At 58.1% G+C, this 230,686-nt stretch carries 160 protein-coding genes, 6 tRNA genes, 1 other RNA gene, 4 pseudogenes and 3 riboswitches (1 of these 174 cut by a window edge); of the genes and pseudogenes, 90 read left to right on the top strand and 81 right to left on the bottom strand.

Annotation, left to right across the window (positions count from 1 at the left end):
- Positions 1 to 1,169, top strand: partial view of a phosphomannomutase/phosphoglucomutase gene (locus tag ACUXHH_RS08140; RefSeq protein ID WP_279742193.1) — the 3' portion only. The gene continues 238 nt to the left of window position 1, outside the view; the window shows 1,169 of its 1,407 coding nt (coding positions 239-1,407); its start codon lies beyond the left edge, outside the window; it ends in the stop codon at positions 1,167 to 1,169.
- A 154-nt stretch (positions 1,170 to 1,323) separates the two neighbouring features.
- Here the strand turns inward: ACUXHH_RS08140 and ACUXHH_RS08135 are convergent, their stop codons facing one another.
- The 3 genes from ACUXHH_RS08135 to ACUXHH_RS08125 form a co-directional block, all read right to left on the bottom strand.
- A complete protein-coding gene (locus tag ACUXHH_RS08135; RefSeq protein WP_279755177.1) occupies positions 1,324 to 2,505 on the bottom strand; it encodes an FAD-binding oxidoreductase in 1,182 nt (393 codons plus the stop codon).
- 614 nt (positions 2,506 to 3,119) lie between these two features.
- Positions 3,120 to 3,590 carry an RrF2 family transcriptional regulator gene (locus ACUXHH_RS08130; RefSeq protein WP_279742195.1) on the bottom strand — a complete coding sequence of 157 codons (471 nt, stop codon included), beginning with the start codon at positions 3,588 to 3,590 and terminating at the stop codon, positions 3,120 to 3,122.
- Positions 3,591 to 3,950: 360 nt separating this feature from the next.
- Complete coding sequence (locus ACUXHH_RS08125) at positions 3,951 to 5,801, bottom strand: phosphoenolpyruvate carboxykinase (GTP) (RefSeq protein WP_279742196.1); 1,851 nt, start codon at positions 5,799 to 5,801, stop codon at positions 3,951 to 3,953.
- 498 nt (positions 5,802 to 6,299) lie between these two features.
- On the opposite strand from ACUXHH_RS08125, the gene ACUXHH_RS08120 reads away from it, so the two are divergent.
- From ACUXHH_RS08120 to ACUXHH_RS08100, 5 genes are all read left to right on the top strand, one after another.
- Positions 6,300 to 6,375, top strand: a tRNA-Arg gene (locus tag ACUXHH_RS08120).
- 370 nt (positions 6,376 to 6,745) lie between these two features.
- Entirely contained in the window at positions 6,746 to 8,233 is a 1,488-nt protein-coding gene (locus ACUXHH_RS08115) for a DNA repair protein (protein ID WP_314078184.1), read from the top strand.
- Positions 8,223 to 9,476, top strand: a complete 1,254-nt coding sequence (locus ACUXHH_RS08110) for a cell wall biosynthesis glycosyltransferase (protein WP_279791320.1) — start codon at positions 8,223 to 8,225, stop codon at positions 9,474 to 9,476. Before ACUXHH_RS08115 ends, ACUXHH_RS08110 begins: the two co-directional genes overlap by 11 nt.
- A gap of 279 nt (positions 9,477 to 9,755) precedes the next feature.
- Complete coding sequence (locus tag ACUXHH_RS08105; protein ID WP_005507166.1) at positions 9,756 to 10,076, top strand: 2Fe-2S iron-sulfur cluster-binding protein; 321 nt, start codon at positions 9,756 to 9,758, stop codon at positions 10,074 to 10,076.
- A 2-nt stretch (positions 10,077 to 10,078) separates the two neighbouring features.
- On the top strand, positions 10,079 to 10,987 hold the full coding sequence (locus ACUXHH_RS08100) for a DUF4232 domain-containing protein (RefSeq protein WP_279742199.1): 909 nt from the start codon (positions 10,079 to 10,081) through the stop codon (positions 10,985 to 10,987).
- A gap of 143 nt (positions 10,988 to 11,130) precedes the next feature.
- On the opposite strand, the gene ACUXHH_RS08095 is transcribed toward ACUXHH_RS08100, so the two are convergent.
- Positions 11,131 to 11,718 (bottom strand): malonic semialdehyde reductase, encoded by a 588-nt coding sequence (locus ACUXHH_RS08095; RefSeq protein WP_279742200.1) that lies wholly within the window; start codon positions 11,716 to 11,718, stop codon positions 11,131 to 11,133.
- Positions 11,719 to 11,867: 149 nt separating this feature from the next.
- On the opposite strand from ACUXHH_RS08095, the gene ACUXHH_RS08090 reads away from it, so the two are divergent.
- A complete protein-coding gene (locus ACUXHH_RS08090) occupies positions 11,868 to 17,456 on the top strand; it encodes a DEAD/DEAH box helicase (protein WP_458391199.1) in 5,589 nt (1,862 codons plus the stop codon).
- Positions 17,457 to 17,729: 273 nt separating this feature from the next.
- Here the strand turns inward: ACUXHH_RS08090 and ACUXHH_RS08085 are convergent, their stop codons facing one another.
- The gene (locus ACUXHH_RS08085) at positions 17,730 to 18,314 is read right to left on the bottom strand and encodes a TetR/AcrR family transcriptional regulator (protein ID WP_458391198.1); all 585 of its coding nucleotides are present in this window, start codon (positions 18,312 to 18,314) and stop codon (positions 17,730 to 17,732) included.
- A 571-nt stretch (positions 18,315 to 18,885) separates the two neighbouring features.
- Here ACUXHH_RS08085 and ACUXHH_RS08080 point away from each other — a divergent pair.
- The 5 genes from ACUXHH_RS08080 to ACUXHH_RS08060 all read left to right on the top strand — a co-directional run bounded on the left by ACUXHH_RS08080 (position 18,886) and on the right by ACUXHH_RS08060 (position 24,472).
- Positions 18,886 to 20,037 carry a pseudouridine synthase gene (locus tag ACUXHH_RS08080; protein ID WP_458391197.1) on the top strand — a complete coding sequence of 384 codons (1,152 nt, stop codon included), beginning with the start codon at positions 18,886 to 18,888 and terminating at the stop codon, positions 20,035 to 20,037.
- 164 nt (positions 20,038 to 20,201) lie between these two features.
- The gene (locus ACUXHH_RS08075) at positions 20,202 to 21,464 is read left to right on the top strand and encodes a glycoside hydrolase family 76 protein (protein ID WP_458391196.1); all 1,263 of its coding nucleotides are present in this window, start codon (positions 20,202 to 20,204) and stop codon (positions 21,462 to 21,464) included.
- Between the two features lie 102 nt (positions 21,465 to 21,566).
- On the top strand, positions 21,567 to 22,505 hold the full coding sequence (locus ACUXHH_RS08070) for a Dyp-type peroxidase (RefSeq protein ID WP_458391195.1): 939 nt from the start codon (positions 21,567 to 21,569) through the stop codon (positions 22,503 to 22,505).
- Between the two features lie 114 nt (positions 22,506 to 22,619).
- A complete protein-coding gene (gene tgt / locus ACUXHH_RS08065) occupies positions 22,620 to 23,930 on the top strand; it encodes a tRNA guanosine(34) transglycosylase Tgt (RefSeq protein ID WP_458391194.1) in 1,311 nt (436 codons plus the stop codon).
- 32 nt (positions 23,931 to 23,962) lie between these two features.
- Positions 23,963 to 24,472, top strand: coding sequence for an SRPBCC family protein (locus ACUXHH_RS08060; RefSeq protein WP_458391193.1), 510 nt, complete (start codon positions 23,963 to 23,965; stop codon positions 24,470 to 24,472).
- Between the two features lie 138 nt (positions 24,473 to 24,610).
- Here ACUXHH_RS08060 and ACUXHH_RS08055 read toward each other — a convergent pair whose 3' ends face one another.
- The 6 genes from ACUXHH_RS08055 to ACUXHH_RS08030 form a co-directional block, all read right to left on the bottom strand.
- Positions 24,611 to 25,309 (bottom strand): hypothetical protein, encoded by a 699-nt coding sequence (locus ACUXHH_RS08055; protein ID WP_279755165.1) that lies wholly within the window; start codon positions 25,307 to 25,309, stop codon positions 24,611 to 24,613.
- Positions 25,310 to 25,486: 177 nt separating this feature from the next.
- Positions 25,487 to 25,666: a hypothetical protein gene (locus ACUXHH_RS08050; protein WP_458391192.1), complete on the bottom strand. Its 180-nt coding sequence runs from the start codon at positions 25,664 to 25,666 to the stop codon at positions 25,487 to 25,489.
- Positions 25,667 to 25,984: 318 nt separating this feature from the next.
- Positions 25,985 to 26,509, bottom strand: a complete 525-nt coding sequence (locus ACUXHH_RS08045) for an acyl-CoA thioesterase (protein WP_371568635.1) — start codon at positions 26,507 to 26,509, stop codon at positions 25,985 to 25,987.
- A 346-nt stretch (positions 26,510 to 26,855) separates the two neighbouring features.
- Complete coding sequence (locus ACUXHH_RS08040; protein WP_279755162.1) at positions 26,856 to 28,361, bottom strand: amino acid permease; 1,506 nt, start codon at positions 28,359 to 28,361, stop codon at positions 26,856 to 26,858.
- Between the two features lie 237 nt (positions 28,362 to 28,598).
- Positions 28,599 to 30,053 (bottom strand): amino acid permease, encoded by a 1,455-nt coding sequence (locus tag ACUXHH_RS08035; protein ID WP_279742211.1) that lies wholly within the window; start codon positions 30,051 to 30,053, stop codon positions 28,599 to 28,601.
- 107 nt (positions 30,054 to 30,160) lie between these two features.
- A complete protein-coding gene (locus tag ACUXHH_RS08030) occupies positions 30,161 to 30,889 on the bottom strand; it encodes a queuosine precursor transporter (RefSeq protein WP_458391191.1) in 729 nt (242 codons plus the stop codon).
- Between the two features lie 581 nt (positions 30,890 to 31,470).
- Here ACUXHH_RS08030 and ACUXHH_RS08025 point away from each other — a divergent pair.
- Entirely contained in the window at positions 31,471 to 32,166 is a 696-nt protein-coding gene (locus ACUXHH_RS08025; RefSeq protein WP_279742213.1) for a TetR/AcrR family transcriptional regulator, read from the top strand.
- A gap of 91 nt (positions 32,167 to 32,257) precedes the next feature.
- On the opposite strand, the gene ACUXHH_RS08020 is transcribed toward ACUXHH_RS08025, so the two are convergent.
- From ACUXHH_RS08020 to ffs, 3 genes are all read right to left on the bottom strand, one after another.
- Complete coding sequence (locus tag ACUXHH_RS08020; protein WP_279789757.1) at positions 32,258 to 32,581, bottom strand: type II toxin-antitoxin system VapB family antitoxin; 324 nt, start codon at positions 32,579 to 32,581, stop codon at positions 32,258 to 32,260.
- 119 nt (positions 32,582 to 32,700) lie between these two features.
- Positions 32,701 to 32,789: transfer RNA gene (locus tag ACUXHH_RS08015), tRNA-Ser, on the bottom strand.
- Between the two features lie 343 nt (positions 32,790 to 33,132).
- An RNA gene (gene ffs, locus ACUXHH_RS08010) (signal recognition particle sRNA small type) lies at positions 33,133 to 33,229 on the bottom strand.
- Between the two features lie 198 nt (positions 33,230 to 33,427).
- Here ffs and ACUXHH_RS08005 point away from each other — a divergent pair.
- The 7 genes from ACUXHH_RS08005 (at position 33,428) to purL (ending at position 43,706) form a co-directional block, all read left to right on the top strand.
- Positions 33,428 to 36,244 carry a DNA polymerase III subunit gamma and tau gene (locus ACUXHH_RS08005; protein ID WP_458391190.1) on the top strand — a complete coding sequence of 939 codons (2,817 nt, stop codon included), beginning with the start codon at positions 33,428 to 33,430 and terminating at the stop codon, positions 36,242 to 36,244.
- Positions 36,245 to 36,414: 170 nt separating this feature from the next.
- A complete protein-coding gene (recR, locus tag ACUXHH_RS08000; RefSeq protein ID WP_279755019.1) occupies positions 36,415 to 37,560 on the top strand; it encodes a recombination mediator RecR in 1,146 nt (381 codons plus the stop codon).
- 187 nt (positions 37,561 to 37,747) lie between these two features.
- Positions 37,748 to 39,043 (top strand): aspartate kinase, encoded by a 1,296-nt coding sequence (locus tag ACUXHH_RS07995; protein ID WP_279741391.1) that lies wholly within the window; start codon positions 37,748 to 37,750, stop codon positions 39,041 to 39,043.
- Between the two features lie 97 nt (positions 39,044 to 39,140).
- On the top strand, positions 39,141 to 40,091 hold the full coding sequence (locus tag ACUXHH_RS07990) for a 3-methyladenine DNA glycosylase (protein WP_279741393.1): 951 nt from the start codon (positions 39,141 to 39,143) through the stop codon (positions 40,089 to 40,091).
- Positions 40,092 to 40,292: 201 nt separating this feature from the next.
- Complete coding sequence (gene purS / locus ACUXHH_RS07985; RefSeq protein WP_279741394.1) at positions 40,293 to 40,544, top strand: phosphoribosylformylglycinamidine synthase subunit PurS; 252 nt, start codon at positions 40,293 to 40,295, stop codon at positions 40,542 to 40,544.
- 5 nt (positions 40,545 to 40,549) lie between these two features.
- Complete coding sequence (purQ, locus tag ACUXHH_RS07980) at positions 40,550 to 41,362, top strand: phosphoribosylformylglycinamidine synthase subunit PurQ (RefSeq protein WP_279741396.1); 813 nt, start codon at positions 40,550 to 40,552, stop codon at positions 41,360 to 41,362.
- Positions 41,363 to 41,387: 25 nt separating this feature from the next.
- A complete protein-coding gene (purL, locus tag ACUXHH_RS07975) occupies positions 41,388 to 43,706 on the top strand; it encodes a phosphoribosylformylglycinamidine synthase subunit PurL (RefSeq protein WP_279741398.1) in 2,319 nt (772 codons plus the stop codon).
- 108 nt (positions 43,707 to 43,814) lie between these two features.
- Here purL and ACUXHH_RS07970 read toward each other — a convergent pair whose 3' ends face one another.
- Positions 43,815 to 44,477, bottom strand: a complete 663-nt coding sequence (locus ACUXHH_RS07970; protein WP_279741399.1) for a biliverdin-producing heme oxygenase — start codon at positions 44,475 to 44,477, stop codon at positions 43,815 to 43,817.
- Positions 44,478 to 44,712: 235 nt separating this feature from the next.
- Between ACUXHH_RS07970 and ACUXHH_RS07965 the strand changes: the two genes are divergently transcribed.
- The 8 genes from ACUXHH_RS07965 (at position 44,713) to ACUXHH_RS07930 (ending at position 56,958) form a co-directional block, all read left to right on the top strand.
- A complete protein-coding gene (locus ACUXHH_RS07965; RefSeq protein WP_279741400.1) occupies positions 44,713 to 47,118 on the top strand; it encodes an HtaA domain-containing protein in 2,406 nt (801 codons plus the stop codon).
- Positions 47,119 to 47,299: 181 nt separating this feature from the next.
- Entirely contained in the window at positions 47,300 to 47,605 is a 306-nt protein-coding gene (locus tag ACUXHH_RS07960) for a hypothetical protein (protein ID WP_458391189.1), read from the top strand.
- On the top strand, positions 47,572 to 48,462 hold the full coding sequence (locus ACUXHH_RS07955) for a heme/hemin ABC transporter substrate-binding protein (RefSeq protein ID WP_458391188.1): 891 nt from the start codon (positions 47,572 to 47,574) through the stop codon (positions 48,460 to 48,462). Before ACUXHH_RS07960 ends, ACUXHH_RS07955 begins: the two co-directional genes overlap by 34 nt.
- A complete protein-coding gene (locus tag ACUXHH_RS07950; RefSeq protein ID WP_314079102.1) occupies positions 48,462 to 49,541 on the top strand; it encodes a FecCD family ABC transporter permease in 1,080 nt (359 codons plus the stop codon). Before ACUXHH_RS07955 ends, ACUXHH_RS07950 begins: the two co-directional genes overlap by 1 nt.
- On the top strand, positions 49,538 to 50,308 hold the full coding sequence (locus ACUXHH_RS07945) for a heme ABC transporter ATP-binding protein (protein WP_279741404.1): 771 nt from the start codon (positions 49,538 to 49,540) through the stop codon (positions 50,306 to 50,308). The genes ACUXHH_RS07950 and ACUXHH_RS07945 overlap by 4 nt, the downstream gene beginning before the upstream one ends.
- 243 nt (positions 50,309 to 50,551) lie before the next feature.
- Positions 50,552 to 53,113 carry an HAD-IC family P-type ATPase gene (locus tag ACUXHH_RS07940; protein WP_279741406.1) on the top strand — a complete coding sequence of 854 codons (2,562 nt, stop codon included), beginning with the start codon at positions 50,552 to 50,554 and terminating at the stop codon, positions 53,111 to 53,113.
- A gap of 547 nt (positions 53,114 to 53,660) precedes the next feature.
- A complete protein-coding gene (locus tag ACUXHH_RS07935) occupies positions 53,661 to 55,733 on the top strand; it encodes a glucose PTS transporter subunit IIA (protein ID WP_458391187.1) in 2,073 nt (690 codons plus the stop codon).
- A 286-nt stretch (positions 55,734 to 56,019) separates the two neighbouring features.
- Positions 56,020 to 56,958: a dihydrodipicolinate synthase gene (locus tag ACUXHH_RS07930; protein WP_420569880.1), complete on the top strand. Its 939-nt coding sequence runs from the start codon at positions 56,020 to 56,022 to the stop codon at positions 56,956 to 56,958.
- A gap of 182 nt (positions 56,959 to 57,140) precedes the next feature.
- Here ACUXHH_RS07930 and ACUXHH_RS07925 read toward each other — a convergent pair whose 3' ends face one another.
- The 11 genes from ACUXHH_RS07925 to ACUXHH_RS07875 all read right to left on the bottom strand — a co-directional run bounded on the left by ACUXHH_RS07925 (position 57,141) and on the right by ACUXHH_RS07875 (position 76,761).
- A complete protein-coding gene (locus ACUXHH_RS07925; protein WP_458391186.1) occupies positions 57,141 to 58,844 on the bottom strand; it encodes an ABC transporter family substrate-binding protein in 1,704 nt (567 codons plus the stop codon).
- 255 nt (positions 58,845 to 59,099) lie between these two features.
- Positions 59,100 to 60,800, bottom strand: a complete 1,701-nt coding sequence (locus ACUXHH_RS07920) for an ABC transporter family substrate-binding protein (protein ID WP_458391185.1) — start codon at positions 60,798 to 60,800, stop codon at positions 59,100 to 59,102.
- Between the two features lie 331 nt (positions 60,801 to 61,131).
- On the bottom strand, positions 61,132 to 62,841 hold the full coding sequence (locus tag ACUXHH_RS07915; RefSeq protein WP_458391184.1) for an ABC transporter family substrate-binding protein: 1,710 nt from the start codon (positions 62,839 to 62,841) through the stop codon (positions 61,132 to 61,134).
- Positions 62,842 to 63,283: 442 nt separating this feature from the next.
- Positions 63,284 to 64,984, bottom strand: coding sequence for an ABC transporter family substrate-binding protein (locus tag ACUXHH_RS07910; RefSeq protein ID WP_458391183.1), 1,701 nt, complete (start codon positions 64,982 to 64,984; stop codon positions 63,284 to 63,286).
- 408 nt (positions 64,985 to 65,392) lie between these two features.
- Complete coding sequence (locus ACUXHH_RS07905; protein WP_458391182.1) at positions 65,393 to 67,123, bottom strand: ABC transporter family substrate-binding protein; 1,731 nt, start codon at positions 67,121 to 67,123, stop codon at positions 65,393 to 65,395.
- Positions 67,124 to 67,495: 372 nt separating this feature from the next.
- On the bottom strand, positions 67,496 to 69,196 hold the full coding sequence (locus tag ACUXHH_RS07900; protein WP_458391181.1) for an ABC transporter family substrate-binding protein: 1,701 nt from the start codon (positions 69,194 to 69,196) through the stop codon (positions 67,496 to 67,498).
- A gap of 430 nt (positions 69,197 to 69,626) precedes the next feature.
- The gene (locus tag ACUXHH_RS07895; protein WP_279741441.1) at positions 69,627 to 71,720 is read right to left on the bottom strand and encodes an ABC transporter ATP-binding protein; all 2,094 of its coding nucleotides are present in this window, start codon (positions 71,718 to 71,720) and stop codon (positions 69,627 to 69,629) included.
- The gene (locus ACUXHH_RS07890) at positions 71,720 to 72,721 is read right to left on the bottom strand and encodes an ABC transporter permease (RefSeq protein WP_005507216.1); all 1,002 of its coding nucleotides are present in this window, start codon (positions 72,719 to 72,721) and stop codon (positions 71,720 to 71,722) included. The genes ACUXHH_RS07895 and ACUXHH_RS07890 overlap by 1 nt, the downstream gene beginning before the upstream one ends.
- Positions 72,718 to 73,713 (bottom strand): ABC transporter permease, encoded by a 996-nt coding sequence (locus ACUXHH_RS07885; RefSeq protein ID WP_005507218.1) that lies wholly within the window; start codon positions 73,711 to 73,713, stop codon positions 72,718 to 72,720. The genes ACUXHH_RS07890 and ACUXHH_RS07885 overlap by 4 nt, the downstream gene beginning before the upstream one ends.
- A 516-nt stretch (positions 73,714 to 74,229) precedes the next feature.
- Positions 74,230 to 75,957, bottom strand: coding sequence for an MDR family MFS transporter (locus tag ACUXHH_RS07880; RefSeq protein WP_458391180.1), 1,728 nt, complete (start codon positions 75,955 to 75,957; stop codon positions 74,230 to 74,232).
- A gap of 132 nt (positions 75,958 to 76,089) precedes the next feature.
- Positions 76,090 to 76,761, bottom strand: coding sequence for a TetR/AcrR family transcriptional regulator (locus ACUXHH_RS07875; protein ID WP_230457276.1), 672 nt, complete (start codon positions 76,759 to 76,761; stop codon positions 76,090 to 76,092).
- 113 nt (positions 76,762 to 76,874) lie between these two features.
- Here ACUXHH_RS07875 and cls point away from each other — a divergent pair, with 113 nt between their 5' ends.
- Both cls and ACUXHH_RS07865 read left to right on the top strand, forming a co-directional pair.
- On the top strand, positions 76,875 to 78,353 hold the full coding sequence (gene cls, locus ACUXHH_RS07870) for a cardiolipin synthase (protein ID WP_005507224.1): 1,479 nt from the start codon (positions 76,875 to 76,877) through the stop codon (positions 78,351 to 78,353).
- Positions 78,354 to 78,416: 63 nt separating this feature from the next.
- Positions 78,417 to 78,974, top strand: a complete 558-nt coding sequence (locus ACUXHH_RS07865) for a hypothetical protein (RefSeq protein ID WP_279741453.1) — start codon at positions 78,417 to 78,419, stop codon at positions 78,972 to 78,974.
- Between the two features lie 229 nt (positions 78,975 to 79,203).
- Here ACUXHH_RS07865 and ACUXHH_RS07860 read toward each other — a convergent pair whose 3' ends face one another.
- Complete coding sequence (locus tag ACUXHH_RS07860) at positions 79,204 to 80,400, bottom strand: RNase H family protein (RefSeq protein ID WP_279741455.1); 1,197 nt, start codon at positions 80,398 to 80,400, stop codon at positions 79,204 to 79,206.
- Positions 80,401 to 80,670: 270 nt separating this feature from the next.
- Here ACUXHH_RS07860 and ACUXHH_RS07855 point away from each other — a divergent pair, with 270 nt between their 5' ends.
- The gene (locus ACUXHH_RS07855) at positions 80,671 to 80,949 is read left to right on the top strand and encodes a putative quinol monooxygenase (protein WP_279741457.1); all 279 of its coding nucleotides are present in this window, start codon (positions 80,671 to 80,673) and stop codon (positions 80,947 to 80,949) included.
- Between the two features lie 88 nt (positions 80,950 to 81,037).
- Here the strand turns inward: ACUXHH_RS07855 and ACUXHH_RS07850 are convergent, their stop codons facing one another.
- Entirely contained in the window at positions 81,038 to 82,072 is a 1,035-nt protein-coding gene (locus tag ACUXHH_RS07850) for a 2-oxoglutarate dehydrogenase (protein ID WP_371569308.1), read from the bottom strand.
- A 252-nt stretch (positions 82,073 to 82,324) separates the two neighbouring features.
- The gene (gene ilvD / locus ACUXHH_RS07845) at positions 82,325 to 84,169 is read right to left on the bottom strand and encodes a dihydroxy-acid dehydratase (protein ID WP_279741461.1); all 1,845 of its coding nucleotides are present in this window, start codon (positions 84,167 to 84,169) and stop codon (positions 82,325 to 82,327) included.
- A 402-nt stretch (positions 84,170 to 84,571) separates the two neighbouring features.
- On the opposite strand from ilvD, the gene ACUXHH_RS07840 reads away from it, so the two are divergent.
- Positions 84,572 to 86,398: an alpha,alpha-phosphotrehalase gene (locus tag ACUXHH_RS07840; RefSeq protein ID WP_279741462.1), complete on the top strand. Its 1,827-nt coding sequence runs from the start codon at positions 84,572 to 84,574 to the stop codon at positions 86,396 to 86,398.
- 145 nt (positions 86,399 to 86,543) lie between these two features.
- Here ACUXHH_RS07840 and ACUXHH_RS07835 read toward each other — a convergent pair whose 3' ends face one another.
- From ACUXHH_RS07835 to ACUXHH_RS07805, 7 genes are all read right to left on the bottom strand, one after another.
- Positions 86,544 to 87,509, bottom strand: coding sequence for an ABC transporter substrate-binding protein (locus tag ACUXHH_RS07835; RefSeq protein WP_279741463.1), 966 nt, complete (start codon positions 87,507 to 87,509; stop codon positions 86,544 to 86,546).
- A gap of 5 nt (positions 87,510 to 87,514) precedes the next feature.
- On the bottom strand, positions 87,515 to 88,213 hold the full coding sequence (locus ACUXHH_RS07830; RefSeq protein WP_279741465.1) for an ABC transporter permease: 699 nt from the start codon (positions 88,211 to 88,213) through the stop codon (positions 87,515 to 87,517).
- 3 nt (positions 88,214 to 88,216) lie between these two features.
- Entirely contained in the window at positions 88,217 to 88,981 is a 765-nt protein-coding gene (locus tag ACUXHH_RS07825; RefSeq protein ID WP_279741467.1) for an ABC transporter permease, read from the bottom strand.
- Positions 88,981 to 89,928, bottom strand: coding sequence for an ABC transporter ATP-binding protein (locus ACUXHH_RS07820; RefSeq protein ID WP_279741468.1), 948 nt, complete (start codon positions 89,926 to 89,928; stop codon positions 88,981 to 88,983). The genes ACUXHH_RS07825 and ACUXHH_RS07820 overlap by 1 nt, the downstream gene beginning before the upstream one ends.
- Before the next feature lie 264 nt (positions 89,929 to 90,192).
- Positions 90,193 to 90,265, bottom strand: a tRNA-Phe gene (locus ACUXHH_RS07815).
- Positions 90,266 to 90,338: 73 nt separating this feature from the next.
- Positions 90,339 to 90,412 (bottom strand) — tRNA-Asp (locus ACUXHH_RS07810).
- Positions 90,413 to 90,481: 69 nt separating this feature from the next.
- Positions 90,482 to 90,554, bottom strand: a tRNA-Glu gene (locus ACUXHH_RS07805).
- Positions 90,555 to 91,683: 1,129 nt separating this feature from the next.
- On the opposite strand from ACUXHH_RS07805, the gene ACUXHH_RS07800 reads away from it, so the two are divergent.
- Positions 91,684 to 92,154 (top strand): hypothetical protein, encoded by a 471-nt coding sequence (locus ACUXHH_RS07800; protein ID WP_458391179.1) that lies wholly within the window; start codon positions 91,684 to 91,686, stop codon positions 92,152 to 92,154.
- Positions 92,155 to 92,515: 361 nt separating this feature from the next.
- Here the strand turns inward: ACUXHH_RS07800 and ACUXHH_RS07795 are convergent, their stop codons facing one another.
- The 6 genes and pseudogenes from ACUXHH_RS07795 to ACUXHH_RS07770 all read right to left on the bottom strand — a co-directional run.
- Positions 92,516 to 93,946 (bottom strand): FAD-dependent oxidoreductase, encoded by a 1,431-nt coding sequence (locus tag ACUXHH_RS07795; protein WP_458391203.1) that lies wholly within the window; start codon positions 93,944 to 93,946, stop codon positions 92,516 to 92,518.
- A gap of 134 nt (positions 93,947 to 94,080) precedes the next feature.
- On the bottom strand, positions 94,081 to 94,455 hold the full coding sequence (locus ACUXHH_RS07790; RefSeq protein ID WP_279789581.1) for a DUF2218 domain-containing protein: 375 nt from the start codon (positions 94,453 to 94,455) through the stop codon (positions 94,081 to 94,083).
- 161 nt (positions 94,456 to 94,616) lie between these two features.
- The gene (locus tag ACUXHH_RS07785; RefSeq protein WP_279754991.1) at positions 94,617 to 95,066 is read right to left on the bottom strand and encodes a hypothetical protein; all 450 of its coding nucleotides are present in this window, start codon (positions 95,064 to 95,066) and stop codon (positions 94,617 to 94,619) included.
- Positions 95,063 to 95,809, bottom strand: coding sequence for an ABC transporter ATP-binding protein (locus ACUXHH_RS07780; protein ID WP_458391178.1), 747 nt, complete (start codon positions 95,807 to 95,809; stop codon positions 95,063 to 95,065). Before ACUXHH_RS07780 ends, ACUXHH_RS07785 begins: the two co-directional genes overlap by 4 nt.
- Before the next feature lie 9 nt (positions 95,810 to 95,818).
- Entirely contained in the window at positions 95,819 to 97,771 is a 1,953-nt protein-coding gene (locus tag ACUXHH_RS07775; protein ID WP_458391177.1) for a hypothetical protein, read from the bottom strand.
- A 107-nt stretch (positions 97,772 to 97,878) separates the two neighbouring features.
- Positions 97,879 to 98,082: pseudogene (locus ACUXHH_RS07770) on the bottom strand (lactococcin 972 family bacteriocin); the annotation flags it as partial.
- Between the two features lie 468 nt (positions 98,083 to 98,550).
- Between ACUXHH_RS07770 and ACUXHH_RS07765 the strand changes: the two are divergent.
- Positions 98,551 to 100,017, top strand: coding sequence for an NCS2 family permease (locus tag ACUXHH_RS07765; RefSeq protein WP_279741475.1), 1,467 nt, complete (start codon positions 98,551 to 98,553; stop codon positions 100,015 to 100,017).
- A gap of 312 nt (positions 100,018 to 100,329) precedes the next feature.
- A complete protein-coding gene (locus ACUXHH_RS07760) occupies positions 100,330 to 101,778 on the top strand; it encodes an NCS2 family permease (RefSeq protein ID WP_458391176.1) in 1,449 nt (482 codons plus the stop codon).
- A 230-nt stretch (positions 101,779 to 102,008) separates the two neighbouring features.
- Here ACUXHH_RS07760 and ACUXHH_RS07755 read toward each other — a convergent pair whose 3' ends face one another.
- On the bottom strand, positions 102,009 to 102,452 hold the full coding sequence (locus ACUXHH_RS07755) for a YchJ family protein (RefSeq protein ID WP_279791247.1): 444 nt from the start codon (positions 102,450 to 102,452) through the stop codon (positions 102,009 to 102,011).
- Between the two features lie 179 nt (positions 102,453 to 102,631).
- Positions 102,632 to 104,059: an LLM class flavin-dependent oxidoreductase gene (locus tag ACUXHH_RS07750; RefSeq protein ID WP_279741478.1), complete on the bottom strand. Its 1,428-nt coding sequence runs from the start codon at positions 104,057 to 104,059 to the stop codon at positions 102,632 to 102,634.
- Positions 104,060 to 104,172: 113 nt separating this feature from the next.
- A riboswitch (SAM riboswitch) is annotated at positions 104,173 to 104,281 on the bottom strand.
- A gap of 175 nt (positions 104,282 to 104,456) precedes the next feature.
- Positions 104,457 to 104,552, top strand: a riboswitch (SAM riboswitch).
- A 4-nt stretch (positions 104,553 to 104,556) separates the two neighbouring features.
- On the opposite strand from ACUXHH_RS07750, the gene ACUXHH_RS07745 reads away from it, so the two are divergent.
- The 4 genes from ACUXHH_RS07745 (at position 104,557) to ACUXHH_RS07730 (ending at position 109,915) form a co-directional block, all read left to right on the top strand.
- Positions 104,557 to 105,393: an ABC transporter ATP-binding protein gene (locus tag ACUXHH_RS07745; RefSeq protein WP_279741479.1), complete on the top strand. Its 837-nt coding sequence runs from the start codon at positions 104,557 to 104,559 to the stop codon at positions 105,391 to 105,393.
- Between the two features lie 65 nt (positions 105,394 to 105,458).
- Complete coding sequence (locus ACUXHH_RS07740; protein WP_279741480.1) at positions 105,459 to 106,523, top strand: aliphatic sulfonate ABC transporter substrate-binding protein; 1,065 nt, start codon at positions 105,459 to 105,461, stop codon at positions 106,521 to 106,523.
- Positions 106,523 to 107,365, top strand: a complete 843-nt coding sequence (locus ACUXHH_RS07735) for an ABC transporter permease (protein ID WP_314078900.1) — start codon at positions 106,523 to 106,525, stop codon at positions 107,363 to 107,365. Before ACUXHH_RS07740 ends, ACUXHH_RS07735 begins: the two co-directional genes overlap by 1 nt.
- A gap of 426 nt (positions 107,366 to 107,791) precedes the next feature.
- On the top strand, positions 107,792 to 109,915 hold the full coding sequence (locus ACUXHH_RS07730; protein ID WP_314078901.1) for an AMP-binding protein: 2,124 nt from the start codon (positions 107,792 to 107,794) through the stop codon (positions 109,913 to 109,915).
- 143 nt (positions 109,916 to 110,058) lie between these two features.
- Here the strand turns inward: ACUXHH_RS07730 and ACUXHH_RS07725 are convergent, their stop codons facing one another.
- Positions 110,059 to 111,147, bottom strand: coding sequence for a C4-dicarboxylate ABC transporter substrate-binding protein (locus tag ACUXHH_RS07725; RefSeq protein ID WP_279754983.1), 1,089 nt, complete (start codon positions 111,145 to 111,147; stop codon positions 110,059 to 110,061).
- A 236-nt stretch (positions 111,148 to 111,383) separates the two neighbouring features.
- On the opposite strand from ACUXHH_RS07725, the gene ACUXHH_RS07720 reads away from it, so the two are divergent.
- A complete protein-coding gene (locus ACUXHH_RS07720) occupies positions 111,384 to 112,235 on the top strand; it encodes a transcriptional initiation protein Tat (protein WP_279754982.1) in 852 nt (283 codons plus the stop codon).
- A 116-nt stretch (positions 112,236 to 112,351) separates the two neighbouring features.
- On the opposite strand, the gene ACUXHH_RS07715 is transcribed toward ACUXHH_RS07720, so the two are convergent.
- Positions 112,352 to 113,476: a zinc-dependent metalloprotease family protein gene (locus ACUXHH_RS07715; protein ID WP_279754981.1), complete on the bottom strand. Its 1,125-nt coding sequence runs from the start codon at positions 113,474 to 113,476 to the stop codon at positions 112,352 to 112,354.
- A gap of 339 nt (positions 113,477 to 113,815) precedes the next feature.
- A complete protein-coding gene (locus ACUXHH_RS07710; RefSeq protein WP_458391175.1) occupies positions 113,816 to 115,399 on the bottom strand; it encodes a DHA2 family efflux MFS transporter permease subunit in 1,584 nt (527 codons plus the stop codon).
- Between the two features lie 262 nt (positions 115,400 to 115,661).
- Here ACUXHH_RS07710 and ACUXHH_RS07705 point away from each other — a divergent pair, with 262 nt between their 5' ends.
- The gene (locus tag ACUXHH_RS07705) at positions 115,662 to 115,979 is read left to right on the top strand and encodes an acylphosphatase (protein WP_279754979.1); all 318 of its coding nucleotides are present in this window, start codon (positions 115,662 to 115,664) and stop codon (positions 115,977 to 115,979) included.
- Positions 115,980 to 116,029: 50 nt separating this feature from the next.
- Here ACUXHH_RS07705 and ACUXHH_RS07700 read toward each other — a convergent pair whose 3' ends face one another.
- The gene (locus ACUXHH_RS07700; RefSeq protein WP_458391174.1) at positions 116,030 to 116,662 is read right to left on the bottom strand and encodes a GNAT family N-acetyltransferase; all 633 of its coding nucleotides are present in this window, start codon (positions 116,660 to 116,662) and stop codon (positions 116,030 to 116,032) included.
- Between the two features lie 250 nt (positions 116,663 to 116,912).
- Between ACUXHH_RS07700 and ACUXHH_RS07695 the strand changes: the two genes are divergently transcribed.
- From ACUXHH_RS07695 to ACUXHH_RS07685, 3 genes are all read left to right on the top strand, one after another.
- Positions 116,913 to 117,494, top strand: a complete 582-nt coding sequence (locus ACUXHH_RS07695) for a peroxiredoxin (protein WP_279741496.1) — start codon at positions 116,913 to 116,915, stop codon at positions 117,492 to 117,494.
- A 3-nt stretch (positions 117,495 to 117,497) separates the two neighbouring features.
- The gene (locus tag ACUXHH_RS07690) at positions 117,498 to 118,028 is read left to right on the top strand and encodes a carboxymuconolactone decarboxylase family protein (protein WP_279741498.1); all 531 of its coding nucleotides are present in this window, start codon (positions 117,498 to 117,500) and stop codon (positions 118,026 to 118,028) included.
- A gap of 288 nt (positions 118,029 to 118,316) precedes the next feature.
- Positions 118,317 to 119,111 carry a trimeric intracellular cation channel family protein gene (locus ACUXHH_RS07685; protein WP_458391173.1) on the top strand — a complete coding sequence of 265 codons (795 nt, stop codon included), beginning with the start codon at positions 118,317 to 118,319 and terminating at the stop codon, positions 119,109 to 119,111.
- A gap of 100 nt (positions 119,112 to 119,211) precedes the next feature.
- Here the strand turns inward: ACUXHH_RS07685 and ACUXHH_RS07680 are convergent, their stop codons facing one another.
- The 5 genes from ACUXHH_RS07680 to ACUXHH_RS07660 all read right to left on the bottom strand — a co-directional run bounded on the left by ACUXHH_RS07680 (position 119,212) and on the right by ACUXHH_RS07660 (position 123,900).
- Positions 119,212 to 119,961, bottom strand: coding sequence for an amino acid ABC transporter ATP-binding protein (locus ACUXHH_RS07680; RefSeq protein WP_279741500.1), 750 nt, complete (start codon positions 119,959 to 119,961; stop codon positions 119,212 to 119,214).
- Positions 119,954 to 120,628, bottom strand: a complete 675-nt coding sequence (locus ACUXHH_RS07675; RefSeq protein WP_012904266.1) for an amino acid ABC transporter permease — start codon at positions 120,626 to 120,628, stop codon at positions 119,954 to 119,956. The genes ACUXHH_RS07680 and ACUXHH_RS07675 overlap by 8 nt, the downstream gene beginning before the upstream one ends.
- A gap of 22 nt (positions 120,629 to 120,650) precedes the next feature.
- A complete protein-coding gene (locus ACUXHH_RS07670) occupies positions 120,651 to 121,469 on the bottom strand; it encodes a transporter substrate-binding domain-containing protein (RefSeq protein WP_279789812.1) in 819 nt (272 codons plus the stop codon).
- Between the two features lie 482 nt (positions 121,470 to 121,951).
- Positions 121,952 to 122,458: a CoA-binding protein gene (locus ACUXHH_RS07665; RefSeq protein ID WP_279741505.1), complete on the bottom strand. Its 507-nt coding sequence runs from the start codon at positions 122,456 to 122,458 to the stop codon at positions 121,952 to 121,954.
- The gene (locus tag ACUXHH_RS07660; RefSeq protein ID WP_458391172.1) at positions 122,458 to 123,900 is read right to left on the bottom strand and encodes an O-acetylhomoserine aminocarboxypropyltransferase/cysteine synthase family protein; all 1,443 of its coding nucleotides are present in this window, start codon (positions 123,898 to 123,900) and stop codon (positions 122,458 to 122,460) included. The genes ACUXHH_RS07665 and ACUXHH_RS07660 overlap by 1 nt, the downstream gene beginning before the upstream one ends.
- A 385-nt stretch (positions 123,901 to 124,285) precedes the next feature.
- On the opposite strand from ACUXHH_RS07660, the gene ACUXHH_RS07655 reads away from it, so the two are divergent.
- Positions 124,286 to 125,887 carry an ATP-binding protein gene (locus ACUXHH_RS07655; RefSeq protein ID WP_279789815.1) on the top strand — a complete coding sequence of 534 codons (1,602 nt, stop codon included), beginning with the start codon at positions 124,286 to 124,288 and terminating at the stop codon, positions 125,885 to 125,887.
- A 137-nt stretch (positions 125,888 to 126,024) separates the two neighbouring features.
- Here the strand turns inward: ACUXHH_RS07655 and ACUXHH_RS07650 are convergent, their stop codons facing one another.
- A complete protein-coding gene (locus ACUXHH_RS07650) occupies positions 126,025 to 126,924 on the bottom strand; it encodes a YwqG family protein (protein ID WP_279741510.1) in 900 nt (299 codons plus the stop codon).
- A 391-nt stretch (positions 126,925 to 127,315) separates the two neighbouring features.
- Here ACUXHH_RS07650 and ACUXHH_RS07645 point away from each other — a divergent pair, with 391 nt between their 5' ends.
- Entirely contained in the window at positions 127,316 to 127,999 is a 684-nt protein-coding gene (locus tag ACUXHH_RS07645; RefSeq protein ID WP_279791349.1) for an integrase, read from the top strand.
- A gap of 37 nt (positions 128,000 to 128,036) precedes the next feature.
- Here the strand turns inward: ACUXHH_RS07645 and ACUXHH_RS07640 are convergent, their stop codons facing one another.
- The 3 genes from ACUXHH_RS07640 to ACUXHH_RS07630 all read right to left on the bottom strand — a co-directional run bounded on the left by ACUXHH_RS07640 (position 128,037) and on the right by ACUXHH_RS07630 (position 131,233).
- The gene (locus ACUXHH_RS07640) at positions 128,037 to 129,074 is read right to left on the bottom strand and encodes a magnesium and cobalt transport protein CorA (protein ID WP_279754973.1); all 1,038 of its coding nucleotides are present in this window, start codon (positions 129,072 to 129,074) and stop codon (positions 128,037 to 128,039) included.
- A gap of 169 nt (positions 129,075 to 129,243) precedes the next feature.
- Entirely contained in the window at positions 129,244 to 130,536 is a 1,293-nt protein-coding gene (locus tag ACUXHH_RS07635) for an adenylosuccinate synthase (protein ID WP_279741516.1), read from the bottom strand.
- A 235-nt stretch (positions 130,537 to 130,771) separates the two neighbouring features.
- Positions 130,772 to 131,233, bottom strand: a complete 462-nt coding sequence (locus ACUXHH_RS07630) for a DUF4870 domain-containing protein (RefSeq protein WP_279789823.1) — start codon at positions 131,231 to 131,233, stop codon at positions 130,772 to 130,774.
- A 938-nt stretch (positions 131,234 to 132,171) separates the two neighbouring features.
- Between ACUXHH_RS07630 and ACUXHH_RS07625 the strand changes: the two genes are divergently transcribed.
- The 3 genes from ACUXHH_RS07625 to ACUXHH_RS07615 all read left to right on the top strand — a co-directional run bounded on the left by ACUXHH_RS07625 (position 132,172) and on the right by ACUXHH_RS07615 (position 144,815).
- The gene (locus tag ACUXHH_RS07625; RefSeq protein ID WP_458391171.1) at positions 132,172 to 136,200 is read left to right on the top strand and encodes a S8 family serine peptidase; all 4,029 of its coding nucleotides are present in this window, start codon (positions 132,172 to 132,174) and stop codon (positions 136,198 to 136,200) included.
- Positions 136,201 to 136,445: 245 nt separating this feature from the next.
- Positions 136,446 to 140,432, top strand: coding sequence for a S8 family serine peptidase (locus ACUXHH_RS07620; protein ID WP_458391170.1), 3,987 nt, complete (start codon positions 136,446 to 136,448; stop codon positions 140,430 to 140,432).
- Positions 140,433 to 140,774: 342 nt separating this feature from the next.
- On the top strand, positions 140,775 to 144,815 hold the full coding sequence (locus ACUXHH_RS07615) for a S8 family serine peptidase (protein WP_458391169.1): 4,041 nt from the start codon (positions 140,775 to 140,777) through the stop codon (positions 144,813 to 144,815).
- Between the two features lie 91 nt (positions 144,816 to 144,906).
- Here the strand turns inward: ACUXHH_RS07615 and ACUXHH_RS07610 are convergent, their stop codons facing one another.
- Positions 144,907 to 145,209, bottom strand: coding sequence for a recombinase (locus ACUXHH_RS07610; RefSeq protein WP_458391168.1), 303 nt, complete (start codon positions 145,207 to 145,209; stop codon positions 144,907 to 144,909).
- A 296-nt stretch (positions 145,210 to 145,505) separates the two neighbouring features.
- On the opposite strand from ACUXHH_RS07610, the gene nadE reads away from it, so the two are divergent.
- Positions 145,506 to 146,339 (top strand): ammonia-dependent NAD(+) synthetase, encoded by an 834-nt coding sequence (nadE, locus tag ACUXHH_RS07605; protein WP_279741524.1) that lies wholly within the window; start codon positions 145,506 to 145,508, stop codon positions 146,337 to 146,339.
- A gap of 118 nt (positions 146,340 to 146,457) precedes the next feature.
- Here nadE and ACUXHH_RS07600 read toward each other — a convergent pair whose 3' ends face one another.
- Entirely contained in the window at positions 146,458 to 147,960 is a 1,503-nt protein-coding gene (locus tag ACUXHH_RS07600) for an MATE family efflux transporter (RefSeq protein WP_458391167.1), read from the bottom strand.
- A 338-nt stretch (positions 147,961 to 148,298) separates the two neighbouring features.
- Positions 148,299 to 149,939 carry a Na+/H+ antiporter gene (locus tag ACUXHH_RS07595; protein ID WP_458391166.1) on the bottom strand — a complete coding sequence of 547 codons (1,641 nt, stop codon included), beginning with the start codon at positions 149,937 to 149,939 and terminating at the stop codon, positions 148,299 to 148,301.
- A gap of 377 nt (positions 149,940 to 150,316) precedes the next feature.
- Here ACUXHH_RS07595 and pdxS point away from each other — a divergent pair, with 377 nt between their 5' ends.
- The gene (gene pdxS / locus ACUXHH_RS07590; protein ID WP_005507298.1) at positions 150,317 to 151,222 is read left to right on the top strand and encodes a pyridoxal 5'-phosphate synthase lyase subunit PdxS; all 906 of its coding nucleotides are present in this window, start codon (positions 150,317 to 150,319) and stop codon (positions 151,220 to 151,222) included.
- A 106-nt stretch (positions 151,223 to 151,328) separates the two neighbouring features.
- The gene (gene pdxT / locus ACUXHH_RS07585) at positions 151,329 to 151,961 is read left to right on the top strand and encodes a pyridoxal 5'-phosphate synthase glutaminase subunit PdxT (RefSeq protein WP_279789831.1); all 633 of its coding nucleotides are present in this window, start codon (positions 151,329 to 151,331) and stop codon (positions 151,959 to 151,961) included.
- 110 nt (positions 151,962 to 152,071) lie between these two features.
- Here pdxT and ACUXHH_RS07580 read toward each other — a convergent pair whose 3' ends face one another.
- Positions 152,072 to 152,737, bottom strand: a complete 666-nt coding sequence (locus tag ACUXHH_RS07580) for a hypothetical protein (RefSeq protein ID WP_458391165.1) — start codon at positions 152,735 to 152,737, stop codon at positions 152,072 to 152,074.
- 1,207 nt (positions 152,738 to 153,944) lie between these two features.
- Between ACUXHH_RS07580 and ACUXHH_RS07575 the strand changes: the two genes are divergently transcribed.
- A complete protein-coding gene (locus ACUXHH_RS07575; RefSeq protein WP_279741533.1) occupies positions 153,945 to 154,691 on the top strand; it encodes a hypothetical protein in 747 nt (248 codons plus the stop codon).
- Between the two features lie 93 nt (positions 154,692 to 154,784).
- Here ACUXHH_RS07575 and ACUXHH_RS07570 read toward each other — a convergent pair whose 3' ends face one another.
- The 3 genes from ACUXHH_RS07570 to ACUXHH_RS07560 all read right to left on the bottom strand — a co-directional run bounded on the left by ACUXHH_RS07570 (position 154,785) and on the right by ACUXHH_RS07560 (position 157,817).
- Positions 154,785 to 155,132, bottom strand: a complete 348-nt coding sequence (locus ACUXHH_RS07570) for a hypothetical protein (RefSeq protein ID WP_279741535.1) — start codon at positions 155,130 to 155,132, stop codon at positions 154,785 to 154,787.
- Positions 155,133 to 155,385: 253 nt separating this feature from the next.
- Complete coding sequence (locus ACUXHH_RS07565) at positions 155,386 to 156,693, bottom strand: M18 family aminopeptidase (RefSeq protein WP_458391164.1); 1,308 nt, start codon at positions 156,691 to 156,693, stop codon at positions 155,386 to 155,388.
- 143 nt (positions 156,694 to 156,836) lie between these two features.
- Positions 156,837 to 157,817 carry a CPBP family intramembrane glutamic endopeptidase gene (locus tag ACUXHH_RS07560; protein WP_279741538.1) on the bottom strand — a complete coding sequence of 327 codons (981 nt, stop codon included), beginning with the start codon at positions 157,815 to 157,817 and terminating at the stop codon, positions 156,837 to 156,839.
- Between the two features lie 241 nt (positions 157,818 to 158,058).
- Here ACUXHH_RS07560 and ACUXHH_RS07555 point away from each other — a divergent pair, with 241 nt between their 5' ends.
- Complete coding sequence (locus tag ACUXHH_RS07555) at positions 158,059 to 159,783, top strand: hypothetical protein (RefSeq protein WP_458391163.1); 1,725 nt, start codon at positions 158,059 to 158,061, stop codon at positions 159,781 to 159,783.
- 242 nt (positions 159,784 to 160,025) lie between these two features.
- Here the strand turns inward: ACUXHH_RS07555 and ACUXHH_RS07550 are convergent, their stop codons facing one another.
- Positions 160,026 to 161,492: a glycosyltransferase 87 family protein gene (locus tag ACUXHH_RS07550; protein ID WP_458391162.1), complete on the bottom strand. Its 1,467-nt coding sequence runs from the start codon at positions 161,490 to 161,492 to the stop codon at positions 160,026 to 160,028.
- Positions 161,489 to 162,850, bottom strand: a complete 1,362-nt coding sequence (locus tag ACUXHH_RS07545) for a glycosyltransferase 87 family protein (RefSeq protein ID WP_279741543.1) — start codon at positions 162,848 to 162,850, stop codon at positions 161,489 to 161,491. The genes ACUXHH_RS07550 and ACUXHH_RS07545 overlap by 4 nt, the downstream gene beginning before the upstream one ends.
- A 316-nt stretch (positions 162,851 to 163,166) precedes the next feature.
- Between ACUXHH_RS07545 and ACUXHH_RS07540 the strand changes: the two genes are divergently transcribed.
- Complete coding sequence (locus ACUXHH_RS07540; protein WP_458391161.1) at positions 163,167 to 166,061, top strand: multicopper oxidase domain-containing protein; 2,895 nt, start codon at positions 163,167 to 163,169, stop codon at positions 166,059 to 166,061.
- A gap of 622 nt (positions 166,062 to 166,683) precedes the next feature.
- Here the strand turns inward: ACUXHH_RS07540 and ACUXHH_RS07535 are convergent.
- From ACUXHH_RS07535 to ACUXHH_RS07520, 4 genes are all read right to left on the bottom strand, one after another.
- On the bottom strand, positions 166,684 to 167,895 hold the full coding sequence (locus ACUXHH_RS07535; protein WP_279741546.1) for a cytochrome P450: 1,212 nt from the start codon (positions 167,893 to 167,895) through the stop codon (positions 166,684 to 166,686).
- Between the two features lie 247 nt (positions 167,896 to 168,142).
- Positions 168,143 to 169,588 (bottom strand): sugar porter family MFS transporter, encoded by a 1,446-nt coding sequence (locus ACUXHH_RS07530; protein ID WP_279741548.1) that lies wholly within the window; start codon positions 169,586 to 169,588, stop codon positions 168,143 to 168,145.
- 225 nt (positions 169,589 to 169,813) lie between these two features.
- Entirely contained in the window at positions 169,814 to 170,815 is a 1,002-nt protein-coding gene (locus tag ACUXHH_RS07525) for an aldo/keto reductase (RefSeq protein WP_279741550.1), read from the bottom strand.
- A gap of 36 nt (positions 170,816 to 170,851) precedes the next feature.
- Positions 170,852 to 172,612 (bottom strand): ABC transporter ATP-binding protein, encoded by a 1,761-nt coding sequence (locus ACUXHH_RS07520; RefSeq protein ID WP_458391160.1) that lies wholly within the window; start codon positions 172,610 to 172,612, stop codon positions 170,852 to 170,854.
- A gap of 345 nt (positions 172,613 to 172,957) precedes the next feature.
- Positions 172,958 to 173,074: riboswitch (SAM riboswitch) on the top strand.
- 117 nt (positions 173,075 to 173,191) lie between these two features.
- On the opposite strand from ACUXHH_RS07520, the gene ACUXHH_RS07515 reads away from it, so the two are divergent.
- From ACUXHH_RS07515 to ACUXHH_RS07500, 4 genes are all read left to right on the top strand, one after another.
- Positions 173,192 to 174,097: a methylenetetrahydrofolate reductase gene (locus tag ACUXHH_RS07515; RefSeq protein ID WP_458391159.1), complete on the top strand. Its 906-nt coding sequence runs from the start codon at positions 173,192 to 173,194 to the stop codon at positions 174,095 to 174,097.
- A gap of 162 nt (positions 174,098 to 174,259) precedes the next feature.
- Entirely contained in the window at positions 174,260 to 176,587 is a 2,328-nt protein-coding gene (gene metE / locus ACUXHH_RS07510; RefSeq protein WP_458391158.1) for a 5-methyltetrahydropteroyltriglutamate--homocysteine S-methyltransferase, read from the top strand.
- A 583-nt stretch (positions 176,588 to 177,170) separates the two neighbouring features.
- Positions 177,171 to 178,610, top strand: a complete 1,440-nt coding sequence (locus ACUXHH_RS07505) for an MFS transporter (protein ID WP_279741561.1) — start codon at positions 177,171 to 177,173, stop codon at positions 178,608 to 178,610.
- A gap of 107 nt (positions 178,611 to 178,717) precedes the next feature.
- On the top strand, positions 178,718 to 180,700 hold the full coding sequence (locus ACUXHH_RS07500) for a M13 family metallopeptidase (RefSeq protein ID WP_279741564.1): 1,983 nt from the start codon (positions 178,718 to 178,720) through the stop codon (positions 180,698 to 180,700).
- A 121-nt stretch (positions 180,701 to 180,821) separates the two neighbouring features.
- Here ACUXHH_RS07500 and ACUXHH_RS07495 read toward each other — a convergent pair.
- Together ACUXHH_RS07495 and ACUXHH_RS07490 are read right to left on the bottom strand one after the other, a co-directional pair.
- Positions 180,822 to 181,289 (bottom strand): annotated as a pseudogene (locus ACUXHH_RS07495) (DUF6318 family protein); the annotation flags it as partial.
- Positions 181,290 to 181,581: 292 nt separating this feature from the next.
- The gene (locus tag ACUXHH_RS07490) at positions 181,582 to 184,431 is read right to left on the bottom strand and encodes a choice-of-anchor M domain-containing protein (RefSeq protein ID WP_458391157.1); all 2,850 of its coding nucleotides are present in this window, start codon (positions 184,429 to 184,431) and stop codon (positions 181,582 to 181,584) included.
- A gap of 262 nt (positions 184,432 to 184,693) precedes the next feature.
- Between ACUXHH_RS07490 and ACUXHH_RS07485 the strand changes: the two genes are divergently transcribed.
- From ACUXHH_RS07485 to ACUXHH_RS07460, 6 genes are all read left to right on the top strand, one after another.
- On the top strand, positions 184,694 to 186,937 hold the full coding sequence (locus ACUXHH_RS07485; protein WP_458391156.1) for a TIGR03773 family transporter-associated surface protein: 2,244 nt from the start codon (positions 184,694 to 184,696) through the stop codon (positions 186,935 to 186,937).
- On the top strand, positions 186,924 to 188,699 hold the full coding sequence (locus ACUXHH_RS07480; RefSeq protein WP_279741572.1) for an anchored repeat ABC transporter, substrate-binding protein: 1,776 nt from the start codon (positions 186,924 to 186,926) through the stop codon (positions 188,697 to 188,699). Before ACUXHH_RS07485 ends, ACUXHH_RS07480 begins: the two co-directional genes overlap by 14 nt.
- Positions 188,700 to 188,810: 111 nt before the next feature.
- The gene (locus ACUXHH_RS07475) at positions 188,811 to 189,872 is read left to right on the top strand and encodes a choice-of-anchor M domain-containing protein (protein WP_279741574.1); all 1,062 of its coding nucleotides are present in this window, start codon (positions 188,811 to 188,813) and stop codon (positions 189,870 to 189,872) included.
- A complete protein-coding gene (locus ACUXHH_RS07470) occupies positions 189,869 to 190,747 on the top strand; it encodes a metal ABC transporter ATP-binding protein (protein WP_279741576.1) in 879 nt (292 codons plus the stop codon). The genes ACUXHH_RS07475 and ACUXHH_RS07470 overlap by 4 nt, the downstream gene beginning before the upstream one ends.
- Positions 190,744 to 191,598, top strand: a complete 855-nt coding sequence (locus ACUXHH_RS07465) for an anchored repeat-type ABC transporter permease subunit (protein WP_012904337.1) — start codon at positions 190,744 to 190,746, stop codon at positions 191,596 to 191,598. The genes ACUXHH_RS07470 and ACUXHH_RS07465 overlap by 4 nt, the downstream gene beginning before the upstream one ends.
- Before the next feature lie 273 nt (positions 191,599 to 191,871).
- Positions 191,872 to 192,942 carry an alcohol dehydrogenase catalytic domain-containing protein gene (locus ACUXHH_RS07460; RefSeq protein ID WP_279741579.1) on the top strand — a complete coding sequence of 357 codons (1,071 nt, stop codon included), beginning with the start codon at positions 191,872 to 191,874 and terminating at the stop codon, positions 192,940 to 192,942.
- A 505-nt stretch (positions 192,943 to 193,447) separates the two neighbouring features.
- Here the strand turns inward: ACUXHH_RS07460 and ACUXHH_RS07455 are convergent.
- Both ACUXHH_RS07455 and ACUXHH_RS07450 read right to left on the bottom strand, forming a co-directional pair.
- Positions 193,448 to 194,812 carry an NADH dehydrogenase gene (locus ACUXHH_RS07455; RefSeq protein WP_049363766.1) on the bottom strand — a complete coding sequence of 455 codons (1,365 nt, stop codon included), beginning with the start codon at positions 194,810 to 194,812 and terminating at the stop codon, positions 193,448 to 193,450.
- A 209-nt stretch (positions 194,813 to 195,021) separates the two neighbouring features.
- Entirely contained in the window at positions 195,022 to 196,587 is a 1,566-nt protein-coding gene (locus ACUXHH_RS07450; protein WP_458391155.1) for an MFS transporter, read from the bottom strand.
- Positions 196,588 to 196,764: 177 nt separating this feature from the next.
- Here ACUXHH_RS07450 and ACUXHH_RS07445 point away from each other — a divergent pair, with 177 nt between their 5' ends.
- The 5 genes from ACUXHH_RS07445 to ACUXHH_RS07425 all read left to right on the top strand — a co-directional run bounded on the left by ACUXHH_RS07445 (position 196,765) and on the right by ACUXHH_RS07425 (position 203,440).
- A complete protein-coding gene (locus tag ACUXHH_RS07445; protein ID WP_012904343.1) occupies positions 196,765 to 197,343 on the top strand; it encodes a TetR/AcrR family transcriptional regulator in 579 nt (192 codons plus the stop codon).
- Positions 197,344 to 197,479: 136 nt separating this feature from the next.
- Complete coding sequence (locus ACUXHH_RS07440) at positions 197,480 to 197,800, top strand: putative quinol monooxygenase (RefSeq protein WP_070824786.1); 321 nt, start codon at positions 197,480 to 197,482, stop codon at positions 197,798 to 197,800.
- A gap of 261 nt (positions 197,801 to 198,061) precedes the next feature.
- Positions 198,062 to 198,874, top strand: a complete 813-nt coding sequence (locus ACUXHH_RS07435) for an NUDIX hydrolase (RefSeq protein WP_070629352.1) — start codon at positions 198,062 to 198,064, stop codon at positions 198,872 to 198,874.
- A 480-nt stretch (positions 198,875 to 199,354) separates the two neighbouring features.
- Entirely contained in the window at positions 199,355 to 201,142 is a 1,788-nt protein-coding gene (locus ACUXHH_RS07430) for an ATP-binding cassette domain-containing protein (protein ID WP_279741589.1), read from the top strand.
- A 474-nt stretch (positions 201,143 to 201,616) separates the two neighbouring features.
- Positions 201,617 to 203,440: an ATP-binding cassette domain-containing protein gene (locus tag ACUXHH_RS07425; RefSeq protein ID WP_458391154.1), complete on the top strand. Its 1,824-nt coding sequence runs from the start codon at positions 201,617 to 201,619 to the stop codon at positions 203,438 to 203,440.
- Positions 203,441 to 203,575: 135 nt separating this feature from the next.
- On the opposite strand, the gene ACUXHH_RS07420 is transcribed toward ACUXHH_RS07425, so the two are convergent.
- Positions 203,576 to 204,199 carry a superoxide dismutase gene (locus ACUXHH_RS07420; RefSeq protein WP_279789639.1) on the bottom strand — a complete coding sequence of 208 codons (624 nt, stop codon included), beginning with the start codon at positions 204,197 to 204,199 and terminating at the stop codon, positions 203,576 to 203,578.
- Positions 204,200 to 205,670: 1,471 nt separating this feature from the next.
- On the opposite strand from ACUXHH_RS07420, the gene ACUXHH_RS07415 reads away from it, so the two are divergent.
- From ACUXHH_RS07415 to pknB, 18 genes and pseudogenes are all read left to right on the top strand, one after another.
- On the top strand, positions 205,671 to 206,222 hold the full coding sequence (locus tag ACUXHH_RS07415) for a MarR family winged helix-turn-helix transcriptional regulator (protein ID WP_279741595.1): 552 nt from the start codon (positions 205,671 to 205,673) through the stop codon (positions 206,220 to 206,222).
- A gap of 523 nt (positions 206,223 to 206,745) precedes the next feature.
- Positions 206,746 to 207,270, top strand: coding sequence for a ferritin (locus ACUXHH_RS07410; protein ID WP_279755202.1), 525 nt, complete (start codon positions 206,746 to 206,748; stop codon positions 207,268 to 207,270).
- A gap of 232 nt (positions 207,271 to 207,502) precedes the next feature.
- A complete protein-coding gene (gene nhaA, locus ACUXHH_RS07405) occupies positions 207,503 to 208,855 on the top strand; it encodes a Na+/H+ antiporter NhaA (protein ID WP_279741599.1) in 1,353 nt (450 codons plus the stop codon).
- Between the two features lie 255 nt (positions 208,856 to 209,110).
- Positions 209,111 to 209,407 (top strand): hypothetical protein, encoded by a 297-nt coding sequence (locus tag ACUXHH_RS07400; RefSeq protein ID WP_279789643.1) that lies wholly within the window; start codon positions 209,111 to 209,113, stop codon positions 209,405 to 209,407.
- A 277-nt stretch (positions 209,408 to 209,684) separates the two neighbouring features.
- On the top strand, positions 209,685 to 210,107 hold the full coding sequence (locus tag ACUXHH_RS07395; RefSeq protein ID WP_279789645.1) for a phosphatidylglycerol lysyltransferase domain-containing protein: 423 nt from the start codon (positions 209,685 to 209,687) through the stop codon (positions 210,105 to 210,107).
- A gap of 234 nt (positions 210,108 to 210,341) precedes the next feature.
- The gene (locus ACUXHH_RS07390; RefSeq protein WP_458391153.1) at positions 210,342 to 210,629 is read left to right on the top strand and encodes a hypothetical protein; all 288 of its coding nucleotides are present in this window, start codon (positions 210,342 to 210,344) and stop codon (positions 210,627 to 210,629) included.
- Positions 210,580 to 210,744, top strand: a pseudogene (locus ACUXHH_RS07385) (amino acid--tRNA ligase-related protein); the annotation flags it as partial. The gene ACUXHH_RS07390 and the pseudogene ACUXHH_RS07385, both read left to right, overlap by 50 nt.
- Positions 210,745 to 210,815: 71 nt before the next feature.
- Positions 210,816 to 211,586: pseudogene (locus ACUXHH_RS07380) on the top strand (amino acid--tRNA ligase-related protein).
- Positions 211,587 to 211,924: 338 nt separating this feature from the next.
- The gene (locus ACUXHH_RS07375; protein ID WP_279741606.1) at positions 211,925 to 213,487 is read left to right on the top strand and encodes an alanine/glycine:cation symporter family protein; all 1,563 of its coding nucleotides are present in this window, start codon (positions 211,925 to 211,927) and stop codon (positions 213,485 to 213,487) included.
- A 186-nt stretch (positions 213,488 to 213,673) separates the two neighbouring features.
- Complete coding sequence (locus ACUXHH_RS07370; RefSeq protein ID WP_458391152.1) at positions 213,674 to 213,994, top strand: PLDc N-terminal domain-containing protein; 321 nt, start codon at positions 213,674 to 213,676, stop codon at positions 213,992 to 213,994.
- 88 nt (positions 213,995 to 214,082) lie between these two features.
- Positions 214,083 to 214,169, top strand: a tRNA-Leu gene (locus ACUXHH_RS07365).
- 228 nt (positions 214,170 to 214,397) lie between these two features.
- Positions 214,398 to 215,261 (top strand): DUF3662 and FHA domain-containing protein, encoded by an 864-nt coding sequence (locus ACUXHH_RS07360; protein ID WP_279741609.1) that lies wholly within the window; start codon positions 214,398 to 214,400, stop codon positions 215,259 to 215,261.
- A complete protein-coding gene (locus ACUXHH_RS07355; protein WP_279741610.1) occupies positions 215,261 to 215,725 on the top strand; it encodes an FHA domain-containing protein FhaB/FipA in 465 nt (154 codons plus the stop codon). The genes ACUXHH_RS07360 and ACUXHH_RS07355 overlap by 1 nt, the downstream gene beginning before the upstream one ends.
- A 3-nt stretch (positions 215,726 to 215,728) precedes the next feature.
- Positions 215,729 to 217,468, top strand: a complete 1,740-nt coding sequence (locus tag ACUXHH_RS07350) for a PP2C family protein-serine/threonine phosphatase (protein WP_279789650.1) — start codon at positions 215,729 to 215,731, stop codon at positions 217,466 to 217,468.
- A complete protein-coding gene (locus ACUXHH_RS07345) occupies positions 217,461 to 218,921 on the top strand; it encodes an FtsW/RodA/SpoVE family cell cycle protein (protein ID WP_279741613.1) in 1,461 nt (486 codons plus the stop codon). Before ACUXHH_RS07350 ends, ACUXHH_RS07345 begins: the two co-directional genes overlap by 8 nt.
- Positions 218,914 to 220,353, top strand: a complete 1,440-nt coding sequence (locus tag ACUXHH_RS07340; protein ID WP_458391151.1) for a peptidoglycan D,D-transpeptidase FtsI family protein — start codon at positions 218,914 to 218,916, stop codon at positions 220,351 to 220,353. The genes ACUXHH_RS07345 and ACUXHH_RS07340 overlap by 8 nt, the downstream gene beginning before the upstream one ends.
- The gene (locus ACUXHH_RS07335; RefSeq protein ID WP_279789654.1) at positions 220,350 to 222,095 is read left to right on the top strand and encodes a protein kinase domain-containing protein; all 1,746 of its coding nucleotides are present in this window, start codon (positions 220,350 to 220,352) and stop codon (positions 222,093 to 222,095) included. Before ACUXHH_RS07340 ends, ACUXHH_RS07335 begins: the two co-directional genes overlap by 4 nt.
- 47 nt (positions 222,096 to 222,142) lie before the next feature.
- On the top strand, positions 222,143 to 224,179 hold the full coding sequence (gene pknB / locus ACUXHH_RS07330; RefSeq protein WP_458391150.1) for a Stk1 family PASTA domain-containing Ser/Thr kinase: 2,037 nt from the start codon (positions 222,143 to 222,145) through the stop codon (positions 224,177 to 224,179).
- A 185-nt stretch (positions 224,180 to 224,364) separates the two neighbouring features.
- On the opposite strand, the gene ACUXHH_RS07325 is transcribed toward pknB, so the two are convergent.
- From ACUXHH_RS07325 to ACUXHH_RS07315, 3 genes are read right to left on the bottom strand one after another with little or no spacing between them, the layout of a single operon-like run.
- Complete coding sequence (locus tag ACUXHH_RS07325; RefSeq protein ID WP_279741619.1) at positions 224,365 to 224,997, bottom strand: aminodeoxychorismate/anthranilate synthase component II; 633 nt, start codon at positions 224,995 to 224,997, stop codon at positions 224,365 to 224,367.
- 15 nt (positions 224,998 to 225,012) lie between these two features.
- The gene (locus ACUXHH_RS07320; RefSeq protein WP_005507386.1) at positions 225,013 to 225,174 is read right to left on the bottom strand and encodes a hypothetical protein; all 162 of its coding nucleotides are present in this window, start codon (positions 225,172 to 225,174) and stop codon (positions 225,013 to 225,015) included.
- Between the two features lie 19 nt (positions 225,175 to 225,193).
- The gene (locus tag ACUXHH_RS07315) at positions 225,194 to 225,943 is read right to left on the bottom strand and encodes a class E sortase (protein ID WP_458391149.1); all 750 of its coding nucleotides are present in this window, start codon (positions 225,941 to 225,943) and stop codon (positions 225,194 to 225,196) included.
- 159 nt (positions 225,944 to 226,102) lie between these two features.
- Between ACUXHH_RS07315 and ACUXHH_RS07310 the strand changes: the two genes are divergently transcribed.
- Entirely contained in the window at positions 226,103 to 226,417 is a 315-nt protein-coding gene (locus ACUXHH_RS07310; protein WP_371569380.1) for a cell division protein CrgA, read from the top strand.
- Between the two features lie 170 nt (positions 226,418 to 226,587).
- On the opposite strand, the gene ACUXHH_RS07305 is transcribed toward ACUXHH_RS07310, so the two are convergent.
- Entirely contained in the window at positions 226,588 to 227,505 is a 918-nt protein-coding gene (locus ACUXHH_RS07305) for a LysR family transcriptional regulator ArgP (RefSeq protein ID WP_458391148.1), read from the bottom strand.
- A 203-nt stretch (positions 227,506 to 227,708) separates the two neighbouring features.
- Here ACUXHH_RS07305 and ACUXHH_RS07300 point away from each other — a divergent pair, with 203 nt between their 5' ends.
- The gene (locus ACUXHH_RS07300) at positions 227,709 to 228,341 is read left to right on the top strand and encodes a LysE/ArgO family amino acid transporter (protein ID WP_458391147.1); all 633 of its coding nucleotides are present in this window, start codon (positions 227,709 to 227,711) and stop codon (positions 228,339 to 228,341) included.
- 23 nt (positions 228,342 to 228,364) lie between these two features.
- On the opposite strand, the gene ACUXHH_RS07295 is transcribed toward ACUXHH_RS07300, so the two are convergent.
- On the bottom strand, positions 228,365 to 228,880 hold the full coding sequence (locus ACUXHH_RS07295; RefSeq protein WP_314079198.1) for a hypothetical protein: 516 nt from the start codon (positions 228,878 to 228,880) through the stop codon (positions 228,365 to 228,367).
- Positions 228,881 to 229,860: 980 nt separating this feature from the next.
- Entirely contained in the window at positions 229,861 to 230,409 is a 549-nt protein-coding gene (locus ACUXHH_RS07290) for a GTPase (protein ID WP_458391146.1), read from the bottom strand.
- Positions 230,410 to 230,686 lie beyond the last annotated feature (277 nt).

Here is a 230,686-nt window from a genome sequence, read left to right as displayed (position 1 = left end):
TCTCCACTGACGTTCTGTACTTCGCATGTGGCGTTGAGAACGCTGCCGGTGTTACCTTCACCGCTAGCCACAACCCCGCAGAGTACAACGGCATGAAGATGGCTAAGGCTGGCGCTGTTCCGCTGTCTTCCGAGTCCGGCCTGTTCGACATTCGTGACCTGGCTCAGAAGTACCTGGATTCGGGCGAGATTCCTCCGGCTGAGAAGGTCGGCACCGTTTCTGAGAAGGATGTTCTCAAGCCTTACGCAGATTACCTGCGCAAACTGGTGGACCTGTCCTCCATCCGCCCCTTGAAGGTTGTTGTTGACGCCGGTAACGGCATGGGTGGTATGACCACTCCCGCTGTTCTGGGTAACACCATCCTGCCGGGCCTGCCTCTGGAAATCGTTCCGCTGTACTTCGAGCTGGACGGCACCTTCCCGAACCATCCGGCTAACCCGCTGGAGCCGGCTAACCTGGTTGACCTGCAGAAGGCTGTTGTTGAGCACGGTGCTGACATTGGTCTGGCATTTGACGGTGACGCTGACCGTTGCTTCGTTATCGATGAGAAGGGTGAGCCCGTCACTCCTTCGGCTGTGACTGCTCTGGTTGCTGAGCGCGAGATTGCTCGTGCGAAGGCAGAGGGCAACGAAGAGCCCGTCATCATCTACAACCTGATTACCTCGAAGGCTGTTCCTGAGCTGGTTGAGAAGCTGGGCGGCCGCTCCGTGAAGACCCGCGTGGGACACTCCTTCATCAAGGCTGTTATGGCCAAGGAGAACGGCGTTTTCGGTGGCGAGCACTCCGCTCATTACTACTTCAAGGACTTCTTCAACGCAGACACCGGCATGCTCGCTGCAATGCACGTGCTGGCTGCTCTGGGTGGCAATGACATGCCCCTCTCTGAGATTAGCGCGAAGTACTCCCCGTACGTTGCCTCTGGTGAGATCAACTCCGAGCTGGAAGACAAGGCTGCCGCTGTGGACCGCGTGCGTGCACACTACGCTAACGCTCCTGTGGTTATTGAGGACTCCGACGGCACCACCTTCACTAACACTGAAGAAGGCTGGTGGGTCAACCTGCGTCCTTCAAACACTGAGCCTTTCCTGCGCCTGAACCTTGAGGCGCCGGATGCTGCGACCATGGAGCGCGTCCGCGACGAGGTTCTGGCTTTGGTTCGCCAGGGCTAAGCACTAGCTAGCTACTAAAAATCCCGCCCCGCAGATTATTTCTGCGGGGCGGGATTTTTGTTTTGAATTCTCAATCCGGCCATGTTCTTCTGTCTCAGAGAAAGAACCTAGTCGGGCATAAGAAAGCTAACCGGTAATCCGGTGTGCTCAGTTTTTAATCCTCGCGTGCCTGATCGTGGAGCATCCACTGGTCGGGGCCGAAGATTTCGTAGTTGATGTTCTTGCCGGGGACACCTGCCTCTACCAGCGCGGAGCGTACGCCCTGCATGAAGGGCAGCGGGCCACAGAGGTAAACGTTAGCGTTGGCGGGAACATCTAGCTTGGAGACGTCAACACGGCCGGTGAAGTCGCCGTCTTCACCCTCAATAAAGGATACGAGGCGTGCATTGGGCAGCTTACCGACGAGCTCGGTAAGCTCTTCACGCAGGGGCCAGGTATCCAGGCGGCGGTCTGCGTGCACTACGGTCACGGGACGCTCAGAGCCCTTCTCAGCCAGCTCGGAGAGGAAGCTGAGCATGGGGGTGGTGCCAATGCCTGCGGAGAAGAGGTACAGGGGTGCCTGGGGGTCGCCAAAGCCTTCTAGGGTCAGGTCACCGTAAGGGTTGGAAATCTCGACAACAGCGCCAACTTCGAGCTCGTGCAGGACAGAGGTCATCTCACCGTTGGGGTCGAGCTTCACACCAATGCGGCGCTGGTTCTTTTCGCTGGGCAGCAGGGTGTACTGGCGTGCCTGGCGCAGGCCATCGCGTGCGGGAACGATGATGGAGATGTACTGCCCGCCCTTGGACTCGGTCATGGGGGTCTTGTCGGCAGGTTCGAAGGTCAGCACGACAACGTTCTCACCAGTCTCCTTGCGGTCAACGAGCTTGAAGGGTGCGAACATCACATCGTTTGCCTGAGAAGCATACAGGCCCTTCTCCAGCTTGATGAGGGCGTTGCCCATGAGCCAGTAGACCTCGGTCCATGCCTCAACAATTTCGGGGGTAGCCAGGTCGCCCAGGTTAGCGGCGATTGCCTCGAAGAGATACTTGTAGACGGTGGGGTATTCTTCTTCCTTCAGGCCCAGGGATGCGTGCTTGTGTGCTACGCGGGAGAGGACCTCGTCGGGGTAGGAGTCCGGGTTCTGGACGATATAGGAAGCGAACACAGCGATGGAGCCAGCCAGTGCCTTGGGTTGGGTTCCTTCGAGCTGAGAGGAGCGGGAGAACATGCCGTCCATCAGGTCGGGGCGAGCGGCGAACATTCGACGGTAGAAGTCGGGGGTGATGTCGTTGATGCGCTCAGCAATGATGGGTAGCGTTGCCTCAATAATGGGGCGGGACTTCTCGGAGAGCATGTCTTGCCTTCTTCCTGTACGGTCACCGCGGTCGTTGTGGTGACACCCTTGATATATGTGATGCGGGGGCGTTCACTCGGACAGCTCAGTTGGTGACGGAGTGTTTATAAAGCACCCTTACCGTAGCATTTTGTAGGGTGTTTGCGCTGAGTGCAGGTCACTCTCTAAGGGGTGTTGATGGGTTTAGGTGAGGCTTATGGTTCAGCCTGACTCAAAGAGAGAGCTCTGCATCACACTATATATTTTCAGCACTATCTTTGAGTTCGCCGCGTGACTAGCCCCGGAGTGTGCATAAAAATTCTGGCATCAAAATATATTTACTGCGGAAAGTATGCAATGCGGTGCAAAAATGAACATGGTCACATTTTCCGCATCTGAAAAGTAGATTTGCAATATTTTGTATTTCCTGCACAAATTTAGGATTCATGCAGACTCCAACAGCCCCCTCAAATAGAGGCAGTATAACCCCGATTTCCTTCGAAAACTCTATAGAAAGTCATCACAGAAAATCTCCAGCAACCCCGGTAGTGGTCACAGAATTCCCCTTTAAAACCCTGTGGAGCCTCCCGCCGGGAAGCTCCACAGGTATCACGTATCCCTTTTAGCATGCAGACTTACCACACAGACAGCGCTTCCTCCGGAGGTGCAAAGCCCAGCTCCACAAACACCGGACCCGCGGGGCGCGCACCGGCAGGCAACTCGCTAATCACAATCGAATCCACCGAAGCGTAGAACGCCTCACGCGCCTTCGCCAGCACATTGCGCAGTCGGCAGAACTTATCGAGGGGGCAGTGGCCGTTCTCATCCTCGCACTCAATCATGGGGATATCTCCCTCAGTAGCCCGAAGAACCATGCCGACGGTCACAGAACGACCCGCATCCGAAAGCATGACACCACCAGAACGACCACGAGTCGAATCCAGGTAACCCATGTTCACAAGGAAAGCCACAGCCTTCGCCACATGGTTATAGGGGGTGTCCACTCCCTCAGCAATCTTCTGAGTAGAGAGCTTCTGGCCGGGCTCCAGGGCAGACAGGAGCATCAGAACACGGAGCGAGACATCCGAAAATGCTGTCAAACGCATGGATACTCCTTCTATCCTCTCGTGTTAGCACCATCTTAACAGAGGCAATAACGGGTGCTCCGAACCGTCACAGGCTCAGAGCGCTCAAAATCTTACATTGGAATTGTATTCCGTGCAGTGAGAGTGCAAGAAATTAAGGTGAGCAACTACCAAAACCTTCAGTGCTCCCCAAAAATTTTTTGAGTATTTCTCAAGAGCAAGTGGACTGCATAGCCTTGCACTCACACTGTTGAGAGAAAACTTATCATTTCACATCTGATAGGGATTCAAAAATTTCCCCTAAATACTAGGAAGGAGCGAAACCTCACAGCGAGATTCCGCCCCTTCCAAACGCCTAACCATGCGGTTCAGCAGAGAACTTTAGTCTTCCAGGGCCTTAGCCAAAGCATCGCGCTGCTCACGAACCTCAGCAGGCAACTTGTCACCGAACTTAGCCAGCCACTCGTCGATGCCAGGCAGCTCAGCAGTCCACTCTTCCTTCGAGACAGCCAGAGCAGCCTTCAGCTCATCCTCGGAGATTTCCAGACCAGTCAGGTCAAGGTCTTCCTTGGTGGGAACGGTGCCCAGGAAGGTCTCCTGGCCGCCAGCCTTACCGTCCAGGCGGTCGCAAATCCACTTCACAACGCGAGAGTTCTCGCCGAAGCCCGGCCATGCGAAGCCGCCATCGGGGGTACGGCGGAACCAGTTGACGTAGTAAACCTTCGGCATATTCTCAGCGCCGTGCTTCTTACCCAAGTCAATCCAGTGCTTGAAGTAGTCACCAGCGTTGTAACCGATGAAGGGCAGCATAGCCATCGGGTCGCGGCGAATCACACCGACAGCACCCTTAGCAGCCGCGGTGGTCTCGGAGGAGAGAGTAATAGCGCGGAAGACGCCCTGCTCCCAGCTCTCAGACTCGGACACCAGCGGGATGGTGGTCTTACGGCGACCACCCAGAACAATAGCGCTCAGCGGCACGCCCTCGGGGTCGTAGTACTCGGGAGCGAGCATGTCGACCTGGGATGCGGGGGTGCAGAAGCGAGAGTTCGGGTGAGCTGCCGGGCGGCCAGACTCGGGGGTCCAGTCCTGACCGGTCCAGTCAATTAGGTGCTCGGGAGTCTCGTCGGTCTTGCCCTCCCACCAGACGGAGCCGTCGTCGGTCAGTGCAACGTTGGTGAAGATGGTGTTGCCCTTTGCGATAGCCTTCATAGCGTTCGGGTTGGTGGAGTAACCGGTGCCCGGTGCCACGCCGAACAGGCCAGCCTCGGGGTTGACCACGCGTGCCTGGTGGTTCTCGTCGAACTCGATCCATGCGATGTCGTCGCCGACCATCTCAGCCTTCCAGCCGTCAATGGTGGGTTCCATCATTGCGAAGTTGGTCTTGCCACATGCGGAGGGGAACGCTGCGGAGATGTAGCGAACCTTACCCTCGGGGTTGGTGACCTTCAGGATGAGCATGTGCTCTGCCATCCAGCCCTCATCGCGACCGATAACGGATGCGATACGCAGTGCGTAGCACTTCTTACCGAGTAGTGCGTTACCGCCGTAGCCGGAGCCGAAGGACCATATTTCGCGGGTCTCGGGGAACTGGACAATGTACTTCTCGGGGTTGCAAGGCCAGGGGACATCTTCCTGACCGGGCTTCAGGGGTGCACCAACAGAATGCAGAGCCTTGACGAAGAAACCGTTGGTCTCGTTCAGCTTGGCAAGAACGTCCTTACCGATGGTTGCCATGATGCGCATGGAGCAGACAACGTATGCGGAGTCGCTGAGCTCAACAGCAATCTTGGGGTTCTTAGCCTTCAGGGAGCCCATGACGAAGGGAATGACGTACAGGGTACGACCGCGCATGGAGCCCTCGAACAGACCGGTCAGGGTCTGCTTCATTTCGACGGGGTCGCGCCAGTTATTGGTCGGGCCTGCGCCTTCTTCAGTCTCGGAGCAGATGAAGGTGCGCTCCTCGACACGTGCAACGTCGTCAGGATCGGAGAAAGCTGCATAAGAGTTCGGGAATTCGTGATCACTGAGGCGAACGAAGGTACCGGCGTCAACCAGTTCCTGTGCCAGGCGGTCATATTCTTCCTGAGTGCCATCCACCCAGTAGATGTGTGCGGGCTGGGTCAGTGCCGCAACCTCGCGAACCCAATCCAGGAGGCCCTGGTGGGTGGTGGGTGCGCTCTGCAGCTCCTTTTCGAGTTCAGCAGAGAGAGTACGAGTTGAGGTGTCAGCCATTGACGTTTTCCCCTTCAATCGGTGGCCCGGATACTACATTGATCCGGTTAGGTCTGCGGTAACAAAGAAGCAGTTAAACACTACAAGCGTGCAAACAAAGGTGAATATGCACGCTTGGACAGTCTCCACTTCCTCGTGATGCTTACAGAATAACGCATTAATGGCCTGCAGAGCTTTCTATGACGCCATTTCTTAAGTTCTGCGCATCACATTCTTAGAGTACGGGAGATTTCTGTAAAGAATTTTTAGGTCGTATGGTGGGACCCTTCGGGGATTTCAGGGGCCCACAGCATCGATTTTAGGGCGCTGAGAAAATATTTTGAAAAAATTTTACGCCACCAAAAACCCTGGAATCATGCGGCAAAACAGGTTGTTATCAAATTTTTCGGAGAGAATTTTGGGTCAATTTCGAGCTTTTCGGCTTGCATACCCTTGGGGACATCCGTATAGTAATACCTGTTGCCGCGACGGGTTGAACAAATCCGAAACGAGGAACATGCGCCTGTAGCTCAACGGATAGAGCATCTGACTACGGATCAGAAGGTTGGGGGTTCGAATCCCTTCGGGCGCACCACCGATCCCCGGTTCTTCGGAACCGGGGATTTTTTATATACCCAGAAGACACACCCGGGAAGATGTCTTTGGGAAACAAGCACACAGAAAACGCTCTGACACAAGCCCCGGGCAGAGCTCAAGCCACCGCATAGTACAACATGTTGCAGTACGACACGTTGCAGGGTCTAGCTAGGCGTAGCAAGGATGCTTCACCAGCTGACGCTGCCCCATCCGTGCCAAAAGCCGCACCTAAAAGTACCCCAACCTGTGAATTCACAGATTTACGCGCCCAGATGACGTGCTCCGGGGCACACCCGCCAAAAAACGCCTAGGATGGAAAGAGGACCCTCCACGCATAGGTTGGAGAGTAGACAACGCAAAGGAGTACTATGGCACAGCTATCCATTCCGCAGTCCCTGATAGGTACGCTCATTGATATTGCTGACTTGGGCACCCTCGATTACTTCCCACCCACCGAACGATGCGCCCACTGGTCCCTCTATGACGCGCATCGCCAAGAACTCCTCTGCCCTTGCGCACCCGCCGCCAACACCACCGCAGAAAAGCTCTTTGAGGCCGCGGCGAAGATTCTCTACGAGAATTTCCCCCGATATATCGACTCACCTGAGGAAATCATTCCTTATACTTCCCGTCAGGAACTCATTGCCGCCCTCCGACGCGGCGATGAGAAAACCAGCGACAGCAAGCCTCTTAAAGAAGAACAGAACGACCTGCAGGCAACCGAAACTACCGCAGACTCCACTGCTGAGGCTCCCGTTGCAGAGGCCAACGAGGGTGCAGTCAGTGAGGATGCCGTGGTAAGCGCAGCCGCCACTCCCAAGCCTGCAGCGCCGAAGCCCGCAGCCCCTACGTCTGCAGCCCCCAAGCCTGCAGTGCCTACTCCCGGTGCTCCCTCCCCCGGCATGTTCCGCAAGTCCACGCTAACCTACCGTCCGCCGCGCATCGAAGAGTACCTGGAGGGTCTGCGTGCCCGTCAACAGACTGCCGAAGCTGCAGAAGCTACTCATACGGAAGCATCTAGCGAGCAGGCACCTGTTGAAGAGTTGCCCGTACTCAGCCAGCCCCTACCGAGTGCGCCCGCCGCCCCGGAGATGAGTGTCCCGAAGCCGAGCAAGCCGAAGCCCGCAGCCCCGATCCCCACGGCTACGGCAGCCATCAGCGCGCCCGCCACTCAGCCGGTAACCACTGAACCGACCGCGCCTCGCGGCATCAGCGAAGAGGACCGCGAACGCAGCTACCGCCTGCGCCCGAGCCTGCGTGCCCGCCTCGAACGCGAAAACATCAGCGAAGAGATCGTGCGCACCATCCTGCGTAAAGGCGCGGTAGAACAACTCAACGACTGGACGATTCGCTTCACTCACGATGATTACCGGGTGGACGTTAACACCGCCTCCGCAGAAATCATTACCGTCATTGACGAATACGACGCCGAATACAACGAAGCGGCACAAGTATCCCTGGCGCACGGCAAATACAACTCGCTCAACGCCCTGGAACTCGAATTCAGCGAGCGCGCCCGTACCTTCTTGAAGAAGAACCCGCCTTTCGTCTTCGACCTGATGCTTCATGCCCTGAGCAACCCTGAGAGCGTGCGTATGGCTGAAGGCTGGACCCGCATCTACGCGGCACAGGGTCTGGAAATTGCGATTTCGCCCGATGAGCGGACCGTTATGGCTCTTGCGAAGAGCCCGGACTTCCATCACCTGCACGCCGAAACCCTGCGCAAGGCGCAGCTCGAAGAGCTCAGTAATGCCCTGGCTCAGCAGGCGGAAGACTCAGAAAATGCCACTGACCAGGCAGAAGATGGCGTAACTCAGGCAGAAAACACCACCGAGGAGGAAAATAATGTCCGTTAAGCAGATCACCGTTCCTCTTGAGGTGTACGTTCGTCTGCAGGAACTTGCCTCCCTCGCCGCCTATAGCTACCGCGATGAGCAGGGTTCCAAAGATAGCACTGCAAACAATAAGCCGTGGGATTTGCTCTCCAAGGACGGCGCATCCCTGCTCGATGAGAACGGCGCGCTCAAGCCCGAAGCAGCAGAGCTCTACTTCACCCTCCTACCGCTCATTGCCCAGGAATTCATGGAGCAGCAGCAGGCACTCGTGGACGCGTACCGTCAGGCACCCAAACCCGCCGCCGCACGCGCCAAGATTCGCCCCTCCAACCAACGCCTCATTCCGCTAACCGAGGTACCGCTGGAGAACCAGCGTATTGCCGCGCGCATTGAGAAGGAATTCTACGGTGACGTGCCGCCGCACCGCCGCATCTACGGTGTGCTCCCCGGTGTAATGGATTACATGATGCGCCACGGGCTCACCTACGAGCTGCTTCTGGATATCATCGAATCCCCCGCAAGCACGGTGGTTCAAGAAAGCGCACAAGAGAACCGCTACGGCCGCGAAGTTACCCTCTACACGCATGAAGAGGAAGGCTACCAGGTGGTGCTCAACCCCCTGACCGCCGAAGTGCTCGCGCTACGCCCGCTGCAGGCTCTCGCTGGAGGCTATCAGCTCTCCCCCGAGGCTCAGGCTCAGCTCAAGTCGCTCGGACTGACCGGCGAGTACATTGCCCGCATCCTGGATGAGGCCGAGGACCGCCGCCCGATTCCCGGTAGTAGCCGCACCGTGTACTCGCTCAACGGCTACCAGATAGAGTTCTCGCACTCCGACCAGCAGGTAGTTCGTATTAGTCGCGGCACCGCGCCCAACCGTAACCCCTTCGAGTCGCAGCCGAGGATGAGCGGTACCAAGAGGCAGCGCGGCCGTAAGATCCCGCACGATGTGGATGCATTCGTGCACTTGCTGCAGGAGCACGGCTTCACCATCACTATGGGCGGTAAGCACTACGATATTCGCCACGAGAAGCTGGCTCCGGGTCAGAAGGCGGTCACCTCCGTAACCCCCTCGGATTCGCAGCGCTGGCACCTGAACTCGGCTCGCCAGATCCGCAATACCTTCGGTATCGACCTGCGCTACGCTGATCCGCGCGATAGTGTATGCGGTATTGTGCGCGGCCCCGGAGGAAGCGTCCAGAACGCCGATCACCACAGCGCAGACACGCAGGACACCGAGAAGACCTCGGAGAAGGAATCCGAGTAGGTCTTCGTCACCATTAAAGCGCGCCTACGTGCCGGTTCTCTATACTGCCCCCAGCATGTCTTTCCATCTGGGGGCAGTATTCATATATGCCTATATCCTGCGCTGTCAGGGCTTTAAGCGGTAGACTGGGAACAATACAGACATGCTATTCAGCATAAAAATTATTCTGCGTTCCCGTGATATGCGTGACGGTAGGGTTGGGGATACACCACAAAGTACGGTGAATAACAGTCCCTACCTCTACAATAGAAACGCATCACTACAGAAGAAGGAGAACGCATGGGCGTAACGATTAAGGTCACTGACGAAGCAGGCGTAAACTACGATATTCAGTGGGAAGACCACCACACCCTCCTGGAAGCCCTCCAGGCTAACGGCGTACCGGTCCTCGCAACCTGCGGTGGTAACGCATCCTGCGCTACCTGCCACGGCTTCATCGACCCCGAGCACTTCGAAGCTTCCGGTGAACGCACCGAAGCTGAGCAGGATCTGCTCGACATGGTCGATGATGTTGCAAACGAGTACTCTCGCCTGTGCTGCCAGGTCGAGTATGCCCCCGGTATGGACGGAGCAGAAATCCAAATGCAGGCGGCGATGTAACTATGTTCAAATCGGCTCAGGTGCTCGCATCAACCACCTTCCTCTGCTGCGCGCTCGCGCTCAGTGGATGCGGCGCGTCCCAGGCCGGTCAGGAAGCTGAAGGCACCTCAGCAAATCCGAGCGCATCAGCTTCGGTCAAGCCCGGCACGATTCGAGTAGCCTCTGACGGGGCTACCGCTTCGGTGACACCGGGCTCCATTACCGTGGTGAATTCCCCCGAGGCGGAGAACCACGAATCTTCCTCTGAACACTCCGAGTCTTCTTCCCACACCGAGACTCACAAGTCTGAGCAGAACTCTGACTCTCATTCTTCTGAGTCCTCCCGCGAGGGTTCCGATCAGAATAAGTCAGACAACTCTGCAGATTCTCAGAAGAGCTCAAACTCGTCTTCACAGTCGGGTTCCAACTCTTCAGGTAGTTCCTCGAACTCCTCGGGTTCTTCGAGCTCGTCGAAGAAATCCTCTAGCTCCTCCAGCAATACTGTTGCTGAGGGCCCGACCCAGTGCGATCTGGATGATTTGAACATTTCAGTATTCATTGGAAATGGCTCTCCCGGCGCCCGAAACTATACCCTGTACTTCCAGAACTCTTCGGATTCTTCCTGCACCCTGCGCGGCTACCCGCGTGTGGTACATGCGGGTCCTTCAGGCACCTGGATTGGTCGTGAGGCATCCACCTCCGACGAGTATATGAACCCTGCAGGCGTAACCCTCAACCCCGGCGATAGCACCACCGCGGTACTGCGTTCGGTGTACCCGGCACGCTTCGGTGATGATTGCGGTAGCCGCCCGGTTCAGGGTTTTCTGGTGGGTCTTCCCTCGGGTTCCGGCGGCGTGATTGTTCCGCTGGATACTACCGCTTGTTCCTCATCTGTTCCGCAGCTGTCGGTGGGTCAGTTTGGTGCCCGCTAACGCGCCCGTTGCAGGTGTGAATACTCTGGCACCTCTTGTGGACCTATAGTTCAAGGGCGGTTCCCCATGATGGGAGAACCGCCCTTGAACTATCTATAAGTCTAAATCTAGGGTTTAGCTTTAGCTATACCGTAGGCGCTCGCTTAGAGAGAGCGAGTAACCTCATCGTAGCTGAAGCGTGCACCGCGCGGGTATGCGGGACCCTCACCGTGACCGAGGTTGACGATCAGGAACGGGATCTCGGCATTGTCCGCGAAGAATTCTTTCCTGATGCCGACGAAGTCTGCGCCGGTCATGGGGCCAGCATCCAGACCGAGGGCACGGATTGCGGTGATGAAGTAGCCTGCCTGCAGGTGAGCGCTCAGCTCAGCGGCGGGGGTGGCAAGCTCCTCAGTGGTGTAGTAGCTCTTGATGAAGCCGGCAGCATTGGGGTTGAAGGTGTCAGCGTGCTCTACCCAGTTTGCGTCTGCGGAGAGAATCGCAGTCACCGGTGCCGCCTGAGTCTTTGCCTTATTGCCGTCTGCCAGGTGTGCGACGAGGCGCTCGCGTGCCTCGGAGCTCTTGACCCAGGTGATGCGCAGGGGCTGGTTGTTGAAGGCGGTGGGGCCGTAGAAGGTCAGTTCCTGGATGCGGCGCAGCTGCTCGTCGGTGACGGGCTCCTCGGTGAAGGAGGAGGCGGTGCGCGGCTCGTGGAAGAGGTTGATGAGCTGTTCTTCGTTCAGGCGGGTCATGGTGAGGCTCCTTTTGGTTGTTCCCTCGGTCGATTACTTTACGGGTAAAACATTACATGCTCTGTAGAAACCCTGTCAAGCACATCTTCCTCCCCCCAGCCCCCAACAATTCAAGAGGTGCACACCATAAACCCCGCCATAATAGATACATGACCGACGCACTCTCCCATTTCTCCGCCCCCGTACGCGACTGGTTCCGCGCCACCTTCAGCGCACCCACCGCTGCCCAAGAATGCGCCTGGGAGAGCATCCGCAACGGCAACAACACCCTCATTATTGCCCCCACCGGCTCCGGCAAAACCCTCGCTGCCTTCCTCTGGGCACTCGACGCCCTGCACCGCGAACACGAAGCCGGAACCACAGGCGGCACGCGCATCCTCTACATCTCGCCCCTCAAGGCACTCGGCGCCGATGTTGAACGCAATCTGCGCGCACCGCTGACCGGAATCACACGCCTGAGCGGAAACAACACAGACGAACCGAACATCAGCGTGGGCGTGCGCAGCGGCGACACCCCCGCACGCGAACGCCGCCAGCTCATCAGCAACCCGCCCGATATTCTCATCACCACCCCCGAATCCCTCTACCTCATGCTCACCAGCGCCGCCCGCAACACCCTCGCGGGCGTGACCACCGTGATCGTGGATGAGATTCACAACCTCGCCGCCACCAAACGCGGCGCACACCTGGCGGTCTCCCTCGAACGCCTCGACGCGCTCCTCGAAAAGCCCGCACAGCGCATTGGACTCTCCGCAACCATCGAAAACCCGGAGACAGTCGCCCGGTTCCTCGGCGGCATTCAGCCGGTGACCATCATGAGCCACCCGGGCACCAAAGAATGGGATCTGCGCCTGAGCGTGCCCGTACCCAATATGGCGGCGCTCGGAGGCGCCAACGACTACGGGCAAGGGCTCTACGCATCCTCGGAGGTAACGGGCGGCGGGGGCTCAGAATCTACCGGCTCACCGCGGGGCACAGCACACCCTACCTCTAGCGCAGCAAATACCCCGGCGAGCGTGCCCTACACCCTGGAAGATGCCATTGGCCTATTCCCCGGACAGGAAACCGGTCAAGAAACCGGACAGGCAAACCCGGCGAGAAAGGGCGATAACGCCGCGCCCGAAAATACGCTCACCGTTTCGGAAGAGGTATTGCGAGAAGGGGCGCTGCACGAAAAGGCGTTGCGAGACACAGCCAATAGCGAGCGCCCCGAGACCTCTATCTGGCCGCGTGTGCAAGAGCGCATCGTCGACCATATTGAGAACAACCGTTCTACGATTGTTTTCGTTAACTCGCGCGGACTAGCGGAAAAGCTCACCGCGGCACTCAACGATATTCACCTGCGCCGCGTCCTCGCAAAGCAGGGAATCGACCCCGAAGACTACACGGCAGGCATCTGCGACATCACCGAGGTACCACCGCTCGCCCGCGCACACCACGGCTCCGTATCCAAGGAACAACGCACCCTCATCGAGGAGGCACTCAAGGGCGGAACCCTGCGCTGCGTCGTCGCTACCAGCTCCCTGGAGCTGGGTATCGACATGGGCCACGTGGACCTCGTAATCCAGGTGGCCGCACCTCCCTCAGTCGCCTCCGCACTGCAGCGCGTGGGCCGCGCCGGACACCGCGTGGGGGAAATTTCGCGCGGATTCTTCTACCCCAAGCACCGCGGCGACCTGCTCGGTGCAACCGTCACACTCACCGGAATGCGTAGCGGAACCCTCGAACCGCTCACCATCCCCACCAACCCCCTGGACGTACTCGCACAGCAGACCGTCGCCGCCTGCGCGTTGGGACCCATTAGCGTGGACTCCTGGTACGAGGCGCTACGCCGCAGCGCACCCTACGCCGAACTGCCGCGCGCCCTCTTCGACTCCGTGCTCGAAATGCTCGCCGGACGCTACCCCTCCGACGAGTTCGCCGAACTGCGCCCACGCATCATCTGGGACCGCACCCCCACCGAGGAGGCGCCCTCCGGCAGTATTGAGGGCCGCCCGGGCGCACAGCGCCTCGCAGTCACCAGCGGCGGCACAATTCCCGACCGCGGGCTCTTCCCCGTCTACCTGGTCAGCGGCGATGAAGAGCGCGGCCCGAAGCGTGTGGGTGAGCTCGACGAGGAAATGGTGTACGAATCCCGCGCCGGCGAGGTTATTACTCTCGGCGCGAGCAGTTGGCGTATTGAAGAAATTACGCACGATGCGGTGCGGGTCTCCCCCGCGCCCGGTCAGCCCGCGCGCCTACCCTTCTGGCACGGCGACCGCATGGGCCGCCCCTACGCCCTGGGCGTGCAGACGGGTGCATTCACGCGCGCGCTCTCCAGCCTGGACGCCATCGATAGCGCCGCCGCCCGCCAGCAGCTCGAACAGCTCGGACTGGACACCTGGGCGGTTGATAACCTGCTCACCTACCTGCGTGAGCAACGCGAATCCACCGGGGCGGTCCCTTCCGACACCCGCATGATCGTGGAACGGCACCGCGACGAACTGGGCGATTGGCGCGTGATCCTACACTCACCGCTCGGCTACGGGGTGCACGCGCCCTGGGCTCTAGCGGTACGCGCCCGCATTGAGGAGCGGTACGGGGTGGATGCCTCCGTCATGGCGAGCGATGACGGCTTGATTCTGCGCCTGCCCGCCATGGAGGATGTGCCACCCAGCGCTGACCTGTTCCTTTTCGACCCGGATGAGCTGGAGGCAATCGTCACTGAAAGCGTGGGCGATTCAGCGCTTTTTGCGTCTCGGTTCCGTGAGAATGCGGCGCGTGCCCTGCTGTTGCCACGCCGTGATCCGGGTAAACGCACCCCCCTGTGGCAGCAGCGTCAGCGCGCTGCGCAGCTGTTGGATGTGGCGCGTAAGTACCCTGACTTTCCGGTGCTTTTGGAGACGGCACGCGAGTGTCTGCAGGATGTCTACGATGTTCCGGCGCTAGTTCAGGTACACCGTTCGTTGCAGTCTCGGGCGGTGTCCATGCTGGAGGTTGAGACAAACGACCCTTCGCCTTTTGCAAGAACTCTACTCTTTGAGTACGTTGCCGAGCACCTCTACGACGGGGATGCGCCCGCCGCCGAACGCCGCGCCGCCGCGCTGTCGCTGGACCCCGCGCTACTGGCTGAGTTGCTGGGGTCGAGCGGTCTGCGTGACCTGCTGGATCCGGCGGTGCTGGTGCAGACTCAGCAGCGTCTGCAGCGCACAGGTGAGCGTTATCGTGCCTACGGTGTGGAGGGCGTGGCGGATCTTTTACGTCAGCTGGGTCCGTTGAGCGCGCAGGAGTTGAGTCTGCGTATGCGGACTGACAGCCTGCAGACTGCGGCGCACGGTTCGCAAGATTTCGGCGAGTCCGAGGACTCTGAACACTACGGCGAGGAGTACGGCGCGCACGCCAGCACGACTGAGGCGCATGCCCTAGCGGAGGAGCTGGTGCGCTCACGCCGCGCGTTCTCGTTCATGGGAGCTGCCGGTAGTTCCGCCGAGCCGCAGCTGTACTATGCGGTGGTTGAGGATGCCGCGCGCCTACGCGATGGACTGGGTATTATGCCCGCCGCAGCGCTTCCTACTGCCCTGTTAGAGCCGGTCGCCGAGCCTTTAGAGGATCTGGTTTCTCGCTATGCGCGCACCCATATTCCCTTTACGGCGCAGCAGGCGGCGGAGCATTTTTCGCGTCTGACCCCGGTGGGTGTGGGTGTGCTGGCTCCGGTGTTGCAGCGTCTTCAGCAGCAGCGCCGTCTGAGCTCTGGTGAGTTCCTGCCCGAGGTGTTGCGTGCCTCCGGGACGGCTGGTGTTGAGTGGGTGGATGCGCAGGTTTTGCGCACGATTCGCGCCCGTTCTCTGGCAGCGTTACGTGAGGAGATTGAGCCGGTATCGGCGCAGGTCTATGGCATTTTCCTACCTTCGTGGCAGAACGTTCGTTCTTTATCTGTGCGGGTTGCGCAGACCCTACCGGAGGCAAGCGCCTACGGTGCATTCATACCCTCCCGCCGCACCGCCGCTGTGGTGGGCGAGAGGGTGGCACCCCTCGGCTCGGCAGCACCCAACCCGATGGCACTCAACCCGGCGGCACACACCCCGATAGCACAGAACGGTGCAGAAAACGGCATCGCTCATGCGGGCCAGGATTCCGCCTCCACCACGGAGGATCTGCTCACCGCCATCGACCAGCTCGCGGGTGTGCGCGTACCGGCTTCTGCACTGGAGACGCTGATTCTTCCAGCACGCGTGCCCGGTTACCAGCCGCACATACTGGACGAGGTCATGGCCAGCGGCAGGGTGTTCTTCACCGGTGCCGGTCAGCTCGGCGGGGGTAGCACGCAGAAGTCTGACGGCTGGATTCGCCTGCATTTGAGCGAGAGTTCTTCGCTGACTCTGGGTGAGGACTACCCGGAGCAGCTATTGCGCACGGAGAACCCGGAGCTCTGGGAGGCGCTGCAGGCTCCGGGCACGCTCGAGCACGCCATCTATGAGGCGCTGGCTCACGGCGGCCTGTTCGTGTCGGCACTGCGTGAGCGAGTGGTGCAGCTGATGAGGGCGGCGGCACCTGCTGGTCAGGTAGTGACTTTCCCGGATGCTGCGGAGGTTTCGGCGGCATTGTGGCGCTTGGTGTGGGCTGGTGCGGTGACGAACGATAGTTTCGCACCGGTTCGGGCGATGCTTGCCGGTGTCCGCAGTGCGCATCCGACTCCGGCGGCTGCCGCGCGTCTGTCGCGGGTAGGTCGCCGCGGTGCGGGTCGTATTGCGGCGGCACGCGCCTCCATGGGTAACGGCATGGCGGGCGGTTTCAATGCTGGCAATTATGGTTCCGGCGGCTACTCTGCGCCTGCCACCGGGCGCGGTCTGCATTCCCTGCGCAACAATTCCCTCCGCGGCGGGCTCCATACCATCACTCCCACTGTTGCCCCGCAGGATAGCGGTCGCTTTTCACGCGTGGACACGCTGCTACAGGAGCCCGTGGAGGCAACGGTTGCGGCACTCGCACGCGCCGACCTGTTACTGGACCGCTACGGTGTGCTGACTCGCGGATGCTTGCAGGTGGAGGATTCTACCGGCGGGTTCTCGCAACTGTACCGGATTTATTCGGCGGCTGAGGATCGTGCGCTGGTACGTCGCGGCTACTTTATTGAGGGTTTGGGTGCGGCGCAGTTCGCCGCCCCCGCAACCGTGGACCTGCTGCGTTCTACCGCCGATAATCTCAGCGTTCCCACAGGTCCACAGAGTTTTGGTGCGAGCGCCTACACCCCGCAGCGTACAGATACGGAACAGGTGTACGGCACGTTCACGGTGACCCTGTTGGCAGCAACCGACCCGGCAAACCCGTACGGTGCGGCGCTGAGCTGGCCCGCGATTCCCTCCTTCGCGCATGAGGGCGCGGGAGTGGTCAAGCACCGCCCGGCACGCAAGGCGGGCGCCTGCGTAGTACTGGTGGACGGCGCACCGGTGCTGTATGTGGAGCGTGGCGCGAAGACCCTGCTGGCTTTTACCACCGACCCGATACTTCTGGAGGCGGCAGCCCCCGCCCTGGCGCGCCTGGTGTCTGCCGTTGGTGCGGAGAAGATTTCGGTGGAGAAGGTCAACGATGTGGAGCTTTTGAACACCCACACACTGGATACATCCACACCGGGCGCATCTACGCTGGGCATCTCCGGCGGCGAGGTTATGGAGCATCCGGTGGAGGCACTGCGTGCAGCACTGCAGGCGCAGGGTTTCTACGCAACGGTTCGTGGCCTGTCGCTACACCGTTCCATTTAGGCTGAGCAGAACCTCAAACTTAACCTCAGATTAAATTATTTCTCTCACCCTCAACCTGAGCATCATAATGCCCCGCACCCTCACGGAGGGGGTACGGGGCATTATGTTTCCCTACTCACGAACCGGGTGGTGTTTCCGGAATCCACCACGTCGCAAGCGGCGCGGCGGAGGAATAACCACCCGGATGCCCACGGCATCTTCACCCTGGAGCACATAACCAAACATCGGAGCGGGAAGTCTAGGGCGCTCCCCTAATAGCTTCAGAATTGTCGGCTAGTAGCCACCGGTGAGGGTGTCAACGGCACCCAGGCACAGGTCGATGGCTTCTTCGAGCCCGAGCCCGCGGGAGTGAACGGTGCGCTGATCGCGGGGGTTGAGTTGCACGACGTGCAGGGCGAAGTAGTCGACAAGTTGCAACCAGCCTCCGAGAATGACGCGGGTGCGGTCATTAATCGGCATACCAGTACGTTGAAGCATCCATTCGAGGTAGTCGGTGGGGTTGTTCGGGAAGTCCTCCCCACCGGGGGTGGGGACACCGGCTACAACGAGGAAGTAGGTGCGCAACGCCCTGCGGAGTGCTTCCTCGGGGTTTTCGTGATGCTCGCCAAGAGCCTCAAGGACTGAGTTGGCTTCGCGTCGGGTGACGGCTGCCGCCAGGGAGTCTTTGCCGGGGAAGTAGTGGTAGAGCAGAGCGCGGGTAATGCCTGCATCGCGGGCGATAGCGCTCATGGAGGCACCGAGCACGCCACGTCGAGCGAAATGTTCTGCAGCAATTTTTAGAATTTGCTCTTCGCGTTCGTGCGGGTCCATACGCAGGGCACCGGTGCGAGGCTCCGCATTCTTTTGTGAATGTTCCATACCCTCTCCTATCGCATTTTCCGGTGCTTTGGAATTGTCCGATTGCACCGCTGTAATTTGGGGTTTTCCTTTAATCTGTGCGCCCTTGCGCTGTTTCTGTCCCATTTCGACCCCTTCGTTCGAAATATCGAACTTCTGTTTCTTAATCGTACCGCTTTAAGGGTAATTTCAGTCTTTATTAAGGCTTTTATGACGTAGGTTGCCTAGCTTAGCAGGTCTTTAATTGCTTTACATCTTTTATACTTAGAAAAACCACAGGGGCTAAATTGAGGCTTATTAGTTTCTGATTTGACAGTATTTTCGAAAATACCGCACTTAAACGCTGTTTTTTGCAAAAATAATGCAGTTTTTTTAAATTAAATGTCCGATAATTTCAAGAATTTGTGAAGTTTTCGTTTTTTGTTCCACATATTCACACAAACATTAATGAGTGTCAGACAAAACTGATTCCCCAACCGCACATCAAACCCACGACAATATTTCTGTCTGCCTCATCAGCAGGCAATCCGGTTCAGCTTACCTCGACCCCAGCCCCGCTCAGGTGATAAGGTTCAGGCGGTAGAGTAGAGCCATGCCCACACAGAACACCGCACGTACACAGCCTAACGCACGCCCCGATACACAGCAGAGAATACAGCCCGGTGCCACCTATCAGGCAAAACCGGCACGCCGCACGCATCGCCGCCTACTGACCCCTCCGCTGACTCAGAAAAATGGTATCGACCCGATTCAGTTAACCCTGCCACTCTTGGAGGAGCTCCCCGCCGAGCTCACCCCGAACAATGCAGCTCCGGTAACCATTGCGGATTATCTGGTTGCGCGCTTCTACCCAAACAACCCGCAGATTATTCACGCCCGTTTCAATACCGGTGAGGTGCGTCTGGATGACGGCACGATTCTGAGCAGCGATAGCCCGTACATGCCGGGCGAGCGCATCTGGTACTTCCGTGAGCTTGCCGATGAGCCGCAGCTACCCTCCGATATGCCGGTGCTCTACGAGGATGAGCACGTGCTGGCGATTGATAAGCCGCATTTTCTGCCGACCACCCCGCGCGGCTCCTATATTGCGCAGACCGCGCTAACCAAGCTGCGGGTGCGTGAGCAGAACCCGTTGCTGATTCCAATTCACCGTCTGGACCGCCCAACCGCCGGCGTACTGCTTTTTGCTAAGACGGTTCAGGCGCGCCGCCCTTTCCAGATGATGTTTCAGCATCGTCAGGCGTCGAAGACCTACCGCGCTGTGGCGCCGGTTCCCGCCGATGTTACCGCCGCCGAGCAGGCGTTGAGTACGGAGGGACTGCAGGTGCGTTCGCATATTCAGAAGATTCGTGATCAGCTGCAGGTTCAGCAGCTGTCCGAGCAAGAGTGTGCGGCACAGGGCGTGGAGCCGAATACGCTAACGACCGTAAAGATTCTGCGGACTTTCACCCCGAGCGCGCAGGCTGTTGAGGGGTGGCGTGCCGAACCTGCACTGAACAAAAAACAAGAATGGGCGCTCTATGATTTGGAGCCTCACACCGGTAAGACCCACCAGTTACGGGCGCACCTGAACCTTTTGGGTTCCCCCATTCTGGGCGATGTGCTATACCCGCAGGTGCTGCCCGACACCCCAGACCGTCCCGAGTACCCGTTGCAGCTGCTGGCGTACAGCCTGCACTTTGAACACCCCATCACCGGCGAGCGGGTTGACCTACACAGTGGGCGTTCACTGGCCGCCGCCTAACCCGTTTTTGAGTGGCGTTCACCCCGTTCCCCGCATTGTGTCTTCTCGGCAGGCTCTCGAAAAGGGGTCACACCCGAGAGCCCACCCCACAGTGTTCAGGCGCTCAGAGGGCAAAAGGTGGGATAATTTCAGACGTAATACTTCACCACAACTACAGAGGGTCCATGAAATTCCAGCCGCCTTCCCACAACGAGCAGTCTCTGGAGTCGATTAGCGAGTACGCCCAGCGCACCTCCTCGCACGCTGCTACCGCAGCCGACAGCGTCACCGACACCTTCGTGCACCGCATCCTCGGTATTCCCGGTGCCCTCATCGGTTCGGTGCAGGTTCCCGACCCGCGCCCGCTGAGCCAGCGTCTGAGCACTTGGCACTACTGGTGGCAGGCGCACCTGCTGGACTGCATGATTGATGCCGGTCAGCGTCACCTGCGTGAGGGCGATATGACTGCCGCCCAGGAACAGTTGCACCGCGCCCGCGCACTATTGCGCGGCATTAACATGCGTAACTACGGCCGCTTCGCCAACGATTATTTTGACGATATGGCGTGGCTGACCCTCGCGGTAGACCGCATGAACTCCTTCTGCATTGACCTGACCGGCGATACTGACGTTGCCGCCCAGGACGCTGGCGCAGCTCTTTTTGAGCAGCTAGCAAAGGGCTTCTCATCGGTGGGCGGCATGAGTTGGCGCAAGTCCAAGCGTGATTTTGTAAATGCTGCAGCGACCGCGCCAACCGCTCTGGCGTATGCGCGTGCAGGCGACCCGAAGACTGCCGCCGCACTCATGGACTGGATGAACGAAACCCTCTGGGATGCAGAGCATTCGCTCTATATTGACGGCGTAAACGTGCGCGGCGACAAGTACGAATACGAGCACAGCGAATTCACCTACAACCAGGGAACCGCCCTGGGCGCCCTACTGGGCCTCGCCGCATCCGATGTACCCTGCGAGGTGGACCCCGCAGAACGCGCCGAGCGTCTCATCGTCGGCATCGTCAAGCACATGACCGAAGAGGTAGAATTCCTCTCCGGTGTGCGCGGCCGCATCCTCATCTCGCACGGTGACGGTGACGGCGGCCTATTCACCGGCATTCTTGTGCGTTACCTAGGCGTGGCGGCTTCTTCACCACTGCTCAGTGACGAGGCTCAAATACTCGCCTCGACCCTGGTGTACTCGACCGCACGCGCCCTGTGGGAGGGCCGCCGCGAGTTCGACCCCAACCTGCCGATGAACGAGTACGGCATTGACCCGAATGAGATTCGCGGTAAGGCGCTCGTGCAGTTCTCCCCGCGGTTCACCGAGCCGATGAGCAAAGTTGTGAAGCCCGGTGCGCCGGTGGAGCTGTCCACTCAGGTGCAGGCGTGGACTATTTTCGAGACGGCGGCACGCCTGGCGCATGCGCGTCACCTCGCCTCCCACGACCTCTAAAAACTACGATTCTTTGCCCCACCCCTCATCTTCTCCGTTCAGCGCAGAAGGTTAGGGGTGGATTCATTGCAGGGGCGTACACACGGGCGTACGGTGAATTTTATGCTTGCTTCAGAATCACAACAGGTCACTGCCAGCCCGAACACTAACACCATTTTCATGGTCTGGAAGTTCAAGGAAGGTATCTCTCAGGACGCGCTCATTGAGGGGTTCCAGAACCTCTGCGGGCTCGTCATTAACCTTAACCACACCGCCGCGAACCGCTACTCACCCGAGAATGCCAGCATTGTGCTGGGTATCAGCCACAGCGCGTGGCTGGCCATGGACCTGCCCAAGCCACTGCCGCAGGAACTCGTGGAGTTCGAGGAGATTCGGGGCCCCAAGCACACCGCAGTGTCTACTCCCGGCGACTTGCACTTCCACATCCGCACGACCCAGCCATCCGTTGCCTACGATATGGCCTCCGCTATTACCGCGGCGCTACGCGATATTGCCGAGGTACTGGAGGAGGTGCACGGCTTCCGCTACTGGGACGGCCGCTCCATTATCGGTTTTGTGGACGGCACCGAAAACCCGCAGACCCCCGCGGCACGCGAATACTTCGGCCTCATCGGTGATAACGACCCCATGTACAAGGGCGGCAGCTACCAGTTCGTTCAGAAGTACATCCACGACATGACCGCGTGGAATGTCCTGCCCGTCTCCGAGCAGGAGAAGGTCATTGGCCGCTCCAAGCACGACGACATCGAGATGAGCGAGGACGAGAAGCCCACCAACTCGCACTCCGCTATTGCCAATATCGGTGACGACTTCAAGGTCATTCGCGATAACATGCCCTTCGGCACCGTGGGCAACAACGAGCTGGGTACCTACTTCATCTGCTACGCCAGCACCTTCTCGACCGTTCAGAAGATGCTCATGAACATGTTCATGGGAGTGGATGGCGCCAACTACGACCGTCTACTGGATTTCAGCACCGCGGTGACTGGCACCCTCTTCTTCGTGCCAACCGTAGATATGCTCGGCGACTTCGCGGGCTAAGATCAGCTACCCTCAGCTGAAATCTCGTGAACTCCGCCTCCGGCAAGAGAGGCGGGGTTTTCCGGTAGGCTAGGATGTAGACATTCAGACGGAAAGCAAACAATCGAGAGAAGAATGAGCGTTCTAGATAACTCTTTCCCCACCGAGGACTTTGGCTTCGCTATCACCAGCCGCCTGGCGGACACCGCATCCCCCAACGCTGAACGTGTAGAAGCCAACGGCGGACAGTTCCGCGGACGCACCGGTGTTATCACCACCCCGCACGGACAGATCGAGACCCCCGCCTTCACCCCCGTGGGCACCAAGGCAACCGTCAAGGCGGTCCTGCCCGAATCCATGAAGGAGCTCGGCGCTCAGGCTCTGCTCTCCAATGCCTATCACCTGTACCTGCAGCCCGGCCCCGAAATCCTCGACGCGGCAGGCGGTCTGGGGGCCTTCATGAACTGGGACGGTCCCACCTTCACCGACTCCGGCGGCTTCCAGGTTATGAGCCTGGGCTCCGGCTTCAAGAAGGTGATCGACATGGGTACGGTCGCGGACGCTAAGGGTGCCGACGGCCGCCCCCTCGGTGACGACGACGTGGCACAGGGCAAGGAACGCCTTGCTCACATTGACGATGACGGCGTGAGCTTCAAGTCGCATATTGACGGCTCAATTCACCGTTTTACTCCCGAGGTGTCCATGCAGGTTCAGCACCAGATCGGTGCCGACGTCATGTTCGCCTTCGACGAGCTGACCACCCTCTACAACTCCCGCGGCTACCAGGAGGAGGCGCTCGAACGCACCCGTCTGTGGGCGCTGCGCTGCATCGCTGAGCACCAGCGTCTGACCGCAGAGCGCGTGGGCAAGCCCTACCAGGCACTATTTGGCGTCATTCAGGGTGCACAGTACGAGGACCTGCGCCGCAAGGCATGCCAGGACCTCGGCTCCATGCCCTTCGACGGCTTCGGCATCGGTGGTGCGCTCGAGAAGGAAAACCTCGGAACCATCGTGCGCTGGTGCGCCGAAGAGCTGCCCGAATCCAAGCCCCGCCACTTGCTCGGCATCTCCGAACCCGACGATATCTTCGTCGGCATCGAAAACGGTGTAGACACCTTCGACTGCGTCTCCCCCACCCGCGTGGCACGTAACGCCGCCCTCTACTCCCCCACCGGCCGCTACAACATCACCAACGCGCGCTTCAAGGCGGACTTCTCGCCCATCTACGAGGGCTGCGACTGCTACACCTGCACCCACTACACTCGCGCCTACCTGCGTCACCTTTTCAAGGCGGACGAGCGTCTGGCGGCCACCCTCGCCTCCATCCACAATGAGCGCTTCATCGTGCGCATGGTGGACGACGCCCGCAAAGCCATCAAGGACGGCACCTACTTCGAGTACCGTGACGAGTTCCTCGGCAACTACTACTCCGGCAAGAAGCCCTAAACCCGCTCTTCAACCCGTTTAAGGAGAACCCTATGAGCATCACTCATGTTCCCGATGAGGAGCTTCTCGTCTTCGACCACGAGATCGTAGCCTCGGTCGAGGATATCTTCGGCGCCTACCTGGATCCCGAACTGTTGGTCCGCTGGTACGGCCCCGCCGGCTGGCATGTGCGCCCCACCGACGTTGTGGTGGAGCCCGTCGTCGGCGGTCTGCAGCGTCTGTCCATGATCAACGAGGTTGACCCCTCGGTGTCCTGCATTCTGCAGAGCCGCTTTTTGAGCATTGAACCGTTCAAGGAGCTCGAATATGCCGAGCAGCTGCCCGACCACCTGGGCAACCCCGGTAGCGTGCTGGTGTACCAGCGTCACCGTTTCTTCCCCGAAACCGTGATTACCGCCGACGGCGTGGGTTCCGGTACCCGCATCGTCATTGAGATTGGCCCCATGCCCGCCTCGGTCCACGAGGAGGTGCGCACCACCTGGCGTTCGACCTTCGCCCGCCTGGATGATGTGCTTGCCGCCCGCGCTCGCGGAGAGTTCTAACTCGCACCAGCTCTAATTCTGCCCGGCTGCAAGTGGGAATACTAAAGCGCCGCGTTGACGAATGATTCGTCAACGCGGCGCTTGTGTGTAATGCCCGTGCCTTGCCGGGGGTGTGCCTAGCCGGGTGTGAGTCGTAAACTAGTTGGTCAGCTTTACAGTAATGACGGTGCTGCCACCATCCAGGGACACGCACTCGGGGGTTGCACGATCCGCGCCGTCACCCGGCTTCCAGTAGCAGCGCGCCGACATGACGGTACGCTCACCATTCGCCTTATCGGTCACCTCGGCGGGGTTCTGCACCACAAACTGGCGAATCAGCTCACGCGCAAACAGGCAATCCACCGCGCCAGAGGCTACCTGCACGGTCGCATTATGCTTCAGGTAGCCGGTAGCGTCCATACTGCCGCAGCTACCGCCCGCAGACTGAACGTCCGAGCTGGATAGACTCGCGGTGCTCGACGCCTTCGCCACTTCACTCGCCGAAATATTCGCCTTAGCCGATGCCGCCGCGTTCGCCTGAGCAGTCATTACCGGGCTTACGGTAGTGATGGTTCCGGGGCTCACGGTAGCCGCCGCGGTGGGGGTGTGCACAGTACCGGCAGTCGGAGTGCTTTCAGTGACCGTTGCGGTGCGAGTGAGGCTGGGGGTCGCCTTCGCGCTCGTAGCACTGGGGCTAGGGATTCCGGTGGCGCTCGGGGAGGCGGTGGTGGCGGCACCGGAGCATGCCGACATCGTCAGCAGCAGCGTGGCACCGAGTGCTACGGGACTGTAGGTGCGGAGCGTAGTAGAACGAGCCTGGGTAGAAGTCTGGGTAGCGTAATTCTGTGCCGGGTGCATAGTGACCTTTCTGCGTCATCGGTTCGGGTTCCTAACCAGTATTCTAAAGACGCTACCTGTGAGCTAGCTATACGGTATCTTAGAAACCCGCAGGATGACCCCTCTAGGGTACAGCGGGAAAAGGCAATAAGAGGGGCTCCCCGGTATTGCGGGGAGCCCCTCTTAGCAAGTCACAAATCAATGACAGCTCATTGCCTCTGATGCGGATGCGAGCGCATAGCCTTCGCGCCTGCCACCGACCGCAATAGTACGACCGTTCCCGTCATGGCAGGTCATCGAGCCAGTCTCAATCTCGCCTAAGCAGGTCAGTTGCTTGCCCTCAGTAACGGGCAAGATCACCACATTCAAGGCGTTCATTCTCTTCGTGTTTGCGGTGGTGGTGACGTACTCGGTCAGCAGGTTCAGGACGTGGGCTCAGTCCACGGTACCGCACAGCCCCATGATTTCCGCACCGGTCTTCAGGTAGCCCTTGCGGCCAATGTGTCCGCAGCGATCACCGGCGGCGGCGCATCCGGTGGCACGCATCGTGCGGCGACCTCATCCGGCGGGGTCTCACTGAGCGTGGTAAAACGACATTGTTATCTCTCCCGGGAATACCTTTTCGCCCTTTGCAGAAGGTCTTTAAAACATACGTTTATCCCCGTTCAATACCATTCTATTACAGCGGAACACCCTCTACTTCTCCGGCAGGTAGGAGCTCAGCAGTTCACGCTGCTCGGGGGTCAGTCGAGTCAGTCGCCCCGCAATGGAGTCCCAGAATGCCAGCACGGTAAAAGCACGCACACATTCACCGCCGTCCACCGGGGAGAGAATCGAGTAGCCAATACGCACAGATGCGGCACTGACCTTCTCCACTCTCAGGCATACCGGCACCTGCTCACCGGTATAGGGCAGCTGAGCCAGGTAGCGGATGCTGTGCTCGGCAATGAGCGCCTGCACGCCCTCGGTAACCAAGTCAAAAAGCGGAATCGGAGGCTGCGGTGCCACGGTAGGCTTCTGCCCGGAGGACGGCGGCGGACCGAAGAGCGCCACACGGGCTTCTTCCATGACCGAGAGGATGGCAACATTGTTGACGTGCCCGTAGGCGTCCATATCGCCCCAGCGGGCGGGTACGTACACCAACAATTCGTCGGTGGTGCCAGCTTCAGAGGTGGGAATCTTTTCGGGGGTATTTTCGCGTTTCTTTTCGTGGCTTTGCATGGTTTTAACTCTACTCCCCCGCCGCCATGAAGGGGGTATTCGTACGAATCCGCAAGGTACAGCAAATGAATCAGCTGATGATAATTCGGGTACTAGAAATATATTTGGTGGGTTAAAGCGATGAGGCTCGAAAGCTACGATGCTTTCGAGCCTCATCCAACACACAGACATTTGAACGCATACAAGATCATACGGTTCACTGTCTATGATAGACCCGCTCTGAGGGCCAAGAGCGTTTTTACGGTTTTATTACGAGCAATTCCAGAGATTTTCCGTATTTTTCGTTTATTTCCTTCTTGGAGTCTCAGCAGTCCCCAACACAAGCCTTCCCGGCAGCTACAGAACCTTAACGGCCCAGCTTTGCCGCAGTCTCCAGAGCATGATCAGCGTCATACTTCATGGCGTCGTACTCGGCAGTTGCCTGCTGAGCCTCCACGAAGGTCTGCTCATCAATCACGTGAGTGTGGCGAATACGAGCGAAGTACAGCAGGCTCAGCACCACAAAATACCCCACGCCCACGATCGCCGGAACCATGGAACCACGCACCATGAAGAGCGCAATCCACACCGCGAAGAGCAGCAGAACACCGAGCGCCGCGGTGAACTGGCCACCCCACAGGCGGAAACCATCAGTTACTGGCTCAACACGCTTGTACACGATGTAAGCGAAAAGAATCAGAACCCACACGGTCAGCGCGCACACCATAATCACAAAAATCATGGAGAGGAACGCTTCCTTTGGGCTGTACAGAGCCAGCAGAATAGCAATCACCATACCGCTGGTTGACAGCCATACCGAACGAGCCGGAACGCCAGCACGGTTCACCTGAGCCAGCTGACGAGGCGCCATGCCGTCAGCCGCCAACGAGTGCATCAGACGCGCACCCGCGTACAGGTTCGCATTCGCACTCGACAGCGCTGCAATCAGCACCACAAAGTTCACAAAGTGCGCCACACCGTGCACACCCAGCTGCTCAAAGACCAGAACAAACGGGGAAGCTTCCACCGCATCGCCCAGACCGGACGCCGAACGCCAGGGAATAACAGCCACAACAATCAGAACTGCCAATACGTAGAAGGTTGCCAGTCGGATCATCATCGCCTTCGCTGCGGAACGCACCGAACGAGAAGGATCCTTCGCTTCCGCAGCGGAGATCGAGATCATCTCAATACCACCGAAGGAGAACATCACAACAGCCAGCGACAGCCACACCGACTGGGGGCCATTCGGCATAAAACCGCCGTCGTTGAAGAGGTTCGCGGTACCCACCGCAGCGTGACCGGGCAGACCGAAGAAAATCAGGCACAGGCCCACCAGCAGGAAGGCAACAATCGAAATGACCTTAATGGACGAGAGGAAAAACTCCAGCATGCCGAAAGACTTCACACTCGTCAGGTTCAGCACAATCAGCGCCACGCCAAACACAGCAATACCAGCCCACAGCGGCAACTGCGGCCACCAATAATTCAGGTAGGTAGCCACCGATACTAGCTCAACACCGGCAATCAGAACAGTCGCCGTCCAGTAGGCAATGCGAGTCAAAAAGCCCGCGAAGGGGCCCAAGTAGCGGGTAGCAATAGTACCGAAACCGCCACGGACAGGGTAGCGAACCGCCATTTCACCGGTTGCCGCACCAATCACCGAAGCAAGCGCAGAACCAATAGCGTAGGTGAGAATGACCGCAGGACCAGCCATCGCAATGGCGGTGCCCGATCCCAAGAAGAGGCCCGTACCGAGCGCAGAACCCATCACGATCATGGTCATCTGTCCGTGGGACAGAGAACGTTTCAGGGTGCGTGATCCGGCGGTCCCCGCTGCAGCGTGGCTGCGGGTATCGTCGTTGTGGGACACGAAGGTGCCTTCCGTCAGTACGCCTTAAGGGGCGTGATGTGCAATGTGTGCTCGCACCCGACTTCTGCAGCTTCTAGTCTCGTTGACGGGTACGAATAGTTAACTATTCTACGGGCACACTCCCATCGCTCAGAACGTCACCGTCTAGAGCACACAAGCGAAAGGCACCGAACGGGGGTACTCCCCCATCCGGTGTCTTTTATGTTTTAGCCTCGCGAGGCTTTCACGCTATTTAATTTAATGCTGCGCCGCGCTGGTGTCCTCGTCGGCGTGCATAGCGTCCAGATCGGGGCGCTCATAACCGCCCTGAACCTTCGAGGAGATGGTGTAGCCAATAGAAATCAGCACAAAGAAAACGATACCGACCATGATGGATTCCTGAACGCCCGAGCCGGGCAGCATGAACATTGCCGCCAGGGTTGCCAGAACACCCGCCAGAGCCAGACCTGCGGTGACGCGGCCACCCAGCACGGTGAAGGAGGAAGCATCCTTCTGATCCTTCTTGTACGCCTGGTAGGTCAACAGAATCATGACCCACACAACCAGGATGCACAGGGTCACCAGCGCCATGAGCAGCGCAAAGATATCGCCAATCTTGGCAACAGCCATCACGGTCGCTACGACAACGCCGGTGAAGGAGATGAGCAGAGCCACCACCGGCACGCCGCGCGAGGAGGTGCGTGCAGCCACTGCAGGAGCCATACGGTCAGAGCCCAGGGCATGCAACAGGCGGGTTGCCGCGTACAGGGAGGCGTTAGCGCCAGAGAGCGCAGCAACGAGTACCACAAAGTTCATGATGTCCGCCGCGAAGGGGATACCCAGTTCAGAGAAGACGAGCACGAACGGCGACTCGGTCAGCGCCGAGTTCTGTGCGGCGGTCTGCCAGGGCACCAGGCACAGAATAATTGCCATAGACACCACGTAGAAGGTGGACAGGCGCCAAATCATGGCCTTCACGCTGGTTGCCACCGAGCGTGCTGGGTCTTTCGCCTCCGCTGCGGAGAGAGAAATCATTTCCACACCACCGAAGGAGAACATGACAACAGCCATCGAAATCCAGATGGAGGCCGGGCCGTTGGGCAGGAAGCCACCGTCATTCACGAGGTTTGCGGTACCCGCCGCGGCGTGGCCGGGCAGGCCCACGAACACCAGCAGTACACCAATCACCATAAACACGATGACGGCAGAAACCTTAATCGAAGAGAGCATGAACTCCAGGGCACCGAAGGACTTCACGCTCACCAGGTTCAGCACCAGAATAATTGCCCCGAAGAGAACGACGAATACGGCCAGGGGAACATCCGGGAACCAGTACGCCATATAGTGGCCAACCGCCACCAGCTCAGCACCAGCCAGCGGCACGGTGCATGCCCAATATGCCCAGCGAGTCAGATAGCCGCTAAAGGGGTTCAGGTATCGGCTCGCAATGGTGCCGAAACCGCCCTGGACGGGGTGACGCACAGACATTTCACCCGCACACGCAGCAATGGTTGCCGCAATCATCGCACCAATAGCGTAAGAGACGATTGCACCGGGGCCCGCAATTTTAATGGCTGAGGAGGACCCCAGGAACAGGCCTGTACCCAGCGCCAAGCCCATTGCAATCATGGTCAACTGGCCGTGGGAGAGGGAACGATTCAATGAGTCGTTCTTCTCCGACTGCTCGGGGGTATTCCCCTGCAGTTTAGACATAACGTATCTCTTTCTTAGACATGCTGTGTATTGAATAAAGCTGAAATGGCAACGCCGCCCAGGCATTAGGCCGGGCGGCTCTGCACATCAGCTGTCAGGAGGTTAGCTTAAGCCACGTACTCGAGTTCATGACGCTTGAACCAACCAATAATCGGGTAGCTGATCGGCATGAGGAGCACCTCGACCAGGCACTTGTAGATATAGCCGATCAGTACGTAGTTGATGAATGCTTCTACGGTGTCGATGCCGAGCACCGGTGCCGCAATGGAGCAAAAGATGACGGTATCGAGCAGCTCACCGACCAGGGTGGAGACAATCATACGCAGCCACAGGAAACGGCCCTTGCTTGCCTTCTTCATTGCCACCATGACCCAGGCGTTCAGGGTCTGACCGAAGAGGTAACCGAGCAGGGAGCCCGCAAAAATCTGCCAGACCGGGCCGAGAACCTGCGCGAACGCCTCCTGACCGGTGTAGAAGCTCGCAGCGGGCAGATGCACGATCAGCAGGAAGCACAGGGCCGCAAAAGCAGCCGAGCCGAAGGACGCCACAATCGCGCGGCGGGCACGCTTGAAGCCGTACACCTCAGAAAGAAGGTCGCCAATCACGTAGGCGAGCGGGAAGAGGAAGAAACCACCATCGGTGACAATGGTCGAGCCAATCAGGGGCAGCTCGAAGGGCAGCGGACCGAACTCCACGCCCTTGGTTGCACCAATATTCGAAATGATCAGGATGACGCAGGATGCGCCCAGCAGCAGATCAAAGTAGCCGCGGCGACCAGCCCAGGGCACCGTCACGGTGCTCATCTGAGTCTTAGATTCGCTAACGGGTTTAGCCATTACTTTCCCCAAGTCTTTCTTCATGCGATGTATTTCTTCACATAAGGTACGAGCCCTCACGCGTGGTGGTGAACCTGCAATGCAGGGCAGAGGTCACCAGCTCGTCTGCCACCCGAGTCTATCTAATAGTACCTACATGCTGTGCCGGCGGCAGGTTTGTGGGCTTCGTTCAAGAGTGTGGACGCTTTATGTGCCCGACTACCCGGTGTGGGGTGCCTGCGGAGCCGCCTCATCCCGGCGGCGGCAGAACCCCCACACCTACAATGGAGGTATGAAGAGTCTGAGCCGCAGAGTTCACCGCAGCGGAGTTCGCTACAACAGAGTTCACCGTACCGGTGCTCACCATACCGGGCCGGTGGCGTCCCCGCTGGAGGCGGGGCGTGCTTTACGCGCCTCAGTGCGCCGCTTGGTTCGGGGCTCTATACGGCGAGCGCGGAGGTGGCGGCACCGTAATCAGCGGCAGCTGAATGCGCATATTCCGCGTCTGCATCCGTTTTTTTGACTATGCGGCGCGCGCAAATTTCTTGGTGACACATTTAATCAATTCGTCATTTACTGACGGTTTGGGGTAGAGTGTCACTATGCCTCGTATCTCTGCAGCAACCAACGCCGCCCAGCGTGAGAACACCAAGCGTGCCATTCTCGACTCCTTCGGCGAGATCCTCTACACCCGCGGCCTGCCCGGCCTGACCATGACCGACGTCGCCAAGAACGCCGGTATCGGTCGCACCGCGGTCTACAACTACTTCGCTGACATGGGCGAACTGCTGGTCGCCTACGCCCTGGACGAGACTGAACGCTTCCTCAACGAGCTGCGCGTCGGCCTGGATGGTATCGAGAACCCGATTGACCAGCTCGCGGTCTACGTTCGCCTGCAGATCAACGATTTGGCGCGCCGTCACCTGCCTCCGGGCCCGGCGATGCGTTCCATGCTTTCCCCCGAGTCCTATGCGAAGCTCGGCAAGCACGTGCACGAGCTGCAGATGGTGTTGGCGCATATTCTTTCTGCCGCCATTGCTGAGAACTACATTCCGAAGAACGATATTCGTGAACTGGCGATGCTCGTGCACGGTTCCCTCTCCTCAAGTGCGGGCCGTGCGGAGGACGCGCCGGATGAGGAGACTCGTGAACGCCAGATTCTGAGCACAATTCGTTTTATTCAGATGGGTTTGGGTGCCCGTTTTGATGCTCAGGGTGCCCCAGTTCGCTTGGATTCTCAGGAGTCCCTGCCAGAGCAATCGCCTGTGCAGGAGGTAAACCTGAAGGTTGCTTCCTAAGGGTTTAGCGGGCTGAATAGCTACATATAATGCCGCGGACCTAATGCTTCTTTGTATTGGTCCGCGGCATTTTCTGTATTCGGGTGGGTTTTTATGCGCTGGACAATAGTGCCGGGGAGATGGAGTCCAGGTCTAGTACGCGCGCGTACATGACGGCACGGCGGTGCAGGGCGTTACGCAGTGCGCGGTGCACGCCGTCTTCGAGGTAGAGTTCGCCGCCCCATTTGACCACGTGCGGGAAGAGGTCGCCGTAGAAGGTGGAGTCTGCGGCAAGTAGGGTCTCGAGGTTGAGGGTTTTTTGGGTGGTGATGAGGGTGTCGAGGCGCACCTGCTGCGGCGGGATTCCTCCCCAGTCGGCGTGGGTCATGCCATGCTGGGGGTAGGGGCGACTGTCGCCTACTTTTTTGAAAATCATAGTGGTGCTTTCTACAGGTATGGGGAGCCTCGGCGGCACGTGCAACCGTGGGGTTCTGAAGAAATAGTACCAAGGGGCGTAAAAAATCCCCGGTCTTAGAATCTAAGACCGGGGATCAGTGGCGGAGGATGGGGGATTTGAACCCCCGAGGGCTGTTAACCCAACACGCGTTCCAGGCGTGCGCCATAGGCCGCTAGGCGAATCCTCCAGCTATGTTTTCTACGCATTGCGTAGGCAACGAATAAAACTTTACTACGCTTTTGCAAAACGCGCAAGTCCTGGATAGGAAAAGTAACAGAAAGCACACTTGTGAATGCTGGTGCCCCTGCTTTTGGGCGGAGCGCCAGCGGAGCGGGCACGCAGTGCATATGACGGGTGCAAACTATCCAGGTGCCTAATTTTGGGCATGAAAAACCTCCTACGCAACCGCTGAGGATTCGGATTCTGAGCGAGCGAAGAACAAATCCGGATCCGAAGCCGCGGAGCGCCAGCGGAGCGGGCACGCAGTGCATATGACGGGTGCAAACTATCCAGGTGCCTGATTTTGGGTATGAAAAAACCTCCTACGCACCCGTCATAGCTCGAATACCCTTGCTACCTTCCGGTCCTGGGGGAGTTTTCCAAGATAACGCCACGTAAGAGGCAAGAACCAGTGTACCGGATTTTTGGGTTCTTGGGAATTCGGCGTGTCTGCGGTATTTCTGTGGGCATACATATCACCCGGGCGAGCATCCGGGGTGGTGGTGTGATGTGTTCGCTGGTGACTGTCGGCCACTCGGGCTGGGGGTAAAACGTCTAAAATGGTATGGATTGTCCTATCCGCACCCCCGAGTTGAAGAGGTTGCCGTGAGCACTGCCCTTTATCGTCGTTATCGTCCCGAGACCTTTGCTGAGGTTATCGGGCAGGAGCACGTGACCGAACCTCTTATGGTCGCCCTGGAGAAGAACCGTGTAAATCACGCGTACCTGTTCTCGGGTCCGCGTGGTTGCGGTAAGACCACGTCGGCGCGTATTTTGGCGCGTTGTTTGAACTGTGCGCAGGGTCCGACTCCTACTCCGTGTGGTGTGTGTGATTCGTGCCGTGAGCTCTCGCGTGATGGTGGCGGTTCCCTTGATGTGATTGAGATGGACGCGGCGAGCCACGGCGGTGTGGATCATGCCCGTGACCTGCGTGAGCGCGCTACTTTGGCGCCGGTGCGTGACCGTTACAAAATCTTCATTATTGATGAGGCGCATATGGTGACCCGTGAGGGTTTCAATGCGCTACTAAAGATCGTAGAGGAGCCGCCGGAGCACGTGAAGTTTATCTTCGCGACGACTGAGCCGAATAAGGTGCTGGGTACTATTCGTTCGCGTACTCACCATTACCCGTTCCGTTTGGTTCCGCCGGAGGTTCTTCTGCCATTCCTTCAGAGTCTGTGCGACCAAGAGCAGGTGGCTGTAGAGCCGGGTGTGCTGCAGCTGGTGATTCGTGCTGGTGGCGGTTCGGTGCGTGATTCGCTGTCGATTCTTGATCAGCTGATGGCTGGTGCGTCTTCGCAGAGCGGTATTGAGTATGACCGTGCGGTAGCACTGCTGGGTTATACCCACGCACAGCTTCTGGATGAGGTTATTGAGGCGTTGGGTGCGAAGGATGCGCCGACTCTCTTTGGTGCGGTTTCTCGTGTGGTGGCGACTGGTCAGGATCCTCGCCGTTTTGTGGAGGATTTACTCGAGCGTCTACGTGATTTGATTGTGGTGAAGGCTGTTCCGCAGGCTGCCGGTCAGATCTTGCAGGGTATTCCGCAAGATCAGTTGGAGCGTTTGGCTCAGCAGGCTCAGGCTCTGGGTGAGCGTGAGCTGACGGTTGCTGCGGGTACGGCACATGAGACTTTGAATGGTATGACAGGTGCGGCGAATCCGCAGCTTCAGCTGGAGTTGCTGTGTGCTCGTCTGCTTCTGCCTGCGGTGGAGAGTTCTGCCGGTGGCACTGAGGTTGCGGCATTGGCTTCTCGACTGCAGGTGTTGGAGCGTCGCGTGGCTTCTGGTTCTGCTGGTTCAGTTCCGGCGCAGGGTGGCATGTCTGTTGCTCGTGCGGCAGGTATGGCGGCAGCTGGCCTGGCGCCTAAGACTCAGACTCCTAATGCGCAGGTTCCTAGCACCCCGATTCAGGAAGCGGTTCAGGAGCCGGCTCAGCCCGTGCAGCAGCTTACTTCCCAGCAGGCACCCCCTCAACAGAGCGGTTCTCAGCAGGCTAGCGCCGGTGCACCCCCGCTGGCGGGCGCGCCCCTTAGCACTGCACCTCTGGCACGGACCGTGCAGGCCCCTGCACCTCAGGTTGGTGCTCCCCTGGCGGGTAACACCCCTGCAGCACCTCATGCTCCGGAGGCTCCGAATGCCCCGACTTCTGCTGCAGCTGATGCCACTGCGTCGGGTACCCCCTCCGCGCCTTTGAAGCTTAACCCGAACGATCCGCTGGCGGCTGTTCAGGGTAATTGGCGTGCCATCCTTAACCGAATGAGCATTCCGGGTGCGGCGGAGCAGCTGATGAAGGTGCGTCCCGCCCGGATGGACGACGCGACCCTGTACGTGAGCGCCGACATTGCGACTTTGCGTGCGGTTAAGGGCTTTGTACCCGAGCTGACCGCCCGCGTGAGTGAGTTCCTGCGCCGTCAGGTGACCATTCACGCTCAGGTGGCGAAGCCCGGTGAGCAGGCCAGGCCTGCAGTTCAGCCTGCCCCTGTAGCTCAGTCCACAGCCCCCAGTGCTGCCGCAACGCAGCCTGCAGTTCCGGCGGCTGTCGCCCCGCAGGCGTCTCAACCGTCCGTTCAGCAGACTCCCCCGCAGTCCGCGCAGCCGGCGCCACTGGCTGATGGTCTGCGCGGCGGTGAGGATGCGTGGCGTCGCCACGGTCAGCCGCTGACCGGCGCAAACACCCCCGAGTCTACGAGCGTGGATGCGCCCCTGGGTGCATGGGAGGTTGCCACGATTCCGCAGAGCGCCACCGAGGAGGCACCTCAGCAGGCTGCCCCGGTTGCCCCGCAGGCACCGGCTGGCCCGCTTGCACCTGAGCCCCCGGTAGCCCAGCAGGTTCCGGTTGCTCCGGCGGGCGGTTTTGGTGAACGTGATTCCTTTGCGGCCTCCGGTAGTGGGGTTCCACAGCAGGAGAGCGCTGCTGAACCCCAGCATGCCCCAAATCCCCAGGGTGAGCAGGAGTCTCCGTTCTCGCAGGAGCCCCCTCACCTGGAGGAACCTCCGTATGAGGAGGAGCCCACCTTTGAGGATGAGCCTGCCTACACTGAACCGGTTGAGGCACCCGCGATGCCCGCAGCGCCTGTAATGCCTGCTACGCATGCAGCACCGGCTGGTCCGCTCGCTACTCCGGTTGCCCCAACAGACCCCCTTGCTGCGGCAGGTCCGTTGGCAGAGACACCGCAGACGACTGCGGCTGATAATACTCCAGCAAGCGATGTGAAGCCCGCAGCGCCAGCTTCTAACGCACCTACCGTGCCGACTCCTAACGCACCGGCGGGACCGGCTCGCCCGCCACACGCCGCATCCGATGAAGACTACGTCTCTGAGGATGACGAGAAGCTCGAAAACAGCGCCTTTATCGGTTTGCGCGCTATCGAAAAAATTATTGGGGGCACCGTCATTGACGAACGCCCCCTGCACCAGCCCTAACACGGGGTCGTAGGTGCCGCGCCCGCCATCGCACCGATGGCGGGCGCACTCATTCCACCCGCATACTCGCTACGCGAAACGCCCCTAAACTGTCGGGGGTTGGGTGCATACTCATAACGTCGCCCAAGAACAACACACCAGCACGACACACCACATCTGAAGGAGAAGCCATGTACGAGGGAGCAGTTCAAAACCTCATTGACGAGCTCGGCCGCCTGCCGGGTGTGGGCCCCAAGTCGGCTCAGCGCATCGCTTTTCACATTCTGAATGCGGATGCTGCCGATATGGCGCGCCTAGCCAACGCCATTTCCACGGTGAAGACCAGCGTGAGCTTCTGCGAAGAGTGCGGCAATGTTTCCGAGACGAAGCTGTGCACCATCTGTCGTGATGAGCGCCGCGACCCGTCCGTGTTGTGTGTGGTCGAAGAATCAAAGGATGTGGTGGCGATTGAGCGCACCCGTTCTTTTACCGGCCGCTACCATGTGCTCGGTGGCGCCATTAACCCGCTGGCGGGTGTGGGCCCGGAGCAGTTGCGTATTCGTGAGCTGGTGTCCCGCCTGGCGGATGAGCGCATTCAGGAGATTATTCTGGCAATGGATCCGAACCTTGAGGGTGAGGCAACCGCAACCTACCTGTCACGCATGCTTGTGCCTCTGGGTGTGCGCCTATCGCGTCTGGCGTCGGGTCTGCCGGTCGGCGGCGATCTGGAGTACGCGGACGAGATTACCCTAGGCCGCGCGTTGGAGGGCCGCCGCGTTATTAGCGAGGGCACAGCGGTGGCTCATACTGCCGCCGAGGACTTTGAGCGCGTGAACCGCGAGGAGGAACAGGAGCGTGAGCAGGCGGCTCAGGTTCAGGCTCAGGAGGCGAAGCAGAGTCGTCGCCGCTGGAATTCGAGCATGTTTGATGACCTGGATTCTGAGGATTCTGCCGGTGCCCGCACGGAGGCACCCGCCGCTGAGGGTGTGCAGGGCACAGTTGATGAGCAGCTGATTGAGCAGGTTCTGCAGGAGGCTGAGGAATTCGGCGACAAGGAATCCGGCGAGGAGGTCTCACCCGCCGATTCTGCTAATACTGAAACCACCGCAGAAGCCACCCCTGATCTGGGCGAAGACTCCGGCAAGGACGCCCCAGCGAGTACCGCCTCCGAACCCGCCGAAGCACCCGTAGCCGAGCAGGCAGAAAATGCGCCGGAGGTGTTCCGCACCCCCGACTATGAAGAGAAGATCCGCTCGATTCAGAACGCCCCGTTGCGTACCCCGAAGCCGGATGTTCCGCCGCTGCCGGGTGTCACTTACGTGAACCCGTGGACATAAAAACTCGCCTCCGCGGGCTTGCCGCACCCACCTCCACATTCCGCATCACTACCGCGTAATACTACGTAATATTTCACGGGACAATACATACGGGTGCACAGTTCGCCGCTTGTGCTGAACGCCGTCTACTATAAACGAGAGGCCGGCGTCTGCCGGTAGCACACAAGTAACTGACCTGGAGATATCAATGAGCCTGATCGTCCAAAAGTTCGGCGGTTCCTCCGTAGCGGATGCGGAGGGTATCAAACGCGTTGCCCGCCGCGTCGTGGACACTCAGAAGGCAGGTAACGATGTAGTCGTCGTGGTGTCCGCTATGGGTGACACCACCGATGAGCTGCTCGACCTTGCCGCAGAGGTCACCAGCAATGTCACTCCTTCCCGTGAGCTGGACATGCTGCTGACTGCCGGTGAACGCATTTCGACCGCAATCCTGTCGATGGCAATTAACGACCTGGGTGCTAAGGCCCAGTCTTTCACTGGTTCTCAGGCTGGCATGATTACCGACGGCGTGCACGGTTCTGCGCGTCTGGTAGAGGTCAAGCCGGAGCGTATCCGCGAGTCGATTGACGCCGGCAATATTGCGATTGTTGCTGGTTTCCAGGGTATGAACCGTCAGAGCGGCGATATTACGACTCTGGGCCGTGGCGGTTCTGATACGACCGCTGTTGCGCTGGCAGCTGCACTGAACGCTGACGTGTGCGAGATTTACTCGGATGTTGACGGCGTGTTCACTGCTGACCCGCGCATCGTTCCGACCGCGCATAAGCTGGATACCGTCACCAGTGAAGAGATGCTGGAGATGGCGGCAAATGGTGCGAAGATTCTGCACCTGCGCTGTGTCGAGTATGCTCGCCGTTTTAATTTGAAGCTTCATGTGCGTTCTTCGTTCTCGAACCTTGAAGGCACCATTGTGATCCCGGAGGACTCCGCGGAACTGACCCCCACCCATCTGAAGGAGATTCCCTTGGAACAGCCCCTGATTTCTGGTGTTGCACACGATCGTAGCCAGGCGAAGATTACCGTTGTTGGCGTTCCGGACGTTCCCGGTTCGGCAGCTAAGGTGTTCGGCCTGATCAACGAGGCGAAGGTTAACCTGGACATGATTGTTCAGAACGTGCCGACTGACCGCCCGAACGTGACCGATATTTCCTTCACTCTGGATCAGGCTCAGGGCGATGCTGCGCTGAAGGCGCTGAAGGCTGCGCAGGCTGAGCTGGGCTTCCAGGAGGTTATTTACAACGAGTCGGTTGGTAAGCTGTCGCTGGTTGGCGCGGGTATGAAGACTAGCCCGGGCGTTTCGTTCACTTTCTTTGACGCACTGTCTTCTGCTGGTGTGAACATTGACATGATTTCGACTTCTGAGATTCGTATTTCTGTGATTACTGAGCTGAGCAAGCTGGATGAGGCTGTGCGCGCGGTGCACACTGCGTTCGGCTTGGACACTGAGGGCGAGGCTACTGTTTACGGTGGTACTGGCCGCTAGGGCTCGTTTGTGAGCTGTACGCTTCGGGAGGGGCGGTACCGGGTTTTCTCGGCACCGCCCCTTCATCGTATTTTTATGCATAGTTTAGGCTAGAAGCATGAGTAGTGTTGTATTTTCCCAGGTGATGGATGCCCGCGAATGGCGTGCCGCCCAGTCAGCGCATGAGGCGCGTGCCGGCCGCTACGCCGACCCGTTTGCGCAGCGTCGCGCCCGCCACGAGGCGCACCCCGTGGAGGACTTCCTCTTCACCTACTACACGCTCAAGCCCGGCCAGTTTAAGCGCTGGCACCCCGGCGCCGGCATCATCCTGCTGGATGCACCCGAGCGCGCCTCCTGGCGTTTTTACCGGCCCGCAACCGAACAGGAGCTCCTTGACGCTGGCTGCACTCCCGAGGTGGCGCGCACCCAGGCAGAGGCCGCCTCCGCCGTCACCGTGGACGTCACCGATTTTGTGGAACGCCGCGCTACCGCTCTTGCTTTTACTCATGAAATTCTGCGCAATACCGCGGCGAAGAAGGGGCAGTTCGGCTGCTTTGGCATGCACGAGTGGGCGATGGCATACAAGTCAGTGGAGAACAATATCCGCCACGACTACCTGCAGTTGCGCCTGGGTGCGGAGGGCACGGACCATGTGGTGGAGAAGCACCGCATCCGTTGCTCCCACTTTGATGCGTTCCGTTTCTTTATGCCGCAGGCCGCACCCATGAACGAGCTGCAGCCGACCCGCGAGTCCCAGCGTTTTTTGGAGCAGCCGGCGTGCCTACACGCGAATATGGACGTGTACAAGTGGGCATATAAACTGTTGCCGCTGGTTGATTCGACCCTGGTCATGGATTGTTTCGACCTAGCGTGGGATGCGCGCGAACTGGATATGCGCGCGGCCCCCTACGATATTCGTGACTGGGGGTACGAACCGATTCCGGTGGAGACGACCGAGGGTAAGGCTGAGTACGTGCGGATTCAGCGTGAGCTCTCGGAGTATTCGATTGAGCTGCGTGAGCGCCTACTGAGGGTGTGCGAGCAGTATCTACCCCCGTTGGGTGATTAGCGGCCGGTGTTCACCGGTTTGTCGGGAACTACTCGCGGATGGGTTTCTAAGGCTCTGCTGCTGGCCCAGTGCATGAGAAAAAGACAGGTGATGGGTCGCTCATTTGTTCATTGGTAGGTCTCGCCATCTCACTTTTTGCTTCACTGGGGTAGAATGAGATACGGCTCATACAGAACCCACGCACCCAAGGAGTGCCCACACATGGCCCGTATTGTTGTTGATGTTATGCTCAAGCCCGAAATTCTTGACCCGCAGGGTAAGGCTATTTCTCACGAGCTTCCCCGTATCGGCGTCGATTCCTTCGTGGATGTTCGCCAGGGTAAGCGCTTCGAGCTGACCGTCGAGGGTGAGGCTACTGAGGAGCACCTCGCAGTTGCCCGTAAGGCTGCTGAAGAGTTGCTGTCGAACCCTGTCATCGAAGACGTTGTGAACGTTTCGGTTCTGGAGGACTAAGACCTATGGCTGAGTCCCTCGCACCTACTGAAGTCCCCCTGGTTGGCGACTTTTCTACTTATTCTCCGAACCCCGCTTTCGCCGATGCGCGCGTTGGCGTGGTGACTTTCCCCGGCACCCTGGATGACCGTGACGCTGCGCGTGCTGTCCGCCTGGCTGGCGGTACTGTTGTCGAGCTGTGGCACGACGACGCTGATTTGAAGAACGTTGATGCCGTCATTATTCCTGGCGGTTTCTCCTATGGTGACTACCTGCGTGCCGGCGCTATTGCTGCGAAGGCTCCCGTGATGCATTCGGTGATTGATGCCGCTAACGCTGCTGGTACCTCCGGTTCTGCTCCCCTGCCTGTTCTGGGTATTTGCAATGGTTTCCAGATTCTGACTGAGTCTCACCTGCTGCCCGGTTCGATGATTAAGAACGATCACCGCAAGTTCATTTGCCGTGACCAGGTTCTGCGCATTGAGAATAACTCCACCTCCTGGACGAGCAACTACGCTGCTGGCCAGGAGATTGTTGTTCCTCTGAAGAACCAGGACGGTCAGTATGTTGCTGACCCGAAGACTCTGGAAGCGCTGGAGGCTGAGGGCCGCGTGGTGTTCCGCTACGTTGGTTTCAACCCGAACGGTTCCCGTAACGACATTGCTGGCATCAGCAATGAGCGCGGTAACGTGGTCGGTCTGATGCCGCACCCGGAGCACGCTGTGGAGCCTGGCTTCGGTCCTTCCTCTTCCGGTTTTGGTGAGGTTTCTCTGCGCGGTGGCGCCGATGGTCTCGGCGTATTCACCTCGGTTCTTGCCAACCTGATTAACGCCCGCTAACGCACGACAAGGATTCTAAGAAGTTATGAGCGAAAAGCAGTTTAACCTCGACACCGTCGAGCACGCGGCGGCAACCCCGGACACTGAACTCCCCTGGGCTGAGCTGGGCCTGAAGGAGAACGAGTTCGAGGATATTAAGGAGATTCTTGGTCGCCGTCCTACCGCGGCTGAGCTGGCGATGTACTCGGTCATGTGGTCCGAGCACTGCTCCTATAAGTCTTCTAAGGTTCATCTGAAGCAGTTCGGTGCGAAGGTCACCGATGAGATGAAGAAGGACCTGATGGTCGGTATCGGCGAGAACGCCGGTGTGACCAACATTGGTGACGGCTGGGCTGTTACCTTCAAGATTGAGTCCCACAACCACCCGTCGTATGTGGAGCCTTACCAGGGTGCTGCTACCGGTGTGGGCGGTATTGTGCGTGACATTATTTCCATGGGTGCACGCCCGATTGCTGTGATGGATCCGCTGCGTTTCGGCGCGATTGATCACCCGGACACCGCCCGCGTTATTGGCGGCGTGGTTGCCGGTATTGGTGGTTACGGTAACTCCCTGGGCCTGCCGAACATCGGCGGCGAGGTTGAGTTCGATTCCTGCTACCAGGCAAACCCGCTGGTCAACGCACTGGCTGTGGGCATTATGCGCCACGAGGACATCCGCCTGGCGAACGCATCGGGCGTGGGCAACAAGGTTGTTCTGTTCGGTGCACGCACCGGTGGCGACGGCATCGGCGGCGCGTCGGTGCTGGCTTCTGAGTCGTTCGATGACACCAAGCCTTCGAAGCGTCCTGCTGTTCAGGTGGGCGACCCCTTCGCTGAGAAGGTTCTGATTGAGTGCTGCCTGGAGCTGTTCAAGGGCTCCGTGGTTGAGGGTATTCAAGACCTGGGTGCTGCGGGTATTTCCTGCGCAACCAGCGAGCTGGCTTCTAACGGTGAGGGCGGCATGCACGTCGACCTTACCAAGGTTCTGCTGCGTGACCCCACTCTGACTCCAGGTGAGATTCTGATGTCTGAGTCTCAGGAGCGCATGATGGCTGTTGTCTCCCCCGAGAACGTGGAGCGCTTCGAAGCGATCATGAATAAGTGGGGCGTGGAGTACTCCTTCCTCGGTGAGGTCACCGATTCTGGTCGCCTGGTCATCGAGTGGGACGGCGAGGTCATCGTGGATGTTGACCCCCGCACCGTTGCACACGACGGCCCCACCTACGAGCGTCCTTACGCACGCCCCGAGTGGCAGGATGACCTGCAGGCTAACCACTTCACCGGTTCGCCTGCTGACGATTCCCGCCCGCGCGGTGAGGAGCTGGGCGAGGCAATCAAGGCGTTCATGGCGTCCCCGAACATGTGCTCCAAGTCCTGGATTACCAACCAGTACGACCGCTACGTTCAGGGCAACACCGCCCTGTCCATGCCGGACGATGGCGGCGTGGTGCGCGTGGACGAGAACACCAACCTCGGTGTTGCTCTGGCGACCGACGCCTCCCCGCGTTTCACCTACCTGGATCCGTACGAGGGTGCTCGCGCGTCCTTGGCTGAGGCGTACCGTAACGTTGCGACCGTTGGTGCACGCCCCGTGGCTGTGTCTGACTGCCTGAACTTCGGCTCTCCCGAGGATCCGGACGTCATGTGGCAGTTCGCTGAGGCTGTTCGCGGCCTCGCTGATGGCTGCATGGAGCTGGGTGTTCCGGTGACCGGTGGTAACGTGTCCCTGTACAACCAGACCGGTGGCAAGGCTATTAACCCGACCCCCGTGGTGGCGATGATGGGTGTGATGGATGACGTCACTCGCCGCACCCCTTCGGGTTGGGCTCCTGAGCATGACGGTCAGGCTATCTACCTGCTGGGTACTACTCGGGATGAGCTGGACGGCTCCGAGTGGGCTCGCTTCAAGGGCCACCTGGGCGGTCAGCCGCCGAAGGTTGATCTGACTCTGGAGCGTCAGCTGGGTGACATGCTGGTGAATATGTCTCGTGACGGCATGATTGATGCCGCACACGACGTGTCTGCTGGTGGTCTGGCTGCGGCTCTGTCGGAGGCTTGCCTGCGTTTCAACACCGGTGCCCGCATTGGTCTGGGTGAGGTTGCTGAGCGTGACGGCGTGGACCTGTTCACCATGCTGTTCTCTGAGTCCCTGGGCCGCGTTGTGGTTTCGGTTCCGCGTTCTGAGGAGGTGCGCTTCAAGGATATGTGCACTGCTCGCCAGTTCCCCTTCGCACGTATTGGTGTGGTGGATGCTAAGTCGAACGCTCTGGACTTCCAGGATGAGGTTTCTATTGACCTGGATGAGCTGCGTGCAGCTCACGAGGGTACTCTCGCTTCTTACTTCGGTGAGGTTGCGAAGGGCTAGTTTTCGACTAGTTTGAGACTAACGCCGAAAGGGGCGGATGCTTGTGAAAGCATCCGCCCCTTTTGTTATGCCCGCAGGCTTGTGCGTTGGACGTTTAGGCGTTCAGGTTTATGCCTCGGCGACCTTGCGGCCCAGCTGCGCGAACAGGGAAGCGTTGATGCGGAAGCCTTCGACGCATTCTTCGATGAGAGCTTCGCGCTGTTCGTCGGTCAGGGGTGCGTTGTCGAGCAGTTCTCGGTAGCCGTCCTTGAAGACCTTGGGCTTGGGCAGTTCGGTGAAGCGGTACATGCTCAGTGCTTCGGCTGGGATGCCGTAGTGCCGGGTGACCAGCGCTGCGACTGCCTGGCCGCCGGAGAGGTCACCGAGGTAGCGCAAGTAGTGGTGTGCGAGGTAGCGTTCGGGGGAGTTGATGGTGGCGCGGATGCGCTCTACGTATTCTGCGGTTGCGGGCAGGGGCGCGTCGATGTCTCCGTCCTGGCCGAGCGCACGGATGTCTGCACGGATGTATTCTGCACGGTCGAGGCCGGGGTGGATAAAGGGTTCGGTGATGGGGCTGGGTTCTGCGCGGTAGTGTTCGGAGACTGCTTCGAGCGCTTCGTAGATGTGCACGTACTGGTTGATGAGACGCAGGTATGCCTCGGTGTTGAGGGAGCCGCCCATGAGGTCTTCCATGAAGGTGGAGTGTTCGGCGTTGTCATGGACGTGCTTGGTGCTTTCCTTCAGGCGTGAGGAGAAGCGTTCCTGGGTGGTTTCGGGGGCGGTCACGGTCATTGTGAGTTCCTAAAGTAGCTTGTGGGTGAACAATAAATGCTTTAGTGACACAATGTCACCAAACATGCTACTGACATATTGTCACCAAAAACCGGTTTTGGCAATAGTTTTCAAAAACTTTTGCTAAGGTTTACCTCAGGCGCAAGTCATCCTAGGCATTAAGTTACACAAATATAGGCTAATAAGGCTAGACTTGATACGAACACCACAATCGCAAAATTCAAGGAGACACCGAATGTCTACCCCCTCTCTCACCAAGCGCACTTGGGCGTTCTTGGCTTCAGCAACCATCGGCCTCAGCGGCGTCGCTGGCGTACCCGCGGCCTTCGCAGCTGAAACCAACTCCCACATCAGCGCCGGTGAGGTAACCGCAGCCTCAGAGCAGAGCCTGCAGGACGTCACCGTCAACTGGGGTCTGAAGAAGTCCTTCCGCTCCTACATCAACGGCGCCTTCTCCCAGGGCTCCCAGAAACTGACCGGCGTCACCACCAACGAAGACGGCTCCTACCACTTCACCTCCGCCGAAGGCACCGTAGCCAACGGCGAATACTCCGTCACCTTCACCGGCTCCTCGATTCACTACACCGCACACCACGGTCTGCTGGAAGTCATCATCTCCGACCTCTCCGTCACCATTAAGGACGGCGTGGGCACCGTGCGAGCCAACGTTCAGTCGCGCCCCTACAACGGCAACACCACCCCGAACGACCTGGTCGAAACCAAGAATATGACCATTGGCACTTTCAACGCTTCCGGTCTGAAGGTTGAGGGTAACACCATCACCCTGCCCAGCGTTGACGAGGAAAACGGCACCCGCGTCAAGCTTGCCGAAGAGGCAACCGGCGCCTTCGCGGGCTTCTACAGGGCAGGTCAGGAGCTGGATGCACTCGGCTTCTCCGCAACCATCGTGACCAAGGAAGCACCCGCGCCGAGCCCTGAGCCCAGCAATGAGCCGACTGCAGAGCCCAGCAGCGAGCCGTCCGCTGAGCCCAGCAACAAGCCCACCTCTGCACCGACCAGCGAGGCACCCAAGCCCGCAGAGCCCACCTCTGCACCGACCAGCGAGGCACCCAAGCCCGCAGAGCCCACCTCTGCAGCACCGAGCGCTGAGCCCTCCCCCACGGCACCTCCCTCCCCCGCCGCAACCACCGAGCCCAAGCGTGAAGAAAAGGTCACCGGCAACGTCGTCGAGTCCGGCACCCTCAGCTGGGATATCCGTGAGTCCTTCCTGAAGTACCTGACCGGCTTCGCACACGGCTCCGTGAACGTTGAGGGCATGGAGAAGACCGCGGCTGGCGGCTTCAAGTACACTCAGGCATCTGGCGTGTACAACCCCGAGACCAAGACCGGCCAGATCAACTTCGCGGGCATCGCAGAGTTCACCGGCCACAATGGTCAGCTCAAGACCACCTTCAAGAACATGCGCCTGGTCGTCGTCAACGGTAAGGGCACCCTGGTCGCTGACGTAGACGCACTGACCCGCGACGGCAAGTCCATTTCCAAGACCGGTCTGGCATTCGCTGAGGTGGACCTCTCCGGCGCGAGCGTGAAGGACGGCTTCTTCTCGGCGCAGAACGCGGCAGTCACCCTCACCGATGAAGGTTCCGATGTGCTCTTCGCGGGCCAGTACCGCGGTGCCGACAACGCCATGGCACCGCTGAACTTCTCCGTAAAGCTCAGCGAGCAGATCGCAGAGAACACCGTTGAGGTTCCCCGCATCTCTGAGAACAAGTCCTCCGAGAGCGGCACCTCCGATAACAAGGGTTCTGAGAACGGCTCTTCTAACGAGGGCTCCTCGAACTCCGGTGCTAACGGCTCCGGTTCTAACGGTTCGGCAGGCGCCTCCGGCAGCGTTTCTAACGGCGGTTCTTCCTCGAACGGTTCTGTCAGTAACAACCCGGCACAGCCGGTCTGCGTACCCGTCACCCGCACCCGCGAGGTGCAGGAGCAGGGCGCATCCGACGGCACCATTAAGAGCGCAAACCTTGGCTGGGGCGTGCGTGATTCCTTCCGCAACTACCTGCGCGGCGGCATTGCAAACGGTAGCTGGGAGCTGAACGGCACCTCCTACTCTTCGGAGGCGTTCAACTGGTCTAACGGTACCGGCACCTTCAATGGCGGTAAGGGTTCTATCTCCTTCAGCGGTTCGGTTCGTTTCACCGGTCACCACGGCATTCTGGATACCACCATTGCGAACCCGCGCCTTGAGATTAACGGCAATTCCGGCACTCTCTACGCGACCATGACCAGCAATGATCCCTCCGGCAAGGCAACTAACTACGGTGAGGTGGCACTGCTGAAGGTGGATCTTTCGGGTCTGCAGAGCTCCGCTGAGGCTGTTAGCGTCAACGGTGCGGCAACCGCCCTGACCGCTGAGGGTGCGAAGGCGTTCGCTGGCTTCTACGATGCCGGTAAGGACATGGCTCCGCTGAGTTTCTCCGCAGCGGTTAACAGCGCGAAGACCACCACCAAGACCGTGACCGAGACTGTCTACGAGGGTGAGGGTTGCGACCCGGTCACCGGCAAGCCTCTGGCTTCCACCGGTGCATCCGGTGTTGAGGGCACCCTGGTTGCAGGTTTCATCGCTGTTGCAGCTGGTGCGGGTACCGTCGTGTACACTCGCCGCCGCAAGAAGGCATAACGGCACCTCACGAGGACGCCCACACTATCGGCTCGCCTGTGAGACTCAACTATGAGGTTCGCCGGTGAGCCGACACGGTCCTGCGGGGGTGCAGATTTTCACTGCACCCCCGCTTCAGGTGCCAGGTTTTGCCCCGGCGCCCACCCCAGTTTTCTAGCTCCCCTTTTTCTGAGAGACGACGATGTTTTCTTCCCTTTCCTCTTCTGCCCTGAACCGCCGCGATGCAATGAAGTATGCGGCGTTCTCTATCACTTCCGCGTTTCTGCTGAGCTCTTGCGGTGTGGGTACTCAGAACCCGGCTGCTTCTTCAAGTGCTTCGCAGGCTGTGGTGGATGAGCAGAGCACCCGCACCGTTTTGGAGAACCTGGCGGATCAGTTGCGTTCTTCTATTGCCCCTGATCAGAAGGCTCTGCGCGGCCCCAATAGCGCCGCGGACACCCCGAAATTCAGCCGATGGTCGATACCTCCACTCCGGCTTTCCCGGTAACGTTCAAGGATTTCAACGGCACTGAGGTGACCGTTAAGTCCGCTGACCGTGTGCTGGCGCTGGACCTGTACGGCACTCTGGCTCAGCAGATGATTGCGCTGGGTCTGGGCGGTCGTCTGGTCGGTCGTGTCACCTCCTCGACTGAGCAGTCGCTGGCTCATCTGCCGCTGGTGACTCAGAACGGTCACGACCTGAACGCTGAGGCGATTCTGGCGACCTCCCCGGACCTGGTGCTGTGGGATAAGAGTAACGGCCCGATTGAGGTTGTAGATCAGCTGCGCGCGGCGGGTGTGACTGTCGTGGTCTTCGACCATGAGCGTCGTATGGATAAGATCATTCCGCAGCTCAAGGCTGTTGCGCAGGCGCTGGGTGTTCCAGAAGCGGGCGAGCAGGTTGCTACCCGCGTGCAGAAGGACCTGGATTACGCCCTGCAGGTGCTCAAGGACGTTGCCCCGAAGGGGGAGCAACAGGTGTCGTTCGCGTTCCTCTACGTGCGCGGTACCGCTGGTGTGTTCTTTGTGCTCGGCAAGGGTTCGGGCGCTGATGATTTGATTCAGGCTATTGGCGGCAAGGATGTGGCATCTGAGCAGAACGCGACGAATATTATTCCGGCAACCAGTGAGGCGCTGGTGAAGCTGAACCCGGACGTGATTCTGACAATGAGCGGCGGCATTAAGTCCACCGGTGGTTTGGATGGTTTCTTGGCTCGCCCGGGTGTGGGTGAGACGAATGCCGGTAAGAATAAGCGCATTATCGATATGGGTGACGGCCAAATTCTGTCCTATGGCCCGAATACTCCAGCGGTGTTACTCTCGCTGGCTAAGGCTGCGTACTCCACTCCTGCAGGAGCCCAGTAGTGGCTGCTATGAAGAGTGCGGCGGGTACGCGGGATTATCGTGCTTCGCGTCGGCGTCGTGCCGGTCTGACGTTTACGTTTTTGGCGGTGGCGCTGTGCGCTGTGATGGTGTTGTCTGCGGGTTTGGGCCAGTACAATATCCCGATTGATCAGGTGGTTGCTTCTGTTGGCCGCCGTCTGGGTCTTGCACCGGAGAACCCGGCGATGCAGCTGGCGGATAGCACTCTGTGGAATATCCGTTTCCCACGTGTGCTGTTAGGCGTGCTGGTGGGTGCCGCTTTGGGTACTTCCGGCGCGGTGATGCAGTCGGTGTTTGGTAACCCGTTGGCTGAGCCGGGCGTGATTGGTGTTTCCTCGGGCGCGGCGGTTGGCGCGTGTTTGTCGATTGTGTTGAACCTGCAGTTCTTCGGTATTTTTACGACTCCTGCATTCGCGTTTGTGGGTGCGTTGGCGGCTACTGCACTGGTGTATTTCCTGTCGCGTTCTTCGGGCCGTGCGAAGGTTCTGTCGATGATTTTGACGGGTATTGCGGTGACTGCGGTGGCGAATGCGATTATTGCGTTCCTCATGTTTATTGCTGATACGACGAGCCGCGATCAGATTGTGTTCTGGCAGATGGGTTCGCTGAACGGCTCCACGTGGAAGGCTGTGGCGAGCGTGTGGCCGGTTATTCTGATTGGCTTGGTGGCGTGTTTTGTGATGGCTTCTTCGCTGGATGTTTTGGCATTGGGTGAGCGTGCGGCGCAGCATTCGGGCGTGAACGTGGAGCGTCTACGTGCGGTGTCTATTGCGGCGACGGCTTTGTTGACGGGTGCCGCGGTGGCGTATGCGGGCATTATTGCGTTTATTGGTCTGATTATTCCTCACCTGTTGCGCATGATTTTGGGTCCGTCGAATCGTGTGTTGTTGCCGGCTTCGGCGTTGGGTGGTGCCCTGTTGATTGCGCTGTCTGATTTGGGTGCGCGTACGCTGGTACCTTTTGCTGATTTGCCGATTGGTATTTTTACGGCTTTGGTGGGCGGCCCAACGTTCTTCGTGTTGTTGCGTCGTTCCCTGGGCCAAAGCGGAGGTGCTTCGTGAGTGAGTTGTTGAGCCTGTCCGGTGTGTGTTTTAGCGCTGGTGGGCGTCAGATTTTGAATGATGTGTCCCTGTCGGTTTCTGCGGGCGAGGTTATTTCGCTGATTGGTCCTAATGGTGCCGGTAAGTCGACTCTGCTGGGTGTGATTGCTGGTGATATTGCGCCCAGTAGCGGTGAGATTCTGCTGGATGGCGCCCCTTTGGGTTCGATTCATGCCCGTCAGATGGCGCGTCAGCGTGCGATGCTGCTGCAGAAGTTGAATGTGGCGTTTTCGTACACGGTGCATGAGGTGGTTCAGATGGGCCGTACCCCGTGGAAGGGTACGGAGCGCGCTGAAGAGGATGACGCCGTGGTTGCTTCGATGATGGAGCGTACGTCGGTGACTCATTTGTCGGATCGCGATATTACGACTCTGTCCGGTGGTGAGAGTGGTCGTGCGCATTTGGCGCGTGTGTTTGCTCAGCAGACTCCGCTGATTCTTTTGGATGAGCCGACTGCGGCGCTGGACATTACGCATCAGGAACAGACATTGCGAGTGAGCCGCGAGTTAGCTGCTGAGGGCGCTGCGGTGCTGACAGTGCTTCATGACCTGGACGTGGCGGCTGCGTATTCTGACCGTATGGTGTTGTTGCGTGGTGGTGAGGTGGTTGCTTCGGGCGCCCCTGAGCAGGTATGTTCGGCGGAGTTGTTGTCTGAGGTATATCAGCATCCGATTGAGGTGTTGAGGCATCCGGTGACGAATCGTTTGTTGATTCTACCGGAGCGCTGATTCTGCTGGTGTGCTGATTCTATGGGGCGTTAGCGAACCGTCCCACAAACACTTTCTACCTCAAAATATGCCAGTATTCGCATATATTAAATCTCCGTCCCGGAATGGCTGTAAATATCAAGCTCATTAACAGGGCGGAGATTATCTTTATCCCCTTCTGCACAGATACACTGAAAGGTAGTGTCCGCAATACTGAACTCTATTCAGTTCAGCATTCCATCCATTCGAGAAAGAGACCCCTGCATGGATCCTCAGCAGAAAACGGCAGCGCCTGCTGTTGCCGGCTACATTCCCGAATATTCTGAAACACCGCATAGCGGATCTTTCGATATTGCCCAGCACGGTTTGAGTAGCAATGATGTTGCTCGCCTGACTGCTGAGGGTAGGGTCAATACCCAGAACACTAAGTCTTCTCGCACGCTGTGGAGCATTATGCGTGCGCACTTGTTCACGGTCTTCAACTTTGTGTTGGGTGCCTGTGGCGCTGTGGTGATTGCATACCAGCGTTGGGCTGATTTGCTCTTCCTAGCGGCTGTTATCGCTAACGTGGTGATCGGTTTTGTGCAGGAGTACAAGGCGAAGCTTGAGCTGGACCGCATCTCCCTGCTGGATCGCTCCCCCGCTACTGCTGTGCGTGACGGTAAGAGCGTTGAGGTTCCGATGGAGCAGCTGGTTGAGGGTGACGTTGTCATCCTCAAGCGCGGCGATCAGGTTCCCGCGGATGCTATTGTGCTCACCTCCGATTCTTTGGAGCTGGACGAGTCCCTGCTGACCGGTGAGAACGACCCGATTGCTAAGCGCCCCGGCGATATGGTGCTGTCGGCGTCGAGTGTGCTGGGTGGTACTGGCCGCGTCCTGCTCTCTCACGTGGGTGCTAATTCTCGTGCAAGCAAGATTTCTGATGAGGCGCGCCAGTTCTCACGTATTCAGTCCGAGCTGCGTGATGCGCTGAACCGTGTGGTCCGCTGGATTACGGTGGGCCTTGCGGTCATTATTCCTGTGGTGTCGTGGGGTCAGATTCAGGCGGCTGGTGGCCTGGAGACCGTGCAGCAGAACCACCTGTGGGAGCAGGTTTCTATTGCTGTGGTGTCCTCGGTTGCTTCGATGATTCCGCAGGGTCTGGCGCTGATGACTACTCTGGCGTTTGCGGCGGCGGCTGTGGCGCTGGGTCGTAAGCACAACATCCTGGTGCAGGAACAGCCTGCGGTTGAGGTTCTGGCTCGTGTGGATGTGGTCTGCTTCGATAAGACCGGCACCCTGACTGAGGGTGGCGTGATTTTTGATTCGGTACGCCCACTGGACACCGTTGCTGAGGCTGAGGGCCCTACCGTTAACTCGGCGGAGCACACTTCCTGGCGTGCTTCTCTACCTGCTGGCTGGAATGAGGCGTTGTCGTGGTTTGGTCACGATGAGAACGCGAACCCGACCGCTGCGGCTCTGACCGGTGGTTTCCCGGATGGCTCCTCTGCGTCGGTGAGTGGTATTGTACCGTTCTCCTCAGCTCTACGTTTTAGTGCGATTGAGTTTAAGGATTCGGGTGCGTGGCTTCTGGGTGCTCCGGAGGCGCTTCTCGCCAAGGGTAGCGCTGAACGTGAGCGCGCCGCTGAGCTGGCGGCACTGGGTCTGCGCACTATGGTTTTGGCACATGCTTCCGCGGTGGTTCGCAATGAGAAGGATGAGCCGATCCAGAAGATCCCGTCGGATGCTGCCCCGGTTCTGTTCGTCATTTTCCGTGAGAATGTGCGTGCGGATGCACCTCAGATTGTGGAGTATTTCCACCGTCAGGGCGTGACTTTGAAGGTCTTCTCGGGTGATAATCCGTTCACTGTGGCTGCAGCTGCGAAGACTGCGGGTATGGATACTTCTGCGGGCGCGGTTGATGCTTCGACTCTGCCTGAGGACGGTCCGGAGCTCGCTGAGGCTGCGGCTACTCACAATATTTTCGGTCGTGTGTCGCCCGAGCAGAAGAAGAACATGGTGATTGCTCTGAAGGAGCGTGGCCATGTGGTGGCGATGACCGGTGACGGCATTAATGACGCTTTGGCACTCAAGCATGCAAGCTTGGGTATTGCGATGGGTAACGCTGCTCCGGCGACGAAGGCTGTTTCTCGCCTGGTTCTGTTGGATGGTAAGTTCTCGTCTCTGCCGGCTGCGTTGGAGCAGGGACGTCAGGTCATTACGAATATTGAGATGGTGGCGAACCTGTTCTTGACGAAGACTGGTTTCGCGATTCTTCTGGGTGTTATGTTCAGCCTCTTTGGTTTGACCTTCCCGTTCTTGCCGCGTCAGTACTCAACTGCGGACTTCTTGATTGTGGGTGCATCGTCCTTCGCATTGACCCTGTTGCCGAATTCACGCCGTTATGTGCCGGGCTTCTTGCGCCGCGTGCTGAATTACACGGTTCCGAACTCGATTATTGTGGTTGCGATGCTGTTGGCGGTGACATTCACGGCTCGTGGTATGGGTGTTGAGGATATCCGTCAGATTCAGACAGCTTCGTTCATTACCCTGGTGATGATGGGTCTGTGGAACTTGGCTGCGGTGGCTCGTCCGTTCAACCGTGCTCGTGTTCTGCTGTTTGGTGCGTTGCTGGCAGTATTCTTTGCAGCGCTGTTCGTGCCGATTCTGGTGGAGTACCACCAGTTCGTTGCTGTGCTTCCCCACCTGCTGTGGACCGCTCTGGGCGCAGGCGCTCTGGGTGCCGTGCTGATTGAGGTGAATGCGCACCGTAACCGCCGCTGGCAGAAGCGTAATTACCCTGAGTTGGAGGTTGCTCCGCTGAATTTCTTCCCGGCTAAGAAGTAGTTAGTCGGAAGGTAGTTACTTCGGTAGCGTGTGGGCTCCGTATCCTGTGGATGCGGGGCCCTTTCGCGTTATCGAAAGCACCCCGTCCGGTGTGTGTGGGGATTTACCGGGGCACGCTGGAGCCCTGCCGGAGGCTCCCCACAAACGATGCCGAGAGTGTGTCTCAGCGATCACTTGAGTGGAACTTTTAACAGCTTCTGATACCGCCCTGCTCCCACCTTGCTCTTAACCTGGGAAAACCCTTAGAGTTACAGGGAACTATTTGAGAAGGGAAACCTTCTTCAGGGTTGTTACTGGTTTGGCAGGCAAGACCTGAGTTACTCAACACCGTATGGGACGGCAGTATATACTTGCCGAGAATCCCCTCTATTTGCTGTACCGAAGCTCTATAGTGAGCACGAGTGTAGTGCTTCCGGTGATTGAGAGACTCGGGTCTTTTGTGTTTTCTGAACGTGTTTTCCGGGGCTTTTCGGCTACCGCAACGTCAGGTAGGCACAGCCTCCGGCAGCAACAGTATAGACATTGACCGCATATCTAAGGAAGTATCGTGAATAACCGCGAACTTGGCGAGAAGATTCTTGACGGCCTGGGTGGCCCCGAGAACATCGCGCACATTACTCACTGTGCAACCCGCCTTCGTGTCACTCCTGTATCCAACGATGCAGTGCAGAACAAGAAGATTGAGGGCCTGCCCGGTGTTCTCTCTGTGATTGAGCAGTCCGGCCAGACTCAGGTTGTTCTGGGCGAGCGCGTTGAGGCCGTGTACAACGAGATCAACGCTCTGCCGGCTATGGCTGGTCACTCTGAGGGTGATACCAAGGTTGAGGCTGAGGGCAAGAAGACCAACTGGATCAACAGCGTCTTCGACGTTCTGTCTGACTCTTTCCGTCCGCTGCTGTGGGCACTTCTGGGTACCTCGATGATCCTGACCCTGATCGTGTTCATGCAGCAGCTGGGCTTCTTCGGCCAGTACACTGACTTGACCGGTCAGAGCGTGAACATCGACATCATTAACGGTGCTCGTGTGGCTGACCCGGAGGAAGCTAAGGCTCTGAACACCCAGTGGATGCAGCAGTTCGCTTTCTGGTACATCCTGAAGGCTGCTTCGCTGTCTGTTCTGAACTTCATGCCCATCATGCTGGGTGCTACCGCTGCTAAGCGTCTGGGCGCGAACATGTGGGTTGGTGCGGCTATCCCCGCTGCGCTGATGACCGGTACCTTCACCGATCTGACTGCTCTTGCTGACCCCGCCACCAAGGTTCTGAACGTTCCGTTCTTCGGTCTGGATCTGCCGCTGTACGCATTCAGCTACACCGGCCAGGTCTTCCCCCCGCTGCTGGCTGTTGCTCTGCTGGCTCCGCTCGAGCGCTTCCTGAAGAAGGTTATTCCTTCGATGCTGCAGATGGTGTTCGTGCCGATGATTTCGGTCATCATTCTGGTTCCGGTGACCGCGTTCCTGGTTGGCCCCATCGGTATTGGTGTGGCTATGGGCATCTCTGACTTCCTGAAGATGGTTAACGACCAGGCTCCGGCTCTGGTTGGTGCTCTGATTGCTGGCCTGTACCTGTTCATGGTTCCGCTGGGTCTGCACTGGCCGCTGAACGCTGTCATGATTAACAACCTGCAGACCATGGGTACTGACTTCATTCAGTCCCCGATGGGTGCTTACAACTTCGCTGTGTTCGGTCTGGTCACCGGTGTGGCTATTAAGGCTAAGCACGACCGCGAGCTGCGCCAGACCGCTGTTGGTGCGTCGATGTCAGGTCTGCTCGGTGGTATTTCTGAGCCGTCCCTGTACGGTGTTGTGCTCCGCTACAAGCGTGTGATTCCGATTATTCTGGTGCCCGCTGTTATTGGTGGCGCTACCATTTCCTTCCTGGGTGTTAAGTCCTACGCGTTCGCATTCACCTCGCTGCTGTCGATTCCGGCTATGCAGCCTTCCTACCTGTACGTGATTGGTCTGGCTATTGCGTTCTTCGGCGCTATGACCGGTGTTCTTATTTTCGGTTACGAGTCGAAGGCTGACGCTGTAAGGCACGCTGCTGAGCGCGCCGCTGAGGCTGCTGAGGAGTCCGCTCCCAAGGCTGAGGCTGTTGCCGCTAAGTCTGCTGATGCTGCCGCTACTACGACCGCCGTTGCTGCACCCGCTGCTTCCGCCGGTGAGGTCATTGAGCTGCACGCCCCCATTGAGGGTACTGCTGTTGCTCTGTCTGATGTTCCGGACCCGATCTTCGCTGCTGGCAAGCTGGGCGAGGGGGTGGCGATTGAGCCGACCGGTACCACCGTGGTTGCTCCCGCTGCCGGTAAGGTTGCTGCAACCTACCCCTCGGGCCACGCTGTGGGCCTGAAGCTGGAGAACGGTATTGAGCTGCTAATTCACGTTGGTCTGGATACCGTGAACCTGGACGGTAAGGGCTTCAGCGTGAAGGTTGCTAAGGGCGATGTTGTTGCTGCTGGCGACGCTCTGATTGAGTTCGACCCTGAGGTTATCAAGGAGGCGGGTTACCCGCTGATTACCCCGGTGATTGTGACCAACACCCGCAAGTTCGCTGAGGTTAAGGGTCTGCCGGGCGTTGCTCACCAGAACCTGAGCACTGTCCTGAAGGTGACCACTAAGTAGTTCGCTATATAGGCTCTAAGGGGCCCCACCATTACGGTGGGGCCCCTTTCCTTATATCACCCCTTTTCATATGCTCTGCTTCCTGATGTGCTGATTCTTTGGGCCGGGTTTGCTGGGGCGTATGCACTAGCCGGGGGTATTTCTGCTAATGTAAGAATAAGCTCAACAAGGAAGTTCTCAAGTGATAGGGAGTACGATGATGTCTTCTGATACTAGGACATGGGATACCGGGGTGTGGGAAGAGCAGCAAAAAGAGCTACGCGCTCTTTCTCCTGTTCGGCGGCTGATGCGCCGGCTCAATCTTGAGGCGCTCGTTTACGAGTCCGCGCCGTTCCCGGTTCTGTTGCGTAAGCTCTCCGCGCTGATTCCAGCCTGCCTTCTGTGGTGGGTTATCTACGAGCCGCACCGGCTTGCTTCCTCCACCAGCCTCCCCGAGGGTACTCATGCTATTACGCTACTCCCCGGAGCCTGGGGTGACCCCGCTACGGGGGCTTATGGAGGTCTTCCTGAGCTGCCGGGGGTCCTCGTGCGCTGGGTGCTGTGCATCGCGGCAATGGTGGCTGTCGTTCATCTCTGCGGCGTCAAGGCGAAGGGTCAGAGCTTCACCATTCCTCACGATGCGCGTTCACGGCTGATTGCGCTGATGCAGGCTCTGGGCATTTTCGGTGCTTTCGCCCTGGTCGTCTGGATCGAGTACATGATGACTCCGCTGACCCTCATGTTTGAAACCGTGTACGCGGGCCCGACCGCAGCCTATAGCGGCGACGGCATGATTCCCCTGCACCTGTTCCTGTCCTCCTCGTTGAGCGCTATTTTCTTGGGCTATTTTTGTGTGAACATTCTTGCCTCGCTGAATATCCCCGGGTACCTGGGCATCCCCGCAATTATTTACGTGGGGGCGCTCCCATGGGCTCAGGCGGAGCGGCACCAATTCACCTTGGCGCTGGCGTGGGTCATTGCGGTGACGCTCGTGAGTTGGCTGGTACGCGGCATGTGGGGCACCCTGCTGGCATGCGTGGGCTATTCTCTCTGGATTGTGCTGGTGGCAACCAGCGGTGATCCTTTTGACCTGTCCGCCAATATGAGCCGTGTGCTCGTAATTTTGGGTTTCCCGCTGGCTTTCATCGTCGCTGGAGGCGGCATTTACCGCATCTTCTATCTGCGGCAGAACCCGAAGATGTTGAGGTACCTGCAAGAGCGCGCCCTGTACCTGGGCGAGTGGTAGCAACCGGTTAGGGCGATGTTCCCCTAGTTTTTGTAATTACATATCCCGCTAATGTATCCAGCTAAAGGACACAGAACAAGCGGGACAGAAAATCCCGGGCACTCCCGTTTGAGAGTACCCGGGATTTCGAGTCCTACAGGACGACTAGAGCATTACCGAAAAGGGTATTACTCCCGTCTGTTCTACTCCTGCCAGCCAACGTTGAGCCAGTAGTCAGCGCTGGTGTAGCTCTGCTTGAACAGGGACGGACCGTAGTTCGCAACCTTAGCCTTAACAGCGGCGTACATCGGGCCGTTTGCGTAGGGCAGGTACACTGCGACCTTCTCGTAGTAGAGCTTCTCCGCCTCGTTAGCGATCTTGATACGCTCGGCCTCGTTCTCGGTGTTCAGCAGCTTCTCGATGAGCTTATCAACTTCGGGGTCACCGACTCCGAACACCTCGGTGGTGAAGAAGTAGGGTGCCGAGGAAGCCAGGTCGGGTAGTACGCCCCAGCCGGTGAAGATTGCTTCGTAGCTCTTCTGGCCGAGCACGGAGTTGGAGTTCGACTGCGGCTGGTTGTCAGCACTCAGGCGAATACCTGCAGACTTCAGCTGCTGCTCCAGAATCTGGTAGACCGCCTGGTAGACAGCCTCGGAACCGAAAGAGGTCAGAGCGAAGCCAGCAACCTTGCCGTCCTTAGCGTAGTAGTCGCCGGACTTGGAGTAGCCTGCGGCCTCCAGAATCTTGCCAGCTGCCTGTGCACCGGTGTCACCAGCGTAGTTGTTCTGGTAACCCTTCTGGAACGGCATTGCGATGATGGAGCCGGGCAGCGGCTCGGTCCAGCCGAGCTGCGAGAAGTATGCCTTAGCGATCTGCTCGCGGTCCACAGCGGCGAGGATTGCGCGGCGCAGTGCCAGGTCCTCAATGCGCTTGGGGTTCAGCTGAATGATGTTGACGTTGGTGTTCTGGCCCTGGCGAATCTCGGTTCCTGCCTGGCCCTTCACAGCGTTGTAGCTGGTTGCGCCGATAAAGGTGAACGCGTCCAGCTCGCCGTTCTTGAAGCTTGCACGGATTGCTTCGGAGTCCATCTGACGCCAGACGATGCGGTCCAGCACCGGCTTCTCGCCCCACCACTTGTCGTTCTTGACCAGGGTGAGAACCTTCTGGGAGGAGTTCCACTCACCAATCTTGAAGGGACCTGCCCAGTACTGGTCGAGGGGCTTGTCAACGAAGCCTTCGTTGAAGAGATTGACGTCTTCCAGTGCGGGGTGGATTGCGAAGGCGCACAGACCCTCGGAGGGGTAGTACGGAGCCTTCATGGTGACCTTAACGTGGAAGTTGTCGCCGTCCACAGCCTCGATGCTTTCAACCTGCTGCCACATGGCGTTGTCGGTGATGTGGTAGGGGTTGTCGGTGGTTGCGCGGTAGACCTTCCAGCAAGCCTGCACAGCCTTCACGTCCATGGGGGTGCCGTCGTTGAAGGCAGCCTTGGGGTTGATCTTGAAGGTCGCGGTCTGCACACCGTTGACGGTTTCGGTCTTGTGCTCGAGGCAGAACTCGGGGTTGAGGGTGCCTTCACCGTCAGGGCTCATAGTGTAGAAGCCCATAACAGCGGGGATGTTGCAGGGTGCCAGCGCATCCAGGTTGCTGGAGGTGTAGCCGCTCTGGGTCTGCAGGTTGAAGTTGGGGCCCAGCGCAGTAGCTGCGAGGGTCAGGGTTCCGCCCTGCTTGAGGGAGGAACGGTCCTGCTTGTTGACCTGAAGGTTCTTCAGAATATCTTCAGCGTTGCTAGCGGCGCTACCGCCAACCTTTTCCTTCGAGCCGCCGCAGGCAGCCAGCAGACCGACGGTGCCGAGGGCAACGGTGCCGGTCAGGAGGGTACGGCGAGAGACAGACATGCTCTTCATGGAATTTCTCCTAGAGTATTCGCAGTGTTGTGGAGTCGGTACGCGAACGGTGCGTAGCCAGCACTCCAACCCGGCGGGAGGACAGTCTCTGCCGGGGTGGGCAGAATGCCCACATTTGCTTTTAAGTATATCCTTGCTGCTCTCTAGGGCATGGAAAAGCGGCGCGCTACAGAAGGTTTTAATCCTTTTGTAACACGCCGCGGTAGCGCTTTTGCCCTTATGGGGTGTGTGAGCTGTGCTCAGCGCTTAAGATTTTTACTTTTCCCAACCGACGTTGATCCATACGTTCGGGTTGTAGTAGGGCAGACCGAAGAGCATGGGACCGTAGTTCGCCAGGCCCTTACGGCATGCCTTGAAGTTTGGGCCGTTGTGGGTCGGGACGTAGATTGCGACCTCGTCCATGTGGCGCTTCTCCAGCTCGTTCATGATCTTGAGCTGTTCCTTCGGGTCCTCGGTGGACATCATGGTTGCTGCCAGCGAGTCCAGGTCCTTACCGTGACCGTTGTTGGTCGCGGAGATGTAGAAGTAGTTCGCTGCGTCCACCGGGGAGGTGGTGATGCCGTAGCCGCCGCTCTTGATGGTGAAGTTCTTCGCGGAGATGATGCTTGCCATTTCGGATGCACCGTGGTTGTCGATGCTCAGCTCAATACCGATTTCCTTCATCTGCTGGGTGAGGAACTGTGCGGTGGAGCTGACGACCGGGTCGGTACCGAAGGTGGTCACCGAGTAGGAAGCCTTAACCCCGTCCTTCTCGTAGTAGTCGCCATTCTTGGTGTAGCCTGCATCCTCGAGGATCTTGGTGGCTACGTCCTTGCCGAGCTTGGTCGGGTAGTTGTCCTGGTAGCCTTCCTGCATGGGCAGCATGCACATGGAGCCGGGCAGGTTTTCCTTCCAGCCAAGCTTCTCGTAGCGCAGCTTCAGCAGCTGGTCACGGTTCAGAGCTGCAACGAATGCGCGGCGTACGGGCAGGGGCATCTTTTCGGGGTTGATTTCGTAGTTGCCCACGGCCAGTGCGCTACCCTTGCGGATATCGGTGTTTGCCACGCTGGAGAGCTCATTGTAGGAGCTGAGGGTGCTTGCGTCAGCGTAGTCGATTTCGTTGTTCTTGAATGCTGCCTGCTCTGCCTGGGAGCTCATTTCACGCCAGATAATACGCTCAAGCAGAGGCTTGGTGCCCCACCACTTCTCGTTACGGACAACGGTGAGTACCTTGCCGGAGGAATCCCATTCGCTGACCTTGAAGGGGCCTGCCCAGTACTCGTCCAGGGGCTTGCCGTTCATGCCGTCGTTGAAGAATGCGACGTCGACGAATGCCGGGTGCAGGAAGGAGGTGAAGCTACCTTCGATGGGGTACCAGGGCTTGGTCATGGTGACCTTGACGTGGCGGGAGTCCCCGTCGACCTCTTCGATGCTTGCGACCTGTTCCCACAGCGGCGAGGGGGTGATCTGGTAGTCTTTACCCTCTGCCGCGCCGCGGTAGCTGGTCAGGTAGCTACGGACAGCAGCAATGTCGATGGGGGTGCCGTCGTTGAAGACTGCCTTGGGGTTGATCTTGAAGGTGACGGTCTGCACGCCGTCAACGGTCTGAGCCTTGTATTCGGTGACGTAGTCCTCGTTCATGTGGCCTTCACCGCGGAAGTCGGAGTAGTAGCCGCCAGTGAATGAGGAGTTAATTGCCGCCTGAATATTTAGGTTACCTGCGGTGTAGCCGTTGGTGTTGAGGATGTTAAAGTTCGGGCCAATGCCGTCTGCGCTCAGTCGCAGCTCGCCGCCATCCTTGAGGGCGGAGCGGTCCTTCTCGTTGTAGGAGACTGCCTTGGAAAGGTCGTCGCCAGCGGAGAGAGCGTTGCTTTCGTTCTTGGCGGAGTTGCCGCCGCAGGCTGCGAGCAGGCCGACGGTACCCAGGGCAACGGTGCCGGTGAGCAGGGTACGACGGTTGAGAGTGAAAGTGGTCATTAGTTTTCCTCAGTTAGGTGGGATGCTGCTTTGCTGTACGCGGGGGAACACAACCCGCACACCTTTGTGACAGCACACACATTTTGCATTGGCAACAGTATACACACATTTCCCACACAATATGACCCAGTTCACCATTCCAGGGAAATATTTCAGTCAATCCCCGAAACCACCCCACCACAAAACCACCCTTCAAAAACACAGAAAAGCCCCGCAGTACCCCACCTCTGAGGCGGAATACCGCGGGACTTTACCCTTCCGGAGCCTTATACCGGCGCCTCCAAAAATTCAGAGACTACCGAATAAGAATCCAGAAAATTAACCTGTGGCTTTAGTTCTGCCAGCCCACATTAGTCCAGCGCTTGGGGTCGGTGTAGCTGGTTGCGAAGAGGGAGGGACCGTAGTTAGCCAGCTTCTCCTTCACAGCTACGTAGCTGGGGCCGTTAGCGTAGGGGAAGTAAATAGCAACCTTCTCCATGTGCTGCTTCTCAGCCTCAGCAGCCATCTTCAACTGCTCCTCGTGGGATTCCTTCTCGTAAATGGAGGCAATGTACTTATCCAGCTCAGGATCGCCCACGCCCTCGTTGATTTCACTGGTGTAGAAGTACTGAACGCTGTCTGCGGGGTCAGCACCAATACCCCAACCGGAGAAGGCGCAGTCGTACTGCTTAGAGCCCATCACGGAGTTGAACTGGGACTGCGGCTGGTTGTCCTGCTCGAGCTTAATGCCTGCCGCCTTGAGCTGCTGCTCGAGGTTCTGGAACTGAGCCAGGGAGGTTGCATCCGAACCGAAGTAGGTGATGGAGAAGCCTGCAGTCTTGCCGTCCTTGGCGTAGTAGTCACCGGACTTGGAGTAGCCTGCTGCCTCTAGGATCTTTGCCGCAGCCTCGGCGCCGGGGTTGGACGGCATGTTGTCCTGGTAGCCCTTCTGGAAGGGCATAGCAATCAGGGAGCCGGTCAGGGGCTCTTCCCAGTTGATCTGGCCGAACTTGACCTTAGCCAGCTGGGAGCGGTCAACCGCGGCGAAGACTGCACGGCGCAGGGCGGTGTCGGTCACGCGAGTCGGGTTGAACTGCAGGTTGATCACGCCGACGCTCTGACCGGAGCGGATCTGGACACCGGGCTGACCCTTGACAGCGTTGTAGGTTGCCAGGCCAGCAAAGCCGATGCTGTCCAGCTCGCCATTCTTGAACGCTGCGCGCGCTGCTTCGTCGCCCATTTCACGCCAGATAATGCGGTCCAGCAGCGGCTTCTCACCCCACCACTTGTCGTTGGGCACGAGGGTGAGGGTCTTAGCCGAAGAGTTCCACTCGCCAATCTTGAAAGGGCCGGACCAATACTGATCCATAGGCTTGTTCACGAAGCCGTTGTTGAAGAGCTCCTTGTCGGTCAGTGCAGGGTGCAGACCGAGCAGGCCGAGGGTCTCAGCGGGGTACAGGGGCTTGGACATAACAATCTTGACGCGGGTCTTGTCGCCATCCACAGGGTCGATGGACGCCACCTGCTGCCAGAAAGGAGCGGCGATGACGTTGTAGCCATCATCGGGGTTGCGGTAGACGGTCCACGCGGCGCGGATTGCCTCAATGTCAACGGGGGTGCCGTCGTTGAAGACAGCCTTAGAGTTGAGCTTGAAAGTGATGGTCTGCACGCCACCAACGGTCTCTGCCTTGTAGTCGCTGACATAGTCGTCGTTGAGGCTGTATTCGCCGGCAGGACTCAGGGAGGTGAAGCCGATAGCGGAGGGGATGTTGCAGGCGCCACCGAATGCGGTGAGGTTCTCGGTGGTGTAGCCGCTCTGAGTCAGAATGTTGAAGTTCGGGCCGATTGCGGAGACGCTAGCGCGGAACTCGCCACCCTGCTTGAGGGAGGAGCGGTCCTGCTTGTTGATTTCGAGGTTCTTGACGATTTCCTCGGTGCTTGATGCAGCCTTACCGCTGATCTTCTTGTCAGAGCCGCCACCGCATGCAGCGAGCAGGCCGACGGTACCCAGGGCAACGGTGCCGGTCAGCAGGGTACGGCGGTTAATATGTAGATGAGTCATGTGTTCTCCTCGTGCCGGAGGGCTCAGGTGCTATTCGATAAGCGCACCGTGTTGTGCGCCGTTTTTGCGGGAGCGCCAAAGCTCCCGCCTATCACCTTTGTGAGAGCCCCCACATTGTTTGTGGTTGAAACACAGTATACCCCCAAAAGAAGCGACGCAGACCACAGTCCAGGCTCTGGAAGAACTATACACTGTCTAAAAGTCATAGATTCAGCATCTGAACCCGCATCATCACGCGGAAGCCGCGTGCAAAAACTAAAAAATGAAATATTATGTCGCATTGGCGCGCGAGCGCGTCACATCCGGTGCTTTGAGAGTCGTTACAAGTTATAAGCACAGCGACGGGGCAGCTAAAGCGCACTGAACTCTCCACAAGAAAAAGCTCCTCACCCCTATACGACACTGCGAAAACGTATAGGGGCGGGGAGCTTAAAACTGCGGCTTACGCCATCCAGCCGACCGTAGACCAGTCGTTGCTCTTGAAGAGGAACGCACCGTAGTTAGCGAGCTTCGGGCGGCATGCCTTAAAGTCTGGACCATTGAGGAACGGGACGAAGAGGCAAACCTCGCTCATGTGCTTCTTCTCAATTTCGTTGCACTTCTCGGCGCGCTTAGCGTCGTCGAGAATGGTGACCATCTCGTCGACCATAGCGTCGATTTCGGGGGTGCCGACGCCGTTCCAGTTCTTGGAGTGGTAGAAGTACTCGGCAGCACTGGTCGGATCGGAGCCCACACCGAAGCCCGAAATGCTTACGTCGTACTCGCGGTTACCAACAACCTTCGAAAATTCGGACTGTGCACGCGAATCGAGTTCGAAGTTAATGCCGATTTCCTTCATGCTCTGAATGAAGGTCTGTGCCTGGCCCTTGGTGGTGGCGTCATCACCGAAGGTGGTCAGCTTCAGGGTGATGGTCTTGCCGTCCTTCGCGTAGAAGTCGCCAGACTTGGTGTAGCCTGCGTTCTCCAGGACCTTGCGTGCTTCCTCCGGGTTACGTGCCGGGTAGTTGTCACGGTAGTACTGGGAGGAACCCATCAGAAGCATCGAGCCGGGAACTTCTTCTTCGTAGGGCAGACCCTGGAAGCGAATCTTTGCCAGGGCACCACGGTCGATACCCAGGAAAATTGCCTTACGCACGGCAACATCAGTGATGTGCTGTGCATTCAGGTTCATGCCGCCAGCGAAGAGTCGGTGACCGCGGCGGATCTCGGAGTTCGCAACGTCCTTCATCTCATTGTAGGCGCTGAGGGTACGTGCTTCCACGACGTCCAGTTCGCCATTCTTGTAAGCGGCGCGAGCTGCAGCGTCTGCCATTTCACGCACAACAATCCGGTCCAGCTTAGGCTTCTCACCCCACCACTTGTCGTTGGGCACAGCGGTAAAGGTCTTCTCGGAGGAGTTCCAGCCGTTGGGTGCCAGAGTGAAGGGGCCGCAACCGAGCTCGGGGTGGGGATTGTCCACGAAGCCTTCATTGAAGAGGTTTACGTCAAGCATTGCCGGGTGCAGGATTCTGCCGAAGAGCAGACCCTTGAGGGGGTTGTGTGCAGTCTTGAAGACAACGCGTGCGTGGTAGCGGTCGCCGTCGATAGCTTCAACACTTTCGATGAACTCGTAGATACCTGCTGCAGCAATCTTATATTCACCCTCGGGGTCACGCTGAATCTGCCAAGTTGCCTTGAGAGCCTCAATGTCGATGGGGGTGCCATCATTGAAGACTGCCTTGGGGTTCAGGCGAACCTCTGCGGTAATCTTGCCATCTACTTCCTTAGCTTCGAAGCCGAGGCAGTAGTTGGGGTCGATCTCATCTTCACCCTTGTAGGTGCTGCACCAGATGCCGGCGCTGGCGATATCACCCATGGTTTCGGAGACGGAGGTGCTCGAGCCGTTCTGGGAGAAGCGGTTGAAATCCGGACCCAGGGAGTAGGTGCTCAGGTTCAGGGTACCGCCCTGCTTGAGCTTCGAGGGGTCCTGCTCGTTAATTTCGTAGAGCGGGGTTTCGCTTGCCTTGTGCTCGGTCTTGGAGGATGAGGAGCCACAAGCGCTCAGTACGCCGGCAGCAGCGACGGCGGTTGCGCTGCCAAACAGTACGCGGCGGCTCATGATCGGATTGAATCCGGAGAGGGAGGGGATGGGGTGGGGGCTCATGATGGGCTCCTTGTGGGTGTAGACTGCGCTAATGCAGTGTTTGCAGTGTAAAGTGGGTGGCTCGTATGCTCTGGCGGCGGGGTTTCCGCTTACAGGAGCGCCTGCCATCTGCGGTGATGGGCGGGCAGGTCATGCCATGGAAAATAATGTGACCTAAATCTATGTTTTAAGCCATATTTAATATTTTTAGTAGTGTACACCACACACATCACTACAAGTGTGCACCACGATAAATATTTCTTAATTATTACGCCCGACCCTAAGACACCGAACCTAAATCCATGTCGACACAACCCCACCACCCTTCGAGTGACACTCCCTCCCCCACCTCCAGAAATAGTCAGCGGGCACAGCAAAGCGGGCCGAACGCGCATATACGCATTCGACCCGCTCATAGGGTAGGAACCCCTAGGAGTTCATCCAGCCCACAGCAGCCCAGTCCATCGACTTATACAGGCGCGGACCGTAGTTAGCCAGGTTCTTCTTGACCATTACAAAGTCCGGACCATTGGTGATGGTGCTCAGGAAGGCGAACTCAGCCATGTGCTTCTTCTCAATCTCGTTGCAGGCGAGGTTACGTTCTTTATCGTCTTCCATGAGTGTCATGGCGTCGATAAGGGCATCGATTTCCTTGCTGCCGATACCTTCGTTGTTCTCGGAGTAGTAGAACTGCTTGGTACCCTCGGTCGCGTCAGCAGAGACCGAGTAGCCACTGAAGGAAATATCGTAGTCCCAGTTGCCCAGAATGGTGGCGAACTCACTATCAGCGTGCTGATCAATCCGGATCTTGATGCCGACATCCTTCATCTGCTGAGTGAAGGTCTGAGCCTCACCCTTGGTGGTCGGGTCATCACCGAAGACCACCACGGCGCAGCCGGCCTTCGTGCCGTCCTTCTCGTAGTAGTCGCCGTTCTTGGTGTAGCCGGCGGCCTCCAGGATCTTCTGTGCCTCCGAAACGCTGTTATTCGGGGTAGGGTAGGAATCCTGATAGTAGGACGAGAAGGGCATGTGAATCATCGAACCGGCAACAGTCTCCTCGTAGGGCAGACCCTGGAACTGAATCTTTGCGAGTGCTTCACGGTTGGTACCGACGAAGATCGCCTTACGCAAGGCAGCATCCTTGACGCGGCGGGGATTGATATCCAGACCACCGGCGTAGAGGCGGGTGCCCTTACGCAGTTCGGTACCCGCAATGTTTTTCACCTCAGCATAGGTGGAGGAGGTGCTTGCACCGATAGCGTCAATTTCATCGTTCTTGAACGCGGCACGTGCAGCGCTGGACTCCATCTGGGTAAAGACAATCTTGTCCAGCAGGGGCTTGGTGCCCCACCACTTGTCGTTGGGTACAATGCTGAAGGTCTTTGCGGTGGAGTCCCAGCCCTTATCCGCCAGGGTGAAGGGGCCAGCCCAGTACTCGGGGTGGGGCGCATCCACGAAGCCGTTGTTGAAGAGCTCGACGTCTTCCAGTGCGGGGTGCAGAATCTCAGAGAAGAGGCTCTGCAGCGGGTAGAAGGGCTTGGAGAAGGTGACGGTTGCACTGTAGTCGTCTTCGCCCTTTTCTACGGATTCAACGAATTCGTAGATGCCGCTGGAGACAATGTTGTAGCCGTTATCCAGACTCTTGAAGATGTTCCAGGTGGACTGGAGCGCCTTGTAGGTGATGGGGGTGCCATCGTTGAAGACAGCCTTGGGGTTGAGCTTGACGGCAACCTGAACCTTGTCGCCCTTCTTGCTGTGCTCGAAGGAGACAGCGAAGTCGGTGTTCAGCTTGTAGGTGCCATTAAAGTCGAGGTTCCACATGCCAGCCTGACTGATGGTGCTCATAACGTTGACGTTATCGCTGGTGTTACCGCTCTGGGTGTAGAAGTTGAAGTTCGGACCGATGGATCCGGCGGGCAGGCGCAGGATGCCGCCCTTCTTCAGGCTGTTCACATCCTGAGCGTTGATGTTGTAGAGGTCTTCGATATTGGCACCGGCGCCGGCTGCCTTGGTCTTTTCGGAGCTTGCGCTGCCGTTGCCGCAGGCGCTGAGCAGACCTACAGCTCCCAGAGCCGCGGTGCCGCCAATGAGGGCGCGGCGGCTGAAGCTGTTCTTGGTCGCTTCGTGGCTACTCGCGGTGTATGCGGTGTTGGCGGTCATGGGAGTGGTTTCCTTCTGTCTTGTGCGGGCGAGTGTATCCTGTATTCCCGAAGTAATGATTATTTATGCAGAGCACTGCATAACTTTGTATGACTTCACTGTAGCGCACCTCGAGAGTGGAAGCCAAGCATTTTTCACAATATTTCTTAATATTTATCGTGTTTTTTGAATATTCATACTATGAATACCCTGTTTTTACACGAATTTTTCGGTTTTACACCGGATAGCTATACCGCCCCCCCCCCCCGCATCGGTACACAAAAACACCCAAAGCGCTTCCTCCAGATATGCAAAAAGTGTCCACCCGGATGATCCGGGTGGACACTTTCAATAGCTCTAGGCTATTCACCTAGCAGGTGAAGGGATGAGGACTTACTTAGCCCAACCAACCTTCTCCCAGTGAATGCCGGTGCCCTGGAAGAGGGACACGCCGTAGTTGCGCAGACCCTTCTTCACGAACTTGTACTCGGGGCCGTTGATGAGCGGAATCAGCACTGCGAACTCAGCCAGGTGCTTCTTCTCGATCTCGTTGCAAGCCTGGTTGCGTTCCTTGTCGTCAGCAATGAGCTTCATCTTTGCAATCATCTCATTGATCTCATCGGAACCGGCTTCCTCGGGCTTACGACGCATGTAGAACTGCTCGGTAGCCTCGGTAGCATCCGGGGAGGTTGGAGCAAAACCGGAGGAGGTTGCGTCGTAATCCTTAGAGGCCATGGTCTTGTTGAACTCGCTAACAGCACGGGAGTCGAGCTCAGCATTAATGCCTACGGACTTCAGCTGCTGAACCAGGGTCTGACCGACAGCCTTGGAGGTGGGATCCTCACCGAAGATGGAGAACTTGAAGGCAGCCTGCTTGCCGTCCTTCTCGTAGAACTCACCGTTCTTGGTGTAGCCTGCATCTTCCAGAATCTTGGATGCTGCGGCGGCATCGTTGTTCGGGGTCGGGTAGGTGTCCTGGTAGTACTCGCTGAAGGGCATGTGAATCATCGAGTTGGGAAGCTTCTCTTCGTAATCCATACCCTGGAAACGAACCTTGGCGAGAGCCTCACGGTTCAGACCAGTAACCACAGCGCGACGCAGAGCAACATCCTGCATGCGGGCGGGATTCATGGTCACGCCACCGGAGAACAGGCGAGCGCCTCGGCGAATCTCGATGTTAGCAACGTCCTTGAGCTCCTTGTATGCGGAAGCGGTGATAGCACCAATCGCGTCAAGCTCATCGTTCTTGAACGCTGCACGCTCAGCAGTGGGATCCATCTGACGGAAGACAATGCGCTCCAGAACGGGCTTCTCGCCCCACCACTTCTCGTTGCGGGTCAGAGTCAGGGTCTTCTCGGTCGAGTTCCAACCACCTTCAGCAATGGTGAAGGGGCCAACCCAGTACTCGGGGTGCGGCTTGTCAACGAAGCCTTCGTTGAAGAGGTTCTTATCTAGCAGAGCCGGGTGCACAATGCCAGCGAAGAGGGTATTCAGCGGGTAGTAAGGTGCGGAGAAAGTTACCTTCACCTTGAAGTCATCACCGTCGCGCTCCACGGAAGCAATGCTGCTGTAGATGCCGCTGCTTCCGACCTTGTAGTCACCATCGGTGCTCTTGAGGATGTTCCAGGTAGCCTGCAGAGCCTTGTAGTCGATGGGGGTACCATCGTTGAACTTAGCCTGGGGGTTCAGCTCAATGGAGACGACGGGCAGACCGTTTTCTTCGGCGACATCGAAGCTCTTCGCAAACTCGGGAGCCAAAGTGCGCTTACCCATGGGGTCACCCTGCCACAGGCCTGCGTAAGCCACGGGGCTCATAGCGGTCTGGGTGTACAGGGAGTTGCCATCCGCGCTGAAAAGGTTGAAGTCCGGACCAATACCCGGAATAGCCAGGCGCAGAGTGCCGCCATCCTTCAGCTCAGAAACAGCGGCCTCAGCAAGGTCATAAAGCTCCTTAGTATCGGTGCCCACGGTTGCACCCTTGGTGGTTGCCTTGGAGTTCTTGGACGAGCCGCACGCAGCCAGTACGCCCACGGTACCCAGTGCTGCAGCGCCACCGAGAACGGTACGACGGTTCAGGATGAAATTCTTCTCCATGAGAGTGTCCTCTTATACGTTTGACCCTCAATAATCCTGCAGGAAAGCGTCAAGGGTTCCCTGCTCATGCGCCGCAATAGGCTGCGGTGAGCGGTGAATTAGTGCCGGTCTATGAATGTGTTCCTTGAGGTACGCCCCTAGCGGCGCACCCACAGGCTTAATTATGGCTTACCTGCGGTATAGAAGCTCGCCTATAAATATTCATATCTTGAATGGTGAGAAAGGTTACGCCTAGTCAGTGCAGTTTTTCCTGTTTTCTTGCTGGTTTCAGTGCCAAGCGCCACATTCTGAGGCTCCCGCCGTCTCACCAGGTGACAATCTCAAGCTGCACGCGCCTCACCAGTACCGGGCATTAAAAAACCCGAGGGGCGAATATTCAATGAATATTCGCCCCTCGGCACACATGCGACTTATTCAGCCGACTCTAGAGCTACACCGTAGCGGCCTCAGCCTCCGGGAAGTAGCAAGCATAACCGTGATCCTCACCCTCAACGTGGGTCAGCTCCGGCATCTCCTCCAGGCAACGACGCTTCTTGTCCTCAGGCAGCAGCTTGAAGACCGGGCAACGGCTCGAGAAGCCACAACCCTTAGGCGCGTTCACCGGAGTGGGCAGGTCGCCCTCAAGCATAATGCGGTGGCGCTTTGCCTCAACCTCGGGATCCGGAACCGGAATTGCCGAGAGCAGTGCACGGGTGTACGGGTGGATCGGGTTGTCGAACACCTGGTCGACGTCACCAATCTCAACAATACGACCCAGGTACATCACTGCAACGCGGTCGGATGCGTGGCGAATCACCGCGAGGTCGTGAGCAACCATCAGGTAGCTCAGGCCCAGGTTTGCACGCAGCTCCTCCAGCAGGTTAATCACACCAGCCTGGACGGACACGTCCAGTGCGGACACCGGCTCATCCAGAACCACGAGCTTGGGGTTCACAGCAAGCGCACGAGCAATACCGATACGCTGACGCTGACCACCAGAGAACTGGTTCGGGAAGCGGTTCACGTGGTCAGGCTGCAGACCCACAATGTGCATCAGCTCGATGACGCGCTTCTTGATGTCTGCCTTGTTCATGCCCTGGTTTTCCAGCGGCTCAGCAAGCACCTCGTAAACGGTGAAGCGCGGATCCAGAGCACCGGTGGGGTCCTGGAACACCATCTGCTGGTTCTTACGCAGCTCAAGAATCTCACCTGCGGACTTGCCGTCCTTGGTGGAGGTTCCGTTAATCAGAATCTCACCGTCGGTGTTCTTGTTGAACTCCATGATTTCCAGCAGGGTGGTGGTCTTACCACAACCGGACTCACCCACGATGGAGAAGCACTCGCCCTCACGAATATCGAAGGACAGGCCGTTCACAGCCTTCACAGTGCCCACGCGGCGCTTAATCAGCGCACCCTTCATGAGCGGGAAGTGCTTCTTGACGTTGCGGACCTCCAGGACGGGGGCACGCTCCTCACGCGGAATACCGTCGTACTTCGATACCGGGGGTTCCGGAACCGGGTACAGCTCGTCTGCGGTCTTACCGACCAGCTCCTGAGAGATGGTGCAGGAGGAGTAGTGGCCCTCGCCAACGCCTTCCAGCAGCTGCAGATCGGGCTCGCCGTTGGAGTCCTGGCAGCACTGGCCACCGCTCTTAGCGATGGGGCAACGCGGGCGGAAGGAGCACGCGGTCACCGGGTTAATCAGGTTCGGAGGGGTACCCTCAATCGGAACCAGGGAGACCTTCTCGGAACGGTCCACACGCGGGACCGCACCCAGCAGACCGATGGTGTACGGGTGGGAGGGATGCTTGTACAGGTCTTCTGCCTTCGCAATCTCCACCGGCTTACCGGCGTACATCACCAGAATGTCGTCAGCCATACCAGCCACAACACCGAGGTCGTGGGTAATCATGATGGTCGCTGCGCCGGTCTCTTCCTGAGCCTTCTGCATAACCTCCAACACCTGCGCCTGAATGGTCACATCCAGTGCGGTGGTGGGCTCATCGGCGATGAGCACGCGGGGGTCATTCGCAATCGCCATAGCGATCATGATGCGCTGACGCATACCACCGGAGAACTCGTGCGGGAAGGAACGCAGGCGGTCAGCCGGCGAGGGAATACCCACCATACGCATCAGTTCAATGGAACGGTCCTTGATAGCCTGCTTGCTCATGCCCTTGTTGTGAACCTTGAGCACCTCAGCGATCTGATCACCAATGGTGTACACGGGGGTCAGCGAGGACAGCGGATCCTGGAAGACCATGGAGATCTCCTTGCCGCGGTATGCGCACATTTCCTTATCGCTCAGACCCAGCAGCTCGGTGCCGTTGTACATAATCGAGCCGGTGATGTCAGCGGTAGTCGGGTGCAGGCCCATAATCGCCATGGAGGCAACGGACTTACCGGAACCGGACTCACCCACAATACCCAGGGTCTTACCGGGGTACAGGTCAAAGTTCACACCGCGAACAGCATGCACGATGCCATTCTCAGTGTTGAAGCGGACGTTAAGGTCCTTAACGCTCAGAACGGGAGAGGTACTCATTAGTTCTTCGCCTCCTTTGCAGCGGCAGCAGGTGCCTCTGCCTTCTCGTTCTTCTTGGACTTCTTGATCTTACCGACAGACATGGAGGTCGGGTCGAATGCGTCACGCAGACCGTCGTTCATGAGGGCCAGCGGACCAACCAGCAGGAAGAAGAACAGAACCGGGAACCAGAACATGTGCGGCAGGGTGTTAATCTGCTGCGAAGCATCCGAAATCAGCGAACCCAGCGAGTAGTTGGGGTACTTAATACCGATGCCGATGAAGGAGTAGGCAACCTCAGAGAGCACAGCGCCCATGATGCCGCTGGTGAAGTTCAGAACCAGCAGGGAGCCAATGTTCGGAACCAGGTGGCGCATCACAATCTTGAAGGGGTGCACACCCATGTAGCGTGCAGCCTTCACGAAGTCGCGGTTGATGAGGGACTGCGCCATTGCACGAATAACACGGGCGCTACCCATCCAGCCGAAGGCAATCAGCACTGCAGAGAGCAGAACCCAGGTGGGGACGCTCTTCTGAATCTGCTTACCAACCTGACCGTTAATCAGAATTGCCAGAATCAGCAGCGAGGGAACCATGATCAGGGTCTCGAGGATGAACAGCATAATCTTGTCAATCCAGCCACCGAAGTACGCCATCACACAACCGTAAACTGCGGAGATGAACACAGTGGCCAAACCGACGACCACACCAATCTGGAGAGAGGTCCAGACGGCCTCAGACATCATGGCGAACACGTCATTACCCGCGATGGTGGTACCGAACCAGTGCTCGGCCGAGGGGCCTTCACCCAGCGCCATGTAGTCAATGTCGTTGGGCTTGTACTTGGTCAGGTACTTACCGAACAGACCGAACAGACCCATGCCGATGAACACGCACAGACCGAAGACTGCAGCCTTGTTACGCAGGAAGCGGCGCAGAATAATAACGCTCTTGTTGATGACCTTGAAGTCACCGTTCTCCTGTACCACCGGTACGGAGGAAGTTGCAGTTACCTGACTCATGAGATCCTCACTCGGGGGTCGACGATGGTGGTAGCGATATCAGCGATAATCGCACCGACGGCGAACAGTGCAGAACCGTACGCGAGGGTCACGGTCGCAGCGTTCACGTCCTGCGCGGAAATGGAGTCAATCGACCACTTACCGATACCGGGCCATGCAAAGACGGTCTCGGCGAAGAATGCACCCGCAAAAATCATCGGAATCTGGTACGCGATGGACTGTGCCACGGGGATGAAGGAGACGCGCAGTGCGTGGCGAGTAATCGCCTGGTTACGGGTCAAGCCCTTAGCACGAGCGGTACGCACGAAGTCAGCGTTCACGTTATCGAGCAGGTACTGACGCTGTGCAATCTGGTAACCAGCCCAACCGAAGATGGTCATACAGAAGGTCGGCACGACGTAGTGCGCCGCCATATCCATGGTGATTTCCCAGAATCCGGTCAGACCCGGAGTCGAAATACCGGTCACATAGAAAATCTTCTCTCCACCATTAGCAACGGCGATGTTGTTGATAGTGGTAGCGCCCTGCTGCACCACGAAGTAAGCAACGGGAGCGGGGATGATGTAGACCAGGTAGGAGTAACCGGTGATAACACGGTCAGAGAACTTGTACTGGCGAGCTGCCGAGTACACACCCAGGGCAATACCAATCACAATCGAGAGAATGGTAGCCACCAGCAGCAGGCGGGTAGAAACCCACACGCGCTGGCCAAATTCCTGGTTAATGTACGCGCCGTTGGGGCTACGGCCCCAATCGAACTTGGTGACCACATTGGTCAGCCACTGAACGTAGCGGTCCCAGGGGTTCATTTCGGGATCGAGACCCAGGGACGCGAAGTTACGGTTCACCTGCTCGGGGCTAGGCTTCGGAACCTTTTCCTGCTCCAAGAGGGCAGGCTTCAGGGCAGTAACCGCAGCAAAGTAACCCATCGTGGTCGTAATAAAGACCATAACGAGGTACGTCAGCGATCGCTGGAGGATGTACCTAAACATGGGACGGTTCCCCTCCTTGTGTAGATGTCGGTGTTAAGGCATGTGTGTCATGCTGTCCTAGCGCACTGCTTCGTGATGACTGTCACTAGGAGCATAGTTACTTTATCTTATATAGCCTGTAACACTTCCACCAAACCCACATTGGGCACTTTCACCCCTTAGAACAGCCTGTATGCAAGCTAAAAGGGAGCTGGGTAAAAAAATGCCCCGGAATACCGGGGAAAAGGGGCGGATTAACAATTTTTACGAAAATTTTACATCCGAAACAATTAATCCCAGATAGGGACGTAATAACCTTTTCGATAAGCGCTTTAACAGGGTAAAACACCACGTAAACCCACCATTTAGGGGACTAAACCAACACTTCAAACCCCTAAAGCAAGCACTAAGGCACACCTCTTAAGCGCGCTATTTAAGGCAACTCAGCCAAAAACAGCGCCCCGGCACGAGCACACGACTCGCACCGGGGCGCCGCTTATATAGGAAGGCAACGCCTCCGCGTCTAGTGCTAAGACCCTAGCTCTTAGCGTTAGGCTCCGAATCAGGCAAAGCCTCCGAACTCAACGACTCATCAATACGAGCACGAGCAGAGGCGTGCATGCTCTTCAGAGCCTCAGCATCCTTAGCCGCCATCTCCGGAGTAATCACCGGAATCGCACCGGTCGCCGCACGGGCAATATCAACAGCCGGCTCAGTCTCCAGGGTCGTCGCCAGCGCATCCTCACGAATGAAGAACAGAAGCAGCGTAGACACCAGGCCCAGCGGCACCAGGTACAGGAACAGCGGAATCAGCGCATCGTTATACGCATTCACAATGATGCCGTGCACCGGCTCCGGCAAAGACGCCACCAGCTCAGGAGTCAGAGACGAAGACGCATGGCTACCCGAAGACTGCAGCGCCTGCTGCGGCATACGCTCAGAAATCAGCGAGGTCAGACGCGAGGTAAACAGACCACCCACCAGCGAGGCACCCACAGTAGCACCCACCTGACGGAAGAAGTTATTCGACGCCGTCGCGGTACCAACCACACTCACCGGGAACGCATTCTGAACAATCAGAGTCAAGAACTGCATAGACATACCCAGACCGGCACCCATCACCGCAAGGTATATACAGAACAGCCAGGTCGGAGTCTCAACAGTCACAGTCGACAGCAGGAACAGGCCCAACGCCACAACCGCGGTACCGGTCGTCACGTAACTCTTATAGCGACCGGTCTTCGACACCACGCGGCCCGTCACAATCGACACCACCAGCATGACACCCATCATCGGGATCATCAGCAGACCGGCCACCGTAGCGCTCACACCCAGCGCCATCTGCAGATAAGTCGGGATGTACTCCACCGCACCGAACATTGCCACGCCCAGCGCCAGTGAAGCGCCCAGAGTCAGCAGGAAGTTACGATTCTTGAACAGGTACATGGGCATGACCGGCTCAGCCGCACGGTTCTCCACCGGGATAAACACCAGCGCAGCAACCACAGAGAAGACCAGCAGACCAATAATCTCGGGCGAGGTCCACTCGTACTGGTTGCCACCCCAAATCGTGGCAAGCACCAGCGCACTCGTACCCGCCATCAGAATCAGCGAACCAAGGTAGTCGATACTGTGCTTCTCACGGTCACGGAACGGGCGGTGCGGTAGCAAGAAAATCACCGCAAGAATCGACAGAATAGCCAACGGCAGATTAAGCCAGAACGCCCAACGCCAACCCGGACCCTCAGTAATCCAGCCACCAATCAGCGGACCAGCCACCGACGAGAAAGCAAAAACGCCACCGATAATACCCATGTAGCGGCCGCGGTCGCGGGGAGGGATCACGTCAGCAATCACAGCCTGAGAAAGAATCATCAGACCGCCACCGCCCAGACCCTGCAGGGCACGAGCAAAAATCAGCCAGTTCATGTCCTGAGCGAGCGCACCAACAATCGAACCCGCCATGAAAGCAACAATCGCAAAAATCAGGAAGGGCTTGCGTCCGAACTGGTCAGAAAGCTTGCCGTAGACCGGCATCGTAATCGTCGAAAGCAGGATGAAAATGGTAATCACCCAGCTCATGTGCTCCACGCCGTGAAGCTCACCAACGATCGTGGGCAGCGACGGCGCCAGAATCGTCTGGTTCAGCGAGGACATGAGCATCACAATGACCAGGCCCAGGAACATGGCGCGGATGCGGTTTTTACTTTCCTGCTTAGCCTCACCGGCTGGCGGCTGAGGTAGATTCTTTTCCTCTGTACTCATCGTTTAATCCTTAGTTACGTTCTATATATGTCTGTTGTGAGTATCCGCCGGGCTCTGGATTCGGTTACCTCGATTCGGGGCCTCCGATTCGGTTTCCGGCGGGCTTTTGTCATTTGTAGCAGTGAACCGCCGCTAGATTGCCGGTCGGTTCTGCTCAAAAAGCAGGAACTGGAAGGTCTTCACCGTCTGGCGGATATGGCGGGCGATATCCTCTTTGTCTTCCAGGTCGCGGGCAAACTCCAGCTGACGAAGCACCGCGGAGGCAAGCTGGACCTTTGCGCGCGATCGCTCGCGGAAGTGATCGGTCAGCGGGTCAGCCGGGTTTCGGCGCGGGAAGGGGCCGCGGCGACCAGCAGCATCAAAAGCCACCCAGTCGATGGTGTTCAGGTACTCGGTGAGCACCTGTTCGCACTTCATGTAGTGCATCTTCATTCGTTTCGCGGACTCGGGGAACTCCTGATAGGGAGCTCGAGGGTCCTTGCCCTTGGCGTAGTGGAAGCTCTGGAAAATGACCTCCCAGAGAAGGTGGGTTACACGAATGATCGTGTTGTCATCCTCGTGGGCACGGTCTGTTTCGAGGATTTCCTCGCTGACCACCGGTTCGCGCAGACCCAGGACGGCATCCTCTTTAGAGGGGAAGTAGTTGAAGAAGGTACGCGGGGAGACGCCCGCCTCCTGGGCGATTTCTTCAACGGTGGTTCCGCGCATCCCGTGTTCGCGGACGCGTTTGAGGGCTGCTTCGTGGATTGCCGTCCAGGTTTGTTCGCGGCGGCGTTCGCGAAGGCTCTGTTCCTTTTTCTGCATAACTGCAATTATTTCATCACTGCACACAATGCTCAAGTGCATTTTTGGCGTTAAGGCCCACAGCATAGCCAGCTAAGCTCCAGCCCCACACAAAACATCGGCATAATAGAGGGATGAACTTGTTTGCCCCCGCCTATCTCGATTTCCTGCCAGACTGGCTACGCCTCGCACTCGGCATCGCCGATATCCTCATCCGACTCGCAGCCCTCTGTTGGCTCCCCTACAACCGCAAACCCGTGGTTGCCCTGGGCTGGCTCATGGCCATCTTCTTCATCCCCTTCGTAGGGTTCATCGCATTCCTCGTCTTCGGCTCCTCGCGCCTGCCCGCCTACCGCCGCGCACGCCAACACGCCATGAACGACTTGATCCGCGAAGTCAGCGAGAACAAGCCCTTCCTCACCCGCACCGACGACCTCTCCGACCCCGCAAAGGCAGCCAGCCAGCTCAACTACACCCTGGGCTCACTCCCCCTGGTCGGCGGCAACCAATTCACCCTCCACACCGACAACCACGAGGCAATGGTCGCCATGGCGGAAGAAGTCGACCGCGCCACCAAATACGTGCACTTCGAGTTCTACATCACCGCCTACGACGAGGCGAGCGCAGTCCTCTGGGACGCCCTCTTCGCAGCCCACGAACGCGGTGTACAGGTGCGCGTACTCCTCGACCACATCGGCTCCCGCAAATACCCGTCCTATAAGAAACTCGTGAAAATGCTCAACGACTCGGGTATGCAGTGGCGCCTCATGCTGCCGCTCAAACCGTGGAAACTCAAGTGGCAGCGACCCGACCTGCGTAACCACCGCAAGGTCCTCGTCGTGGACGGACGCGTCGCGTTCTCCGGTTCGCAGAACGCTATTCACCGCTCCTACGACATGCCCGAAAACATTAAGAAGGGCTTGGAGTGGAAGGACCTGACCTTCTCCTGCACCGGCCCCATCGTTGAAGAGCTCAACGCCGTTTTCGTCTCCGACTGGTACTCCGAAACGAACCAGCTGATCCTGGCAGAAATTAACACCAATATCCCCTACTACAAGGATGGGATGCGCGCCCAGGTTGTGCCCTCCGGCCCCGGTTTTGAAACCGAAAACAACCTGCGCCTCATTAACTACCTGATCTACAACGCCGAGCGGCGTATTACCATCTGCTCGCCCTACTTCGTGCCCGAAGAGACCCTACTGCAGGCACTCACGAACGCCGCCTACTCCGGTATTGAAACCACCGTGATTGTGTGCGAGAAGGGCGACCAGTTCCTGCCGAACATGGCGCAGCGTTCCTACTACGAGCAGCTGCTGCAGGCGGGTGTGCGTATTCTGCAGTACCCCAGCCCGACCGTGTTGCACTCCAAGTTCATGATGGTCGACGACGAAATTACGTTCATTGGCTCGTCCAATATGGACCCGCGTTCCTTCTCACTGAACATGGAAGTGTCAACGTTCGTCATTGACCGCGGCATGGTCGCGATGCTGGATGAAGTATGCGCCGAATACGAGCAGGTCTGCACCGAGCTGCTGTACACCCAGTGGGCGGAGCGCCCGCGCCGTATCAAGATGACGGAGAACCTCTGCCGACTGTGGTCATCGCTCCTCTAAACTATTTTTTACCCATTCGCAGGGTCTGAGTTTTCATCTCCGCACTCGCTAAAGGACTATCAGTTGCCCCTTCTATTTCGTAAAGCACGGCGCAAATTCGCGGAACTCGATGCACACGATGTAGCCCAGCACATCTCCGCGTACACCTACGGTAATTTCTTGGTGCTGGCGGCTCTGCTGAGCATCTACGACGCGAACGCTATCTTTGACGGCACCGCGATCCTTTACATTACGGGTACCGGTCTAACCACTTACATTGCCCACGTCATCTCAGAAATGCAGGAGTACCGGGTACTGCACGGCGGCACCCCGCCGCGAGAATTCGTCAAGCGCGCGCTGGGCAACGCAAGCCCCATTCTGGGTACGACCGTGTACCCCGTGCTGTTGCTGATTCTGGCGGCAATCCTACCACCCGGCGCCACCTACGACATCATTTTTGACTGCACTATTCTCCTCTGTCTTGCGACCGTGGTGTGGCGTATTTTTAGCCTCAACTTCACGATTGCTCGCTACCGCGGTGAGCCACTCTGCTGGCGTACCTTCCGAAGCGCTGTGTGGCTCACCCTCGCGGTTATTGTTCTCGCGATTGTGAAGATTATGTTCACTCACGCTGGTAAATAACCTCAAAGCTCCCCTGACACTCAGATTAACCGAGATCAGGGGAGCTTTTGTATGCACCATCGCAGGATGCGCCGGGCCACAAGCCAGAGCAGTGCTACACGCCAGCCGCGCACAAGCGCATGCAGAAAAGGCAAAGGGCAAAGGGCAAAAAGAAACACGCGACACCTCCGACATCGCACACCTTCGTATGCGGCGAATGCATCGCGCGTTCATTTCTACCCTGAGTAGTTTAGCGCCATAAACGGTTTCCCGTGTGGATTGAAGAAGGTTTAATCTGCAACCACTCCGGCGCAAGCAGGCGAACAGCTTTCGCACAACCTGACAAAGCAGTAATAATCGACTCGCAACGCTGATTAAACTCGCTCTGGTGACGCTTATCCACAATCTGCCCCGGAAAATGGCGGTGCATCTTCGACACAGAGTCGCTACTCTCCTGCAAACCATGGCCCGTATGGCCCGGAACATGCTTCACCAACACACGCTTCTCGCGGATAGCTTCCGTTAAAGCACACATCTGAGCTACAACACGCTCATCCTGAATACCCTCAGAAACCCAGGCTTCAAAAGCCCAACGGCTATGCGCCAAACGCAACACAAACGTCAACGCACCCAAAGAATCCGTGTGAATAATCAGGCGGCGCGACCCACTATGGAACACCGTATACGCCGCTAACATAGCCGACAGCTCACCGGTCATAATATTCACGCCATCATAGTGGGTATGAAAATAGAAGCCGTCCTCACTCACGCCAGCGATACCCATACGGCCGCCACGCTGATACTTCTTATTGTGAGTCGAACGGAACGAACAATCCGTGAAAACGCTATAGTCCTGCAGCTGATCCAGCGGTCGAGGGGTCAGGGCTTCCTCCACCATTTCATCCACAGCGGTACGTGCCGCACACACCTCAGCATGCATCCGCTCATAGGCGGACGTGCCAGCAAGCTTCACATGCACTTCACCCAAAGAATGGTTATCGTACGGGTCCAGCACCTTCTCAAAGGCGCGGTACTCCATAATCGCCTTCAGCTGATCGCAATCACGGAAAAGCTGCTTCAAATTCTTACGATCAGCAGCAATCGTGACCAGGTTCTGACGGTACTGCTCCGGAACCACATCCCACGCTATCAGTACCGCACGGCCCAGCAGACAGGGATGCACCTCATCACACGGCTCCATGAGGGAATGAACATGCGTGAAAAGCATCGGCTCCTCATGCACCACGGTACGGGTGCCGTCCTGTTTAGAAATAAAAACCACCGTCGACAAGGCTGAATAGCAGAAGCCCTGCGCCGTACGATGCTCTTGAGCTACCGCAATCACAGCAACACCATGATCCGTGTACCCGGCAGGGTACGAAGCGCTATAGTCGGGCGCCTCCCAAGTCAGGGTGCATCGTTTGATATGCGCCGGTGAAAATCCCATGAGTGTCACCCCCCATGCGTGCCATACCGCGTCTCCTTCCATTCATGCGGTGTATCATCCTCATTCTTTTATAGGTCGAAAAGAAAGGGGCACGCAAATATAAAATACCTTTTTTACGGTAAGCGAATGGGCCAGCCGAAAATCCTCTCAGACACCGCCACAGCACGTGAAAACCACGACCATTGCCTCCCCGAACCGGGGTTGAAGGTGTACGGTAAAAGAGTCATATACGACGCGGCCTCACGCCGCCCACCCCATAAGGAGAGCCCAATGATTGGTGTTTACGCCGGAGTATCCGTCAAGCCCAAGCACATCGAAGAATTCCTCAAGATCATCGAACCGCTCGTGACCGCAAGCCGCCAGGACGAAGGCAACGTCAGCTACGACTTCGGTGCCATCTCCAACACCAACTTCGCATTCATCGAGCGTTGGGAATCCCAAGAACTGCTCGAAAAGCACATGGGCACCGAGCACTTCCAGAAGGCTGTCGCCGCATGGGAGCCGCTGCTCTCCTCCGAGCTGGACGTTCGCATCGTCAACTTCCGCTAAACAACGTTAAATACCGAAGCTGCCCGGTACCCCCTATGTGAGGGGGACCCGGCAGCTTCATATATCAGCCTTCGAGCGAGCACGGCCACTAGCGGCGTTCTACGCCAACCTCCACCGAATCAAGAGTGAAACCATTCGTCGCGCTCACGCAATGCACCTTACCGGTATTCACCGACTTGCAGGTGTAACCGTACGCAGTCACCACCTGACCGGCAGGTAGCGCAGTAATACCCTCGGTATTCACCGGCTCCGGGGTGGCGGTCTGACCGACCAGGCTCACCGCAGGAGCCTGGCCCTGCACCATATGCACGCGCTGCTGCGCGGCACCGGAGGCGGCATCCCAGCCATCCAGGGGTACACCCACCAGCGCCTGGCAATCCACACCCGACGGGGTCAGAGAGCACGCGACCCTAGAGTCCGGACTGGTGAAACGCAGCGCCTCAACAGTCTTCGCCGAATCGCCCTGACCGAAAGTGCCGCCGCCGTACGCCTTAGCGAAAGTCAACGTACCCGAGAGCATGCGGGTCTGCGCCGGAATCAACGCCAGGCTAGGCTTCTCAACGCTACCACCCTGCATGAAGCAGGCACCCGTAATGTAGTCGCGACCCTGCACCTTCGTAGCGCACTGGTACCACTCCACACTTGCCGAACCGTCCTGGTTCTTGCGGCTGTTGAAGAGACGCACCGCCTCCTGAGCCTTCGCACAATCCGAACCGTCATACACGTAAATACCGGCAGAACCACCCAGCAGGCTCGTCACACCACAGCGGGTGCCCGCATCAATAGTGTTCGCGGAGCCGCTCGCCTTAGCGTACGCCGCCTCGTACTCAGCCTCCGTGCTCGGCTCATCGGTCAGGGTTGCTACAGCATCAAAAGTCGCAGGCGCATCCAGGCCGGCAGAAATCTGCACAGTATTCGGCTTCCAGGAGCCGTCCGCCGCTTTAAACAGGGTCTTCGCATCAACGGATGCCGAGGAAGTCGCGATCTTCATCGGGGTGGTTTCAGACTCATCAGCCTGCGGCTGAGCGGAGCAAGAACTCAAAGCGAGCGCACCGATGCAGGCAAGAGCCGTCAGCGCGCGACGAGTAAAAACACGCTGTGCGCGTGCGGGCAGTGTAACCATGGATACGTCCTTGTGAGGGTTGCGAATTGCGTTGTATTTGAGTGGTTGTACTGAGTCGGTAAAGCGGGTACCTAAATACCTCCTTACACCCTACTGCACCGCAACTGACAAGGCAATACCCCGCGCCGGGTATCCCACGATAGCAGACGAAGACGCGGATAAAGAACAGCGCCCCGCCCGCAGAAAAACCGCGGAACGGGGCGCTAGCCTATCAGGGCAATATATTAAATTCTCACACGATAAGTGAGGGGCTTATGCGTCCTCGGGCAGGATGCGCACACCGCCCTTATCAGCCGAAGCAGCCAGCATGCCATACACCTTCAGGGCGTCCGAAACCTGACGCTCACGCGGCTTCGACGGACGCCACGGTGCAGTGCCCTTCGCCTCGCGGCGAGCAGCAAGCTCCTCATCCGAAACGTTCACACGCAGGATGCGGTTGTTCACGTCGATCTCAATCTCGTCGCCGGTCTGCACCAGGCCGATTGCGCCGCCAGCAGCAGCCTCCGGGGAGACGTGACCGATTGAAATACCGGAAGTACCACCGGAGAAACGACCGTCAGTGATCAGAGCACACTTCTTGCCCAAACCCAAACCCTTCAGGTAGGAGGTCGGGTACAGCATCTCCTGCATACCCGGGCCGCCCTTCGGACCCTCGTACTGGATGACGACAACGTCGCCTTCCTTCACGTTTTTCGACAGGATCTCGTACACAGCCTCATCCTGAGACTCGACCACGAAGGCGCGACCCTTGAAGTGGAACAGTTCCTCATCAATACCAGCGGACTTAATGATCGCACCGTTCTGGGCGATGTTGCCGTACAGGACCGCCAGACCGCCATCCTTGGTGTACGCGTGCTCCACAGCGCGGATGCAACCATTCTCGGAGTCAGTCTCGTGGGACTCGTACTTGTTCGCGGTAGAGAACGCCTGAGTGGTGCGCACGCCACCGGGAGCCGCGAGGAACAGTTCCTTCGCCTTCTCACTCGCCTTGCCACCGCGGATATCCCACTCATCCAGCCACTCGTCCAGCGAGTCAGCATGAACAGAATGAACGTTCTTATGCAGCAGGCCGGCACGGTTCAGCTCACCCAGCAGGGCGGGGATACCGCCGGCACGGTGCACATGCTCAATGTGGTACTTAGTGGAGTTCGGGGCAACCTTCGCCAGGCAGGGAACCTGACGCGAAATACGGTCAATGTCATCCAGAGTGAAGTCAGCGCCCGCCTCGTGAGCAATCGCCAGGGTGTGCAGCACAGTGTTGGTTGAACCGCCCATCGCCACATCCAGCGCCATAGCGTTCTCGAACGCCTCCTTGGTCGCGATAGAGCGGGGCAGAACCGACTCGTCATCCTGCTCGTAGTAGCGCTTAGCCAACTCAACGATACGGCGGCCAGCATCCAGGAACAGCTCCTTACGAGCAATCTGAGTAGCCAGAGTGGTACCGTTACCGGGCAGCGCCAGACCAATCGCCTCATTTAGGCAGTTCATGGAGTTCGCGGTGAACATACCCGCGCACGAACCACAGGTCGGGCAAGCGTTCTTCTCAACCTGAGCAAGAGTCTCATCGCTGACGCTGTCGTTAACAGCCATCACCATGGCATCAATCAGGTCGAGGCGGTGCTCAACAACACCCTCAATGCCCTCGCCGGACTCCATCGGGCCGCCAGAGACAAAGATAGTGGGGATGTTCAGGCGCATAGCCGCTAGAAGCATACCGGGGGTGATCTTGTCACAGTTAGAGATGCACACCAGCGCGTCAGCACGGTGGGCGTTAACCATGTACTCGACCGAGTCAGCAATCAGATCGCGGGAAGGCAACGAGTAGAGCATACCGTCGTGGCCCATCGCGATGCCGTCATCAACGGCGATGGTATTAAATTCCTTGGCGACACCGCCAGCCTCACGAATCGCGCCGGCAACCAGCTCACCCATATTCTTCAGGTGCACGTGGCCAGGCACGAACTGAGTGAAGGAGTTCGCGATAGCAATAATGGGCTTGCCGAAGTCGTCATCGCCCATACCGGTGGCACGCCACAGGGCGCGGGCACCAGCCATGTTACGGCCGTGAGTTGAAGTACGTGAACGCAGTTCTGGCATTGTTTTACCTTCCGTAGTGATGCAAGTACTGATTTTACGCGCGGCGTCCAACGCTCTTCAGCTCAGGGTCACTTTGGTTTCATACATCGAAACGCGCACGAGCCCGCAACCGCCTATCAGTGGGAGGGTTGAGGCCACGGGGGTTGTGCCGGATCTGCGGCAGAATTGCCCCCTTTGGGATAAATGGGGACATCACCCCATTATGCCCCCTAATCTGGAATGAGCCCAGGGTGCGGGCGGCGATATTCAATCGGCGAACGCACCGGGAGGCGGCGGGGCACTATGCCTGCCGCGTACGGGCCTCACTGAGCATACGTAGCAGCGTACGTAGCACCGGGGCGGTTCGTTTCCAACACACTGGTTTATACATGCTGAACCCTGCATACGTTTCAGAAGGTTTCCATGACACAGGCACCCACCGCATCGCCCACCCTCACCCCGGCAACCACCCCGGCAGGTGGCAAAGACTTCGCGTCCTCCGTCATCTACCAGGTGTACCCCAAGTCCTTCTACTCCTCAGCGGGTGGCGCCTACGGCGATTTGCGCGGCATCATCGAGAAGGTGCCCTACATTGCCTCCCTGGGCGTAGACATGGTGTGGTTCAACCCATTCTTCGCCTCCCCGCAGAACGACAACGGCTACGACATCTCCGACTACTACGCCATCAATCCCGACCTGGGCACCATGGAGGACGTCGAAGAGATGATTGCCGCCCTCGCCGAGCACGGTGTGGGCGTCATGTTCGACATGGTCCTCAACCATATTTCGACCGAGCACGAGTGGTTCCAGCGTGCGCTCGCCGGTGAGCGCGAGTACTGGGATTACTTCTACATTCGCCCCGGCAAGTACACCGAGGACAGTCAGCTGCGCGAACCGACCAACTGGGAGTCGAAATTCAGCGGCTCCTGCTGGTCCCGCTTTGGCGAGTACACGGATGAGCACGGCACTCCCCTGTTCTATATGCACTTATACGACCGCACCCAGGCAGACGTGAACTGGTACAACCCGACTGTGCGCGACGAACTGTTTAAGGTCGTGAATTTCTGGTACGAGAAGGGCGTGCGCGGTTTCCGTTTTGACGTTATTAACGTCATCGGTAAGGGTGAAGAGCTGCTCGACGCCCCCGAAGGCACCGTGGACAAGGCACAATACACCGACACCCCGATTGTGCACACCCGCATTCAGCAGCTGAACCGTGCCTCATTCGGTCAGTATGATGACACCGTGACCGTGGGCGAAATGTCTTCGACCAGCATCGAAAACTGCGTGGACTACTCCAACCCAGCAAACCACGAGCTGGATATGGTGTTCAGCTTCCATCACCTGAAGGTAGATTACGAGAACGGCGAGAAGTGGTCAAAGGTACCGTTCTGTTTTGCCGAGTTGAAGCAGATTCTGAACGATTGGGCGCTGGGTATACAGGCCGGCGGCGGCTGGAATGCGCTGTTCTGGAATAACCACGATCAGCCGCGTGTGCTGAACCGTTTTGGTGACGTTGAGCGTTACCGTGTTGAGTCGGCAACCATGCTGGCGACCGTAATTCACCTGCTGCGCGGTACCCCGTACGTGTACCAGGGCGAGGAAATCGGCATGATTGACCCGGTCTACTCCTCGATCGAGCAGTACGTGGATGTGGAGGCACGCAACGCCTACGTGATGCTGCGTGAACGCGGTCTGAGCGAGCACCAGGCTCTGGAGATTGTGGTGTCGAAGGCTCGGGATAATTCGCGTGTGCCGATGCAGTGGACCGCGGACCCGGCGACTGCGGGGTTTGGTTCCGCGTCGCCGTGGCTGGCTCCCGCCCCGGTGCGTGATGCGGCAACCGGTGCCGGTATTTCGGTGGAGGATGAGGAACGTAACGGCGTGATTCTGCCCTACTACCGCACCCTGATTGCCCTCCGTAAGCAGTACCCGGTCATCTCTGTGGGTTCGTACGCACCCTACGCGCTAGATCACGAGCGGGTGTTTGCATACCTGCGTGAGCTGCCCGCTGGTGTTGCGAACGGTAGCCTAGCGCAACGCCTGCTGGTGCTGACAAACTTCTACGGTGAACCGGCCGAGGTTGAGGTTCCGGCTGAGTTCATTCGTTCCGGTCACGTACTGTTGTGTAATTACAAGAATTCTGCGGTCGATTCCACCGCGGCGGACTCTGCCGTATCTGATTCAGCTGAGACAGTGACGCTGAGCCTGCGCGCCTACGAGGCTCTGACGCTACTGATTGAGGACTAAAAGCTAGTGTATGCCTCTACCCAGATGTGTGGGAAGAGGGCGATATAATCCGACCTGGCAATATTCTATTTCTAGAATATTGCCAGGTCGGATTTGTTTACGCCTATTTCTGCAGAGGAATTTATGAGTAATGTCAGGCGGAGTCTTAGAAACCGTGCTCACTCAGCCAGGTAGCCGCTGCCTGCGCGGGCTCTTGCTTAGAAGTACCCGAAACACGGTCATTGAGGGTGCGCAAATCGGCGGTAGTCAGCTTCGCCGAGACACGATTCAGAACCTCCGCCGCGGAGTCGGGAACTCGCGACGTATTGATAATGGGCAGCACCTGTTGAGCCAAAATCATGTTCTTCGGGTCCTCCAGCACCACCAGCTGATTCTGCTCAATCGCGGGCGTGGTCGAGTAGAGGTCAACCACCTGCACTGTGTCATCCAGCAGGGCCTTGACGGTCAGCGCACCACCGCCGTCCGAGAGGGGTACAAACTCGGCGGGGACGCATCCGTACTTCTCTTTCAGACCCGGGATACCGTAGGCGCGCTCAGCAAACTCCGGGGCGGCGCCGAGCTTCAGATTCGTACAGTGGGGAGCGAGGTCTTCAAGGCTTCGCAGACCATACTTTTGGGCAGTCTGCGCGGTAACAACCAGGGAATCCTTATCCTCCGCCTCGGAGGCGTTCAGGGCGCGAATTTCAGCCCCGGAGTCACCCGTGGTGAGGGTGCCGAGAGCGGCGGGTAGCGCCTGCAGAATCTCCTGCGCAGTACTAGCTGTAGCCTTCGGGTCCAGGTAAAGTAGCAGGTTGCCGGAGTAGTCCGGGATAATGTCCACCGCGCCGGAGGCCAGTGCCCCCAGGTACGCTTCGCGGGCGCCGATACTCAGCTGGGTGCGGGCGTTGAAGCCCGCCCAGACGAGGGCTCCGGCGTAGATTTCAGCGAGGATTTGGGATTCGGCGAAGGCTGCTGAGCCGACGATTATTCCTTCGTGTTCGCCCCTGAAGACTTTGTCACCGCTGAGCCCACAGGCGCTGAGAATACCCGCCATGCCGAGCGTTCCAGCGGCGGTTAGGGCAGTGCGACGAGATACAGCGCGGCACGTGAAGGTTTGAGGTGTCTGATTCATCGGGTTCATGCCTTCTTCCAGTTGGTGGTGAGCCCCGCGGGAGTGAGCGCACGTTGCACAAGACCCATGAGTGCATCCACGGCGAAGGCGAGAAGCGCTACGAGCAAGGTTGCGACGAGCATACGCGGGTAGTCGCGCACAGCGAGCCCGTCGAAGAGGTACCTGCCAAGGGTTCCGCCACTCAGGTAGGCGACAATGGTCGCGGTCGCGATGACCTGCACGAGTGCGGAGCGGAGCCCGCCGAGCATCATGTTGGCGGCGAGCGGAATCTCGAGGCGGGTCAGAATCTGCCATTCAGTCAGGCCTTGGGCGCGGGCTGCGTCCACGAGGTCTTCCGGCACGGCGGCGAGTCCTTCAAGAACTCCGGCGAGCAGGGGTGCCGCCGCAATAATAATGAGCACGATGAGAGCGGGCAGGGTTGAGACGCCCAGCCAAAGCGCCAGGATCGTCAGCAGACCGAGCGCGGGCAGCGCGCGGGTGGCAGCAACAGCGCTCATGAGCAGGTTGCTGCGGGGGCGGTTAGTGCCGTCAGAGGGTCGGTGGTGTCCAGCCCAGAGGCCAAGGGGTACGATGATGAGCGCCGCGCAGGCAGTGGCGAGGGCGGTGACGCTCAGGTGTTCAAGCAGGCGCACGAGAATTCCGCCGCTTCCCTGCCAGTTGGTACCGTCCATGAGGTAGGCGAAGGTTCGTTCTATGACGTTCACGGGTTATGCCCTCCTTTCGGGGCTGCGGCGGTTCGCAGCCGTACCCGCCTGCCAGGGCGTAAGTGCCTTCGTCAGAAGGATAAGGAGCAGGTCGAGGACCAGCGCCAGCAGCAGGCTAAGAATCACGCCAGCCAGGATTTCCGAGGGGATATTGCGCGCGAGTCCGTCGGTGAAGAGCGTGCCGAGCGAAGGCACACCGATGAGGGCACCCACGGACACCATCGCAATATTTGCCACGGTTGCCACGCGGATTCCCGCCATAATGACGGGCACGGCGAGGGGCAGGTAGAGCTCCATCAGTGCTTGTCGGGGCGTGTATCCGAGGGCGCGGGCAGATTCGTGCACGCTATCGGGTACGGAGTCGAAGGCGTCCACACCGGAGCGCACCATGAGCGAGAAGGAGTAGATACTCAAGGCGACAAGCACGTTCAGCGGGGAAATAATGGAGGTTCCCAGAATAAGCGGCATCAGCACGAATAGTGCGATCGAGGGGATGGTATACAGCAGCGAGGAGAGGTGCATGAGGGTTCGTGCACCAATGCGGCGTTCGGAACCACGGTCGCGGCGACGGCTCGCGTAGTAGGCGACCGGCAGCGCGAGGAGAGTGCCAATTACGACGGGCACAACACCCTGGTAGAGGTGGCTGAGGGTCAATTCGAGGACGTGCTGGCTATTGTTGACGACCCATTCCCAGTGCATATCGCCTGCGGCGAGGGGTTGCGCGGCGAAAGGTGGTGCCGCGAACACAATATTTTCTGGAAGGCTCATTAGCTTTTCTCGCCTTCTACCGCACCGTTCTGTGTTTCTCGGGAGGCAGTAAGTCGGCGCGCGCGAGCCTGGCGCACCGTCTGTTCATCCAGCAGACCGGCAACGGAGCGGCTCACGAAGGAGCGCACAAAATCATCGGCGGGACTGTAGAGAATCTCTTCGGGAGTACCGAACTGTGCGAGGCGACCACCCTCCGCGAAGACAGCGATTGTATCGCCGAGCAGGAGCGCCTCATCAATGTCGTGGGTAACGAACACGATCGTCTTGGCGAGTCGATTCTGCAGGCGCAATAGCTCTTTCTGCAGATCGGTACGCACCACCGGATCCACCGCGGAGAACGGCTCGTCCATCAGCAGGATGGGCGCATCAGCTGCGAGAGCACGCGCCACACCAACACGTTGCACCTGACCGCCCGAAAGCTGGGAGGGGTAGCGCTTCGCATACGAAGAATCCAGACCGACCACATCGAGCAGTTCGAGGGCACGTACCTGCGCCTCCTTACGGGAGTCGCCGAGCAGACGCGGTACGGTGGCAATATTCTGCGCGACGGTGCGGTGCGGCATGAGTCCACCCTGCTGCATCACGTAGCCTATGCCGCGGCGTAGCTCGTAGGGGTTCTTCTCGTGCACGTTCACACCGTCAATGGTGATGGTTCCGTTATTGGGCTCCACCATGCGGTTAATCATGCGTAGACTAGTGGTTTTACCGCATCCGGAGGGTCCGACGAATACGGTAATCTGACCGGCGGGAATGTGCAGGTTCAGGTTCTGCAGCACCGTGGTGGGTTCACCGGTTCGGCTCAGGTAGCTCTTGGTGATGTTGTCGAAGTGGATTCCACCCGCCTGAGCGGTGGCGGCAGCAGCATTTTTTACCCAGGGAATTTGGGGCGAGCTTGGAATCTGAGGTGAGCTCTCCGGAGGCTGAGCGCTGGGATTCTGAGCGGTCATGGGTGTGGCAATCCTTTCTGCAGCCTGGTGTTACAGCCCAATTTTACAACCCGGTGCGTGCACCGTTCCCGCAGAAATATTTGAATCAGTTTTCTGCGAAAGCTATCTAGAATGAGCATGACATTGTTTCCGCATACACAAAGGCGGCACCTCAGGGTTTTATTCCCAAGATGCCGCCTTTTTGACAGGTTTGCAGTATTTGCAACCGCAAAGTTTTTTAAAAACAAAACCCGCCCCACTGTAGAAGCCTGGAGGCGGATTTCGTGGCTCCGACCGGCGTCGATCCGGTGACCTTACGATTTTCAGTCGTACGCTCTACCAACTGAGCTACAGAGCCTTGCGTATTTACTTTTAGATACGCAATGACCGCGTCTTCGGATGATGAATCATCTGAACTTACGCGGCCAGAGCGACCCCGACGGGACTTGAACCCGCGACCTCCGCCGTGACAGGGCGGCGCGCTAACCAACTGCGCTACGGGGCCTTGTTGGAATCAACAGAAGTAAATTCTATATCATCAAACTTGGCTTTGCAAAATCGTGAGATTTGCAAGTACCCCCAACGGGATTTGAACCCGTGCTACCGCCGTGAAAGGGCGGCGTCCTAGGCCGCTAGACGATGGGGGCCTAGTCGATCGAACAGGTTCAGTTTTCTTCATCCCGTCGTTCGAACCTCCACTAGTCTATGACAGGTTCGCGGAGGCATGCAAACCGTTTTTTCAATTTTGCCCGATTTTGACCCCTATTTTTAATCGTTTATAGCCTGGCACATATGCGTTTAAGCTTATCAATGAGGATTCAGAAAAACTTCAAAAAATTTTAAAATTTCTTCACAACACCCCATATCAGGGACTTTTGGAGAGGTTTTAGCGGCTTTTGGGTGCCCATAGAGGCTCTGAGAAAGCCTTATTATTTACCCTGATCCACACTAATTTCTACGGATCTTCTTCAGACTCTTCCAAAATTTTGTTTCTCAGAGAGCCCGAAGGGAATCCAAAGATGCTTTAGACACCCCCTCACATGAGCTCCGGGAGTTAGTTTTCCACCCCGCACTCACCTCACGGCAGCCTAAAACAGCAGAAAATATCTCCATAAAAAAATTCAGTTGTTTCTGGGGTGCCTGCATAAGGTGCACGAGCAAGCACTGCCCAGCCAGTACTACCCGGAGTGCGAAAACTGCAGAAGAGTGCACAGCAGATTCCACGATACATCTCCAGTAGATCCTGCGACACATCTTTCAGCTGCATCTTTCAGCGAGACTCACCCCAGCTTCATCCAATCCCCCCGAGCCCATAAAAATGTGCCTCGTAAAGCAATCACCCCGCAGAGTGCACCTATATGAAAATGTTAACTCCAGGGAATACAATAAACCGGCTTGTCAGATACATATTTTTCTCTCTGTGCAGATATTTGCACAATAATGACGACATAGAAATATAAAGATTTGATAAACCTCTGGCGATTGACAAGGAGAGATGAAATCCAGCTGAAAATACCCCTGAATTGGCTTGAAGCCCCATCTTTGAGCACCGTAGTATAGAGGGCGTGAGGTCACTTCCGGACCTTGCACGGGGCCGCTTCCGGGCCCCAGACGTAGAGTTACCGCACATTACAGTACCGATAAACCGGATAGAGATCCAAAGGGGGATCCAGTATCCGCAACGATGAACCGCGCACGGCACTCCATGCACTTGGCATAGGTACCACAACCGTCGCTCTCGTCTGTGCGGTTGGACCCGCAGCACAGGCACAGCAGATGGCACACCTGCAGAAGGCAATGACTGCTGACCAGCAGCTCAAACTAATTCTGTGCCGCCTAGAGCATGTTCCTGCCTGTTTGAAGTATGCGAAGCCTGGATCCTCCAACCGCGGTAATAGCGGCATCGAGAGCGCACTGGGCAACCTGGCCACCGTCCAGGGCGCTGACGCAGGCCGTCAGATTGCAAGAGCCAAGGCCACTGTCCGCAAGTCTGATGGACGTGCCCACGCAGCCCCCCTTGGTGTTATTGCCTGCGTTATCAGTATTGCAAAGTTTGTCATTCAGCTGGGTATCGCCATGTACAAGCTTATTAGGGCACTCGTTAACGCCTTCAAGCAGTGGAAGACCTTCAAGAACATCGTGAAAGCTTTCATTTCTGGTGAGGCTCGCAAGAAGCTGGGTACCGAAACTGAAACCATACTCAAGGTCATTTTGGGCATTGAAGACGTCCTCAAAAAGTGTGTATAGTCTACACACCGTACGGCCATGCACTTGTTGAGAGAGCTAATCTGGTGTTTCTTTAGCTTTCGAGACCCCGTGAAAGGGATACGCTGCACGTGGATTCTGCGTGGGCTCGCTGCGCGTCCGGGGTAGCCGGAGAGTATGTCCTCGAGTGTCTTCGGCACCTACTCAGCCCACCCACATGACCTCATGATACGGGGTGGGTTTCTTTAACCGCTCTTTCAGGCGAACGCTTCTCGATCTTTCCCCCTGACGTCCCCCCCATCTCCTTGTATATAGAGTCTCCTTATATATAGACAAAAATCGACCCCGCACCGACTAACGGTACGGGGTCGATTTCTATGCTCTAACGTACTACACGTATGGATTACTCACCGCGGGAGATGTTGATCATCTCGTCACGGTCCACGACCTTCACACGGGCGCGAGGCTCACCGGTTGCATCCTTAGATGCTGCGCCCAGTGCCTTCTCGTGATCATCCAGGCGGTGCCAGCCTTCCCAAGTGGTGTACTTGATGCCCTTAGAATCCAGGTATGCGCTGAATGCCTCTGCCTCCGGCTCGGGTGCGGTGTAGAGGTTCTCGCGATCCTCGAGCAGGTGGGTGATGGTCTCGAGTGCGTCAGACTTGGTGGAGCCAATTAGGCCGACGGGGCCGCGCTTAATCCAACCGGATGCGTACAGGCCGGGAACGACCTCGCCGTTCTCGTCCACGACGCGACCCTCAACGTTAGTGGTGACGCCGCGCTTGTCGTCGTAACCGATTTCGGGCAGTTCGGAACCGAAGTAACCGATTGCACGGTAGACAGCCTGTACGGGGTAGTCCACGTACTCGCCGGTGCCGACAATGCCGCCGTTGCCGTCGAGCTTGTTGCGCTCCATGCGCAGGCCCACGACCTTGCCGTCTTCGCCGAGGATCTCGTGCGGGGACTGCAGGAAGTGTAGGTGCAGGCGGCGGGATGCGGTCTGCTCGTTGGTCTTCTGGTCTTCCAGCCAGCCACGCAGGGTCTTCATCATAACCTTGGTCTGTGCGTTCTTCTCCATGGCCTCCTCGGAAGCCTCGTCAAACTGGAAGTCCTCTTCGTACAGGACGATATCCACGTCGCGGGAGTGTGCGAGTTCGCGCAGCTCAAGCGGGGTGAACTTCATCTGTGCGGGGCCGCGGCGACCGAAGACGTGCACGTCAGTTACGGGGGAAGCCTTCAGGCCCTCGTAGACGTTGTCGGGGATTTCGGTGACGAGCAGGTCGTCAGCGTGCTTGGAGAGGATGCGGGAGACGTCCAGGGCGACGTTACCGTTACCGAGCACTGCAACCTGCTCAGCTTCGAGCGGCCAGGTGCGGGGGTAGTCGGGGTGGCCGTCGTACCAGGAGACAAAGTCTGCTGCGCCGTAGGAGCCGTCCAGGTCGATGCCTTTAATATTCAGGGGTGCATCGAAAATCGCGCCGGTTGCGAAAATGATGGCGTCGTAGTGTTCACGCAGGTCGGCGAGGGTCAGGTCCTTGCCGTATTCGACATTGCCGAAGAAACGGATGTCGCCGCGGTCCAGGACCTTATGCAGCGCGGTAATGATCCCCTTGATGCGGGGGTGATCCGGTGCCACACCGTAACGAATCAGGCCGAAGGGGGCGGGGTAGCGGTCGAAGATGTCGATGGCGACCTCGACGGCGCCGGTGCGGACCTCTTCAGACTTGGTGAGGATGTCGGCGGTGTAAATACCGGCAGGACCTGCACCAATAACGGCGACGCGCAGGGGGCGTGCTGCTTCAGACACGAAAATCTTCCTTTCGAAGTTCACCATCCGACGCCCGGTGCGGCGCAAACAGACGGTGAGCTTAGTGTTCACTTCTTGCCTATTTTACCGGGGATTGACCGGTGTTCGGGGGCTTATAATGCTTTCGCATGCGACCCGAGACAAAGACTAAGGTTCGACCACTAGGAGGCGGGCACCGCCTCAAAGGCCACAACCAGTTCGTCGCGCTCACCGAAGCGGACCAGGTGGCGGTCCAGCACATCCGCCAGGCCAGTGGCCAACTCGTCGCTTTCGGCGCGTACCTCCATGATGAGGGCGCCTTCGGTTTCACGCAGATCGCCGTAGCCACGGAAAATGCCATCGCGGTTGAAAGTGAGGCGCAGACCGTCGGGCAGTTCTGCGGTGCCGAGCTTGCGGCCCATGTGAGAGCCGAGCTGCTTGATGTATCGGGCGGGGCGGTCGGTTGCTACGATGGCGCGCTGGCGTACCGGCAGGGATTCTGCTGCGGGGTAGCTTTCGGCGGGAATGGCGGTGTTTTCCTGCGGGGTTTCAGTCACGGCGGACTCCTTCTTATAGGTGCCGAAAAAGGCTCACCACACGGAACCCTGCATCCGGCGACGCATTGTGTCACCTTGAATATAGCAGGAACTTAGGGTCCGCTAACCTAATATGTCATCGCTGTTCGCGCAGGGGCGATAAACAACCGTTCTTTACGCACCTATCTCTTGAGCTTAATCTCAGCAGCAGCACCCAAATGTGCCGAAGTCACCGCATCATTCAAACGCTTAAAATCCGACCGGTCAGTGTACGTAATCGTCAAAACAGCCTTCTGCCCATCGCACAGAAGCGTCTGGGAGAATTCAACATTCTTCGCAGTCGAACGAATAGCATTAAGCTCTTCAGTCCGCGCAAGAGCTTGCTGCACATCCTCCGGTGAAGAAGCTGTTGCGCAAGCTGGTGTAGTGGTCGAATACTCATTCAGCCATGGTTCAAAAGCTCCGCCCCAGTACAGACCCAGAAGAGCACCAACAAACACCACGCAAGATACTAGAGCGCCCACCACTTTTCGCGGCAGATGCCGCAATCCATTTTTTCGAGGAGTATCGCCTCCTGAATTTTCTGGCACACGATCATACTCATCACGAGCTAGAGGGCTCCTTGTCGTCATGATTCATTCTCCTTCCGATGAGAATTTACGTTTACATCCGCCAATCCCGAATCGGGAATTCTGGTAGGGGTTTCAAGACGGCATAGCCTATCGCAGGCGGCCATCATATCCGCGTCATGAGTCGCCACGATAACTGTGGCTCCACGCCGAGCAGCAGAGCTCAAAAGCTCAACAACCAATGCCCGGTTCTCATCATCGAGACTTGCCGTCGGCTCATCCGCAAAAATGTAGCGCACACCCTTATGGATTGCCCGAGCAATGCCCACTCTCTGCTTCTCACCACCACTCAGCAGGGCAGCCGAAGTACGCTCCTTCTCTTCAAGACCAATGACGCTCAGAAGCTCGCGGCTCTCATCCGTAATACGAGCACGGCCAAAGGTCTTACGGTCAAGCAGAATATTCTCGATAACGCTCCATTCCTCAATAATTCCGTAATCCTGAAATACGAAGGAAGCTTCATCAGCCCAGAATGCAAGACGCTCCTTCTCACGAGCACGTTCCATATGGCGGCCCCCGATAACCACCTCGCCCTCGTGAGGTGGCATCAGCAGACCCAGAACATTCAAAAGCGTCGTCTTACCGCATCCGCTCGGACCCACGATTCCGGTTACTTCCCCCGCATATGTCTCAAAGTGGGGACTCTGGAGAATGGGCTGCCCCTGCGCATACACCACAATATTGCGGGAGGCGATAGTTACCTCAGGATGTTCCGCATTGTTAGAAGGATAAACAGTCTTTGTCATCGTTCACTCCTATACGTGACGACGGTGAACCGTCGCGGTGAAGATACGGTTAAAACTCAGTCTCAGCACCAACGCCAGAATAGTGCCGTACAACAGCGGCGCCGCCAACGCTGAAAAGGCGTACTCTGCTCCCTGCACCAGAAGAAGTACCAACGCCACAGCAGAGCAAAGGCCCACAATGCAGGCTTCCTTCAGAAGGTACCCACTAAAAATTGTTCTGAGAGGCAGACCAGCAGTACGTAAAACAAAATCATTACGAGCACGAGCCGCAAGAGTAATGTACGTATTAATTGCTGTTCCGATAATGAGCGCCGCACAGAGAATTGCTAGGCCCACAAGATGCGCAGCATACCGGTTACGTTCCAGCTGCGCGATGTAAAGGTGTTCCTCTCCCGCGCGGTCCACAGAAAGTAGGGTCTGCCCAATTTCCTCAGCGTTGTAGGCAGCCCGTACAGACGCAGGCTGAGAGACCATGATATTACCGGTAGTCAAGGCCGCAGAAATAAAGGAAGGTTGTAGATTCTGCGTCGCCGATTCGGTTACCACAAGAACAGGCTTTTTATAGTTCAGAAGCCGTGAATCCTGAGAGCTCAAAGCAGGCACCTTTACCCCCGACGAGTTGGTTTTATCCTCCACAGTGAGCAGAGTAAATCCGCGATCCTCCCGGTCTTTCTGGTGGAAAGAATACTCTGCACGCAAAGACTGAGATCCAGGGAAATTGCTATCCTCAACGTTCTTGAACGACGAGCCAAGACGTTGCTGCAGAAGGTCCACATACGCGCGGTTCACCATAAGAGCGCCGTCGTATCCACTGCCTTCCAAACCCTTAACGTTTTCCAACGCATAGGACAGAAGAACACCGTTCCGTGATTCAAGAGAACCTAAAGCACGCACTGTGGCCTGGTCGTAGGAGGCGAGCGCCTGTTCATCGCGTATCGTCGCTTCGGGCACGTTCACTCGTAAGGTGTACTGGTCAGACAGGAGAGACCAGCCAACCGCCGCGTCGCTCCTACCCAAACTCATTTGGGCGCTTGAGACCAGACCCGGAATAGTGCATGCCACTAAAACCACCACGGCATACTTAGCGATTGCACTCGGAACTGTAAAACGTCGATACGCCGGCTCCCTACGTCCCACAGCATTAATGCTCGGCCAAGTCATGAGGTTGATAAGTAGCAGAGCAACCAACATGAAGACGGTAAACACGGCAAAAATCAGCGCTGTAACCCCCAGCAGTTGAGGAAGATGCGCCACGCCATACACGAACCCCTCTACACATCCCATACACAATGCTGTTACCGCTGCAGGAGGTAGCGACAGGAGCAGGAGGTCTTGCGCATCCCTTAGCTGCAGGCGCCGCGGGGAGTATCCGTTCAGAAGCAGAATATTCTGAGTTCGCGAACGGACCGACAGCCACCCCATGATTGCGGTACAGAAGAGCACAGCCAGGCAAATAAGGCTCATCAGAGAGCCCGAAGAAGTAACTGCCCCGTACACAACACGCATCGGGTTAACGGAGGTAACTTTAACATCCATACCTTGTTCACGGGCAAGGTTTTCAAAAGCTCGCACAAATTCTTGACTACCCGCCAGAGCGTATTGGCCGTCAAGTGAGGAATCCCCCAGTGCTCGTGCCGGATACTTCTTTCCGTGCTTATCCGGGTCAAACCAATCGATAGTTTCACCGTCAGAGCTCAGTGAATTCGCCCCAAATACGTAGATGGATTTTCCGTGCCAGAAATCTTCGGGGTCGGCGACCACCTTGAGTAGCTGGGCACCATCGGCAGCGTAACGGTCCACCAGAGCGTCAAAGTTCTGAATCAGCTCAGACTTAGACTGTTGCGAAGCACGAAGAGAAAGCTGTGCTTGCGTATTGGTACCCAGAGGAGTCTGCGTCTCCAGGACGGAGATGAGGGCGCTACCCAGCAGAAAGGTCAGAACCGTGCACAGTACTGCGCACACTCTCAGAGCATTTTTCATCGTTGAACTCCGGTAACTGACGTAATTTTGTACAGTGGGCGGACGCTTTCACAGCGCCCGCCCACGTATCCGTTCAAATATCTACAGGTTTAGCAGACACGGTAGTAATAGGAAGGGTGGTAGTGCCAGAACAAGTTTCCCCAGACCCATTTCGATGCCCGAGCAGTTTCGCCAGCACGAGTATCTACGGAACGGACAGTCCCGAACGCAGTAGAAACAGTAGAACCATGACAACGATCATTATGGTGATAATCAGAGAAGGCGCGGTTACCGCCCCATTCAACCCCATAATTCCAATCGCCACCCTCATGCGGCTTCTAAGTACCGGCCAGGGCTGCTGTCCTGACACCAGTTGCAAGTGCTCCCGACATGGCGAGCACAGCGAGTGATTTCATGACTTTCATAGTCTTACCTTTCGGTAGAACTTTCCCCTTTGCAGGAGATATATTTTGCTCTTCCACCCTGTGTGTGGTAACGATATTAGCACTATAGTGAAGAAAATAATATAGTTTTTCAGAATATTTAGATTTAAAACATATATTTTTTTACTAGTCAGCGGATTTTAGAATTTTTACCTGCCTTATCAGGCTTCCTGAACGAAAGCTGGGAATTTCCTGGATTAACGCTTAGAGAAACTTTAACCGTAGAATATTCCGGTAACAACAGTGTCACCTCCCCAACACACCGGGAAGTGGCACTTTTTTATGCGGGATCGGAACCCCGAACCCCGCCCCTACGAGAGTATCTACGGATTTTCACGAATGTCCTCTGAGAACACCGCGGCTCCCCAGAACCCCAAGGCAGATGCCAAGGGCGCACTGGACCGTTACTTCAAAATCAGCGAACGTGGCTCCACCATCGCAGCGGAATTCCGAGGCGGCCTCGCCACCTTCTTCGCGATGAGCTACATTGTCGTGCTGAACCCCCTCATCATCGGCCTGGGTAAGGACGCATCCGGCAACGCCCTCGGCGTACCGCAGGTCGCAGCAATGACCGCACTGGTCGCAGGCGTCATGACCATCCTCATGGGCGTCATCGCCAAGCAGCCCTTCGCCATGGCGGCAGGTCTCGGCGTGAACGCGCTGCTGGCAACCACCATCGCCTCCACCCCGAACCTGACCTGGCCCGCAATCATGGGCCTGGTCGTATGGGCTGGTGTGCTGATGACCATCCTCGTGCTGACCGGCTTCCGCACCGCAGTGTTCAACGCGGTCCCCGAATCGCTCAAGGTCGCAATCGTCGTTGGTATCGGCTTCTTCATTGCCTTCATCGGCCTCGTCAACGCAGGTATCATCCGCCGCATGCCCGACGCAGCCGGCACCACCGTGCCCGTCTCCTTCGGCGTAAGCGGCCACCTGCTCGGTTGGCCCACCCTCGTCTTCCTCTTCGGCCTGTTCCTCACCATTGCGCTGTTCATCCGCAACGTGAAGGGTGCAATCCTCTACGGCGTGCTCGCCTCCACCGCCCTCTCCATCATCCTGGAGAAGGTCGTGCCCTCCGGCAGCTCGCTTCAGTCCCCCACCGGCTGGTCCCTGAACGTCCCCGTCTGGGACTCCAACACCAGCAAGCTGCCCGACTTCTCCCTGTTCGGCTCCGCTGACCTGTTTGGCGCCTTCGGCACCCTCGGCGGCATGGCTGCAGTTCTGCTGATTTTCACCATCCTCATCTCCGCATTCTTCGATGCAATGGGCACCTCCGTCGGTCTGGCAACCGAAGCAGGCACCATCAAGGATGGCCAGATTGAGAACGTTGACAAAGTCCTGCTCGTGGACGCCCTCGGCTCCGTAGTCGGCGGTGGCACTTCCTCCTCCTCCAGCCAGATTTTCGTGGAATCTGCAACCGGTATCGGCGCGGGCGCACGCACCGGCTTCGCAAACGTCGTCACCGGCGCACTCTTCCTCGTCGCAATCTTCCTGTCCCCGCTGGTCACCATCGTCCCCTTCGAGGCGGTTGCACCCGCAATGGTGTTCGTTGGCTTCCTGATGATCCGCCAGGCAGTGAACATTGACTGGAACGACTGGGGGCTGGGTATCCCCGCATTCATGACCATCATCTTCATGCCCCTCTCCTACTCCATCGCGGACGGTATCGGCGCAGGATTCATCTCCTACGTCTTCATCCGCCTGGTGCAGGGTCGCGGCAAGGACGTGCACTGGCTCATGTACGTGGTTTCTGCAGTGTTCCTCATCTTCTTCGCTAACGGCCTGATTACCGGCTGGATGCACTAAATACATCGGGTGCCTTACTCTCCACGCATGGAGGCGCAGGCACCATCGGGGCGGGGTATCAGCACCTTTGAGGTGCCGATACCCCGCCCTGCGCTATTCTTCCCCCGCTGCCGACCTAACTACAGGAGCGGGGAAACACCACATCACCGACTGAGCTGCCGCACACAACGCGTTTCAACGGCACAAGCTAGGAGGCGGCGCCTACAATGGTTGAACCATTGTAGGCGCCCAACCCCAGGATTTACCCGTGAGCTTTACCCGCGAAACTGGCGGCGCAACAGTACACACCGAACAACATCAACGGATCCTTATATGTCTGAACCTCAGAAGACGGCAGCGCCCACCAGCGCACTCGACCGCTACTTCAAGATTTCTGAACGCGGCTCCTCCATCGCCGCAGAATTCCGCGGTGGCCTCGCCGCATTCTTCGCCATGAGCTACATCGTGGTGCTGAACCCCCTCATCATCGGTACCGGCGCTGACGCATCCGAACGCATCCTCGGTATCGCACCCGTCGCAGCTGTGACCGCACTGGTTGCCGGTGTGATGACCATTCTCATGGGTGTTATCGCCAAGCAGCCCTTCGCGATGGCGGCTGGCCTGGGCGTGAACGCGCTGCTCGCCTCCACCATTGCCACCACCCCGAACCTGACCTGGGCAGACATCATGGGCCTGGTCGTTCTTGCCGGTCTAATCATGACCGTTCTGGTGCTCACCGGCTTCCGTACCGCGGTGTTTGAGGCGGTCCCCGAGTCACTCAAGACCGCGATTGTGGTCGGTATCGGCTTCTTCATTTCCTTTATCGGCCTGGTCGACTCCGGCATTATCCGCCGCATGCCCGACGCTGCAGGCTCCACCGTTCCGGTGACCCTCGGCGCGGGCGGTCACCTGCTCGGCTGGCCCACCCTCGTCTTCCTCTTCGGCCTGTTCCTCACCATCGCCCTGTTTATCCGCAACGTGAAGGGTGCAATCCTGTGGGGCGTGCTCGCCTCCACCGCCCTCTCCATCACCCTGGAGAAGGTCGTGCCCTCCGGTTCCGTGACGAAGGCGGCAACCGGCTGGTCCCTAAACGTGCCTTCCCTGGAGGATCTGAAGTTCACCACGCCGGACTTCTCCCTCATCGGTTCCGCTGACCTGTTCGGTGCGTTCACCCATATTGGCCCGCTGGCTGCTTCCCTGCTGGTGTTCACCATTCTGCTGTCGGTGTTCTTCGACGCGATGGGCGTTTCGGTCGGTCTTGCCGCCGAGGCTGGCACCATGAAGGACGGCAAGGTTGAGGACATCGACAAGGTCCTGCTTGTGGACGCTTTCGGCTCCGTTGTTGGTGGTGGCGCATCCGGTTCAGCGAACCAGATTTTCGTAGAGTCCGCTACCGGTATTGGTGCGGGTGCACGCACCGGTTTTGCGAATATTGTGACCGGTGTGCTGTTCCTACTGGCGATTTTTATCTCGCCGCTGGTCACCATCGTCCCCTTCGAGGCCGTTGCTCCAGCGCTGGTCGTGGTCGGCTTCCTGATGATCCGCCAGGCCGTGAACATTGACTGGACCGACTGGGGTCTGGGTATTCCGGCGTTCTTGACCATTATTTTCATGCCGCTGTCGTACTCGATTGCGAACGGTATTGGTGCCGGCTTCGTGGCGTACACCTTCATTCGTCTGGTGCAGGGCCGCGGCAAGGATGTGCACTGGCTGATGTACCTGGTCTCCGCGGTGTTCGTGATTTACTTCGGTATGGGCATCATTAACGGCTGGACTAGCTAAGTCCGACAGTCTACATATTTGCTGAGGGCAGGTTCCTGAGGCGGCTGAGAATGTAAGTTTTCAGGCTGCCGAAGGGCCTGCCTTTGGCGTATCTGGTTCACTCTTGCATGTTCCTTATCGCTCCTGGGCGCGAGAAAATCATGGCAGAATCATTCCGTTTTCGGTATGATTCTGCCATTTCTTCTACGCCCGCCTTCTACACGTACTAGAGGCAGGGAAAGCTACGAGACCTAGCGGACGTCACCATCCACATAGAACCAGGCGCCGCCCACCTTCTCAAAACGCGACAGCTCATGCATGCTGCCCTTCACCCGCTCCTCCGCAGGTGTGCCCGGCCCCGAACGGTAATACGCAACGAACTCCACCGTACCTGATGCATCAAACGGGCCACCCGAAGCACCCAGAATATCCAGGCGATACCAGCGGATATCATCCTCCAACTCCAAGGTGGCCGGGCGAGTACTCGGATGCCAGCTCGCTAGCAGATACGCCGCATTCCCGGTCGCAAACGCGGTAAAACGCGAGCGCATCAGCTGCTCCGGCGTGGGAGCAGTCAACGTGCCGGAGGCGACAAACTCGCCCAGGAACCTGCCGCAGCAGGCGCCGTACACCTCGCCGCTCGAACAGGGGCAGCGGTCATCATGGTTAAGTTCAACCTTGTTCAGTTCAATCATGCCAATCAGTATAAAGAAAGCACCGCGTCAAGAAGGTGCCCTGTATCAAGAAAACGGCGGCGGCACAGCACGAAGAAACGCCCGCTCCGCCTGGGATACACATCCCCAGCAGAACGGGCATTCTTGTTTTCAATCGTTAAGTTTGAGCGAACCTACACGGTGCGCATCAGCGACAACGCTTATTCAGCGATTGCGCGAGCCGGGGTGTCAGCTGCCGAAGGCTTACCCACATATGCGCCGCGGTACTTAGCAGCCGGGTGGCTGTCAGCAACCTTGGTGTGGCCCTTACCGAAGATGTTCTCACGCAGGGTGTTGCCCTCGTACTCGGTGCGGTAGCGGCCGCGCTTCTGCAGCTCGGGAACAACGTACTCGATAAAGTCCTCGAAGGAGCCCGGGGAGACGTGGTATGCCAGGTTGATGCCGTCCAGTCCGCCCTCGTCGATCCAGCGCTCCAGCTCGTCAGCAACCTGAACCGGGTCACCAACAATGACCTCGCCCATGCCACCGATGGTGGTGTGCTCAGCGATGTCCTTACGGGTCCACTTCTTATCCTTCGCCTGCAGGGTGAAGGGGGTCAGGAAGGACTGAATCGACTCGGTCTGCACGTAGTTCAGGATCTCGTCCTCGTCGAACTGGGACAGGTCAACACCGGACCAGCCGCCGATAATGGCCTGTGCAGATTCGAGGTTCACGTACTTCTTGTACTCCTCGTACTTTGCCTTTGCCTTCTCTTCAGTCTCATCCACGATGACCGAGAGCATTGCGAGGATCTTCACGTCGTCGCGGCTACGGCCCTGCTCCTCGGCAGCGGCACGAATACGGTCGGTCACAACGCGGGTCAGGTCCGGGCGCAGGGCGCTAATGAACACAGCCTCAGCGTGCTTACCGGAGAACTTCTGGCCGCGGCTGGATGCGCCAGCCTGGAAGATCACGGGGGTGCGCTGCGGGCTCGGCTCGGTCAGGGAGATGCCGGGCACGGAGAAGTACTTGCCCTTGTGGCCAATCGGGTGGACCTTGGAGGGGTCAGCGTAGATGCCGCGCTCGCGGTCCTTGACGACTGCGCCGTCTTCCCAGGAGCCTTCCCACAGCTTGTAGCAGACGTCCAGGAACTCGTCAGCAATTTCGTAGCGCTCGTCGTGCGGGATCTGGGTGGGCAGACCCTGGTTCTCAGCAGCCGAAGGCAGGTAAGAAGTCACCACGTTGAAGCCGACGCGACCCTCAGTGAGGTGGTCGAGGGAGGCGTAGCGGCGAGCCAGGGTGTAGGGCTGCTCGAAAGTAGCGGCAGCAGTCACGCCGAAGCCGAGGTGCTCGGTCACTGCAGCCATTGCAGAAATCTGGGTTGCGGGGTCATTCACGGGAACCTGAGCGGCACCCTCAATGGCGGGAGCGGCAGAGTTCTTGTACACGTCGTAGATGCCGACAACGTCAGCGATGAACACGGCGTCAAACAGGCCGCGCTCAAGGGTCTTAGCCAGGTCAGTCCAGTACTTGATGGTGTTGTACTCGGTTGCGCGGGAGCGCGGGTGACGCCAGAGGTCGAAGCTCTGGTGACCAATGCAGGTCATCTCGAATGCGTTAACTACGATGCGCTTCTTCTGCTCAGCCATCGATTTTCCTTTCGCGAATGATCGGGGACGATCGGGTTTGTACCCTGCACCCCGCGCGCCGCCTCCTGATGCCTTCTGCGTTCGGTGGTGGCCTTCGTGCAGGTGGCGCGTTCGCGCCGTACTTGCCTCTTTTCGTTGAGGCCAGATCATCATCTGGGGCACCCCGCTACGGGAGAGGGTTGCCGCCCGGCTAGCCAGAGCTTAGCGCCGGGACTCATAATCTCGTGGTTTGAGTGTACGGGGCGCGCAGGAGGGAGAGCACGTTTGTGACGAAAAAATATTTTTGTGACGCGCAACCGAAATATTTCGCGACAAATGCGAAATATACAGTCATAGAAATTCATACGCGCCCACTGGATTGATTGAGGCACGCCATAGCCCATAGGGTTGGAGGAGCAAACCATCCAGAGCGACTGAGAGACCTGGCTCCACGACGTCGCAGCAACCGGCACAGATTTTTTCGCCCCGGTGCTAACGCCAGGACCGATGGAAGTGACATGACACTCAACAGTGCAGTACTTGACGTACCCACCAGTGAAAACACCGGCCACCACGCCGTATCCACCGCCGCCGTCCCCCTGAGCTTTGAAAACGTCGGACAATCTTTCCCCGTGCCCGGCGGAACCCACGAAGTTCTTCGCGGAGTCTCCTTCACGGTAGCCCCCGGCGAGATTATCTCCGTCATCGGCTCCTCCGGATGCGGCAAATCCACCCTCTTGCGTGCAGCAGCAGGTCTGAACCGCATCACCGCAGGTACCGTGCGTATCGGCGAGAAGGCAGTGACCGGCCTCGACCCCCGCGTCGCTATCGGCTTTCAGGAACCGCGCCTACTCCCCTGGCGCACCGTAGCCGACAACGTGGCGCTCGGACTGCCGCAGGGCACCAAAAAATCTGAAGGCACAGCATCGGTAGCATGTCTGCTCGACCTGGTCGGCCTGGGCGAATACGCGACCCACCGTCCCAAGGAAATTTCAGGCGGTATGGCTCAGCGTGTGTCCCTGGCGCGAGCGCTCGCACGTAACCCCGGCGTGCTGCTGCTCGACGAGCCCTTCGGTGCTCTGGACGCGCTAACCCGCATCAACATGCAGGATTTGCTGTTGAACGTGCACCGTCAAGACCCGACCACGATTCTGCTGGTCACCCACGATGTGGAAGAGGCGCTGTACCTCTCTGACCGGGTCATCATCCTCGGTAAGGACACCCCGGAGGCACCCGCCACCATCCAGCGCATTGTGACCGTTGAACGCTCTCACCCGCGTGACCGCGCCGATGCAGAGATCACAGCACTGCGTAGCGAACTGCTGGCTGAGCTCGGCGTGGAAGATAACGCCTAAAAGCCGCCACGAAATACATTTCCCGCACATCACACCATCATCTTCAGAAGCGAAAAGATTTCATCATGACTTACTCCCCGTCTCGCCGTACCGCCCTCAAGTCCCTTGCCGCAGCCACCGCTTTTGCTACTCTGCTCAGCGCCTGCGCCGGTGAAGGTTCCGGTTCCGCTAACGCCTCCGGTGTTGCCGGTGGTGGCAGCCAGAACACCGTGACCATTGACTACGCCACCTACAACCCGCTGTCCCTGATTATCCGCAAGAAAGGTTGGCTTGAGACCGCCCTCGCTGCCGAGGGCAAGAAGGTTGAGTGGGTCAAGTCGGCTGGTTCGAACAAGGCGAATGAGGCTCTGCGTAGCGGCAATATTGATGTCGGCTCGACCGCTGGTTCGGCGGCGCTGCTGGCACGCGCTAATGGCTCCCCCATTAAGGTCATTAGCCTCTACTCGCAGCCGGAGTGGTCGGCACTGGTAACCCGCAAGGATTCGGGCATCACCAAGGTTGCGGATCTGAAGGGTAAGACCGTTGCTGTGACCAAGGGTACCGACCCGTACTTCCTACTGCTGCAGGCGCTCAAGCAGGAGGGTATTTCCGCTTCGGATTTGACCATTCAGAACCTGCAGCACGCCGACGGCCGTACCGCCCTGGATAACGGTCAGGTCAACGCGTGGAGCGGCCTGGACCCGATCATGGCTGCCGCCGAGGTGGAAAGCGGCGACGTGCTCTTCTACCGCAACCTAAACTTCAACACCTACGGCTTCCTGAACGCGGCCGAGAAGTTCATTCAGTCCAACCCGACCGCCGCACAGACTATCGTGGACGTGTACGAGTACGCTCGCGCCTGGGCTAAGAAGAACCCCGAAGAGGCAGTGAAGATTGTCGAGGAGGAGTCCGGCATTAAGCACGAGACCGCCCAGGTCGTCATGGAGCGTACCCACCTGGATATTGACCCGGTTCCGGGCGCTAAGCAGGTTGAGGTTCTGAAGGGTGTCGGCCCGATTTTGGTCGAGTCCGGCGACGTTCCTTCCCAATCCGACGTGGACAAGGCGCTGAACAGCATTGTGGACGACCAGTTCGCAAAGAAGGCTGACAACGCAGCCGTCGAGAAGATCGCGAAGGTGGTTGAGAAGTAATGACCGCCGCAACGATTACCGCCGCCTCCAGCGCTCGCGTTGAGCGTGCCGAGAAGCGCGTCTCATCCGTGAAGCTACCGTCGAACCCGTTCGCCGGTAAGCAGTACCTGGGTCTGATTCTTCCCCTGGCACTGATTGCCCTCTGGTACATCCTGAGCACGAACGGCGTGTTCACCCAGGTCCAATTGCCGTCCCCCGACCGTGTGGTCAGCGCCGGTATTGAGCTAGCGCAGCGCGGCGAGTTGGGTCGCCACGTGGCGATTTCTACTCAGCGTGTACTGATTGGTTTCGGTATTGGTGCCGTGCTTGGCCTGGTGCTGGGTGCGCTGATTGGCTTGTCTGCGCCGGTGCGTCTGATTGCCGCGCCGACTATCGGTGCGTTGCGTGCCGTGCCGTCCCTGGCGTGGGTTCCATTGCTTCTGCTGTGGATCGGTATCGGCGAGAATTCCAAGGTGACCCTGGTTGCTATTGGTGCGTTCTTCCCGGTGTACACCACAGTTTCTGCGGCCCTGGCGCACGTTGACCCGAAGCTTGTGGAGGCGGCACGCGCCTTCGGACTGAAGGGTCTGCGCCTGTTCACCACGGTTCAGCTTCCCGCGGTTCTGCCGTCGGTGGTTTCGGGTCTGCGTCTGGCGCTAGCTCAGGCGTGGCTGTTCCTAGTCGCCGCTGAGCTGCTGGGTGCATCTATGGGTCTGGGTTATCTGCTGACCGACTCGCAGAATAATGGCCGTACCGACCGCCTGCTGCTGGCTATTGTGGCGCTGGCGGTGCTCGGTAAGATTACCGACGCGCTGGTGGGCGTATTCGAGCGCTGGGTGAAGGCGAAGTACCCCAGCAACTAGAACCACAGCTAGACACAATACTCAGCACGCTCTGAGTTTTAGGAGAGATGTCCGCTGCGTGGTTGCTCCCCCGAAGATGAGCTAATCATCGCTACGTGCCGGAGAAAGAAGTCGGCGGGGAAACCTGTCGTCTACTGAATGATGATGAATCCCGCACCGCGCCCCACAGCAGTGAGCGCGGTGCGGGGTCTTTAAATATGTCGTTATATTACGAACTGGTGCTCACCATACCGAATATGACGGTCCCCTTTGCGTCCGCCCCCTCGGGCGCGCTTTACTAAGAAGGCAAACCATCCAGAGCGACCGAGAGACCTGGCTCAACGACGTCGCAGCAACCCCCTCGTCAACGCACACACAGACCCCACGGTCGCACAGACAACGGCACGGCGAGCAAGGGTGCTAATGCCAGCAACCGATGGGAGAATAATGGGACTGCCCACCCCCTACTCGTTCACCGACCCGCTGAACCCCACCCCGAATCCCGCCCTCGAATCTGACGAGGCACGCGTCGCGTTCTGGGAGAAGCAGGCACAGCGCCTCACCTGGGCTGAGCCCTGGCACACCGCGCACCGCTTCGAGAAGCCGAAGTCCCTCGGCTTCGATAAGGACGGCATCGAACAGTTCAGCATCCCCGAAATTAAGTGGTTCGAGGGCGGTAAGCTCAACGTCGCCTACAACTGCGTAGACCGCCACGTGGAGGCGGGCCGCGGCGACAAGGTAGCCCTCTACTTTGAAGGTGAACCCGGCGACCGTGAGGCCATCACCTACGCCGAGCTACAGCGTCGTATTGCGAAGGCAGCGAATGGTCTGCTGTCTTTGGGCGTGCGTAAGGGTGACCGCGTGGTCATCTACCTGCCCGTCATTCCCGAAACCATTATTTTCACGCTCGCCTGCGCACGTATTGGCGCGATTCACTCCCTCGTTTTTGGTGGTTTTTCCGCCGAGGCGCTGAAGTTCCGTGTGGAAGACACCGGCGCGAAGGTTCTCATCACCACCGACGGCCAGAACCGTCGCGGCAAGGTCGTTCCCGTGAAGGTGAACGCTGATGAGGCATGCTCGGGTGAGAACAACATTGAGCACGTTATCGTGGTGGACCGCACCAGCGCCTCCGACCCGGTTGCACACGCGGCTGTGCCGTGGACTGAGGGCCGCGACGTCTGGTACCACGACCTGGTGGACGATCAGCCAGACACTCACGCCTACGAACTGCATGATGCTGAGGATCCGCTGTTCATTATTTACACCTCCGGCACGACCGGTAAGCCCAAGGGCCTGGTGCACACGATGGGTGGCTACCTGGTGCAGACCGCGTATACTCACGCGCTACTGTACGATCTGCTGCCGGATTACGTGGACGAGAACGGCGTGCTGCGTCCCGATGAGCTGTCCGCGGTCAATGACGCACAGAAGGTTGAGTCCACCGTTCACTGGTGCACCGCCGACCTCGCATGGGTGACCGCCCACACCTACGAAATTTACGGTCCGCTGGTGAACGGTGTCTCCGAGGTAATCTACGAGGGTACCCCGAACACGCCGCATTACGGCCGCCACTTTGAGGTCATTGAACGCTACGGCGTGACCAACTACTACACCGCCCCAACCCTGATTCGTTCGCTCATGGGCGCGTTCCCGAATGGCCCGGAGCCCGGCAAGTACGACTTCTCGACCGTGCGTTTGCTCGGTTCGGTGGGCGAATCCATCAACCCGGAGGCGTGGCGTTGGTTGCGTCAGCACGTGGGCGGCGGCACCGCGGCGTTCATTGACACCTGGTGGCAGTCAGAGACCGGTTCGACCGTGTGCTCGCCGCGTCCGCACGACCCGGCATTCGCGCCCGAGGGCACCTACCCGGAGGACACCCCGCGCTGCACTCCCCTGCCCGGTTGCGCTACCCGCGCCGTTCCCGGCGTGTCCACCCGTGTGGTGGATGAGCACGGCGACCCGGTCGAACCGGGCAAGCAGGGCTTTATTGTCGTCGATAAGATTGGCCCGTCCATGGCTCGTACCGTGTGGCAGAACCCGCAGCGTTACCTGGAATCCTACTGGCGTCACTACGGCGAGCGCGGCTGGTTTCTGGCCGGCGACGGCGCGAAGGAAGACGAAGAGGGTAACGTGTACATCCTCGGCCGTATTGATGACGTGATCAACATTTCGGGTCACCGTCTGTCCACGATTGAGATTGAGTCGGCTCTGGTGACTCACCCGGCTGTGGTTGAGGCTGGTGTCTGCCCCGTGGAAGATGAACTGACCGGTCACCAGGCGGTCGCCTACGTAACGCTCACCGATGAGGGTAAGGCCCTGACTGAGGATGAGCTGAAGGGTGCGCTGACTGATCATGTGCGTGAGCACATTGGCCCGATTGCTAAGCCGAAGGATGTTGTGGCGGTTGCTGATATCCCGAAGACTCGTTCGGGTAAGATTACTCGCCGTCTGCTCGGTGAGCTGTACCAGGGGCGTTCTTTGGGCGATGTTTCTTCGCTGCAGAATGAGGAGGCGCTGGGCCACATTGCGCAGGTTTTGGTGGATACTGGCCGCGTAAGCGAGGCTGTCTAAGCTCCCCTGCTGAGCTGAAAAGTTGCATAGAGTAAAGGCGCGGATACCGAATAATGATTCGGTATCCGCGCCTTGCTATTTTACTGAGCTGACGAGGCTCTTTATCAGCAGTGTGCAGAACGGTTAGATTCCGATCAGTCAGCCTACTTAATCAGGCCCAGCGAACGAGCGTGTTCAGCGGTAATGCCGCTCGGTTCAATGTGCTCGGGGCCCTTGCCCTTCTCCGGGTTTTCGGTCGCCTGGAAGCGGAGCACCTTCATATCGTTTGCCGCGCCCAGGTTGGTAATCATGCCGTCACCGTTGAGGTCCACGGACACCGGCTCGGTGTCTATCTTACCGTTGCCGTTAAAGTCAATCGGCTGGTTGGCGGGCTTACCCTTGTACAGGAATCCAGCCGCGCGGGGACCAAAGCCGCGTGCCTCGTACAGCTTCGCCTCGTTGAGCATGCGATACTCTGCGGTGGAGTAGCCGAAGTAGCGGCTACCGTCAGCCATGGGCACGCCGGTGAGGGTGTACTGGTAGTTCATGACGCTATAGTAGTTGGGCTTGTAGTTGATTTCGTCCCAGCCGCCGTGGCTCAGGGCGAGGTTGTGGCCGAGCTCGTGCACAAACACTGCCACGCGGATGTCGCTGCTTGCCTTGCCCCAGAAGTGCGGGCCGACGGTGACCATGAGGTTGCGACCACCGAAGTTAGCGATCCCGGAGGAGGTGCCGTTATCGTAGTAGTCACCCCAGATGACGTAGTGGAAGGTGCCTTCGCGGGCGGGGTTGAACTTACCTTCGGTTGCCTTGATGCGGTGGAGAGCCTTGAACTCGCTGTCGAGTTCCTGGTAGCTGATTTCGTTGCCGCCGCCGAGGTTGTATTTGGCGCTGCGGGCACTACCGGCGTCCAGGTGAATGTTCACGCCGGTGGTGCCATTGGGGTTGCGCACGGGCAGGTCGGCATAAATCTTGGTGATGCGGTCCAGTTCGTCTTCGCTGGGTAGCAGGCCAGCCATGTAGTCCATCTCAACGAAGATGTCCTTGTGGTTGGGGTCTGCGCCCATTGCGGGGAAGTCGACGTCGATTTTGCCGTCTCCGTCGGCGTCGTAGCCCTTCATTTCCCAGGTGTTGGGGATGCCGTCACCGTCAATATCGGGGCTGTAGGCGTTTGCTGCGGGGGCTGCAATAGTACCCAAGCAGAGCACTGAGAGGGAGGCGAGCGTGATGCGTGCGCTCTTCATAAATGCCATATTGTGTTCCTTAAGTGTGTGTGTGGTGACCGGTGGTGTTTCTATGGAGTTTTCCGGGAGGACGTCCTCCACAGTTTCCATAATGCTCCCGTTTCACTCGCTATGTGAGCTGGGTGCCACAATGTTCATACATTGAGGTAAAAGTTGAGATAATTTTGAAGATGAGCTGGATTACATTAGAGTATCAGTAATTCAAATCACATGCATCACCACATTCTTCATAACAAGAGAGATCCATGACTTCTTCGCCGAACATCACTAATGGCCTGAACCGCCGCGCCCTCATCAAGGGTGCCGTGTGGGGCACCCCCGTCATCGCAACCGCAGCGGCGGTACCCGCCTACGCGGCGTCCACCGATGCGCAGGAAACCCCGACTCTAAAGTTCGGTGTCTTCACCCAGGCGTTCAACTCGAACCCCACCAACGACTTTGACACCCGCTACGGTCTGGACTCCTACACCGTGCAGGTACCCAACATCACCGCAACCTCCACCACCCCGCAGAGTGCCGGCGGCGGCGCCTTCACCCCCGGCGGTAGCGTCGGCGCAGGCCTGTACGGTGGTGCGGGCCTATGGATTTCCGCACCCATCAACTCCAAGGGCGAGTTCCAGGGTAGCACCTGGCTGTACGGCTCCGCGCACCTGCAGGTGACCTTCGAGTTCACTTTCCCCACCGCCGAGGATGTCACCGACCCGCTGCTGTGGGACATCGATAACGACGTTGAGATCCCCGCACTCGCCAAGAGCGAGGGCGGCGCGAAGACCAACAACCCCGCCGTGGCGGCGTTCAACGGCGTCGCATACACGGCAAAGTTCTACGAGCCGATCATCGAGAACAACGTCTGGACCGGTGTACTAGACATCCGCACCTCCGACTTCTTGGAAGCCACCGCGAAGGACGGCGTGAGCTACGCACAGGTGCTGGCTTCGCTGGTTCCGGTGTACTTCACCGAGGTAACCTCCAGCTACACCCTGACCACCACCGCTCAGATTACCAGCGGTAGTGTCGCAATGCAGCTGACCGAGGGTGGCGAGTACACCTTCAAGAACCTGGCTGGTTTGAGAGCTTCGGCAACCATCACCCGCTAAAGGGACAAACATAAACGAGGGGCCCGGCATCCATAACGGATGCCGGGCCCCTGTGCTATTGACCTGCGCTATTGAGGAAGCTTGGCCTATCGGTTACCGCTGGTAGCCGCTAGAGGCTAGTCCTTCGCGGGAACCAAACCCTCAGCACGAGCGTACTCAGCGGTTATTTCGTTGTCTTCAATCTCGCCAGAGAGCTCTGCCTCGGGAGAGTACGCACCCCGCTGAACTTCCTTGCCCTGAGCCTGCAGCTTGAAGGTCTTCATATCGTTCGGCGCAGTCAGCACGGTCTTCTTACCGTCACCGTTAATGTCCGCCTCAACCGGCTCGTCGTCAATCTTACCGTTACCGTTGAAGTCTATAGCTTCCCACGCGGGCTTGCCGTTGTAGTAGAAACCATAGGCGTTACGACCGAAGCCGGTCTTCTCGTCTAGCTTAGTTTCGTCCAGATCCTTGTAGGCGCGGGTCGAGTAGCCGAAGTACTTCGTGCCGTCTGCACGCTCCAGACCACGCAGCTGGTAGCGGTAGTTCATAATGCTCATATAATTCGGCTTGTAGTTCACGTCATCGGTGCCACCGTGGCCCAGACCGAGGTTGTGGCCGAGCTCATGCACGAAGGTTGCCACGCGAACATCGGAGGTTGCGGACTTACCCCAGAATCGCGGGCCAACGGTCACGATGAAGCCGCGACCGCCCATATAACCCTGACCGGAGGAGCCCTTATCGCCGTAGGAGTCGCCCCAAATCATGTAGTGGAAGACGCTGCGACGGTTCGGATCCATATTTTCGATGTAGAGATCACCCCAGCGCTGCATCTTATCGTCCAGCTGCTCGTGCGCCACTTCATTGCCGCCACCTAGGTTGTACTTGGCGCTACGGGCACTACCGGCGTCCAGGTGAATGTTAATGCCGGTGGTGCCATTGGGGTTGCGGATCGGTAGCTTCGCGTAGATTTCGGTAATGCGGTCGAGCTCATCCTCGCTGGCGAGCAGGTCGGGCATGTAGTCCATCTCCACGAAGAGGTCCTTCTTCAGCGGGCTAGCGCCCATACCGGGGTAGTCCACGTCTACCTTACCGTCGCCATCGGCGTCATAGCCCTTCATCTCCCAGGTGTTGGGGATGCCGTCGCCGTCAATATCAGGGTTGTATGCATTAGCGGCAGGTGCGGTTACAGTACCGAGCACCAGCAGAGCCGCCGAGGCAAGCGCGGTACGTGCCGCTCGAGTAGAAAAGGAGAAAGGCATCTGTATCTCTTCTTGTGTTTGTTCGCATGGATGTGCGCGAAGACCCTCGTGATGATGCGAGTAGCCGTGGGTGGCGTTGAGTGAACCGTTGGATCATCAGGCGCAGCCGATGCGTGAGAGTGAATTATGTATGCACTGTAGTACGGCACCCCAAACAAGTATGGTGGCGCGGGATGCCGCTTAAAAGAACAACGGGTCGCTGTTTTTCGTGAGGTTTTGACACCTCAGAGCAACAATAACCCGCTTCATCATACACAGCGTTTATATGCCTTGTCCCGGTGTACGCACCGTATTTGCGTTGACATGGCGAACATTACGTAAAAGCGCTCTGATAAGCCTCTATTTAGTGTTTTCTACCTCAGACCCTGCCTCAGCGTTCTGTACGGTAGCCTTCGCCCCGGAGGTCTTTGCGGAGGCGTAGAACAGGCACACAACCGCACCCACAACCGAAGCGGCCAGGGGCAACATCATGGAATCCGCCATTGCCGCCGCGTAGGGTTCACGCAGGATCTGCGGAAGCACGCCGCCTCCAGCACCGCCGTGAGAGCTACCGCCCGCTGCGACAACCGGACCCAACGCGGAAAGATGCGAGGTAATTGCAGAAGCCATAATCGTAGTGATTGCAGCCGAACCGAGTACCGACGCCATCTGGCGGGTCTCGTTGTACACACCCGAACCGGCACCGGCACGCTCAGGCGGCAGGTTACGAGTCGCAGACACCGACAGCGGACCCCAGATGCAGGCGTTTGCCGCACCCAGAATAATCATCGGGCCAACCATCAGCCACAGGTTGCCGTCAGCAACCATCGTCGGGCGTAGCAAAGCAAAACCGATAACCAACAGCGTAAAGCCAATCACCGCAATCCACTTCGGGTCATAGCGGTTCAGGCGCGCACCCACCGCCGGTGCCAACGCACCCGAGGACAGAGCTAGCGGTGCAGTCATCAGTGCCGCCTCAGTCGGGTTCAGGCCCTCCACCTGCTGCAGGTACAGGGTCAGCGGGAACGCCATGCTGATAGCAACCACGCCCATCGCAGCGATACCCACGTTCGACACGGAGAAGTTACGGTCACTGAACAGGCTCAGCGGAACCAGCGGCTCACGCGAGTTAATAGCCTGCCAACCAATGAACAGCGCCAGCACCATAATGCCGGCAATAATCAGGCCCCACACGCTCACCGCAATGCCGGTGCCCATGAACGAATCAGTGATGATACCCCAATCGTAGGTGGTGCCTTCCTGAATACCGAAAACCAGCAGGAACAGACCAATCGCCGAAAGCACCACACCTAACCAGTCGAAGCTGTGCTTCTTCTGCTCGAACACCGGCACATTACGCCACGCCAGGAACATACCCAGAATGCCGACCGGAATATTTATGAAGAAGATCCAGCCCCAGCTGAGGGTATCCACCAGCACTCCGCCCAGAATTGGGCCGACCAGCGCGGCAATACCCGCGGTCGCACCCCAAATACTCATGGCAACACCACGCGCATTCGGCGGGAACATCAGCGTAATCAGAGACATGGTCTGCGGGGTCATCAACGATGCGCCCAGGCCCTGCACCACGCGGGCAGCGATGAGCGATTCAACATCCGCCGCCAGACCACACCACAGGGAAGCGAGCGTAAAAATACCCATACCGATCATGTACAGGTTCTTCTGACCGAAGCGGTCACCCATACGGCCGGTGATGAGCAACGGCACAGCATACGCCAGCAGGTAGGCGCTCGTCACCCACATGCCCTCCGACAGGGACGCCTCCAAATCCTGCAGCATATGCGGCAGGGCGATGGTGACAATATTGCCATCCACAAGAATCATAAAGAAGCCAACGACGAGGGACCAGAGAGCAGGCCAGGGCTTGTAGGGTGTCTTTGCCGGGTTACCGACAAGAGGCGCTTTTTTAGGGCGTGAACTCAATGATCCTCCAGGGATGGGTTGTATACGGATAGGTATCTGTGTGGTCAGGGTTGCCGCTTAGTGAATGTCCCTAATGTTACTCCTTTTCAGAGCGCGGCTTCGGTTGCTCTACCCTTATTCAACTCTTCACGGCGCATATGCAGGGCAACTAGGCAACAGGCACCCCGCACCCTCTAAACTAAAGCTATAGAAACTGTTAGAGCGCTATCATCGGCGCTCACTCCATCAGACCACCCTCAATGAGATGTCCCCGGGAGGGCCCATGGGTTTCTTTGATTTCTTCACCGACCGCACCCCGGCAGAACCCGCCGAAATCCGCCTCGTCGCTTTCGTGAGCGGCAAGGTGCAGGGTGTGGGTTTCCGTTGGTGGTGCGCCGGAACCGCAAAGCCTATGGGCCTAACCGGCTACGCCGAAAACCTGGACGACGGGCGCGTGAAAGTTGTTGCGGAAGGTACCGCCGCCTCCTGCACTCGCCTGGTGGATGTGCTGCACGGTGACGACACCGCCGGACGCGTGGATGAGGTACTTGTCGAGTGGGAGGAGCCGAGCGGCTCATTCCGCGGCTTCGGCATCAGGTAGCTTTTGCGGGTTCCCACTCAACCTCGTGCACGTTACATCCAGAGCGCAGTTTAGTTAGCCCAGAGCGCCACAAATTGTGCGCGGTTCATATCAGCTCGGCGTACCCGATGCTGCACCGGGTGACCGTTCTCGTCGGGGCGACCGGAGTTCGGGTCAATATCGTCATAGATGCCGGTGAAACCCACCTTAACCGCCACTCGTTCAGAGGCCTCGTTACCCGCCAGGGCGGTCCAGCGGACGGTATCAAGACCCAACCCGAGCGGGTCGAAAGCGTAGCCGAGTACGGCTCGCAGAGCCTCGGTCATATAACCCTTTCCGCGCGCCTTCGGGGCGGCGTAATAACCCAGTTCGGCGCGAGTTCCGGGGCCTTCGGGGGTTCCGTCAACCAGACGCAATTCAATGGTCCCGGCAAACACGCCGGAGGCGTCAATCGCCCAACGCTGAATCTGTCCGACGGCAATCTGGCGGGCAGTGGTGAGCAGGTAGTCCTCGGCGTCGGCGTGCGTGTAGTTCAAGGGAATGCAGGTGTAGCGGAGGATTTCTTCATCGCGGCAGGATTCCACGATGTCGGGGATATCCGCCTCGCGCAGGTGGCGCAGGGTGAGGCGTTCGGTAATGAGTTCGGGTTGGCCAGGCTCTACATATTCGCTGTCTTCTAAGAAGTCACTGTGTTCAGGGGTCATGATTCGAGCTTAACCCCTGGGGTTTGTAAGTGGGATTTGCGCCTGGCAATTTGCACGGGTAGAAACTTTTCGAATACCCCAGAATATTCAGTGATGCATATCATAGTTAAACCTTCGGGTTTTATTCCAAGGCCACTTGATTATTATGAATTATTCATAATAAAATAGTTATCAGGCCCGTTCACTGGGCACTATTAGAACAAGCGCCACGCACTCTCGTCGCGCGACACAAATCAGAAAGAAGAACACTATGGCAGTTCTGACCATCGGCGACCAGTTCCCCGAATACGAGCTCACCGGCGTTGTCCCGGGTAAGCTCGCTGACATCGAAGCAAACGCCCCCGAAGACTACTTCACCACCGTATCCTCCGAGGGTCTGGACGAAGACACCTGGCGCGTCGTCTTCTTCTGGCCGAAGGACTTCACCTTCGTTTGCCCCACCGAGATTGCTGCATTCGGCAAGCTTGCTGACGAGTTCGAGGCACGTGACACCCAGGTGATCGGCGTTTCCGTTGATAACGAGTACACCCACTACGCATGGCGCCGCTCTCACGAAGAGCTCGTGGACCTGCCCATCGTCATGGCATCCGACCTCAAGCGTGAGCTGGTTAGCGCGCTGGGCATCCTGAACAAGGACGGCGTTGCAGACCGCGCAACCTTCATCATCGATCCCCACAACACCATCCAGTCGGTCTCCATTACCGCTGACTCTGTCGGCCGTAACACCGACGAGGTGCTCCGTCAGCTGGACGCACTGCAGTCCGACGAGCTGTGCGCATGCAACTGGAAGAAGGGTGCAGAGACCATCGACGCATTCAAGGAGATGAAGTAATCCATGAGCATCGATAACCTGCGTTCGGCTCTGCCTTCCTACGCGAAGGACATGAACCTCAACCTGTCCTCTCTGCCCCGCATTACCTCCCTGTCCGAGCAGCAGCTCTGGGGTGCAATCCTCGCAACCGCAGCAGCAACCAAGGTTGACTCTGTTGTTGTTGAGATTGCTGCAGAGGCTAAGGAGCACCTGAGCGACACCGCTTACGAGGCTGCTCTGGGCGCTGCAACCATCATGGGCATGAACAACATCTTCTACCGCACCCGTGGCTTCCTGAACGGTGCATACGATGACCAGCGCGCAAACCTGCGCATGCAGATCATCGGCAAGAACGGTGGCATTGAGAAGCTCGACTTCGAGATGTTCGCACTGGCAGTGTCCGCAGTCAACGGCTGCTCCCACTGCGTTGAGGCTCACGAGCACACCCTGCGTGAAGAGGGCGCAACCAAGGAACAAGTCAACGACCTGATCCGTATTGCTGCAACCCTCGGTGGCGTGGCACAGGGCATTCAGCTGGCTGAGGCACTGGGCTAAACCCACTAAGCGTTAGAGCTTACACAGAAGCGGCGCATCCACCCATCACGGGTCGGATGCGCCGCTTCCGCTATGCCCTCAAGCCCCGGCCTTCAAACAGCCTTGATACAAGCGCCTCTTAACTAGGAGCAGAGGCGGGGGCGGGTCTACAATAAATCGGTGCCATTTCAGGTACGCGCACAGGCAGACAGAGCCGGATGCGGTGATAACGTCGTCACCCGACCCGCCCACCGTGCGCGCCTTACCCGCACCCCACAGCACATGTATCACGTACGCAGGAGAACGCCCATGCACGAGCTCTTTGACCCGGACCAGGTATTCCGCATCGTCGACATTGCCGCCGTTGTCGCCAACGGCCTGCTCGGCGGTGCTGTGGCGCGCGCCTTCCGATTCGACATTGTGGGCTTCCTGCTGCTCGCAGTCGCCTGCGGTATGGGCGGCGGTATGATCCGTGACATCCTACTCAACTCGGGTCTGCCGGTGGCACTCACCGACGGCGGCTACTGGGTAGGCGCTATCGGCTCCTCAATTCTGGCGTACAGCATCGATTTGAGTGCCCGCTGGGCAACCCGAACCATGCTCGTCATCGACTTCATCGGTATGGGTGCGTGGGCGGCAACTGGCACCATTAAGTCCCTGAACCTGGGTCTGCACTGGCTGCCCGCTATTGCACTGGGTGTGACCACCGCGGTCGGCGGCGGCGTTATCCGTGACATTATGGTCAACCGCATTCCGGCAATTTTTGGTGGCAACTCCCTGTATGCGACGGTCGCGTTTGTGGGGGCCGCCGAGACCGCCCTCGTGACTGGCCTATTCCACCGCCCGAACCTGGCGATGGGTCTATCCATTCTGCTGTGTTTGGTACTGGGTGTACTCTCCTACGCAAAGAATTGGCAGCTGCCGACCACCCCGTCTGAGCTGCGTGTGCCTCGCCCGCGTCTCTTCACTTTTGGTAAGCAGGAGGACCGCACCACCGTTGCTAATGAGGGCTGGGCGCCCGGTGCTCCACTCACTGAGCAGCTTGAGGTGATTAATGCTGAGCAGTTGGAGGAGTATCGTCGCTCTAAGGGACTTTCAGAGTAAAAACCAATATATGCTGTATATAGAATGTGGGCTGGTTTCTGCTGATCAGATAATCATCTGATGAGCAGAAATCAGCCCACATTTACTATATGCAGTACAACTAAATCGTGTACTCAGTGCTGTCATACACGGTCAAGAACTTACAGATACGCTCATCATCCGAAGCAAAGAAACCGGTCGGCTCACCGTTATAGCGTAGGGTACCGTTCTCCAGGAACACGATACGGTCCGCGACCTTCTTCGCAAACGCCATATTGTGCGTCACGATAACCAGGGAGCGGCCTTCCTTCGCCAGCTGCATCAGCACGCGAATGACCTCCGCCTCCAGCTCGGGATCCAACGCACTCGTCGGCTCATCAAATAGCAGGTAGGAGGGTTCCAGCGCCAGGGCGCGGGCAATCGCCACACGCTGCTGCTGGCCACCAGAGAGGGCGTCCGGGTAGGAATCCACCTTGTCGGCAAGACCCACCTTCGCCAGCAGCTCGCGGGCACGCTCCTGAGCCTCCTGAGCACTCAGGGTGCCGTTGAGGGTCGGGGCGAGCGCCACGTTCTTCAACGCCGTGTAGTTCGGGAACAGGTTGAACTGCTGGAACACCATCGCAGAACGGGAACGAATATCACGCACCTGCACGTCGGTGAGCTTCTGGCTGTAGTCCACCTGCGCACCGTCAATGATGAGCGTGCCAGACTGCGGGGTTTCCAGCAGGTTCAGGCAACGCAGCAGAGTCGACTTACCGCTACCGGAGGGGCCCAGAATAACCGTGGTTTCACCGTCGGGGATATCCAGGCTAATGTTCTTGAGCACCTGCGTCTCACCGAAGCTCTTCGATAGGGATTCAACGCTAAGCATTGTTGCTCCTCACGTAACGGTTGCTGTACTTCTCCAGCGCCGACTGCGCGGCGGTCAGCAGAGTGAAAATCACCAGGTAAATGATGGCGACCTCGGAGTACATTGCCAGCGGCTCGAAGGTACGCGACGCGATCTGCTTACCGGTCTGGAACAGGTCAACCATCGAAATGACCGACACCAGCGAGGTGCCCTTAATCAGGTCAATGAAGTTGTTGCCCAGGTTCGGCAGAGCGATACGCACCGCCTGCGGAATGACCACGTGGCGCAGGGTCTGCATGCGGGTGAAGTTCAGGGTTGCCGCCGCCTCGAACTGGCCACGCGGAATAGCCGCCACCGCGGAACGGAACGTCTCCGCCACGTACGCACCGGTATGTAGGCTCATCGTGATGATTGCGGCACTCCACACATCCAGGGCGATCCCGACCTTCGGCAGACCATAAAAGACGATGAACAGCTGCACCAGCAGCGGGGTACCGCGGAAAACCCAAATGTACACCCACGCCAGCCAGTTCACCGGTGCGAAGCGGCTCGTGCGCGCGCCCGCAGACACAATGCCCACCAGCAGCGCCACCGCGAAAGAAATCAGCGACAGCGGAATGGTCACTGCCAGGGTCGAACCCAGCAGCTGGGGCAGGGACTCAGCCCAAAGATTCAGGTAGCGTTCCATAAACGGAACTCAGCTCCTTTAATTAGTTCTTCGGGGAGAGGTCTTCGCCTACGTACTTCTCGTAAATCGCCTTGATGTCACCGTTCTGCAGGTGATTCTTCAGCGACTCGTCGATAGCATTACGCAGGGCATCCTGACCCTTAGGCAACAGGATGGAGGAGTTGCTGCCGGTGCCCAGGTCACCGGAGAGCAGGCGCAGGTTAGCGTCCGGGTGCTCCTTGAAGTACTCAGCGAAGGACACGGAGTCGTTCGCGGTCATCTCTGCACGGCCCGAGAGGACCTGCTCGATAGCCTCATCAAAACCGGAAACAACCACGATTGAGGCGCCCTTCGCCTCCACCATCTTGCGGAAGTTCGAGGTCTCAGACTGCGCCGAGGAGTGACCGGAAATCTCGCTCACGTTCAGCAGGGAAGAATCTTTCTTCACCGCGACCTTCGGTTCGGAGTACAGGTAGGGGACGGAGAAGTCATACTTCTGCTTACGCTCATCGGTTGCAGAAACGTTGTTGATGACGATGTCGTAGCGGTCAGCGTCCACGCCGGCGATTAGGGAATCCCAGGGGGTTTCGGTGAACTCTGCGGTGACGCCCAGGTCCTTAGCGACCAGGTCGATGATTTCCTTCTCGAAACCGACCAGGGTGCCGTTCGAGTCGTGGAAGGAGAAGGGGCGGTAGGTACCCTCCAGGCCCACACGGATCTTTCCGGCAGACTTGATAGCCTCCAGCTTGTTGGTACTGGATGCGGTGCTGCTGCCATTGGAGCCGCACGCTGCGAGCAGTGCAGCTAGACCTGTGAATGCGGAGCCTGCGAGGACGGTGCGGCGGTTAATCATTGCGGACATGTTGTTCTTCTTTCGTGTGGTGGTTGATGCTCTTGTAGTTGCGGGTTGTCGCCCTGCGGTAACCCGGGGGCATCATGCGGCGTGCCCCTCTCTGCGGGTGCAACGCTGGCTATCGTACAGCTATTCCCGGTGGGAAAGAATTCAACGTAACATTCCGTCACAATCTGTGAGAGAGGAAAACCCGGCGGTCGGTACGCGTGTGTGCTGTGTGCCGGCCGCCGGGCTCCACACTAGGATACCGGTTCAGCACCCCAGAACATAGAGGTAAGGTTTACCTCAAAGCTGAACTGCTCTCCACAAGGGGCGATGCTACGCCCTCAATCTCACCCACAACACACCGGATGCTCCACCGGGCACTACACCGGGCACAGATAAGGGGCGCGCCCGGGAATCACCCCGGGTACGCCCCTTATCGTTCAAGCACTGACAAGCACCTAATTTTTGTAATTACAAGCTACAGCGGCTTATACAGCACAGGCTGCTTACTTCGACAGCACCTGACGCTTCGAAGAAATCACGCCCGTGTTAAAACCAGCCAGGTGCAGACCACCGTGGAAACGCGCATGCTCAATCTTCACGCACTTATCCATCACCACGTTCAGGCCGGCAGCCTCACCAATCGCGGCAGCCTCCTCGCTCCAGGAGCCCAGCTGCATCCACACGGTCTTCACACCCAGATCCACAGCCTCCTGAACCACACCCGGCAGGTCCTCATTACGGCGGAAAATCTCCACCAAATCCGGGACCTCCGGCAAGTCCTGCAGCGACGGGTACACAGGCTGACCCAGAACCAGCTTGCCCTTTGCCGCCAGAATCGGGTTCACAAAGTACAGCTTGTACGGTGACGCCGACTGCAGGTACGTCGCCACAAAGTACGAAGCACGCGAAATCTTATCGCTCATACCCACAATCGCAATCGTGCGGGTATTACGCAGAATGTTCAGACGCTCAGGGGCGGAAGGACCCACCCAGGTACGCTTCTCAGTCATTACTTTTCCTCCTGAGCGGTAGTAGGCAGGGAGCAGGACGCGCCAGCAGCGTCCTCGGCGGCCTTAGCAGCGGCAACCGCTTCCTCAGCCACCACAATCTTGTCTGCGCTGGATTCTCCAACACGCTCACCGGCGTGGTTCAGACCGGTTGCGTAGGTTAGCGCCTGGTCCAGGTCCCAAATGATGTCTTCAACGTCTTCCAGACCCACCGAGATACGGATCAGGTCCTCACCGACGCCAGCAGCTTCAAGCTGCTCACGCGACAGCTGCTGGTGCGTGGTCGAACCCGGGTGCAGCACCAACGTACGGGAGTCACCAATATTCGCCAGATGGCTTGCCAGCTGCAGGGCGCCGATGAACTCGCCACCGACCAGGCGGCCGGATGCCTTCTCGGTGCCCTTGACACCGAAGGAGAACACGGAACCGACACCCAGCGGTAGCAGCTTCTTGCCGCGCTCATAGTGCGGGTGGTCTTCCAGACCAGCGTAGTTCACGTAGGCGATACGCTGATCCTCAACCAGCCAGGCGACAACCTGCTTAGCGTTCGCCAGGTGCGCATCCATGCGCTGCGGCAGGGTCTCAACACCCTGCAGTAGGTTGAACGCGGCCTGCGGGCTCAGCGACGGACCGAAGTCACGCAGCTGCTCAGAACGCAGCTTAGTGAGGAAGCCGTACTCACCGAAGTTACCCCACCAGGACACACCATTGTAGGAAGGAACCGGCTCGGTCATGGACGGGAAATTGCCGTTACCCCAGTTGAAGCGACCGGACTCGACGACGATACCGCCGAGGGTGGTTCCGTGACCGCCCAGGAACTTGGTGACCGAGTGGATGACGATGTCCGCGCCGTGCTCGATGGGGCGAATCAGGTAGGGGGTGGACAGGGTTGCGTCCACGACCAGGGGGATGCCTGCCTCGTGTGCGACCTCTGCGAGGCCTTCCAGGTCGGCAACCTCACCGGAGGGGTTCGCCACGATTTCGGTGTAGATTGCCTTGGTGTTCTCGGTCAGTGCCGCCTTGTAGTCGGCGGGGTCGGTTCCGGGAACGAAGGTGGTCTCAATGCCGAAGCGGCGCAGGGACACGTCCAGTTGGGTGACGGTGCCGCCGTAGAGCTGCGAAGAAGCAACAATGTGGTCGCCCTGCTGGCACAGCGCCGCGAAGGTGATGAACTCGGCAGCCATACCGGAGGCGGTTGCTACCGCACCGATACCGCCTTCGAGGGAGGCGATGCGCTCCTCCAGCGCGGCGACAGTGGGGTTGGATAGGCGCGAGTAGATGTTGCCGTACTTCTGCAGGGAGAAGAGGTTCGCAGCGTCGTCAGCGTCTTTGAAGACGAAGGAGGTGGTCTGGTAGATAGGGACCGCGCGGGCACCGTGCTCAGCGTCGGGGGTGCCGCCCGCGTGTAGTGCGCGGGTGCGGAAGCCGAAAGTGTGTTCAGCCATTGGTTTGCTCCTGGTGTATCTGCTGTATCTGCCCGCCTGTGTGCGGGGAGTCGATAGTGGCTCGACTTTATACTGTGCCACCGGCGGCGGGGTGCACCAAGTGCGGGTACCTATATGTCGTTTATTGCGGATTATGACGGGGCATCATATCAGCCGTCATAACAACTTCTGTTATGACGGCTGATATGATGCGCGGCCAATGAGACCGATAAAAATACCCAGTTTTAGCCTGCTTTTCCGGGATTTTCAAGATTCTAAGAGTGATGAAGATACCGCATTATATCAACATCATCGCAGGATCATAACAACATCATGACAAGTCTTGTTATGATGCTGTTATGACGTTGCTATGACGTTCACCAAGAAGTAGCCATCGGGAGCATACATGGAAACAAACACCGCCGAACTCATCGAAAACCTACGCCGTAGCCAGGCTGAAAACGGACAGGTAGAAGTCAAAGCTGCAGCTGGCGGGTTCCCCAAGTCTGTTCTTGAAACCGTTAGCGCCTTCGCTAATGGAGACGGTGGCACCATTCTTCTCGGCCTCACCGACCCGGCAGAAGGTCTACAGCCGGTTGAAGGTTTCAACGCACAGGCAGTCCATGATGCATCTGTTGAGGCAATCCGTTCCAAGATTACGCCTCGACCTCCGGCAGATATTCACATTGAGCCAGTAGAGGGCCAGCGCCGTATCGTGCGCATCGATGTACTCCCCGGCGACCCGACGCAGAAGCCCTACTACATCGAAGCACACGGCATGTATAACGGCTCCTACCAGCGTGTTGGAGAGGCCGATATTCGCCTGACTAAGTACGAGATTGACCGCCTCCTAGAGAACCGCAGTCAGCCCCGCTATGACGAGGAGCTGATTAGTGAGGCAAGCTTCAAAGACTTCTCCCCCACCCTTGTGAGTGCCTATGTCGCTCGCCTGCGCGAGGAGCAGCCTCGTGTTTTTGCGGCGCTTTCTGACCGTGAGGTTCTTCTGCAGGCACGCATTCTACGCATCGATTCTCAGGGCCGAGAAGTGCCCACTCTTGGAGCGCTTCTCGCTATGGGTTCATACCCGCAGGCGTTCTTCCCACAGCTGATGATGAGCGTTGTTGTTCTTCCTGGTGAAGAGCTTGGTGAGGTCACCGAGGACGGTCGACGTTTCCTGGACAATCACAGCTGTACCGGCCCTATCCCCTCCATGTTGGATGAAGCTATGGGCGTTCTGGTTCGCAATATGCGCAAAACATCCACGATGGAGGGCCTCAACAGCAGCGGTATCGGGCGGGTTGAGCGCTACGAGTATCCGCTGGAGGCTATCCGCGAGCTCCTGGTCAACGCCCTCATGCACCGCGACTACTCCCCTGGTGCGCGCGGCTCGCAGGTGCAGGTTGAGCTCTACACCAACCGCCTGGTGGTGCGTAGCCCGGGTGGTATTTACGGTGCTGTAACTATCCGAGATTTCGGTCAGCCCGGTGTTTCTTCAACCCGCAATAGCTACTTGGCAAGCATTCTGACTGATCTGCCCGACCCGGGTACGGGGCGTTTGATTGCAGAGAATAGGGCTTCCGGTATTCCCACGGTTCTGCGAGCGCTGAAGGATGCGGGTCTGCCCGCTCCCCAGTTTGCTGACCGTCTACTCTATGTGCAGGTCACTCTGATGCAGCCTCCGCAGGGTGTGTCTTCTACGGAGCAGAAGACCGCGCCTGAGGATAAGATTCAGCAAGTAACCCCTTCCGAAAACAAACATTCAGCCGACACCGTCGAACTGGCGGGGGCCTATGCGTCGCTTGACGGCCTCAGTGAACGCCAGGCCGGCATTGTGCGCGGTCTGCGTGCACAGGGCGAGGCGGTTTCCGCGGCATTTATCCAGGAGCATTGGGGGCGGGGCGCTTCACGTACTTCCATTACGAATGACCTGCGCGGTCTTGTGGATGCGAAGCTGATTGTCCCGACGGCTCCGCCGCGTAGTAAGAACCGTAAATATCGCGCTGCTTAGACGTGCCCGATAAAAGGTACATAAAGGGGAGGGAAATAGAGCGGATATTCTCTATTTCCCTCCCCTGGTGCGTAGCTAGCCGAGTCAGTAACTAACCGAGGCGGCGTTGAAGGCAACCCCGGCTTAGCGGCAGGGCTTTAGCCGCAAGCCCACTCAAAGACGACCTGCGAGAAATCGCGGGCGGCAAGCGCCTCCGGAGTAATCAGCCAGTTTGCCGCACCGGCATCACCCCACATCACGTACACGCCCTCCTCTGCGTCCTCACCCCACTCCGATTCGATGGTCAGCAGGTTCACAGTGTGGCCGCGCAGCTCCTCGAACTCATCGCGCGGATCCTCCTGCACGAATGAAGGGTAGCCGCCGATATGCGAGTAATCCCTCTCCTCCGATTCGAAGGGCTCCAGCAGGTTGTAGGAGGCGTCATCTCGTGCATTCGGTTCCTTAGGAAGCTTCTGGTCCGGGTACATTTCATCCCAGGCGTCAGCGAACTGGTCGTAGATTTCGAAGCCACCGTCCAGGAAGCCCTGTTCCCAGGTCTCGAAGGCAAGTGCGTACTCGGCAGTCTCCTCAGAAACACCCTTACCATCAGGTCCCAGAGGCCAGCCGCCCTCGTCCCAGTCAACGTTGGGGAAGAGAGCATCCGGGTTCGGCTCACCCAGAGTCTCGTAGTAGATAACGCGGTGGTTCTTCTGCGAGAGCGGCTTCTCGTAGTCGTAACCCCACAAGCATTCTTCGTCATTGGGATTAATCCAGAACTGCAGCAGACCGGTCGCCGGGTAGATATTGTTTTCGGGCAGGTCGGCGCAGTTAATCTGCGCAATCATGCCCAGCGGCTCCCCCTTCTCATTGGTCGGCGGCAACTCGCCGGCGGGCAGGTACGGGCGGCCATCAATTTTAGAAGCAGTCTGAGGCAGCGGCGCTTCGGGGCGGGTTACCTTCAGACGGATCGCCTGCTTGCGGGCGCCACGCTCGTTGAGTGCGTCGATGACGCGGCGTACCTGCGCCAGGGTCTCTTCTGAGGGCTTGTTCCTCGGCATGATGTGTTCGTTTCGTCGGTGAATTATTCGGTGTGGAAGGCGCGGGCAACGATACCGCTGCGCCTTTCTGCCCCCATTAGACCCTATTTCGGGCGGGCACGCACCGATTCCGGTCACGAGTGCATCCAGCGGGCAAAAAGCAGGTGCATGGCGTGCAGAAAGCGCCGATTCCGGCCGCATAGGAAAGCACCCGGTTTTCTGTGTTTTACGGGCGGTTTCAGAATTTTTCAGAATTTTCCCAGTTTTACCCCGGGGTAGATTAAAAACTGCTTATCGTGTCAGGGGTCGCTCATAGAGTGTAGGTGTTGGAAGGGACGATCCTTCCGACCGGACACGCCGTCTCCTGCGGTGTTGCCGCTAGGTTAATTCAGCATCTACGGAAGGAACGGTCATGGAAAACACCACTCACGAGAGCCAGTACGCAAACGCAGAGATTTCCTGCACCGCAGATGAGCAGCTGTGCCGTGATGCAGAGTTCAACCTGCTAATGCAGGCGGGCACCATCGTTCGTATGGAGCGTTTCAACGTGGAGGAGCTCCGCGGCGTTCTGAAGCAGCTGGTGGCTGACGGTTCGTGCTTCCGCACCGCGCCGGTGTCCTCGACTATGGACCGCGTGATGCATCACCTGACTCAGGGCGCTTCCGGTTACGAGGCGAACCTGGCTGAGCTACGTGCGGCGGCGCAGAACGCTCTGCTGTTCGTGTTCCCCCTGGAGAAGGACCTGGAGATGTGCCTGCGCTTTGAGCGTGTGCAGGGTACCGGCCTGGCGTTGACTCGCCTGGGTGTGAGCCCGGTCAATGGTGACCTGTGGACTCAGCACTGGGCGATGCGCGTGCTGGAGTGCACTGGCGGTGTGTTCGCGGTGGAGTCCGCTCCGGGGGCCTGCGATTTTGAGCTGCACCACAAGGTGTTCTACGCGATGCTGTCGCTGGTTGAGCTGTCGACTTTGGGTCTGTCGGCTGAGCCGAAGGACTTCTACATGTTTGCCGATTCGGAGGCTGTGTATAAGAAGTTCAAGCGTGAGCGTCGTGATTGCCGCCGCGCAATGCGTGCCCAGTACGACCGCGCCGCATAAGGTATATCGTGTATGCCATATCCGGCATACACACATATCAGAGCCATTTGTTCTTCTTAAAGAACCAGTAGAGGAGCAGACAAGAACCCACCATGAGCAACAGCGCGGCGGGGTAGCCGAACTGCCATTTGAGTTCGGGCATGACCTCAAAGTTCATGCCGTAGATCGAGCCAACGATGGTGGGCACCATGAGCAGCGCCGCGTAGGCGGAGATTTTCTTAGTGTCATCGTTCTGCTGCTGACCGAGCAGGGTATCGTGCACGCGCAGAGCGTTTTCGAGAGAGCTACGAAGGTCTTCAAGGCGTTCTTTTGTTTGTGTTACGTGGTCGAGCACGTTGCGGAATTGCCGGGCGAGCTCAACCGCTTCTTCATTCTTTTCTTCGTCGGATGCGCCCGGGTAGGGTGAGGGGTCGAGCGCACCGGTGCGCATGCCTTCGATGATACGGCCAATCATGGATTCGAGGGGTCGGCAGGCACGCTGGAAGTCGATAACCTGGTTGAGCAGTTCGTAGATGCGCTGGGCGAGGGTGTTGGCGTCTCGTCGCTCATTGGTGGAGAAGAGGATGTCTTCGATTTCGTCACTGTCGTTTTCGAGGCCGTCCAGCACGGGTGCATACCCGTCGACGGTGCTGTCGAGGATACGGTGCAGCAGTCGAGCGGGGGATGCGTCGGGGGTGGCGTAGAACAGGTTGAACTGGTCGTTGATGCGCTGGTTGTTGCGTTGTTCGTCGCGGACGAGTGCGAGGGTGTAGCGAGGGCCGGTGAAGAGGTGCAGTTCGCTGAGGCGCACTTCTTCTTCTTTGTCGAGGTAGATAGCGGGGCGGATGACGGTGAAGAGGGAGTCGCCGTATCGTTCTAGTTTGGCGCGCTGGTGGCCTCGTCCGGCATCTTCGATGGCGAGTTCGTGCAGATTGAAGGTTTCTTGCAGGCCGTACAGTTCGTAGATGTCGGGGTTGGCGTATCCGAGGGCGACAGCGGTGTTAGGCTGCTGGTAGGCGTTGAGGGTTTCTTCTTCGGGTGCGCCTATGCGGATACGGTCTCCGCTGGGGTAGATGGCTCCGGTAATGTAGGTCATCGTTGTCCTCCTCTGAACGCTTTTGCACCACGTGTGCGAGGCGCTCTTTCCAGCATACGGCACACGCCCTACCCGGTCACATGTACCGCGCGTGCACCCAGCATACGAAAAGCCCCCGGAAGGCACCTATAAGGTACCCTCCGGGGGTTCACGTATTTAGCTTATTAGATTAGTTTTCGTTGATGAGGTCACGAACCACAATGGTCTGGTCACGATCCGGGCCCACACCAATCGCAGAAATACGGCAGCCGGAAATCTCTTCCAGCTTCAGCACGTACTTACGGGCGTTCTCGGGCAGCTCATCCAGGCTCTTCGCATCCGAAATGTTCTCGGTCCAGCCGTCGTAGTACTCGAAAATCGGCTTAGCGTGGTGGAAGTCAGTCTGAGTCATCGGCATCTCGTCGTGGCGCACACCGTCAACATCGTAAGCCACACAAACCGGGATCTTATCCAGGCCGGTCAGGACATCCAGCTTGGTGATGAACAGGTCGGTGAAGCCGTTGATACGCACAGCCTGACGCGCCAGCACGGCATCGTACCAGCCGCAACGACGCGGGCGGCCAGTGTTCACACCGAACTCGCCGCCGGTGGTTCGCAGGAACTCGCCCATCTCATCGAACAGCTCGGTCGGGAAGGGACCAGCACCCACGCGGGTGGTGTACGCCTTCTGAATACCAATCACGCGGGAGATGCGGGTCGGGCCCACGCCCGAACCGACGCATGCACCGCCGGAGGTCGGGTTGGAGGAGGTCACGAACGGGTAGGTGCCGTGGTCAACGTCCAGGAAGGTTGCCTGGCCGCCCTCCATCAGCAGGGTCTTACCCTCGTCCAGTGCCTTGTTCAGCAGCTGGGTGGTGTCCACAATCATCGGCTTCAGACGCTCAGCGTATGACATGAAGTACTCGACGATTTCATCGACCTCAACGTGGCGGCGGTTGTAGACCTTCACCAGCAGTTCGTTCTTCTGGCGCAGTGCACCTTCAACCTTCTGGCGCAGAATCGACTCGTCCAGGATGTCCTGAACACGCACGCCGAGGCGGCCAACCTTATCCATGTAGGCGGGGCCGATACCGCGGCCAGTGGTGCCGATAGCACGCTTGCCGAGGAAACGCTCGGTCACCTTGTCCATGGTCTGGTGGTAGGGTGCGACCAGGTGTGCGTTAGCGGAAATCTTCAGGCGGGAAGTATCAGCACCACGAGCCTCAAGGCCGTCAATCTCAGCGAAAAGAGCTTCAGGGTTAACAACTACGCCGTTACCAATCACGGGGACGGCGTTATCGCTCAGGATACCCGCGGGCAGCAGCTTCAGCTCAAACTTCTGGCCGTTCACCACCACGGTGTGACCGGCGTTGTTACCGCCGTTGGGCTTGACCACGTAGTCTACGCGGGGTCCGAGCAGGTCGGTTGCCTTGCCCTTACCCTCATCGCCCCACTGGGCGCCCACAATCACGACAGCTGACATTTTTGTGCTCCTTGAAAGCCTTGAAGATACGCACCGGATTTCACGGCGCGGCGGCGACCTACCGCCTCATGATCCGGGTAGGCACAGCTCTTCTAATGATACCGTGCCCACCCCTTTAAGTCCCGTGTAACGAGTCGATAGGCGTGCCGAATACGGTGCCGGTGAGCTTCACCGAGCACGGCAACGCCCCCATCCAATATTCAGACGGGGGCGCTACCGATATGAGCCGTGAAGACTACTTGAGGATCTCGATGAAGGTCATCGGGTAGGTGTACTGCTCACCGCGGTTTGCAGCTAGAGCAGCCAGGCTGTGGAAGATAACCATCAGGATAGACACAACCAGCGGGACAACCCACAGGATGATGCCCAGGATGCCGAAGGTCACCACCATCAGCACCCAGGACGCCATGCTGATGAGCCACAGGGAGAAGTTGAAGTTGAACGCACGACGTGCCGATTCCTTAGTGAAACCGTAACCGGGCTTGTCCTTGTAGATGAACCACATCACCAGCGGTGCGAGAATACTTGCGGTTGCAAAAGACAGCAGCGACAGAATTGCAGAAGCCAGGTGTGTGAGCATCGCCATGTTCTGGTCGTCCTTGGAGGAAACCACGTAACCGTTGGGCTGATCCGGTGCCTGCGAGTAGGAGGGTGCCTGCTGGGAGTACTGGTTGTACTGTTCAGGGTGCTGGGACATCGTTCTTTTCCTTAATCTATCGATGAGTGGATACAGCTAATCGTTGAGGCGCGGCAGCAGAATAACTCGCCGTTTTTCGGCGGGTGCCCGCCTCGCTCTGCTTGGTCGCAACGCTCGTGATGGTTTCACCCTATCAAGGCAAGGTAAATGGAATATTAACCCTCGCCGGACAGCAGGCGAAGAAACCCGAATATGACAAGAAAAAGACGCCTCTGCCCCTCCACGCGGTGTTACGTGCGCGGAGGGGCAGGTCGTTATACGGTTCTGGGGCTACTCTGTTGTTTTGTGAATCCCTCGATGTCCGCGTAGCCATCCGGCCGGCGGTGTACACCAGGTAGTACCAGTACTCGGCATACCCCGTCTCCGCTTTCTGGATGAGTTCCCTCAACCGGTTCTTACGCTTCGCCGCCTGAACAATACCCACAATCCATAGGATTGGCACCACAAAAAGTGATCATATACCGATAGTGATGAAGAAGAGCAGCACCGACATGCCGGCACTACCATCAAACATGCTCACCAAAGGAACCAGCACAAACGGGTTCAGTATCAGTAGGGCAAAAAGCACAGTTTCCGAGACGAATCGGATGAACCACCAGAATTCATTACCGGCTGATTAATGTCAATACACCGATGCGAAGTGTGGCTCACAGACGGGGTGCACTCGCACACCAGCATTTGTGATAGATGTTCAATAGATGTTTGAACAATAACAACTAAATCTGAAAAGAAGCTGAATTTGAGTGCAAGTGAACCATATGAAAGACCGTGCTGACGAATATGTCCACAATTTGATGTATTTAGAAGTAATAAACGCTTCACAAGCCACTTTGGAGTGTATCCTAGTTCACATCTAGCGTGTTCAAGTTCAGCTAGAACTCACCAGAAAAACACACAAGCCTCCCAGAAACACCCCGGGAGCCAAGCAAAGGAGCACCGTGAAACACACCACCTCCCCAAACCCCCACGGCTGGTCGCATCGACACCGAATCGGCAGTGGGCTACTCACCCTCAGCATGGCACTGAGCCCCCTCGCAGCACTGGGCACCACCGCCCACGCCGCGGAAGACCCCGACGCCACCAAGCAGGTACTCAGCAAAAGCATGAAGAGCGCCAGCGGCACCGTCACCGCCTTCGTCCGATTCAAAGGTAAGGGCGCCTTTGAACAGACCCAGCCCGCAGGCGTACGCACCGGCACGCAGGCACCCGTCAACCAAAGCTCGCAGGTGCAGGCCATCGCCTCCCAGGTGCAGAGCCAGGCACAGCAGGTCAGCAACCAGTCCGGCGCCCAGGTTCTCTACACCACCCACAACGCAGTACGTGGCGTGGCAGTGCGCGGTGACGCCGAGTCCATCAAGGCGCTCGCCAACCGCTCCGACGTGGAGAAAATCTCGCCCATCCTGCCCAAGTACCGCCAGAACGCGGGCGCCGCCATTGACGCAGGCTCCCTCGCCACCTGGACCGGCACCACCAACTCCGCCGGAGCGGGCGGATACACCGGCAAGGGCGTAAAGATCGCCGTCATCGACTCCGGTATCGACTACACCCACACCGATTTCGGTGGTAGCGGCAAGCTCGAAGACTACGAGAAGGCATCCAAGCTCACCGAGCTGCCCTCCGCAGACTCCGGCCTCATCAACCGCACCAAGGTTGCTGGTGGCTACGACCTCGTCGGTGACAACTACGACGGTAGCAACACCGCCGTTCCCGACGGCAACCCGCTCGACTGCACCACCGGCGGCCACGGCACCCACGTGGCTGGCACGGCGGCAGGCTACGGCGTAAACGCCGACGGCAGCACCTTTACCGGCGACTACAGCAAGCTCACCGCAGAGCAACTCAAGGCAATGAAAATCGGCCCCGGCGTCGCCCCCGACGCTGAAATCTACGCCTTCCGCGTCTTCGGTTGCAGCGGCAGCACCAACGTCGTTATCGAGGCGCTCGACCGTGCCCTCGACCCCAACGGTGACGGCGACTTCTCCGACCGCGTGAACGTGGTCAACATGTCCCTCGGCGGCGAGTTCTCCCCGCAGGACGACCCCGAAGCCTACGCCGTTGACGCGCTCACCCGCGCCGGCGTTCTCTCCGTGATCTCCGCGGGTAACGCCAACGACTACAGCCTGCGCGGTGACACCTACTCCAACTCCGGTCACCCCGCCACCGCAGCCAGCGCAATCACCGTGGCCAACGCCTACGGCTCCACCCGCGCCGTCGATGCGGCAGAGCTGACCGACCCCGCCACCGGCACCACCCGCAAGGTACGCGGCGACTACAGCGCCTCCTACCCCTGGGCACAGGCAGGTAGCAAGGATTTCACCGGTGAAGTCACCGCAATCTCCGAGAACAACCGCTACGCCTGCAACGCTCTCAGCGCTACTGAAGCGGCAGCTGTAAAGGGCAAGTGGGTGCTCATCGACTGGGCAGAAGCCGACGGTAACCTCACCTGCGGCTCCAAGGTGCGCTTCGACAACCTGCAGGCCGCAGGCGCCAAGGGCGTACTGCTTGCAGGCCATGACGAAGAACCCGGTCTGGGTATTGCCGGCAACGAGACCCTGCCCGGTTTCCGCCTGGCAGCATCCGCCGCTAAGGACCTGCGGGCACAGATTACCGCAGCAGAAGCGGCAGGTAAGCCCCTGACCGTGCGCCTCGGCAACGAGCTGAAGTCCTCCCTGCGCGTAGACACCGGCAAGCTGGATCAGCTGAACCCCATGAGTGCCCGCGGCTTCCACGGTAGCTACGGCTACACCAAGCCCGACATTGCGGCACCCGGCTCGTACATCACCTCCGCGGCGGTAGCAACCGGTAGCAACTCCGTGACCTTCAGCGGCACCTCCATGGCGGCCCCCTACGTGACCGGCTCCGCCGCCCTGGTCATGCAGAGCCACCCAACCTACACCCCCGCACAGGTCAAGTCCGCCCTCATGAATACCGCCACCCACGATGTGCGCACCGAACCCGGTGCCGCATACGCGGTGGATCGTGTGGGTGCTGGACGAGTCGACACCCTCGCTGCCGTGCAGTCGAAGTCCCTCGTCTACAACGCTGACAAGAGCGGTACCGTGTCCCTGAGTTTCGGCGTGCTCGAGTACGCACCGGATGCAGGCGTTCAGACCCTCACCCGCGAGGTGACGGTCGAGAACACTGACTCCGTGGCGCACACCTACGCCCTATCCTACGCTGAAAGCACTAATATTCCCGGTGTGGAATATTCCTTCCCCTCCGCGGTCACCCTTGCACCCGGTGAGACTAAGAAGCTCGAAGTCACCGTACGCATCGACCCGGCCAAGCTGGAGAAGACCCGCGATCCGGCAATGGACGTAACCCAGAACGCAACTGACTACTACACTGGCAACGAAACCGTACCCGCACAGTACCGTCAGTACATTGCGAGCGCCTCCGGCCGACTCGTCCTCACTGAAGACGGCACCAAGGCATTGCGCCTGCCCATCCACGTGGCACCCAAGCCCGTGAGCACCATGCACGCTGCTGAAAACACCGTCACCTTCACCCAGAAGCCCTCCAGCGACGAGGCACAGAAGGCAGACACCGGCTGGACCAAGTCCCAGATTTCGCTGCGCGGCACCGAGGTCAACCAGGGCGGCTACCGCTCCCTGCTTGGCGCTTTCGAGTACGGTGCGAGCGTGGACCGTGTGGCTCCCACCTCCCTATCGCTGAACAGCAACGTTAAGGCGAACCTGCAGTATGTCGGTGCTTCCTCGGATGCGCCCGCACTGAAGGCGGCCGGCGGCAACGCTGATGACGGCACCCTGCGCTTCGGTATCTCCACCTGGGCGAACTGGGATGTTGTCTCCTACGAGAACACCTTCACCGTAGAAATCGACACTGACGGCAACAACCGCGCCGACTACAAGCTGGTCACCGACCGTGCTAAGGGCCTGGACTACCCGCTGGTGCGCCTCTACGGCTACAAGAACGGTAGCCTCGTCGAGCTCGCCCACTATCCGCTCAACGGCGCCTGGGGTGATGTGGACACCAACATGATGGACACCAACACCCTCATCATGGGTGCACCTCTCAAGGACCTGGGCCTGACCAGCGCAAACAACCCGGACATCCAGTACCGAGTCAGCGCAACCACCCAGTACGAGTGGGGTAACGTCAGCGAAACCGGCTGGATCAAGTACCGCCCCTTCAGTCCCAAGCTGTGGTTCAGCGGCGACGACTCCTCCACCGTGGCTGGCCTCCACCCGGATGCCCCCACCACCACCCTGACGGCGCACCGCTCCGCTGACGCAATCCCCGCGCTCGGCGAATCCGGCGCACCTGCCAAGGCGCTGCTGCTGCACCTGCACAACGGCACTGGCGACCTCTCCGGCACCAACAGCGCTAAGGGCAACCGTGCCGAGGTGCTGAACATCAAGGAGCAGCAGACCGAGTACATCACTCCGTCCCGCTTCACCGATGTGAAGAACACCGACCAGTTCTACACCGAGATCTCTTGGTTGGCTCAGCGTCGCATCACCACCGGCTACCCGGACGGTACCTACCGCCCACTGGAGTCCGTGGAACGTGGCGCAATGGCGGCGTTCTTCTACCGCATGCAGGGTTCCCCGCAGTTCACTGCCCCCTCCACTCCGAGCTTCAAGGACGTGCCCACCACGCACCCCTTCTACAAGGAGATTGAGTGGATGAAGGCTCAGGGCATCACCACCGGCTATTCGGACGGCACGTTCCGCCCCTCCGCACCGGTGAACCGTGACGCCATGGCTGCGTTCTTCTACCGTGCCGCGGGTTCCCCGCACGTGGACCTGCCCGCAACCAGCCACTTCAGTGATGTGTCCACCGATAACCAGTTCTACCGTGAAATCACGTGGCTGGCTTCGAAGGGCATCAGCACCGGCTGGCCCGACGGTACCTACCGCCCGGTAACCCCCATTGCCCGCGATGCGATGGCGGCGTTCATCTACCGCTACACCGAGAAGGTTGCTAACCAGGCCGGCCGCTAGACGGTAGTGAACCGGTAGCGAACAGTTCGGGTTCCCTCCCACCCCCCTGCATGGGGTGGGAGGGAACCCAGAACCGGCAGGCTCCGGGGTTGAAGACCTCGGACCCTCTCAAGTTTTGGTGGCGGTTTCACCGGCGGACGCACTCACTCGTCGTCTGCCGGTGGGGCCGCCTCCGCATATCACCGATATACAACCACAGAGCACACAGCATCCAGCGAAAAACAGAAAATCCGAAGGAGGATTCCATGACAACGCCTCATGCGCCACGCCGCAGAATGAAGGCTGTCGGTGCGACCGGTTTGAGTGCGGCTCTTGCCCTTACTCTCGGTGTTCCCGCCACTTTCTCTGCAGCTCACGCTCAGAGCCCCCAGCAGGTCGAAGGAAGCACTGCGAGCGCATCCGGTAACGCTGCCTCGCGTATCAGCCCGGGCCTGCAGAAAGCTGAAGGCCAGATCACTGTGTATGTGCAGTTCAAGGGCAAGGGTGCGTATGAGCAGACCCAGTCCTCGGCTGTTCTGGCACGTAAGGAGGCGCCGGCGAACCGTCAGGCGCAGGTGCAGGCTATTGCCGCCCAGGTGCAGTCGCAGGCTCAGTCTGTGGCGGCTGCTTCTGGTTCTAAGCTGATGTACACCACGCATAATGCGATGCGTGGTGCGGCGATTACTGGTGATGCTGCGCAGATTCGTGCGTTGGCGGAGCGCCCGGATGTGGAGCGTATTTCGCCGATTATCGCGAAGGAGCGCATGAACTCCGGTAGCGAGATTGATACGAAGACTCTTGCTACGTGGACTCGTGAGAATACGGGGTACACGGGCAAGGGCGTGAAGATTGCGGTTGTTGACTCCGGTGTTGACTATACGCACGCTGATTTTGGTGGCCCCGGTACGGTGGATTCGTACCTGAAGGCTAAGGCGATGACGGAGCTTCCGTCTGCTGATTCGGGTCTGATTGATCGTAATAAGTTCATTGGCGGCATTGACCTGGTCGGTGATGACTACAATGCGTCGGTGGCTGAGAAGTCGACTCCGCAGCCGGATAATAACCCGCTGGATTGCCGTCCGGATGGTTTCGGTTCTGGCGGTCACGGCACCCACGTGGCGGGTACTGCCGCCGGTTATGGTGTGACGGCGAACGGTACGACTTACCGTGGCGATTACAAGAACCTGACGGAGGAGCAGCTGAAGGGCATGTCCATTGGCCCCGGTACTGCTCCTGAGGCTCAGATTCTGGCGATTCGCGTGTTCGGTTGCTACGGTAACTCGAGTGTTGTGATGAAGGCACTGGATACCGTCATGGACCCGAACGGTGACGGTGAATTCTCTGACCGCGCCGACATTGTGAACCTGTCTCTCGGTGGCGAGTTCGCCCCGGCTGACGACCCCGAGTCGTACATGATTAATACGATGGCGCGCCAGGGCGTGTTCACTGTGGCCGCTGCCGGTAACGCCAATAACTACAACGGTGTGGGTGACACCTACTCTGATTCGGGTAGCCCCGCGAATGCGGCTGCGGCACTGTCGGTAGCGAACGCCTACGGCTCCACTCAGCCGATTGACCGTGCCCGCGTGACCACGAAGACTGGTTTGGAGTGGTTGCAGGGTGATTATTCGGTGAACTTCAATTATTCGAAGGCTACCGCTGATCAGCTGCGCGGCGAGGTTGTTGCCGCGCCGAAGCGTAACCGTTACGCTTGCGAGGCCTTCACCGCTGAAGAGACGAAGGCTCTGAAGGGTAAGTGGGTTTACTTCGACTGGGATCAGGACGACTTGTCGTTCCCGTGCGGTTCGAAGGTTCGTTTCGATAACGTTCAGACTGCTGGCGGTCTAGGTGTTGTGATGGCCGGTAAGGCTGAGCGTTACACCATCGGCATTGGCGGTAATGCGACCATTCCGGGTCTGCGTCTGACTGCTTCTTCGACGAAGGACCTGGAGAAGGCTCTGGTTGCCGGTCCGGTGACCGTTGAGATGAACCTGGATTACAAGGCTTCGGGCCGTGGCCCTCACTCGCACGCTTTTGACCTGAACACTTCGAGTGCTCGCGGTCAGCACGGTGCTGATGGCTTCATTAAGCCTGACCTTGCGGCGCCGGGTACTGAGATTGTGTCTGCTGCTGTGGGTACGGGTGCTAAGGGTGTGTCCTTCACCGGTACTTCGATGGCAACCCCGCATGTTACCGGTATTGCCGCCCTGGTGATGCAGGCGCATCAGGATTACAACCCGCAGATGGTTAAGGCTGCGCTGATGAACGGCGCGTCCACCCCGATCAAGAATGAGCAGGGTGCGCAGTATGCGGTGGATCGTGTGGGTACGGGCATGGTGAATGCTCGCGCCGCCGTGGACGCGAAGGTTATCGCGTACGACGCGAAGACCCCCGAGCGTGTTTCGACCGCGTTTGGCGTGCTGGAGTACACCCCCGATTCGGGTATTCAGACTGTTCAGCGTGAAATCGTTCTGGACAACACCGATTCGCAGGCTCACACCTACACTCTGAACTACGAGGCAAGTACGACCATCCCGGGTGTGGAGTACTCCTACCCGCAGCAGGTGAGCGTGGGTGCCGGAGAGCGTAAGAACGTGACCGTGACCGTGCGTATTGACCCGTCTAAGTTGGAGAAGACCATGGACCCGGCGATGAGCGCGGACCAGGTCGCTCAGGACTGGACGACCGGTCAGACTCTGGCTGCTGGTAAGCGCCAGTACATTGCGAGCGCTTCTGGTCGCCTGATTTTCTCGGAGAATGGCCGTGAGGCGATTCGCCAGTCGATTCACGTGGCGCCGAAGCCTGTCTCCGCGATGCGTGTTGATGCGTCCCGTATTGATTACAAGGGCACTCCAGATAAGGAGTCCACGGTGACTCTGCGCGGTACGACTCTGAACCAGGGCGGTTACCGTTCGCTGCTTGGTGCGTTTGAGCTGGGTGCGGTTAGCGACCGTATTCCGTCCGGTCAGCTGAAGCTGCCGTCGAACCAGGCTGTTGACCTGCAGTATGTGGGCGCTGTCTCGGACGCTCCGGCGTTGAAGGCTGCCGGCAAGAACCCGAACGATGGTTCTCTATTCTTCGGTATTTCGACCTGGGGTACTTGGGACACTATGCACTGGGGCCGTCAGGTGCAGGTGCAGATTGATACGAACAACGACTCCACCGCAGATTACGTTCTGGAGGTGACCCGCGAGAAGGGTCTGGACTACCCGCTGGTGAAGGTCTGGTCCATCTCCGGTAACGCATCCACCGTGGTGGCTCGCTACCCGTTGAACAGTGCCTGGGGCGACACCGACACCAACACCATGGACACCAACACCATGATTCTGGGTGTGCCGCTGAAGGACCTGGGCCTGACTGCTGAGAAGGCGCAGACCATCAAGTACACGGTGCAGACCGACACCTGGTACAACGATGGCAACCCCTACGTTGACACCACCTCGGCTATCGAATACTCCCCCTTCAACCCCGGTGTTTGGTTCACCGGTGAGGAGTCGGGCGTGCCCGGCCTGTTCGTGGATCGTGACGGCGGCCAGCTGACCGTTCACCGCAAGAACAACAACAAGGAGCGTCAGGCTCTGTTCCTGCACATGCACAACGCGACCGGTGACCTGAGCGGCCGTAAGACCGCTAACGGTATTGCCGCTGGCGACCGTGCGCAGGTCGTGAAGGTGGCTCGCACCATCCACGATGCACGCTTCACCGACGTTCCGAAGGACAACCAGTTCTACCGTGAGATCACGTGGATTGCTGCCCGTCAGATTGACCGCGGCTACCAGGACGGCACCTTCCGCCCGCTGAACAACATGGACCGTGCAACCATGGCTGCGTACTTCTACCGTATGAGCGGCTCGCCGCAGTACACCACACCGTCCACCCCGAGCTTCTCGGATGTTCCGCTCAACCACCCCTACTACAAGGAGATTGAGTGGATGAAGGCTCAGGGCATCACCACCGGTTGGCCTGATGGTACGTACCGTCCGGAGGCGTCGGTGAACCGTGACGCGATGGCGGCGTTCTTCTACCGTTACGCAGGTTCACCCGAGTACACTGCCCCCGCGCAGGCTCGTTTCACAGACGTTCCGACCGACAAGCAGTTCTACCGCGAGATTTCGTGGCTGGCTGAGCAGGGCGTGACCACCGGTTGGCCCGATGGTTCGTTCCGTCCTGTGGAGCCGGTGCACCGCGACGCTATGGCGGCGTTCGTGTACCGCTACAGCACGGGTGTGCTGAAGGAAAGCCCCGAAATCTAGGGTTTATAAGGTTCTACCGCTGTAGGTTCTACCGAGGGAGCCGTACCGTTGCAGTTTATCTGCGGCGGTGCGGCTCCCTTTTTCTGTGGTTGGGTGCTTTCTACTGACGCATAATGTTCCGTAATACGAGCCTGACTAGGTTATATAAAGAATCGTTGAGACAATAAGTGAAGGTTTCTTCACCAGGCGGCATGAACCTTGACGTTCACGCTGCACGGACACCCTGGAGGCGCACTGCAGACACGCTGGAGACGCAGTGCGGACGCACCGTAGCACTCTCGGTGCAGGACCCTCGATGCAGAAACCGCTAAGAAACACACCATCACTAAAAAGGAGCATTCAGTGGCAACCTTCCCTGAAGCTACCCCTGCACGAGCAGCCCGGCACACACAGCCGGGTCGCTTCAAGCAGCTGGCACGCAGCTGCGGCGCACTCACCCTGGGGCTCACCCTCGGGCTGACCGCCTTGCCGTTCGGTACCGCCGCCTACGCGGGACCGGGCATAGTACGCGGCGCAGACCGCAACGCACCCCACCATGACACCGGCACCGGCGAGAACAACAACGAAGTCCTCTCCCCCAGCCTGGACGGCGCCACCGGCGAACGCGCCGTGTTCGTCCGATTTAAGGGTCAGGGTGCGTACGCACAGACTCAGCCGGACGCAGTCCGCTCCCGCGCACAGGCACCCGTCAACGCGCAAGCACAGGTGCAGGCGATTCGTGCCAGTGTGCAGCAGCAGGGCGCCTCCGCGGCGAAGGAATCCGGCGCGCAGGTCCTGTACACCACCCACAACACGATGCGCGGCGTGGCGCTCTATGGTAACGTCGAGCAGATTCGTGCGCTCGCAAACCGCAACGATGTGGAACGCATCAGCATCATTGAGGACATGGCACCGCAAAACAGCGGCACCCTCATCGATACCGACACGCTCTCCGTGTGGGCGAAGAGCCCGGCGAACCCCGCCTCCACCGGCTACACCGGCAAGGGCGTGAAGATTGTCGTGCTCGATACCGGTATCGACTACACTCACGCCGATTTGGGTGGCCCCGGCACGCAGGAAGCCTTCGAAAAGGCTAAGGTATCCGACACGATTCCCGAGGGTACCTACGATCCGAAGAAGTTCCTCGGCGGCTACGACCTGGTCGGTGACGATTACAACTCCGCCAAGAAGGAAACCTCCATTCCCCACCCGGATAACAACCCGCTCGACTGCGGCGGCCACGGTAGCCACGTGGCGGGCACTGCAGCAGGCTACGGCGTGAACGCGGACGGCTCGACCTTCCACGGCGACTACTCCAAGCTCACCGAAGACCAGCTCAAGGACATGAAAATCGGCCCGGGCTCCGCACCGGATGCCCAGCTGATTGGCCTGCGCATCTTCGGTTGTAAGGGCACCACCGCGTTCGTCCCCAAGGGTCTGGACCGCGTGCTCGACCCCAACGATGACGGCGACTTCTCGGACCGAGCCGACATCGCGAACCTGTCGCTCGGCAACGAGTTCGGCGTATTCGATGAGACCGTGAACTACGCGGTCGGCTCCCTCTACCGCGAGGGCATCCTCTCCGTGATTGCGGCGGGTAATGCAAACAACTACAACGCCGTGGGCGACACCTACTCCAACTCGGGCGGTCCCGGCACCAGCGCCTACGGTCTGACCGTGGCGAACTCCATCGGCTCGACCCAGCTGGTGGACCGCGTGAAGATTCTCGCCCCCGCGAACGAGGCGGACACCTACGGCGACTACTCGGTGAACTTCGACTACTCGAAGGCGACCGAGGAGCAGCTTCGCGGCACCGTCGTGCGTGCCGCATCCCGCAACCGTTACGGCTGCGAAGCATTCACCGAAGAGGAGGCCGCTGCTCTGAAGGGCAAGTGGGCTCTCATCGACTGGGCGGACGCTGACGGCGTATCCCCCTGCGGTTCAAAGGTGCGCTTCGACAACCTGCAGGCGGCGGGCGCAACCGGCGTGGTGCTCACCTCGAACACTGAGGTTGGTGACACCGCTATCGGCGGTAACCCCGGTATTCCGGGTGTGCGTCTGTCAAAGAGCCAGGTGGAGCGCCTTTCCGCGCAGATCGATTCGGGTGAGCTGACCCTGCAGCTCGGCGAGAACCTGCGCGACTCGATTCGCGTGCCCAACGGCAAGCTGGATCAGGCGAACACCTCCACCGCGCGTGGCCTGCACGGTTCGCACGGCATCACCAAGCCGGACGTTGCGGCACCGGGTACGAACATTTCCTCCATCGAGGTTGGCAGCGGTACCGGTTCGAGCGTGAAGACCGGTACGTCCATGTCCACGCCCTTTGTTGCCGGTGTGGCGGCGCTGATGATGCAGGCGCACCCGGAGTACGGTCCGCGCATGCTTAAGACCGTCATCATGAACACCGCCGACCACCACATGCAGGACGCCTGGGGTAACCCGTACGCGGTGGACCGTGTGGGTACCGGCCGCATTAATACGCGTGCGGCGGTGGCTGACCGCGTTATGCTGTTCAACGCGGCACGACCCGAGCAGGTTTCGGACACTTTCGGCGTGCTTGAGTACACCCCGAACGCCGGTGTGCAGACCCTGCAGCGCCGCGTGAACGTTGAGAACACCGATTCGGTGGCGCACACCTACACCCTGAATTATGAGGGCAGCACGAGCATCCCCGGTGTGGAGTTCTCCTACCCGCAGTCCGTTTCTGTGGGTGCCGGTCAGAAGACAACGTTCACCGTGACGGTGCGTATTGACCCGTCGAAGCTGGAAAAGACCCGTGACCCGTCCATGTACCCGAACCAGGATTCGGTGAACTACTCGACCGGTACGGTGACCATTTCGGGTGCCCGCCAGTACATTGCGAGCGCTTCGGGCCGCCTGATCCTGACCGATGCTGACTCTTCGGCTGCGGTGAAGACCCTGCGCATGCCCCTGCACGTGGCACCGAAGCCTGTCTCCGCGATGCGTGTGGCTGGCTCCGATATTGCCTTCGATTCGAATGGTCTGGGCGCGCTGGAGCAGACCCTGACCCTGCAGGGTACCGCAGTGGATCAGGGCGGTTACCGCTCCCTGCTGGGTGCCTTTGAGCTGGGCGCTTCGAGCCCGCGCATCCCCACCGCGAAGCTGGGTGTGGGCTCGGATTCCCGCATGGACCTGCAGTACGTGGGTGCCGCCTCGGATGTGGCGGCGTTGAAGGCTGCCGGCGCGGACACCTCCGCCGCGCGCCTGTCCTTCGGTATTTCCACCTGGGGTAACTGGCAGGAGGTGACCCCGCGCGGCACCTACTACGTGTTCGTTGATACCGACAAGGACGGCGTGAGCGACTACCGCCTGCAGACGGTGCGTGAGAAGGGCCTGGACTACCCGCTGGTGAAGGTTTCTAAGCGCAGCAACGGCAAGTGGCAGGCCATCGAGAACGCCCTGTACCCGCTGAACGGCACCTGGGGTGATACGGACACCAACATCATGGATTCGAACACCCTGGTGATGACTGTTCCGCTGAGCGTTCTGGGTCTTGACCCGAACGCCGAGTCCACCGAGATTTCATACTCGGTGACCACTTCGAGCGCGTTCTCCGCTACGACCGTGGTTGATACGACTGATTCGGTGGTGTTCAACTACGCAGCGCCGAAGCTGTGGTTCAGCGGCGAGTCTGCGGGCGTTCCGAACCTGTTCGTGGACGCACCCTCCACGCAGCTGGTGGCGCACCGTAACGGCGATACGAAGAACGTTTCTGCACTGTTCCTGCACATGCACAATGCGACCGGCGACCTGTCCGGCGTGAACGGTGCTGCGGGTGAGCGTGCGCAGGTTCTGCGTGTCTCTTCGAACTCTGAGGCTACCGCTGCGAGCGCACACTTCAAGGATGTTCCGGCGGATTACCCATTCGTGAACGACATTAACTGGCTGGCTCAGCGTCGTATTACGACCGGCTACCCGGACGGCACGTTCCGCCCGAACGGTTCGGTGGAGCGCGGTGCTATGGCGGCGTTCTTCTACCGTATGGCGGGTTCGCCGCAGTTCACTGCACCGTCCACTCCTAGCTTTAAGGATGTGCCGCGTGACCACCCGTTCTACAAGGAGATTGAGTGGATGCGCGCTCGCGGTATTACTACCGGATGGTCGGATGGTACGTTCCATCCGAACGCTGCTGTGAATCGTGACGCTATGGCGGCGTTCTTCTACCGTTTTGCGGGTTCGCCGGCGTATTCGGCTCCTGCGGCGTCGCCGTTTAGTGATGTGTCGGCCGGTAGCCAGTTCTACCGTGAGATTTCGTGGCTGGCTGAGCAGCGTATTACGACGGGTTGGGCTGATGGTTCGTTCCGTGCGGTTCAGCCGATTGAGCGTGGCGCGATGGCGGCGTTCTTGCACCGTTATAACGTGCGTGTGCTGAATAACCGCTAGTCAGAACGTTATATCTGAGCGCTAAATACCCCCGGCGGATGCTGTACGCATCTGCCGGGGGTACTTGCTTGCCCTGCCCGAGGCGGGCTAGTTAGTGGCGGCGGGCTTCTTTACGGTTGAGCTTCTCAATGGCGGCTTCCACCTTGGACTTGCGGTGACTCAGCTTCCAGAGGCTAAAAGACTGCGTCAAGGTACTCTTGCCTATCTCCACGAGGGAAGGCAGCCCCTGCCGGATGAGTGCCTCATTGATTTCTTCCTGGGTGGCGCCCTGCTCCTTCATCTGCTCGACGATGATGTTCGCCTCCGCTATTTTCCCGGAGGTGAGCGGGTGGTTTTCGAGGCTGGTTTCGATGTCTACGAGCTCATCGTAGAGTTCAGTTTTTGTTTTTGCCATGGTGCTGTCTTCACCGTCCTTGGTTGACGTGTTCTGTGGCGTAGCGGGGGGGGGCGTTTTCCCTCATCACCGGGTGTTTTGAACGGTATTTGAACCGTACACTCATCCTAGCAAACGAGGGGGGTGGAACAAGGATTGCAACCTGTGAGTACGCTGCGTATTTGCGGAACTAGAGGAAGGCTAGAGCAGCACTGAACCCGCCGCGAAGGCGGGTCTGAACGCGCCGCGTGGCACACTACCTTGCTTCCCTCGGCGGTTCACCGCACGGGCCATAAGGTGGAGCGTACACTTAAGTCATGCGTGAATTACAGGCACAGATTATCCGTGAAATGGGCGTCAAGCCCAACATGACCGAAGAGCAGGCACGCGAAGAAGTGGAGCGCCGCATCCAGTTCATCTGCGACTACCTGGAAGCCACTGGAAGCCGCGGCCTGGTACTGGGCATCAGCGGCGGCATTGACTCCACCCTGGCGGGTCGCCTCTGCCAGCTGGCGGTGGACCGCCTCAATGAGCGTGGCCGCACCACCGAGTTCGTGGCAGTGCGTCTGCCCTACCGTGTGCAGCACGACGAAGAGGACGCGCAGGAGGCGCTGCGTTTCATCCAGCCCACCCGCTCCCTGACCTTCAACATTGCCGAAGCCGTGGATGGCTTCGACACCGCCTACGCTGCCGCGACCGGCGAGCAGATTAGCGATTTCAACAAGGGTAATGTGAAGGCGCGCGCCCGCATGATCGCCCAGTACGCGATTGCTGGCGGCCCCGGCTACCTGGTGGTCGGCACCGACCATGCGGCGGAATCCATTACGGGTTTCTTCACGAAGTTCGGTGACGGCGGCGCGGACCTGCTGCCGCTGGCTGGTCTGAATAAGCGCCAGAACCAGCTGCTGCTGCGTGTTTTGGGTGCGTCTGAGCGTCTGTGGGCTAAGCCGCCGACGGCTGACCTGCTGGACGGCGTGCCCGGCCGTACCGATGAGGATGAGCTGGGTCTGACTTACCCGCAGATTGACGACTACCTGGAGGGTAAGGAAATCGACGAGGCGGCAGCTGCAAAGCTGGAGCAGATTTACCTGCGTAGCCGCCATAAGCGCACTACTCCGGTGACGATTTTTGATTCTTGGTGGAAGAACTAGCGCGGAAGAATCTAGCGTCTTCCGGTTGAGCGCCTCAACCAGCGTAAGAACTAACGTAAAAGCCCCGGCTCCCTCGATGGGAGTCCGGGGCTTTTACTATGTTTTCGCAGGCTGAAGACTATGCCTTCTGCTCGGACTGTGCGCCAGAAACCTGGGCAGCCTGAGCATCAGATTCCTCAGAACCTTCAGCTTCTACCTCAGGCTCAGCGGGCGGTACCTTCGTGCCGCCCGTAGCGAGGAACAGTACCAGACCCAGCACGCAGGCGAGCACCTGAGTGAAGGGGAACGCCCAGGTCAGGCCCTTAAAGCCGAACCACATATTGCCGAAGTACACGGCGGGGAAGAACAGCAACGCAATGCCGAGGGTCATCAGCATTGCCGGGCCGCCCTTACCGGATGCCTGGAACCAGGAGACAAACACGATGCTGACCGCGTTGAACACGGCGGCAAGCATCAGCGCGACCAAGACCTCTTCGCCGGTGGAGACCAGACGCTCATCACCAACCACGGCAAGCAGTTCGCGGCGGAAAATCAGCACCGGGATAGTGAGCGCCACGGAAGTTGCCACAGACAGTATGGTTGCGGTGCGCAGCGCCTCCTTCACGCGGGCGCCGTTGCGGGCACCGTATGCGTAGGCGTACAGCGGAATACCGCCCATGCACAGGCCCATACAGAGCATTTCGGGCACCATGTTCAGGCGCATTGCTAGGCCGAATGCCGCCACAGTATCATCACCGTAGGAGGCAGCGAGGTTGTTCAGCAGCAGGGCGGAGAAGATCAGGTTCAGGCTCTGAATGAGCTCAGCGGCACCGACCGCGACCACGGGCTTAATGATGGCGGGGTCGAGGGAGAAGTCACGGATGCTCGCGGAGAAGTTCTCGCTCTTACGCATCAGGAACAGCAGGTAATACAGCATGGACGCTACATTCGCCAGGACCATCGCCCAGCCGGCACCGGCGATACCCATGTCCATGATGGCGATGAACAGCACGTCAAAGATGCAGGTGACGACGGTACCGACGATGATGCCGTACATGGACTGCTTGGCGTAGCCTTCGGATCGGACCAGCTGTTCCAGGGTGAACATGCCGATGGCGAAGGGGGCGCCGAGGAACATGAGGTGCACGTAGATGCGGGTCGGTTCGTAGGAGCCGCCGGAGGCACCCATAATGCCGGTAATCGGGTCGGCAAGGATGAAGCCGATAATGGCGGCGATAACGCCTGCACCGAGTGCCGAGTAGAGCGCGAAGGAGGTGACACGGTGGATTTCGTGGGCGGGCTGACCTTCGCCAAGCTTTCGGGAGGCGAGGGTGGAAGCGCCCAGACCGAACAGGCCCGCAATTGCCATGATGACACCGAAGACGGGCACGCCGTAGCCGGTGGCGGCGAGCTCTTCGACGCTGCCGTAGTGGCCGACGAAGTAGGAGTTCACCACATTGTAGATGCTGGTGATGGCGAGGCCGAGTGCCATGGGCACGCCGAGAGAGAGTAGCGCCTTGAGGATGGGGGCGTCTTTGAGCAGGTAGATGTTCTGCGGGTCTTCGCTTGCGCCGTGCGGGCCATGTCCTGCGGCGGGTGCGGTGTTGTTGGGCGCGTTGTTTTCAGTCTGGTGGGACGTCATAGGTTCCTTGGTCTGTGCGGTCCGGTCACTTGTGTGCGTCAGATAGACGGCTGATATCCGCGAGTGTGCGGGGCCGGGGTGCCCGAAATGTCTTACTCATTCCCTGGGCCGTTGAGGCTTCCGCGGGGGGGTGAGTGCGGGCGTAACTTTCATATTTTACCGATGTTCAGTGCGGGTGGGTAGATACTCACCCTAAGCAAAACCTGCCTTATGGCCGCTTGGGGTGCGCAGATACGGGAGGGCGCACAGAGGCAGCGGCAACATAAAGTAACGAGACGCCCCTCCCCGTTCAGGGGTGGGGCGCCTCACCTCATACGTATCGCATGTAGGAGCGTGAGCTATTCGAGCTCAAGCGGGCCGAGCACACGCGACACCTCAATGTCCAGGCGTTGCTGGATTTGGAGCAGTACGTTCGTGTCGATTCTGCCTTCGTCACGCAGACGCTTAAGGATGTCACGCTGAACTTCGAGCACGCCCAGGCGCAGTTCCTTTTCCTTTTCGTTCGCTTCGAGCACCTTCAGCACGTTCTCGGGGGTGTCGTCGCCGTGCATGTGCAGGGTGTGCAGGTTGCGGTACATACTCATGTTGAACATGTACTCTTCCGCGATGCGGTCGATGACTTCCTGCGGGGCGTTGATGCGTCCACCAATTTCCTCGATGGAGTCGAAGGACTCAGCAATCAGGGTGCGGATTGCTTCGTTCATCTCTTCTTCTTCGCTGTTGTCGACCGGCAGGTTCGCCCAGCGGATCACGGCGGGCAGCAGCATGCCCTGCACGACCATGGAGCACAGCACCACACCGGACACCACGAAGATCACGAAGTCGCGGTATTCAACACTCGCCGGGATGGACAGCGCCACCGCCAGGGACACGCCGCCGCGCAGACCAGCCATGGTGGATACGACACGGCCGCGGTGGGTGGTGCGCAGGGTGCGCTGTTTTTCGCTACGGTCAAGCAGTCGAATCATGAAAACGGAGGCGTTCAGGAATACGTAACGAATGGCAATGCAGGCAATCCAGGCGACCAGCACAACGAGCAGGCCGTAGCTCCAGGTGGTGCCGTAGAGGTTAATGGTGACGCCCATACGTTCCACGGCGGTGGGCAGCTGCACACCGACCATGACGAACAGCACAGCGTTCATAACGAAGGTGACGAACGCCCAGGTGGGCGTACCATAGGTGCGGTTCTGCGGCTTGATGGTATCCGGGCTGTAGTAGGTGAGGAAGAACGCCGCGATTACGACAGCAACCACGCCTGAGCCCTTCATATCGGGGAAAGGCTCGATCTTCTCCGCGAGCAGGAACGCAATGAAGGGCACGCTCAACATGAAGCATGTGAACCACATCGGGTTGTCGATGTGGGCACGAATCTTGTTGGCTGCCCAGCCGACCGCCAGACCGACCAGAATACCGATGAGGAAGGAGAAGAAGAACATGCCGCTGGAGTGGCCGAGGGAGAGTCCTTGGCCGGCGGCTACCTGCATCGCGAGGGTTAACAACACGAGGGTCGTGCCGTCGTTAATGAGTGCCTCCGCCTTAAGCGTGGTGATGGAGGACTTGGGCAGTTTGCCGTTGAGGGTTGCGACGGCGACTGCGTCGGTGGGTGCGAGCGCCACACCGATGAGCAGGGCCGCACCCCAGATGCTCACGCCAACGAGCTCGTGCAGAATCCCGGCGACACCGAAGGCGGTCACGATGACCAGCAGGGTTCCGGTGAGGATAATGCCTCGGATGCGGGTGCGCGCTTCACGCCAAGAGGTGTTGCGGGCTTCCCAGAAGAGCATGATGGGCAGGAAGATTTCGAGGATGACGTGCGGCGGCAGGCCAATACTCTGAACTTCGTGCAGTTCGTGGGCGGGCATAATGCCGATAGCCAGGCCAATGAAAATCAGCACAATGGCGGGGGTGATCCGCGTTTTGTGCGCGATTGCGCTGCCTACGAGGACAGCGAGGGATAGTGCGATAACGACTTCGAGCATGCTGTTCCTTTTCTTGGGCACAGGGGTACTGGACGCTCGGGTGCTGATATGGGTGTGCCCGAGCGCAGTTCCTGGTGCGCTACATGGTCTGTGAAATGTGTTGATGGTTGCCCTGCTGGCTTTTGTTCTAGGTGGCGTTTACGATGTGGTGAGCGCCTACCCGCGGTGCCCGTGTGCAGGGTTCTACTGGGTTAAAGAGTATACCGGCGGTTTTATTTCCTACGCTCGCTGGCGGGGCTGTCTACTTCATGGGTGCGGGCACCTTTCATGACATTTTGTGTCATTCTGACGTAAACTTCGGGTCGTACCGTGTCAGAGAACAGAAAATCCACCTCCGTGAGTGCGCGCGAGCACTCAGAACGTGAGAAGATAAGGTCATGACTGATAACAACACCGTAACCGGCAGCCCGCTTGTTAAGCGCGGCCTGGCCGACATGCTCAAGGGCGGCGTCATCATGGACGTCGTCACCCCCGAACAGGCTAAGATCGCTGAAGATGCTGGCGCTGTTGCCGTCATGGCTCTCGAGCGCGTTCCCGCGGATATTCGTGCGCAGGGCGGCGTGGCTCGTATGTCTGACCCGGACATGATTGAGGGCATCATTGATGCTGTTTCGATCCCGGTCATGGCGAAGGCACGCATCGGCCACTTCGTTGAGGCTCAGATTCTGGAGACCCTGAAGGTCGACTACATTGACGAGTCTGAGGTTCTTTCCCCCGCTGACTACGTGAACCACATTGATAAGCACCAGTTCAAGGTTCCTTTCGTGTGCGGTGCTACCAACCTGGGTGAGGCTCTGCGCCGCATCACCGAGGGTGCCGCTATGATCCGCTCGAAGGGCGAGGCTGGCACCGGTGACGTCTCTGAGGCAACCAAGCACATCCGCACCATTAAGCGTCAGATTGCTGAGCTGCAGGGCCTGTACAACACCATGCCCGACGAGCTGTACGTGAAGGCTAAGGAACTGGCTGCACCGTACGAGCTGGTTCGTGAGGTTGCTCAGACCGGTAAGCTGCCCGTGGTCATGTTCACCGCTGGTGGTGTGGCTACCCCCGCTGACGCTGCAATGATGATGCAGCTCGGTGCTGACGGCGTGTTCGTTGGTTCCGGTATTTTCAAGTCGGGCGACCCGGTTGCTCGTGCGAAGGCTATTGTGAAGGCTACTGCTTTCTACAATGACCCGGAGAAGGTTGCTGAGGCTTCTCGCGGCCTGGGTGAGGCTATGGTCGGCATTAACGTTGCTGACATTCCGGCACCGCACCGCCTGGCGGAGCGCGGCTGGTAATTCGTGCGCGCACCCCGCATTCGGGGTGAGTGTTTGATGAGGGGGTGGGGTTCGCTGAGGCGGGTCCCACCCTCCTTGTGTTTGTTGTTTTGTGAAGGGAGCGGTGATGAAGGTTCAGCCTACCGGTGTTTTGCCGGGTGAGGGTTTGACGGTTGGTGTTTTGGCGTTGCAGGGCGGCGTGAGCGAGCATGCGGAGATGCTGGAATCTTTGGGTGCGCAGGTACGTTGGGTGCGTACCGGTGAGCAGCTTGAGGGTCTGGATGCGCTGGTTCTGCCCGGTGGTGAGTCGTCGACGATTGACCGTTTGACCCGTATTTTTGGTGTGCGTGAGCCGCTGATTGAGGCGATTTCTTCGGGTCTGCCGACCCTGGGTACGTGCGCTGGCCTGATTATGTTGTCGGAGCGTATTGATGATCCGGCGCCGGGTCAGCAGTCGCTGGGTATTTTGGCTGTTTCGGTGGGCCGTAACGCTTTTGGTTCGCAGGTTGATTCTGCAGAGGTGCGCCTGCCGTGGTTGACCCCTGCCGGTGATGAGGTGGTTATTGATACGGCGTTTATTCGTGCGCCGATTGTGACTGGCACTGGTGAGGGTGTGCAGGTGACGGCTCGTCATGAGGGGAAGATTGTGGGTGTGCGTTCGGGTAACCTGATTGGTATTTCTTTCCACCCGGAGGTTACGGGCGATACGACGGTGCATGAGGAGCTGCTGGCTCTGGCACGCGAGGTGAAGGGCAAGTAGCCCCTCCCCCAAAAAATAAGCCCGGTAATGAGCTTTTAAAGAGTTGTGGCGGTGACCGTTGTTCGGTCACCGCCACAACTGTTTTTGAGTGGGCTTATGCACGAGTGGGTTTATGCGCGGGAGCTGCTGGGGGTTTGGGGCTGGGCCTTCCACTGCTGATAGGCGCTCGTGGCGAGGAATCGTGCACGGTTCGCATCGCTGAGCGTCTTGATGTCTGCGGGGGCTGCCTCGTACCACTTTTCGTAGAGACGAATGATCATCTCGGGGTAGGCGGCTTCTTCCAGGTCTGCGCGGTGGGGGATGAATTCGTTGCGGTTCTTGATGTCTCGGTACTCGCTGCCGGCGAAGGGGTCGGTGACTCCGACGCTGGGGTGAGCGTTGTAGGCATCGATGTTTTGAACGTATTCGGGGAGGGTGCTGCGCCCTGCTTTGAGTGCGGCGTGGCATTTGCTGTCGATTTCGCTGGGCTCAATGATGTGGGCGCCGTCTGCGAGGATGTGCCGGTACTGGATGTACGCGGGGTATTGTTCATCGGTGCGCGGGGCGGGCTTGGCGGCTTCTGCTGATGCGAGATCTTCGGCGGAGTATGAGGAGCAGCTGATGTACGGTGTGGTGCTTGCCGTTGCTGAGGCGCTCGCCGTGGAGGGTGAGGAGGTGCTGCTTGCCGCGGTGTTCGCACCACCACAGGCTGCAAGGAGCAGGGGCAGGATAACTGCGACGGTACCGTATCGCAGTACGCTATAGCGGGGGTTGAGGGTCCTGGATTTCGGGGCCATAATGTCACCTCATTGTGGGCTGGAACATATCGATTTGACCCTCACTATACGGGCGGTTTTGATACATGGTCAAGAGAAAAATATGTTTATTTTTTAAAATCCAACACCTCGGAAGAAAATCGACAAACAAGTTTATTCAGCGCCTTGACTTGCGTAAATACGGAAGGCACCGGGCTCTTGAAGTAAACATGTCACTAAAACACCAGCGTCAGGTATTGCTATTTGCCCGATAATCAGCGGAAGCCAACATGCCCGGAGGAGCACGGTTAGGGTGCCGATGGTGCAACCTCCAGCTCCGTAAGAGCCTGCATCTCGACGACCCAAAGCTTCTAGAGGAGATAGTAGATAAGTCCCCTAACGTATTCCCAGAGCAGTACCAAGATGACGCACTGCACAACAAATGCGGCTATAGCTGCGAGGGTTGGTATCCAGTAGCTACGCTTAGAACATGCAATAAAAACTGCTATAAAAATAACGCATGAGACAATATCGGGACCCCAGAGAATGAATGCCTGTAGATCATATGGCCACAATATTCCATGTATATATTCTGTAGGGACTTTACATGAACTTAAGATATTGCCTTTTAAAATTTCATAAGTCCCATACATTTTAAAAACTAAATATAGCGATGCGATCCAAAAAATTCCTATACGAAGCTTGACACCCAGCCACATACTAAAAGTCTGCCATAAGCTAGCTGATACAACTCCCACCACAAAGAAGGGTATATAGTCGAAATATGCACTTTGCCACCTATCACATGGCGATACAAATCTATAGAAATCTGCATACAGGGCAGTTGGGAAAATATAGAAAAATTGCAATACAATGAGAAATAAGATATACAAAATTATTTTCTCATTTACGGCAAACATCTTATAAGTAGAATTCATGATGCCATTTCCTTTCAGTAGCATAAAAAGCTAGTAGCGGAACATCGAACACATAGCCTCAATGTTGTTTTTCTTATCCACTAAGCCTCAAAGCCAATACTGGGATAGGTAGGCGACCCGCAAAGCCTCCGCACTCTTACCTTATCTACCTCATGTTTAAGCAGGTCAGAACCTTAAGACTACTGGGTAGCACACTTTGTGTCTAGAGTGTTGGTTTTAAACTAAGATGATATTTTCCATTGACCGCATATCAAATATTTGGGTATGTTTAGACGCAATATATCGTTCCATCCCTATTGTGAGGTGGTCTCATGACCCACACCCCCGTTTTTCTTTCGTTCCGTTCCAGCGGTCTACGACGCAGTGCCGCGCTGGCGATTCTTCCCCTACTTCTTGCCTCCTGCAGTAATTCCACCAGTGCGGCATCAAACACTCCGGCACCCTCGAATACAACCATAGCTTCATCCCCGTCAGCAACAAGCGCCACCGGATCCGCTTCCTCTTCCGCGGCGAAGAAGAGCTCCACCCCCTGCCTTGAACCTGACGAAGCCGCGAAAGCTGAAACCCATAAGCAGCAGGAAGCCATCAGCGCCGACCGCGGTACGGCACTGCCCTCCTACGTCTCTGCGCGGCATGTTGTGCGCAACCAGGCGAACTTCCCCACCCGTGCCGAAGCTGAATCGGCGGGAGCCGAGTGCCTGGCGCTGTACGAGAAGAACAAGGCCGATCACGCCTACGCCGCGGCGTGGGTGCGCGCTATCGATGACAATAACGTGGCAAGCGGAAAGGTAGCCTCCGGCCCGCGCAGTGACATCCAGAGCGCAGACCCCTACAAGGCAAGCAACTACGTCGATATTCGAGAGGGTAAGGAGTACTTCCCGACCCGCCAGGAGCTACTCGCGGCAAACTACCCTGAGAACTACATTGTTGCTTTTGAGGCGTGGGCGCAGCAGGCGCCAGCCGATGTGAAGCAGAAGAGCGACGCGAACCGTGCGGCCGCTAAAGATACGCGCTGGTCTGAGGTGGTAACCCTACCCAGCCCCGACAACCCTGTCTAATCGAACCCCGTCTAATCTGAGTCTGTCTCATCTTAAAAATAGTTGTGGCGGTGACCGTTGTTCGGTCACCGCCACAACTGTTACACGCTCGGACTAAGGCAGGAACGCCAGCCCAAACTCAATAATGATTAGCGCAATAGCACACGCGAAGAGTACCCCACGCGACACATTGAACTTCTGCCAGAGCTCATACAGCTGCCGAGGAACCACCCAAATAACGCACGCATGAAAAGCAAGCGAGAACGAGGCGTTACCCCACTGAATAATCATCAGGGCAAGAGCAAAACCCACGCCGAGCACATCCAGGATGCGCAGGTGCTTTCGCGCCTGCTCCTTCTGCTCCCGATAGCCCGGGTCGTTTGGCGACGTTCGCGGTGCTTTCTTCAGCTGACCCACAATGATCAAAACCGCCAGTGGGATCAGAGAAATATCGAAGAACATAGAAACCGCCTTTCATGTTGAGGTTCGCTCGCTACGCCGGTGACGAGCTGATGGTGCACCATCATTGGTGAAAATTTCTCAAAAATAAGTAGTGTGCAACACTTATATAACGTATTGTGGGTTACTTTACGGCAAATATAGACCCTGTTCAAGAGGTAAACACCTCCCGAAAGATTTTTAAAAATAAGGGCGCCGGGAACCCTAAGTTCCCGGCGCCCACTCCCCAGCTGCTCATACCTCAGCGGGGTTCAATTTAGAGGCGGAAGAAGCCTTCCACCGCGCGGGTCATGTACGCCATATCGTCCACATGGCACATCTCGCGCATCGAATGCATCGACAGCAAACCAATACCCACATCCACAGTGCGCATGCCCAGGCGAGTCGCCGTGATCGGGCCAATCGTCGAACCACACGGCATGTTGTTATTCGACACGAACTCCTGATACGGCACACCAGCCTTCGCACACGCCGCAGCGAACACGCCAGCACCCACCGAATCCGTTGCATAACGCTGGTTCGCGTTAATCTTCAGCAGCGGGCCGCCACCGGGCAGCGGCTGCACGGTCGGGTCGTGGTGGCCCTGATAGTTCGGGTGCACCAGGTGACCGGCATCAGCCGACAGACAGAACGACGCCGCCACCGAACGGCGGTACTCCTCCGTGCTCTCACCACGCGCAGCGGACAGGCGCACCAGAATATCCTCCAGGAACGGGCCCGCCGCACCACTGCGCGACTCCGAACCAAGCTCCTCATGGTCGAACGCTGCAAGCATCACGGTCTCGGTGGCGTACTCGTCCGCATTATCGGCAACGTAACGCTCCAGGGCGGTCAAACCCGCATGCACCGAAGACAGGTTATCCAGGCGGCCGGAAGCGAACAGCTCCTGATCGGCACCGAAGCGGCACGGAGGCTGCGAATCAGCGAACAGCAGGTCGTAACCCACAATGTTTTCCGGGTCGACCGGCTCGCTGTCAATCACGTGCTTCGCCATGTAGCCGAGCACATCATTCTCCGCCGGGTCCACGCCCCACACGGGGTACATGTTGAACTGCTTGTCCAGCACCAGTTCGTTGCGCTTGTGGTCCAGGTGCGGCGCCAGCTGCGGGATGCGCGCAATCGGGCCGGTGCGCACCAGGCGGTCCTTCAGCTCCCCGCCCTGAAGGACGGTGAGGCGGCCCGCCACGCACAGTTCGCGGTCCAGGAAGGAGTTCAGCAGTGCGCCGCCGTAGTTCTCAACAGCAATCTGGTGCCAGCCCTTCGTGGTGATGGAGGAGGAGGGCTTGACCTTCAGGGAGGGCGAGTCGGTGTGTGCACCCAACACGCGGTAGCCGCTTGCCTTCTGCGCCTTCTCGCCGCCAGCCCAGGCGATAATCGCGCCGTCGCGAACGACAAAGTGGCGGCCGGTTGCGACCTGCGGGTCCCATGCTTCAGTCTCTATAAGCTCGGTGAAACCTGCTGCTTGCAGGCGGTGCGCTACCGTGCGCGCGGCGAGGTAAGAGACCGGCGAATCCGCCACGAATGCGGCGAGGTCTTCAATATTTTTTACAGCATCAACAGTCATGGTTTAACCCTACCTTTTCTTGGGTGTTGACGAGGTGACCCGGGCGATAGCCCACGCGGTGTGGAGCAAGAGCCCTGGTGAGGCCCGCATGGAGTGGGGCGGGTGGGTTGGGGTAGCTGGGCTAGAGCAACCCGCCACAACCTTTAGTTATCAACCTTGAGCGGCTGTGTTTCACGTGAAACCTCGCCGCGGCGAGCGCGTGCGTTGAAGATCAGGCAGGCGAGCACCACGTACAGGCCTTCCAGTGCGATACCCTGCAGTGCATCCACGGGGGTCACGCCCTCGGAGGCGAAGGGATCCAGACCAGCCACCATGGACAGCAGCATCAGGATCACGTTATTTGCCACGTGCAGGCTGATGGAGGCTTCCAGACCGCCGGTGTACCAGCAGAGGAAACCGGCATAAATACCCATCGCGAGAATCGTGCTCTGACCCCAGGGGTCGTATGCGTGGGAGAACATGAACAGTACTGCGGGTAGCACAATCGGCAACCAGGGGGTGCGGAGCCAGCGGCCAAGCATCTGCATCATGAAGCCGCGGTAGGCAAGCTCTTCGGCGTAGCACTGCACGGGTACGAGGAGTAGCATCATCGCTATATAAACCCAAAATTCAACCTGTGGAGGTTGAAAATAATGGTATTCAGGCAGGTTCGCACCGCTCACCACCAGCATCACGGCGTAGTAGATGCCGTAAACCGCGAAGCTCAAAGCCAGGTACGGAAGCAGCAGTGAGCGGCGCAGGCGGCCCGCCACCGAGTGGATTAGACCCCAGGGCTTCGGACCCACGACTAGGCGCGCTACAAAGAGCGAAGGCACGATGGCGACGAGGGAGAGGAAGGTCAGCGCGAACAGTGCCGGGTGTTCCATGATGACGGCACGGTTCGTAGCTACATCCTGGAGGGAAACTCCCGAACCCCTAACCGACATAACCAGGGCGACTGAAATGATCAGGTTGAGGCCAATAAATACGGCGACGCCGAGCAGACCTTCCAGCAGGGGTGAGAACCAACGGGATTTCGGGTCGGCATGGGAGAGACGGTGGTAGGCAAGGCCGGCAGGCGCAGTAGCAGCTGCGGGGGTTCCGGCGGCTACCTGCGGGGGTGCGGGAGGCGGTATCGTGTTCATTCTTTAATCCTAGCCTCCGCGGGTTCACTGGTGACCGCGCATACGGCAACCTTCAAGAACTAATCGATACGGGATGTTTCAAAACCATTGAAAAGCCGTGAATTACAGTCAAAACCCACCATTCACGGGGTTCATTTTCTGAACCTATGCCATAATTTGTAGCGATAATACGCTCATATACATAGTCGCTGATGACCGCTCTTCCGGGGTGTTTTTTCAGCACCAGAAAGGCTACTTTCTTATGGCACTCGTCTTCAACCCGCCGCCCAACTGGCCCGCTCCTCCTGCCGGATGGGCCCCCACTCCCACGTGGCGTCCTGACCCCGCGTGGGGTCCCGTTCCTGAAGGCTGGCAGCTGTGGGTCGAAGAGCCCGAGCCCGAACCCATTCAGGTTGAAGAGGCCACTATTGAGCCACTGATTCCCAAGGAGCCCGCTGCTGAGGCAGCTCCCGCTGCGCAGGTTGTAGAGGCACCCGCGGCTGAGTCAGCTGAGGATTCCTCCGGGCCCAAGCCGATGCGTCACCTGACTCAGGTTCCGCTGGCCGGTGTCACTCTGCCCGAGCAGGTTCTCGCATCCCAGTCTTCCGCACTGTCCGATCCCACTGTTTCTGAACCGGTTGTTTCCGAACCTGTTGCAGAGCCCGCTGCTGAGGCTGTTGAAGCTCCCGTAGTACCGGCTGTTTCTGAGCCCGCTATTGCTGAGCCCGTCGGCGAGGTTACTCCCGAGGTACCGGCGGCAGCTGAACCGGTTGCTGAGGGTCCCGTAGCTGAGGTTCCCGCCTCCACCGAAGAGGCTGCCCACACCATCGAGAGCTCCCCGCTGGTTAAGTTCCACACTCCGGAAACCGAACGTACCGTGAACCTGTCTGAGCAGCCCGGACAGAACGCGCAGGGCGACCAGAACGCGGCGTTCATCCCGGCGGGTCAGGTACCGAATGGTTTCCACCTGAACCAGGCTGATGGTTTCCAGGGCCAGAACTTCCAGGGTGGCCAGAACGTCCAGGGCAGTCAGTATCAAAACAACCCCTACCAGGGTCAGCCGTACAACGCTCAGCAGCCCTACGCGGGTCAGGTGTCTGGTCAGGACCAGGCAACCGTGGCACTGAGCAACCCCTACGGTACCGAGCCCGCAGCTCAGGGCAAGGACAACTCCCAGAAGAAGGGCCTGTTCTCCGGCACCAAGATTTGGGGTGTTATCGGTGGTGTGCTGGCTCTGCTGATTGTTATTATCCTGGCGATTGTCATGCTGGTTCCGCGTGGCGGCTCGACACCCACCTCCGATTCTTCCAAGTCGGCGAGCACAGCGGTTACTTCCTCTGAGGCATCCCCTGAGGCTTCTTCCGCAGCGCAGGTCGCTGCTGCTGAAGCGAAGATGCCCGAGGGTGAGTTCAAGGAATACAAGAAGACCATCACCGACAACAAGGACACCATCGAGATTGAGAAGCTCAAGGGCGATGTGTCTACAGGCCTGCTCTACTACGAGTTCAAGCCCGCAGATGGTGTGGTTAACGCCTTCATCTCTAGCCGTGATGAGAAGGGCAACAACAGCGCAGGTGTGAGCGTTATCGACTCGACCCGCGACGGCAAGGACCTCAAGGGCACCGCATGGATTGACGCGAGCGGCCACTCCACCCCCACCCGTAAGCTGGAACTGACCGGTAAGGGCGAATGGACCATTCGCGTCTACGATGCAGACTCCGCACCCCACTACAAGAAGGGTGAGAAGTTCCAGAGCACCATGAACCACTACGCTTTCACCTACGAAGGCACCGAGGCGACCATGGAGTTCCAGACCAGCGGCCCGACCAGCCGCGGCTTCAGCGTTCTAAACGCAACTAAGAACGACCCGTTCTTCTCCTCGACCATGTCGCCTGTGAAGGGCAGCATACAGTGGGTTCAGAACAACAAGAGCTACCTGCAGGTTCGTACCGACTCCGCAATTATTTGGAGCATCGGCACTAACTAGTGGCTTGGCTGACTAGATCAACAGGCTGGGTATAAAAGTATCCCCCGCATCCGAATAGGTGCGGGGGATACTTTATACCGGAATATTTATATACTGGGATACTTTTATGCCCGGAGTCTATGCTCTGAGGTTCTGTCGGATGGGCTTACGCCCCTGCTGGATGCGCCCGCCGCCGTGAGCGGGCAGCAACCGTGAGCGGGCAGCAACCGTGAGCAGGTAGCCGCCGTGAGCAGGCGGTTTCTTTAGCGGGAGTACTTCGCCTCTGCCAGTTCGGCACCTGCGGCGTATGCCGCACGTTCCACCAGCTGACGATTCGCCAGGTACACGAAGAACGTCACCAGGATGAACAGGTACATCAGCTGGTACGGCATAGTGCCAGCCATCAGGCCCAGGGATCCCTCGGGCACCATCAGAATCTGATCCGAGTTGAAGTGCGGGGAGAGCGCCAGCACAATCCAGAACGGTGAAATGTACATACCCACCAGCGCCGCAGTCGCCAAGATAACAGCCAGCGTGAAGACGAAGGAGCTGACCCGCTGGTACATGAGCGGGAAGATTTCCATGACCACGGCGGCGAGCATCAGCGGGTACCAGGTGTTGTGGTGCGACCAGCTGATCGGCGAAATCTGCAGCATCATGAACGCGGTCAGCGCCAGCTGCGCCATGAGCGCGCGGGCACGAATCAGCGGAACCAACAGAACCGCCGTAACCAGCACAATCAGCAGGGTCAACGCCACCTGCACCACCGACAGGGCGGTAGCCGTCAGATGATGCTGCAGGCCCGCATGGGTCAACGTACCCATAATTGACACATTATCAAAGTAGCTGAACCAGCCCACACGCGAAGTATCACGCACCGCGTGGAACCAGAACGTCAGCGACTCCTCCCGAATCACTAGGAAGCCGATACCCACGGTCGCGGCGAAGCTAGCACCCAGGGTCGCGATGCCCTTCCAGTCCTTACGCATGAGCAGCAGCAGACCGAACGCGAGCGGGGTCAGCTTAATACCCGCCGCAATACCCAGCAGCACGCCGCGCGGAATGCGGGTTGCCGGACGCATAAAATCAGCGAGAATCAGCACTAAAATGATGGCGTTAATCTGCCCAAAATGTGTGGTCAAACGCCACGGGCCGCACATCCAAATAAGCGCCGCAATCAGCGATACCATACCCCAATGACCCAGGTGCTTCTGCAACGGCAAACGCCACGAGTGGCTCCGCGCGTAGGAGTACAGCAGGTACGCACACCAGTAGCTGAGCGCGCAAATAATGGCTGTAATCAGCAGCATACTCTGCGGTTCGGTCAGGAACGCGAGCGGGTAGAAGAGCAGCGCCGCAAACGGCGGGTAGGTAAACGGCAGGCCACGCGTGCGGAAGGTGTACAGCTGGTAGCCGTCCGGGCCGTCCGCGAGGGAGACAGCGCCCAGGCGGTACACGTAAATATCGTCGGCCGCCGCGTGCGTCACGTAGTCGAAGGCGTAGAGGGCAACCAGGATGAACAGCAGGTGCGCCCAGAGAGCGCCGCTGCGCATGCCGGGGATGCGGTCAAAGAAGCCTGGACGCGCAGGTTTTGTGGGCTCTGCGGCAGGCTCCGCACGTTCTACAGTGCTTTTAGCAGCCGGTTCCGCAACCGCGAAATATGCCGAAGCCCACGGGATTATAGACGCTACCGCCTCGGCGTTCTTCTCGCGATTCTTCTCGCGGCTCACGCGGTTGCCTCCCGAGAAGTAGTAGCCGCGTATTCAGATACAACGGCACGAGCACCCCACCAGCCCAGGGGCGCATCGCTTTCGGCTGGTTCAACCGGAGCGCCACGCACCGGCGCACTCAGTGCGGCAACCGACCAGAACATGACCGTAGCCCACAAGGCAAAGGATGGAAAACCACCAATAGCTACGCCGGGCCCCCATAGGAATTCCAAGCCATTCATATCTAGCTGGGTGATACTGCCGATAATACGCGGTGAAATATACAGGCCCACACCGGCCACCCACGCCAGCACGCACGCAATTTTTTGTGCCGCGGAGGGAAGATACACCATAAAGGTGGGGAATGCGTCTAGGATAAGGGCTGCCAGCAGTAGCGGCAGGAGAACATTGTGATGCGACCAGCTAATCGGTGAAAGTGCCACCATAAGAGTGCCGGTCACGGCCACCTGTGCAAGGGTTTTGCCGCGGCGTTCAAGCTGGTAGAGCAACACGGCAACCAGGGCAATGCTGAGCGCGGCCAGGGCGTAGAAGCCGAGCTTGAGGGCTGTGCCCTTCAGACCGAAGTGCATGAGCCAACCCTGGATGGAAATATTATCCACGAAGTTAATGTCGCCCACGCGGGAGGGGTCAGAGATTGCTGAGAACCAGAATTGGGGAGCCTCATTCGGCAAAAGGATAAAACCGACCGCAATTGTTGCCAGGAAGGTGGCGCCTAAGGCCGCGATGCCCTTCCAGTCGCGGCGCACCAGCAGGATAAGGCCGAAGACCAGCGGAGTAAGCTTTAAGCCACCCGCAATACCGACGAGCACACCGCGCGGCACGCGGGTTGCCGGACGCACAAAATCGGCAAGAATCAGCGCCATAATGAGCGGATTAATCTGCATGAGGTCAAAAGTACGTCGCCACGGGCCGCACAGCATCACCACGATGGTCAAGGCAGCGATAGTTCCGGTACGACCGAGGCGACCCTGCAGGGGTAACGCACGACCGGAAGTCTGGGCATAGTTATAGATAGTGGCCGAAAGCCACCAAGCGGCGGCCGTGGTTCCCAGCACCATAATGGCTTTGCCTACCTCAAGCGGCAGGAACGCAAAGGGCAGGAAGACTAGAGCCGCAAACGGCGGATAGGTAAAGGGGAGCTTCAACACCCCAATTTCAATAAATGCTGGCGCGTATAAATCCTTGGTAAACCCCTCATTGTCGAAGATGGTCATGGCACCCATGCGGTATATGGAAAAGTCCAGACCGCCGAAGGGGTTAATAAGGATTTCAAAGAGGTAACCGCACACCACCATGAGGATGAGTGCCACAATAGCGATTTTTCCCCAGATGGGGGTGGTGGAGTCAGTCCTTGTCACGAGGTGCTTGTCCTTACCTTGGTACCGGCGGATGCGCGCATAAGGTGGGCGGGCATCTGATTTTGGAATCCTAATAGTTTATCGCGCGCACCTGTGAAAGGTGCATTGGGGAGAAGATTCGCAGGGGAAGAATCAGTTGAGCGCACAAGCACAACTATCACGGTATGAGCCGCCTTCATATGCACGTCATGTCTTCAAAATTGGTACTACCCGGGCAATATAATGGGCTTATTGGCACCCGCCCCAATGCAGGGGTACCGGGTGCCGACCCGCACACCGACGTCCACGAACAACCAGCAGTGAAAGCAGTGATCACGTGAGTGAACATCTCGGCACCCCACCCGAAGGTGAGAACACGAGCGGCAAACCCGCAAGCGTCTCCGGAGGCGGCTCCTCCGGCCTGAGCATTGGCGCGCGTCCGGCTGATGTACCCGGCGGGAACCTCACCCCCGAAGAGATTGCACGCCGTGCATCCGGTCGCGGTACGTGGCATCGTCGCGCCTCCAAACCCGTCTCTTACTGGATGTTCACCCTTATCGGTGCGCTTCTGGTGCATAAGCTTATCCCGAATAGCGGCTGGCTGCTGGTGCACATTGTCACCCTCGGCCTAATTACGAACTCGATCCTGATCTGGTCGCAGCACTTCACCGAAGCGCTCATGAAAATCAAGATCCCTGACGAACACCGTGGCACTCAGGTGCGCCGCATCTTCATCCTGAACGCCGGTATTCTCGTGCTCATGGTCGGCATGATCGGTCAGCTGAGCATGCCCGGACTCTACGCCGCCACCGTGGTTGGTGCACTCATTGTGGGCGCCATGGTCACGTGGCATGCCCTGTACCTGCTGAAGCAGATGCGCCAGGCTCTGCCTTCGCGGTTCGGTGTGACGATTCGCTTCTACATTGCGGCGGCGCTCATGCTGCCCCTCGGTGCGACGTTTGGCGCGATGATTGCATACCCGAACCTGAAGGGCACCCTGCACGCCCAGTTCCTGCTCGCGCACGAGGTCGTGAACGTGCTCGGCTTCGTCGGTATTACCGTGGTGGGTACGCTGGTGACGTTCTGGCCGACTATGTTGCGCACGAAGATGGTTGATAAGGCGCTCACTTACAGCCTGCGCGCCCTGTACCTGATGTGCGGCGGCTTGGCGTTGTCACTTGTCGGATCAATATTCGGGATGCGCCCGCTCGCTGCCGCGGGCCTGGTCGTCTACCTGGTCGGTCTGCTTATTGTTGCCTGGGTGATGGTACGTACCCTGCGCACCAAGCGCCCAACCGAGTACCCGCCGATGGGCGTCGGCATGGGCTTCCTCTGGCTGATTATTGGCGTGGCGGCCACCGCCTACATGGTGGCAACCACCCCGTTCGCCGTCATGGATATTCGTGCGGTCACCCCCATCTTCGTGGTGGGCTTTCTACTGCAGGTGCTGCTGGGTGCGATGAGCTACCTGCTGCCTCAGCTGATGGGTGGCGGCCCGGCGGTGGTGCGCGCCTCCAATAAGGAGTTCAGCCGTTTTGCTGCCGGTCGCGTGACCGCCGTGAATCTGGCGCTGCTGATCTTCATGATGCCCAGCTCCATGGTGGGCCAGTCCATTAAGATGGCGGTCGCCATCGTGGGTGCCCTAGCACTTATCGCCTTTATCCCGCTGATGGTGCGCGGCGTGAAGGCTTCCGTGAATACCCGCAAGGAAATGATGGCAGCACGCGCCCGCGGCGAGAAGCCCGTCTTCAATCAGGAGGCGCTCACCCCGGAGCCCGTCCCGCACGCCAAGCAGAGCTTCCAGGCGGCACTCGCGGTTGCTATGGCGTTCCTGCTGGTCTTTGCGGTGAACCCGTCCGCATTGAACCTGCCGTCGGTTTCTTCGTCGGGTTCCGTGGCTGCGACCGGTCAGACCACCACAGTGCAGGTGAAGGCGACCAGCAACTACCGTTTCACCCCCGCCGAGGTCGAAGTACCCGCCGGTAACCGTCTGGTCGTTGAAGTCACCAACGACGATGAGGGCATGACCCACGACCTAACTTTCGATAACGGCGCGACCACCGGCGTTATCAACCCTGGCGAGACGAAAACCGTTGATGCCGGCATCATTACCGCCGACCAGGAAGGCTACTGCTCCGTGGCGGGTCACCGCTCCCTGGGCATGGTGTTCAAGGTGAAGGCGACCGGTGCCTCCGCAAACCAGGTGGCACAGAATGGCCACAACCACGGTTCTGCGGGCGGCCACAACCATGCCGCGTCGGGTAGCACTCCGACCCTCATGACCGTTGCGAACAGCAAGATTGACATGTCCGCAGCACCCGGCAGCGGCTACAAGTACCACAACCCAAACATCCCGGCACCGAACACCGCCGAGCGGGTGAACGGCAAGACCGTCCGCAAGGTCACCCTGGAAGTTGAGGAAGTCGACCGCGAGGTGGCGCCCGGCGTGACCGTTCACATGTGGACGTTCAACGGGCAGAACATGGCACCGATTCTGCGCGGCAAGGTCGGCGACATTTTTGAAATTACACTCATCAATAACGGCACGATGGGCCACTCGCTGGACTTCCACGCGGGCATGGTCTCCCCCGATAACACGATGAAGACCATCGCCCCCGGTGAGCGTCTCGTCTACCGTTTTGAGGCGAAGGGCGCCGGCATCTGGCTATACCACTGCGGTACCGCCCCGCTGAGCCTGCACATGACCCAGGGCATGTACGGTGCGGTCATTATTGACCCGGCGGACCTTGACCCGGTCGATCACGAGTATGTGATGGTTCAGGGTGAGGCGTACCTGCACGACACCGGAAAGACCGCCTCCGACGGCAATAAGCTGGCGGAGAACTCGCCGGAGCTGATTGCGGCGGGCACCCCCACGCTGACCATGTTCAACGGTCACGCAACCCAGTACAAGGCGAAGCCGCTGCAGGTGAAGAAGGGTGAGCGTATCCGTATTTGGGTGATGGTTGCAGGCCCGAACCTGGGCACGAGCTTCCACGTGGTCGGTTCGCAGTTCGACACGGTTTACAAGGAGGGCGGCTACCTGATGCGCCGCGGTGTGGATGCGTTCGGTAGCCGTGACGGTCACAGCCAAGCACTGGGTTTGGCGCCCGCTCAGGGTGGCTTCGTGGAGATGCAGTTCTTGGAGTCTGGCACGTACACGTTTGTGAACCACTCCTTCTCGGAGATGGAACGCGGTGCCGCCGGCAAGATTGTGGTGACCGACCGCTAGTAGTGGCTACCCGCTAAACCCTCACGCTATGCGCTTCTAGCGCCCTGTAAGAGGTTGACCCCGCCCCGGTGCATCCTGTGAATGGATACGCCGAGCGGGGTCTTTCTATGCCCGAACAGAGCGCCGGCACACACCCCGGTAAACAACCCGGCAGGAGCCTGCACGCGCATCGGCGAACTATGCTTTTAGCCTCATGGGTGGACTTCTCTTAGCTAGGAGCGGGCATGGTGCGCTAGTCTATAGGAATGGCAGATTGCACTTCGGGCGCCCCTTCCGAGCATAATGTTACGAGCGCTTCCAACCACATTTCCGTTTTGGCGGACGAACAGGCTTCTTCTCGGCAGCGTAAAGCTTTCCTGCTTCGCTTTCTCGCCAGTTATAACCTGGGTCCGGGTTCTTCAGTCAAGCCTTCTGTGATGAGTTCCGGCCACTAAATTCATTTTTTTGAATAACCCACTACTCTATATAGCCGATAGAGAATATTCCCTTTTGTCTATAGTAAGCGGCTGACATCAGCCGCCATTCTCCTACTATTCACTTTTATATTTACTCTTAACAGCGCGAGGCGCCGACCCCCATTCTCAGGGTTCGGCGCCTCGCGCTTTGTACGACTGGAGCGTGCTTAGTTAAAGATGGCGCGCACGACCGAGTAGCCGGAAACCGGGTACACAGCATTCACAGTTGCGGGCTTCTCGCTCTCGTCCGCGATCTCGATGGACTCGATGCCGCACAGTAGCTCCTCGAGCAGGATGCGCAGCTCCAGGCGTGCCAGGGGGGCACCGGGGCAGACGTGGATGCCATCACCGTACACAAGGTTGCGGGACTGGTCGCGGTGCGGGTTATAGGTGAGGGCATCTTCGAAGGCATCCTCGTCACGATTGGCGCTTGCCCAGTTGATGGTCACGCGGGAACCGGCGGGCAGGGTGCGGCCGCCAAGTTCAGTGTCCTGGGTGGTGATGCGGCGGTTGGTGACGAGGGTGTCTTCAAGTCGCATGATTTCTTCAACGGCGAGAGCGATTTCGCTACGGTCATCGATGGCGTTGCCGTCGGAGAGGGATGCGCGCAGACGGTCCTGCTCGGCACGGTTGCGTGCCAGGAAGTTCACGAATACGCCCACGGTTGCGGAGACGGTGGACAGCTCACCCACGGTCCAGTTACGGATGAGGCTGACGATTTCTTCGTCAGTCATGGTGCGGGGCTCTTCGCCGGGCAGCTGTACGGTGTCGGTGAGCAGTTCGGCGGTGACGTCCTTGGGGTTACCTGCTACGGCATCTTCGCGGCGCTCATCGAGCAGCTGGCGGATGTAACCGTCGAATTCGAGGGCAACCTTAGCGATTTCTTCGCGGTCGCGGCGAAGGGTGGCGACACGGTTCTTTTCGATCCATTCGGTGAGGGGCTGCTCGAGGCATGCGGGCCAGCCCATGAAGGCGTTCTGCACGCGCATTGCGTAGGCCTGGCCGAAGCCCTGCATGACGTCTACTTCTTCGCCTCGGGGCAGTTCTGCGATGAGAGTCTTCACGGCGTCACGGATGACAGGTGCGAACTTTTCGAGGCGTTCGGGGGTGAAGTACTTGTCGTTGACGGTGCGGAAGGTGGTGTGTTCGGGTGCGTCCATGCCGTTGGGGACGGCGATGTGGCGGGTGGAGACGACATTGGAGTAGATTTCGGGGTGATCAAGTACGTGCTGTACGTCGGCATTTTTGAAGACGGAGTAGCCCATGAATTCATCGTGGGCGACGGGGCAGCGGCGGCGCATTGCGTCGTAGGCAGCTACCTGGTCTTTCTGCACTTCTTCGCTTCGGAGGTCCCAGTCGTTGTGTACGTTCTCAGTCATTGTTCACCCGTATTCGTAATAGAGTTGTGGTGTGCTGGATGCAGGGGTCCGGGCGATGCACATAGGGCAGGGTCGGGCGTGCATTCGAGCATGTGTAGCCATTATTAGTTGTTAGTTCTTTGACCGTATCACTTAAGGGCTGGTTGCGCAGGATAGGCGTTCCTTGTTTTCTCATTCAACGAACGACTTCGGGTAAGGCGAGGGCCGGGTCAGGGACCGCCCGCCTCATGCGTTTCTACCCCCGGGTCTAGCGCCCGCGTGCGAAGGGGTAGATGCTACCGTCCATCACGCCACGCTCCACCTGCTCCAGGCTCACGCCGCGAGTCTCTGGCAGGTTGCGGAACATCAGCAGCGCAATGACCACGTTCACCACGGCAAAGCCAATGAAGGAGCCGGTCAGACCGACCGCACCCAGAATCACAGGGAACGCCAACGACAGCACACCGTTCATCATCCAGCCGCTAAACGCCGAAATGCCCATACCCGCCGCACGCACATGCAGCGGGAACAGTTCACTCATAATCACCCACGTCGACACGTTCAGGCAGGTCTGCATCGCACCCACAAAGCAGACGATGAGCACCAGCAGAATCCAGGGGCGCGCCGCGTTATCGGCGGGCAGCAGTATGGATGCGCCCGCAATCAGCACGTGGAAAAACGCGGTCGACACATAACCAGTCATGACCATGACTCGGCGCCGTACGCGCTCCATCAGGCGCAGCGACATGATGGAGCCGAGCACCGCAATCGTACCCGGCGCAATGTTCACGATGAGCGCCGCGGATTCGCTGAAACCGGCTTCCTTGAGCACCTTGATGCCGTAGTACATGATCGAGTTGATGCCGGTCAGCTGCTGACCCGCGCCGACGAGAATACCGACGAGCAGGATGCGCATGAACCAGCCGCGCACGCCCACGCTTTCCTTACCCGCCGCATCGTTCTGGGAGGTTGCCGCCTCCGCCTGCAGGGTGCGCTCAATGTCGGCGATTTCAGCTTCGGCACGCTCGGTGGAGCGGATGCGCTTCATAACCTCCAGCGCCTGTTCACGCTTGCCGACGCGCAACAGCCAGCGCGGCGATTCGGGCACACGCAGCATGCCGACGAACAGGCCTATGGCGGGCAGGGTGCAGATGGCGAACATCCAGCGCCACACACCGTCGTGCTCACCCCATAGGTTGCCAATGAGGGCATTCACGATGAACGCGGCAAGCTGACCGCCCACAACCATGAGCTCGTTACGGCCGGAGAGGGAGCCACGAATTTCGTAGGGTGCGAGCTCCGCGAGGAATACGGGCACCACGGCGGAGGCGCCACCGACCGCCAGGCCGAGCAGGGTTCGTCCGGTGATAAGCACGGCAACGTTGGGTGCGAAGACGCAGGTCAGAGCACCAATGAAGAAGATGGTGGACAGCCCAATGATGGTGGTTCGGCGGCCGTACCGGTCGGAGATACGACCACAGGTGAGCGCGCCGATAGCGGCGGCAAAGGCGAGCGATCCGGTGACCCAGCCTTGGGCGGTGGAGTCCATGCCGAGTTCGCGGCTCATGGGTTCGAGCGCGCCGTTGATCACTCCGGTGTCATAGCCGAAGAGCAGACCGCCGAAGGTGGCGATGAGTGCAATGATGCCGAGGTATCGGCGGTGCTTCCCAGTGCCCAGAGGGGGCAGGGTGGAGGCGGTGCGCTGTGCGCTCATGGTGTCCTTTGATGTGCCGGTGGCGGGTGGCTGCGCCGGATTGGTTCCAGGCGGCAGGGGTGGATACATAGATAAGGTGAGGTGCGTCAGATTAGACACACCTCACCTAATCCTAGCGAAAACGCTCGGCGGGTGATATTTATTTCTCGCCGCGGACAGTTTTCAGCATATTTTACGGCCAACACGTGCGACCGTCTGAGTGCCCTGTTAAGAGGGAGCCCGTGTTTAGAACAGCGCAATCTTCTCCGGTGCCGGGAAGATGGCGTCCAGGGCGGCGAGGTCCTCAGCGTCGAAGCGCAGGCAGGTCGCCTGTGCATTGGCGCGTACCTGTTCGGCGCTGGTCGCACCGGCAATGACGGAGGTGACCGGCGACTGCTGTGCGAGCCAGGAGAATGCCGCCTGCACCTCGGTGATGCCACGCTCGGTGCAGAAGGTGTGGAAGGCTTCGAGCTGGTCCCAGTTGGCGGTGTCGAGCACGTTCTTCTTGGAGTGGGACAGGCGCGAACCGGCGGGAATGTTGTCGCGGCGGTACTTGCCGGTCAGCAGGCCGTTAGCGAGCGGGAAGTACGGCAGCACACCCATGCCGAAGTGTTGTGCGGCGGGCAGGATTTCTAGTTCTGCGCGGCGGTCGAGCAGGTTGTAGTGGTTTTCTGCGACGATGAACCGTTCGGTGCCGAGTTCGTGGGCGCAGTGTTCGGCGTGGGCGAGCTGCCAGCCGGAGAAGTTGGAGTGGCCTAGGTAGCGGACCTTGCCGTCGCGTACGAGCTGGTCGAGGGCGCTGAGGGTTTCTTCGATGGGGGTGTTGGGGTCGGGGCTGTGGTAGAAGTACAGGTCGATGTAGTCGGTGCCGAGGCGGCGGAGGGACCCTTCGACGGCGCGCATGATGTAGCGGCGCGATCCGCGGGCATTGCGGTCGTTGCCGTTGAGGTCGCCGACGGGCAAACCGAATTTGGTGACGATGGTCAGTTCGTCGCGGTCGAGGCCGAGCTGGGTGAGGGCGGTGCCGAACATGGTTTCTGAGAGGCCGGGTTCGGCGCCGTAGAGGTCGGCGATGTCGAAGAAGCTGATGCCGGCATCGACTGCGGCGGCGATGACTTCGTTGGTGCCTTCTTGGGTGCGGGTGGGGGTGCCGGGGCGGCCGAGATTGTTGCAGCCGATACCGACGCTGGGTACGACGAGGCCAGACTTGCCGAGCCTGCGGTAGACGGGAGATTCAATGCGTTCCATGCTTTTAACTCTACGTTGTGTGGGTATGTTGCGAGGTTATTTCCCCTCCAGTTGGGAGGCGAAGAGCTTCCTGAAGCGTGATGTAGGGTCGGTCGTTAGGTCCCGGTAGGTTCCTTGCTCCACCACACACCCACCATCCAACACCACCACAGAATCAACACCACGCAACGTCCACGCACGATGAGACACCAACACCACCAAACGCCCAACAGCAGCCACCTTCAACCGAGCAAAAATCTCCTCCTCAGTCTCAGCATCCACAGCACTGGTCGGCTCATCCAACACCCACACCGGCGCATCCCGAAGAACCACACGCGCCAACGCCAAACGCTGCCACTGACCACCCGAAAGACCAACACCACCAAACGACTCACCCAACTGAGCATCCAAACCACCCTCAAGACCACGCACAAAATCATCAGCACAAGCCACCGACAAAGCCGACCACAAATCAGCATCACCAAGACGCTCAACCGCCTCCTGCGACAAACCCAGAAGAAGATTTTCACGCACAGTCAGTTCATAACGGCCGTAGTCTTGACTCACCAAACCAACATTTGACAACATATTGTATTTACTCTCAGAAGAAGCACCCTTATACGTTATGCTCCCCTGGGCAATTGGTGTAATTCCAAGAATTGCATTTATTAGCGTTGTTTTTCCCGCGCCTGAGGCACCAACTACTGCAATCATTTGATTATTCATCAGCTCAAGATTAATATCTTTAAGCGCAAAAGACGACGCGCCCTCATACTGAACGGATACATCTTTGCATATAATTTTTGAAATATTTTCATGGTTAGGGTTAGAAGTTTTCATCTCAGAAGCATGGTCGTAAGTATCAGAGTCGCATACCCTTCGGAATTGCTGAACAGATAATGCTCCATTAATAATCTGACCAAATGAATATCCCACCTCTTGGGTCGCGTCAACACAGGCAATGATTCCAATCAGCGATCCGGCCACATACGATATATCGGCACCTGAATCCACAAGGAAGTACAGGGACGCAAAGAGTAAGACAGAGCAGAGTAGCCCTGCAACTATGGAGACAATTCCTCTAACACTTTCAAGGCTCAATTCCCTACCGGCCGCCCGGCGTCGCCAGGACGCTACGCGTTGCGAGAAAAATCGGGAAGCTCTCATGAGGTGAAGCTCTTGGGCTCGGCTCTGAGCCATCAGGTTGTCTAGATAGTAGTTCTCTGCCCGATAATCCTCGTACATTAGGGTGTATATAGCGTAATCACGTTTAGCGAGAATCACCATTGCAGTGGCTAGGGGCAATGAACACAGTGCCGCAAAAATTGCTGCCACAATGCTGACGTTCGCAATATTAAGACAGAGAAGTAACACCATTGCGAAGGCACTCACCAGTGTCATAACTGACATGGTGTGAACCTGCAATTCCTGTTTCGATATTGCCTCTCTAGCAGCACGTATATCTTCCTGTGATTTTGTGCTACCTATATCAGATAACGGAAATGTAGATAACCTGGTATTTAACATGCGGTGGACCCGATAGTTCATCTTTGATTTGAGGATGCGCATGTTACTTATGACCCAGCGTTGAGCAATAATATTAATTCCGACAACAAGGGCAAGAGCAACAATATAAATCCAGGCCGCGCCACCATTTGAACCGCTCAAAGCTGACACCGTATTACCAATCAGCAAGGATTGGCTCAGGGGAATGCAGGCAATGACGGCTAGCGACAGGGCGGCGCTCACCAGGGTTGTGGGACAGGTTTTCCAGGCTAGGCGGAAGGACCAGAGTATAGAGGAAAATAGATTTTTCATTCTCACCACGCTCACAAAGTCATATTGAACTCATCTTTGAGATCTGAAAATCCTCGATGAGCGGACATCGAAACACTACCCGTGCTTCATTAGTTACTCTACTCTTCAATGAAATTTAAAACACACATATTCGCGCGTGTCCAAGAATATTAAGCAGATATATCTGTGATATTTTCAGGCATCCAGGGTCAGCCGACAGCTCTACCCGCAACGCCCCCAGCACCCTTCGTCATAGTCAGTCATATTAAGTTCATATTTCTCCCCAATGTCATGTCCAGAAATATTAGGACATCAACCGCCGCATCCCTTGCATCCCCTCGGAGGCGGTGGGTAGAGTGAAAGCGTTATCTATCAAGAGCGACCGAGAGATCTGGCTCGTCGACGTCGCAGCAACCTCGCCAGTATCCCCCACCGTCACGGTGCAGGGTACGGACAAGGTGCTCCCGCCAGAACCGATAGAGAAGAATACCCTTCGGCACCCCTTGATGATGTGCACCCGCAAACCGGTACAGCGCATCCTGCAGAAGAATTCACGTACCCTCCCGGTGCGTATCTATCGGGTGAACACGAAGGAAGGTTATGACGACAGTTCACCCGGCTCTTTCTTTTGAGCTGTTCCCACCCCGCTCACACGCAAGCTGCGAGTCGCTACTCCACACCATTGCCGAGCTTGAGGGCACCAACCCCGACTACGTGTCGGTCACCTACGCCGGTGACGCGAAGCGCCGCCAGAAGACCCTCGCGCTGCTCGACCACCTGGTGCATGAAACCTCCCTCACCCCGCTGGCTCACCTGATTTGCGCAGGCCATTCGGTGCACGAGCTGGAGCGTGCAGTCCGCCTGATTCTGGGTCTGGGTGTGCGCGGTTTCCTGGCTCTTCGCGGTGATATTCAGGAAGGTCAGGTTTCTGAACTTCCTTTCGCCCGCTACCTGGTGGAGCTCATTCGCCGCGTGGAGCGTGAAGATTTCGCCCACCTGGCAGCTGGCAAGGTGTCGATTGGTGTAGCGGCGTACCCGCAGAAGCACCCCGAGTCCGCATCCCTGCTGCAGGATATTGAGATTCTGCTGTCGAAGCAGCGTGCCGGCGCGGACTTCGCTATCACTCAGGTGTTCTTCGAGGATGAACGCTACAGCGCCCTGGTCGATTCGGCGCACCTGGCGGGCGTGGATATTCCGATTATTCCGGGCATCATGCCGGTAACCTCGCTGAAGCGCCTACAGAACCTCTGCCAGATGGCGGGCATACCGGTTCCGGCAGATCTTGCGTACCGCCTTGAGACGGCAACCAGTAGCGCTGAGCTGCACCGCATCGGCGTGGAGTACGCGCTGAACCAGTGCCGCACCGTGATGGACGCGGGCGCACCGGGTCTGCACTTCTTCACCTTCAACGAGCATGCGGCGGTTCTGGACGTTCTGGATCAGCTGGATTTGCCGCGGTACAGTAACCGTTTCTCTCAGTCGCTGAGCGAACTGGAATACGCCTAAAAACCCCGCTTTAACCCATAACGCTCCTTGTCGGATGCGTTTCCACTTTCTCCCCCACAAATATTCCGGGAGTTGTTGAGTTCTCCGTTTCACCACCCACTGCCGGGTGGCGAAACACCGGAGCTGACTCCCATATCTATCCCCAGTAAAGGAATAACTATTATGTCGAACACCGCATTCCCCACCGCAACCATTGTTGGCTACCCCCGCGTGGGCCGCTTCCGTGAACTGAAGAAGGCTCAGGAGGCTTTCTGGAAGGGCAAGGCTACCCTGCAGGAGCTGCAGGACACCGCTGCTGACGTACAGCGCACCTACTTCGAGCGCGTAACCGCCGCCGGTCTGAAGGCTGATAACTACTCGATTCCGGCGACCTTCTCCTACTACGACCAGGTGCTTGATGTGGTTCGCCTGTTCACCCTGGTTCCCGAGCGTCTGGCTGAGGCTAAGGACGCACGCGGTCTGCTGGATCTGCCCGGCTACTTCGCACTGGCGCGCGGTACCGAGACCCTGCCCCCGCTGGAGATGACTAAGTGGTTCGACACCAACTACCACTACCTGGTGCCTGAGATTGGTGCCGGTACCGAGATTAAGCTGAATCTTGAGGCTATTGACGAGCAGCTTGAGGTAGCAAAGCAGGCTGGCGTGAAGGTTCGCCCGCAGATTGTTGGCCCGCTGACCCTGCTGCTGGGCGCTAAGGCTGAGCAGGGTTCCGCTGAGGACTTCTCCCCCGTTGACCGTCTGGATGAGTTCGTTGCCGCGTACGCTCAGGTGCTGGAGCAGCTGACTGAGCGCGGTGTTGAGTGGGTTCAGCTGGACGAGCCGGGCCTGACCGTGGACCGTGCCGACAACACGAAGGTTGCTGAGCTGGCTGAGCGCACCTACCGTGCCCTGGCTGCTGGCGAGAAGCGCCCGCAGATTCTGGTGACCAGCCCCTACGGTTCCCTGCGTGATAACCTGCCGGCACTGCTGGATACCGGCATTGAGGCTCTGCACCTTGACCTGGTGCACGGTGTGTACTCGAAGGCTGAGCTGGAGTCTGTTTCTGCCGCCGGTGTTCACCTGGTTGCCGGTGTTGTGAACGGTCGTAACGTGTGGCGTGCTGATGTTCGTGCCGCCCTGAAGGCTCTGGAGGCGCTGCCGGGCGCATCCGAGGGTGCCGTGTCGGTGGCTTCTTCGACCTCCCTGCAGCATGTGCCGCACGACCTGGCTCTGGAAGACCCGGCCGAAGTTCCGGTGGACGGCCTGTCATTCGCTGATCAGAAGGTCGCTGAGATTGCTCTGCTGGCTCGTGGCTTGGCTGGGGGTGAGGCTGTTGTTGAGCCGGAGTTGAAAGCTGCTGATGAGGCACTGGCTCGCTTCGCCGCTGACCCGCGCAAGCACAACGACGAGATTCGTGCCCGTGCCACCGCTGTGGTTGCTGAGGACTTTGACCGCCCGACCATTGATGTTCGCCGTGCGGCCCAGGCTGATTTGAACCTGCCGAAGCTGCCGACCACCACTATTGGTTCTTTCCCGCAGACCGCTGAGATTCGCCGCCACCGTGCGGAGGCTCGTGCGGGCAAGATTTCCGCTGAGGAGCTGAACGGCTTCCTGCGTGACGAGATTGCTTCGGTCATCGCACTGCAGGAGGATCTGGACCTGGACGTGCTGGTTCACGGTGAGGCTGAGCGTAACGACATGGTTCAGTACTTCGCTGAGAATTTCGATGGTTTCGCAACCACCCGCCACGGCTGGGTTCAGTCCTATGGTTCGCGTTGCACTCGTCCCTCGATTCTGTTTGGTGACGTGAAGCGTCACGGTGATGGCCTGCGCGGTGAGGCGTTCACCGTTCCGTGGAGCTCCCACGCACAGTCGCTGACTGAGAAGCCGGTCAAGGGTATGCTCACCGGCCCGGTAACGATTCTGGCGTGGTCCTTCGTGCGTGACGACCAGCCGCGTCGCGAGACCGCTAACCAGGTGGCTCTGGCTCTTGCCGATGAGATTGCTGACCTGGAGCAGGCGGGCATCCGCATCATTCAGGTGGATGAGCCGGCTCTGCGTGAGTTGCTACCCTTGCGCCGCGATGAGCAGCCGCAGTACCTGGATTGGTCGGTGAATTCCTTCCGTCTGGCGACCAGTGGCGTGAAGGATTCCACTCAGATTCACACTCATCTGTGCTACTCGGAGTTCAACGAGATTATCGACTCGATTAATGCTCTGAATGCTGACGTGACCAGCATTGAGGCGGCTCGTTCGCACATGGAGTTGCTGGCTGACATTCCGGAGAGTTTCGTTTCCGGTTTGGGCCCGGGCGTGTGGGACATCCACTCCCCGCGTGTTCCTTCGCAGGATGAGATTGAGTCTCTGCTGAAGGCTGCGATTGGTTACGGTACCATTGCTGACCTGTGGGTGAACCCTGATTGTGGTTTGAAGACTCGTGATTACGAGGAGACCAAGCAGTCTTTGCATCACCTGGTAGCTGCTACGAAGGCTATTCGCGAATCCCTCTAGGAGTCGCCTATTGGTTCCGCTGCCTGCCGTGGGTTGACCGGATGATGGTTTGCTCGCGGTGACTTGCGGCAGGTGGCGGCTGTTCGGCTTCGTGCCGGTATGCGTACCGACTGTATGCCGAGCTTTTGGGGATAGATAACGGGCCCGCCCGCACGGATTCTTCTGCACCGTACGGGCGGGTTTTCCTGTGCTTATTGGCTACGTTTGTTGGATGCGCTGGTTTTCTGTACGGTTTTTGGGTGCAGGTTTGGTGTGGTGTTGGCTGTGGGCTGGTCTTAGTCGTGTTCAAGTGGTTTTCTTTTTGAACTTAGGGTATAAATTACTCTAAATTTAGTTGTGGTCTGACCAAAATATGCATTTACTCAACAGGAAAAGTATTTATATTCATTACGCCATATGCGGCACTGTTGCCCAGTAGACAGATGTGCATCACACATTTTCTAGACATCCCTGGAATTTCAAGGCTAGAACAGTATTTATAGAATAGTCACTCTGAATATTTGTTCACCTCCGTGAACAATTCAGTGAAAATATGCCCAATAGATTAGTATTTTTATAAGACCCCGCCTCTAGAATGCCAAACATGACTACTACCGCTTCATCAAAGAAGAAGAAGGGTTCCGTACCCCACTGGCTTGCCATTCCGGCGCCCAAGCCTCAACTCAGCGAAGCTGAAGTTTCTGCAAAGTACCCGCGCATGCGCCTGCAGGTCTTCATGGGCATTTTCATCGGTTATGCGACCTTCTACCTGATTCGTAACAACGTCCCGCTGGTCACCCCGATCCTGACCAAGGAGCTTGGCTTCAGCAACGCTGCAATCGGTGCACTGTCCACGGCGCTGCTGCTGGCTTACGGCTTCAGCAAGTTCTTCACCGCAATGATTTCTGACCGCTCTAATGCGCGTCTGTTCTTGCCGATTGGTCTGGTGCTTTCGGGTGTTGCAAACATTCTGCTGGCAATGACCGGTTACATGGGTGAAGGCGCGGGTGCAGCGGGCTACGGTGCGGCTATTGCCTCCATCATGGCGACCATTATGGTCTTCAACGGCATCTTCCAGGGCATGGGTTGGCCGCCCTCCGGCCGTGTGCTTGTGAACTGGTTCTCCACCAGCGAGCGCGGTACGAAGGTGTCCTGGTGGAACACCGCCCACAACGTTGGTGGTGCGCTGTCCGGTCTGCTGGTTGCGTGGGGCTTCTCCATGTTCGGCAAGACCTGGGAAGTTGCTTTCTGGTTCCCTGCTGTTATCAGCTTCGTTCTGGCGTTCGTCGCGTGGCTGCTTATTCGTGATAACCCCGAGGCGGAGGGCCTGCCCACCGTTGACGTGTACCGCAACGACCCGCACAAGGTTGAGTCCACCGCTGAAGATCGCGCAGAGTCCACTTGGACCACCATCCGTAAGCACGTACTGACCAACTCGACCATGGTGTATCTGGCTCTGGCAAACGTGTTCGTGTACACCCTGCGTTACGGCGTGCTGGTGTGGGCGCCGAAGTACCTGCACGATGTGCGCCACGCATCCCTTGAGGGTGGTATTGCGGGCTTCTCGATTCTGGAGCTTGCCGGTATTGGCGGCACCGTCCTGTGCGGTTACGTTTCTGACCGCATGTTCAAGGGTCGCCGCTCCCCCGCGGGTATCCTCTTCCTGATTGCAACTGTCGGTGCGATTCTGCTGTACTGGTTGCCCTCTTCGGATGCGCCGCTGTGGATTGCCTACGTTGCGTTGGCTCTGATTGGTGGCCTGATTTACGGCCCGGTCATGCTGATTGGTCTGCAGGCTATTGACCTGTCCCCCTCGCATGTTGCGGGTACCGCTGCGGGCTTCACCGGTCTGTTCGGTTACGCGCTGGGTGCAACCCTGGCTTCTGCTGGTATCGGCATTATTGTTGACCATTGGGGTTGGAGCACCGCGTTCGTCTTCATGATTGTGTGCTCGGGTCTGGCGGTTTTGTTCCTCTGGCTGGTTAATGGTGCTGAGAAGCGTCTGATGGCTGAGCGTGCAGAGAAGCTGGCAGCTCGGGCATAATTGCCCGATCTTTCGTGTAGGGAAGCCACACCTTTGCTGGTGAGTCACCATATGGTGGCTTGTCGGTAATCGTGTGGCTTCTTACGTTAAGAACCTAGAATGGAACCATGACTACTAACTCTGGAATCACTAAAGAATGGGTGGATGAAACCGTCAAGCCGGGCGACGATTTCTTCCGCCACGTCAACGGTAAGTGGCTGGCAACCCACGAAATCCCGGCGGACCGCCCCAAGGATGGCGGCCTGTACACCCTCCGCGATAACGCAGAGAAGCACGTGCGTGAGCTGGTGGAGAAGATCGCGAAGGAGCAGCCGGAGTCCCGTATTGGCGCACTCTACAACTCCTTCATGGACGTTGAGAAGATTGAGGCGGACGGCCTGGAACCTCTGCTGAAGGAAATCGCCCCGATTCTGAACTCGGCAACCCCCTCCCACCTGGCTGTAACCCTGGCACTGCTGTCTCGTGCGGGTCTGCCGCAGCTGTTCGCCTGGTACACCAGCAACGACCCGAAGGACCCGAAGAATTACACGTTCTTCCTGTACCAGTCGGGTCTGGGTCTGCCGGATGAATCCTACTACCGTGAAGAGAAGCATGAGCAGGCGTGCGCGGCGTATGTTGAGCATATTGCTCGCATGTTTGAGCTGACCGGTCTGGCTGAGGGCTTCGGCCTGACCCCGGAGCAGGCGGCTCAGCTGGTGTTCACTCACGAGTCTGAGCTGGCTCGTCTGCACTGGAACGTCGTGGAGAACCGCGACGCTGAGGCGACCTACAACCCGTACCAGGCGAACGAGCTGGACGAGAAGTTCCCCGGCTTCCCGTTCTCCCAGTGGCTACTGGCGCTCGGTGCCGACCCGGAGACCCTGGGTCAGGTTATTGTGGCTCAGCCGTCCTTCTTTGAGGGTGCGGCTAAGCTGTTCACCTCCATCCCGCTGATGACCTGGAAGCTGTGGGCTGTGTGGACCGTTCTGCGTTCACGTGCGCCGTTCATGTACGACGAACTGGTTCAGGAGAGCTTCAACTTCTACGGCAAGACCCTCTCCGGTACCCAGCAGATTCGTGAGCGCTGGAAGCGCGGCGTGGGCGCTGTCGAGAAGGCTCTGGGTGAGGAGATTGGCCAGGAGTACGTGGCTGTACACTTCCCGCCCTCGCACAAGGAGAAGATGCTGGTTCTGGTCGGCAACCTCCTGGAGGCGTACCGCGAGTCCATTGAGTCGCTGGACTGGATGACTGAGGCAACCCGCGAGAAGGCGCTGGAGAAGCTGTCGAAGTTCGTCACCAAGATCGGTTACCCCGATAAGTGGCGTGACTTCTCCGCCCTGGAACTGGTCCCCGGTGACCTGTTTGAGAACCTGCGCCGTACCGGTGCGTTTGACGCTGACTGGCTGATTGCCCGTAAGGGTCAGCCGGTGGATAAGGCGGAGTGGCTGATGACTCCGCAGACCGTGAACGCGTACTACATGCCGCCTGCGAATGAGATCGTGTTCCCGGCAGCGATTCTGCAGCCGCCGTACTTCAACCCGGATGCTGACGATGCGGCGAACTACGGCAATATCGGCATGATTATTGGCCACGAGATTGGTCACGGTTTTGATGATCAGGGTTCCCGCTACGACGGCGACGGCAAGCTGGAGAGCTGGTGGACTGAGGAGGATTACGCGAAGTTCAAGGAGCGCACCTCCGCGCTGGTGGAGCAGTACAACGCGTACGTTCCGGTGGGTCTGGACCCGAAGTTCCACGTGAACGGTGAGCTAACTCTGGGCGAGAATATTGGCGACCTGGCTGGCATGTCTATTGCGTTGAAGGCGTACCGTCTGGCTTTGAAGAAGCAGGGCATTGAGTCGCTGGATAACGCGCCGGTGATTGACGGCATGACCGGTATTCAGCGTTTCTTCCTCTCGAATGCTCGCGGCTGGTGTACGAAGTCCCGCCCGCAGCATGCTGAGGTGATGATTTCGGTAGATCCGCATTCGCCGGATGAGTTCCGTGTGAACGGTGTGGTGCGTAATATTGATGAGTTCTATGAGGCGTTTGGCGTCTCTGAGAGCGATGCGCTGTACCTGGCTCCGGAGGAGCGCGTGCGTATCTGGTAGCACCTCGATAAGGGTATATGCTTTATTGCGCATATAAGTGAGGCGCCCGCATCGTGGTTTTCGAGCCACGGGGCGGGCGCCTTTCTGTTGTAGAAACTACACGTTTCTAGACTACTGAACTTTAGGAGTCAGAAGACGAGGACGAAGCAGAAGCCGAGGAAGAGGAAGAGGAATAAGCACGCATACCGGTCAGCTTCCACGCACCGTTCTCGTACACGCCGTGCAGGGTGCGCTCCACCTCGTCCTTACGTTCCGCTTCAGAGGGAGCTTCCTGCACGCGGTCCTTGCTTGCAATAAACTCGCCGGGATCCATGGTCAGGCGAATATTCCAGTTGTAGGTGTCGCCCTCACGCTCGGGCTGCGGGGTGAGCATGGTGATGACAACGGACGCGTCGTGCATCCAGGCTTCACCCTTGATCAGCTTCTCACCGACGGTGCCGCTTTCCGGCTCAACCAGGTTCTTCAGCTCGGACTTGTCGATTGTATATTCACGCAGGGGTTCGGTCTTACCGGTGCGCATGTAGTATTCCAAGGCTGCGCCGAAGAACACAATGGACTGATACAGGCCCTCCACACTGTTCTCATTAGCGACGGCGGGCTTGGCCGCCCAAGTACATCCCCGAGCTTTTCGTAGAGTTCGGCGATTACAAGGACATGGATGCTCTCATCAAGGTCATCTGCTACACCCGCACGTACGAGATTGGCTCCCCGAAGCCAGGGAGTACCGACAGACCCCAGAGCACCAGCAGTGCATCCTTGATGCCTCATCTAAATAGTGTTAATTCAGATGTAGCACCGTATAGAGAAAGCCCCGAGGCCGAGAGTTCACTCTCTCAGCCACGGGGGCATCACCGTATCAGCGTGTCCTCACGCGGCAAGCACTAGGAAGCGCGGCGGTGGGAACGCAGCACCATCACAGTGCCGGCACCAAGCACCAGTACGCCACCCACAGCCACAGACACCGCACCGAAACCAGTGCGGGCAAGGCCGCCCTGCTGGGAGCTAACGCCACCCGACGCAGCAGACACACCGGGCTGACCCAAGGAGCCGCCAGCAGAACCATCATTCGAACCCTTCGCGTTCACGTCACCGGCAGCACCGGAAGCACCAGCCTGACCGGACTGACCAGCCTGCGCAGCACCAGACTGTGTGGAGCCGGGCTGGTTGGCACCAGCGGTACCGCCCGGGGTTGCCGAATCCACACGGCGCACACCGCTAAAGTCGTCCGACGCAGCGTTCGGGTCCTTCGGCACGGCAGTCTCAAACGAGCACGCATCCGACGCCTTCTTACCCACAGCAACCGCAAGCTGCTGCACCGGGCTGTTTACCTCAGTACCATCAGCCAGGGTCGCAGAATAGTGCACGTCAAACATGTACTGGCCAGGCTCGGAGAACACCCAGTTCGCGTGCGCGTGCGTCGCGTAATCAATGTCGATCGTGGTCTTGCCGGTCGTCGAATCCAGCAGCACATCCGCACCGTTCAGCGACTCGGTGAACATGCCGAAGCGTGCACCCTCAGGCATGACCTTCGGAACCACGTGCAGGCGCACGGGGCCGCGCAGCTGCGAGTAGTCGATGTCCTGCGTGTTGTAGCCGGGCCAGGGCAGGCCGCTCTGCTGGGTCTGCGGCAGGCCGTAGAAGGCGGTGCCGACCGGGCCCATAAAGTTCAGCTTCTCGTCAGCCATACGTTCGGTGCGTACACGGCGGGCGTTCTCGCTCACGGTCCACACGACCGAATCGAGCGGGCGCATGGTCGAGTCAGCGTCAATGATGCCGCTGTCGTCACGCAGACCCACGGACAGCTGGCGGTCCTTCAGGGTCGCCTGGATGTCCAGGTGGCCGTGCGAGATCTTGGTGCGGCCGTCAATCTTGCCGGGTACGCATTGGTTGCCGGGGGTTCCGGGGGTGGACGGCTCAGCGGAGGGTGTCGGAGCAGGTGCACTCGGTTCTGCGGAGGCGGTCGGCACTGCCGGCACAGTCGGAACCTCGCTGGGGGATACCGACGGTACGTTGCTGGGCTCAGCGGAAGGAGCTTCAGTCGGCGCGACGGTAGGCTCAGTGGAGGGTGCCGGGTCCACCGGGGCAGGCTTCGATGTATCACCAATGGGTGCGCTGTCCGGTGCCAGCGCGCCGTGTGCGGTGTACTTGGTGCCCGGCTCGTAGTTCGCCGCAACCTCAGTGATGGAGGCAGAAGCATTCATATCCGGGTGGGTCAGCATCTTCACGCGCAGCGCCGTGCCCTTGTAGAACGACTCGTCACGGAAGGTAAAGCGCGCCACACCATCCTGAACGGAGCCTTCCAGGTCGAGGTAGGGGTAGACCGGGTCGTCCTGGGCGTAGAAGCCGCCGCGCAGGAAGCCGCGCACCTTCGGGTCCTTGAAGCGGACCTCAACGGTGCTGAAGCCGTTGCCATTCGGGGTGACGGTCACGTCGTAGTCCATGCTGGTCGGCGTGTACTGCTGGGTGCTGAGTACGGTGTTCGCCTGATCTGGGATTTCTTCGGGCCAGGAGCCGTTACCGTCATCGCTGTACACGCTCTCAGCCTTGCCGGGTTCGTAGGTGAGCTTGTGCGAGATCCAGCGGGACGCCTCCGCGCTATTCTCGTCGGAGGTGTCGGGGGTGAAGACGGCCTGCAGCTGGGAACCCTCGCTACCGAGCATTTCAGACCAGGTAGCGGTACCGTTCACGACCGGCAGGTCGGTCAGGAAGTAGCCGTTGTTGTACAGGGTCAAGGTGCCCTTGAGGTTCTTGTTCGCGGCGGTGAAGGTGATGTCGCTGAGCTTGTCGTCGGCATCCTTGTTCTTTGCCGGGTCGGCATCCAGGCGGTGCGGTGCCACGGACAGCACGTACTTTGCGGCGTCCAGGTCACCGACGGGTGCCGCGTTGTAGCGGTCGACGGTGGGCACGGCGGTGGGGGTGCCGTCACCGAGCACGGGCTGCATGCCACCAACCTGCCAGACCAGCTTCGACGGCTTGGAGCTGATGATGCGACCGTCAGTGGAGCGCGCCACGGTGCGGTAGGTGACCACGTAGCGGCCGGGGCGGGTGAAGGTCGTAGTGTTGTGGGTATGGCTACCCTTGTCGAGCAGCCAGGAGTGCCAGCCGGTGGAGCTACTGGAGAGCATGCGGTAGATGTCGGCGGGGGCGTCGTCCGGGTTGTAGCGGAAGAGCTCCATACGGCCGGGGCCCTCAACGGAGAGAATGTCGGTAGCGAACACGCCGTCACGGAAACGCTCAGTAGGCACCTTCGTTGATGCACCCAGGCCAGCCCAGATGGGGTCCTGGTTGCCGAAGGTCAGGTGCGGTGCCATGTAGAGGGTCTGGCCGGGTTCGCCGAGGAACGCCAGGGAGGGAGATTCGCCCAGGGTCATGGTGTACTGCGACTTGCCGTCGCGGCCGCTGTAGCCCTTGCCGACCCAGTTGACGGTCTTGTCCAGTTCGTAGGTGTCTGCGCCGGTCTTGTAGGGGTTCGCCTCGTTCATGAGGACGAAGGTGCCGTTCTGCTCGTCCCAGTATGCCTTGGGGGCGTCGACGTGACCCTTGGTGGTGACGATTTTGCCGTCGTCGGGGCCTGCTACGGCGGGCAGGGAGGGGGCTGCGCCGGCGAGCGCGAGCAGTGCTGCGGCGGAGAGGAATGCGGCTGCGCGGCGGAGGGCGGGCTTACCGCCGGGGATGAAGAGTGCGGGGGTGTGTATGGTGATCCGTCGTTGGGTCTGCTTCTGAGAGTTCATGACAACCTTTCTCATTTTTCTATTTCTTAGGGTAACCCTTTTGCAAATAATTGTCATTTGGAAACTAACTGAGTATAGTGATTCTCAGAAACACATGTGTGCAGAGGCTTGCCCAAAAACGCACACCACCTACATCCACAAAGAGAAACCGGCACGCACGCGCCTACCAACGCGGTAGAAACCCGAAAAACCCCAGCACCGGGCAAACCCCGAAAGTATCGGGCAGCACGCCAGCCAACGAGCAGTCATCCAAGGAGCTACCATGCAAGGACGCACCAAACCCCTGAGCCTACTCAGCGCAACCACCCTCGGATGCACCCTCGCACTCGGGGCACCCCTCGCCCTCCCCCAGGTCGGCACCTTCACCGCCGCACAGGCACAGGAAAACCAAGTCGGTACCCAGACAGGTACCGAGTCGCGCACCTACGTCAACTACGAAGGTGACTACGTCATCGCGGGCGTACACACCGAAATGCTCAACGCATTCCTCGACGGCAACCAGTTCACCCTCGGCACCCTCGCAGACACCGGCCCCGGCAAGCAGGGACGATTCAACCCCGCCCGCACCGTCTTCCACCTGCCCGACGTCGAGGACGCACACACCAACGTCGTAGCAGGCTACGACTACATTGCCCCCGAAGGCACCGACATCTTCTATATTCCCTCCACCCGCACCCGCGGCCTGCTCTACCCCGGCCTCGGTGCGGAAGGAATCCGCCCCGGCACGCTCAAGAACAACACCATCAACCTTGAACTCGTGCGCAGCAGCGTACCCGAAGGCGGCCGCGCCGAAGTCTTCACCGAATCCGGCCGCGACAACCCGCGCGTCTTCAGCACCAACGACCAGCTCGCACCGCACACCATCACCTCTGGCGGTCACGAGCACCTCAGCTGGGCATTCACCCGCAAGGGCATCTACCAGCTGACCTTCCGCGCCACCGCAACCCTTGCTGACGGCACCCCGGTCAGCTCCGAGGCGACCTACACCATCGCTGTGGGCACCAACGCTGAGGACGGCTTCGAGCTCCTGAACGCGCAGAACGCCGCGAAGGAAGCGGCAAAGGAGAGCACGAGCGAAGCAACCACTACCCCCGAGGCGAGCGCTACCGCTACCAAGAGCGCCGCCAGCACATCTACTTCCACCTCCGCAAGTACTGAGGCGAGCACATCCACCGGTATTCGCCGCGTGGATGCATCCGTGAACGGTCAGAACGCCGCACAGATGACCGACCCGAGCGGTGCGAAGGCAGAGGCAAATGGTGAGCAGGCATCCCAGGGTGGATCCGGTGTTACCGCTATCAGAGGCACCGACAACACCAATAACGGCTCCGACAAGGGCGAAAGCAAGGACGGCAACTCCCACGGTGTGAAGGGCTCCAGCGTGAAGGGCTCCAACGCCCGGAACATCAGCGCACCCAGCACCGGTAGCGGTGTGCTGTCCTCCGGTCTGCCCGGTAGCCTGAACCAGCAGTGCATCGCCACCGAGGTTCCCGCCGAAGATGCCAAGGACTCCAAGGACGCTCAGAAGGACAACAAGCAGAGCAACCAGGCAGCCCAGGCGCCGACCAGCATCCCCACCATCGCTGTGGTCAACTCCGCCGAACATAGCGGCCGTGAAGAAGTCACCCACGGCCACTTTGACGTGGGCCCGGTCCTCAACGGCGGCAACCTCACCAGCAGCGTGAAGGACGACCGCACCAGCCCCGCCCGCCACGTCTCCCCCGGCGCCCTCGAGTTTGTACTCAATGACGCCGCGAAGATCAACCTGCCCGCAGGCATGGAGAATATCGCCCCGGCGGGCACCCCCGTGCACATGATTGGTGCAACCCAGCAGCAGGGCGTGCCCTGGCTCGGCTGGAGCACCCAGGACCCCGAACTGCTCAAGCAGCTCGACGGCCCCGTCACCATGAGCCTCAACGGTTTTGAGGGCCCCGGCACCATGTCCACTTTCCTCTCCGGTAACTTCGGTTCCGCCGGTCAGAAGGTCTTCGATTCGCGTAGCGGCGGCTCCTTCCAGGTGCCCGCAAACACCCACCAACACAGCAACTGGGTGTTCACCGCTGAGGGTCGCTACACCGTGACTATCGGCTGGACGGCACGCCTGAAAAACGGCCAGCAGGTCAGCAGCGAATCGGTTCTGCACTTCACCGTTGGCAACCCCGATAACGCCCCGGCAAGCAACAACGCGCAGGGTGCGCAGAACGGCAGCGAGAAGAGCACCGCTAAGAACCCCGTCAACGGCACCATAGACGAAGCCACCGGCATCGTCACCAAGCCCGACGGATCCAAGGTACGCATCGTCGGTAAGACCGCCTCCGGTGAGGATTGCGCCCTGACCAGTCAGGAACTCGCGAACGCTCAGAAGGCAGCCGCGGCAGGTAAGCTGCCGAATACCGGTGTGGTCATCGACCCGTTCATGGTCAGCACCTCCATTCTGGCACTGGCACTCGGTGCCATGATTCTGCGTTCGGCACGCCGAAAGGGCCGCAGCGGTGACACCGCATAGCAGACATACCGGCAACCGCGCGCAAGCATATAGTCGGCGTACCGCCCTCACCCTCGCCTCCCGTATCGCGGTGGGTGCGGGAGTGGGGGCTGGCGCCTTCGCACTGAGCGGATGCGCAGGCACCGTGAATGCGTCCTCCGACCGGATGCGCGTGGTCGCCACGACCCCGATTCTGGCGGATTTGGCGCAGCAGATTGCCGGGGAGCGCGCCAGCGTGCACTCTCTGGTGCCTGCCGGTGCTGACCCGCACTCGTACGAGCCGAGCCTGCGCGATATTCGCGATGTCGCCTATGCCCGCTGTGCTCTGACGAACGGTCTTCTGCTGGAGCAGCGTAAGCTCAGCAAAATGGTTGAGGCGAACCTGCCCGCCGGGGTCGTGTCCGTGGCGGTGGCGGAGAAGATTGAGCAGTACGGCGGCAAGCTGGAAGCCATTGTTGAAGATGCCTCCCTAGACTCTATCTGGCTGGGGTTGCGTGTTGAAGAGGGCGGGCAGAACGAGTCTGCCCCCACCGACTCTTCGGATGCAGGCATGCGCTTTGAGGTGCAGAGCGTACGGGCGCGAACCTCCACGGATTCCTCGAATGCGCAGTTGGCGGCGTTCATTACGCAGACCTTCGGTGCGGTGGAGATGCTGTGCGATTCGCATGCGCGCGGCGTGAACCTCACCCGTGAAGGGGACACAGCGATCCGTACCGGCGATATGGGTTCGCTGGAGCTTCCTTTGCAGGCGCATACGCACCTGTCGTGGGCATTTAGTGATGCCGGCGAGTACGCGATTGAACTGAGTGCCACCGCGGTCAATGCGCCGGAGTCGGTGCGTTCTTCGCGCGGCACCCTGTACTGCGTGGTCGGTCGTGACCCGCAACAGCTGGTGGACCGCCTAGCGAAGGAACAGAACGTTTCCGCTTCGGACATCAAGGTTCTTTCGGCAGGTCACGCCGATATTACCGCACGCACCGGCGACGGCAGGATCGTGCTTCGGGCGGATTCCTCCCAGGGTGCCGTAGAGCACGAGCTGAACCGCACCGTAGTCGCGGTCCCCTCCCGCACTCTGCAGGAGGTGCCCGCGGGCGGTAGCTACCGTTTTCTGCGTTCGGGTGCTTCGGAGGATCGCGGTCAGGTGTACCTGCTGGCGCAGGCTGTTCTGGGTAAGCACGTGCACGGCGAAATCGACCCGCACATTTGGCATTCAGTACCGAACGCGAAGGCGAGCGTGCAGGTCATTCGTGACGCGCTCATCTCCGCCGATCCGGCGGGTTCGAGCGAGTATGCGACCCGCACCGAGCAGGTGATGAAGGAGCTTGATGCCCTGGACGCTCAGCTGCGTCAGGTGTATGGAGCCCTTCCGGAGTCGGCACGCAATCTGGTCACCACGCACGACGGTTACCGCTACCTGGCGAGCACCTACGGGTTGCATATTGCCGGTTTTGTGAGTGCTAGTGCCAGCGGCGAGCCGAGTATTCAGCAGCGTCAGCGTTTGCGTCGCACGGTCGAGGATTTGAAGGTTCCAGCGATTTATCTGGATAAGTCAACGGCGATGCGTTCACCGGTTCTGACGGAGCTGGCTCGGGAGGCTCAGGTGCGTACCGGGGTGCTCTATTCGGACACTCTGGATGCGCAGGCTCCTCACTACGCACAGATGATGTTGGCGAATGCTCACACGATTGCGCTGTGCTCGGGGAATGGCGCTGGGCACAGTTCCGGCGGCGATTCTGGAGATAGCTCTTCGGGTGCTAGTTGCTCGGAGGCGAGCACATCGTAACCCGGTTTTCAATCTCCCCACAAGCTCATATAGCCGTATCAGTATATAGATAATCTTTCAAACACCGTTTCGGTCATGATCCAAGTTCGGTCATGATCTAAGGAAGTCCTCATGATGAACTCAACCACCCGCCTCTCTCGTAGCCTGCCCGCCCTGGCTCTGGGCACCAGCCTGATGCTCGCACCCCTGGGCGTGGCACACGCGGAGACCACCCCGGCAACCGCAGAGAGCGCCTCGACTCAGCCGAGCGACAGCAACCTCAGCCGCGGCGAGCGCGCCCTCGCCCAGACCCTGTCGGCGGAGCAGCCGGTTGCATCCGGTCGCACCGAAATTTCCTCCGGTCACGTGGATATGGGCCCTCGTTTCAACAACGGCAAGTTTGAGCTCATGCTCCACGACGATCACGGTGAAACCCCCGTCTGGCGCAGCCTGGACGAAGTCATCTACCGCGGTAGCGACCAGGCGATTCTTGAGGTGCCGAACGACCCACGCTATTCCTTCGTGGGTGCACCTGCCGGTTCTAAGGTATACGTGATTCCGCAGACCGAAGCTAAGGGCGTGATTTGGCCGGGGTGGAACACCCAGGATCCGCAGCTGGTGTCCAAGCTGAACCGCGGCGTGAACCTGACACTGGAGCAGGTGAGCGGCCCCGGCACGTTCAGCCTGTACCTGGAGAACGGCAACTTCTCGGCACCGCAGGTGCTGTGGTCCTCTACCAAGAATGAGCCGCAGAAGTTGTGGGTGGAGAAGAACACTCACACCCACGCGAACTGGGTGTTCACCGCCCCGGGCGAGTACCTGCTGAAGGTTACCGCGAGCGCTGAGCTGTCTGATGGTTCGACCGTGTCTGATACCCGCTACCTGAAGTTTGCGGTGGGTGATTCTGCGAATGCTGATGCCCTGTACGCGATGGAGGCGCAGGCTCGTGGTTCAGCATCCTCGGGTTCTTCTGCACCCTCCGATGCTTCGTCTACCTCTGCATCCCAGGCTGCCGGTTCTTCTTCTGCCGCAGCAAGCGACCAGAGCGGTTACCGTACCGAGTTCACGATTCCCTGGGGTGTCATTGCCGCAGGCGTGGCAGCTGTCATTGCTGTGGGCGCTTTCCTTGCGTTCCGTCGCCGCTCCTCCGCGCAGCGTGAGGCACTGGATGAAGTGCGCGGTGACCGTTCGTGAGCGCGTCGGTAACAGCTGGCACTGAACCCGTCCTAGAGATTTCGAACCTGTACGCCGGATACGCACGCCGTTCCATCCTCAAGGATCTGTCCCTGACGCTGGAGCGCGGCGAGTTTGCGGGCCTGATTGGTGCTAATGGTGCCGGTAAGACCACACTGCTACGCACTATTTTGGGTCTGATCCGCCCGGCATCCGGTCAGGTTCGCGTGCTGGGTGAGTCGCCACGTGTGGCGCGTGCGCATATCGGTTATGTGCCGCAGAAGCACCAGTTCCAGTGGGATTTTCCGCTGACCGTCAAGGATACGGTGATGACCGGTCGAGTACGTGAGATTGGGTTCTTCCGCCGCCCGGCGAAGAAGGATTGGGTTCAGGTTTTTTCGGCAATGGAACGCACCGATGTTCTGCACCTGCAGGATGCTTCCATTGCGGAGCTTTCCGGTGGTCAGCGTCAGAGGGTTCTTTTGGCGCGCGCTTTGGCGGCGAACCCCTCCCTACTGCTGCTGGATGAGCCGTTTACGGGCGTGGACGCGCCGACCCAGACCACTCTGACCCGCCTGTACCGTGAGTTGGCGGGCGAGGGCATCACGATTCTGATGTCTACACACGACATGCTGGCGGCGCGTGAGTCCTGCTCGCGTCTGTGCGGTGTGCGCGGCAATATTCACCTGGATGGTCCGGCGGACTCCTTTAGCCTGGAGCAGCTGCACACGTGGTTGCACGGTCACGATATTGAGGAGGCGCAGGGCCACGCCCGCACGGGCTTCACCTGTGCCGGTGGTGCGTTGGATGAGTACGGCCACGAGCTGCCTGATTCCTGCGCTTCTGACTCTTCTCTCTCCCCCGCCCATACTGCTTCTACCGGGGGTACCCGTTGATTACTCCTATCGATTTTCTTGCCGACCTGTTCAACCCGTCTCTGGCGTTTCTTCCGCGCGCCCTGGCGGCGGTGCTGCTCGCGTCGGTAGTTACCGGTGTGGTGGGCTGCCACGTGCTGATGCGCGGCATGGTCTTCATTGGCGATGCAGTGGCGCACTCGGTGTTCCCTGGCCTTGCGGTGGCGTTCGTGCTGGGCGGCAACCTGGTCATGGGCGGTCTGACTGCGGGCGTGGTGACGGCTATTCTGGTGGCTATTTTTAGCCAGAATCAGCGGCTACGCGAGGATTCCGTGATCGGTATTTTCTTCGCGGCATCTTTTGCGTTGGGTATTGTGATTATTTCGTTGGCGCCGGGCTATTCGGGCTCGGTGCAGGATTTCTTGTTCGGCTCGATTGTGGGTGTTTCGAATGAGGACATTACCCAGGCGGCGATTATGGGTGCCGTTATTCTGCTGGTGTTGTGGCTGTTCCACCGCCAGATTGTGACGGTCAGCCTGGACCGTGAGAGTGCCCGCGCGATGGGCCTGCCGGTGCTTGCCCTGGATATTGTGCTGTACGTTCTGGTGACCATTTCTGTGGTGCTGGGTTTGCAGACGCTCGGTAATGTGCTGGTGTTGGCGCTTCTGGTGATTCCGGCCTCGGCTGCCCGCCTGGCGTGCCGCCGACTGGGGTCGATGATGGTGTTCTCGCCGGTGTTTGGCGGTATCTGTTCGATTGTTGGCCTGTACCTGTCGTGGGCGTTTAACCTGCCGACCGGTGGCACGATTGTGCTATCGATGGTGGCGGCTTTTGTGCTGGTGTGGGCGGTGACGGCGGTTCGTTCGCGAGCGCGTGCCCAGCTGAAGAACTAAGCCCAACTCAACCCAATTTTTCTCAGTTAAACGGACGAGGCGCATCCCTGTTTGGGGGGTGCGCCTCGTGCGTTTTTTACAGGTCTTAAATACCCAAAGTGAATCATGTTCATGTTTAAAGAACCAAAAGATACACTCCGCGTAATAAAAGCGCATAATTCAACACGTCGGGTTTAATGAAAATACAACCTATCAAATATTTCTTATGGGTTGATACATGTAGTGATAAAGCAGTCACTGCACCCTCATTAGAGCTTCAAAGAAGGAGTGATCATGAAGGCATATGTATACCACGGCCCCGATCAGAAGGGCGCCTGGGAGGAAGTCCCGAACCCCACCATTCTTGAGCCCACGGACGTTATCGCCCGTGTCGACACCACCACCATTTGCGGTACTGACCTGCACATCCTGAAGGGCGACTGCCCCGAGGTGGACCACGGACGCATCCTGGGCCACGAGGCTGTCGGTACCATTACCGAGGTTGGCTCCGCGGTGACTGACCTGAAGGTCGGCGACCGCATCATCATCCCCGCCGTGACCAGCTGCGGTAAGTGCTCCTACTGTAAGGCGAACCAGCCTTCGCACTGCCAGACCGTTGGTGGTGTCGGCTGGATTTTCGGTTACATGATTGACGGCACCCAGGCAGAGTACGTGCGTGTTCCCTACGCAGAGACCTCGGTTCACCTGGTTCCGGAGGGCCTGACCGACGAGGACGTCCTCTTCCTCACCGACGCACTGCCCACCGGCTTCGAGATCGGTATTCTGAACGGTCACACCAAGCCCGGCGACACCGTCGCTGTCGTGGGTGCAGGCCCCGTGGGTCTGGGCGCGATCATGACCGCTAACCTCTGCGGTGCCGGCCGCGTCATCACCGTCGACTTCGACGACAACCGCATGAACAAGGCACTGGAGCTGGGCGCAACCGATAAGGTCAACGCGGGCGACCCGGACTTCATCGAGAAGATTAAGACTCTCTCCCCCGACGGCCTGGGCGTGGACGTGGCAATTGAGGCTGTGGGTGTTCCGCAGACCTTCGAGACCTGCACCAAGATTGTTCGCCCCTACGGCAACATCGCTAACGCCGGCGTGCATGGCAAGCCCGTTGAGTTGCCCTTGAACACCATGTGGATTTCTAACGTTCGCATCAACATGGGCCTGGTCAACTGCAACACCGTCGGTAACCTGCTGAACATGGTCCGCTCGGGTCGCCTGAATGCTAAGGCAATGGCAACCCACCGCTTCACTTTCGACCAGTTCGAGGAAGCCTACGACCTGTTCTCCCACGCTGCTGAGCACAACGTGGTGAAGGTTGTTATCTCCCGTAACCCCGAGGTTGCGGCATAGACTGCGGTAGGCTCATATACCGCTCATACTGAAACCCCGAACGTTTGTGAGGGATTTCGGTGGGATGTATTCATGACACTGCGAACATCCCTAGGATTCGCCTCCGGGTGGGAGTGGGTAGGTCCCACCCGGAGCGCGAATCGTCCTCCCCTACCCCGAGATGTAGTTATTTTCTGATGATGTAAGAAATCTGAAGATGTAGAGATGCGCCAGCTCGGGGTTTTCTGTTCCCTCAGCCCCCTCTCCGGTGGGCTCTGGGGCGGTTCCTCAAGCGTGATGCACCCTCTGCCGGGCGCTCTGCCAACCTGCTTCGGCGGGTTCTTCTGCCAGGCAACCTCTACCGGTGGAGGGGCGCATCATTTGGCTCTTCTTGGTCGGGTGGTACCTCCGATTCTGCTCGCCCTTGAAGGGAAAGGAAAAGGGTCGCACGCTTACGGTTCAATGGCGAACTCGTAGGCTGCGACCCTTTTCTCATGCCCGGTTTTCGGTGCCTCGGGCGGGCTATTTAGTTTTTAGGCTTCTCAGTACTGGGTTTTTCTCCGGCGGCATTCTTTTCACCGGTGTTCTCATGACCGGCAGCATCGTGCAGGATGCGGGTGAACGCCTCCGTGGGGTCGTCTGCCCCAGCTGCGGCAGAAGAGTCGGTGGCGCCTCCGATGACGGGTTCGGTGGGCGCATCCTCAACGGGTACTTCAGCCAGATTCTCGGCAGGTACCTCGGCAGGAGCCTCGACGGACACCTCCGCGACGATGGGCTCATCCGAGGCGGACTCCGCAGAGGCGGGCGCCTCCGGAGCCTTCTGCGCATCCTCCTGCTTATCCTGAGCCAGAGTCTCTACAGGCTGCTCAGAAACACCCTGCTCAGTAGCTACCGGCTCACCGTGCGCGGATTCCTTCTTCGCATCCTTGTGCGCGTCCTTATGTTCGAGCCTGTAGATGATGCGCGGTTCCAGGCGCTCAAAACCAATCTTGGAGCGCACCCAGTTCACGAAGCGGTCGATACGGTCCTCACCCTCGGTGGTTTCCGCAACCCGGTAGTTGCGCGGCAGCATCACGCTGTCGCTGAGCACGCGCGGGTACTCATCAATCTCCTGAATACCCGCCATGTACATGTTCTCGCGGAACTGGTGAGCGAACTCCTGCTGACCGAGGAACAGCTGGTCGGCGTAGGTTTTAGCCGCCAGGCGCTCGCTGTAGGCGTCCTTGGAGTCGCGAGCGCCCTTCTTGGAGCCGTAAATATCCCAGAAGTAAAAGTACACATTGTTCGCGATAATGGCGGAGATAATGCGGTTCTGCAGGTACACGAGGGCACCGACGGCGACCGCACCAACAATCAGGAGCACCACGGCGAGCGGGGAGAGTGCAAAGTCAGACAGATTGCCGCGGTGGTTCGTGAACAGGCCAATCAGGTAGGCGATGGTGACCACGATGATGGGCACGCCGATGAAAATCACGGCCAGCGGAACCCAAATGTACAGCAGGGCACGTAGAATCAGGCGGTAGTAGCTAATCGAGTCGCCAATGGGGATGGGCGTAGGCTTCACGGAAGAGTGCGCACGCTTCATGAGCAGGCTGAAGATACGGTTGCTGTCGATGCCAACTTTACGCAGCTTCGATTCGAGGGACGCACGCTTGAGGAAGACCCGGTAGTTTTCGAGGACGACGCGCTGGTCGGAGGTGAGCTTTTCGGGGTCGGGTAGGGCGTTGAGGTCCAAGCCGGCTTCGGTGAGGAGCTTGCTCCACAGTTCCAGTCGCGCCAGTTCGGAGGGTTTTGCCGCCGCCTGCGCCTGGTAGTTCTTGTAGGAGATGAAGATGGTGCTGGCACCAATCAGCAGTGTAATGAAGGGTGCAATCCAGTCTTTGAGTCCCATGGTGGCGTTCCTCCTTGAGTGTGTGGAGCCGTTGGTTCCTCTGTCTTTTTCGGGCGACTTTTTCGGGCGTGAGCCTACTGTTTTTACCGTACCACCGGCACCTGTGCTGAACCTTTAAATGCGCAGGTGGGTGCGTAAAAATAGCCCCGCCTCCCGGCGCTCAAGAGCAACGGGAGACGGAGCTTATCTATGAGGTTTAGTGCGCTGTATTAGTGTTCTGCGGGCTTCATTTCGCGCGGTGCCTTACGAATCATGAGGTAGCTGATGACAGCCATAACACCCATGAGCACGGCACTGAATGCGGAGCTCAGCACCACGCCCGAGTCGAAGGCAGCGAATGCGGAGGAGAGCAGCTGGTTCGCCTGCTCGCCACCTACATGGCTGGCGACGGACACGGCACCGCCGAGGGTTTCGTGGGCGTGGTCGGCGAGAGTCTCATCCAGGCCGTCGGGTACAACCACATTTGCGCGGTAGACGGCGGTGAGCATGCCACCAATGATGACGGTGCCGAGCACCGTACCTGTCTCGTAGGAGGTCTCCGAGATCGCGGATGCCGCACCAGCCTTACGCGGCGGCACGCTGGAGAGCATCAGGTCGTTCGAAATGGTCTGCGCAATACCGATGCCGGTACCGAGCACAATGAAGATCAGGATAATCACCAAGTCGTTGTGCGCACCCAGGAAGGCGAGCACCGCGAACGCGGCAGCGTGGAGCGCCAGACCGAAAGACACCACCTGCGCCGGGTGGAAGTGCACCGCCACGCGCGCAATCACCAGACCGGCGATAATGATCGCCAGGGTACCGGGAATCAGCAGCATACCGGCGTACATGGGCGGCAGACCGGAGACCAACTGCAGGTGCTGGGAGGCGAAGTAGATGAAGCCAACGTCCACCATCATGGAGATGAGGTTTGCGGTAATCGCGCCGGTGAACACGGTGTTGCGGAAGAGGCGCACATCCAGCATGGGCTGAATATCGTTCTTCTCGCGGTTGAGCTGACGCAGCACGAACAGGACGATGAAGCACAGGCCGGCAAGGATGGTGCTGATAGCCACCGCATCGAACCCGGTTTCGGAGGTGTGAGTCAGACCGAAGGTAATGCCGGTCATGCCGGTCATAATCAGCAGGATGCTCAGCGGATCCACCGGGCTGGGGTTCGGGTCCTTCGACTCGGGAACCATAATCGGGGCGAGAATCAGCAGAGGAATCAGAATCGGCACAGCGAGCAGGAACATCGAACCCCAGTCGAAGTGCTCCAGCAGGAAACCACCCACAATCGGGCCCAGCGCCGCACCCGCCGAGAAGCCCGAAGCCCACACGGCAATAGCGATGCGGCGCTCGGTCGCATCCACAAAGATATTGCGAATAATCGACAGGGTTGCCGGCATGAGCATGGCGCCAAAAATGCCAAGCAGGGCGCGGGCAACCACGAGCATCAGCGCGGAGGGCGCGAATGCCGCGAGCGCAGAGATTGCCGCGAAGCCGGTCGAGCCGATGAGCAGCAGCTTGCGGCGACCGATGCGGTCACCGATAGCGCCCATGGGCACGAGCAGGGCGGAGAGCACCAGGGAGTAGGAGTCAACGATCCACAGCTGCTCCGCGGAGGAGGGGTTCAGCGCCTTAGCGATTGCGGGCACCGCGAAGGCAAGCACTGTGTTGTCGATGGAGACCAGGAGCACCGGGAGCATGAGCACACCGAGTGCCGCCCAGCGCTTGGTCTTCTGGTCGGGGGCGTGAATGGGCAGAGCCGTGGTGTGCGGATTGTGATTCGTCATGGGTTGTTTTCGTGCGTCTATAAGGTGTCGGCTGATGCGGCGGACGCGGCGGCATCAGCTCGGCCTGTCTTTTGGGCTAGGTCTTTTAGTGAGGTTTTAGGGGTCCGGACGGGGCCATAAACGAAGATTAACTATACCAACTGGACGGTATAGTTTCAAGCGGTTAGACTGGTACCCATGACCACCCCCAACCACCGCAAACAGCGCGCCAACAACTCCCGCGAACACATCCTCGACACCTACGTCGACCTGCTGATTCGCTCGGGAGAACGCGCCGCAACCCTCAACGCCGTCGCCACCCCCGCCAAGGTTTCCAAGGGCGGGCTACTCTACCACTTCTCATCCAAGAAGGCGCTCCTTGAAGCGCTCGCAGAACGCACCCTCACCCTGGCTGAAGAGGACTTCGCGGCAATGGAGCAGGCACCCGAGGGGGCAAGCGCCTACTACATCAATTCCTCCACGCCGGATAACACCCCGTTCGACCGTGCCCTCATTGCCCTCAGCCGCCTGGCGCAGAACAATAATGAGCTCGCCCAGCAGACCATGAGTCGCGTACAGGATGGCTGGCATGCGCTCGTTCTCGCTGAGCTGGGTGATGAACAGATTGCCCGCACCGTGCTGCTTCTGGGTGATGGCATGTACTACAACGCGGCATTCGGAGGCGACTCCGCCAGCCCGCAGAGGGCTGCAGCCATCGCGGCAGACCGTGCGGCACTCGAACGCGCCCTGCAGGTACTCAAGGCGGCGGCTCGTTAAACCACAAAAGCCACTCGACACAGCGGTTAAAGCCACAAGCTAAAACCGCTACCTCAAACCCTATTCTTCAGCGCCGGCGAGCACCCGGGGCTTAAACTGGAAGGGTACGTATCTACTCTTCAACCAAGGAGTTCCGATGATTTTCATTGCTGTAAAGTTCCCCGTCAAGCCCGAATACGCTGACCAGTGGATTGAGAAGACCCGCGCTTTCACCGAGGCAACCCGCGCCGAGGAAGGCAATAAGTTCTTCGAGTGGTCCCGCAGTGTTGAGGACCCGAACGAGTTCGTTCTGCTCGAGGCTTTCAACGACGATGCAGCTGGCCCGCACGTGAACTCTGACCACTTCCAGCAGGCTCTGAAGGACATGCGTCCGCTGCTGACTGCAACCCCGAAGATTATTTCTCGCCTGGTTGACGGCGACGGCTGGGACGCTATGGGCGAGCTGCAGATCGACTAGTCTGCACCCCTGATATGCACCTAAAACTGCATAGTTAGATGTTGCATAAGTAGACGCTAAAGCGCCTCTCCTGCCTGTTCTATTGGACAGGCAGGAGGGGTGCTTTGGCGTGTCCGGTACCTGAACTTTTCCCCTTGACACGACGCGGATGGTACCGGTTTTCGGGTCAGCGGGTGCCTTGCGTGCATTTTTACCCTATTAACCCCTTAAAATGGGTAGAGTATGCACACCTATCGATACCCATTCGCACAGGAGGTCTGAATGAGCATCGCATCCCAGCCTCTTCCCGGCGCAGTCGCCGTTGAAGAGCACAACGACGTGGACCACACCTCTGTATCCCTCGCCGTCTCGACCGTTATTCTGGCCCTGCGCCCCAAGGACAACGAAACCCACCCGACCCTGTGGCTGCCGCTGGTTCGCCGCCTCCGCGAGCCTTATAAGGGCCAGTGGGCGCTTCCTGGCGGTCCGCTCAACCCGAATCTTTCCCTCGAAGAGGCAGCGGCTTCGACCCTGAAGCGCGCAACCAACCTGCAGCCCGGCTACCTGGAGCAGCTCTACGCATTCGGCGACGTTCTGCGCACCCCCGAGGCGCGTGCCGCCCGCGTTGTGGGCGAGCCCGAACCGGCACCCGGTACTGATCACGAGCGCGTAGTTTCCGTGGTGTACTGGGCGTCGATTCCCGCCACCGAGGTCGCGAACACTCGCGTGCACGAGAACATCCGTTGGTTCCCGGTCGATGAGCTGCCCGAGCTCGCCTTCGACCACAACGAAATCATTGAGTACGCGCTCTACCGCCTGCAGAACAAGGTCGAGTACTCGCGTATTGCGCACTCTTTCTTGGGTGAGGAGTTCACCCTGGCGCAGCTGCGTGAGGTGTACGAGGCGATTCTGGGTCGCACCCTGGATCCGGCGAACTTCCGCCGCCAGATTGCGGCATCGAAGTCGATTATTGACACCGGCCGCCGCGTGGAGGGCACCCGTCACCGCCCGCCGCGCCTGTACCGTTACAACGACGCTCAGGCGTACGCGGATGCGGGTCCGCTGGGCATGTACCGCGAGCGCCACGAGGCGTAATAGCCTTTCGCGCGTTGTACGCGCGCAGATTTAATGCCTAAGATTTAACGCCTCAAAGGAGGGGTGGCACCGATTGGTGCCACCCCTCCTTTTGCGTTCTCTAAGGGGTATCGGCACTTGTCAGGAGGTTTTACGGGAGGGTGTTTGACTCAGCACCCACACAGTTTCTATGCTTGAGCCATCAGCTCTCTATCCGCGCTACCCCACCGTGAGGGTAGCCTAAGGGACTGAACATATCGATTGACCGAAGCCACCCAAGGCACGACCGGGGTGGTATTCGGAATCTAGGAGGCATCAAAGAAATGACCCACCGAGCATAAGCCCGGATCCAACAACACCAGGTCAATACGCTTTTATGCGTCCACCCCACTACCCGGGCTTACGTGTACCTACAGACCGCGCTCGGGTTTTTCATATTCTCATGCCTAACGTGCACTACGATGGCGGGAATCCGAGCACCCATTCGAAGGAACTCGGCCCATGCCACACCACATTACACTCGACCATATTTCGTATGCACATCCGGGTGAGCCCCCACTTTTCACAGACCTTTCCGCGGTATTTTCTGCGCCACTCACCGGGCTTATCGGCGATAACGGCGCCGGAAAAACTACCCTCTTCAGACTTATTCTTGGCGACATAAACCCTAGTCAAGGCATAATCAGCACCCCACCGCACATAGCGTACCTACCGCAAGATTTAGGGTTGAGTGGGCATCAGCATCTTGCCGATATTTTTGGAATTACAAAAATACTGCAGGCGCTTGATGCGCTGGAATCGGGCGAATATTCCCCCAGCCTTTACGACACCATAGGCGACGCCTGGGATATTGAAGAACGCACCCTCGTAGCCCTTGCCGAACATGGTTTTGGTCCTGCCCTCACTACGACCGATACACAGGCCCGCCGCAACCTTCTGATGCGTCCCCTTAGCACCTTTTCAGGTGGTCAGACGGTCACAGCCGCACTCACCGCGCTTCTGTATTCAGACCCAGAGTTCATTCTGCTCGACGAGCCGACGAACAACCTGGACTCCGCGGCGAAAGCCCAGCTCTTCACGACACTGGAGGCACTGCCCTGCCCGGCGCTCATTATCAGCCACGACCGCGACCTACTGGAGCGTGTAAACGTGATTGCCGAGCTTCATGCTGACCGTCAGGGGCTGGCGCATCTGCGCCTCTTCGAGGGTAACTACAGCACATACCGGCAGGCGCTGGAGACCGAGCAGCAGGCAGCTCAGCGTCGCGTGACCGAGGCGAAGAATGAGGCGCGTAAGGCTGAGCGTGAGCGTGCCGAGAACCAGATTAAGCTCGATCGCAACACTCGCCGAGGTCGCGAATTTGAGCGGTCAAAGCGGAAACCTGGCATGGCTATGGGCCTGGATAAGAACAGTTCAGAGCGCTCTGCCGGGAAACTTCACACAGCCCACGAAAGCATGGTGGCGGATGCGCGGGCGGCAGTTGGAGAAGCCCAAGAGAACCTGCGCGTTCAGGAGCGTATCTATCTGGAACTTGTTCAGGATGCGCTCCCACTGGGGCGGAAAGTACTGGAATTACATCGGGTGAAGAACGACTCTTGCGCATCTACACCGCAGAGCGCCGACATTAAGAAGGCATACACCCAAAACATCGTTTCACGTGAAACACAACCTTATAAAGTTGATTATCTGCTTCAAGTCCAAGATTTTCCCGAGGGTCTTATCCTGACCGGACCCGAACACCTGCACATCACGGGAGCAAACGGCAGTGGCAAGACTGTGCTTCTCAACGCGATAGCGCACGCAAATGACCCTGACTACCGTTCCCCAGTGCCGCCTGCGTACCAAGTGCTCTACCGTCTGGACAACACCGCATACCTGCCGCAGCGCATCATCCTCGACCCGGAGCTCACCCTCCTTGAAACCGTACAGAGGGCGAATCCCGGTGCGAGCGAACAGCATCTGCGTGACCAACTGGCGCGTCTGCTTTTCCGCCGCGAGAGCGTGCACCATAAGACCGGTGAGCTCTCCGGTGGTGAGCGGTTCCGTGCCGCGGTGGCGCAGGTGCTTCTGGCGGATCCGGTGCCGCAGCTACTCATATTGGATGAGCCGACGAATAACCTCGATATTTCCTCGGTCGATTGGCTGGTGCAGGCGCTCGAAGCCTACACCGGTGCGCTCATCGTGGTGAGCCACGATGAGGATTTTTGCCGCCGCATCCGCATTGACCGCACACTCAACCTTTCAACAAAAACTCTCGGGAAGGAACCATTCGGGGAATCAGCATGCTGAATCTTCTCCTACATGGGAGGGTGTTTGACTCAGCGCCCAGTCAGTTCCTATGCTGGAGTTCTCAGCTCTCTATCCGTGTTACCCCGCCGCAGGGGTAGCTGGCGAAGCTGAACGTATCGTTTGACCGAAGCCACCCAAGGCGCGACCGGGGTACCCTTCGGAATCTAGGAGGCATCAAAGAAATGACCCACCGAGCATAAGCCCGGACTCAGAAGAATTTTTCGCGCGCTCACGCAGCTTTTTGTGCAGGCATATTCTCTGCACACTTCCATTTTTCTGCGTGTCTCCGTCAGCGCGCACGCACCCGGGCACAGGTACATCCACCGTTACGCTCGGGTTTTTTCACGCCTTTTTTGGGGCGATCCTCTTACCGCCACGCGCTCAGCATAGGCCCCCAAACCGCCGGCACACTACTGCAACGCACCACCGTCGGAGTTTGAGAGCACCCGAGCATCCACACCTCAAGGAGCTCGTATGACACACGTACTTCAGCCGCAGGCGACCTTTCCCCGTTCCGCTTCTTCCCGCGATGCCCGCTCGCACGCCACTTCCCACATGGTTTCCCATGCAGCGGCGCACGTTAGTATCGCCCATCTACACTTTGCGCACCCGAGCCAACCTCCACTGTTTGTGGACCTTTCGGCGGTGTTTTCGGCACCTCTGACCGGGCTCATTGGCGATAATGGTTGCGGAAAAACAACCCTCATGAGGTTGATTTTGGGTGATTTGACCCCGGATTCCGGTTCTTTGGCAGCGCCGGAGCGCATGGCGTATCTACCTCAGGATTTGGGTCTGGACCGGGAGCAGACCCTCGCTGAGCTCTGCGGAATCACCGAGATTCTGTGGGCACTGCAGGCGGTGGAATCCGGCGAATACTCCCCCGAACTCTACGAGACCATCGGGGATAACTGGGATGTTGAGGAGCGCACCCTGGCGGATCTTGCAACCTACGGTTTCACCCCGGCGACCGTGGTTGATCGCGACAACCCGGAGGCTGTTCGCGCGCTCTTTGCCCGTAGCATGCGCAGTTTTTCCGGTGGCGAGGCGGTCATTGCCGCACTTGCCTCACTGATGGTTTCTAATCCCGAGTTCATTCTGTTGGATGAGCCGACCAACAACCTGGACTCCGCGGCGAAGGCTCAGCTCTTCGCCGCGTTGGAGGCGCTACCCTGCCCGGCACTCATCATCAGCCATGATCGCGATCTGCTGGAGCGTGTAAACGTGATTGCGGAGCTTCACGCCGACCGCCAGGGGCTGGCGCATCTGCGTCTCTTTGAAGGTAACTACAGCACCTACCGGCAGGCGCTGGACACCGAGCAGCAGGCGGCTCAGCGTCGCGTGACCGAGGCGAAGAACCGGGTGCGTTCGGCGCATCGCGAGTGGGTGCATGCGCAAGAGATTATCTCGAAGAACATGGCGCAGGTCTGGAAGGACGACCAGCCGGATACAATTCTAGACCTGGCAAAGGATGCCTCACGTCAGGCGGCGGCGAAGCTTCGCGGGCTGCGCGTCGGCAAGCAGGAACAGGCTCAGGAGGCATACCAGAAGGCTCAGGATGAGGTGCGCGTGCAGGAGAAGATCTACGCCGAACTGAGCCAGCAGCCCCTACCCGCGGGTCGCAAGGTACTGGAGCTGCACCGGGTTGATGCCCGGCAGGTTTCACGTGAAACATTCACGGTTCAGCAACCCACCAAGGTTGATTCTCTGCATTTTTTGCCCGCCAAGGCAGATAGCGAGAACCAACAGGGAACCCCGGCGGAGCACCCCGAGCACCTGATTCTCAGCGGCCCCGAGCACCTGCGCATCACCGGCGCAAACGGCAGCGGCAAGACCACCCTCCTTGAGGCAATTGCCCACGCCGGCGACCCGGAGTACCGCTCCCCCGTGCAGCCCGCCTACCGCGTCGGCTACTGCCTCGAGGGGGCGTACATTCCTCAGCGCATCACCCTCGACCCGCAGCTGACCCTCCTGCAGTGCGTGCAGCGGGCTAACCCTGGCGTGAGCGAACAGCATCTGCGTGACCAACTGGCGCGTCTGCTTTTCCGCCGCGAGAGCGTGCACCATAAGACCTGTGAGCTCTCCGGTGGTGAGCGGTTCCGTGCCGCAGTGGCGCAGGTGCTTCTGGCGGATCCGGTGCCGCAGCTACTCATATTGGATGAGCCGACGAATAACCTCGATATTTCTTCGGTGGATTGGCTGGTGCAGGCACTCGAAGCCTACACCGGTGCGCTCATCGTGGTGAGCCACGATGAGGATTTCTGCCGCCGCATCCGCATTGACCGCACGCTGGCGCTCTAGGGTTCTGCACCCAACCCCGCGGGGCAGCATCTGAATACAACGAACGGGTGCCCGGCACCTCCGAATATGGAGGCGCCGGACACCCGTTTCAGTTATCTCACCGCGGCTACTTCACCGCGCTGACGAAAACTTAGATTAGAGAACCAGGCCCTTGGTCTGGGACACTGCACGCTCGAAGCGAGCCTGAACATCTGCCCAGTTCACAATGTTCCAGAATGCCTTGACGTAGTCGCCCTTAACGTTCTGGTAGTCCAGGTAGAATGCGTGCTCCCACATGTCCAGCTGCAGAACGGGGATCAGTGCGACGGAGATGTTGCCCTGCTGATCGTAGAGCTGCTCGATGATGAGGCGCTTGCCAACGGTGTCCCATGCGAGGATTGCCCAGCCGGAGCCCTGAATGGTCAGTGCAACGTTGGTGAAGTGCTCACGGAACTTGTCGAAGGAGCCGAAGAACTCGTCGATTGCTGCTGCCAGCTCGCCGGTGGGCTTGTCGCCACCCTCGGGGGACAGGTTGTTCCAGAAGATGGAGTGGTTAGTGTGGCCACCCAGGTTGAACGCCAGGTCCTTGGAGAGCTTGGAGACGTTGCCGTATGCACCGTTCTCGCGTGCCTCTGCCAGCTGCTCGAGAGCTGCGTTAGCGCCTGCAACGTATGCTGCGTGGTGCTTGTCGTGGTGCAGCTCCATGATCTTTGCGGAGATGTGGGGCTCGAGCGCCGCGTAGTCGTAGGGGAGCTCGGGGAGGGTGTACTTTTCAGCCATGATGATGCCTTTCATTAGAATGCTTGGCTTGTATTAAAGATTACCAGCGTAGCGTTTACTTTACTTTTCACGAGTTGGGGAGCGTCACATGTGCACACCAACCCGCACGAGCCTGTGGATTTTAGGTCGAAACTTTTCCCCACACCTGTGGATAACCCTGTATATCAACCATTTTTTCAGGCTTGGCACCCTATTTTGCCCTGAAATAACAGGATATGCACTCATATGAATAACAGTGCTGTAAGTTCTCCACATTGTGGATAACTACTGTGGATAACACCTCTTTTTGGGGATGCGCGGGGGATAAACTGCAGGATTTTCGCTTTCATTCAGGGCGTTTTTCCTTCTACTAGCCAAAATTTTGGACGCCGATAGGGACGCTGAGCGGTCTTATATACCCCTTTACACCAGAGACGGTGGATTAAGTGCACAGGGTTATCCACAGGTGTGGAAAATTTGGCATTCCGCGAATTTAAAGGTAAAAAGATCTTCTGTTTAAGAACTTACCCTCGGTTTTAATGGCTTCAAAAGCCTGTAATTACAAGAATTTTTCTGCAGATCTCTTAAATTGCACCCGCGACGAGCCTCAGGTCTGCTCCGCCAAATCACACGGGTGTAAGTTCTCCACACTGTGGATAACCCCTGTGGATATTATTCTTAGCACGATACGGGGCAACAATACAGTAGGTACGCAGCGTAGCCACACTGTATAGATACGCAACAGCACAGGTGTTTGCACCTCCTCGTACCCCCTCCCACGGCTCGTGCAGCCCTCTTGCTGGCGCCGATATGAAGGCAAAGAAAAAGAGCATCCGACCGTTGGATGCTCTTAGGAGTGAGTTGATAGAAATTTCAGTTAAAAATATACGGTACGGCATGCAGCCCAACCACGAACTGCATCCGCACCGCACATCCGTCGGTAGAAATACGAGTTACTCGTACACCAACGACAATCACCGATAAATAGAGAGTCGAACCTATCGAAGCGAGCTTCCGGTCTCGCCTCGGAGGCTTCCTTCGACCCCGTTATTTAATTAGTGTACATGTTTTCATTACGGTTGCAAAGCTAAAACCGAGATTTTTAAAAATTTTGTTATCATTTCGTTATTTTTCACACTTGGCAAGCTCTTTGCACCCCTCAGAATTTTCACCCAACTCCCTAAAACCCTTGATATTCCGCGGAAGTTAGCTCAATATGCGAGTAGGCTTCTTGGTATGTTCTCCTCTATACTTGTACCGGAAATCTTTATAAATATGCCGTGGAACACTCATGTATCTAAGGTTTTTTGCAACCGCCGCGTGCAAAAAAGATACCCCTAGCACCCTTCAAAAAATTAGCACTAAAGTGTCAACCATTACTTGACCGCACCAATTTAGGGTTACCGGCCATACCTTTCGCTACAATGGGTGCCAGCACACCACACCTCCCCCTATAAGGGAGCCCCATATCCGATAAAAGAGGAACGATCCCGTGTCCACACCAACCACATCTGCGCAGCGGTCCGAAAATACCGCACACAGCGAATCCACCCAATGGCTCTCCCCGCAAGAGCGAGAAGGCTGGCTCTTTATCAGCTCCATCATCTTCACCCTCACACGCAAGCTAGAGAATCAGCTACAAACCGAGGCTGGCATTAGCTTTGTTGAATACATGGTACTCGCAATGCTCTCCGAGTCTAGGGATCATTCCCTGACCATGACCGAGCTGGCAATTACTACCAATACCCTCCCCGCCCGCCTCTCCCGCGTCGTGGCACGATTGGAGAAGGGCGGCTACGTCCGTCGCTCTCTCAGTACAGAAGACCGCCGTGTCAGCATCTGCCACCTGCTCCCCGCAGGCGAGCAGAAGGTGCGGGAGGTAGCACCCAGCCACGTACATGAAGTCCGCCGCCAGATTTTCGACCACCTTACGACCGAGCAGGTTGAGCACCTTGCAGAAATTGGCGAGTCGGTCCTCGGTAACACCCCTTCAAACATCATCTCGATTGACGCACTAAAGCGCGGAGACTACCCCGCCGAATAACCTCCTCCGCTCTGGGTAAGATCGGCCCCTGGTAAGAGTTGAGAAAATCAGAGATAAGGCATATTCCCCACCGGGAACGAGCCTTATCTCTTTAACAGCCCCGTGGAAGCGCGAGAACCATGGCACGCGCAGCCCCTAAAAACCGCCTCAAGTCGCCTGGGGTACCGCTATCTGCGAAGAATTTTAAAAAATTTTTGCGGTATCACGTACCGCTTTGAAATATCGAATGATCGGCTACCGGGCACAGGGGCACCATGTATGCATGCGGGATATTGGGGTATCTCATGCGGCTTTAAACCGCGAAATCTCAAGGAAACACGCCCAATACCACCCATCCCCAAGGAGGTATTCAGGTTACCCACACTAAGGGTTATGGCGACAATATGTCAGGGGTACCTCATCTACCCCACCGATTAGCCTTTTCTCTCTGTACACGCAACAGAGCACCCCGTACGATAAATATCAACAGGTTGCACCGCGCCATCCGGCACTCAGAAGCAATCACCATATAAGGAGAAACCATATGTCTAAGTCTTTCTACGACCTGCTGAGCGAACAGATTGGTCACGAGTTCGCAGCATCTCACCAGTACCTGTCCATGGCTATCTGGCTCGACGGTGAGGACCTGCCCCAGCTGGCTAAGTTCTTCTACCAGCAGTCCCTCGAAGAGCGCGAGCACGCACTCATGATGGTTCAGTACAAGCTGGACCGCGGCCACAAGGTCGAGATCCCCGCTGTTCCCGCTGTCAAGAACGACTTCGAGAACGTTCAGGAAATCGTTGACATGTCCCTGGCACAGGAGAAGGTCGTCACCGGTCAGATCGAGGCACTGTTCTCCGCAGCACGCGCTGAGAACTACGCACTGGGCGAACAGTTCATCCTCTGGTTCCTCAAGGAGCAGGTCGAGGAAGTCGCCACCATGGAAACCCTTGTAACCGTCGTAAAGCGCGCCAACGGCAACCTCTTCGACCTCGAAAACTACGTCGCACGCGAGCTGTCAGACGACCACGGCCAGGAGTCCGGAGCACCCGCCATCGCAGGCGCATAATCTCGCATTCGCGCGACTAGAGCACTAGTCGAACACGCAGAATACTAAGCGTTCCGCCCTCACCGCACCACGCGGCGAGGGCGGAACGCTTATACATATACGCTATGAAAGCACACCGCGGTGCACCGTCCAGGAGCTAAAAGCCGCCAGAAGCTACTCGAATACTCATACAGCGCAGAGTAAACTTAAAAGCCTTAGATGCCGCATAATATCGCGGCAGAAAGAGGAGAGAATGACTCACACCAATCCAGATACCCTCAGCCGCGGCTCATATAGCAACTCACGCCGCGTAGCCGATATTCTGCGTGCAGAATCCGTCGGTGGTACCGTACTGTTGATTGCGACGGTGCTGGCAGTAGTACTTGCCAACACCCCCGCATCCACCTTCTACTTTGGTCTGCGAGACACCGTTGTTGGCCCGGTCATCCCCGGCTTCAACCACCTGCAGATGAGCCTCGGTACCTGGGCAGCAGACGGTCTGCTCGTAGTCTTCTTCTTCCTCACCGGTCTGGAGCTGAAGAAAGAATTCGTGACCGGTGACCTCAAGTCACCGTCCACCGCTATTGTGCCGATTGCGGCTGCTTTCGGTGGCGTTGTGGTGCCCGCAATTATCTACACGGCCTTTAACCTCGGTAACCCCACCGCTCTGCACGGTTGGGCTATCCCCACCGCAACCGATATTGCGTTTGCGGTGTCCGTTCTCGCCGCTGTGGGCACCTTCCTACCCTCGGCGATGCGTGTCTTCCTGCTGACCCTGGCTGTGGTCGACGACCTGATTGCAATCTGCATTATCGCAATCTTCTACACCAATAACTTCCACGGCGAGTACCTGCTCTTCGCACTGATTCCCCTCGCCCTTTTCGCGTTCATTGCCTACCGTGGTGAGACCATCTTGCACCTAAAGCCACTGGCTGCCTGGCTGCTGCTTCTGCCCCTGGGTATTATCACCTGGGCGCTCTTCCTTGAGTCCGGTATTCACGCGACCATTTCTGGTGTGGTTCTGGGCTTCCTGGTGCCGGTGAAGATGTCCGCTCGCTCTAAGGCAGCCGAGGCTGAGCACGGTCTTGCGGAGGTGCTGGAGCACCGCTTCCGTCCCCTCTCTACCGGCATCTGCGTACCCATCTTCGCGTTCTTCAGCGCGGGTGTGGCTGTGGGCGGTTTTGAAGGCCTCGGACGCGCCCTCACCGACTCCGTGGCGGTCGGCATTATGGTTGCGCTGGTTGCCGGTAAGACCATCGGTATTTTCGGCACCACCTGGCTCGTAACTCGCTTCAAGAACGCTAACCTCGATCCGGATGTCGCCTGGATTGACGTGGTCGGTCTGGCTGCAACCGCTGGTATCGGTTTCACCGTGTCCCTGCTGGTGGCTGAGCTATCCTTCCCGCATGGCTCCCCGCACACCGAGGATGCAAAGATTGCGATTCTTGTCGGCTCTGTTCTGGCTGCCATTGTGGGCGCGGCTATCCTATCTCGCCGTAACAAGCACTACCGCGCCCTAGCCGAGAAGGAAACCTTGGACGCTGACGACAACGGCATCCCCGACGTCTTCGAAGGCACCTACCGTGACCCGAAGACTGAAGCCTAGCAAGAAATCCTAAGGTCCAGAACCTTCTTACACCCCAATGACCCGCTGATCATGATGTCTTACCGCGCTACCTCACGTCGCCGTACAGAACGAGTAGGGCAGGCACCCGTGCCTCCCTCAAGGTATGCAGAGATATCAGCACGCGTGGTCATTGGGGTGTATTCTTTTGCCGCGCTTCTGACCACGTTTGCGTGGATTATCTCTCCGCTGCGACACGGTTGAGGCTTCACCTGGTGGGAAGTCACCGCAGACCTGTTGAATATCCCATCCACTCACACTCTGCCCAGTGCTATTACGATGATTGTGCTGGTTTCTGGGCTGATTGTGCGCAAGCGCGCTGCCCTCATTGCCATCATCGTTTTTCAGCTGCTGGGCGCGCTGATTGCGACCCATAGCGCTTTTACACTGGTGTTCCCCGCGAGGATTATGCCTAAGGAGCGTATTTTCTCCTCAACGGTCAACATGCGCTCCATCGTGTTTGCGTGTGCGCTGGTGCCGTTCCTTTTTTCGATTCGTTCGGCGTTCCCGGCACGCATTGGTCGCCTCTCGTGAGCGGGTGCGGCTGCTACGGCAGCCGGCGGTATTCTGCTGACCATTTTGGTGCTCTGGTATCTCTGCCGTATTGGTGTGTGGGAACCGTTGCGTTCGGTTGCCCGTGGGAGTTGCTGATGCACGGTATGGGTATTGAGCGTACCCATCCCGGTGTTTGGTCTGCTGATGTGGTGGGTTTCTTGGCCTCTTTCGGTTACAGTGCTTCGCTGGTTGCGGCGCTGAGCATCAGCGAGGCTGGCGCGCGCCTATTAACCGTGCGGGTCTATCGATTATTCAGATGGGTGAGGAGGCGGTCCTTGAGACGGATCGTCTCACGCTCAATGACACATCGATGTTACTGGTGCGTCAGGCGGTTCAGCGTGTGCGCCGTGGCGGGTATACAGCGCTGATACGTCGCTTTACGGAGCTGGATGAGCAGCAGCATCAGCAGGTTGCGGAGGGTATTTCGGCGTCGCGTCTGTATCATTTCAATCTGAAGTTTGCCCCGTTGTGGGTTCCTCATTTTTTGGCGACGGAGCCGACGTTGGCGATGGTGAATGTTATGTTTGCTGCGGGCATGGCGGAGGGCTTTTTACCGAATCTGTCGGCACGCCGTTTACAGGATCAGAAGCAGGTTCTTTCTACAGGTGAGTTGGATGCTCTTCACCAGATGCAACTCGCTACTGTGGAAGAGCTTCCTGAAGTGTCGCGTAGCGATTAGACTCAGCATCGTCTGCGCCACTTGGAGGCGCTACGCGCAGCGGGCATGGAGCCGTATCCGCTGGGTGGTGATAAGGGCGGTACTAGTGTATTTGTGTTGGGTGTCCAAAATGCCCTGCGTATATTCTCTTCTATAAATATTCCAGATTCAGAATTTATTGTTTCCGGTCGTGTTCGCACGCTTTGTAAGCACAGCGGAGTCCTCTTTGTAACCCTTGTTGAAGAGGGTGAAACCATGCAGGTTGTCATAGAGCGTAGCTTGGTGGGCGAGCGTTTGCTAAGCCTCGCCTCCCGCAACCTGGATACGGGCGACATCATCACCGTGCGGGGCACCTACGGGGCGAGCCGTAACGGCACTGAATCGCTGATTGCCTCCACCTGGCATATGGCGTCGAAGAGTCTGCACCCCATCCCCTTTGACTCCTTTACTGACCCCGAGGCGCGTCTGCGTCGCCCGTTCCACGGACCTGTTGGTGCATCCAGATCAGATTCAGAATCTGCGCCTGCGCACTGCGGTGATTAAGGCGTTACGTGCCCGTTTGGATGCGGAGGGTTTCCTTGAGGTGGAGACCCCGATTCTGCATACGGTGCACGGTGGTGCGAGCGCGCATCCTTTCCGCACGTATATCAATGCCTATGGTGAGGATTTGACGCTGCGTATTGCGCCAGAACTGTATCTGAAGCGTCTGGTGGTGGGCGTAGCGGTCCGGTGTATGAGCTGGGTCGTGATTTCCGTAATGAGGGTGCTGATGCGACCCATAATCCGGAGTTTACGGTGCTTGAGTCGTATCATCCGTATGCGGATTATGTGCAGATGCGGTAGTTGATGGAGCATCTGATTAAGGATGCCGCACAGGCGGTGTTTGGTTCGGTGTCGTTGCCACTGGGTCATAAGGCTTCGAGCGAGCACACGGTATCTGATGTGTCGGGTCCGTGGCATGTGGTGTCGGTGTGTGATGCCCTGTCGGAGGCACTGGGTCGCCGTGTGGATGTGCAGACAGATTTTGAGGAGTTGCTGGCTTTAGCGCAGCAGCACGGTGTGCGTGTTCATGAGGGTACGGGTCCGGGAGCCATCGTTGAGGAGCTGTATGGTGAGCTGGTTGAGGCGCATACAGTGGAGCCGACGTTCTATACGGATTTCCCTGCGGAGACGAGTCTGCTTGCGGCACCGCATCGTAGTGTTCCGGGTTTGGCGGAGCGTTGGGATTTGGTGATCAATGGCATGGAGATAGGCTGTGAATATTCCAAATTGGCGGATCCTCTGGTGCAGCGTGAGCACCTGACGGAACAGTCGTTGAAGGCGGCTGCGGGTGACCTGGAGGCGATGGAGGTGGATGAGGATTTCCTGTACGCCTTGGAGACGGGTATGCCGCCGACGGGTGGTTTGGGTCTGGGTGTGAACCGTTTGGTGATGCTGTTGGCTCAGACGCAGATTCGTGGGGTATTGTCGTTCCCGTTTGTGAAGCCTGAGTGTTCATAGTCCCGGCCGATACCCCCCGTTTATTCGCTAAGCCCGGTGCGAGGTTTTGCGCCTTGTGCCGGGCTTTTTGCGCCCACCCCACTAGTATTGGTGGAACCCTCACGGAGCCTATATTTACTCTGCCCGTATATTAAGTATTCGTTACATTTTGCGTTTGACCCCTTTTTTAAGTTGCTCCGTGAGGGTTGCGCATCCCACAATGAGGTGACTAATTATGCGGAGTATATTTGACTCCGCTGCGCGGCGTGAGTCCGCACCACCCAGCAATGTAACCCACACGTTGTCCCTCTTCCGGGTTTGAGCGTGCGGGCTTTTTGCTTTCAAGATTGGAGTACCGAGTGGATTTTCTTCTGAATATCATCGGGGATATTAATACGCATACTGCAGGGCTAACTTCCTCCGTGGATGCTGTGCAGAACTGGATGTGGAGTAATTTCCTCTACTACGCTCTGATTGCGGCTGGTCTGTACATTACAATTCGTACTCGCGGCGTGCAATGGCGTTCCATTAAGGAAATGATTCGTGTCTTGGGTGACCCGGTTGCTCGTGAGGCTGACGGCAAGAAGAGTATTTCTTCGTTCCGTGCGTTTACTGTTTCGGCGGCTTCTCGTGTGGGTACCGGTACTGTTGCGGGTGTTGCTCTGGCTATTGCTATGGGCGGCCCGGGTGCTGTGTTCTGGATGTGGGTTATTGCTGCTGTTGGTGCAGCTTCTGCTTTCGCGGAGTCCCTTCTGGGTCAGCTATACAAGGAGCGCGGTAAGGATTCCTATATTGGTGGTCCGGCGTACTACATGAAGCGCGGTTTGAATGCTCGTTGGATGGGTTACATCTTCGTGGCGTTCATTGTGGTCACTTATGCGTTTGTGTTTGTGGCGGTTCAGACGAATGCTGTGGTGGATGCTACGGCGAACTCGTTCAACATTGATGTTTCGGGTACTAATTCGATGGGCTTCCGAATCACTATTGGTCTGATTATGGTGGCGCTGACTGGGGCTATTATTTTCGGTGGTATTCGCGCGATTTCTTCGGTGACTGAGTGGCTGGTTCCGATTATGGCGGTGCTGTATCTGTTGCTGGGCCTACTGGTTGTTCTACTGAACATCACTGAGGTTCCGAATATGCTGCTGATGATTTTCCAGGGTGCTTTCGGCATTAAGGAGTTCGTAACCGGTGGCGCGATGGGTGCCGTAATTTGGGGTATGAAGCGTGGTCTGCTGACTAACGAGGCGGGTATGGGTACTGCTCCGAACGCTGGTGCGACCGCTACTATTTCTCACCCGGCTAAGCAGGGTTATGTGCAGACTCTGGGTGTTTACTTTGACACGATGATGGCGTGTACTGTGACTGCGTTTATTGTTCTGCTATCGAACCCGACCTATGGTGATCGTTCTCGTGGTGCGTCGCTGACTCAGTCGGCGCTGGCTATGCAGCTCGGTGACTGGGCGGTTCACTTCTTGACGATTGCGATTTTCATGTTTGCGTTCTCCACTGTGATTGGTAACTACTACTACGGTGAGTCGAATATACGTTTCGTGACTGAGCGTAAGCTGCCGATGAATATTTTCCGCGTGCTAGTTCTGGTGTTCGTGTTCTTCGGTGCAATTTCTTCACTGGATCTGGTATGGACTACCGCGGATATGCTGAATGCCGGCATGGTGATTGTGAACTTGACGGCGGTTCTGTTGATGACTCCGCAGGTTGTTGCGGTGTTGAAGAACTATGAGGCTCAGCGTAAGGCTGGTTTGGAGCCGATTTTTAAGGCTTCGGATATGCCTGAGTTGAAGAATCTTGCGGCGTGGGATGGCACCGATGAGGTGACTACCCGTGAGTTCTGGGCTGAGTATGACGCGAAGACTGCTGAGCGTCGTGCTGCTAAGAAGGCCAAGAAGGCTAAGCGCTAGTTTATAAGCCTCGTATAGGCTTTATGGAGGGTCCGTCCTGCTGTGTGCGGGGTGGACCCTTTTTGTGTACCTGAGGCGTATATGAGGCACCCATCAGGGTGGGCTCTGCGCGCCTCCTCGGACTGTTCTGAGGGCCTGGGGGCTCCTCATGGCTCTGTATGCTTAGGGAGGATGTTAGGAGGACTTATGGCTTGGAATACTGTACTGGAGCTGGTGGTCACCATCGTGTTTCTGGCTGGTATTGCGTTGGCGCTACTGTGCTTGGTGACGATTCATCGGAATCTATATTTTTCTGAGGTGCAGAAGTTGAAGTGGCTTTTGCTGGTGTTGTGCCTGCCGTATGTGGGTCCGGTGACGTGGTTGTTGCGTGCGCGTTTGGAACGTATTGACCGGGAACATGCTGAACACGAGCGTATGGCGCGGGAGCAGGGTTCTGAGGCTGCTTCCGATGGAGTGTCCGATCGCGCCTCGGAGGCTCCCTCTGAACCCTCCACCACCTTAAAGTAATAAAGGTCACACTCACTCAATTGGACAGTACCGCATGCAGTCCGTATAGTTTTATGTGTTGCCTACGGTGATACACCGTGAGACACATGCGCGAGTGGCGGAATAGGCAGACGCGCACGGTTCAGGTCCGTGTGCCCGTGAGGGCGTGGGGGTTCAACTCCCCCCTCGCGCACCAACGATCCCCGGTTCGAAAGAACCGGGGATTTTTTCATATCCATAACCATTTCCCCGCTAAATGACGGGGTTCCAGAGCGATCGCGAGTGCATCACCTAAAATAGAATCGGGTGTGTTCTTTCACAGGGCACACAGCTAACGCACAGACACGCTCGTTAAACTAAGCCTTTCGGATAAAGACCGTTTGCGCGGTCTGTTCCTCGGAATGGTCGTTGAGAAGGAGGCGGCATGAAGTTTTTCGACAAGCTGGGAAAGCTGGAGCAAGGCATCGGTCGCACTGTCGGCCTTTCCAAGGGCTTCGGCACCTTTGCGAAGGCGGATGTTGCTAACCGCGTCCGTATCATGATGGATGACGAGTCCTATGTGGACGGCAGTGGCCGCACTATGGCTCCTAATGTCTATACTCTCCGTTTCGCACCGGTTGATTTCCCTCGCCTACGCGAGTGGGGCAACCCGTTCGCTGTTGAGCTGTGCGATTTGGCAATTTCGCACGCCCGCGCGCAGGGTTACACCCTGATTGGTGCAGTTCGCGTGACGTTCAACGTTCTTGATTCTCTCTCTGAGGGCGAGTTTGAGGTTGTTGCGACCTTCGAGCCGTTCTCTGTGCCGGAGGCTCCGGCATCCCCGTCTTTGCGTGGTGCTACTAACTATGCACCGGTGCGTCCGCCGCGTGAGTCTTCTTTGCCGACCCGCATTACGAAGCCGGCTGCTCAGCCGCCTCAGCCCCCGCAGCCTGCACAGTTGCAGACTCCTGTGGGTCGCCCAAGCATGCCTGTACCGCCCCCTGCAGCGGGTATTCCCCGTTTCTTCTTGGAGATTGAGGGTCGCATGCACCCGGTGGATCGTCTGCCATTTGTGCTGGGCCGCGGTTCTGATGCTGATCTTCGTCTGGATGATAAGGGCGTTTCTCGCCGTCACCTGCAGCTTTCGATGCAGGGTGGTGCGGTGGTCGCCTCCGATATGGGTTCTACTAATGGCACGCTGATTAATGGGGCGCCTTTACGTGCACCCGTGATGCTGGCGAACGGTTCACTGCTTCGCATGGGTAATACCCGCATCATTTTCCATAGTTCGACCGGAGGTGCCCGTTAATGGCGTCCGAACTGACTGTTACTATCCTTCGTTACGCTTTTCTGGCGCTCATCTGGTTCTTTGTTTTCCTGGTGGTTTCGGCTGCTCGCCGTGACCTTGGTTTGGGTAAGAACTATCGTGCAGCGCCGGTTAATGCGGTTCCGGAGGCTACCCATATTGCGCCTCCGCCGGCTCGTCCTTCGCAGCTTGTGATTACTACGGGGGTGCAGGCTGGCGCGATGATGCAGCTGGGTGATCACCCGATTATTATTGGTCGCGCTAATGACATTGAGGTGTCTCTGCAGGATGATTACGCCTCTGGCCGCCATGCGCGTCTGTTTCCTCAGGGTTCCCGCTGGTTCCTGGAGGATTTGAATTCTACTAATGGCACGTTCGTCAATAGCGAGCGTCTGACTCGTGCGACCGCGATTGAGCCCGGTGATGATTTCCGCGTTGGCGGTACCACCATGCAGTTGAGGGGCTAGTGTATGAAGATCGCTTTTCGTTTTGAGGCCCGCTCTGATACGGGTCTGAAACGCTCGAAGAATGATGACTCCGGCTACGGTGGTCGTTTCCTTGCTGTGGTTGCTGATGGTATGGGCGGTCACGTGGGCGGCGATGTTGCGTCGGCTACGACGGTTTTGAATTTGACTCCACTTGACCATCCTGACTTTGAGGATGGTACCGGTAGCGTTTATCTGGCTGATGAGATTCAGAGCGCGAACCTGATTATTAATGAGCTGGCAGCTAATGACCCTCAGCTGGCGGGTATGGGTACAACCTGTACTGCTCTGCTGATTGATGGTGATTGCATTGAGTTCGCCCATATTGGTGATTCGCGTGCGTATCGTCTGCGTTCGGGTGCTGACGGCGAGTTTGAGCAGATTTCTACTGACCATACATTTGTGCAGCGTCTGCTCAATGAGGGTCGTATTACCCCGCAGGAGGCGGAGAACCACCCTCATAAGAACGTGATTATGCGCGTTCTGGGTGATGTTGACGCGTCCCCTGAGCTGGAGTTGAAGACTCTGGACGCTGTTCCAGGCGAGCGCTGGGTGCTCTCTTCAGACGGTTTGGATGCTGTGGTGTCCCTGTCGGAGATTGAGCAGGTGATGCGTTCTACCGATGACCTGTCTGAGATTGCTGACATTCTGATTGCGATGACGTTAGAGCGCGGCGCTCCGGATAACGTCACGGTTGTGTCTCTGCAGGTGATTGACCGTGAGGTTCTGCCGGTGGATGAGCCGGTGGGTCCTTCGAGCCTGCCTGAGTCTGCTCTGCCTGATTCGATTGTGGTGGAGCAGGAAGTTAGCACGAACACTCAGAAGCTTCCCGAGGCAGCTACCACGGTTGAGGCTACTGAAGCCCTTTTGAGCGCAGGCAATGACGATGACTCAGATGATTTTCTTCCCCGCTCATTGCATCGTTTCCGTCGTGCTCGTGACTTCTCTGGAACCCTGTTGCACAGTGGTTCTGGGGCCGTACGTCACTATATCGGCACGTACGATAATGCCGTGGATGCGGCTCTTACGAATGCTGCGATTTTGCGTAGCGAGTTGGGTTCCCGCCCGCATCAGCTGGTTGGTGCCGCTTCGGTGGCTACTGAGACCGGCATGATTCCGGCGGTTACTTCTCGTACCCTGGAGCATCGTGCGACGGTGGCTCAGCGTGTGCCGTTGAAGGTCGAGTCTGATGAGGCGACCCTGCCAGATGAGCTGGAGGAATTGATCGCTGAGGATACTGTGGAGCATTCTCGCCCGCGGTCTTGGTCGATTCGCCTGTTCATTACCCTGCTGATTGCCGCTATTTTGACGCTAGCTGCGTGGACCGGTCTGCGCTATGTGGAGCGTAGCTACTATGTGGGTGAGAGTGATGGCACGGTTGCGGTGTACAACGGTATTCCGCACGCATTGGGTCCGATTCGTCTTTCTCACGTGGTGGAGAATACTGATATTCAGACGAGTGAGCTAAGTGATCATACTCGTTCTTTGTTACGTAATGCAATTACGGCCAAGGACCTGGAGGATGCACATCAGATTGTGACTCGTTTGAAGACTCAGGCGGACCAGTCTCGTGAGAAAGCGGAGCAGGCTGTTGCTTCCGCTTCTGCGTCTATGTCGCCGTCTGCTTCTGTGGTGGTTCCGAGCACCAATCCGACTTCCGCGGCTCCTGTAGCACCTGAGCAGGCTTCTGAGCAGGCCGCTGAAGGTGGTGTGTCTAATGGCTAAGTTCTCGTTCCGTCGTGAGTCGGATGTGCCTCGGGCACGCCGTTTTACGGAGCTTTTCCTACTGGTTTTGGCGGTGGGTGTTGGCTCTTTCGGTATGTACCTGATTGATCCGGAGCACGCTTTTGATACATCAAAGAGCCAGTGGCTGCCGTGCACGGTGGTGCTGGGTACTGGTGCTCTTCTGATTCACCTGGTCATGCAGTTCCGCGCGCGTTATGCTGATCCGTTTATTCTGCCGCTGGTGGTGGCTCTGAACGGTATCGGTTTGACCATGATTTATCGTCTGGATCCGCAGATCGCGGCTCCGGTGGGTGATGGTCAGCTGATGTGGACCGGCGTGTCTATGGTGCTGTGCGCGATTATTGTGTTCGTGCTCAGAGATTACCGCGTGTTGCGTAAGGTCACGTATACCTCGCTGGTGCTGTCGATGATTCTGCTCATCATGCCGTTGGTTCCGGGTCTGGGTATGGAGCTCAACGGTGCTCGTATTTGGATCCATATCGGTAACCGCACGTTCCAGCCGGGTGAGGTTGCGAAGATTACGCTGGCGATTTTCTTCGCCGGATATTTAGCTACGCACCGTGACCTGATTCTGGTGGCGGGCCGCCGCATCGGTCCTATCAATCTGCCGCGTCTGCGTGATTTGGCGCCGGTGTTCTTGGCGTGGATAGTGAGCCTGGGTGTTCTGGTGTTCCAAAAGGACCTTGGTTCGGCCATCATGTTCTTTGGCTTGTTCATGGCGATGTTGTACCTGTCGACCGGTCGTATTTCGTGGCTGGTGATTGCGGGTATCGGTATGGCTGTGGGTGGCTATTTTGCATACCACTATGTCTCGCATGTGCACGCTCGTATTTATGCGTGGGTCCACGCTTTTGATCCAGAGATTTACCAGGCGTCTCCTGGTGGTTCGGGTCAGATTCTGCAGGGCGTTTTTGGTCTGGCTTATGGCGGTCTTTTTGGCCGCGGTTGGGGTCAGGGCCGAGCGAACCTCGTCCCGTACGCTAACTCAGACATGATTATTTCCTCCTTGGGTGAGGAGCTGGGCTTGGTGGGTCTGGGCGCCATCCTGATGATGTTCATGCTCTTGGTTTCGCGTGGTTACCGCGCAGCGTTGGGTACTCGTGATGGTTTCGGTAAGCTGCTGGCTGCTGGCCTGTCCACAGTTATGGTTCTGCAGCTGTTCGTGGTGATTGGCGGCGTGACTCGCTTGATCCCGCTGACTGGTCTGACAACTCCGTTTATGTCAGCCGGTGGCTCCTCGTTGGTGGCTAACTGGATAATTGTGGCGCTATGGTTGTCTATTTCTCATAGTGCCCGCGCACCTCACCTGGTGGCTGGTTATGATGCTCCGCAGGGTATTGACCATGCGGACACTAGCTACGAGCCGGAGGGTGCTACTAGCGTTCTGGCGCGTATTACGGCTAAGGATTCTGGAGGTGAGAAGAATGGATAGGGCTATTCGCCGCATGTGGATGTCTGCCGCGTGCGTGTTTGTTCTGCTGATGGGTACCCTCAGCTATATTCAGTTCTTCGATTCGAAGACTCTGATGAATAATCAGTGGAATTCTCGAGCGCTCTACGACAATTACGGTTCGGCACGCGGTTCGATCGTGGTTGATGGTACGGAGATTGCTTCGTCGGTGAAATCCGACGATGAGTACAACTACCAGCGTGTGTATAACCACCCGCTTAAGTATGCGGCTCTGACGGGTTATTTCTCCACGATTTATGGCGCGACGGGCCTGGAAGCTGCACTGGATAAGGAACTTGCCGGCACGAGCGACAGCCAGTTCTATGACCGTGTGGCGCAGCTGTTTAGTGGTTCTTCTACGCAGGGCGCTAGCGTGGAGCTGACGATTAATTCGAAGCTTCAAGATATTGCGTATAGCGCTCTGCAGGGCCGTAAGGGCGCTGTGGTGGCAATGAACCCGAAGACCGGTGAGATTCTGGCGATGGCTTCTTCGCCGTCCTATAATCCGAATCTTCTGTCGGCTCATACGAGCTCTTCGGTTTTGGCGAATTATCAGGCACTGACTTCTGATGAGGACAGCCCCCTGTTTAACCGTGCGATTGCGGGTAACACCTATTCGCCGGGTTCGCCCTTCAAGATTATTGATGCGGTGGCGGCGCTGGAGTCCGGCAAGTACAACGCATCTTCGGTCATTGCGAACCCCGCGCAGTTGCCGCTGCCGGGCACGAACATTACCCTGCCGAACTATACGGGCGGTCAGTGTTCGACCCGCACTCAGGCGACGATTGAGTGGGCTTTGGCTCAGTCCTGCAATACGCCGTTTGCGCAGATTGCGATGGACCTGGGTCAGGAGCGTATCGCGAAGACCGCTGAGAATTTTGGTTACGGCCAGGATTTGAAGATTCCTTTGACGGTTTCTAAATCGTCTTTCCCGTCGAATCTGACGCAGAGCCAGCTGGCTCAGTCAGCGATTGGTCAGTACGACGTGAAGACCACTCCGTTGCAGGTGGCGATGACTTCTGCGGCGATTGCGAATGGCGGCGTGCAGATGAAGCCGAACCTGATTCGTTCGGTGAAGACCAGCAACCTGAGCACTTTGCAGGAGTTCTCTCCTGAGAAGCTGCGTACGTCCACTAGCCCTGAAATTGCTAACCAGGTGAAGCAGTGGATGGTGAATGCGGTTGATAATGGTATTGCACGTAATGCTGGTGTCTCCGGTGTGAAGGTGGCGGGTAAGACCGGTACCGCGGAGACTACGGCAGGTTTGAATAATTCTTGGTTTACCGGTTTCGCGCCGGCTGATGATCCTCAGATTGCGATTGCTGTGGTCTACGAGGATATTGACGTGGCGACCGGTGCCCAACTGGCAACCAGTACTAGTAAGCAACTCTTTGAGGCGGTGTTGAACAAGTGAGGCCTGCGGCTGATATCACTTTGGGCGGGCGCTACACCCTAACCGAACGTATCGCAATTGGCGGTATGGGTGAGGTGTGGAAAGCTCGCGACAAGGTGCTTGGACGCATCGTTGCGGTCAAGATCCTCAAGGAGGAGTACACCGGTGACCCGGGCTTCTTGGAGCGTTTCCGCGCTGAGGCCCGTAATACGGCGCTATTGAACCACCCCGGCGTAGCGAATGTTTTCGACTACGGTGAGGAGGACAACTCTGCGTACCTGGTCATGGAGCTGGTGCCGGGGAACCCGCTCTCTAGCATCATCGAGCATGAGACTACTCTGCCGCCTGATCGTATTCTGAACTTCATTGCTCAGACTGCTCGTGCGCTGGCTGCGGCTCATTCGCAGGGCCTGGTGCATCGTGACGTAAAGCCCGGTAACCTTATCATCACTCCGGATAATCGTGTGAAGGTGACCGATTTCGGTATTGCTCGTCTGGCTAATCAGGTGCCGTTGACGGCTACCGGCCAGGTAATGGGTACCGCCCAGTATTTGGCACCGGAGCAGGCGACCGGTCAGGCAGCTACCCCCTCTTCGGATATGTACTCGTTGGGCATTATTGGTTATGAGTGCCTGGTGGGTCGCCGTCCGTTTACGGGTGAGTCGCAGATTGCGATTGCGTTGGCTCAGGTGAATGATCCGCCGCCGCCGCTTCCGGAGACCATCCCGGGTCCTGCTCGTGCACTGATTATGTGTCTTTTGGCGAAGGACCCGGCTCAGCGTCCTAAGGATGCGACCGCTCTGGCGTCTGCAGTCGATGCGATTCGTCGCCGCGACCTGAAGGCTGCGGTGAAGGCTGTTCCTTCTCTGGCTCAGTTCTTGGCTGAGGAGAACGCTGATGACGCTACTATCGCAATGACCGCTATGGATGTTGCGGCTGAACCGATTAGCGCTTCTTCTACTCCGCGTTTCGGTTCTGGCGGTCGTTTCTCGCCGGAGCCGACGACGGCGCCAATTCCTCGTACGAGTGAGCAGACGATGCGCCCCATGTCTGGTCGTGTGAAGTCTACTCCTGCTCCTGCAGCGAAGCGTGGTCCGAACGTGTGGATGTGGGTTGCTCTGCTGCTGGCAATTGTGCTGATTATTGGTGGTATTTGGACGGTCCTTTCTTCTAATAATGGTGGCGGTTCGACTGATTCGGTTCCGAGCGCTTCTTCGTCTGTTGTTCCGACGAACACGGGTACCGTTTCTACGGTGGAGCCAACTGATTCTGCTTCTGCCTCTGGCGCAAAGCAGAAGGTGACTGTCAATGCGATTAACTATGAGGGTCGCGAACTGCAGGATGCGGTGAACGAGCTGAAGAATCTGGGTTTGTCTCCCAAGACTGAGGGCATTGAGTCGACTCAGCCGGAGAACACGGTGATTTCGGTTTCTCCGACGGGTACTTTGGATCAGGGTAATAGCGTGACTGTTCGCTATTCGACCGGTCCGAAGTCGGTGACTTTGCCGTCGAACCTTGAGGGTAAGAACGTGGATGAGGCATCGAAGGCTGTTGCTGCTTTGGGTGTGAATGTTTCTCTGCATTATGAGAATTCGGACACTGCAGCTCCCGGTACGGTGCTTCGTACTACCCCGTCGTCTGGCACCAAGGTTACGGTTGGTAGTAATGTAGACATGTATGTGGCCTCTTCCAGCTCGGGTAGGGGATCTAGTGCAAGCGCTTCGGCTTCACGGTCTGCGTCGGCTTCTGCGTCGGCGCGTTAGCCCCTACATTTTGATTTAGTTTTAGTCTTAGTGATCCAGGAGAACTTATGGACCTGTCGGTTCCCGACACGGTTGATAACCGTTACAAGGTACTCGAGGTAATCGGTACCGGTGCAATGGCAACCGTTTATGCTGCTGAGGATACTCGCCTCGGCCGCAAGGTTGCGCTTAAAATTCTGCGCCCGGAGCAGGCCCAGGACGATACGTTCCGCGCACGCTTTAAGCGTGAGGCGGAGGCGGTGGCGTCTCTGAACAATCCTGCGATTGTTGCTGTCTATGACACCGGTTCGTATAACCCCTCTCAGGATGGTAAGGAGTCTGCTTCTTCGGAAGAGGGCCCCGCTATTCCTTATATTGTGATGGAGTACGTGGAGGGTCATACGCTGCGTTCCATCCTGTCCCGTGGCGGTCACCCGCCGGTCCGTGATGCTTTGGGTTATTCCGAGCAGTTGCTGGGTGCTTTACAGTACAGCCACTCAATGGGCATTATTCACCGCGATATTAAGCCCGCAAATATAATGGTGCTGGACCGCACTAGCGAGGATATCGCTAAGGGTCAGCCTGGCCAGATTAAGGTCATGGATTTCGGTATTTCCCGTGCCATCGAGGAGGCTGGCGAGGCCCTAACCAAGGCTAACGTGGTGATGGGTAGCGCACGCTACATGTCCCCTGAGCAGGTCAGTGGCAAGAATGTTGATGCACGCAGCGATTTGTACTCTGCTGCTTGTGTGATTTACGAGATGATTGCTGGTCATTCTCCGTTCGATGCTGAGTCGAATGTTGACCTGGCGGCTAAGCATCTCTCTGACGCTCCTGAGCCTCCGAGCAAGTTCACTCCGCTTGAGGTTCCGGCGGGTCTGGATGCCATCATTCTGAAGGGTCTGGCAAAGAACCCAGATGAGCGTTATCAGAGCGCAGCTGAGTTCGCTCAGGCTCTAGTTTCGGTTGTTCGCCCGGGTGAAGAGACCGTGGTTCAGGATGCAGCAATGACTACTGCTTTTGTTCCTTCGGCGGCTACTGCTTCCTTAGGTGAGGATTACGCCCCGTACACCACCTCGATTACTGAGGCTTCGGTGGAAGACGGCGGCCTCAACGGCTTCTTCGAGTATGAAGACGATGAGGAGCTGTACGATGATGAGGAATACGCGGAATACGATGAGTCTTCACCGCGTAAGCGTGCGTGGGTTCGTTTCCTCGTGGGTACTCTGATTGCGGCTCTGTTGGTTTTCAGCGTCGGCTCAGTGCTGTACTACCAGAACAAGCTCAATGAGGTTCCGCAGGTTTCAGTTCCGGCTGTGGTAAATGTTTCACGAGATGATGCCGAGAATCAGCTGCGTAACCTGGGCTTCGTGCTGGAGTACCGTCAGGGCTACTCGGACAACATCAAGAAGGGTGACGTTATCAGCGTTGAGCCGGGTGTTGGTTCTAAGGTTGATAAGGGCTCAACCGTTATTGTGACTGTTTCGAACGGTCCGGAGAAGGTTAAGCTACCGGGTAACCTACAAGGTCAGAGTGAGGCGTATGTCCGTAACACTCTGAAGGACCTGGGACTGGTGGATGGCCGTGTTACCACCGTGGAGAGCGCTTCTGTTCCTGCGGGTATGGTTGTGGAGCTTTCGCCGGAGAAGGGCTCGACCGATGATAAGGGTGTTCAGACCGTTGAGGCTGGTAGCACCGTAAACATCGTCCTGTCCTCCGGTAAGGTGAAGGTCCCCTCGTTGGTGGGTCTGACCAAGGACCAGGCGATTGCTGCTCTGACCGCTCAGGATGTTCTACTGAACACTAACATTGAGACTGTTCAGACTAACGAGCGTCCTGCGGGCACTGTGCTTTCGCAGAGCTCTGCAGCGGGTACTCTGGTAGCTCAGAACAGCACGGTGACGATCCGTGTGGCTGCTACTCCGACTGCTGCAGCAGCTACTCCGACTGCTGCAGCAGCAAATAACCGTCCTTCAGGTTCGGCTTCGGCGCCTGTGGCACCGACTGCTTCTGCTTCTGCTTCTGCATCTACCCGTACGATTCAGAGCAATAACGCGAACGCCAATGCGAACAACGCTAATAACACTAATGCGAATACCCGCTAAGGGGTTCTAACGACTAACCAAAAGGGGCGGCACTCCACACCAAACGGTGTGGGGTGCCGCCCCTTTTTGTATACATGGCTTCGGGTTAGGAAGTGTGTGGGGGTAAAGTTATCGCCTCCAGTTTCCCTATAGTATGTCTACTACGGGGCTTCTAGAGGCGATATAAACAGTTGAGGGCGGCTTTACTAAGCCATGAGGGGTGAGAGGCTCTTAGCGCGCTCTGCGGCTCCCTGCAGGCCGGTTTCTTCGAGCCAGTTGCCGAGCATGAGGTATCCGCTTTCGGTCAGGACCGATTCAGGATGGAACTGCACCCCGTGCATGGGGGCTTCGCGGTGGCGCAGACCCATAATGATGCCGTTGTCGGTGGTGGAGGTGGTTTCCAGGATCTCGTGCATGGTTTCGGGTACGACTGCCAGGGAGTGATAGCGGGTCGCGGTGAAGGGGTTGGGCACATCTTTGAATACGGAGACGTTCTCGTGCACGAGGCGGGAGGTCTTGCCGTGCATGAGTTCGGGAGCATGGGTAACGGTGCCACCGAATGCCTCCGCGATGGCTTGGTGGCCAAGGCATACACCCAATAGAGGTTTCTTCGCTTCAGCTGCCCAGCGAATAGTGTCAATGATAACGCCTGCTTCTGCAGGGGCGCCGGGGCCCGGGGAGACGAGCACGCCGTCGTGTTCTTCGGCGAGCTTGATGACGGCGTCAAGTTCATATTCGTCATTACGGATGACGGTGGTTTCAGCGCCGAGCTGCTGAATGTAGCCGACGAGAGTGAAGACGAAACTGTCGTAGTTGTCGATGACAAGGATGCGGGTCATGGCACGTCCTTAGCACTAATGGTTGATGGTGACGTTCAAGTTGAAGGGGCCGTACTCTGCGAAGTGGGGGAAGACGAATTCCATGAGCAGGTAGACTACGGCGAGTATCAGCACAATAGCGATGATGATGCGAACCCACAGGGGGCCGGGGAGGTGACGGAAAATCCATGCATACATCTGCTTTTCCTCTCTGTTTTTAGGATCCTGCGACGGAGGCGGCAATTTCTGCGGGCGCTCCGGCTGCGGCGGGCCGCCAGGATTCAAGGCGGGCGTGGACAATGTATCGTTCGGTGTCACCGTAGCGCGGGTGGCAGGTGGTGAGCGTCAGAAGGCGCTCGGTGGGTGCTACACCGGGCTGTCCGGGGACGGGTTCGATAACTTCTACCTGGTCGGGCTGCACGATTTCGTGGCTGTAGACGGTGTAGGTGTAGTAGCCGTCTTTGGTGCGCACGTAGATGTGGTCGCCTTCGGTGAGCAGGTCAATGTCGTTGAGGACTTTACCGCGGGTTTGGCGGTGGCCTGCGAGGGAGAAGTTGCCAATCTGTCCGGGCATGGCGCTTCCTTCGTAATGGCCGAGTCCGAGGGAGTCGAGCACGTCGGAGCTGGTGCCCTGGGTGGCGGGGCGCTGGTAGTCGGATCCGAACTTGGGGATGTAGACGATGCCGAAGACTTCACCGTGGCCGGGTTCACTCAGACCTGCGGGAGGGGTGTTGGGATCCCAGTTGGGTAGGGGTTCGGCGGGTGTGGAGTCAAATTCCTGGACGAGGGTGCTGACGGCTTGGGATTGGGTGCGGTCAGCGTCGATGTTGGTCCACCAGAGCTGCCATGCGACGAAGAGCAGTAGCAGCAAACCGACGGTGATAAGGAGTTCGCCTGTAATCTGGATAATCCAGCGCAGCACAGTGCGGGGGCGGCGCTCTGCGGTGGGTGCCGTTCCTTGGCTCATGCGTTCTCCTTTGTCCTTTGGGTTGTGTATGTTCTTGGGTGCCAAATGGCTTTCCTTATCTCTCAACGCATGGAGAAGGTGAAATCATCCCGTAAGTCTGCAAAGATAGGTATGAACATAATTTTTTAGGTTACCCATACAACAATAAGCGGAGGAAGTATGTCGACCAAGTCGGCTAAGGCATCGTCCAAAAAGAAGTCTCAGAAGTCTGCCAAGTCTGAGGTGAAGGATGCGAGCGAGCTGCGCCTGCGTGAGATTGCTCGTGAGATGGAGAGCGGTACGCAGCTGAAGGAGCAGACTCCGTTGTGGTACCGCGTGATTATGTTCTCGCTGTTGGCGGTGGGCATTCTGTGGATTATTGTTTTCTACATTACGCAGGGCCTGTTTCCGATTCCTGATATGGGTATGTGGAATGTGAGTGTTGGTGTGGGCGCCATGATGGCGAGCATGCTGATGATGACTCGCTGGCGTTAGATCTTATATAGAGGCGGCCGTCCCGTGTGGGGTAGCCGCCTCTGTATGTGTCTTGGGGTATTGAGAGTTTTATTACCCGGTTCTTATATTCTTATATAAACATATAATCTAGTCAGACTTATATTTTTAATATTTTGGGTTAAGTTTAGCATCATGAACCAAGGAACCCTTTAGTAGATTAGGTCGCCTCGTGCCGCTTCGTGGACGCGCCTGGTTACGGTCTCCATGACGGGCGAGTTGATGTTCCAGCGCTGCCAGTAGAGAGGGAATTCTACAGGGGTTGTGGCGAGCTTCACGAGGTGTCCACTTTCCAGTTCTTCGGCGCATTGCGCCTCAGGAATGAGGCCCCAGGCAATACCGGAGCTGACGGCACGTGCATAGTCCGGAGATGAGGGAATATAGATGGTGGGACTTTGGATGAAGGTTTCTTCGGCCTCCAGACCTACCTCTTTTTCAATGAGGGCTCGTGCTATATCCTGCACAAAGTCTTTACGGTCATATTCGACAACGGGGGCACGATTGAGCTCTTCGCGGCTCATGGTCTTGGGCCAACCGGGTAGATAACGCTGTACGTAGTCGGGGGTGGCAACGCACCAGTAGCGTGCCACGCCGAGGGTTTCGACGGAGCAGCCGGGGATTTTTTCGGGCTTAGAAGTGATGACTGCCATGACTTCTCCGGATCGGAGCATGGCGGATGAGTGGAATTCGCCTTCTCGTCGCAGATCACAGAAGATGCTGTCTTCGCGGCTGAGGGTTCCTACGGCGTCGATGAACCAGGTGGCGAGTGAGTCAGCGTTGACGGCAATGGAGACGCTCTGGAAGCCACCGGCACCCATGAGCTCGCGTTCCATTTCTTGCTGTAGGAATGCGCTCTGCCGGGCGATGCGTAGCACGCTTTGTCCGGCGTCGGTAGGGGTGACGGGGTTACTTCGGCGTAGCAGGACCTTTCCGGCAATCTGCTCCATAGCTTTGATGCGTTGGGAGATGGCGGAGGGGCTCACTCGCAGGATATCTGCCGCCGCGTCGAAGGTGCCGTATTCGATGACGGTGGCGAAGGTGGTGAGCTGGTCGGTACTGAAACGTGTCATAAGAATATCTTACGCAATGTGAAAATATTTAGATAGATTTAGGGTCCTTTTTCGCGTATTCTCGTCTCTGGCACTTCACACTTCCGCTAACGCACTTTATCCCTGCATCACGAGCTTTCGCCTGGCAAGCTGGTATTAGAAGGAGCCACCACCCGCAATATCCACAAAGCCCGTACCGTTTTATCGACATAGAAAGTTTCACAATGTCCACTTCCCTGTCCCTGCTGTTTCTGGGTGCTAATACCACGATTTCTTTGGTGGCGGCTATTGGCGCCCAGGGAACTTATGTGCTGCGTCAGGGTATTTTGGGGCGGCATATTACCCCGATTATTATTTTCTGCATTCTGTCGGATGCTCTGATGATTGGCTTGGGCGTTGTGGGCCTGGGCGCTCTATTGGATGCGGCGCCGTGGTTTATTGAGGTATTCCGTTATGTGGGTGCAGCATTTTTGGCGTGGTTTGGTTTTGAGGCTGGCCGCCGCGTGTTTACTCCGCACTCCATCGTGGTCGATGATGCCGAGGGTAATTCTCAGTCGTTGAAGGCGGCTATGCTGACCACGGCGGCGGTGACATATTTGAATCCGCTGGCGTGGCTGGATACAACTATTCTTTTGGGGTCACTGGCGAATGCTCAGGGCGATCCTGGCCGTTGGTGGTACTACCTGGGCTGTTGCTGCGGTAGCCTGATCTGGTTTTTTATGCTGGGGTATGGTTCGCGTCTGTTGCGTCCGCTCTTTGCGCGCCCTTCAGCGTGGCGTTTTTTGGACGGTGCGACGGCTCTTCTGATGGCGTACCTGGTGTTCAACCTGCTGACGTTGAACCTATCTACCCATTAGCTTTTACCCCCTGACCTGGTTCTTTATACTTTGCCAACCTCTTTTTTGGTGCTCTTCTCCTCTTCGAAGGGTAAGAGCACATCGTTTTTCGGCATGATGAGCAGACCCAAGTAGATATCACGAATGATCAGGATGTGCTTAATCCGCTCAATCATGGGCTTGAGGAAGCTTCGGGCGTACTTTTCGTCGCTACTGGTGGTTGCAACGAAGCTGAGCCCGGAGAACACAGCAACGATCATGGACACCTTGATAACAACGGCGTTGATATTGGTGTCTACGCTGAGGATTTTGAGGTGTTCAGGTTTGACGGTCATCCAGGATTCGATGGTGATATCGCTGATGGCGATGGATAAGAATCCCATGAAGAATCCGAAGACGAGTAGCATGAAGAGGGTCGCCTGGATAATCTGCCCAATCATGGGGATGATGATGAGGTTGCTCCAGGGCGCGATTTTGAGGGGTCGGGGTTCGAGGATTTTCTTCTCTTCGACCCAGTCTTGGGGCGGTGTTCCAGATTTCGCCTTCGAGGGCTGCGGCATGCTCGTAGTCACTGTCGCTAAAGTGTGCAATGTCCATCGTCCCTGTAGCGCCCCAGCAGGCGCGCTGTGCGCTCCAGGGAGGTCGTAACGACCACGAACATGGCGAGAGTCTCATGAGGCCCAGAACCGCCCAGGTGCGCGGGAAGCTGAGTCTGTTGGCAAGCTTCCAGAGGTCTGCGTTCACGAAGATGAAGAGTACAGACACCATGAGCACGGGCAGTACTTTCGCAATCATGGGCGGCAGAGAGGCAAGCTGGTGGATGGCGTGCTTGAGCGACCAGCCGAGTATAGTATCTACGTCCAGGAAGATGGCGAGGTAGATTCCGATAACAATAAGCGGGAAGACTTGGCCACCGTCGTATACTAAGTCGAAACCTTCAAGAGCATTGGTTTCGAAGACGCTTGTGGTGAAGAGTATTCCGGTTGCGAGTACTTTGAAAGACCCCAGGGTGGTTTGTGCCCATCGTGGGGTGCGGACCATGAGCTTGTGGGTTAGAGCGATGAGCACCCCGGAGATGACCAGCATAACGAGGAAAATCCCGCCGAGTACGATCATTGAGAGTACTTCGTTTCTGAGGGCGTTATCGCTTGTGAGAGCTTTGATGTAGTCCGGTAGGGAGCCATTCGCGTCCTCTACTAGCATGAGGAGAATGTCGCGCAGGAAGATATAGCAGATGTGCATGATGCCAGCCCACAGGATCCACGGCACGGAGCGTGGGAACGCATCGAGAGCACGTTGACATGCAGGAATGATGAGGGGTGCACCCTGTTTACGGAACCATATATTACTCTGCTTCAGCATGTCGGCCCTAGTGTAGTGCTGAGTGGTGTAATGCTGAGATTGCACCGCTTCTGCAGTGGCTTTAGCACGCAGTCGCGCCCAGATAGGGCGTGCGTCCTTCTACTGCGGGATGTTCTGGTCCTGTGTACTCATGACATACCACTCTACAGGGTGAGAGCTCTCTTTTACTCGCGAGTACCTATAGTTCTTCCTTCTGGAGTTCTGCCCCAATAAAGCGGCTATAGGCACCCATGAGTAGCACAGCTGCTTCTTCGTGTTCCTCGTAGATACCTAGCTCCTCGTCTTCACTACCCGTGTAGGTACCGCTACTAATTTCGAGCAGGGATAACAGTCCTTCTGCGGTCTCCGGGGCTAGAGCATCCAGGATGAAGCTCAGGCTTTCTTCTGATTCTTCAGCTACTCCCATGAGTCGCCCCATGTGTGTACCCGGGTAGGGTGCGATCGTGAGGACGTCTTCGTTCTCGCATTGGACAATACGTGCCACAGGAACTATATCCCCGTCTGCGGTCTCTTCGAGCAGTAGCTCAGTAGAGAGATCGATATGGCTCTCCTCGCTCTGTAGGAGCTGTCTGGGCCACCAGAGATGGATGTATTCGGTCAGCGCTGCCCAGGCTTCGTGAGGCTCCAGCGTGCTCTCTACGTAGAGGTCTGCCGTTCGTTCTTCACCGTTGTGTTGGCGCTGCTGATCGACTGGCTCTGGTGCGTGGGAAAACATGGGGTAGTGCATGGTTCTACTCTATCCCAGTGTGTCTGTGGAGAGCATTCTTTCTTGTAGACAAAGCTTCGTAGACAAGCCTCTGAGGGCACAAAAAAAGGGGCAGACCAGCATGGATCTGCCCCTTTTTTAGCTTTAGCTGTTAAAGCAAAAGAGCCCACGCAAGCGGGCTCTTTTTATTGCCTATTGAATTGTTATCCAAAAACCATACAGTGAACGCAAACAACAAACAACTTCCTGAAAAGTAAGCCTTCAGCCTATTAGTACCAGTCAACTCCACGAGTCTTCA

It is taken from the genome of Rothia sp. 110740021-2, from assembly GCF_054263775.1.
The sequence above is the reverse complement of the archived record's forward strand: the minus strand, read 5'-3'. Positions and strand labels throughout refer to the sequence as shown.

Excerpts from the sequence above, each read along its gene's own strand:
- ACUXHH_RS08135 (WP_279755177.1), bottom strand. The coding sequence starts at position 2,505 with ATGCTCTCCGAGAAGTCCCGCCCCATTATTGAGGCAACGCTACCCATC.
- ACUXHH_RS08130 (WP_279742195.1), bottom strand. The coding sequence starts at position 3,590 with ATGCGTTTGACAGCATTTTCGGATGTCTCGCTCCGTGTTCTGATGCTC.
- ACUXHH_RS08125 (WP_279742196.1), bottom strand. The coding sequence starts at position 5,801 with ATGGCTGACACCTCAACTCGTACTCTCTCTGCTGAACTCGAAAAGGAG.
- ACUXHH_RS08115 (WP_314078184.1), top strand. The coding sequence starts at position 6,746 with ATGGCACAGCTATCCATTCCGCAGTCCCTGATAGGTACGCTCATTGAT.
- ACUXHH_RS08110 (WP_279791320.1), top strand. The coding sequence starts at position 8,223 with ATGTCCGTTAAGCAGATCACCGTTCCTCTTGAGGTGTACGTTCGTCTG.
- ACUXHH_RS08105 (WP_005507166.1), top strand. The coding sequence starts at position 9,756 with ATGGGCGTAACGATTAAGGTCACTGACGAAGCAGGCGTAAACTACGAT.
- ACUXHH_RS08100 (WP_279742199.1), top strand. The coding sequence starts at position 10,079 with ATGTTCAAATCGGCTCAGGTGCTCGCATCAACCACCTTCCTCTGCTGC.
- ACUXHH_RS08095 (WP_279742200.1), bottom strand. The coding sequence starts at position 11,718 with ATGACCCGCCTGAACGAAGAACAGCTCATCAACCTCTTCCACGAGCCG.
- ACUXHH_RS08090 (WP_458391199.1), top strand. The coding sequence starts at position 11,868 with ATGACCGACGCACTCTCCCATTTCTCCGCCCCCGTACGCGACTGGTTC.
- ACUXHH_RS08085 (WP_458391198.1), bottom strand. The coding sequence starts at position 18,314 with ATGGAACATTCACAAAAGAATGCGGAGCCTCGCACCGGTGCCCTGCGT.
- ACUXHH_RS08080 (WP_458391197.1), top strand. The coding sequence starts at position 18,886 with ATGCCCACACAGAACACCGCACGTACACAGCCTAACGCACGCCCCGAT.
- ACUXHH_RS08075 (WP_458391196.1), top strand. The coding sequence starts at position 20,202 with ATGAAATTCCAGCCGCCTTCCCACAACGAGCAGTCTCTGGAGTCGATT.
- ACUXHH_RS08070 (WP_458391195.1), top strand. The coding sequence starts at position 21,567 with ATGCTTGCTTCAGAATCACAACAGGTCACTGCCAGCCCGAACACTAAC.
- tgt (WP_458391194.1), top strand. The coding sequence starts at position 22,620 with ATGAGCGTTCTAGATAACTCTTTCCCCACCGAGGACTTTGGCTTCGCT.
- ACUXHH_RS08060 (WP_458391193.1), top strand. The coding sequence starts at position 23,963 with ATGAGCATCACTCATGTTCCCGATGAGGAGCTTCTCGTCTTCGACCAC.
- ACUXHH_RS08055 (WP_279755165.1), bottom strand. The coding sequence starts at position 25,309 with ATGCACCCGGCACAGAATTACGCTACCCAGACTTCTACCCAGGCTCGT.
- ACUXHH_RS08050 (WP_458391192.1), bottom strand. The coding sequence starts at position 25,666 with ATGAACGCCTTGAATGTGGTGATCTTGCCCGTTACTGAGGGCAAGCAA.
- ACUXHH_RS08045 (WP_371568635.1), bottom strand. The coding sequence starts at position 26,509 with ATGCAAAGCCACGAAAAGAAACGCGAAAATACCCCCGAAAAGATTCCC.
- ACUXHH_RS08035 (WP_279742211.1), bottom strand. The coding sequence starts at position 30,053 with ATGTCTAAACTGCAGGGGAATACCCCCGAGCAGTCGGAGAAGAACGAC.
- ACUXHH_RS08030 (WP_458391191.1), bottom strand. The coding sequence starts at position 30,889 with ATGGCTAAACCCGTTAGCGAATCTAAGACTCAGATGAGCACCGTGACG.
- ACUXHH_RS08025 (WP_279742213.1), top strand. The coding sequence starts at position 31,471 with ATGCCTCGTATCTCTGCAGCAACCAACGCCGCCCAGCGTGAGAACACC.
- ACUXHH_RS08020 (WP_279789757.1), bottom strand. The coding sequence starts at position 32,581 with ATGATTTTCAAAAAAGTAGGCGACAGTCGCCCCTACCCCCAGCATGGC.
- recR (WP_279755019.1), top strand. The coding sequence starts at position 36,415 with ATGTACGAGGGAGCAGTTCAAAACCTCATTGACGAGCTCGGCCGCCTG.
- ACUXHH_RS07995 (WP_279741391.1), top strand. The coding sequence starts at position 37,748 with ATGAGCCTGATCGTCCAAAAGTTCGGCGGTTCCTCCGTAGCGGATGCG.
- ACUXHH_RS07990 (WP_279741393.1), top strand. The coding sequence starts at position 39,141 with ATGAGTAGTGTTGTATTTTCCCAGGTGATGGATGCCCGCGAATGGCGT.
- purS (WP_279741394.1), top strand. The coding sequence starts at position 40,293 with ATGGCCCGTATTGTTGTTGATGTTATGCTCAAGCCCGAAATTCTTGAC.
- purQ (WP_279741396.1), top strand. The coding sequence starts at position 40,550 with ATGGCTGAGTCCCTCGCACCTACTGAAGTCCCCCTGGTTGGCGACTTT.
- purL (WP_279741398.1), top strand. The coding sequence starts at position 41,388 with ATGAGCGAAAAGCAGTTTAACCTCGACACCGTCGAGCACGCGGCGGCA.
- ACUXHH_RS07970 (WP_279741399.1), bottom strand. The coding sequence starts at position 44,477 with ATGACCGTGACCGCCCCCGAAACCACCCAGGAACGCTTCTCCTCACGC.
- ACUXHH_RS07965 (WP_279741400.1), top strand. The coding sequence starts at position 44,713 with ATGTCTACCCCCTCTCTCACCAAGCGCACTTGGGCGTTCTTGGCTTCA.
- ACUXHH_RS07960 (WP_458391189.1), top strand. The coding sequence starts at position 47,300 with ATGTTTTCTTCCCTTTCCTCTTCTGCCCTGAACCGCCGCGATGCAATG.
- ACUXHH_RS07955 (WP_458391188.1), top strand. The coding sequence starts at position 47,572 with ATGGTCGATACCTCCACTCCGGCTTTCCCGGTAACGTTCAAGGATTTC.
- ACUXHH_RS07940 (WP_279741406.1), top strand. The coding sequence starts at position 50,552 with ATGGATCCTCAGCAGAAAACGGCAGCGCCTGCTGTTGCCGGCTACATT.
- ACUXHH_RS07930 (WP_420569880.1), top strand. The coding sequence starts at position 56,020 with ATGCGCCGGCTCAATCTTGAGGCGCTCGTTTACGAGTCCGCGCCGTTC.
- ACUXHH_RS07925 (WP_458391186.1), bottom strand. The coding sequence starts at position 58,844 with ATGAAGAGCATGTCTGTCTCTCGCCGTACCCTCCTGACCGGCACCGTT.
- ACUXHH_RS07920 (WP_458391185.1), bottom strand. The coding sequence starts at position 60,800 with ATGACCACTTTCACTCTCAACCGTCGTACCCTGCTCACCGGCACCGTT.
- ACUXHH_RS07915 (WP_458391184.1), bottom strand. The coding sequence starts at position 62,841 with ATGACTCATCTACATATTAACCGCCGTACCCTGCTGACCGGCACCGTT.
- ACUXHH_RS07910 (WP_458391183.1), bottom strand. The coding sequence starts at position 64,984 with ATGAGCCCCCACCCCATCCCCTCCCTCTCCGGATTCAATCCGATCATG.
- ACUXHH_RS07905 (WP_458391182.1), bottom strand. The coding sequence starts at position 67,123 with ATGACCGCCAACACCGCATACACCGCGAGTAGCCACGAAGCGACCAAG.
- ACUXHH_RS07900 (WP_458391181.1), bottom strand. The coding sequence starts at position 69,196 with ATGGAGAAGAATTTCATCCTGAACCGTCGTACCGTTCTCGGTGGCGCT.
- ACUXHH_RS07895 (WP_279741441.1), bottom strand. The coding sequence starts at position 71,720 with ATGAGTACCTCTCCCGTTCTGAGCGTTAAGGACCTTAACGTCCGCTTC.
- ACUXHH_RS07890 (WP_005507216.1), bottom strand. The coding sequence starts at position 72,721 with ATGAGTCAGGTAACTGCAACTTCCTCCGTACCGGTGGTACAGGAGAAC.
- ACUXHH_RS07885 (WP_005507218.1), bottom strand. The coding sequence starts at position 73,713 with ATGTTTAGGTACATCCTCCAGCGATCGCTGACGTACCTCGTTATGGTC.
- ACUXHH_RS07880 (WP_458391180.1), bottom strand. The coding sequence starts at position 75,957 with ATGAGTACAGAGGAAAAGAATCTACCTCAGCCGCCAGCCGGTGAGGCT.
- ACUXHH_RS07875 (WP_230457276.1), bottom strand. The coding sequence starts at position 76,761 with ATGCAGAAAAAGGAACAGAGCCTTCGCGAACGCCGCCGCGAACAAACC.
- cls (WP_005507224.1), top strand. The coding sequence starts at position 76,875 with ATGAACTTGTTTGCCCCCGCCTATCTCGATTTCCTGCCAGACTGGCTA.
- ACUXHH_RS07860 (WP_279741455.1), bottom strand. The coding sequence starts at position 80,400 with ATGGGATTTTCACCGGCGCATATCAAACGATGCACCCTGACTTGGGAG.
- ACUXHH_RS07855 (WP_279741457.1), top strand. The coding sequence starts at position 80,671 with ATGATTGGTGTTTACGCCGGAGTATCCGTCAAGCCCAAGCACATCGAA.
- ACUXHH_RS07850 (WP_371569308.1), bottom strand. The coding sequence starts at position 82,072 with ATGGTTACACTGCCCGCACGCGCACAGCGTGTTTTTACTCGTCGCGCG.
- ilvD (WP_279741461.1), bottom strand. The coding sequence starts at position 84,169 with ATGCCAGAACTGCGTTCACGTACTTCAACTCACGGCCGTAACATGGCT.
- ACUXHH_RS07840 (WP_279741462.1), top strand. The coding sequence starts at position 84,572 with ATGACACAGGCACCCACCGCATCGCCCACCCTCACCCCGGCAACCACC.
- ACUXHH_RS07835 (WP_279741463.1), bottom strand. The coding sequence starts at position 87,509 with ATGAATCAGACACCTCAAACCTTCACGTGCCGCGCTGTATCTCGTCGC.
- ACUXHH_RS07825 (WP_279741467.1), bottom strand. The coding sequence starts at position 88,981 with ATGAGCCTTCCAGAAAATATTGTGTTCGCGGCACCACCTTTCGCCGCG.
- ACUXHH_RS07820 (WP_279741468.1), bottom strand. The coding sequence starts at position 89,928 with ATGACCGCTCAGAATCCCAGCGCTCAGCCTCCGGAGAGCTCACCTCAG.
- ACUXHH_RS07800 (WP_458391179.1), top strand. The coding sequence starts at position 91,684 with ATGGCACACCTGCAGAAGGCAATGACTGCTGACCAGCAGCTCAAACTA.
- ACUXHH_RS07795 (WP_458391203.1), bottom strand. The coding sequence starts at position 93,946 with ATGGTGAACTTCGAAAGGAAGATTTTCGTGTCTGAAGCAGCACGCCCC.
- ACUXHH_RS07785 (WP_279754991.1), bottom strand. The coding sequence starts at position 95,066 with ATGACGACAAGGAGCCCTCTAGCTCGTGATGAGTATGATCGTGTGCCA.
- ACUXHH_RS07780 (WP_458391178.1), bottom strand. The coding sequence starts at position 95,809 with ATGACAAAGACTGTTTATCCTTCTAACAATGCGGAACATCCTGAGGTA.
- ACUXHH_RS07765 (WP_279741475.1), top strand. The coding sequence starts at position 98,551 with ATGTCCTCTGAGAACACCGCGGCTCCCCAGAACCCCAAGGCAGATGCC.
- ACUXHH_RS07760 (WP_458391176.1), top strand. The coding sequence starts at position 100,330 with ATGTCTGAACCTCAGAAGACGGCAGCGCCCACCAGCGCACTCGACCGC.
- ACUXHH_RS07755 (WP_279791247.1), bottom strand. The coding sequence starts at position 102,452 with ATGATTGAACTGAACAAGGTTGAACTTAACCATGATGACCGCTGCCCC.
- ACUXHH_RS07750 (WP_279741478.1), bottom strand. The coding sequence starts at position 104,059 with ATGGCTGAGCAGAAGAAGCGCATCGTAGTTAACGCATTCGAGATGACC.
- ACUXHH_RS07745 (WP_279741479.1), top strand. The coding sequence starts at position 104,557 with ATGACACTCAACAGTGCAGTACTTGACGTACCCACCAGTGAAAACACC.
- ACUXHH_RS07740 (WP_279741480.1), top strand. The coding sequence starts at position 105,459 with ATGACTTACTCCCCGTCTCGCCGTACCGCCCTCAAGTCCCTTGCCGCA.
- ACUXHH_RS07735 (WP_314078900.1), top strand. The coding sequence starts at position 106,523 with ATGACCGCCGCAACGATTACCGCCGCCTCCAGCGCTCGCGTTGAGCGT.
- ACUXHH_RS07730 (WP_314078901.1), top strand. The coding sequence starts at position 107,792 with ATGGGACTGCCCACCCCCTACTCGTTCACCGACCCGCTGAACCCCACC.
- ACUXHH_RS07725 (WP_279754983.1), bottom strand. The coding sequence starts at position 111,147 with ATGGCATTTATGAAGAGCGCACGCATCACGCTCGCCTCCCTCTCAGTG.
- ACUXHH_RS07720 (WP_279754982.1), top strand. The coding sequence starts at position 111,384 with ATGACTTCTTCGCCGAACATCACTAATGGCCTGAACCGCCGCGCCCTC.
- ACUXHH_RS07715 (WP_279754981.1), bottom strand. The coding sequence starts at position 113,476 with ATGCCTTTCTCCTTTTCTACTCGAGCGGCACGTACCGCGCTTGCCTCG.
- ACUXHH_RS07705 (WP_279754979.1), top strand. The coding sequence starts at position 115,662 with ATGGGTTTCTTTGATTTCTTCACCGACCGCACCCCGGCAGAACCCGCC.
- ACUXHH_RS07700 (WP_458391174.1), bottom strand. The coding sequence starts at position 116,662 with ATGACCCCTGAACACAGTGACTTCTTAGAAGACAGCGAATATGTAGAG.
- ACUXHH_RS07695 (WP_279741496.1), top strand. The coding sequence starts at position 116,913 with ATGGCAGTTCTGACCATCGGCGACCAGTTCCCCGAATACGAGCTCACC.
- ACUXHH_RS07690 (WP_279741498.1), top strand. The coding sequence starts at position 117,498 with ATGAGCATCGATAACCTGCGTTCGGCTCTGCCTTCCTACGCGAAGGAC.
- ACUXHH_RS07685 (WP_458391173.1), top strand. The coding sequence starts at position 118,317 with ATGCACGAGCTCTTTGACCCGGACCAGGTATTCCGCATCGTCGACATT.
- ACUXHH_RS07680 (WP_279741500.1), bottom strand. The coding sequence starts at position 119,961 with ATGCTTAGCGTTGAATCCCTATCGAAGAGCTTCGGTGAGACGCAGGTG.
- ACUXHH_RS07675 (WP_012904266.1), bottom strand. The coding sequence starts at position 120,628 with ATGGAACGCTACCTGAATCTTTGGGCTGAGTCCCTGCCCCAGCTGCTG.
- ACUXHH_RS07670 (WP_279789812.1), bottom strand. The coding sequence starts at position 121,469 with ATGTCCGCAATGATTAACCGCCGCACCGTCCTCGCAGGCTCCGCATTC.
- ACUXHH_RS07665 (WP_279741505.1), bottom strand. The coding sequence starts at position 122,458 with ATGACTGAGAAGCGTACCTGGGTGGGTCCTTCCGCCCCTGAGCGTCTG.
- ACUXHH_RS07660 (WP_458391172.1), bottom strand. The coding sequence starts at position 123,900 with ATGGCTGAACACACTTTCGGCTTCCGCACCCGCGCACTACACGCGGGC.
- ACUXHH_RS07655 (WP_279789815.1), top strand. The coding sequence starts at position 124,286 with ATGGAAACAAACACCGCCGAACTCATCGAAAACCTACGCCGTAGCCAG.
- ACUXHH_RS07650 (WP_279741510.1), bottom strand. The coding sequence starts at position 126,924 with ATGCCGAGGAACAAGCCCTCAGAAGAGACCCTGGCGCAGGTACGCCGC.
- ACUXHH_RS07645 (WP_279791349.1), top strand. The coding sequence starts at position 127,316 with ATGGAAAACACCACTCACGAGAGCCAGTACGCAAACGCAGAGATTTCC.
- ACUXHH_RS07640 (WP_279754973.1), bottom strand. The coding sequence starts at position 129,074 with ATGACCTACATTACCGGAGCCATCTACCCCAGCGGAGACCGTATCCGC.
- ACUXHH_RS07635 (WP_279741516.1), bottom strand. The coding sequence starts at position 130,536 with ATGTCAGCTGTCGTGATTGTGGGCGCCCAGTGGGGCGATGAGGGTAAG.
- ACUXHH_RS07630 (WP_279789823.1), bottom strand. The coding sequence starts at position 131,233 with ATGTCCCAGCACCCTGAACAGTACAACCAGTACTCCCAGCAGGCACCC.
- ACUXHH_RS07620 (WP_458391170.1), top strand. The coding sequence starts at position 136,446 with ATGACAACGCCTCATGCGCCACGCCGCAGAATGAAGGCTGTCGGTGCG.
- ACUXHH_RS07610 (WP_458391168.1), bottom strand. The coding sequence starts at position 145,209 with ATGGCAAAAACAAAAACTGAACTCTACGATGAGCTCGTAGACATCGAA.
- nadE (WP_279741524.1), top strand. The coding sequence starts at position 145,506 with ATGCGTGAATTACAGGCACAGATTATCCGTGAAATGGGCGTCAAGCCC.
- ACUXHH_RS07600 (WP_458391167.1), bottom strand. The coding sequence starts at position 147,960 with ATGACGTCCCACCAGACTGAAAACAACGCGCCCAACAACACCGCACCC.
- ACUXHH_RS07595 (WP_458391166.1), bottom strand. The coding sequence starts at position 149,939 with ATGCTCGAAGTCGTTATCGCACTATCCCTCGCTGTCCTCGTAGGCAGC.
- pdxS (WP_005507298.1), top strand. The coding sequence starts at position 150,317 with ATGACTGATAACAACACCGTAACCGGCAGCCCGCTTGTTAAGCGCGGC.
- pdxT (WP_279789831.1), top strand. The coding sequence starts at position 151,329 with ATGAAGGTTCAGCCTACCGGTGTTTTGCCGGGTGAGGGTTTGACGGTT.
- ACUXHH_RS07580 (WP_458391165.1), bottom strand. The coding sequence starts at position 152,737 with ATGGCCCCGAAATCCAGGACCCTCAACCCCCGCTATAGCGTACTGCGA.
- ACUXHH_RS07575 (WP_279741533.1), top strand. The coding sequence starts at position 153,945 with ATGACCCACACCCCCGTTTTTCTTTCGTTCCGTTCCAGCGGTCTACGA.
- ACUXHH_RS07570 (WP_279741535.1), bottom strand. The coding sequence starts at position 155,132 with ATGTTCTTCGATATTTCTCTGATCCCACTGGCGGTTTTGATCATTGTG.
- ACUXHH_RS07565 (WP_458391164.1), bottom strand. The coding sequence starts at position 156,693 with ATGACTGTTGATGCTGTAAAAAATATTGAAGACCTCGCCGCATTCGTG.
- ACUXHH_RS07560 (WP_279741538.1), bottom strand. The coding sequence starts at position 157,817 with ATGAACACGATACCGCCTCCCGCACCCCCGCAGGTAGCCGCCGGAACC.
- ACUXHH_RS07555 (WP_458391163.1), top strand. The coding sequence starts at position 158,059 with ATGGCACTCGTCTTCAACCCGCCGCCCAACTGGCCCGCTCCTCCTGCC.
- ACUXHH_RS07535 (WP_279741546.1), bottom strand. The coding sequence starts at position 167,895 with ATGACTGAGAACGTACACAACGACTGGGACCTCCGAAGCGAAGAAGTG.
- ACUXHH_RS07530 (WP_279741548.1), bottom strand. The coding sequence starts at position 169,588 with ATGAGCGCACAGCGCACCGCCTCCACCCTGCCCCCTCTGGGCACTGGG.
- ACUXHH_RS07525 (WP_279741550.1), bottom strand. The coding sequence starts at position 170,815 with ATGGAACGCATTGAATCTCCCGTCTACCGCAGGCTCGGCAAGTCTGGC.
- ACUXHH_RS07520 (WP_458391160.1), bottom strand. The coding sequence starts at position 172,612 with ATGAAAAATCTATTTTCCTCTATACTCTGGTCCTTCCGCCTAGCCTGG.
- ACUXHH_RS07515 (WP_458391159.1), top strand. The coding sequence starts at position 173,192 with ATGACGACAGTTCACCCGGCTCTTTCTTTTGAGCTGTTCCCACCCCGC.
- metE (WP_458391158.1), top strand. The coding sequence starts at position 174,260 with ATGTCGAACACCGCATTCCCCACCGCAACCATTGTTGGCTACCCCCGC.
- ACUXHH_RS07505 (WP_279741561.1), top strand. The coding sequence starts at position 177,171 with ATGACTACTACCGCTTCATCAAAGAAGAAGAAGGGTTCCGTACCCCAC.
- ACUXHH_RS07500 (WP_279741564.1), top strand. The coding sequence starts at position 178,718 with ATGACTACTAACTCTGGAATCACTAAAGAATGGGTGGATGAAACCGTC.
- ACUXHH_RS07490 (WP_458391157.1), bottom strand. The coding sequence starts at position 184,431 with ATGAACTCTCAGAAGCAGACCCAACGACGGATCACCATACACACCCCC.
- ACUXHH_RS07485 (WP_458391156.1), top strand. The coding sequence starts at position 184,694 with ATGCAAGGACGCACCAAACCCCTGAGCCTACTCAGCGCAACCACCCTC.
- ACUXHH_RS07475 (WP_279741574.1), top strand. The coding sequence starts at position 188,811 with ATGATGAACTCAACCACCCGCCTCTCTCGTAGCCTGCCCGCCCTGGCT.
- ACUXHH_RS07460 (WP_279741579.1), top strand. The coding sequence starts at position 191,872 with ATGAAGGCATATGTATACCACGGCCCCGATCAGAAGGGCGCCTGGGAG.
- ACUXHH_RS07455 (WP_049363766.1), bottom strand. The coding sequence starts at position 194,812 with ATGGGACTCAAAGACTGGATTGCACCCTTCATTACACTGCTGATTGGT.
- ACUXHH_RS07450 (WP_458391155.1), bottom strand. The coding sequence starts at position 196,587 with ATGACGAATCACAATCCGCACACCACGGCTCTGCCCATTCACGCCCCC.
- ACUXHH_RS07445 (WP_012904343.1), top strand. The coding sequence starts at position 196,765 with ATGACCACCCCCAACCACCGCAAACAGCGCGCCAACAACTCCCGCGAA.
- ACUXHH_RS07440 (WP_070824786.1), top strand. The coding sequence starts at position 197,480 with ATGATTTTCATTGCTGTAAAGTTCCCCGTCAAGCCCGAATACGCTGAC.
- ACUXHH_RS07435 (WP_070629352.1), top strand. The coding sequence starts at position 198,062 with ATGAGCATCGCATCCCAGCCTCTTCCCGGCGCAGTCGCCGTTGAAGAG.
- ACUXHH_RS07430 (WP_279741589.1), top strand. The coding sequence starts at position 199,355 with ATGCCACACCACATTACACTCGACCATATTTCGTATGCACATCCGGGT.
- ACUXHH_RS07425 (WP_458391154.1), top strand. The coding sequence starts at position 201,617 with ATGACACACGTACTTCAGCCGCAGGCGACCTTTCCCCGTTCCGCTTCT.
- ACUXHH_RS07420 (WP_279789639.1), bottom strand. The coding sequence starts at position 204,199 with ATGGCTGAAAAGTACACCCTCCCCGAGCTCCCCTACGACTACGCGGCG.
- ACUXHH_RS07410 (WP_279755202.1), top strand. The coding sequence starts at position 206,746 with ATGTCTAAGTCTTTCTACGACCTGCTGAGCGAACAGATTGGTCACGAG.
- nhaA (WP_279741599.1), top strand. The coding sequence starts at position 207,503 with ATGACTCACACCAATCCAGATACCCTCAGCCGCGGCTCATATAGCAAC.
- ACUXHH_RS07395 (WP_279789645.1), top strand. The coding sequence starts at position 209,685 with ATGGGTGAGGAGGCGGTCCTTGAGACGGATCGTCTCACGCTCAATGAC.
- ACUXHH_RS07390 (WP_458391153.1), top strand. The coding sequence starts at position 210,342 with ATGCAGGTTGTCATAGAGCGTAGCTTGGTGGGCGAGCGTTTGCTAAGC.
- ACUXHH_RS07370 (WP_458391152.1), top strand. The coding sequence starts at position 213,674 with ATGGCTTGGAATACTGTACTGGAGCTGGTGGTCACCATCGTGTTTCTG.
- ACUXHH_RS07360 (WP_279741609.1), top strand. The coding sequence starts at position 214,398 with ATGAAGTTTTTCGACAAGCTGGGAAAGCTGGAGCAAGGCATCGGTCGC.
- ACUXHH_RS07355 (WP_279741610.1), top strand. The coding sequence starts at position 215,261 with ATGGCGTCCGAACTGACTGTTACTATCCTTCGTTACGCTTTTCTGGCG.
- ACUXHH_RS07350 (WP_279789650.1), top strand. The coding sequence starts at position 215,729 with ATGAAGATCGCTTTTCGTTTTGAGGCCCGCTCTGATACGGGTCTGAAA.
- ACUXHH_RS07345 (WP_279741613.1), top strand. The coding sequence starts at position 217,461 with ATGGCTAAGTTCTCGTTCCGTCGTGAGTCGGATGTGCCTCGGGCACGC.
- ACUXHH_RS07340 (WP_458391151.1), top strand. The coding sequence starts at position 218,914 with ATGGATAGGGCTATTCGCCGCATGTGGATGTCTGCCGCGTGCGTGTTT.
- pknB (WP_458391150.1), top strand. The coding sequence starts at position 222,143 with ATGGACCTGTCGGTTCCCGACACGGTTGATAACCGTTACAAGGTACTC.
- ACUXHH_RS07325 (WP_279741619.1), bottom strand. The coding sequence starts at position 224,997 with ATGACCCGCATCCTTGTCATCGACAACTACGACAGTTTCGTCTTCACT.
- ACUXHH_RS07320 (WP_005507386.1), bottom strand. The coding sequence starts at position 225,174 with ATGTATGCATGGATTTTCCGTCACCTCCCCGGCCCCCTGTGGGTTCGC.
- ACUXHH_RS07315 (WP_458391149.1), bottom strand. The coding sequence starts at position 225,943 with ATGAGCCAAGGAACGGCACCCACCGCAGAGCGCCGCCCCCGCACTGTG.
- ACUXHH_RS07310 (WP_371569380.1), top strand. The coding sequence starts at position 226,103 with ATGTCGACCAAGTCGGCTAAGGCATCGTCCAAAAAGAAGTCTCAGAAG.
- ACUXHH_RS07305 (WP_458391148.1), bottom strand. The coding sequence starts at position 227,505 with ATGACACGTTTCAGTACCGACCAGCTCACCACCTTCGCCACCGTCATC.
- ACUXHH_RS07300 (WP_458391147.1), top strand. The coding sequence starts at position 227,709 with ATGTCCACTTCCCTGTCCCTGCTGTTTCTGGGTGCTAATACCACGATT.
- ACUXHH_RS07295 (WP_314079198.1), bottom strand. The coding sequence starts at position 228,880 with ATGCCGCAGCCCTCGAAGGCGAAATCTGGAACACCGCCCCAAGACTGG.
- ACUXHH_RS07290 (WP_458391146.1), bottom strand. The coding sequence starts at position 230,409 with ATGCACTACCCCATGTTTTCCCACGCACCAGAGCCAGTCGATCAGCAG.